Here is a 230,686-nt window from a genome sequence, read left to right as displayed (position 1 = left end):
TCCCCCTGTTCAGGGTAGACCACGGGCAGTCCGTAATCGTCCAGAATGGCAGCGGTTCCCGCGCCGGGAGTAACCCAGAGGGTTTTGGCCGGGGGCTGTGGCCAGTACTGATCTAAACGATCCAGAAACAGATTGGCAGTTACCGGACTGACGCAGATGACCTTGCTGTAGTGGTCAAGATCCAACAGGGTACTGCGGTCAACAGGTGTTTCTTCCAGCTCTTCAATTGCCAGCAGGGGAATATGATACGGCTCAGCACCGGCTGCTTTCAGCTCCGTCATCAGCGCGGTTTCCTGTCCGGATGGGCGGGTTACGGCGATTTTCAGCGGTTGCTGGTCGGAATGTCTAAGCAGGCGTTGGCTGTTCATGGAGGTGCTGTCAGTCCTTGCTGGGGGGAAGCGTCGGTCAGGTATGGGCGTTCAGGTTAAGGTCCGGCCAGAGTGATTCTGACCGGACAGATCGGCAAGGGATCAGGCGCGGTTATAAACGCGATCCAGAATCTCTTTAGCGCCCTGCTCGATAAGCATCTCTGCAACGGCGATGCCCAGTGCTTCCGGGTCAGAAACCGGGCCGGTTTTCTCAGCGCGCAGCAGTTTTGTACCATCCGGCTCACCCACTAAAGCACGCAGGTGAATGTTTTCACCGTTATCCACCAGTACCGCGTAACCGCCGATCGGCACCTGACAACCGCCTTCAAGGTGACAGTTCATGGCGCGTTCTGCGCGAACGGTATTCCAGGTGTCTTCGTGACGCAGAGGCTCAAGCAGTTTGATGATCTCGTCATCGCCTTCGCGGGTCTCGATGCCCAGCGCGCCCTGACCAACGGCAGGCAGACTCTGTTCCGGTGTCATTTCGTGACGGATGCGCTCGTCCAGCTCCATGCGTTGCAGACCAGAGGTGGCCAGCAAAATAGCATCGTATTCGCCGTCATCCATTTTCGCCATACGGGTCTGGATGTTGCCGCGCAGGCTTTTCACTTCAAGATCCGGGCGGTTAGCGCGCGCCTGCAGTTCACGACGCAGGCTGGACGTGCCGAGAACCGCACCTTCCGGCAGTTCGTCAAAGCTGGCGTATTTGTTGGAAACAAAAGCGTCTGTTGGCGCGTGACGTTCACAGATCACCGGCAGAGCAAAACCTTTCGGCAGTACCATAGGCACGTCTTTCATGGAGTGCACGGCGATATCGGCACGGCCTTCATTCATGGCCAGTTCCAGCTCTTTCACAAACAAGCCTTTACCACCGATTTTAGCCAGAGGAGTATCCAGAATCTTGTCGCCCTGAGTGCTCATCGGCACCAGTTCAACTTTCAGACCGGGATGCAGCGCCTCAAGACGGGCCTGAATGTGCTCAGCCTGCCACATGGCCAGAGGGCTTTTACGGGTTGCGATACGGATAACTTGTTGGCTCATGGAGATAGAACTCTTGCTTGTCTGTGGGCAGCCTTCCTTGGTGCTGGCAACTACAGAGGTTGCGCGGGATGGCCGTAAGGCCGGAGGCCGCCAAAAATGGGCGTTGCGCTGATTCTAACAAAGCCGCCTGCAATAGACACCGATACAAATCATTTCGCGGTTTTTTTTCCATAAAATCTGACGATTAAAGCGAAATATCAGGGGATATGACCATGCCATTCACGGCGGGCTTACTGTTATAATGCTGGCAAAAGTTAGCTTACCTCTGCGGTCTGATAAACACGTTGGCGATTACCCGGCTGGCGTATCGGGCATAACGGCAGAGTCTTTGGCATGAGGAATTAAAATGAGTGTTAAGCAAGAGAACCCTGCACAGAATTCGGCGACTAACCAGCAATGGGGCGGTCGTTTCAACGAACCAACAGATGCCTTTGTGGCACGTTTTACGGCGTCTGTGGATTTCGACCAGCGTATGGCGAATCAGGATATTCAGGGCTCTATCGCGCATGCGACGATGCTGGCGAAAGTGGGCGTGCTGACCGATGAAGAGCGTGACCAGATTATTCAGGGTCTGACTGAGATTCGTGAAGAGATCGCTAACGGTGAGTTCGAGTGGTCTGTGGCGCTGGAAGATGTGCACATGAACATCGAGGCGCGCTTAACGCAAAAGATCGGTATCACAGGTAAAAAACTGCACACCGGCCGTTCCCGTAACGATCAGGTGGCTACTGATATCCGCCTTTACCTGCGTGATGAGATCGATGTGATCAGTGCTGAGCTGAACCGTCTGCAGGAAGGTCTGCTGGGTCTGGCTGATAAAGAAGCCGATACCATCATGCCGGGTTTCACGCACCTGCAAACCGCGCAGCCTGTTACCTTTGGTCATCACCTGATGGCGTGGTTCGAGATGCTGACCCGTGACTACGAGCGTCTGCAGGATTGCCGTAAGCGTATCAACATTCTGCCACTGGGCGCTGCAGCGCTGGCGGGTACGACTTACCCGATCGACCGTCATCTGACTGCTGAACTGCTGGGCTTTGAGCGTCCGACTGAGAACTCACTGGATTCCGTATCGGATCGTGACTTCGCGATTGAGTTCTCCTCTGCTGCCAGCCTGATCATGATGCACCTGTCCCGTATGTCGGAAGAGCTGGTGCTGTGGACTTCGGCACAGTTCAACTTTATCAACCTGCCGGATCGTTTCTGCACCGGTTCCTCCATTATGCCGCAGAAGAAAAACCCGGATGTACCGGAACTGGTGCGCGGTAAGAGCGGTCGTGTCTTTGGTCATCTGTTCTCGCTGCTGACCCTGATGAAGTCTCAGCCACTGGCGTACAACAAAGACAACCAGGAAGACAAAGAGCCGATCTTTGACGTGGTGGATACCCTGCAGGGTTCTCTGCGTGCTTTCGCCGATATGATTCCGGCGATTGAATCCCGCAAAGAAGAGATGCATGAAGCGGCACTACGTGGCTTCTCTACCGCAACGGATCTGGCGGATTATCTGGTACGTAAGGGTATCGCCTTCCGTGACTCTCATGAGATCGTGGGTAAGTCTGTGGCCTACGGTGTTAAAACCGGTAAGGATCTGGGCGAGATGACCCTGGAAGAACTGCAGCAGTTCTCTGATAGCATCACAGAAGATGTGTTTGAAGTGCTGACGCTGGAAGGCTCCGTAAGCGCCCGTAACCACATTGGTGGTACTGCGCCGGATCAGGTACGTGCAGCGGTTAAGCGTGGTCGTGACCTGCTGGCGACCCGAGGCTGATATGCGTCGCTTCAAAGCTATTTTAAGCCTGTGTCTGGTGACATTAGCGCTGGCAGGTTGCGGTCAGAAAGGACCGCTTTACCTGCCGGACGAAGGTGCAAAACCTGAGGCCACCAATCAGTCTCAGTAGTACCAGTCTTTTATATCAGTACAAATCAGCTAGGCTGATTCGCTCCCCGCGCACTTTTGCTGCGGGGAAAACAGATTCCCGGTAGCAGCCAAAGGCTGCTGCCCATCCGGTGAGACAGTTATGGACTTTTTTAACTATCAGGGCGACACCCTGTTCGCAGAAGATGTCGCGGTAAACCAGCTGGCTGAGCAGTATGGCACACCGCTGTACGTTTATTCCCGTGCAACCCTCGAGCGTCACTACCGTGCTTATGATGAGGCGCTGGCCAATCAGCCGCACCTGATCTGCTATGCGGTAAAAGCCAACTCCAATCTGGCGGTGCTGAATGTGCTGGCTCGTTTGGGCGCCGGTTTCGATATCGTTTCTGTGGGTGAGCTTGAGCGTGTTCTGACCGCAGGTGGTGATCCGGCAAAAGTGATCTTCTCCGGTGTCGGCAAACAGGCCCATGAAATGCGCCGCGCGCTGCAGGTCGGTATCAAGTGCTTCAACGTAGAATCGGAAGCAGAACTGGATCGTCTGAATGATGTAGCTGAGTCCATGGGGCTGCAGGCCAGTGTTTCCCTGCGTGTGAACCCGGACGTGGATGCTCAGACCCACCCGTATATCTCCACCGGTCTGAAAGAGAACAAGTTTGGTATCTCCATTGATCGCGCGGAAGAGGTTTACCTGAAAGCCGCCAGTCTGCCGAACCTGAAAGTGGAAGGTGTGGACTGTCATATCGGTTCTCAGCTGACACAGAGTGCCCCTTTCCTGGATGCGCTGGATCGTCTGCTGGATCTGATCGCTAAGCTGGCTGAAAAAGGTATCAATATCAAACACCTGGATCTGGGTGGAGGCCTTGGCGTTCGTTATGACGACGAAACGCCGCCGGAGCCTCGTGATTACGCGACCAAGGTGCTGGAGCGTCTGGGTGACAGCGATCTGACCCTGATCATGGAGCCGGGCCGTTCTATCGCCGCTAACGCCGGTATTCTGGTAACCCGCGTGGAATACCTGAAACCGACAGAAGCGAAAAACTTTGCTGTGGTTGATGCGGCCATGAACGACCTGCTGCGTCCTTCACTGTACAGTGCCTGGCAGAAGATCATTCCTGTGGTTGAACCGGCTGCTGACGCTGAGAAAGCGACTTACGATCTGGTTGGCCCGATCTGTGAAACCGGCGACTTTATCGGTAAAGACCGTGAGCTGGCGCTGCAGCAGGGTGATCTGCTGGCGGTTCGTTCTGCCGGTGCTTACGGTTTTGCTATGTCTTCCAACTACAACAGCCGTAACCGTGCTGCTGAAGTGATGGTGGATGGCGATCAGAGCTTCCTGGTTCGTCGTCGTGAGACCTTTGAGCAGCAGATTGCAGGCGAAAACGTGCTGCCGGCTTAATCGCCACTGTTTTAAGACAAGGTTTAAGACAAGACGATTAATCAGCAGGGTGTTCTTTTAACGACGAAATTCGTCGCTGTATAAAAAGAACATCCTGCGGGAGAGCAAGTAAATGCTGTTGAAATTTACCAAGATGCACGGACTGGGCAACGACTTTATGGTGGTTGATCTGGTCTCGCAGCGGGCAAAAATTTTTCCCGATCAGGTACGTGAACTGGCAGACCGTAACTTCGGAATAGGCTTCGATCAGCTGCTGATTGTTGAGCCGCCAACGGATCCGGATATGGATTTCAAATACCGTATCTTTAATGCAGATGGCAGCGAAGTTGAGCAGTGCGGCAACGGCGCGCGCTGTTTTGCCCGTTTCGTTTACGACAAGCGCCTGACCAGCAAGAAAAGTATTAATGTCGAAACCTCCGGCGGCAATATCCAGCTTAACCTGACCGATGATGGCGGTGTGACGGTGGATATGGGCACCCCCCGCCTGGTGCCGGATACGATTCCTTTTGTCGCAGACAACCAGCAGGAAAAGTATGAGCTGGAGGTTGATGGTCAATCCTATACTGTCGGTGCGGTTTCTATGGGGAATCCCCATGGCGTACTAGTGGTGGATGATGTGGATACCGCTCCGGTTGAGCTGCTGGGGCCTAAGATCGAAAGCCATCCCCGTTTCCCGAATCGGGTGAATGTTGGTTTTATGCAGGTTGTCAGTCGTGACGAGATTCGTTTGCGGGTTTATGAACGTGGTGCCGGAGAAACTTTGGCTTGTGGAACAGGGGCTTGCGCCGCTGTTGTTGCAGGACGGTTACAAGGGTTACTAAATGAAGTGGTAGAAGTACATCTTCCTGGTGGTACACTGAAAATCCAATGGTCCGGTGAAGGTGCGCCCGTCATGATGACAGGCCCCGCGGCACGGGTTTTTGAAGGACAAATCTACCTATGACAGATTCCAAAAGCGGGACCGTTTCCGAGAGCGGGGCGGCGTCCACAAATGGGATTGATGCTCAGGCGGTCGCTGACTATCTGAAAAACAATCCGGATTTTTTCCAGCAGCATGAAGAGCTTCTGCTGGAGCTGAACTTGCCGCATCCCAGCGGTAAGGCGGTTTCGCTGTTGGAGCGCCAGATGATCCTGATGCGGGAGCGTTTGGCGGATCGTGAAGATCATCTGGAAGATCTGCTGGATACCGCACGTCATAACGACATGCAGCTTTCCCGCGTGCGCCGGTTAATTCTGGCGCTTTTGGAAGCGGACGATCTGAATGATCTGGCCGCAACCCTGTCCGAGCAACTGCGTAACAGCTTTGGTACCGGTCATAGCCGACTGGTGATTACCGATTCCGGTAGTGCAGATACGATCAATACCTCTCAGCTGGTGACTCAGGCGGACAACAGCCTGACCGCTTTGATTCAGGCGCTTTTGCAGAGTAACCGTACTTTTTGTGGTCAGGTGTCTGCTGAGCAGCTGGAGCAGTTGTTTGAGCTGGGCATGGTTGCTGATGGTTCGGCGGCGGTGATTCCGCTGAATCAGGATGATGTAAAAGGCTATCTGCTGCTGGGCAGTGAAAACCCGGATTATTTCCGTGCGGAAATGGGCACTGAGTTTGCGGCCTATGTCGCAGATGTCGTAGCGCGTCTGCTGCATCATCTGCGTTAAGTCGGATATTCATGGTTCTGTAATGACGCTTTCCGGCTCACCCCTTGAGCAATCTCTGGAAGCTTTTCTGACAAGCCTTGCTCAACAGCAGGGCTCGCCCCATACCCTGAGTAACTACCGTCGGGATCTTGAGCAGTTTCTGCACTACCTTCAGTCGGATGATGGCGCGGCTATATCCGACTGGAAGGTGCTGACCCGCAAGCAGATTCGACATTATCTGGCCTTTCGCCATCAGGAAGGGCTGACTCCCCGCTCCCTTCAGCGTCATCTGTCCAGTATCAAAAGCTTCCTTGGTTTTCTGCAACGACAAAAGGTGCTGGAGACGAATCCTGCCGATGGTTTACGTGCCCCTAAAGCGGCTCAGCTACTGCCTAAACCCGTGGATATCGATCAGCTGCAGCAGATGCTGGATCAGCCTGTGGATCAAAACGTTTCCGATAAAAACCGTATTGCCGAGTTGAGAGATAAAGCGATGTTAGAGCTGCTCTACGGTTGCGGCTTGCGACTGGCAGAACTGGTGGCGCTGGATCTTGAGAGTGTCGATTTTGCTCAGGAACAGATCCGGGTAATGGGCAAAGGGCGTAAAGAACGTCTCTCTCCTCTGGGGGGAAAGGCAGCGAAAGCATTAAAACACTGGCTTGATGTCAGAGACCAGTGGTTGAAAAACGAACAGCAAACGGCGCTCTTTATCGGTCAGCGTGGTAACCGTATCACGCCAACTATGGTTCAGCAGCGGGTTGCCAGGGCGGGGCAAAATGCAGGTATTGCAGATCGCCTGCATCCCCACCGTTTAAGGCATTCCTATGCCAGCCATCTGCTGGAATCAAGTGGTGATCTGCGGGGAGTGCAGGAGCTGCTCGGCCATGCGGATATCAGCAGCACCCAGATCTACACCCGACTGGATTATCAGCATCTGGCACAGGTTTACGATAAGTCGCATCCAAGAGCACAGCGCAAAAAGAAACAGGATAAAGAGGGATAACACAAAGATGAGTATTAAAGCGGTCGTGTTTGATCTGGACGACACCCTCTGGGATGTAAACCCTGTGATTGTGAAAGCTGAGCGCGCTCATTATCAGTGGCTCAACCAGCATGCACCGAAACTGACAGCGCGCTTTACTGAACGGGAGCTGCGCGGTTATCGCATGAGTCTGGCACGCCGACATCCCGAGCTGATGCACTTTGTTACCCGTTCACGTATGCGGGCGATGGATGAATGTTTGCGCTTATCCGGCTATTCCGACGTTGAAGCGGCTCAGCTTGCGGAGCAGGCTTTTGCGGTTTTCTGGCGCTATCGCAACCAGATTGAGCCTTTTCCTTACGCGTTTGAGGCTCTGGAAGGTTTGAAGCGTGAGTATATTATCGGTGCACTGAGTAACGGTAATGCGGATGTGTTTCAGACACCCCTGGCAGAGTGGTTTGATTTCGCTTTCAGTGCCGAGGGGCTATCGGTGGCTAAACCTGATCCGGAAGCGTTTCAGGCGGTGCTGGATCATCTGAAGTGCACACCGCAGGAGATTCTCTTTGTCGGCGATAATCCGGAGCATGATATTGAGGGTGCGTATCGGATGGGGATGAAAACCCTCTGGGTACAGGTAAAGCCTTCCGCAAAAGCACCGGCGTTCTATGATGCCCGTATCGACTGCCTGAGTCAGCTGCATCAGGCGGTGACGCAGCTGGATCGATAATGTCTCGTCCCCCACGCTCCGCCGGAACGAGTGACAAAAAAACCAGAGCCGGGCTCTGGTTTTTTATGCTGCACAGTTAAGGAAGTTAAGCCTCTGGTAGTTCCAGCTGCAGCCATTCATCCAGCTTCTGGCGCAGTTGAGGTACGCCATCTTTCTTGAGGGCAGAGAACTGCTGCACACTGACCAGATCTTCCCACTCATGCAGGGCCTGTTTAACTTCCAGCAGTGCTTTTTTAGCTGCACCTTTCTTCAGTTTATCCGCTTTGGTCAGCAGGATATGAACCGGTTTGTTCACCTTGTCAGCCCATTCCAGCATCATCTGGTCGAACTCGGTCAGCGGATGACGAATATCCATCACCAGTACGATACCGCGCAGAACCTGACGGTTGAGCAGGTATTCTGACAGGTGGCGCTGCCACTCCAGTTTGACCTTTTCCGGTACTTTGGCGTAACCGTAACCCGGCAGATCCACCAGTTTTTGATCTGTGCCGTTGTGCAGGCCAAAAAAGTTGATAAGCTGCGTGCGCCCCGGAGTTTTCGAGGTTCGGGCCAGTCGGGAGTTCTGGGTCAACGTATTGATTGAACTGGATTTACCCGCATTGGAACGACCGGCAAAGGCGACTTCGGCACCAAAATCCGGAGGACATTGAGCCAGGGTCGGGGCGCTGATCATAAAGCTCGCCGTCTGGTAGTTCAGCTTTGGCGCGCGATCATCCGCAGTGTTTTGGTTCTGTTCGTTGTTCAGGTCTTGATTAGAAACTTCGGTCATGGCGTATTCAACTAATGGGGCAAAAGACAGGTTATATGGGGCGTTCACGTTTCCCTTCGGATTAGTATATAATGCCACCACTTTTTAGATGGTAGTGTACCATTCAGGTCGATTCGGCACGAACTTAAACGTCTGATGTAACTGAGCATCAGACGGAATAATTGATCTGGCACTGCCAGGGCTTTCCGGCAGGAGCCTCCCAAGGTTTCGGCCTATCAGAGAGTAGCTGCTCACAGAAGCAGACTCTGGTAAGCCTCAGGAAAATAACAGTAATCACCTTAAAATTAGCAAGATTGGATTAGCAATGAAGAAATTACTGGTAAGTCTGGCAGTTACTCTTGGCCTGGTAAGCTTTGCGCACGCCGCTGGTGATGCAAAAGCAGGAGAAGCAAAAGCAGCAGTTTGTGCTGGTTGTCACGGTGTTGAGGGTATCGCTATGATCCCTAACTACCCAAGCCTGGCAGGTCAGCATGAAAGCTACCTGGCGAAGCAGATCATCGAAATTCGTGATGGCGTTCGTAAGGTTCCTGAGATGACGGGTATGGTTGCTGGTTTCAGCGATCAGGATGCTCAGAACGTTGCAGCTTACTTCGCAGCTAAGCCTAAAAACTTGGGTCAGGCTGATCCTGCTCTGGTAGCTCGTGGTCAGGAACTGTACCGCGCGGGCGACATGGCGAAAGGCATTCCGGCTTGTACTGCATGTCACTCTCCAAACGGTATGGGTAACGAGCAGGCTAAGTACCCTGTACTGAGCGGCCAGAACCCGGCTTACACTGCTGCGGCTCTGAAGAAGTTCCGTGATGGTGACCGTGCAAACGATCCGAACAACATGATGCGCGCTATCGCTGCGAAAATGAGCGATAAAGACATCGAAGCAGTTTCTAACTACGTGTTTGGTCTGAACTAAGCACCAGTAGTTGAAAAAAGGGCCGAAAGGCCCTTTTTTTGTGCCCGCCTGTCGGGTAAACGAGGCATGCCTGACAGGTTGTGATCGGGAACTTTATCCGCGTTGCGACGTATAGTAAGTTGTCGTCATAATTTTATGTGATAGCTTCATGTGATAACCGGGCTGATCTTTAATGATCAGCCGTTGAAAATACCGGGCGCATGTCGCTCTGGCCCTAAAGGACTTTAAGCAATGGTAAAAAAACTGATTCAGCAGTTCAGCGCATTTGTTTTGTTTGCGGCTGTTTCCCTGACGGCTCAGGCCGAGGACTTTAAAGAAGGTGTTCACTACATCAAGCTGAGTACGCCGGTGGCAGTCTCCGAGCCGGGTAAGATCGAAGTGGCTGAGCTCTTCTGGTATGGCTGCCCGCACTGTTTCGAGTTCGAGCCTTACATTGAACCCTGGATTGAAACGCTGCCGGAAGATGTCCGTTTTGAACGTGTACCGGCAACCTTCAGCAAAGTGTGGAAGACCCATGCGAACGCCTTTTACGCAGCTGAAGCACTGGGTATTGGTGAAAAACTGCACAGCGATTTTTTCAACCGTATTCACCGCAACAACGAGCGCCTGACCAGCACGTCTGATCTGGCAGAGTTCTTTGCCGAGTACGGTGTGAGTGAAAAAGATGCTGAGCGCGCGCTGAAATCTTTTGGTGTTAAATCCAAAGTAAATCAGGCTGGTGCCCGTATCCGTGGTTATCAGGCGCTGGGTGTTCCGGCGATGGTGGTTAACGGAAAATATCGTATCGATACCAGTACAGCGGGTAGTTGGACAAATATGCTAAAAATCACTGAGTTTCTGATCGAAAAAGAGCGTCAGAACTAATCTGCTCAGTGAATTATTTTGAAGCCGGCTGTTTCAGCCGGTTTTTTTATGTCCTGATTGTGACGTAATTGTTCTAAAGAGCGCGGAATGAAAACTTTTCGCAGGCAAAGAGTACAGAGTATGATTAAAGGGCTACTCTGCAAATTAAGCAATTAGTCTTGCAGTAACCGGCATCGCCCCTCTCCCTGCCCAGGGAAAGCCACTGGAGCGAGTGTCGAAATAAAAAAATGGGCTAACAACTAAATAAAAAAGAGGTCAACCATGACAAATGGTTCTGGAGCTCTGAGTCAGGTGGTCAACAAAATTGACGCTTTGACCGAGCTTGTCGGACGATCTATCTCCTGGCTAACCCTTGCCATGATGGTCGTTATGTTTGCGGTTGTTGTACTGCGCTATCTGTTAAATACCGGTTCAATTGCCATGCAGGAGTCTGTGATGTATCTGCATGCAGCTGTTTTTATGCTTGCTGCCGGGTACACCCTCAAGAATGACGGCCACGTGCGTGTGGATATCTTCTATCGGGAGATGACACCTGAGCGCAAAGCCCTGGTGGATTTCTTCGGTTCCATTTTTCTGCTGATCCCGGTCATGGTCTTTATGGGCTGGATAAGCTGGCAGTATGTGATGAACTCCTGGGCTGTGATGGAAGGTTCCCCTGAAGCTGGCGGTATCCATGGCGTTTATCTGCTGAAAACTCTGATTCTGGCAATGGTTGGCCTGATGCTACTCCAGGCGCTTGCTGAAGCACTGCGTAACCTGCTGGTTCTGATGGGTAAAGGCCCTCAGGTTGAACATCATGTGAATGAGGAGAAAGTCTAGTGGTTGAGTTCCTGCCTCTGTTTCTGTTTGCCGCAGTGTGTGTGGTATTGATGTTCGGCTATCCGGTGGCCTTGTCACTGGCGGGTACCGCGCTGGTCTTTGCCGGTGGCGGTATGGCCTTTGGTGTTTTCGATCCGGCCTTCCTGCAGGCTTTCCCGAATCGTCTGTACGGTATTATGACCAACCAGACGCTGATTGCGGTGCCGCTTTTCGTACTGATGGGCGTGTTGCTGGAGAAATCTAAGGTTGCAGAAACCCTGCTGGATGCGATGGCGCTGTTGTTTGGCTCCATGCGCGGTGGTCTGGGTATCTCCGTTGTTGTGGTAGGCATGCTGCTGGCGGCCAGTACCGGTATTGTCGGTGCGACCGTGGTTACTATGGGCCTGATCTCCCTGCCAACGATGCTCAAGCGTGGTTATTCGCCATCACTGGCGACCGGTGCAATCTGTGCAACCGGTACGCTGGGTCAGATTATTCCACCATCTATCGCTCTGGTTCTTCTGGGTGATGTATTGTCCAGTGCGTACCAACAGGCGCAGCTGAATATGGGCGTATTCAGTCCGAAAACGGTTTCTGTGGGTGACCTTTTTGTGGGTGCCATGATTCCAGGACTGTTACTGGTTGCGGCTTATATCGTTTATATGATGATTGTGGCCTGGCTGAAACCGGAATCGGCACCTGCCGTAAGTCGTGAGCAGATTCAGGCGGATCGACACGTTCAGGAGCCTCTGGCAGTGATCCTGCTGAAAGGTCTGGTTCCACCGGTGGTACTGATTGTGGCGGTATTGGGGTCTATCCTGACCGGCGCTGCGACTCCGACAGAAGCGGCCGGTGTTGGTGCCTTCGGTGCAGCGATTCTTGCGGCTTTCCAGAAACAGCTGAACATGAAGATGCTGGGCGAAGTGGTACGTTCTACCACTAACGTAACCGCCATGGTGTTCCTGATTCTGATTGGTGCTTCTGTTTTCTCTCTGGTGTTCCGTGGCTTTGGCGGTGAAGAGCTGATCCACCACTGGTTTGAACAGATGCCGGGCGGTGTTGTCGGTGCCATGATCATCGTAATGCTGGTGATGTTCCTGCTGGGCTTTATCCTCGACTTTATCGAGATCACCTTTGTTGTCGTGCCGATTGTCGCTCCGGTACTGATGATGATGGGGCTGGATCCGGTCTGGCTGGGTATTATGATGGCAATCAATCTGCAGACCTCCTTCCTGACGCCACCATTTGGTTTTGCACTCTTCTATCTGAGGGGCGTAGCGCCGCCTTCTGTGCCGACCTCTGCAATTTATAAAGGTGTGATTCCGTTTATTCTGATTCAGATCTCGATGTTGCTGGCGCTGACCATCTGGCCGGAATTGGCCACCTGGTTACCAACGGTTGTTTATGGTGAGTAATCGCTGAGCAACGGGTCATAGAATCAAAGAAAACCCCGATCACTGCAAAGTGATCGGGGTTTTTATTAGGATATTTGGTAGCTGTAGATTTGAATGATAAGGAAATAATAGATGGAACATGTAAATGGAATAACAGGGGTTCCGATTTATCGTTATGAACCTATCGTTAAGGAAGAATCTGAGTGTCGAATTGAATCTCTGCGTGATGGCAGATTGTATATCTCAGATCCAGAAAGTTTTAATGATCCGTTTGATATTCAGTTAAGTATTCGAGACCTGTCTTATCGCAGTGGTTTTACAGAAGAAGAGTTAAACGCTGCATTGCAGGCGCTGTTTAAAGGTTATCAGCCTGTAAATGCACATTGGTTGTTTAATGAAAATATTTTAGAGGAGTTAAAGCTTTGGCTAGATGGAGGCTTTTCATCTCAAGAAAATATTATTCATCATGTTAAAAAGCACTTGAAAACTTTTGGTGTGCAGTGCTTCTCAAGCTGCTATGAAATCCCTTTAAGTTGGGCGCATTATGCATCCGGGCATAGCGGTTTTTGTATTGAATACGATCTGAGAAAAATGGAATTTGCAGGAAAGAATGGGCATGAGCTTCGTATGCACGATGTGACTTATAGCAGTTTGTTACCGGAAGTGTGCCTATCTGAAGTGTTGTTTACGCCTCATCAGGCAATCAAGAAGCTACTGGCAACAAAGACAATTGATTGGGCTTATGAACAGGAATTCCGCTTAGTTCATTTCACCAAAAAGGCTACGAAGATAGATATGCCGGAAGGTCTGCGTATGAACTCATTAATTGGCGGTATGAATATGTCAAAGGACAATTTTGAAAAGCTTAAGGGTGTCGGTAAAGAACTTGCTATACCTGTTTGTCGAATGCAAGGAAGCAGTCGGCCGGGCAGGCTCTGGGAGAGGGGGGATCCTGAATGATCGTGATGTATCGATTCGATATGGATCAATACATCCAGTAGCTTGTCTGATAGCGTAATACCAAGAACGCACACTTATTTCTGGAGAATCCCGGATGAAAAAAACTTTGTTAGGCCTGACCGCAGCGGCGATTATGGCAGTGACCAGCCCGTCGACACTGGCCGCTGATCCAGTCTGGCTGGAAGGGAAAAACGATCAGATTTACAGCATTAAGGTTTATCACAGTCCTAGCTGTGGCTGTTGTAAGGGCTGGATTGAGCATCTGGAAGATCACGACTTTCAGGTTGAATCGATCGAGATGAATGATGTGAATCCGATCAAGCAACAATACGGTGTACCTCAACAGGGGGCTTCCTGCCACACCGCTCTGGTCAATGGTAAGGTGATTGAAGGGCATGTGCCTGCGCAGGATATTAAGACGCTGTTGGCCTCACAAAATAATATCCACCTGCTGACGGTTCCGGGTATGCCATCCGGTGGTCCGGGTATGGATTTTGACGGTGCCCGTAAGGATGATTTCTCGGTTTATGCCATGGATAAAGCAGGCAAGGTGAGCACCTATAATCGCTATGAAGACTATTAGGGTCTGACATCAGATATAAAAAAAACGGAGCCCGGGGCTCCGTTTTTTGTTTGGCGATAAAGCCTTACGCGTCGATACGCTTGGCTCTATTACGCGTCGATACGCTTGTATTTCACACGTTTCGGCACGTCAGAACCGACACGCTTGTGGTAGTCCGCTTCGTACTCGGTGTAGTTACCGGTAAAGAATTCCACCTTGGACTCGCCTTCGTACGCCAGAATGTGCGTGGCGATACGGTCAAGGAACCAACGGTCGTGGGAGATCACGAAGGCGCAGCCCGGGAAGTTCAGCAGTGCTTCTTCCAGTGCACGCAGGGTCTCGATATCCAGATCGTTTGACGGTTCATCGAGCAGCAGCACGTTAGCGCCCTGTTTCAGGGTGTGTGCCAGATGCAGACGGCCACGCTCACCACCGGACAGATCTTTCACAAACTTCTGCTGGTCGTTGCCTTTAAAGTTGAAGCGACCGGCATAGGCACGGGACGGTACCTGATAGCTGCCGATGGTCAGAATGTCCTGACCGTCAGACAGGGCTTCCCAAACGGTTTTCGAACCGTCCAGATTTTCACGACTCTGGTTCACAAACGCCAGCTTCACGGTTTCACCGATTTCCACGGTACCGGAATCCGGCTGCTCTTCACCGGCGATCATCTTGAACAGGGTCGATTTACCGGCACCGTTACCACCGACGATACCCACGATAGCACCCTGAGGGATGCTGAAGTCCAGGTTGTCGATCAGTAGCTTGTCACCAAAGGCTTTGGAAACACCGTGGAAGTTAACCACCTTGTCACCCAGACGAGGTCCCGGTGGAATGTAGATTTCGTTGGTTTCGTTACGGGACTGGAAGTCCTGAGACTGCATCTCTTCAAAGCGTGCCAGACGCGCTTTGCTCTTGGCGTGACGGCCTTTGGCGTTGGAGCGAACCCACTCAAGTTCCGCTTTCATAGACTTCTGACGGGAAGCTTCCTGCTTGGCTTCCTGCTCCAGACGGGCTTCTTTCTGCTCCAGCCAGCTGGAGTAGTTGCCTTCCCAAGGAATACCGTGGCCACGGTCCAGTTCCAGAATCCAGCCGGCTACGTTGTCGAGGAAGTAACGGTCGTGGGTGATCGCCACAACAGTACCGGCGTATTCGTGCAGGAAGCGCTCCAGCCAGGCTACGGATTCTGCATCCAGGTGGTTGGTTGGTTCGTCCAGCAGCAGCATGTCCGGGTTGGACAGCAGCAGACGGCACAGAGCCACACGGCGGCGCTCACCACCGGACAGGTGTTCCACTTTGGCATCCCACTCGGGCAGACGCAGCGCTTCAGCAGCAACTTCCAGCTTACGCTCAAGGTTATGCGCGTCAGATGCTTCGATGATATTTTCCAGACGAGCCTGCTCGGCAGCCAGTTTGTCGAAGTCCGCATCCGGCTCAGCGTAAGCCGCGTAAACCAGATCCAGCTGTGCCTGAGCGTCTTTGATCTCTGAAAGCGCTTCTTCTACCACTTCACGAACGGTTTTGCTGTTATCCAGCACAGGTTCCTGTGGCAGATAGCCGACATTGATACCCGGCTGGGCACGGGCTTCACCGTTATATTCGGTATCCACACCCGCCATGATACGCAGCAGGGTGGATTTACCTGCACCGTTCAGACCGAGCACACCGATTTTTGCACCGGGGAAGAAGGATAGTGAGATATCTTTCAGAATCTCACGCTTCGGTGGGACAACTTTTCCCACACGGTTCATGGTGTAAACAAACTGTGCCATAGCAGCAAAATGCTCCTGGTAATAATCTTGAGAAGTAGCGTTGGGCAAAAGAAGGTCAGTTACGACCTGAATGGGCTAATGATACATCAGGGGGGGAGATATAACGAAGTAATGAAGGGAGACAGAACTCCCTTCATCAGAAAGCAAAGCGCAGGGCGTTTTACAGGTCAGCTAGCATATCCATTGGATACTTGATGGATACATTAAAGTTCACACCTTCATACTTATCATTTGTACCCATGATGTAGCCAGTTTCCATGTTCAGATCCATGGCCTTAGCAAAAGGTGTTGGGATATCGACTGATAGGAACAGGTTTGCACCTAGCCCATCCAGATACATAACATCCAATCCGTAAAAAATGTTCTGACTATGGTTAACGCTATTCATGACACCGCCACTTAGCAGGAACGCATCACCAAAACCAACTTTAGCACGGTAAACTAAGTCTACTTGTGTGCTTGAATCTTGCTGATAACCAAAGGTGTAGATACTGCCACTGGCATCTCCAAGGATACTGGTATTGAGGATACCGACTGAGAACTGATCTTTTCGTGTAGGCTCGATCTCTTCAACGTAATCACCTTCATTCATCATCGCTTTAGCTAGCGAATAATGGTTTGACAGAGATAGGCGCCCCTTAGAGAAGTTTTCTTCAACTTCTTCGATACGAATCTGGCCGACCTCTTCGCGGAAGGATTCACCGTCCTGAATATTCTTAACGTCTTTAAAGACCGCATAGTAAGAGCCTTCAGTCACACCGACTTTCTTGCCTAGGCTGATTGCGACTTTATCATCTAATGAGGAAACAATTTTTCCGCGATAAGCACTTGGGTTCTGATCTTTAGCACGTTCTACATTGTCTTCGGCTTGGATAGAAAGTCGGCCAAGGAGAACTTCGGCGGTAGCGTAAGTAGACTGTACCTCAAGAACTTTAATGATACCTGTTTGCTCTTCCAGCGCGCCGAAAGGTTCACCTTTAGCATTCAGCAGTTCCTTACCAGGTCGGAAGACACGAAATATCTCACCTTTTTTAACATTTGCGGCGGCACCGAGGTCGAAATAAACAAGCCCCTTTTCGGCTTGAATTACATGACCAACCTCTTTCAGAGATGTTTTTAACTGAAGAGGGAGCTGATACTCCAACTTCGAGACCAAAGACTCAGGAGAAACCTGACCATAAGCCTCAGTCCAGCTGAATACTTTCTCGCCGGACCTGGTGTTCCAGATACTGACATTAAGTTGAGTGCTGCTGGATGAGGATGATAGCCATCCATCACTACCTTCTTTTTTGTTATCCAGGGTTGCTTGAGCGAGGTATGGAATATTCTGTTGTGCGGCTGACGCTAATCGATCTGCCAGACTTGCCCCGTCTTCCAGAGGGGCAACACCCGTTGCATTAGACTCATATTTAGCGAGTGATTGTATGCTTGAAAAGAGAACCAGATTAAAGCTGGGTTCAATTTCTTTAAACTCTGGAGCGATGCTACTGTAAATCTTAATGTCATCAGCTGCATTGCTGAAAGTAGAGGCTAAGGCCAAAGAAAGCCCGGTTACCAGCGCTTTAATCTTCACAAAATATCCCCTTTCCATGATCGAATGATTAATTTGAAAGGAAGATATTAAAGGAAAAGCAGTGCTTTCTATATATGTATGAAGACTAAAGCATGAACCAGATCAATTAATAGAAGCCCTTGTCCCCTTCGGGGCGGGTTTTGAAGCGACGGTGCATCCACATATATTGTTCCGGGTGCTGTCTGATCAGGCCTTCAATAATGCTGTTGATACGACCTGCGTCTGCTACATCGTTACCGGATGGGAAGTTATCCAGCGCGGGGAAGTATTCCAGCTCGTAGCTGTTATCTTCAAGGCGACGAACGGCAAGTGGAACCGCTGCACAGCTGGTCATTTTGGCCAGACGGGCGGTCATCTTGATGGACGCAGCTTCAATGCCGAAGAAGGGAGCAAAGACGCTAACCTTGCGGCCAAAGTCCTGATCAGGGGAGTACCAGATCGCTCGACCGCTCTTGATGCGTTTCAGAGCCCCTTTCAGATCATGGCGGTCAATGGCGGCACCATAGATGCGTTTACGGGATCGGGTCATGATCCACTCGAAAACCGGGTTGTTGTGCTTACGGTAGAAGGTATCGATATCGAACCAGAGCTTGTTGATCGCTCCGGCCAGATCCAGCGTGCTGAAATGGATACCGATAATGATGGCACCTTTGCCCTGATTAAGTGCAGCCTGCAGATGCTCCGCTCCCTTGATGCGGCATTTTGGGCGTAAGTATTCGGGATCACGAAACCAGGCGGTGGCCGTTTCAAGAAGACCGATGCCGTTGGCGATAAAAACATCTTTGACCAGCCGTTTTTGCTCCGAAAGACTAAGCTCTGGAAAGCAGAGACTAATGTTAACCTCTGTTATATGACGACGGCTTTTAGCAAGAGCCCAAAGTAGATAGCCCAGTGCGCTGCCGATTCCGCGTTTCACCGGCCATGGCATAAAAGCAGCCAGCCAGATAAAAAAGAAGCCTGTCCAGGTTGGCCAGTAGCGCGGATGCCAGAAGCTTTCAGGGTAACGATTTTTAGCCATCAGATTTCCTTGGGATAAACAGTACAGGTATTTTAAAGTTACTGTCCTGAAGCGGCAAAGTTTTTACCCTTATACTGGTATTTCGACTAAGGTTAGCTACAAAAGTGCACACTTTGTAGGGATATAAAACAACCCCCTGCTTGAATTAAGATAAAGATGCATTAATCTTGAACCAAATCCTAATGATATACAGACAGTTAGCGCGTTTACAGGGACGGGAACGGAGCAACGGAGATTTCAGTGCATGAAGCGTACATCCATTTCGACCCGTGTCTGGCTGATTCTGGCTCTTTTTGCTGGCGGGATGCTGGCCAATTCCTACCTTGAAACTACAAATAGCCGCAATGCGATTCAAAGCTGCTACGAGGGGAATGTGCAGCATGTTGTTGATATTGCCAAGAGTATCCTTAAGCACTACCACGGCCGACAGGTTTCAGGCGAGCTCACTGAAGCTGAGGCTCAGAAACTTGCCCTAGAAGCGATTTCTGCGATCCGTTATGACGGTGGAAACTATGTCTTTATGGGCGATGAAGCCGGAATTTCCATTAGTAACGGCATTAAGGAGTTGGTCGGTACAAATATTCTAGGTATGCAGGACCCGACAGGGCTGCCCTTGGTACGCAATCTATACGATGTCGCAGCAAGTGGCGGCGGTTTTGTCGATTATCAGTGGCCTGATCCGGAAGATAAAAGTGTCCTGCTGCCCAAAACCAGTTATGCCGATTACTTTGCGCCCTGGCGTTGGACACTCGGTAGTGGCCTCAACCTGACAGCCTTACGTCAGGAAGTTGAGGATATTCAGGAATCCAGCCTGATCAACCTTGTTCTGGTGATGATTACCATCGGTGTGATCGTAATTTTCTTTGTTCAAAGTGTGAATGCTCAGATCCGAAAGCTGGTTTCTTCGATGAAAGAACTTGCCAGTGGTCACGGAGATCTGCACCACAGGTTGTCACTGGATGGTGGAAAGGAAGTTGCTGAAATTTCGGAGTCCTACAACCAGCTGGCATCCTCGCTGGAAGAGATGGCAAAGCAGGTACGTCAGGATAGTGAGCGTTTCCTTTCCGCGGTAGAACGTATGCAGCCGGATGCGGCTATTCATCGTCCGCAACTTTCTGATGAACTCACCCTTGATGGTATCCGTTCTCTGGTCAATCAGATCTGTACACAAACAGAGGCTCTTGAGTTAGCCCACGAATCGCTTAAAGAGATGGCCGAGCAGGATCCTGTAACCGGTCTGCTCAGTCCTCAGGCATTTGAGCTGAGGATGCGTGAAAGTTTACAGGCTCTGGATACCAATACCCCAAGCACCTTTGTGCTGGTAGGAATGAGTGTGCGGGACTCGGTACTGGCTCCTTCACAGGATCAGATCAATCTGGCCGCAGGTGTAGTGCGCCATATGTTGCCGAATGATGTGCAGGCCTGTTTCCTGCCGGATACGGGGTTTGTTTACTGGTCCAGTTTTACAGATGCATCCGAAGGTATGCGCCTTGCCGTTGCTCTGCAGCAACAGATCGAAGCAGAATTGGGTGATGAGCTGGATATCAGTCTGGGTATCAGCAGTATGCTGGGCAGTCAGAAGAGTTATGATCTGCTATACAGCGAGGCTGAGCGGGCTTTGATTCGGGCTCAGAAAGAAGGCGGCAGCCGGGTTTACGAATATTGATACCGCATTTAGTGCACTGAAAAAGATTCCGAAATAAAAAACGCGGCCATTGAAGCCGCGTTTTTTTATGATCATCAGCCGCGATTGCTTATGCCATGATGTGATGACCTGCATCCACATAATGCACGCCACCGGTAACAGCTGATGACAGCGGGCTGATCAGGAAAGTGGCCATATTGCCTACCTCTTCCGGTGTTCCCAGTCGATGCAGTGGTGAGTGGGTTTCAGCGCTTTCTACCAGCTTGTCAAAGTGATCAATACCGGATGCTGCACGGGTCATCATAGGGCCCGGGGATACACAGTTAACCCGGATGTTTTTCTCGCCCAGCTCAGCTGCAAGGTAACGCACAGAGCTTTCCAGAGCTGCTTTAATCGGCCCCATCATGTTGTAGTGGTCGACCACTTTTTCTGCGCCGTAGTAGCTCATGGTGATCAGAGAGCCACCATCTTTCATCAGAGGTTCTGCCAGCTTAGCCATACGAATAAAGGAGTGGCAGGAGATATCCATAGCCTTGCAGAAGCCTTCATTGGTGGAATCCACCACGCGGCCGTGCAGCTCATCGATAGGTGACCAGGCGATTGAGTGAATCACAAAATCGATTTTGCCCCAAGCTTCTTCAGCGGCTTTGAACAGCTGTTCCAGCTCTTCCTGCTTCACCACGTTACAAGGCATAAAGATTTTGGCATTAACCGCCTCTGCCAGTGGTTCAACGTGAGGACGGGCCTTTTCATTCAGGTAGGTCATCGCAATTTCAGCGCCGGCTTCATGCAATGCCTTTGCACAGCCGTAGGCGATGCTGCTTTCGTTAGCAACACCCACCACAATTCCCTTTTTACCTTCCAGTGATAACGACATTTCTCTTACTCCATATTCCATAGGTTGAGCAGAAGCTTTTGACTGTTAGCGAGCTTAATTTGTTCAGATGCCAAAGCATTGACAGCTTGGAGACGTTTTAATGACACCCGTTATTGTAGGGATATTATGGCTGATAATTTGTGCGCTTGCGAAAAATAAAAACCGCGCAGTCACTGAGTGATAGCGCGGTTCATGGTTCAGAAGGTTATGGGAGGATTCATGCTGCTGTCTGCGATGAGGATCTTTCCAGTCCTGCGGTGATATAGCGATCCCGCTTACGCTCTTTTACCTTATCAATCTCCACCAAAATCAGGCCGTCGATACAGTAACCGAAATCAGCATCCACACTGAAGTCGAGAAACTCAATGCCGCCCGGCTCGCAGAGTTCAGTGTATTGTTTATAAAGTGTTGGCACGGTAACGCCGAGATGATCCAGTTGCTCGCGCAGAATCAGGAAGTCTTCCTGCACATTGTCACCGGCGAACAGCTCATACATCTGCTGTTTCTCTGAATTGGCCAGGGTATAGGGTGCGTTTGCACGAGCCAGAGGATGAGCTGAACCGTAGTAGTGACTGTAGTAGTGCACAATGAGATCTTTTGCAGCCTGAGGATAGCTGTTGCTCAGGCTGACCGGGCCAAACATATAGCGCACTTCCGGATGGTGGCGCAGATACGCACCGATTCCAAACCAGAGATAGTCCAGACTGCGTTTGCCCCAGTATTTCGGCTGGACGAAGCTTCGACCCAGCTCAATGCCCTGCTTCAGCTTGGGTGTTAACCCATCAGACAATGAAAATAGCGTGCTGCAATAGAGGGCTTTAAGGCCTTCATTTTCGATTATGCGGTTCGCTTCTGCGATGCGGTAAGCGCCGACAATTTCCAACTCTTCCTCATCCCAGAGAATGATGTGTCGGTAGTAGTGATCGTATTTGTCCAGATCCCGTTTCTCGCCACTGCCCTCGCCCACTTTACGGAAGGAGATCTCACGTAGTCTGCCCAGCTCTTTCATCACCACCGAATCCCGGAAGCTGTCAAACAGATAGATCTGCTTGCCATCTTTGGTCTCACCCATCAACTGGGACTGTTTCAGCTCGCGGCGCAGAATGCGGCGGTCTTCCGGATGGGCGATGCATTTCTCGGTCTGGAACAGAGGTTTACGGTTTTTTGCCAGACGATAAACGTGCTTTTTCAGCAGCTTGATTTTGTCCCGGTTCGACAGCGAGTTGATATCCAGCTGTGACAGAGGAATCAGCTGACCGATACGAACCGGCAGGGAGACCTGATGGTGTTTGAACATCTCCCGCATCAGCATCAGAGTGCCGATCGGTTTTGCCAAGGTGGAAAGGCTGTAGAACAGAGATGAATTCCTACCGCCCAGATGAATCGGCAGAATCGGACTATTGGTCTTACGGGCAAAGTGCAGAAAGCCGCTCTGCCAGCGATTGTCTTTAATGCCGGCAGGGCCTGCCCGGGAAACTTCACCGGCGGGAAAGATAATCACAGCTTCATCATTTTTCAGAGCATCAACAATTCGCGCTGTGCTCTCTTTGTAGCCGGTCTGGCTTATATTATCCACCGGCAGTAGCAACGGCTGCAGCGGTGTGAACTGCATCAGAATGTCGTTGGCAACAATGCGCACATCCGGACGCACGCTGCGCACCAGTTTCAACAGAGCAAGCCCATCCAGTGTGCCGATGGGGTGGTTGGCAACGATAACCACGCGACCTTCGGTAGGGATGTTTTCACGTTCGTTTTCATTGATCGACAGGCTGAAGTCGAAATAGTCCAACACATGATCAACAAATTCCGGAGCTGTGGCATCCTGATGCAGGCGCATAAAGCGATTGATCTCGTGTTCCCGCGACAGCCAGCGCAGAAAACGAAACAGCCCGTTTTTGATCAGAGGGTTCCGGCGGGAGATCGCAGGAAATTTCTCGCTGACAATGCGCTCGATGTTGATTGCTTTTTCAGTCCCGGCTGGCGTTTCAATGCTGACTGCTTGTTCGCTATTCACCACAGATCAATCCTTTATTGACACTTTTGTGGTCACGTTAAGCAGATAGAATGACAGTAAGCTGACGCCCCGGTGTCGTTTTGATGACAAGCTGAGGCCGGTTATCTCTTGTCGGGCTGATGTCTGGTGAGTCTATGATTGGTTAACACTTTGATATGATGACGTTTTAAAAAGCGAACCTAAGTTTTAAATAGCAAGCTGAAAGGAGTATGACGTTGACTCAGGATCATTTTGAAAAACTGGAAAAAATGTACCTTTCCGGTCGGTGTAACGACCTTTATCAGCCGGAAATCAATGTCAGTAAGGGTGAAGCTGAGATCAGTTTTCAGATTCAGGAAAGCTTCTTTCACGCCGCTGGCGCAGTTCATGGTTCTGTGCTGTTTAAAGCGCTGGATGATGCCGCTTATTTTGCGGCTAACTCCATGGAGAAGCGTTTCTTTATGGTGACCGCAAGTTTTACCACCTACTTTCTCCGTCCCGTAAATAAAGGCCGTTTAACCGCTAAAGGTCAGGTGGTGAACCGGGGCAAGACTCAGCTGATTGCCGAGTCTGTGGTTTATGATGAGCGCGGTAAAGAGGTTGCCCGTGGCAATGGTGTCTTTGTCGCCAGTACAACGCCATTAAGTCCTGATGTGGGTTATGCCTGAATACTTTTAAACGCCATTACAGACGTTCGACGGGCTTTTGCAGGAGGACAACATCCTGATCGACAATGGCCAGTGTCAGGCCGTAATGCCCGGCGATCCAGTGAAACGTCCGGTCGCTGAAAAAAGTGATATGGGTCGGATCATTTTTATAGTGCCAGCGGCTGAAGGCGGTCTGATCGATAACCCGTTTGGTCATCAGTCCCAGCCAGCCACCCGGCCTAATAATAGGCAGGAGCTGTTCCAGAACCTCTTTCGGTGAAGAAAGGTGCTCAAAGACTTCGGTGCTGGTAATAAAATCGTATTCTTTGCTGAGAACATCCGGGTTATTGGCAAAGTAAGGGTCATAAACCGCCATGCTGTGTCCGGCTTCTTCAAACATCAGCGATAAGGTTGGCCCCGGACCGCAGCCAAAATCCAGTCCCTGACTAGCCGGAGCAACACGCTCAAGAACAGGCTGAGACATACGGCTGAGAAATTTGCGATAGCCGGCATCTTCCGGATTGTTCTCATGCTGCTCATAAACAGCTTTCTCTTCCTCGTGATCCAACTGCTGTTCTTTGGCTACAAGCACCAGATCGCAATTCCGGCACTGCCAGTAATCCCGCTTTTTATCCTGAGAATAATGCTGAATATCGCTACTCATGCAGAGTGGGCAGGTGTCGGGGCGGGAACAGGAGGCTGTCATAGTTTTCCGGATAAGGTCGTCTGATTGGATGAGAATTAGAGCGTTTATAACGAAAAAACGGGCATTAAGCCCGTTTTTTCTGGCCTGATCAGATTTACTGGGCAGGCTGGTATTTAGCTTAGCGCAGAGACTCTTCCAGTTCCTGCTGAGCTTTATAAGCGCGGAACTCTTCGTACATAGCGCGCTCAGAGGTTGGGCTCATTTCAGCTTTTGCCGCTTTCATCGCGTTGTCGAATACGGCCTTGGTTTCCTGCTGGCCAAAGCCGACCATTACGCAGTACTGGTTCTTCTCGTTAATTTTGAAGTAACCGCTTTCAACCACTTTAGTACCGCTCAGACTCTGATCGGTAACCTGCTTGGAAACACTCTCAAAAGTAGAACCGGAAGTCATTTCCTGTTCGCTCTCGGTCACACGCTGGTAGGTTTTATCCATCGCCTTGATGCGGGTTTCGATAGATTGAGCAATCATAGCGCGGGCGTTAGCGGTCGCGCGCTTCTTGTCCAGAGTCATGTTGCCGCTGGAAGTCACACAAGCGCTTTCTGCAATACCATCAGCCACAACAGGCTGGTCTACCCATGCAGGATAAGCTCGGGCTGCAGGGGCTTCTTCTTTCTCAGGGGATCCACCACAGGCCGCCAGACCCAATGCCAGAGACAGTGCAGACAGTTTTAACCAGGATGCTTTTTTCATGATTCCAAATCCTTTGACAACAAGCGTTGAAACACTATGTGGAGACCTGTGGCGTCGCTATGGAAAGGGCTGACGACAAGGCATTGAACTGATGGCAGATTAGCAAAAAAAAGCCATGCGGAACATAAAGTAAAGACCTGAAAAAGCCCGCCCAGTTCACCTTTTGTGATCTGGGCGGGCTTTTTGAGTTTTGCCGGTTCAGTGACGAGTTCGAATGCTCAGGACTGAACCTTCAGGTCGCTGAATGAGATCAGAACAGAACCCGTGCACGGATAGTGCCTGCAACGGTTCGCAGTGCTTCCAGTGCCTGAGGGCTGTATTCTTTCTCAACATCAACGACCACATAACCCACTTTCTCGTTGGTTTGCAGGAACTGACCTGAGATGTTGATACCGTTATCAGACAGTACCTTGTTGATTTCAGACATAACGCCCGGCACGTTTTCATGCAGGTGCAGCAGACGGTGCTTGCCAGGGTGAGATGGCAGGGCAACTTCCGGGAAGTTTACAGCGCTGGTAGTGGTACCGTTGTCGCTGTACTTGATCATCTTCTCGGATACTTCCACACCGATGTTTTCCTGAGCTTCCATGGTCGAACCACCCACATGTGGGGTCAGGATAACGTTGTCGAATTCGCGCAGTGGCGAGATGAACTCGTCATCGTTAGAGCGAGGCTCAACCGGGAATACGTCGATGGCTGCACCCAGCAGCTTGCCGCTACGGATCACTTCAGCCAGAGCGTCAATATCCACAACCGTACCGCGAGCGGCATTCAGGAAGATAGAACCTTGCTTCATTTCAGCAAATTGCTCAGGGCCCATCATCCACTTGGTAGCTTCGGTTTCAGGTACGTGCAGAGAGACGATATCGGCAGTGTTCAGCAGCTCTTTCATGCTGCCAACCTGCTCTGCGTTACCTAGAGGCAGTTTGGTGATCACGTCAAAGTAGATCACTTTCATACCCAGAGACTCGGCTAGAACCGACAGCTGAGAACCAATGCTGCCGTAACCGATAATACCCAGAGTTTTGCCGCGAATTTCGAAGGAGTTTTTCGCAGACTTCAACCAGCCACCACGGTGACAAACGGCGTTTTTCTCAGGAACGCCACGCAGCAGCATGATGGATTCAGCCAGTACCAGTTCCGCTACAGAACGGGTGTTGGAATAAGGCGCGTTAAATACCGCGATGCCGCGGATCATGGCTGCTTTCAGGTCAACCTGATTGGTGCCGATACAGAAGCAACCCACGGCAACCAGTTTTTCAGCCGCGTCGAAGATCTCTTCGGTCAGCTGAGTACGGGAGCGAATGCCAATAAAGTGGGCGTCTTTGATCGACTCTTTTAGCTGCTCTTCCGGAAGTGAAGCGGCGTGATATTCGATGTTGGTGTAGCCCGCTGCCTTGAAGTTATCAACGGCAGATTGGTGTACACCTTCCAGAAGAAGAATTTTGATCTTGCTCTTGTCAAGAGACGTAGTAGCCATGGTGCTGGAACCCTCTAACGGTCACGGCAGATCGCCGGTCTGAAATAAGCTGTAGCGAACTTCTGTTGTGGGTCAACGCGGTACAGGAGAGATACTCCGTACTGGGAGTGTTGTTGCGTTTCGCAGGGGTAACAGGGAAGTTTTGTTACTTATCCCAACAACAGGCGCAACATGGTAACACAACCCTTTGTAATTTCTGTTCAAGATTTCCTCATTTATCAATGAATCTGGCTCACTTTTAGGCTGTGTCTGGCAAAAAATTTCAGTAGTAATGTTTTGATCTAACGCGAATATCATCAGGGTGAATCGGGCCAGACCTTATTGGATGGGAGTTTGCCGCTGGCAGATAACAAGAGGCCTTCTGATTGCAGCCGTTGAGTCTGCTCGTCACACTTGCCGAATTGTGAAACTTTAAATTGGCTATTAACTACCCGATGCCAGGGTAACTGAGTGCCTTCAGGGAGTTGACTCAGTAAACGGGCAACCTGGCGTGCGGTGGTGCGCTGAGGAATCAGCTCGGCAAGACGACCATAAGTGGTAAAACGTCCTTCAGGTATTTCATGTAACACTAAATAAAGTGCGTCTTTGACGGATGGCGAGGATGTGTTCATATATTTTTCCGGCAATTTGTCTGAGGGGCGAATTTTTGTCCGGCATCATTTTCGATCATAGAGAATATTAAGGTATAGTTACGCCCCGTATTTTGCAGTTTCACTGGAAATCCGACTGCATTTATCGGTTGCGGCGCGAATAGTTGTTTGCTGCTGAGATTATTTCAAAAGATCGGCTGAGTCCGCTCTTAATTATAAAAAGACTCACAGGTTCATCGATGGCCCATGTGAGACTGCCCTATTTGTTTCAGGCAACGCTTAAGAGCCGTTGCCGCTTCTGGAGACGACCATGTTTAAAACCAAGCTTCGTAAGATTATTGCGGGTTCTTTGTTATTGGCATCAGGCCTGACAAGTTCTCTGGTTCAGGCTGATGCCTCTGTAGCGATTACTCAAATTGTTGAACACCCGTCTCTGGATGCGATTCGTCAGGGTGTTAAAGATGAGCTGGCAGAACGCGGTTATGTGGTTGGTCAAAACCTGAAGTGGAACTACGAAAGCGCCCAAGGTAGCCCTGCGACTGCTGCTCAGGTGGCTAAGAAATTTGCCGGTGATGCACCGGATGTGATCGTTGCGATCACCACCCCGTCTGCACAAACTGCTGTATCTGCGGCCCGTGGTATTCCGGTTGTATTCTCCGCTGTAACCGATCCTGTCGGTGCTAAGCTGGTTAAGGCCTTAGACAAACCGACCCGTTGGGTGACCGGTACGACTGATATGCTGCCGATGGACAAACATATGGAGCTGGTAAAAAAAGTTGTGCCAGGTGCCAAAAAGGTGGGCGTGATCTTCAACCCGGGTGAAGCGAATTCGGTCAGCTCTGTTCAAATGGTGCACGAAGCGGCTCCTAAACACGGCATGAGTGTTGTTGAAGCAGCGGCGACTAAGTCTTCAGATGTACTGGCTTCTGCCCGTTCTCTGGTAGGTAAAGTTGATGTGATCTACCTGCCAATCGACAACACGGTTATCTCCGCTCTGGAAGCTGTTCTGAAAGTAGCCGAGCAGTCTGATATCCCGGTTATTACCGGTGATACCGACTCTGTAAACCGTGGCGCGGTTGCTGCAGTTGGTTTTGATTACTATCAGGTGGGTCGCCAGACCGGTGTGATCGTAGAGCGTATTCTGAAAGGTGAATCACCGAAGAACATCCCTGTTGAAGGTGTTCAGACGATGGATCTGGTGATCAACCCGGCAGCTGCCGAGCGCATGGGTGTGACCCTGCCTCAGGCGCTGATCGATCAGGCGAAAAAAGTTATTCAGTAAGTTGTAGTCTTGTGAGAAAGCGGACGTAAGTGCCGCTTTTTCTCGTTAAGGCGCAACTGATTTTCTGCAGATTGAAGTGGCCAATTACTGCTCCTATCTGCTCAGTTAACCGCTCTTCCCGAGCCCCAAACCTCTTAATGGGATCATCGTGAGTTCAATTGCCTTCTTTGGTGCTGTGGAGTCAGGCCTGCTGTTTGGTCTGGTTGCCTTTGGTGTCTTTATCGCGTTTCGTGTGCTGGATTTTCCGGATCTGACCGTTGATGGTAGCTTTCCGCTGGGTGCAGCTGTTGCTGCAACTCTGATCGTCACCGGATGGAATCCCTGGCTGGCAACGGCGATGGCAATGGTTGCAGGCTGTATGGCAGGTGCTGTTACCGCATGGCTCAATGTACGCCTTCAGATTCTGAATCTGTTAGCGTCAATTCTGACGATGATTGCGCTTTATTCGATCAACCTGCGCATTATGGGTAAACCCAATGTTGCTCTACTGGGCGATGAGACCGTTTTCACCCCGTTTGAGAACTGGGATATCCCTTTTTACCTGATCAACCCGATTATCCTCAGTGGCTTTGTACTGGTGGTTTATCTGCTGTTTGTCCGTTTTATGACCTCTGAATTGGGCCTTGCGATGCGGGCAACCGGTGTGAATGCCAAAATGGCCCGTGCCAATGGTGTGCATACCGGACGTCTGACTATTCTTGGCGTTGCTGTCGCAAACGGTATGGTTGGGCTGGCAGGAGCCCTGTTCGCCCAGAGTCAGGGTACAGCTGATGTGACCATGGGTGTGGGGACTATCGTTATTGGTCTGGCTGCTGTAATCGGTGGAGAAGCGATTCTGTCTACCCGAACCATCGCCCGCTGGATTTTCGCCTGCCTTATTGGTGCCATTCTTTACAGGCTGGCGATTGCCGTCGCCCTGAACGCCGACTGGATCGGCTTGAAGGCACAGGACCTGAACCTGATTACCGCTGTTCTGGTGACGTTGGCGATTGTGATGCCGCGTATGAAACTGCTGAAACGCAAAGGAGGTCAGGCATGATTCAGGTTGAACAGCTTGCAGTAACCTTTGGTGCTGGAACGCCTCTGGAAAACCGTGCATTAAGGGGATTGAATCTGACCATTCCTGAAGGTCAGTTTGTGACGGTGATCGGTAGTAATGGTGCCGGTAAGTCGACCTTTCTGAATGCTCTGGCCGGTGAAGTGCTGGCTGATCAGGGAAAAATTCTGATCGATGATCAGGATGTGACCCGCTGGCCAACCAACAAGCGTGCAGGTTTGGTTGCCCGGGTTTTTCAGGATCCGTTAGCAGGAACCTGTGAAGCCCTGACCATTGAAGAAAATATGGCTCTGGCACTGAAACGAGGCTTGGGCCGCGGCCTGAGTCGTTCAATACGCCATGAATATCAGGAAATTTTCAAAGAGCGCTTAGCTCGACTTGGGCTGGGTCTGGAGAAGCGCCTCGGGGATCGTATGGGCTTGTTATCTGGTGGTCAGCGTCAGGCGGTGAGCCTTCTGATGGCGACCCTCCAGCCGATGAAAATTCTACTGTTGGATGAACACACTGCGGCACTGGATCCCAAGACTGCCGCTTTTGTGCTGGAGCTGACCAAGAACATTATTGAAGAGCAAAACCTTACAGCACTGATGGTGACCCACTCGATGCGACAAGCACTGGATGTTGGGGACAGAACCCTGATGCTGCACGAGGGTAATATCGCCTTTGATGTTGAAGGTGCAGAGCGGGAAGGCCTGGATGTGCCGGATCTGCTGGCGCTGTTCTCGAAAACTAAGGGCGAAGAACTAAGTGATGACAGCTTATTGCTTGGGTAGACAGACCTTTGGGTAACAAGATGTTTCTAAAAAGCAGGTTTAACCTGCTTTTTTTGTAAAAAATGTTTGCTACGCAGACTTTTTTGCACAGAGTCACGGAAATTAAAATTAATCTATGAGATGCTATTTATCGATTTAAAGTAATTGTTCAATCGAGGCATCAGATTTGCTGCGGATTCTTTTTACAAGTTTGATTTTGTTGCTCCCGCTGAAAACCCTGGCTGCCACTGCACACGGCTATCTGGGAGTGTTTGGCGGGGAGGTATCTGTTGATGGAATGGATACTCAAAAGGCTGAGCCGTTAACCTACACTTTAGGTTATCGCTTAAGCTCTTTTTGGGCCTTTCAGTTGGAATATACTGAAGCCGCGCCTTTTCGCGGTTGGGTTAAGTCTGATGATAAGGACACTCCATGCGATATTGAGTACACAACTTCAGGGGCATATCTGATGGTTATCCATCCAATGGGAAGTTGGCTCGATTTCAATATGAAGTATGGCTATGTGCAGGTTGAGTACAGTTTCGACGACCCTTTTGTTGAAGATAATATGAAAGAGCATTACTCCTTTAAGGGTAAAGCATACGGCGGCGGTGTGACTCTGAAGATGTCGAATTCACTTGTATTCACAGTGGACTACACTCAACTGAGAGATGATGCCTCCCAGCTGAGCGCAGGTATTGAGTTAGATCTATAACTACTTCTATAGAGCATCCAGCGCTTCTGACAGCTTGGTTACACCGATTACTTCCATTCCTTCGATTGCCGACTTCGGCATATTAGCTTTCGGAACAATCGCTCGTCTGAAGCCGTGTTTTGCCGCTTCTCTTATACGTTCCTGGCCGCTCGGCACAGGGCGTATCTCTCCGGATAGGCCGACCTCACCAAAAATCACCAGATCATGGGGTAAAGGCTGATTGCGCAGACTGGATACCACGGCAAGTAGCAGGGCCAGGTCAGCGCTGGTTTCCAGTACCTTAACACCGCCTACGACGTTGACAAAAACGTCCTGATCACCGGTAAAAAGCCCACCATGTTTGTTCAGTACTGCTAACAACATCGCCATACGGTTGGTATCCAGACCCACGCTGATTCGTCTTGGGTTGGCCATGTGCGATTCGTCGACCAGCGCCTGTATTTCAACCAGAAGTGGCCGGGTGCCTTCCCAGATCACCATAACGACACTGCCTGGCGACTCTTCATCTTCACGGCTCAGGAAGATAGAGCTTGGATTTTTCACCTCTTTCAGACCATTTTCCAGCATGGCAAAGACGCCCAGCTCATTGACTGCACCGAAGCGGTTTTTCTGCCCCCGCAAGGTTCTGAACCGGCTGTCGGCGGAACCTTCCAGTAGCAGGGAGGCATCAATCATATGTTCCAGAACTTTAGGACCCGCCAGAGAGCCATCTTTGGTGACGTGACCTACCAGCAGCAGAACGGTTCCTGTCTGTTTGGCAAAACGAGTTAGTGCTGCAGCACATTCTCTAACCTGGCTTACACTGCCTGGTGCGGACTGAATATCATCCAGATGTACGACCTGAATAGAGTCGACGACAAGCACTTTAGGCTTCATCTGTTCCGCAATGTCGAGAATCGCTTCGACACTGGTTTCCGGCAGCATCTTTAGTCCCTGAACAGGCAAATTGAGTCGCTGAGCACGCATGGCGACCTGCTGCAGAGATTCTTCACCTGTAATGTAAAGCGCTGACATCTGCTGCGAGAGTTGACACAGAACCTGCAGCAGCAGTGTCGATTTACCCGCTCCCGGATGCCCGCCGATCAGAATGGCAGAACCCGGAACCATACCGCCGCCTAACACGCGATCAAACTCACTGACGGTACTGCTGAAGCGAGGCAGTTCCTGCAGATTGACTTCCGACAGATCCTGAATTTTGCCGTCGGCAGCTCCGGCATAACCGCTTCGGCCAGCGGCTGGCGATGATTTTCGGCTGGATGCTGCGCCTAAACGAACCTCCTGCACCGTATTCCACTGTCCGCACTGACTGCACTGCCCCTGCCATTTCTGGTAATCAGCGCCACAATCAATACAAACAAAACCGGTTTTACTTTTCGCCATTTGATGCCTCAGTTGCTGGGTCTGTCTTTGGGTGTATAAATATACACTGCGATGTCGTTGGTGACGACCAACCTTCGTGTGAAGAATTGGCTATTGCGGTGCAATGTATTCTCAGTCATGATTTTTTGGTGCCATCTGCTGGGGATCAACCGCAGGTGGCCTTGAAAATAAAGCGCAATAATAAGTGCTAACTCATCATAAGAACTGTCACGGACGGAGCAGAGCATCCCTATGAAACCCGAAACTATCGCCCTTCATCATGGCTATACCGCAGATAATCAGAATTCTGTTGCGGTACCGATTCATCAGACAACTTCCTTCTCGTTTGATGATGCCCAGCATGCGGCAGACCTGTTTGACCTTAAAGTTACCGGTAACATCTATTCCCGAATTATGAACCCGACCTGCGATGTGTTGGAGCAGCGTATTGCAGCTCTTGAGGGCGGTATCGCAGCGCTGGCTGTCAGTTCCGGTATGGCTGCAATCACTTATGCGATCCAAACCATTGCTTCGACGGGCGATAATATCGTTTCAATCAGCGAGCTGTATGGTGGCACTTACAACCTGTTTGCCCACACTCTTCCGCGTCAGGGTATTGAAGTACGCTTTGCCGATAAGGATGACTTTGAAGGTATTGAAGCCCTGATCGACGATAAAACCCGAGCGGTTTACTGTGAGTCGATTGGTAATCCTTCCGGAAGCGTGGTGAATATTGCCAAACTGGCTGATATCGCTCACAAACATGGTGTGCCGGTTATTGTGGATAATACTGTTGCAACACCTTTCCTATGGCGTCCAATCGAGCAGGGTGCAGATATTGTTGTGCACTCAGCCACCAAGTATATCGGTGGTCACGGTACTACCATCGGTGGTGTGATTGTCGATTCCGGTAAGTTCCCGTGGGCAGAGCATGCCGATCGTTTCCCGCTGCTGAATGAGCCGGATGTGTCTTATCACGGTGTGAGTTACACCCGTGATGTGGGTGAGGCTGCCTTTATCGCCCGCGCCCGTGTTGTGCCTCTGCGTAATATGGGCGCTGCACTGTCGGCACAGAGTGCGTGGAATCTGCTGCAAGGGCTGGAAACGTTGTCTCTGCGTGTCGAACGTATCTGTGACAATACCCAGAAAGTCGCTGAGTTCCTGCAGAGTCATGAACAGGTTAGCTGGGTGAAATACGCGGGTCTTGCTGATCATAAAGACAATACACTGGCGAAAGAATTTATGGGCGGTAAAGCCTCGGGAATTCTGAGCTTTGGTATCAAAGGTGGTCGTGAGGCCGGTGCTAAATTCTATGATGCCCTGCAGCTGATCCTGCGTCTGGTAAATATCGGTGACGCAAAAAGCTGTGCTGCGATCCCGGCCGCTACCACCCACAGACAGCTTAATGATGAAGAGCTACTGGCTGCAGGTGTGTCTGCAGATATGGTGCGTCTGTCGATCGGTATTGAACATATCGACGATATTCTGGCTGATCTTGATCAGGCGCTGAATGCAGCCTCCTGATACGGGCTTGAATAAAAAACAGGGGCACTAAGCCCCTGTTTTTTATAGTATGTTTGCTCCACAGAATAAAAATGGCTGGTTGGATGAAAATTCCTACAAAAAAAATCAGATATCTTCTTTCCTTGTTTGCCCTGCTATTTGCCTCTCAAAGTATCTCTGCGGCTGAGCCGCCATCCTCGGTCTGGAGACTTGGGATCCCTATCTGGGTTGGGGCAATAGCTGCGTCGAATGTAGCTGGAGTCGATTCTTTTTCCATTGGTACAGGTCCATCTGACAAGATTGTCTCTAATGAGATAACACTACGATGGAAGCAGGATGCAGGGTATCGTTTTTCTGAGAGTTTTTGGCTAAGCAGCTACAAGCAATTCAGTTACACCATGTGGCAACTGGAAGGCGAGAAGTTAGCTCACGATTCTTCCAATAATACCTTGGATTTTATTCAGGGCTTCCGATGGAATTTTTCTGAAGATTCCATTCTAAGTTATGCTGATACTTCCTTAGGTCTTAGCCTTATCGCCAATGAAGTTATTGGCCATAAAGAGTTGGGCGGTACTTTGCAATTCACCGAGTATACAGGTGTTGGTGGTTATTTCTCACCTCGCTGGCAGTGGGATTTCGGTGTACGCCATTACTCCAACAACTACATGTATCGTGATAACAACGGCATCAACTTCTATCGCCTGATCATTAGTTACAACTATCAAAACGAAGACTGATCCGACTCTCTCCTGACTTTAAGGTCATTCGTATCTCTTGTTTATCAGGATATGCTTGTTTAGTGTATTTGTCATACAAATATAACTAAGGCCTCAAAATAGGCCGAAAACGAATAACAAAGACAAAAAAGCGTTTAACAATAGAAGGAGAATTACATGGCTCAGTTTTTAAGTCGTTTTCCGGTTCCGGAAACTATAGAGCATCTGCCTGATGATCTGAGAGATCGTATTTTGACCGTTCAGGAGAAGGCCGGATTTGTGCCCAATGTTTTTCTTATGCTGGCGCACCGTCCGTTGGAGGCCCGAGCCTTTTTCGATTATCACGACGCTTTGATGGAGCGAGAATCCGATACTCTCACTCCTGCCGAGAAAGAGATGATCGTCGTGGCGACCAGTTCCCGTAACCAGTGTCTTTATTGTGTAGTAGCGCACGGGGCTATTCTTCGTATCTACAGTAAAAATGCTTTAGTGGCTGATCAGGTGGCGATCAATCACAAAACAGCAGATATCAGCGAGCGTGAGCGGGTTATGCTCGATTTTGCACTTTATATCTCTCAGGATGTGGGCGAACTGAATGATGAGTGGGAGCAGAAGCTGCAATCGGTAGGCTTTAGCCAGGATGATATCTGGGATATAGGCGCAATCACCGCTTTCTTTGGCTTGTCGAATCGTTTGGTCAGTCTGACCAATACACCGCCAAACCCCGAGTTTTATCTGATGGGGCGGGTGCCGAAAGAGAAATAGGATCCGAAGCATTCTGATAATAAAAAACCGCGATCTGCTCTCTGCAGTATCGCGGTTTTTGGCTTCTTTACATTCGCTTCTTTACTAATGCTTAACGCTATAGCGAAGACTCAGTGACCAGCCTTAAACATGATAGCAACGGCAAAGAGCATCAGTAGCATGGTTGAGACCATCCAGAAGCTGAATAACCGATCCAGACGCCGGCTCAGGGTGTCGATTCTTAGTCCCAGTTTACCGGCTCTGTCATTCAGCTGTTGCTGACTCGCAGCCCGTTCATCGTCGAAGCTTTGGCGCAGCCGCTTTTGCTTGTCGTTGAGATCGGTCACCCGTTCCCGCAGATGACGATTTTCCTCTTCAAGCCGAACCAGACGCTCACGGGTTTCCAGCTGAAGTTGCAGGCTGGTTAGTTCGTGCTCCGGTGGCAGATCCTGATGTGAGGTTGGTTCCGAACGCGTGTCTGTGTTCATACTACTTCCTTACCGGATCTGCTCCGGATCGATGGGAAAATCCCTGCTTCAGTAAAAGATAGCCTTACTGGTGGTAACGCGCACTCAGCTCGTGAACGGCATCAACGAATACCTTAGCGTGCTCAGGGTTCGCAAACTGGTTGATGCCATGGCCCAGATTGAATACGTGACCATTACCGTAACCGTAGCTGTCCAGAATACGTGCTACTTCAGCTTTGATACCGGCAGGGGAACCGAACAACACATTAGGGTCCATATTGCCTTGCAGAGCCACACGGCCTTTAGTGCGTGCGCGAACTGATCCCAGCTCGGTGGTCCAGTCCAGACCAACAGCGTCAGCACCCGCTGCAGCAATGTGCTCGATCCACTGACCGCCATTCTTGGTGAACAGGATCACAGGGATCTTACGGCCTTCATGTTCACGGATCAGACCATGTACGATCTGCTCCATGTATTTCAGGGAGAATTCCAGATAGGCAGGTGTGCTTAGTGCTCCGCCCCAGGTGTCAAAGATCTGAACCGCCTGAGCACCCGCAAGGATCTGAGCATTCAGATAGCTGGTTACAGATTCTGCCAGTTTATCCAGCAGTTGGTGCAGGGTGTCTGGCTGGCCGTACAGCATGCCTTTGATATGACGGAATTCTTTGCTGGAACCGCCTTCAACCATATAGGTGGCCAGTGTCCAGGGGCTACCGGAGAAACCGATCAGAGGTACGCGACCGTTCAGTTCGTTGCGAATGGTGGATACCGCATTCATCACGTAGCCCAGATCCCGGTTGGCATCGGGAATTGGCAGTGCGTCAACGTCTGCTTGGGTACGAACGGTCTTTTTAAACTTAGGGCCTTCGCCTTCTTCAAAATAGAGACCAAGATCCATCGCATCCGGAATCGTCAGGATGTCGGAAAACAGGATTGCGGCATCCAGATCGAAACGCTCCAGAGGCTGAATGGTCACTTCGCAGGCCAGATCGGCATTGCGGCAAAGATCCATAAAGCTGCCAGCCTGTGCACGGGTCGCTTTGTACTCAGGCAGATAACGGCCTGCCTGACGCATCATCCATACAGGGGTTACATCGACAGGTTGGCGCAGCAGGGCGCGGAGGAAACGATCGTTTTTCAGTTCAGTCATGATCTCATAAACCGGTTTAGACGTATGACATCGGCCTGCGGATAACAGAGTTTCCGCTGCCGGAGTATTTGTGCCTATTGTACCGGAGACAGCCCCTCCCGCTAGTATAAAAGTCAAACTTCCTGCAGGTAAAATTGAGCAATAGCACTTAAGTCGAGTTTTGGGTTAACACTGTTTTAAGTTGTTGAAAGGATGACAAACGTCAACTCGCTGATAGAATAAGTGCCCTTCTGATATCCGGTAGAGGTGAACCGTGTCTGTAACATTTATCGCATCCTCCAAGCTGCCCACTCCATGGGGAGTATTTTCTATGCACGGCTTCGAAGATCCGGAAACCGGTAAAGATCATGTTGCCCTGTCCATGGGGGATTTTTCTGATGGCGAGCCGGTACTGGCCCGTGTTCACTCTGAGTGTCTGACTGGCGATGCGCTGTTCAGTATGCGCTGTGACTGTGGTTATCAGCTTCAGGAGGCTCTGAAGCGTATCGCAACGGAAGGTCGTGGGGTGCTGCTTTATCTGCGTCAGGAAGGTCGTGGTATCGGCCTGTTGAATAAGATTAAGGCCTATCATCTTCAGGATGCTGGCGCTGATACCGTTGAAGCCAATGAGCGTCTGGGCTTTGGTGCGGATATGCGTGAGTACACTATGTGTCAGCCGATGCTGAGCCATCTGGGTATCCAGAAAGTGCGTCTGATGACCAATAACCCGCGTAAAGTGAAGGCGCTGGCGAACTATGGTGTCGAAGTTGCTGAACGCGTGGCGATCCAGACGGGTATGAACCCTCATAATGAAGGTTATCTGGCGACTAAAGCCGGTAAGCTGGGCCACATGATGGATCTGGATAACTTTACTCAGGCTGATGATGTGGATATCAATCGCACTAAGCCAGTTGATATCTGATTGGACTGACCAGATCCCATTAATAAAAAAGGATGCCAATTGGCATCCTTTTTTGTATCTGCAGTTTTGATAGAGGCTGCAGATTTTGGCTAAGAGAGTTTGATTAAAGAATTCGGCTAAAAATCAGGTTCAACCGAGTTTAGCGAGATAGGCCTGAATGCTGGCTTCAATGCCTTCAGCATCCAGTCCGCATTCACTTAACAGTTGAGCCGGACTGCCCTGATCAACCCAGCGATCCGGTAAGCCGAGATTCAGCACCGGTTTGATTACCGCTTCCTGCATCAGCAGTTCGGTGATACTGCTACCTGCTCCGCCGGAAATCGCATTCTCTTCGATAGTTACCAGCAGATCGTACTCTTTAGCAGCGTCAAGAATCGCGTTCTGATCCAAAGGCTTAACAAAGCGCATATTGATCAGGCCATAGCCGTTCTTTTCAGCAACCTGCTGGGCGGGAGCAACCATAGAACCGAAAGCCAGAATCGCGACCTTTTTGCTCTGATCATTTGCCGTGCCCGACAAGCGCTTTTCTGCCTTGCCGATAGGCAGTGCGGTCATCTGCTGCTGAATCTCAACGCCCGGGCCGGTACCCCGTGGATAACGTACCGCAGCAGGTCCTTCATATTGGTAACCGGTATAAAGCATCTGGCGGGTTTCGTTTTCATCCGCAGGGGCCATGATTACCATGCCGGGAACGCAGCGCAGGAAGCTCAGGTCCAGCGTGCCGTGGTGAGTCGGGCCATCTTCGCCCACAAGACCTGCACGGTCGATGGCGAAAAGAACATCCAGATTCTGAACCGCTACATCATGAACCAGTTGATCATAGCCGCGTTGCAGGAAAGTTGAGTAAATTGCAACAACGGGCTTCAGACCATCACAGGCCATACCTGCCGCCAGAGTGACAGCGTGCTGTTCGGCGATAGCCACATCAAAGTAGCGCTCAGGGTATTGTTTGGAAAACTCAATCAGATCAGAGCCTTCGCGCATCGCCGGAGTGATGCCCATCAGCCGCTCGTCCTGAGAAGCCATATCACAGAGCCATTGACCAAAAATATTGGAGTATTTTGGTTTCGGTGCAGGCTTAGAGGCTGGTTTTGTCTCAGTTTCTTCTGCTTTAGTTTCCGGCTTGTGATCTTTTTCCAGTTTAGTGATGGCGTGGTAGCCGATTGGGTCGGCCTCTGCAGGTGCAAAGCGCTTACCTTTACGGGTGATTACATGCAGAAACTGAGGGCCGCTCAGATCCTTAATATTGTTCAGCGTGTTGACCAGAGAATGCACATCGTGACCGTCGATGGGGCCGATATAGTGGAAACCCATCTCTTCGAACAGGGTGCTTGGGGACACCATGCCTTTCATATGCTCTTCGGTCTTGCGGGCCAGTTCCCAGGCCATCGGCAGCTTGGAGAGTACTTTTTTACTGCCCTCCCGCATGCGGGTATAAGCCTTGCTGGAGAGAATTTTGGCCAGATAGGTGGCAAAACCACCGACATTTTCTGAGATCGACATCTCATTGTCGTTCAGAATCACCAGCATATTAGCGTCAACGTGAGCGGCGTGGGTCAGGGCTTCAAAAGCCATGCCAGCGGTCATAGCGCCATCACCAATAATCGCAGCAACGTGCCGGTTAAGCCCCTGTTCGCGGGCGGCTACAGCCATGCCTAAAGCGGCACTGATCGAAGTACTGGAGTGACCAACACCAAAAGTGTCGAATTCTGATTCAGAGCGTTTTGGGAATGCCGCAATGCCATCGTACTGACGGATGGTGTGCATCTGTTCCCGGCGACCGGTGAGGATCTTGTGGGGATACGCCTGATGACCAACATCCCAGATCAGACGGTCGTCCGGGGTATTAAAGGCATAGTGCAGGGCTACAGTCAGCTCGACAACACCAAGGCCTGCTCCAAAATGACCACCGGTCTGACCCACAGAGTAAAGCAGGAACTCACGCAACTCATTTGAAAGCTGAGGCAGCTGATTGATATCCAGCTTGCGCAGATCTTCAGGCAGATCGATCTGATCCAGCAAAGGCGTGGTCGGTCGGGTTAACGGAATTTCCTGAAACAGTGTGTAGTCAGACATAGGCATAAATTCTGTGCGGTTCGCTTAGTGATTACGCTGAATCACATAACGAGCCAGCTCTCTTAAAAGATGGGCTTCCGGGCCGAAACCTTCCAATGCGGACAAGGCTGTATCAACCAGTTCATGGGCTTTTGCTTTGGCCTGCTCTAGCCCCAGTAAGGCCGGATAAGTCGGTTTATCCAGTGCGGCGTCAGCCCCGGCCTGTTTGCCAAGAGTGCTGGTGTCGCCTTCAACATCAAGGATGTCGTCCTGAACCTGAAAGGCTAGCCCCAGTGCCTGAGCGTATGTCGTCAGAGCGCTCAGCTGCGTTTCGCTGGCATTGCCCGCTATAGCGCCCATACGGACACTGGCGCAGATCAGAGCACCGGTCTTGTGTCGGTGCATGTTTTCCAGAGCGGCGACATCCAGCGTGTGGCCAACGGATGCAAGGTCGATCATCTGACCTGCAACCATACCCAATGCGCCGCTTGCCTGAGTCAGTTCTGACAGTAGCTTCGGCAGGTGCCCAGGATTGTTGTGCTTTAGCAGGGCGGTAAAGGCGGCAGTTTGCAGTGCGTCCCCTGCCAGAATTGCGGTAGCTTCATCAAACTTGATATGGCAGGTCGGTTGGCCTCGACGCAGATCGTCGTCGTCCATTGCCGGCAGATCATCGTGAACTAGGGAATAAGCATGGATCAGCTCAACGGCCGCAGCAGAGGCATCCGCATCTTCGATCTGCCCGGTAATTGCCTGACACGCGGCATAAGCCAGGACGGGGCGGAAGCGTTTGCCACCGTTAAATACGCTGTAGCGCATGGCATCCAGCAGTTGGCCGGAAGCTGAAGTTGACGCAGAGAGAAGCTGATCAAGCTGATGGTCGGAACGCTCCATCAGAGGTTTAATGTGTTCTTGAATGCTCACGTTGAACTATTATTCCGTAATGGTAGGTGGCGATAAGGGCGCTTCGGTCAGTTGGCCGTTTTCTTCCAGCAGCAGACTGACTTTTTGTTCTGCCTGGTTGAGCTTGTTCTGGCAGTCTCTGATCAGACGGATACCGCCTTCAAAGGCCTTCAGAGATTCTTCCAGAGAGAGTTCACCGGCTTCCAGCTGAGAGACCAGTTGCTCCAATTCGGCCATTTTACCCGCAAAGTCTTTTGCTTTGGGTTGAGCCATCACCAAACCTCCGATATGTACCACTTAGCGCAAACCGGCAGACGTTACCGGAGAATATCCATTGGTTCAATAGCGAAAAAGACGCGAATAAAAACAGGATTATAAACCCTAATGAAAACAAAGGGTTGTAATTTTGGTGCGAACTTAAATAAGAGAAATAACAATAAGGTCTTGCGAGAGAGTCAAAACTCTTGCGGTAAAGCCATTCAACCGATGAGGAAAAGTCGCTATTATACGCGTAGGATTTTAAAAAGTTGCATAATGTTACAAAGGCTTTGCTGAGTCGCATTATGTGCTATCACTTGTAATAGCCATCAACTTCGTATCAAGGAACCAAGGAGTTCTCTGTGGATTTAGCTACCCTGCTTGGTATTATCGGTGCAATCGGTATTGTTGCTATGGCAATGATTCTCGGCGGCGACCCTGTCATTTTCGTCAATATTCCCTCCTTGCTGATTGTAATCGGCGGATCCTTGTTTGTTGTTCTTTCAAAGTACAGCCTTGGCCAGTTTCTTGGCGCTGTTAAGGTTGCCGCAAAAGCGTTTGCGTTCAAGTTGGAATCAACCGAAGAGATTATCGGTGTTCTGGTTGATGTGGCTCAGGTAGCCCGAAAAGGTGGCTTGTTGGCGCTGGAAGATAAAGAGGTTGATAACAAGTACCTGAAAAACGGCATGCAGCTGCTGGTTGATGGTCAGGACCGTGAAGTTGTACGCACCATGCTGAGCAAAGACCGTGCGATGACCCTAGAGCGTCACAAGTGGGGCGCCAAAGTGTTTACCTCCATTGGCGATGTTGGTCCGGCAATGGGTATGATTGGTACTCTGATCGGTCTGGTTCAGATGCTATCCAACATGGATGATCCTAAATCCATTGGTCCGGCGATGGCGGTAGCACTGTTGACCACGCTCTATGGTGCGATGCTGGCGACTATGATTGCGATTCCTATTGCCGATAAGCTGACCCTGCGTATGACTGAAGAAGCTCAGATTCAGTCGATCATCATCGATGCCCTGCTGGCGATTCAGTCAGGTCAGAATCCGCGGGTTATTGAAGATATGTTGCGTACTTATCTGCCAGCAGGGGTTCGTGATGATGCCACCTTCGAGCAGCCCGCTCAGGAATAAGCCGGTTTTTCGGAATAAACAGGAGTGTTCTCAGAGCCTGTTAATCAGGCTCTGAGCTGAAGCATTAGGTATTTCAGGATTCAAGTATGAGTGATGATGTAGAAGAGTGCGACTGCCCCCCACCGGCTGCCGCCTGGGTAATGACCTTTGCCGACCTGATGTCGCTCCTGATGTGTTTCTTTGTACTTCTGCTCTCTTTTTCTGAGATGGATGTGACCAAGTTCAAGCGTCTGGCAGGTGAGTTGTCCAAAGCCTATGGTATTCAGCGTCAGATTCAGGCAAACGATATCCCTATGGGTACTAGTGTGATTATGGAGAATTACTCTCCAGGTAAGCCTGAACCCAATCCTCTGGAAATAATTCAGCAGATGACAACTGAGCTGGAACCTAATCTTAGAACTGAGAATACTACTACGGTGACAGAGACTGAGTCTCAGACTCAGGCTGATGCGGAAGCGATTGCCAAAATCCTTAAAGAAGAGATTGAGGAGGGCAAGATTCAGGTTGAGTCCCGCAAGCGCAATATTATTATCCGCGTGGAAGAAAAAGGCTCTTTCTCTCCGGGTAGTGCTGTGCTCTCCGAGCAGTTTGAGCTGGTAATGGATAAGATTCGTCAGGCTTTAGCTGCAACGCCGGGTAAGATCACAATCGAAGGCCATACGGACGATATCCCGATTAATACTGATCGTTTCCGTTCTAACTGGGATCTATCTTCTGCACGTGCATCTTCAGTGGCTTTTGAGCTGGAGCTGGATAATCTGGTGGAATCGTCCCGCATGAAGGTAATTGGTTTTGCCGATACCAAGCCTCTGGTGCCAAATGACAGTCGTGAAAGCCGGGCGAAGAACCGCCGGGTAGAGATTGTGGTTGATCAGGGCGCTAATGAGGAAAATGGCGCAATCAGTTTCCTTAATGAGCAGAATGAAGAAGCCAAAGCGCAAGGTAGTGAAATTAACCTTGAGATCGAAGAGCGTGTGTTTGAGTTAAAACCGGAAGAGGTATTCTGATCGTCTTTGGGATTATCTGGTTATCAAAAGCCCGGCAAGAATGCCGGGCTTTTTTATGTTCGTGAGTTTGGTTCGAGAAGAAACGGTTAGATGAAGTATTCTGGTTGCGGTGTCTTAAAGTCGAGTTCTTTTGGTAGGGTAATAGAGAAGGTGCTGCCGACACCTTCTGTGCTGTTAACTTTGAGTTCTCCCTTTAAAAGTTCAACTAAATTCTTGCAGATCGCCAGCCCTAACCCACTGCCTTCAATGTCATGGGTGCGCTCATGTAGCCGGGAGAATGGTTGAAACAGCATGTCAGCTTTATCTTTCGGGATACCTAGGCCGGTATCTTTTACCCGAATAGTGATGCTTTGTTCATCTGTGGTTGTGCTGATCAGAAGTCTGCCATCAGGGCGATTGTATTTGATGCCATTATTGATCAGGTTGATCAGTATCTGTTTCAGGCGCTGAGGGTCTGTGGTGATCATATCTTCACTGGCTTCGGAGCGTTCCGGCAATTCGAGAGTCACATTCTTCTGGCCGGCAATGGTGCTAAACATGCTGGCTGTTTCGTGAATCAGGCAAGCAACATTGACACTTCCGGGGTGGAGCTTGACCTGTCCTGTTTCGATCTGGCTGAGATCCAGTACTTCATTGATCATATGTAGCAGATGGTGGCTGGCATGATTGATCTCGTGCAGAGCGTCAGTCTGATCACTATCCAGATTGCCATCACCTTTCAGGAGCTGGCTGAAGCCCAGAATGGCGTTAAGCGGGGTTCTGAGTTCGTGGCTGATGCGAGAAAGCAGTTGGGATTTGGCCTGATTGGCAATCTCGGCCTCTTTTCGAGCTTTTTCAGAGAGTCTGATCTGATTTACCAGTTTCAGGCTGTTTCTGATGCGCATCAGAAGCTCTTCGTGATTGATCGGTTTAAGCAGGAAGTCACTGGCTCCTGCTTTAATCATTCGGGCTGCTATGTTTTTTTCGTTAAAAGCTGATACGGCAATGATGGGTAGTTTGTCTGCATTGCGCAGTTTTCGGATCTGGGGGATCAGTTTACTGCCGTCCATATCCGGAAGAATGTAATCGATCAAGGTCAGATTGATATCCGGCGTGCATCTCAGGATCTTGAGGGCACTTTCAGAGCTGTTGCAGACCACTACCTGATAGTTCTGATTCAGCAGCAAGCGTTCTGCGAAGGAGCAAAACGCGGGTGAGTCATCAACGATCAGAATCTTATGCCGATGATTGTCTTTTAGCTGGTTGATCAGGTGGGCGACATCCTCGAAGCAATTGATATCTTTCGGGAAGTAATCGACGATATTGAGGCTTAGGGCCTTTTCCCGATCACTGGCATTGAGCGATGATGTCAGAACGATGGTTGGGATATTGAACTTCAGCGTGTTGGCAATGAACTCCCCTTGCGGGGCATCGGCTAGCTCATAACCACTGATCACGGCCAACCAGTCCTTGGATTCTTCAAGGTGTTTGCACGCTTCCCGGTGGCTGGCTGCGGTGAATACCTCAGGCATAAAGTTGCATTCAGCAATAATCGCTTCTTTCAGAATATTCAGAAAAATCGGCGAGTTATCGACAATCAGTACGCGTCGGGAAAAAGACATATCGGTAAGCCTGAAAAACAGTGATGTTTAAAGTGTATGCGATATGCAGGTGGTCGCAAAGAAAGCTTATGGCTGCCGGGAAAATATTTTGAGAGAAGAAGATGGCTGGGGTACCAGGATTCGAACCTGGGAGTGCCGATACCAAAAACCGGTGCCTTACCGCTTGGCGATACCCCAGCAAAGGAGTGGTGGCCGGAGACGGAATCGAACCGCCGACACGAGGATTTTCAATCCTCTGCTCTACCAACTGAGCTATCCGGCCAGCCTATGCTTCAAAAGAAGTTATCAGCGGGTAAGATATAAGAAGTGCTGAAATGGTGCCGGCACCAGGAGTCGAACCCGGGACCTACTGATTACAAGTCAGTTGCTCTACCGACTGAGCTATACCGGCAATAAAGATTTGAAGCAAAGATGGCTGGGGTACCAGGATTCGAACCTGGGAGTGCCGATACCAAAAACCGGTGCCTTACCGCTTGGCGATACCCCAGCAAAAGAGTGGTGGCCGGAGACGGAATCGAACCGCCGACACGAGGATTTTCAATCCTCTGCTCTACCAACTGAGCTATCCGGCCAACGAGGCGTATTAAACAGGAAAGCCTTTTTTGCGTCAACTCTTTTTTCAAAAAAAGTTAAAAAAATACAGTCGCTTAATGGCTTTTTTAACTTTCAGGCGGGACGTAACCGGCAACTGGCTCAAGATCATCAGAGTTTGAGAAGAATTTATCCATTTCTGCCATCAGAAACTGCCGTGATTCCGGGTTCATCATGTTCAGATGCTTTTCATTGATCAGCATGGTCTGGTATTTCAACCATTCCTGCCAGGCCAGTTTGGAAACGGTTTGCACAATTTCCTGACCTTTCGCGCCGGGGAAAGGCGGGATGATTAGTGCTTCGAGATCTTTCTGATATTTTTTACAGAATACAGTCTGACTCATGGTGATTTTCTCCAGATAAAATAAAGCAGGTCAGGTTAACGGTGGAGCAGTTTATGAATAGGCCCTGGCAGGCCGATACTATCGGGCTGTTGAGGGTTGTACCAGCGATGCCTTTCTTCACGAATATTTTGTTCCAGCTTTCTTAGCTGGTCTTTATTCAGATGGCAGATGCGAATCTCGGCTTCAAGAGTGAAGTGGGAGAATTTATGTTCAAGCTTCTCTGCATCATACTTATGGGGTAAAGCGTCCAGTAAGCCTTCTGTTTCGCTGGCATCGGGTAAGCTCCAGAGCCCGCCCCAGATACCTGTTGGTGGTCGTTGCAAAAGCAAGCAGTTTCCATCAGGAGTTTGCAGCACGAAAAGAATACTTTGGCGAACCGGATTGGTTTTCTTTGGTTTGGAATTCGGGAAATCATGCTGGCTGGCAGTGCTTCGCGCGGCGCACCATTTCTCAATCGGGCAGAGATCGCATTTCGGATTTCGGCGGGTGCAGACCATAGCGCCCATGTCCATTACCGCCTGAGTGTACGCCTGACAGCGGGTTGGAGGCGTATAGTGTTCCGCTAATTGCCAGAGTGCTTTCAGTGTTTGACTCTGTCCGGGCCATCCGGGAACACAATGCAGTCGAGCGAGCAGGCGTTTGACGTTGCCATCGAGAATGGCTGCAGGCTTGTCGAAGGTTTGGGCAATAATAGCGGCAGCTGTTGAGCGGCCGATACCCGGTAAAGCTTCTAGGGCTGCCTGATCTTCGGGAAATTTCCCCTGATAGTTCTCGGTAATTGTCTGGGCGCATTTGTGCAGATTTCGTGCACGGGCGTAATAACCAAGACCTGTCCAGAGGTGCAACACCTCATCAATATGAGCCTTAGCCAGCGCTTCAATAGTTGGAAATCGGTCAATAAAGGCTTCGAAATAAGGAATAACCGTTGCGACCTGAGTTTGCTGCAGCATCACTTCGGATAACCAGACTTTATAAGCCGTACGCTCTTGCTGCCATGGCAGAGATTTACGACCGTTCTCGTCATACCAGTCAAGGATGGCAGTGGAGATGAGTTCCGCAGTATGAGGCTTTACAGACAGATCCAAGATTGAATACCTGTGAACGTAGGTTTGATCGCACGTTGTGGGTAGTTATAGAAAAGGGTCGGTATGACCGACCCTTTTGCTAGGTTTTAGATATTGTAACTGAGCAGGCTATCTGATCAAACCAGTCAGGTAGCCTACACATGTTTATCAGAAGAGACTTTTCAGTTTCTTCTTGGCGGCTTCCTCTGCTTTTTTGCGGGCTGCAGCTTTCTCTGCTTCAAGTTTCGCTTTAGCCTCTGCTTCAAGGCGAGCTTTTTCTGCATCGGCTTCAGCTTTCAGGCGTGCTTTTTCTGCATCAAGAGCGGCTTTGGCCTCTGCTTCTGCAATCTTAGCGATGGTGTCGCCGATTGCACTGCTATCGAGCCCGCAATTGATGTCAAAGGGCGTACCATAACTGCCTTTACAGGCTACAGGCCAGCGTACGGCTTTAAAGTTGCTCTTAACGGTGCATACCTTGTCGTTAGCGTCAGTGATCTGTGCGCCCATATTGTAGGCAAAGGTTTCCTTTGGCAGGTTCAGGTTGCCGTAACCGGTCAACAGGATGCCAGGGGTTGCTATGGTCATATCCTTGTTCTGACCGACACCATTTTTAAAGACCATGCTGCCTTTAAGAGAGGTAAAGTTAGTATTTGGCGACCATTGGGCGCTTTTCGCATCGCCCAGGGCGCTACACATCTCTTTAGCCAGATTGGTACCCAGGAAAGCACCGTTACGGATATCAAAATCAACCTTGCCGTTCAGGTTGCTCATCAAGGTAGAGACACGGTTGGTTTTGGTCGTGAAGTTGGCACTTGCGTTAACGGCCCCCGTCACGTCTTCGAACTCAACCATCTGTGCCAAAATCGGCGTGATTTGTACACCAGAAGTCGCGTGTTTAAAGCTGATGGTCAGAGGTGTCGGACGAACATCCAGTCGGGCAGTATTGGTGATGCTGCCATCATAGAGCTTGGCGTTTGCCTTACTCAGATCCACAACGCCGTCTTTCGCGGTGACAGCCAGTTGAATGTCTGAGATATCCAGCTTTTTGATGGTTAGCTGATTCAGGTTGATTTTGGCATCCGCGTTCAGGGTTTTGATCAGCTCAACTGGCAGCAGGTCTGTTTCCGGTGCAGGCTCAGCAGGTGCTGTTTCTTCAGCCGCGGCCTCTTCCTCTTTCACCGGCGGCAAGTAGCTATCTGCGTTGAGCTTGTCGATATCCAGCTGAGCGACAATGGCCTGATTCGCGAGTTGCACGGATGCTGCACCTTTAATAGTGGTGTCATCCAGTGTGATCAGAAGGTCTTTAATCGCTGCGGCTTCTGTGGATGCTTCAAAATTAGCAGACAGAGCCAGAGCGTTCATTGCATCCTTTCGCGCCATCTCAGGCAATGCGATCTCAAGTTGCGCCAGAGTTTCTTTCAGGTTGAACTGGCTGATTTTAAGATCACCTTTAACCGCAGGAGCTGTTGTCAGTTTGTTAACCTGAGTGTTCAGCGCGATATTGATGCCGTTTACACCAATCTTGCTGGCGTTAAAGCGAGCCATATCCTGTTGCAGATTTGCTTCTGCATCAGCCTGAACGGTCAGCTGTGCTTTGTTACCGGGAATCAGTGGTGAGTTGGCATTTAGCTGAAGATCGAGGCTGTTCAGACGGAACAATTGCTTGTCCAGATCTGCCAGAACACGGGCGCTCAGTTGCAGCGTTGCGTCCAGTTGAGGGTTGCTGCTGGATACCTGAGTAGAGAACTCAATCGGGAAGCTTTCGCCCAGCTGTACATTGTCGCTGGTGAAGTTAAGTTCTTTAACCGCAAAGCGCATATCCTGTTGCTGGTCGGTAAAGCTCAGTCGTGCGTTGGTGATATCGATGCCGCCAATGGCGATGGCAGGCAGGGCTGCAGGCGAACTTTCGGCATTGTCCGCGGATGAGTCGCTTGCAGCGGTATCGGTTTTAGAATCTGCATCTGTTGCCGTTTCCGTGCTTTCCGGGATCAGGGCCTGCCAGTTGCCGACGCCTGACTTATCCACAACCAGGTCCGCTTCAAGCTTGTCCACAATGACACGGTCAACTTCTACAGAGCCGGAAAACAGAGGCATAACCTTCACAAATACGGCGACCTGATTCACAGAGGCCAGTGTCGTTTTGGCTTCATCGGGAAGCTTAACGGCGACTTCATTAATATTCAGGCCGATGCGGGGGAAAACAGTGACGTTCAGTTCACCGTTGATTTCCAGTGGTACTCCCGCGCTTTCAGCGGCTTCCAGTATCTGGGGTTTGTACTGGTTGGCGTCAAAGAACTGGGTCAGGTAGATAGCGATGCCCGCCAGGAGCACAACAATAAAACCCACCAGATACAGAAGGGTTTTCAGAATGAGTCGCACGTTAATTCCTTCCCTGTTGTGAATAGTTCAATTGTTAATAGTTAGATTGTTTGTTTTGGAATCGTTGAATGCGGATCAGCGCGGTTAGCGGCGCAGATCCAGCAAATAGTTGTCACCGGCTTCATTCAGTGTGTAGCCCATACGTTGCAGAATAATATGATCCTGAGTCATCAGCGCATCTGCTGCAACGCGAATCGCTTTTCCTTCCGCGCGTGCCGCTTCGATAACCAACGTCAGTAAGCGACTGCCCACACCGCGGCGGCGGGTCACGCTGCGCACGCACAGATGACTTACCTGCCAATAGTCGTCATCTTGGCTGGCAACTAAAGCTGCGATCAGGCGTTCATTGAACAGTCCGCAATAGAAAGTATGATCAGGACTTTGCAGAATATTTTCTACAAAGCTTTTCGCAGAATCGACATTCGGAAGCTGTGCCAGACGTTCGGGTTGAGCATCAGCATAAATTTTTTCCAGCTGCTCAACACGGGCTTGATCGGTCTTGTCATTAACGGTTGTTAATAAAACGGGCATACAGCGTCTCCGAAAGAAAGATAAAAGAGGTTTTGGACATAAAACCCTTTTGAATGGTGCATAATAGGCGGGTCTGACCCCGAATAGCACCCGATACCTTGGTTGCGATCCATTACGCGCGTGGAATAAAGCGCGATGTCTGCGGAAGTATTGTAGCGGATAGCAGGTCAGATTCTCTATAATTCACGTTTTCTTGAATAACAAAGCCCTCCGGAGAATCTTCATGGCGGAGCGTACCGCAAGCGTAGAGCGTAACACCCTGGAAACCCAAATTAAGGTTTCTATCAATCTTGATGGCACCGGCAAACTGAACATCGACACCGGCGTTCCTTTTTTAGAGCACATGATTGACCAGATCGCCCGTCATGGCCTGATCGATATGGATATCGTTGCCAAAGGGGATCTGCATATCGATGATCACCATACTGTTGAAGATCTGGGTATTACCCTGGGTCAGGCTTTTGCCAAGGCAGTTGGTGATAAGAAGGGTATGACCCGCTATGGCCACTCTTACGTGCCACTGGATGAAGCGCTTTCCCGCGTGGTGATCGATTTCTCCGGTCGTCCGGGGCTGGATCTGAATGTTGACTTTACCCGAGCCAGCATTGGTCGTTTTGATACTCAGTTGTTCTCAGAGTTTTTCCATGGCTTTGTGAATCATGCCGGTGTGACACTGCACATCGATAACCTGAAAGGTTACAACGCTCACCATCAGGCCGAGACAATCTTCAAAGCCTTTGGCCGTGCTCTGCGCATGGCGCTGACCATGGATGAGCGTATGGCCGGCATGATGCCATCCACTAAAGGCAGCCTTTAAGCTCCCAGTTAAGGAATTACGATGAAAACTATTGCTGTTATCGATTACGGCATGGGTAATCTCCACTCGGTGTCCAAAGCGCTTGAGCATGTTGCGACTGACCAGAAAGTAGTTGTCACATCTGACCCTGAAGTGATCCGTAATGCCGAGCACGTAGTGCTGCCCGGTGTGGGCGCGATTCGTGACTGTATGGCGGAGATCCGTCGTCTGGGTGTGGATAAAGTGGTGCAGGAAAATATCGCTTCCGGTAAGCCTTTCCTGGGTATCTGCGTCGGCTATCAGGCTCTGATGCAGGACAGTGAAGAGAATGGTGGTGTGCCTTGTCTGGGTCAATTTGATGGCCATGTACGTTTCTTTGGCGATCCGCTGGTGGATGACAACGGTGAGAAGCTGAAAGTGCCTCACATGGGTTGGAACCGGGTTAAGCAAACCGGTAGTCATCCGATCTGGAATGGCATTGAAGATGATACCCGCTTCTACTTTGTCCACAGCTTCTATGTAGAAGCCGCAGATCAGTCTCAGGTTATTGGTGAAACCCGTTATGGCAAAACCTGCCATGTGGCGCTGGCACACGAAAACGTTGTTGCCGTGCAGTTTCACCCGGAGAAGAGTCACGATGCGGGTCTGCAACTACTGAAGAACTTTGCTGAATGGGATGGTAAAAGCGCCTGATTCAGCGCCTGTCGCAATAAAGGCTGCTATCGATTTCATCTGGCGTGCGTCGGTTCATCCCTGAACCGAACTTTCGCCCGCCGCCATCCATGGCGGCTACAGATAAAATTCGATGCAGCTTTTGGCAGGCATAACGCTTCAGTCGTTTCATCACTTTGGATTTAAGAAAACAGGAGCCAATCATGGCACTGGCAAAACGAATTATTCCTTGTCTGGATGTGGATAAAGGCCGCGTTGTTAAGGGCGTGAACTTTGTTGATATCCGTGACGCCGGTAACCCGGTTGAGGTTGCCAAACGCTATAACGAACAAGGCGCGGATGAGATCACTTTTCTGGATATCACCGCCAGTAACGAAGACCGTGGCACTACCGTTCACATGGTGGAAGAGATCGCCAGTGAGGTCTTTATCCCGCTGACCGTTGGTGGCGGCATCCGTACCTGCGAAGATATCCGCCGTATGTTGAATGCCGGTGCTGATAAGGTAGGCATTAACACGGCAGCAGTATTTAACCCGGATTTTGTCCGTGAAGCGGCTGAGCGTTTCGGCAGCCAGTGCATCGTTGTGGCGATCGACTGCAAGCGTGTTAGCGCAGAAGGTGAGCCGGGCCGTTGGGAGATCTTCACTCACGGTGGTCGCAAACCGACCGGTATCGATGCGGTGGAATGGGCGATTAAGATGAACGAATTTGGTGCCGGTGAAATTCTGCTCACCAGCATGGATCGTGACGGCACCAAAAACGGTTTTGATCTGGATGTCACTCGTACTATCAGCAACGCGATTCCGATCCCTGTAATCGCATCCGGTGGTGTCGGTAATCTGCAGCATCTGGCAGATGGTGTTACCGAAGGTCATGCTGATGCGGTGCTGGCCGCCAGTATTTTCCACTTTGGCGAATACACCATCCCTGAAGCCAAAGCCTTTATGGCGGCTCAGGGCATTGAGATGCGCCTTTAAGCGCAGCTCGCTTCTATCCTAGGGACAGGAGAGTTTTTCAGATGCGGTTCCAGCGCCTTCTGATTATGGGTTCGGCTTCTTTGCTGAGTCTGTTTCTCTTTCTGATCCTACTGCTGGCGGTTCTGGCTTATAGCCATGACCGCTGGCTTCCCCCCTTTATCAATCAATATCTGCTTTCTGAGCCTGTTGCAGGCTTACCGGCAAATAGTTTGCATCTGGATACTATCGAGCTGAAAAGCTGGCAGCGGCTTCATCAGCTGACTCTGTCCGGACCGAATAACAGTCAACTTCAGATTCAGGGCGTGAACTGGCCTTCTAGCGGCGATCTTATTATCGAGCGACTGACGATCCGCTTACCGGATCAGCTACCGGAGTTTTTGCCTGCGACGCAAACTTCCGATGATTCAGAGGTTAAAGTACCGGATCCAGTAGCTCCGGTTGAAGACGTTGCAAAGCCATCTGTTCCGGGCGAACCGCATCAGACCGCTGCAGAATTGCTATTGAGTCAGGAGCTGAGTTTTCAGAAAGCTTATGGCGAGTATCTGAAACAGGTCGATTCCCTGTTTGCTCAGCTCGAATCATTCCGAAAGCAGTATCAGCTGCAAACAATGACCATCAGGTCTTTGGATCTCCACGGTGTGCCGCTGAAACATACCATCAGCGCCAAGTATTTCAGTGGTGATCCGGGTTATAAAAATGGTCAGCCGTACTGGCAGTTGAGTTTCAGTTCCCGAAATGAATCAGATAGACGCGATGCAAATCTGGATTTCAGGCTGCGCCTGAGTCCGCAGGATCACCAGTTAAGCCTGACCTTAAAACAACTGGATCAGTTATCTCCTGATGCGTTCAAACTTCCGCTATGGATTCCACTAAAAAGCTCCTTTGAAGAGCTGAGGTCTCAGGTCGATCAATACGGCCTGAAGCCTATAGATTATGATGCAAGATTGGTCCTGCAGATGCAGGCACAGAAGGCGGATATTGCGGTCAGTCTTCCTGCATTTGATCTTAGGGCTGTTGATTCCGGAGCAACAGAGGTCTGCAAGTTCTCTTTTGTGCCGCGAACGCTTTCCCTTGGATACCGTATCTCTGAGACAGGGTCAGAGCAGGTTCGATTTAATCCCGGAAAAGAGCTGATTCAGGATCTTTCCGGAAACTGCGTTACTGCCTTATTCAACCTGCCGCAGGATTCTGGGCTGCATCATTGGCTGAAAGGTCTCGATAAAGATGCTCTTCGTCAGGGCGGACGACTGAGTCTTAAGCTGAAAGACGTTATACGTGCGGATCTGATTTCTAAGGCTATGGATCTGTCTGGTCTGGAGCTGGGTTGGCAACCAAAGGCATCAAACTCGATAGCGTTTCAACTGCTATTGCCTCAGATAAAACTGACACCTGAAAAACTGGCTTTTGGCATAGAAAGTAAGCTGAAAGCAGAGCTTAAACCTCAGCCTCTGTTTGCTAATCAGTCGAGGCAGTTTTCACTGAACCTGGGCATGAATGCTGACATCGGACTGGAGCTGGCGTCTGTGTTTACGCCAAAACCAGATCAGGACATTGCTCTATCCTGGCTTCAGAATGTTCGCTTGGATATCTCAAACAGCGAGTTCACATTGCTGCCAGCCCCTAACGATGATGCGGTGCTTTGGGCTCCTTCCCGTCTTGAAATTCCGCTTTTCCAGCATGGTGGTCGTTGGTCGGTCGAGCTTCAGCAGCCGTTTACCCAAAGTGGCCATTGGCAGTTTGCGCATCAGGGGCAGGGCGAAGCTTTTGTGCGGTATCCGGGGCTTAAGCGAAATGCCCGTGTGCCGTATCAGGCGGACCTGGAGTTGGCTGGCCGCTTATCGGATCTGAGTGTTGATACGGTCATCAACAGCGTCGCAGGGCATTTTAACTGGAAACTGATCGATGCTTCCGCCAGAACTGCAACGCTGGCAAGTTCGCCAATCAGTCTTTTACCTGAGTTTTCGGTGAACACGCGGATTGTCGATGATGAGGTTCTCAATGAGGTTGCAGCTGAGGTCGAGCTGGCACGCGTTCCTGAATGGCTAGTTCTGCCAGCAGGAACCCGGATTACCGATGGACGAATTAGTCTTCAGGCAGACAATCAGTTAGCCAAAAAAGCTCTGAGCTCTCCGGTATCGTCGCCCGATCAGTTGTTGGAACAGATAGCCTCCTCAGTGGTTTTAAACCTGAGCAAACTGACCGGTGAAGCCAAGGGTTATGAATTCAGCAATGTCGATCTGCCGTTAAATCTGAAGCTTGCCGACGGTGATATCGATCTGCAGCCTACTACGCTCAATATCGACAGAGTCTTTGCGGGCGTGGAACTTACCGGCCTGAAAGCAGATCTGAATGCCAGCGGACATCTGATTGAAGGAAAAGACTCCCTTTCAGGCAGTATGAGTGATTTTTCAGCATCTACCTTGGGTGGTCGAATTTGGATGGCAGAGATGACGTATCCATTTCCTTCGGATCAGGCATCAGACCTGATCTTGGATAAGTTGGATCTGAGCCAGCTGATTGCCCTTGGCGAGAAACAGATCAAGGTAACCGGGCTGCTGAATGGTAAACTACCGGTTCTGCTCAGCGATAAGGGTATCGCTATTCGTAATGGGCAGGTTAAAAGTGAAACCGGTGAAATTATTCTAAAGGATAACCCAGCCTGGCAGGCGATGTTGCAACAGCAACCGGTTCTTGCCAGTCAGTTAAAGCATCTTAACCAGCTGCATTATGATCTTCTGCAGGGTGATGTTGAGATGGAAGAGAGCGGACAACTGACCGCTGTACTTAAGATCCGGGGTGAGAACCGGGAAGAATCTCAGCCGGTTAATCTGAATTTTGCCAGCGAGCAGAATATTCTGACGCTACTTAAGGCGCTGCGATTAAGCGACCAGATCGATAAATCGCTCAGCGAATCAGCACAAAGGACGTATCAATGATACTCAGACTTTTACTTTTAGCAGGTGTGTTCAGCTTTGTTGCTGCCTGTACACCTCGTATTGAGGTGGGGGCGAAGGAGCCGATCACCATCAACCTGAACGTCAAAATTGACCACGAGATTCGGGTGAAGGTTGATAAAGAGCTGGATCAGATGTTCAGCGAAGACAGTGATCTTTTCTAAGGAGCTAACCTGATGGATAACAAGATGAGCATTAACCGCTTGGCACCACAGCAGTGGGCTTCTTCCCTGATCGCCCTGTTTACCGTTCTTATACTGTCGTTGGTGCTGACCGCTCCGGCATTTGCACTGGATCTGGATGCCGCGAAAGATAATGGCTGGGTTGGTGAGCGCTATACCGGATATCTTGGTGTGGTGAAGCCGGAGTCAGGTGTTAAGGCGTTGGTTGATGATGTAAACCAGAAGCGCACCCAGGTTTATAAAGATCTGGCGGCAAAAAATGGCATCACTCTGGAAGAAGTTGAAAAGATTGCAGGTAAGAAAGTGATCGAGAAAACCAAGCCCGGTAACCTGATCGATCTGGGTAACGGTTGGCTGAAGAAGTAAGTCACCGATGTATGCTGGCCTGTCCTTTAAAGAGGGCGGGCCTTTTTGTTTTTAACGCAGAGTTATCTGCGGATCAATGCCTCAATACCCTCAAACGCTAAAGGAAGATTCATGTCCACAGAGCAGTTTATTGCCTATCAATGGTATCTGGCCGGTGCATTCCTGGCCTTTATTTTTGCCATCTGTACCCTGTTTTTTCAGGCGCTGTTTCATGAAAAACGGATCGCGTTAGCCTGGTTGCTGGTGATTTTTATTATCAGCCTGCTGAACGGCTCAGGTGTGGTCAGTATGGAGTTATTGGGTACATCTGCAGAAAATGATAATCCGGTGGTCAGAGGAATTAGTGGTATCGGGGATTATCTGGTACTCGGTTTAGGCATTGTCGAGCTGCTGCTGTTCGCCTACTTTGTGATTCGTCACTTCAAAAAGATTTATGTCAGCGTTCCGGCCATTGTGATAGTGCTTTGCGTCGGCTTTGCCTATCAGGCTTATCAGGATCTGATGGGCAGCGGTAATCTGATGTTCCGCTCAGAAGTAGAACAGATTCAGTTAGAACAGCAATATGAAGCGTCTTCCTCTGCAGTATCTGAGGAAGAACCAGCATCTGAGGTGTCAGCAGAAGAGCAGTGATTTGTTCCGTTAGCTTTAAGAGCTGATAAAAAAGCCCGTTTCGATCCTGAGATCAAAACGGGCTTTTTCATTTGTAACGCTACTGCCGATCCTCAGACCGCAAGCCCCAGACAGCTGACGCCTTCGTTCTGCGCCATAATACGCAGCTCTTTCAGTTTCTCTTTCTGAGGATGTTTCATGCTACTGATCTGCTGAAGCACCTCATCCTGAAACTCCCGGTCAAACTGCATCAGTTCGTGATCGTTCAGTACCTTACGACGTGCTTTTTCATCTTCCGGCAGTTCTTCTGTCGCTTCGATAAAGCTGATGATGGTCTGGCGCATCAGGCGACTGACGCGGGTTACTTCTTCAGCCTGAGTGCCCATCGCCAGCTCCATGGCGGTATGAGCCGCCATAGCAGCATCAATAGCAGGATATACGCCGTACATCTCGTAATCAGCATCGTTCGGGATCAGATCTGCCAATTTCTCCAGCTGCACCTCAAAGTTGATCTTACTGTCTTTGTTGGCCAGTTGTTCCCAGATCAGCATCAGTCCTTTTTTGAGCGCTGCAGCCTGCTCTTCCTGTTCCGTCACCTGACAAAACAGGGCGTAGTTAGGGTACATGCGTTCCGCCAGTGCGGTGGCAAAAGCGGTTTGCTGCCACGGGGCAAGCTCTTTCAGTTGTTGAAAAAAAGCACTCATTTAAAGGGTTTCTCTACCTGTTAACAAATCAGAAATGGGTGGAATCCGGAGCAGTTGCTGTGAGCCAGTCTATTTAGCCAATGGCGTATTGTTGACTGGTGTAGTCCAGCTCTGGTTTTCTTTTGGTGTTAGCCAGCCAGGCTGATGCACTGGCTGCAGAGACATGTCTCTTTCTGCCTGATCATTGGAAGGCTGTTGCACCTTGAGTTTTGGAAATTCAGTGCCCTCAGGGATCTCAGGCAGTAGTTGCTGGCGCTGAACCGCTTCTTTTTCGTTGCGGTTTATCTGATGCCGATCCAGTGTTTCCTTTCGGATAATCACGTCTTTACGGATTATCTTTGGGTGCGTGACATCAGCTTCTTTATAGCGGGTCAGCTGCTGAATCTCGCTACGCCAGAAGGCCGGGCTACGTGCCGGAGGTGTAGTCTGCGGCGCAACAAAGGCAGGCTGAATATCCTGATAAACCTGCCCCATCGCCAGCAGCTGATCCGGAACTGAGATCAGGCGAATTCCCTGTGCTCTGAGTTCCGGCAGGCGCGCTTCCAGCATGTCGAGGGTCACGCTGTGAGGGTGGCCGATACCCACCGCATGACCATTACGTTTGGCCTGACGGATTAGGGTGTCAAAGGCTTCGCTAACGGCTTCCGGGGTTCGGATATGATCGAGAAATACATCCCGGCTCATACTGGGAATACCATTGGAGCGAGCAGTCTTGGCGGCAACTGATTTAGCGGTCGTGCGGCTGTCGATAAAGAAAAGACGACGTTTGCTCACCTCTTCCATCAGCCACTGCATGCGAATGCTATCCTGAGTCAGCTCGCTGCCCATGTGGTTGTTTACACCCTGAACAAAAGGGATATCAGCCAGGGCTTTTTTCAGCTCCTGATCAAAGGTTTCCCGATCCATGCTTGGGCTTAATGTGCCCGGGCCCGGTGAACGCTGATGCACGTTGGTCATAGGGGCGTGCAGCATCACGGTTTTACCCTGCTGATGCGCTGTTTTTGCCAGTCGCTGACTGTAAGGGGTATGAGGCAGAATCGCATAGCTAACGGCCCCCGGCAGGTTAACGGCGCGCAGGCCGTTACGCAGGTTGTAGCCGATATCGTCGATGATCAGCGTAATCGTGGGCGAGCTGGAGGCCAGAGTTTGCGGACTGAGTGACAAGGTCACTCCGCCAATAATTATTACACCCAGAGATGCGGTGAATGCACCTTTGATATTTTGCAGTTGGTGGCGCGCCATCTTAACAGCGCGCAGGAAAAGTCGTGTCATAGTGATCGTCATTAAAGCTGTTTCTCACGACAGCCTGAGTAAAAAATATCGAAGCGCCCGAGTCAGGGCTGCTTCGTCAGAATATGCATACCTTTCAGCAGACTCAGGGCTTCAAACAGCTGATAGTCTGTTTCCGCCAGTGATGAGCTGCCGGACTTTTTAGCTGGAGTGGTCGGTTGCTGGCCGCTTTCCAGATGGCCTTCCAGATCTGCTTCCTTAATCTGAAGTCTAGCTTCAATTGGCGTTAAACGGGCAGGTTTCACCTCGATATCCGGTGTGACCCCTTGTGCCTGAATCGAACGGCCGGAAGGCGTGTAATAAAGAGCTGTGGTCAGTTTCAGGCCGCGATCACTGCCCAGTGGCAGAATGGTTTGTACTGAGCCTTTACCGAAACTCTGGGTGCCCATAATTACGCCGCGCTGATGATCCTGTAATGCACCGGATACAATTTCAGATGCGGAAGCAGAACCCTCGTTGATCAGTACGATCAGAGGAACACCACGGCTTGGGTTATTCGGCGTAGCTTCAAAGCTAAGCTCGGTGTTGTCCAGGCGTCCCTTGGTGTAAACGATCATACCTTCGGTAATAAAGGCATCCACCACTTCTGCCGCAGCCTGCAACACACCGCCGGGATTGTTGCGCAGATCCAGCACCACACCTTTCAGCTTATCTTCAGAGGCCTGATGCATTTTGTTCAGGGCTTTAACCACCTCTTCGCCGGTATGCACCTGAAACTGGGTGATACGGATATAGCCGTAGCCATCGTCCAGCATGCGGTGTTTAACGCTGGTTACCCGAATCAGGGCGCGTTTCAGTGTCACTTCAAAAGGCGCATCCACGCCATCACGCATAATGGTCAGGCGAACTTCGGTATCCGGCTTACCGCGCATCAGCTCGATGGATTTGTTCAGTGGCAGGTTCTTCACCGGGGTGTCGTTGATCTTAACGATCAGATCGTGAGGACGGATACCGGCGCGGGCGGCTGGGGTATCATCGATCGGGGTGACGACCTTGATAAAGCCATTTTCGGAGCCGACTTCCAGACCCAGGCCACCAAACTCACCCTGAGTGCTTTCCTGCAGCTCATCATAATCTTCCGGTGTCAGGTAGGCGGAATGAGGATCAAGGCCTGAGATCATGCCGCGAATGGCGTTATCCAGCAGCTCTTTGTCATCGACATCGTGTACGTAAGCGCGTTTGATGCGCTCGAACACTTCGCCAAAGGTGCGCAGCTCTTCCAAAGGAAGTTCCTGAGCTTCATAGGGGACGGCTTCTGTTGACAGGGTATCGTCTGCAAACAGATTAAAACTGGTCAGGCTCAGCAGCAGGCCAAGGCCAACTCCCAGTGTAGTCCGCGTGTTGCTCATGGATAACTCCTTCTGCCCGGTGGCTTTACTTCAGTTTAATACCGGGTGTACTAAATTCCGGGATTTGTAATGGTAATGTCACAACATCCGGGCCTGATACAAGGCCCGCTGCTTAAAACTCTTAGCGGCGTCCGAGCCAAAGTATCGGATCCTGTGGTGCGCCTTTTTCCCGAATCTCAAAATAGAGACCGCTTCGGCTCTGACCTCCACTTCTGCCTACAGTGGCGATGCTTTCACCAGCATGAATCCAGTCTCCGGCTTCTCTCAGCAGGGCCTGGTTGTTGCCGTAGAGGCTCATAAAGCCGTTACCGTGATCCAGAATCAGTAGCACGCCATACCCTCTCAGCCAGTCCGCAAAGACCACACGGCCGGAGTGAATTGCTTTAATTTCGACGCCTTCGTTGGCTCGAATCACCATGCCGTTGCGTTTGAGCTTACCGCGAATTTGCTCACTACCGAAGGCATAGGCAACCCGGCCTTTAAGCGGCCAGGGCAGTTTGCCGCGCATCGATTTGAACGGGCGGGTATCTTTCGGCATCGGGATATTCACAATGGCTTCCCGAACCTCTTCCAGTAACTGCTCAAGACGGGCTCTGTCCTGATTCAGAGTCGCCAGTTCTTCACCTTTGCCTGAGATCTCTTTATCGAGCTGAGCGACTAAGGTTTCGCGTTTGCTCTGTTCCGCCTTCAGGCGGCCACGATCCGCTTCCAGTTTGCTGCGGGTGGTGGTCAGCACATAATCTTTCTGCAGAATCTCTTTCTCAACCCGATCAAGGCTGCGGGCGGTTTCCAGATACTCATCAATATGTCGGCTGCGTTCCTTATTGATGTAGTCGTAATAGCGCAGTACACGGGAAACCTGATCCGGCTGCTGCTGATTAAGCAGCACTTTCAGGTACTCCTGACGTCCCATGGCATAAGCAGAACGGATCTGTTTTTCCAGATAGTCTTTCTGTTGGTTCTGTTTCAGGCGTAGGTCGCTTCGCTCGGCGCGCAGCTCTGACAGGCGGCTCTGCAGTCGTTTACTGCTGGCAAGGTTGGTGCGGATCGCTTTGGCGGTGTCGGCGATCTTTTTCTCGGACGCCTGCAGCTCCTTCAGAACTTCCGCTTTAGCGCCCTTGACCTGATTCAGGGATTGCTCAAGGGTTTTGATGCGGGTGTTCAGCTCTTTCAGCTGTTGAGCGGAGACTTCTTTGTCGGCGGCCTGAACCTGAGCCGTCAGCATGAAAAACGAAAGCAGCAGCGTCAGCAAAGCGCGAACGGGCTGTTCGGGAAGTAGGGGGTGCCTGATATTCAGGTTCTTATTCAAATGCAGCACAGAAGCAGCAGCTCTTATTATCATCAATGATGGAGTTATCCGTTGCCCAAAGGGCTGTTTTTTTAAACCGCAAAGAGCCGGTCTATACCGGCTCTTTGCGTTATCAGGTCTGAGATCCTCAGGAGAAGCTCACCAGATTCTGGCCACTCATCTCTGCAGGTTGCTCCAGTCCCATGATTTTTAACAGGCTTGGGGCGATATCGCAAAGACGGCCGTTCTCAAGTGTGACCGATTCTGCACGTTCATTGACGTAAACCAGAGGAACCGGGAAGGTGGTGTGTGCGGTTTGCGCCTGACCGGATTCCGGATTCACCATCTGTTCAGCATTGCCGTGGTCGGCAGTAATTAAGCACTCACCGCCTACTTCCAGCAGGGCTTCGGTTACACGGCCCAGACAAACGTCCAGCGCTTCGACTGCTTTGACCGCTGCATCGTATTTACCGGTGTGGCCTACCATGTCGCCGTTAGCGTAGTTACAGACGATCAGGTCGTAATCACCACTCTTGATGGCATCAACCAGCTTGTCGGTCACTTCCGGCGCGCTCATTTCAGGCTGCAGGTCGTAAGTCGCTACCTGAGGAGACTGAACCAGAACACGGGTCTCCCCTTCGTACTCATCTTCGCGGCCACCGCTGAAGAAGAAGGTCACGTGAGCGTATTTTTCGGTTTCTGCGATACGCAGCTGAGTTTTGCCCTGCTTTGCCATGAATTCACCCAGCGTATTTACCAGCTTGGTTGGCGGGAAGGCGGTGGTGGTTTTAATGTCGGCTGCGTATTCGGTCAGCATGACAAAATCAGCCAGCTTCGGTGTTACTGCACGCTCAAAGCCTGCAAAGTCGGCTTCAACAAAGCTGCGGGTAATCTCACGGGCACGGTCGGCACGGAAGTTCATAAAGAGCAGGGCATCGCCATCTTCGATCTTCACGGCTTCGCCATTCGGACGAATGCTGGAAGCGGCCACAAACTCATCGTTCTCGTCACGGGCGTAGGCGGCTAACAGGGCTTCCTGGGCGTTGGTGTAAACGTGCTCTGCTTTCGCCTGAGTCAGCAGGTTGTAGGCGGACTCAACACGATCCCAGCGGTTGTCACGATCCATGGCGTAGTAACGGCCAACCAGAGAAGCAACAAAACCCACACCCAGTTCTTTCAGCAGGGCATCGGCTTTAACAATGGAATCTTCGGCGCTGCGCGGAGGCATATCGCGGCCATCCAGGAAGCCATGTACATAAACTTTTTTCGCACCACGATCTGCTGCCAGTTTGCAGGCAGCAAAGATGTGTTCTTCGTGGCTGTGAACACCGCCCGGAGAGAGCAGGCCCATCAGGTGAACCGCTTTGTCAGCGGCAACCGCTTTATCGATCGCCTGAACCAGCGCTTCGTTTTCGAAGAAATCACCGTCGGCGATCGCTTTGGTGATACGGGTGAATTCCTGATAAACGGTACGTCCTGCACCCAGATTCATATGACCAACTTCAGAGTTGCCCATCTGGCCATCCGGCAGACCCACGGCCATGCCTGAGGTTTCAACCAGAGCGTTCGGATATTGCGCCCAAAGGCGATCCCAAACCGGCTTATTGGCGTTGGCAATGGCGTTATTTTCGGCGATTTCGCTATGGCCGAAGCCGTCCAGAATAATAAGTGCAACAGGCGTACGTTTTGACATGATGTTTTCAGGGTCGCGTTAGATTCAGAGAAAAAGTTTCACGTCCTGACAGACGTTTCGCAGTAGCCGGACATCATACCCCAGATCCTGCGGGCCTCCCAAATTCTTTCCCTGCTTCTTCACTCATGAAAAGGTATGAAAAAAGTGCATAAACCAGCCGATTTGGGGCGGTTAAATCTTTATCAGGTTGTGTATACTAACTGCCCTTAAATGCCAGTGTCCTATGGGGATTTTGCCCTGATCCGTCCATGCAGTTTGCATATCTGATGCGGTTCAGGCTCCTGAGTGAACTGAGCACCATGACCAATGAAAGGCTGACGAGGAAAGAAGTTGGAACAGTTTATTGAATTTGCCACCAACCACTGGATGATGGTGGGTACATTTGTGATCCTGCTGATTCTTTGGCTGGGATATGAGTTCACCACAGGAAATAAAGCGATCAGCGCGCAGCAGGCAACTCTGCTGGTCAACCGTGAAGATGGTGTGTTCCTGGATATCCGTGATCGTGGTGATTTCCGCAAAGGTCACATCGCCGGTGCCGTTAACATCGGTATGGCTACCCTTAAAGAGCGCATGGGCGAGCTGGAAAAATACAAAGCTAAGCCAGTGATCGTGGTTTGCAAAATGGGTAATACCGCATCTATGGCAGTTAGCGAACTGCAGAAAGCAGGTTTTGAGAAAGCCAGTGTTATGCGTGGCGGTATGAATGCCTGGCAGAACGATAATCTGCCGGTAGTGACCAAGTAATTTCCGCGCTCAGTAAGCGGCGAAATTGCAGCTCGGGTGTTTAGCCGGATGGCTGGGCACCTGAAAGACCCTGTTAAGTCATCTTCTGTTAAAGATGTTATCCAAATAGGGTTTATTAGTGTTTTCTGATATTGTGGCGTTATCTGAAGCGCTGAAATTCTGGTCGGTTGTCTTTTTGACCGATTCACTTGTAAGCGGCTTCGTTAAACCCCACCTCCGGGGTAAGCCAAATATCTTCTGCAATTTATAGGTGAGCTTATGCAAAATGTAGTGATTTACAGTAAATCCTGGTGTCCGTTCTGTGTTCAGGCCAAGCGTCTGCTTCAGTCGAAGAAGGTTGATTTTACTGAGATCGATGTCGAGCGTGAGCCTGCCAAAATGCAGGAAATGATGAAGAATAGTGGTCGTCGTACCGTGCCTCAGATCTGGGTGGGAGACACCCATGTTGGCGGTTGCGATGATCTTTTTGCCGCAGAGCAAACCGGTAAGCTGGATCAGCTGTTAGCGGGATAATCGCTCCGGTGTCTGCGGGTTTTGACCGGGTCGCTGTGAAGCGTATCCGGTAATACACAATGTCCGGCAATAATAATGAGTGTCAGGCAACCCAGAGAAAGCCGTTCTCGGCACCGATAATTTAAGGAAGCACCATGAGTGACGAACAGAACCAACCGCAATTTGTACTTCAGCGCATCTACCTGAAAGATCTGTCTTTTGAGTCTCCAAACGCTCCGGCAACTTTTCAGCAGGATTGGGCGCCTAAGGTTCAGTTCGACCTGAACAGCAACAGCCAGCAAGTCGGTGAAAACCTGTACGAAGTGGTTGTTTCTCTGACTGTGACCGTAACCAACGAAGAGAAGACGGCGTTTCTGGTAGAGATCCAGCAGGCAGGTCTGTTCTTTATCCAGGGTCTGGAAGATGCACAGCTGCATCACACTCTGGGTGCTTTCTGCCCGAACGTACTTTTCCCGTACGCTCGTGAAGCCGTAGACAACATCGTGACCCGTGGAAGCTTCCCAGCTCTGATGCTGGCTCCTGTTAACTTTGATGCTCTGTACGCCGACGCCGTTCGTCGCCAGCAAGAGCAGGCAGGTAACGCTTAATCTGAATGGCCACACCACGTATCTACAGTCCCCAGCCCCTGGTCGAGGGGCAGTCGGTTCAGCTTGATGAAGCCGCTGCCCGCCATGTCGGGCTGGTCTTACGTATGAAGGCCGGACAGCCGCTGACTCTCTTTAACGGAGAGGGCGGCTGTTTTTCTGCCACCATCGAAGAATCCAGTAAGCGTTCGGTAACCGTATCCCTTGATACCTTCCATCCGGATGAAAAAGAATCCCCACTGAAAGTGCATCTGGCTCAGTCCATCTCCAAGGGCGATCGCATGGAATATGCGATTCAGAAAGCCACCGAGCTGGGAATTACCGAAATCACCCCCATCTACACCGAACATGGCGATGTGCGCCTGAAAGGCGACCGTGCCGCTAAGAAACAGCAGCACTGGCAACAGGTTGCGATCAGTGCCTGTGAGCAGTGTCAGCGCAACCGTGTACCTGTGGTTCATGCTCCGGTTGGTTTGCAGGAGTGGCTTGCTTCAGTCGAGGCAGATCTGAAGCTGGTACTGCACCACAGAACCGAACGTCAGCTCAGCGGTTACGACCAGCCGGAATCTGTCGCACTGTTGATCGGTCCGGAGGGCGGCTTGTCAGCTCCTGAGATCGCTCAGGCGGAAGCACAAGCGTTCCATCCATTAGCGTTAGGACCAAGGGTGCTGCGAACCGAAACGGCACCTGTGGTGGCGATGAGTGTACTCCAGTATCTGTGGGGCGACTTCTGAGCTCTATCAGTTAAAGACAGCACAAATTTTCCTGCCAGCAGCATCCGCTGGCAGTTATCGGGAGAAGGCAGATATGACGATTAAACTCGGCGTGGTGATGGATCCGATTGAGGGCATCACCTACAAGAAAGACACCACACTGGCGATGCTGTGGGCGGCTCAGGACCGGGGCTGGGAGCTGTTTTACATGCAGCAACAGGATCTCTATCTGCGGCAGGGCAAAGCGATGGCGGTGATGCAGCCATTAAAAGTGTTCCGCGACCCTGACAACTGGTTTGAGCTGGGCGAGCCGGTTCAGGCCAGCATGACGGAACTGGATACCGTGCTGATGCGCAAGGATCCGCCGTTTGATACCGAATTTCTGAACGCCACCTATCTGCTGGAACAGGCAGAGCGGGAAGGTGTTCTGGTGGTTAATAAGCCACAAAGTCTGCGTGACTGTAACGAGAAACTTTTTGCCCAGCAGTTCCCGGAATGCTGCCCGCCAACCGTGGTCAGCCGTCGTGAGGATATCCTGCGTGCGTTCCATAAAGAGCACGGTGACGTGATCTTCAAACCGCTGGATGGCATGGGTGGCACCGGTATCTTCCGGGTGAAGGAAGATGGCCTCAACATCGGCGCGATTCTGGAAACCCTGACCGAAATGGGCAGCCGTCAGATTATGGCGCAGAAATACCTGCCGGAAATCGTTGAAGGTGATACCCGAATCCTGATGGTGGATGGTAAGCCTGTGCCTTATGGTCTTGCGCGTATCCCGGCTCAGGGTGAAGTACGCGGTAATCTGGCCGCCGGTGGTGCCGGTGTCGGTCGTCCGCTGACGGATCGTGATTACTGGCTCTGTGAGCAAGTTGCGCCTGTGGTGAAAGAGAAAGGTCTGTTGTTTGTCGGTCTGGATGTGATCGGTGGTTATATGACCGAACTGAACGTCACCAGCCCGACCTGTGTCCGTGAGCTGAATGATCAGTTTGGACTGGATATCGCCGGAGACCTGATGGACGTGATCGCCGCTAAACTGGCCGAGCGTTCCGCTTAAAATCTCAGGTCACAGACGTTGAACAGGGACGCCAACACTTCCGATCAGCCTGTTATTCAGGTTGGAGGATTACCGCCGATTACGCACCCGGACAGCCAGGTGCGGGCGGTGGATCGTATCGCTTTTACGGTACTGCTGGCGTCTGCGATTCACTTTCTGATCTGGGCCGGTTTAGGGATTAACCCACCGGAACCCAAAGAGCGCTTGTCGAGCACCCTGCACGTTACCTTGAGCAAGGTGCCGTCGAAACCGGTGGAAGAAGCGGTCAAACATATTGCTGAGCAGGATCAGCAGGCCAGTGGCATCAGTGATCGGGAGCAGGAGCCGCAAACGTCAACCGCTCCACCGCCTCAGCCGGAAAAAACAGAACAGAAAAAGCCGGAGCAGAAAAAAACGGCACCGCCTGTTATTGCCAAAGTTGAGCCTGAGGTTGAGCCCAAGTCTGCGACAAAACCTAAGCCTGCGGTAAAACCTAAGCCTGTTCCTGAGCCGGAACCTGCCCCGGCTCCTGAGCAGCCTGATAAGGTTGAACCACCGGCAGAAGATCTGCCTCTGGTCACCAATTTAAGTGATGCTCAGGCGCTTCTGGCCCGCAGTCTTGAAATTGCGCGTCTTGAGGCTGAGCAGCAGGCATTGGCGGAGCAATACGCCAAACGCCCACGCGTTCGCACCATCTCAACCCTGACGGCCAAGGCCTCCGACGATGCTTTTTACCTGCGCCAATGGCAGGAGAAAATCGAACGGGTGGGTAACCTGAACTATCCTGAGCGTATCCGCAGAGAAAATCTGACTGGTCGCTTGCGGGTGCTGGTAGCACTCAATCCGGATGGTAGTGTCAAAGAGGCACAGATATTAAAATCCTCCGGCCACCCGGTACTGGATGAGGCTGCATTAGAGATTGTGCGTTTGGCCGCACCCTTTGCTCCCTTCCCACGATCGATTCGTGAGCGTACCGACATTCTCGAAATTATCCGTACATGGCAGTTCGGGAATGGCAACTTATTTGGCGAGGCGGGCTGATCCCCGTCTGGCAAGAGACAAAGGTTAAGTGATGAGTCAGTTTCAAAGTTTGCGTAACCACTTCCTGATTGCGATGCCTCATCTGGAAGACTCCAATTTTTCCGGCACCGTGACCTACATCTGCGAACACAATAAAGATGGGGCACTGGGCATTGTCATCAACAAAACACTGTCTCAGCTGCCGGTTGCCGAGCTGTTCGCTCAGCTGGAACTGCCGAACCCGAACAGTGGTCTGGCGGAATCGGAAGAGATCGTTCCCGCGATTATGGAAGGCGGCCCGGTTCACCATGAGCGTGGTTTTATTATTCATACTGGTGCTGCCGATGACTGGGAATCCAGTATGCAGGTGACCGATGAGCTGGCGCTGACCACCTCGGTAGATATTCTGGATGCCATCGCCAATCGTCAGGGGCCGGAGCAGTTTCTGATCGCTCTGGGCTGTGCTGGTTGGGAAGGCGGTCAGCTGGAGCGTGAGCTGCAGGAAAACACCTGGCTGACCTGTCCGGCCACTCTACCGGTTCTGTTTGACGCTCCTGCGGAGCAGAAACTGCAGGCCGCAGCAGGTCTTTTAGGCATCGATATCAACCTGATGAGCTCTCAGGCAGGCCACGCCTGATATGAGTGCTACTGAGAAAAAAAAGAAAGATAACACCGGTCAGCGCACGCTACTGGCGTTTGATTTTGGCACCACGCGTATTGGTGTGGCTGTCGGTCAGGAGATGCTGGGTACCGCAACCGCTCTGACACCGATCCCGGCAAGAGATGGCATTCCCAATAAAGAAGAGCTGAAAAAGCTGATCGATGAGTGGCAGCCGGATGCCTTTATTGTCGGCTTACCGATCAATATGGACGGCACCGAAAGTGAAATGAGCCGCCGTGCCCGTAAGTTTGGTAATCGTCTTTACGGTCAGTACGGCAAGCCCTGGTTTGGTGTCGATGAGCGCGGTACCACCAAGCAGGCGAAAAGCATCGCCAAAGATCTGGGTCACAAAGGCAGCTACAAAGACAATCCTGTTGATGGCATCGCGGCTCAGCTGATTTTAGAAGCCTGGTTTGATTCCCCTCAGGGATAAACACGCGCGGAATATGTTACATTGCGCCTCCGCAACCGCTGCTAAAGATAGTGCAGCTGATAAGCTAAAAGACGCGCAGCAATTTTGAAGGATCAGCCATGACTGACAATCAACGTTTAGTGATTCGCACCAATCAGGATCTGCCGGAGGTTGCACCTCTGCTGGATCAGATGGCTGATGCTTTGCGTCAGCGTATTGCACAGCTGGGGCAGGACAATATCGCTCTGGTGGGTATCCATTCCGGTGGCGTCTGGATCGCCGAACAGCTGCACCAGCGTCTGGCGCTGAGTGAGCCGATGGGCACGCTGGATATCTCTTTCTACCGTGATGACTACACCCGCGTGGGCCTGAACCCGAGCGTCAAACCGTCCAATCTGCCTTTTGCCACTGAGTCCCGCCATATTGTTCTGGTGGATGATGTCATCATGAGCGGCCGAACCATTCGCGCTGCCCTGAATGAGCTGTTTGACTATGGCCGCCCGGATTCTGTGACTTTGGTAACCCTGCTGGATCTGCCGGGTCGAGAACTGCCGATGCAGCCGGATATCACCGGTCAGCGACTGGAGCTGCCGGAAGGTGTACGAATTAAGCTGAGTGCAGAGCCTCTGTCCTTAGCCCTGATAGAGCCGGAAACGGCCTGATCCTTATTTGAAAACGGCAGTGATTTCACTGCCGTTTTTCTGCGCCCGCAAAAAAGTGGCGGGCGACTGCAACACACAGATCTGATGAATGTGCTGTTCTTTTTAATGTGTTGAAAGACTGGTGAGAACGACCGATGAAGCCGACAAGCGCCCCGCAAAATCCTGCAGATCCCCGATCTGTCCAGCTGACCGAGGATGGAAAGCTGCGCCACTTCTTAACTCTGGGTGGCCTCAATAAAGAGATTCTGGAAGAGATCCTCGATACCGCTGATTCCTTCGTCAACATGGGCGAACAGTCGGTGAAGAAAGTGCCTCTGCTGCGGGGTAAAACCGTAGTTAACCTGTTCTTCGAAAACAGTACCCGTACCCGCTCGACCTTTGAGCTGGCGGCTAAGCGCCTGTCTGCGGATGTACTGAATCTGGATATCAGCACCTCAGCGACCTCCAAGGGCGAAACCCTGATGGATACGCTGCAGAATCTGGAAGCCATGGGCAGTGATATGTTTGTGATCCGCCATGCTGATAGTGGTGCCCAGCACTTTATCGCCAGCCAGATCTCGCCCAATGTTGCCATTATCAACGCCGGTGACGGTCGCCACGCGCACCCGACGCAGGCGATGCTGGATATGTACACCATCCGCAAGCACAAGGGCGATTTCTCCAAGCTGAAGGTCGCGATTGTCGGCGATATTCTGCACTCCCGTGTGGCCCGATCCCAGATTCAGGCGCTGAATATTCTGGGTGCGGAAGAGGTTCGTCTGATCGGCCCGAAAACCCTGCTGCCACAGTCTCTGGCTGAGATGGGCGCAACCCTGTACACCCGTATGGAAGACGGTCTGAAAGATGTGGATGTGGTGATCATGCTGCGTCTGCAGAAAGAGCGTATGGCGGGTGCTTTGCTGCCGAGTGAAAGCGAGTTTTACCGCCTGTACGGTCTGACTACCGAGAAACTGAGTTATGCCAAACCGGATGCGGTTGTTATGCACCCGGGGCCGATTAACCGGGGGGTTGAGATTGAGTCTGCGGTGGCCGATGGCCCTCAGTCACTGATTCTGAATCAGGTAAGTTACGGTATCCCGATCCGTATGGCGGTGATGTCCATGGCCATCAGCGGCCAGACCCAGCAGAAAGCCAAAGCCGCAGAATCAAATTCAGACCAGTCAAATGCAGCAACCGGGGAGGCCTCCGCATGAAATTAACCATCCGTGGTGGTCGTCTGATCGATCCTTCTCAGCAACTGGATCAGGTAACGGATATCCATATTGATGATGGTCGTATTCTGGCTCTGGGTCAGGCTCCGGCTGGGTTTGCACCTGAGCGCACGCTGCATGCAGAAGGTCAGATCGTAGCGCCTGGCTTTATCGATATCGGTGCACACCTGCGTGAGCCGGGGCCAAGCTATAAAGGCAACCTGCGCAGTGAAACCAAGGCCGCGCTGGCGGGTGGTTACACCACCATCTGTTGTCGTCCGGATACCTCGCCTTGCATCGACAGTTCTGCCGTTATGCAGCAGCTGATGGATAAGGTCGAGCTGCTGGGTCAGGCGAAGGTTCGCCCGATTGGTGCCATGACCAAAGATCTGGAAGGGACGCACCTGAGTAATATGGCGGGTCTGCAGCATTCCGGCTGTGTTGCGGTTTCCAATATGCGCAAACCGATCGATAACACTCTGATTCTGCGTCGTTGCTTTGAATACGCATCTACCTTTGATCTGCGTGTGGTTTTCTATCCGGAAGATTCCTGGCTGCGTGCTGATGGCGTTGTCCATGAAGGCGCACTGGCCAGTCGTCTTGGTCTGGCAGGTATTCCTGCAGCGGCAGAAGCGATTGGTCTGTCCCGTGTACTGCATCTGGTGGAAGTGACCGGTGTTCGTGTGCACTTCAGCGCTCTGTCCACTGCTCAGGCGGTAGAGATGATTGCTCAGGCACAGGCCAAAGGCCTGCCGGTAACGGCGGATGTCACCATGGCGCACCTGACCTACACCGAAGCTGAGATCGACGGCTACAACAGCCAGTTCTTTGTGCAGCCTCCACTGCGTAGCGTAGCGGATCGTGATGCTCTGCGTCAGGGTGTTCGTGATGGCGTACTGAGCGTGATCAGCTCTGCACACCTGCCCCATGAAGAAGCGGCGAAGATGGCTCCTTTTGCAGCCTCCGAACCGGGTATGGCGACGCTGGAAACTCTGCTAAGTCAGGGGCTGGATCTGGTAGCTGATGGCGTTATCACCCTACCTCAGCTGATCGAGCGCCTGACCACAGGCCCTGCTCAGGCGATGGGCATTGCTGCAGGTCAGCTGGCGGTTGGTCAGCCGGCAGATCTGTCGATCTTCGATACCGAAAGCGAATGGCAGGTGAGCGATGACAACCTGTTCACCGCAGGTGAGAACTCGCCACTGATGGGTGCGACTCTTAAAGGTCAGGTGAAGACGACTCTGGTCGATGGTGCGGTGGTTTTTGAGCGTTAATCTCTGATTACGACGTTCCTGAAAACGACCTGCGTCACATACAAAGCCCCTGATATCCGGCGCCAGTACCTCCGGATACAGGGGCTTTGTTCGACTTATTAACCCTAAATTTTATATGTTATTTTTTGTTGCTCTGGTAAAGTGGCGCTATAAATAGAAATAGCCAGATTCTGGCCAAGAGCAACGGTCTTTTTATCCGGCTGACAGGCTGGATGATAGGGAAATCGATCAATTCAGAGAGGGAGCTTATGAACGCTGTCAGCCCGGAAAAACAAGCGATCCTGCTAGAGAGTGGCACCAACGAGCTGGAAATTATTGAGTTTCAGCTACGTAAGCAACGTCCCGATGGCACCGAAAAAATCAGCCATTACGGTATCAACGTCGCCAAAGTGCGCGAAGTGATCCGGGTTCCTGAAACCACCGATTATCCCAATCCCCAACCTCATCTTGTTGGCGTTTTCTCTCTGCGTGACAGCTTGATCCCACTGGTGGATCTGGGTGGCTGGCTGGGCGTGAAAACACCAACCGCCTTTGAAACCAAAAACGTCATCGTCACCGACTTTAATCGCATGGCTAACGGTTTTCTGGTGGACAGCGTGAGTCGCATTCACCGTATCTCCTGGGAAGAAGTGGAATCTCCAAGTCAGTTTCTGGAAAGCGGTGAACAGGATTGCGTCGTGGCCGTGGTTCGTCGTGATGACCGCCTGATCATGATTCTGGATTTCGAGAAGATCATCGCGGATATCAATCCGGAACTGAGCATGGAGAAATACAACGTCACCGAAGATCGTAAAGTGATCATCGATGACCGTATGACTGCTAAGCGTCAGGCGAATACCCTGTTGGTAGTGGATGACTCCGCCTTTATCCGTAAGCTGATCGAAACTACGCTGCGTACTTCAGGCTACAACGTGATTGCCGCAAAAGATGGTGCCGATGCCTACGAAATGCTGCAGGAGTTTGAGCTGGTCGCCGAGGAAGAAAACCTGCCGGTGAGCGATCTGGTCAGCATGGTGATCTCGGATGTAGAGATGCCGCGCATGGACGGCCTGCATCTGGTAAAACGCCTGCGTGATGGCAAAGCTTACCGCACGACACCGATTGTGATGTTCTCCTCCATCATGAGTGATGAGAACCGCCACAAAGCCCTCAGCCTTGGTGCCAACGACACCATGACCAAACCTGAGATCGGCAAGCTGGTGGGTATGGTGGATAGCTATTTGTTGTAGCTATCTGTTGTAAGGCTTATCGCTCTGATCGCATTAAAAACGCCCGACTGTGAAAACAGCCGGCGTTTTTTGTTTGGTAATAAATATCGTAATTTGCAGTATTTCGACTCGTTCCCACGCTCCGCGTGGGAACGCATAGGCCTCAGGCTCCCACGCAGAGCGTGGGAGCCAGTTTATGGTTATCATCTAGTTTTAGCGTTTTGAATGGAGTCTTTACATGTCGACAGTTACTTATGGGATGTTTGTACGGAAAAGCAAGCAGACACTTAAATCATCTGAAGTTCGAGCTGATAGAGCTCTTGCAAATACAATCGATAATACTATCTATGAATACGAGCTTAGATGCCCGCACTGTGAGAAGGACTCTGAATATGCATTGGAGTTTGAACTACCTCAAGGCGATTCAGAATATCCAAGAAATATGCCGCCAAAGCGTTGTAAAAGCTGTTCTCGTCATATTTTGAACTCAGGTACGAAAGTTACAGTTCTGGAAGATAGCTAGAATTCTCGTTCCCACGCTCCGCGTGGGAATGCATAGACCTCAGGCTACCACGCAGAGCGTGGGAGCCAGTCTCGTGTAGAGTCAGCCTATTTGTCAGGGAATATCCGAGATTAGTTCTTCCCCGCATTAGCTACTTTGGCTTTGATCCAGCCGATGACACGGCCAAAAAACGGTAGTTTCTCGTAGAAATGCTCGCCCGCATCCCAGAAATCGGTGTGGTGGGTGATGCGCCCTTCCTCATCCTGTTCAATCTCGCTGACGCCGGGGAATTCCCACAGGCCGATCGTGTCCAGATGGCCGCTGAAGCGCCACTTCACCAGATAGTGCCGGTTGTGCAGCTGATCATGCTGAGGATGTTCAAACACCGCCTCGATCAGAAAGCGAGCGTCCTTCACTGAACTGTGGAAATGATTCAGGAGCTGACAGACCGCTTCTTGGCCGTTGATGCGCTGGAAGGGATCTTTAAACACGATATTGCCGTGCACCAGATGTGCGATATCTGCCGGTGTCACGGGCTTGCTGTGATGCGCTCCCTGAAACAGGTCGAAATACTGTCTTAGTTGCTGGTGCAGCCGGTCTTGCTGCTGATTCTGTTCCGTCTCGGTATTAGCGTCCATGACCGGTACCTCTGTTGATCATTGGGAAGAAGATACGATCAGGTAACCATTTTAGAAAGCTCATGGCAATGGCCATACGGGTGGGGAACACGACCTCAAACTTTTTACCGGCAAGTCCTTTGATGATGGCGTTTGCGGCTTCATCAACACTGATCAGGAAGGGCATATCAAACTCGTTTTTATCCGTCAGCGGAGTTTTAACAAAGCCGGGATTGATCAGGCGGATATCAACACCAGAGCTGTACAGTTCAGCTCTTAAAGACTCTGCCAGATTGATCAGCGCGGCCTTACTAGCACCGTAAGCACTGGCGGTAGGTAAACCGCGATAACCCGCCACAGATGCGACGATTGATATCTGTCCCTGCTGGCGCTCAAGATAATGGGGCAGCAGTACTTCAAGGGGAATTGCGGCTCCCAAGGTATTGATCTGTAAGAGCTTACTCACCGTTTCAGCGTTGAATTCACTGGCTGCCATCGGTTGATGAGTGCCGGCATTAAGAATGACCCGATCCGGCAGACGTTCTTCTTCGATGAGCTGGTTAAAGGCTTCCGTGACCTGATCTTTATTGGTGACATCGCAAGACAGCGACAGAATACGGCCAGTCAGGCTGGCTGCTTCATCAACCACCTGCTGCAGTGTTTCCCGGTTTCGGGCGCTGATGGCAACGGTATGTCCGGCCTTGGCATAGGCCAAAGCCACGGCTTTACCGATGCCCTGACTGGCACCGGTAATCCAGATCAGTTCCTGTGACATAAGATCACCTTTGATGGGCTGAGAATTTGTATGAGGGTTTTATAGGTGTTCGTTTAAGTGCGTTTAACTGCATTTAACTGCGTTTAAGTGCGTTTAAGTGCGTTTAAGAGCGTTTAAGAGCGTTTAACTGCGTTTAAGTGTCTAAAAGTTTGCACTTACTTTTCTCGGACCAGTAGGGTTAATCGGGGTAGCAGCGCTGGCAATTTAGCTGAATAGTAGAACCGTCATCGGCGATAAAACGCATCCGTAGCCAGCGTTGATCATTGGCGTACCAGACCCAGGTATCTTCCAGATCTCCCGTGTAGCGATAACGGGTTGTGAGCACCTCTTCGCGGCCATCGGAAACCCGCTCAAGCTCTTCTTTCTCCACACGGATCTGATTCAATTCGCCGGTGAGAGAGTTAAACAGCTGACTCTGGTGGATAATGCTGCGATTGTAGTGATTGCTGAGTGCGAGCGTCTCGGCACCATTGGTCAGAGGCTTGGCGGATTCAGTAGCCGCTTCGCCTTTTTTCGCCGCTCTTAAACCTCCGCGCCAGAACGGCAAACCGCTGGCATCCTGACTCAACTGCAGGAAGGTTTCGCTCAGCTCACCATTACGGTCGATGCGACTGGTAAAACCGGTCAGTTGATTTCCCTGCCACTGCTCAACCCCCAGATAACGAAAGCGATAAGAGAAAAAGAGGAAGGCTTTGAAGTCTAGCGCCATCCGGCTCTCAACCTGCCAGCTGTTATCGTCACCGTTGAAGTCGACCTGATAACTGCCCACAGGCTTGCCATTGCGGGTGACCTCAAAGCTGAGTTCGTCACCGTACAGGCGCTGCCAGTGGGAGAGGTTATGAAAGCTGTTCTGGGGCAAAAGCTGCTGAGCGGCGCTCTGGGTAAGAGTCTCAGCTTGTGCCGAGGCGCTGCCCGTTAGCGACCCGCTACCTATCAGCAGGCCGCTGAAAATTAAGCCAGCGTTGCTCCTCAGATAATGCCGGATGCATACCATGGTTCTACTCCGGTTTTTTCAGGCGGAACAGATAAACATCGATGCTTTCATGGCGGAATCCGCTCTCACAGTAGCAGAGGTAATAGCGCCACAGACGGCGGAAACGCTCATCGAAGCCCAATGGCTGAATCGATTGCCAGGCGGCTTCAAAGTTATCGCGCCATTCTGCCAGTGTCCGGGCGTAGTCCTGACCAAAGGCTTGCTGGTGATTCAGCTCAAGTCCTGCCATCTCCGCCTGCTCCTGTACGACACGAGGTGTCAGCAACATGCCACCAGGGAAGATATAGCGCTGAATAAAATCGGCGTTGTTGCGATAGTTTTCAAAGCGATCTTCCTCAATGGTAATCACCTGAATTACCGCTTCACCACCGGGTTTCAGCCGGTCGTACAGGGTTTGGAAATAGGTCGGCCAGTGTGCTTCGCCCACCGCTTCCAGCATCTCGATGGAGGCAATTTTGTCGTACTGACCTTCGATCATTCGGTAATCGGTCAGGGTCGCCTCGCCCCGGTTATCCACAGCGTGATCTTTCAGACGCTTCTGTGCCCAGGCAAGCTGCTCTGTGGATAAGGTAACCCCGTGATATTGGCTGTTCTCATGCTGTGTCAGCAGTCGCTCAGCAAAGCCACCCCAGCCACAGCCGATCTCCAGTACCTTGTCCTGTGGCTGAATATTGAGCAGCTCCAGAATACGATCGTATTTGTTGTGCTGGGCGCTTTGCAGGCTCTCCTGGGGCTGCTGATACAGTGCGGAGGAATAGGTCATGCTCGGGTCAAGCCACTGCTCATAAAACTCATTGCCCAGATCATAGTGTGCCGAAATATTACGGCGGCTGCCCTTCAGACTGTTGTCATTCAGGCGGTGCAGTAAACGGTGCAACCAGCGACCAAAGGCGCTGCCTTCAAAAACATCATCCAGTGCCTGACTGTTATGCATCGCCCATTCGGTCACCTGCAGCAGATCATCGGTTTCCCAGTCGCCTTCGATATAGGCTTCACCCCAGCCGAGTACGCCGGAAATATAGGCTTTACGCACGGCCGCGGTACTGTTCAGGCGAATAGTGGGAGCGGGAATGCCCTCTTTCAGCTCGCCAATGTGTACCGATCTGTGATCCGGCAGCACCAGAGTCAGGCGGCTCAGGTGAGCTTTCTGCATCGTACCGATCAGCCAGCGCCAGAACGGATGGCGAATCTGAGTAATCTCTACTTCATGGATACCCTGCTGCTTTTTCGCAGCGGGTTGATGACGGCTATAGCCTGCGCCTGAAACTGCAGAGCTTTCAGAGGAGGCTGGTGCCTGAGTCGTTGAGCGTGAATTGGACAGCATGGTTTATTCCTCTTTTGTTGTCATTGCCAGAGGCTGGCCTTTAGAGACAAGCGGGGGATGGGCAATGCCTTTGCGGCTGACCAGTGGGATTTTTTTCAGCCAAAGGCGAAGGGCTTCCCAGTGAATGCCCGCAATCACTTTGTAGGTAAACAGGGGGCGTTTCAGTGCCATGGCGATCAGCCCCTTAGCGTTGAGAGGCGTACTTTTGCCCGTAAGGGTTGCATTCAGCAGCAGGCCTTCACTGTCTTCCTGACGGATCAAAACCTTAAGCACTTCGCCCGGTGTGGCGATGCGGAAGCGATACTGGCAATCCATATTGATAAACGGCGAGACATAAAACACCTTATCCGCCTGATGACGCAGAGCGGTTTTTTCACCGATCTGTACCGGTTTGGCTTCCACCGAGTAGATGTGTTTTTGGCTGAAGGTGTTACTCACCTGATACAGGGTGGTGGCCAATTCTCCGGCTTCGTTGTAGCAGAAGAAGATGCATAGCGGATTGAAGCTGTAACCCAGATGACGAGGCATACAAAGCAGCTCGATTCGGGCTGCTGGCTCACAGCCATTGTCTGCCAACAGGCGTTGAGCATGCTGTTTGATGCTGTCGCCTTCGGTGGTGACATAATCCTTATCGTACAGACTGAACAGTCCCGGACGGTTATAGCCGAACAGGCGCTGGCCAAGCTTTTTGCCATTGCTCTTTTCCAGCGTTGTCAGCTCGTCCAGATCCAGCAGGAAGGTGCCGGTCTGATAAACAAAGCGATGACGCACGGGTTTGACCCGGTCGTGCATCACGGTGCTGTAGTAGAGGCGGCTGTTCAGGCCGGTTTCAGTATGCTCAGACAGAGACATATCCTTTGCTCCGATCAGCTGGCCATTGAGGATTGGGTGGAGATATGGCCCGGCCAGAAGATACGGCCGGATTCGTTTTCCACCTGCCATGGGCGACGCACGCCACCCAGCGCTTCAGCCACGGCAAGGCCGGACTGCAGGCCATCTTCGTGAAAGCCAAAACCAAAGTAAGCGCCACAGAACCAGGTATGGTTTTCGCCCTGCAACTTATACAGTTCCTGTTGAGCGGCCATGGCGTTTTTATCAAAGACCGGATGATCGTAGAGGAAGCTGCAGTGAATGCTGCCCTCTTCTGGTTCTGTCGGTGGATTCAGGGTGACGATAAGAGGTTTCTCAGTAGCCAGTGGCTGGAGTTTGTTCATCCAGTAACTCACCGCCAGAGATTGCTGGTTATGCAGCTCGCCGGTACTTCCCCGCAGGTAGTTCCAGCTGGACCAGACTTTGCGGTTCTTCGGCATCAGGCGGGTATCGCTGTGCAGAATCGCCTTGTTGCGCTGATAACCAAATGCACCCAGCAGATGTTGTTCCTGCTGAGTCGGATTGCTCAACAGCTGCAGAGCTTCGTTAGCGTGACAGGCCAGCACCACCTCATCGAACTCCCGTTGTTCACCACGGGAATCCACCACGATCACCTTGGTTTCGCCTTTTTCTTTATTAGGGCGAATCACCTGACGGGCACCACGGTTGCAGAAGGTGGCAGGCTGAATTTCCCGGATCAGCTTGCTGACATATTCCCGACTGCCGCCACGAACGGTGTGCCACTGCGGTCGGTCATCCACCTGCAGCAGGCCGTGGTTCTGACAGAAGTTCAGGAAGGCCAGTGCCGGATACTCAAGCATCTGATCGGCAGGAGTGGACCAGATCGCCGCGCCCATAGGGATCAGGTGCAGGTCGCGGAAATCATCGGAGTAGTTAAACTTCTTCAGTAGTTCGCCCAGCGTCATCTCTTCCGGAATCTGGTCCTGCCAGTTATCGGATTCTTTATAGAAGCGCAGGGTATCTTTCAGCATGCGCCAGACACGTGGATTGAATACATTTTTCAGATTGGGAAAGATGCCACTCAGGCCGTTACCGTTATATTCGATGTCGCCATCTTCCGCTGAAACCGCAAAAGACATATCGGTTTCCGGTGCATCGACACCGATATGCTTAAACAGTGCGGTCAGGTTAGGGTAGTTCACCGGATTAAAGACGATAAAACCGGTATCCACCGGAATACTGCCGTCTTCGGTACTTACCGTGACCGTATTGGAATGGCCGCCAAAGCGGTCATCTTTCTCGAACAAAGTGACGGAGTGTTTTTTGCTCAGCAGCCAGGCCGCCGACAGACCGGAGATACCCGAACCGATTACGGCAACCGTTTTGCCACCTGCGGTATTCGCCGGAGACTGAGCGTCAGATGCTGAAATGTCGGACACAGAGTGGCCGGTAACTGTAGAGACCATAAAGATGCTCCAAATAAGCTGATGTTCAAGATCCGTTGACTGACTTTACGGTGGGGTGTGATAAGCAGATCACTGGAGTAATGTCAGCGATCTGCTAAAAGGTTTTTTTATCAGCATAGCGTGAACGCGATCACAAAAGGTGTCATCTTGAACCTGATCACTATAAAAAAGTTTATGACATGACATAAATTCACAATCCTGATTGATCTGCTGGTGATCCGGTGAAAATGCCGACGCGTAAAAAGCGCAGATAACGGGAGAGAACGGATGGAAAAAGTGCAATCAGCATCTCAGAACTGGAATCAGGCGCTGACGGAAGTAGGTGAAAACCGCGACCGTGAACAGTTTGCAGCCCTGTACCAGCATTTTGCTCCGCGGGTGAAAACCTACCTTCTCAGGTTTGGATTGTCTGATGCTCAGGCTGAAGAGCTGGCACAGGAAGCACTGCTTCAGGTGTGGCGTAAAGCGGAGCAGTATCATGCTTCTAAGGCAGCGGCATCCACCTGGATTTTCTGTATCGCCCGTAATTTATTTATCGATCAGCAGCGCTCCGGACGGGGGAAACTGGAACAGAGTACAGATTCCTACCACGAGCACGAAGGACTGCTGAACCATCAGGAGCAGGCCAGTGAGGATGACAACAGCTGGCAAAGCTCACAGAAGCATATAGAAGACGCTTTGAAAGAATTACCGCTTATGCAGGCTCAGTTAGTTTACAAATCCTACTATCAGGGCAAGAGTCACAGTGAAATCGCTGCAGACCTTGAGATCCCGATCGGTAGTGTGAAGTCCGGCTTACGTCTGGCTTTTAAGAAGTTACGCCTATCGTTAGCTGCGGACAGTTTTGCCGGGGGAGAGACGCTATGACTTTTGATCCGATCGCTTTAACCCGGGAACCCGAGTTCCGTCTTAATTCTGCACCGAAACACCATCCGGATGATGCCACTCTTGTGAGCTATGCTTCCGGTGGTTTAAGCGCTGGTGCCCAGCTGTTGTTGCAGTGTCATCTGGCTTGTTGTGAGCATTGCCGTGAGCGGGTCACTGAAGCAGAGGCTATTGGTGGTGGTTTGCTGGAACATCTGCCCCAGGCAAAGATGAATACCAGCGTGGATGATATTTTTGCCAAACTGGATCTGTTGGATTCAGACCCGATCTCACAGGCGGAAGAGATTCCGGTCAAACGTCCTGACTGGTTGCCTGAGTGGGCTGAACCTGTCGCCAAGTGGCTGGAAACGGATCAGAACTGGCAGCGACTGGCACCCGGTATCAGTCAGATTAAGTTTGAGCAGCCGGAGTTTGCCAAAGACAAGGCGGTACGTCTGCTGAAGATCTCACCGGGCACCTGTATGCCAAGCCATGGTCACAACGGCAGTGAGCTGACGTTGATTCTTAGTGGTTCTTACTGCGATGAAACAGGCCGTCTTTGTGCAGGTGATGTGGCGGATCTTGATCCGGATATCAAACACCAGCCGATTGCGGATCGTGATCAGGACTGTATCTGTCTGATTGTTACCGATGCGCCACTGAAGTTTGAGGGTTGGATTCCAAAACTGATGCAGCCTTTCTTTGGTTTATAGCGCCGTTAAGTGTCAAATCAGGGAGTTATGCTCCCTGATTCGGACTTGTTTGAAAATCGAGTAAATACTCGGTTTTTAGGCGCGTAAAACACTGGAAAAGCCCGATTGCTGAATCGGGCTTTTTTATGCCAAAAAGGGGGAGTACGCAATTCAGAATCAGGTGTTATGCTGGGCTTCTAAAACACATAAACTATAAGAACCATAACCCACACGTTACTCTCCATTTTTGAGATAAGGATACTTCTGCCATGGCCTTTAACCTGCAATGGGCTGATAACAAGCCAACTCCATGGAATCTGGGCAAGATTGTTTGTATTGGACGTAACTACGCTGAGCATGCCAAAGAACTGAATAATCCGATTCCGGCTAAACCGCTACTCTTTATTAAACCGGCCACAGCAGCAGTTGATATCAGTAAGCCTCTGGTACTGCCTGAAGGTCAGGGCGAGTGTCACCACGAGGCTGAGATTGCTTTGCTGGTTGGCGATACCATCAGTAAGGTCAGCCCTGAAAATGCGATGACCAATATTGTTGGTGTTGGGCTGGCGCTGGATCTGACCTTAAGAGATCTGCAGAGTCAGCTGAAAGAGAAAGGCCACCCCTGGGAGGTATCCAAAGCCTTTGATGGTTCTGCACCTCTGTCCGGTTTTATTCCTTGTGAGCCTGTATGTGACGAGCATCTGGAGATCAGTCTGAGTGTTAATGATCAGCTGCGTCAGCAGGGCAGTTGCGACCAGATGATTACTCCGGTTGCTGAACTGGTGAGCTTTATCAGCCAGATCTTTACCCTTGAAGCTGGCGACGTGATTCTGACCGGTACTCCGGCGGGTGTTGCTGCGTTGAATCCCGGTGATCGTTTCGAGATGGCACTGAAAAATCAGCGGCAGGAAGTTCACCTGCAGGTGGCCGGATCCGTCGCAAGCTGACGCGGGTCAATAAGCCGTCTATCTTCCGGTAAAAAGTGAAGCCCGTCTCTGGTCAGAGGCGGGCTTCTTTTATATCTATGGTGCTCCCAATAATAATAACGAGGAGAGCACCTTGCAGTTCTTTCCCAGCCAATGGCAGGTTTTTCAGCAGCAGACTTCTCTTGAGGGTAAGTTGGTTGCTGTTGCCGAACAACTCCAGACACTTTGCGCCGATGTTGAGCGTTTTTCAGTGGCCGTTTATGACGAAAAAACGGACATGCTGAAGACTTACTACTCTACCAGTCATGCCGACGAAGCGATTACCCGTTATCAGGCGCGGTTGAATGCCGTTCCCTCCCTGAAGCAGCTGAGCCTGTCATCCACGCCAAGGGTGATTAATGACCTCAGCTGCCTGAGCCATAACGATACCTACCATACCCAGGCACTGCTCAATCAGGGCTGGCGATCCAGCTGTACCCTGCCGATGCGTTACAGCGACAGCTTTATGGGCTTTATCTTTTTTAACTCCCGTAAACCGGATGTGTTTGTTGGCAATCAGCTGATTCATCTGGAGCTGATTGGCCAGTTGATCACCATGCTGGTGCATGATGAGATTGCCCAGGCGAGAACGCTGAAAGGAGCTGTTCAGTCGGCGCTGGCGCTATCCTGTGGTCGGGATGAGGAAACCGGTCAGCATCTTGAGCGTATGGGTTATTACTCACGCATTATTGCTCATCATATCGCCGGAGCTTTTGGCTTTGACGATCACTTTGTTGAGCAGGTTTTCCAGTTTGCTCCGGTACATGATCTGGGCAAAATTGCGATTCCTGACAGTATTCTGCTGAAGCCCGGTAAGCTGACCGAAGATGAGTATCGGGAGATGCAGACCCACACCGTCAAAGGCGCTCAGATGCTGGAGGATGTGTTTGAGCATCACGGCATTCAGGAGGGGGAATCCAGTCGGATTCTGCGCCATATCGTGCTTTATCATCATGAGATGTGCGATGGCTCCGGTTATCCCTACGGGTTGACCAAAGACGATATTCCGCTGGAAGCACGTATTGTTGCCGTGGCGGACATCTTTGATGCCCTCACCTCCCGTCGACCCTATAAAGAACCCTGGAGTAATGAGAAGGCACTGGCGACCCTGCAGGAGATGGCGGAAAAACGTCTGTGCCCGGAGTGTGTGCAGGCACTGGCCGATAATATGGATGAAGTGCGTATGATTCAGCAGATGTATGAAGAGAGCCTGTTCTGATCCGGAATCAGGTCAGACGGGTTTCGGTTGAGAAACATAGGCCATAAAAAAACGGCGACCTCTGTATTGACGTGTACAGAGTCCGCCGTTTTTTTGTTCAGCTGGCCGGACCTTCCTTACGTTGGAACGTCCGTGATCAGCTTATTTTGCGGTAACGGTTTTTACACCATCAGCGCAGCCCAGCAGCAGAATGTCAGCCGGACGCAGAGCAAACAGACCATTAGTAACAACACCTGTGATGTTGTTGATCTTTTGCTCGATAGTCAGAGGATCATCAATCGGGAAGTTATACAGATCCAGAATCACGTTACCGTTATCGGTAATGCAGTCCTCACGGTAAACCGGGTTTGCACCCATTTTTACCAGTTCGCGGGCAACATAGCTGCGCGCCATCGGGATCACTTCAACCGGCAGTGGGAAACCGCCCAGAATATCCACCTGCTTGCTCTCATCCGCGATGCAGATAAATTTCTGAGATGCAGCGCCAATAATCTTTTCACGGGTCAGCGCGCCGCCGCCGCCTTTCACCATGTGTAGGTGGCCGTTAACTTCGTCCGCACCATCCACATAAACCGGAACTGTGCCAACACTGTTTAGATCGTAAACGGTGATGCCATGAGCCTGCAGACGCTCGCGGGTTGCTTCGGAGCTGGCAACTGCACCGTCAAAGTCCAGCTTGATTGTCGCCAGAGCATCAATAAAGAAGTTGGCGGTAGAACCGGTACCAACACCAACGATGCTGTCTTTATCGATGATTTTTTTAACTTCTTCCAGCGCTGCTTCTGCAACCGCTTTTTTCAGTTCGTCTTGAGTCATGGAGGGACCTGAGCCTGATTGAGATCTGTTTTAAACGCTTTTGGGCAAAATTCGCGCCCATTATACGGGCTAAGCCCCGTAAGCTGTAGACGTTATCTTGCGATAAGGCATAAGATAGTCGGCCCTATGAAAAAGCCCTATAAATAACGAATTAATCGTGTTGTGCAGAGAGTGAAGAATTAGATGTTGGAAAGGTACGTAAAACGCATTTTGCAGGCCCGAGTTTACGATGTGGCCAAAGAAACCCCTCTGAGTGAGGCCCGTTTTCTCTCCAAGCGCCTGAACAACACGATTTTGATTAAACGTGAAGATCTGCAGCCGGTTTTCTCCTTCAAACTGCGAGGCGCCTATAACGCCATGGCGCAGCTGTCTGATGAAGAGAAAGCCCGTGGTGTGATCACCGCCTCTGCCGGTAACCACGCACAGGGTGTGGCGATGGCCGCCAAACACATGGGCATTAAAGCCACCATCGTTATGCCTAAGATCACCCCTGAAATTAAGGTCGCTTCCGCCAAAGCCCGTGGCGCGAAAGTGGTTCTTAAAGGGGATGCCTTTGATGAGGCCTCCAAGTACGCTCAGGAGCAGGTGCTGGAGAAGGGTTACACCTATATCCCGCCATACGACCATCCGGAAGTGATTGCCGGTCAGGGTACCGTGGCGATGGAAATTCTGCGCCAGTATCCGGCGGATATCGATGCCATCTTTGTGCCTGTTGGCGGCGGCGGCCTGATTGCTGGTGTGGCCGCTTATGTGAAATATCTGCGTCCTGAGATCAAGGTGATCGGTGTTGAAGCGGAAGATGCGGCTTGTCTGAAAGCCGCTCTGGATGCCGGTGAACGCGTGATTCTGGATCAGGTGGGTATTTTCGCGGAAGGTGTTGCGGTTGCTCAGATTGGTGAGGAGCCGTTCCGCATTGCCCAGCACTTCGTTGATGATGTTATCACGGTGAATACCGATGAGATCTGTGCGGCTGTAAAAGACGTGTTTGAAGATACCCGCGCGGTCTCTGAGCCTTCCGGAGCACTCTCTCTGGCAGGTTTGAAAAAGTATGTTCAGCAGAACGAAGTGGAAGGTGAAACCCTGATCTGTATTAACTCAGGTGCGAACACCAACTTTGATCGGCTGCAGCATATTGCTGAGCGTGCCGAGCTGGGTGAAAAGCGGGAAGCGATTCTGGCGGTGACCATTCCGGAGCGCCCGGGCAGCTTTAAGCAGTTCTGTAAGATTGTTGGTCGTCGTATGGTGACGGAGTTTAACTACCGCTACTCCGACAATGAAGATGCCAAGATCTTTGTCGGTATCCAGCTGAAGGATATTGATGACAGAGCTGAACTGATTCAGTCTCTGGAAGATGAGGGCTATCCGGCGATCGACCTGAGCGATAACGAGATGGCGAAACTGCACATTCGTCATTTGGGTGGTGGTCGTAACGACGATATCGAGAACGAACAGCTGTTCCGCTTTGAATTCCCGGAGCGTCCTGGAGCCCTGTTGAATTTCCTCAACAATTTAGGCCAGAACTGGAATATTTCCCTGTTCCATTACCGAAACCATGGTGCCGCTTATGGCCGGGTTCTGATCGGTATGCAGGTGCCGGAGAAAGATAAGCAGAAAGTTGCTGAGTATCTGGATCGCATCGGTTACCGCTACTGGGATGAGAGCGAAAACCCGGCTTATCGACTCTTTCTGCAGTAAGTTTTTGCAGGCGAAAATTGCGCTGGCGCAAAGATTGGTGCTGTTTTTGCTTTTAAGTCTAAATAATCAGCTTTTTTGCTGAAAAACGGCAGTTAACTGCCGATAAAAAGGGTAAATGAGGTATATATTGCAAAGCAATAGGACCTCGATAAAATGGTGAGGCAGGCCGCTAAAAACAGGTTATTGACCTGAATCCCCACGGCCTCCTTTCTGTTTGGTTTTAGGCTTAAGTGAAAAGAAAAGCAGGGAATAACCATGAAAAGAAAACAGCCTGATCTGGTAACAGTTCTGATACTGGTATTTGGATTAGGGGTTGTGGTCACAAGCTATGCACAGGGACTGCTCTGAAAGCTTGATGGCAGTTCGTCAGTCTGACGAATAATATGACCAGCCGCACCTGAAAACCGTATCAGTGGATTCTTACCGGATCTGCCGATCTGAAAAACCCCACACTAATGTCGTGGGGTTTTTTGTTTTCATCGTGCTAATCTGCATTCAGGGAAAGATAAATATAATTCACAACAATCCCTTTCCAGAGCCATTCGATTCACTGGAATAGTCAGCATCTTCTAAGGAATGCCTGTGCAGCACTTTGCCTTCGTTGTGTTACTGGTTCTCTCGGTCAATATTTTTGCCGGTCTTTTAGGTTTACAGCTGGCGATTCCTCCCGGCTACGCTACGGCGATCTGGCCTCCTTCCGGCGTAGCGCTGGCTTCTGCACTGATCTGGCGTCATCCGGGGTTGCTGGGTGTCTGGCTGGCCTCATTTCTGGTTAATGTACTCAATATTCACGGTCTGCAATTTCCTGCTTTTGATGCACTGCTGGCACCGGCCTGGATCGCCAGTGCATCAACCTTTCAGGCGCTTTTTGGTGCTTTCCTGATCCGGCGTTATGTGGGTTACCCGACGCGGCTGAACAAAACCGGCGATATTATCCGTTTTCTACTGCTGGCAGGGCCGGTGAGCTGTCTGGTCAGTGCAACCTTTAGCGTGGGGTATCTGGTCAGCTCGGGTGCGATGGCGCTGGAAGGTGCTCAGATTAACTGGCTGACCTGGTGGATCGGCGACACTATTGGCGTGGTGGTTTTTGCACCTCTTATGTTTCTGGCTTTTGCTCTGCCGCGCCGTCATTGGCGCTCTCAGGTGATGGCCGTTGGCCTGCCGCTGGTGCTGATTATTATTTTTACCATCCTGATGTACCGTCAGGGACTGCACAAAGAAGAAGAGAGTCAAAGTAGCCGGTTTGAAGGCCAGGCCAGAGCCTTTGAGCTTGCGGTACAGACTGAGGTCGATGCCCATATCAGTCTGCTCTACAACCTGAGGGGCTTCATTTACTCTGATTTTGACCTTTTACCCAAAGATTTTGAACGCTTTGCCGGAGAGGCGTTGCAGCGTAAAAGCAGCCTGCATGGTCTGTCATGGAATATCTATCTGAGAGGAGCTGACCGGGAAGCCTTTGTTGATCGCATGCGGGCGATTTACGGCAATGTTCCCTTTATGGTGAAAGAGCGTCATCCGGTCTATGGGCTGATCCGGGCGGAAGAGAGAGAAAGCTACGTGGTGGTGACCCTGATCGAACCTTTTTCCGTCAATCAGGCGGCGTTGGGTTTTGATGTGCTCTCTAATCCATTGCGCAGGGATGCTCTGGAAAAAGCGGTGAAAACCGGTCAGGCCAGCGCCACTGCACCGATCCGTCTGGTTCAGGAGTCCGGTGAGCAGAAAGGTACGCTGATCTTCCTACCAGCATTCCACAGCAAGAGCACACCAACCAGTGAAGGTGAGCGCTTTGATGCGCTGGCAGGTTATGGTGTGGTTGTGGTGCGTATGGGAGATCTGATCAGTGGCGTACTGCGCCGTCATGAACTGGATCTCAATCGGGTCAGGCTCTACCCCGCTGATGCACCGGAACAGCTTTACTATCTGAGTGAGGGCTTCAACCCGGATGAGCGCGGGGCGCTGATACATCGTTCTGAAATCAAGGTGGGGGCGGATACCTGGATTATGGAACAGCAGGCTTCCCGTGAGCTAATGGGCTATTCCTGGGGGCTCTATTTTGTCCTCACCGGTGGCTTTTTTATGTCGGCTGTTCTGGGTGGAGTCCTGCTCTTATTGGCGGGGCGTTCCGCTGAGATCTCCCGTCAGGTTCATCTGCGGACTAAGGAGCTGCAGAAGAGTAACGAACTCTTGGCTGAGTCCCAACGAATTGCTCAGATGGGCAGCTGGGAGTGGGCGCATAATGGCTTGGGACATGCCTGGTCTGATGAGTTTTATCGTCTTTTAGGGTTGCAGCCGGGAGCGCACCCTGCCAGTGAAGAGCTTTTCCTGCAGCAACTGATTCCTGACCAGGTTCTGGTCGTCGAGCAGGCATTGGAAGCCGCTCTCAGAGGGCAGCGTCTGGATATTGAATGTACTCTGCGAAGTAGGAATGGTGTCGGCCATCGTTACCTACTTTTAGAGGGGGAGCGGGTCTTGGTGGGCCGCAATAAAGGTACCCGGAATCATTACCTGTCGATTGTTGCCAGGGATATCACCGAGCAGCGTCGTGCGTCTCAGGAGCTGGAATTAGCGGCGATCACCTTTGAAACCCACGAGGCGATTGTTATCACGGATGCCGATACCGTTATTCAACGCGTCAACACCGCATTCAGCCAGATTACAGGTTATGGCAGTGATGAGGTGGTTGGCTGCAAAATCAATATTCTGCGCTCCGGTCGTCACGGCGATAATTTTTATCGGGAGCTGTGGCAGTCGCTGGCGCTGGAAGGTCACTGGCATGGTGAGATCTGGAACAGGCGCAAAGATGGCAGTATCTTCCCTGAGCTGGTCACTATCACCGCTGTAGATACGCTGGGGCAAGGCTATACCACCCATTATGTGGCGGCGTTTCTGGATATTACCGATAAGAAAGCCAGCGAAGAGAAAATCCGTTATCTGGCCTATTACGACTCCATCACCGAACTGCCCAACCGGGATCTCTTTATGGAATCCCTGCGCCATCAGCTGGCGCATTGCGAGCGGCATCAGGATTTCAGCAGCCTGATGTTTATGGATCTGGATAACTTCAAGATGCTGAATGATTCCCTCGGTCACGATATGGGCGATGAACTGCTGAAAGCGGTGGCAGAACGTCTGACCGATACCTTGCGGGCGGAAGATATTTTCAGCCGTTTTGGTGGTGACGAATTTCTCTTCCTGTTGCCGGGTGTCGGGCACTCGGCCTCGCAGGCGATGGATCAGGCGGCTCATGTGGCAGAACGGGTGCTTCAGGTGCTGGAAGAACCTTTTGATCTGCGCGGCCACAGCCACAAAGTCAGCGCCAGTATCGGCGTAACCTATCTGCCGCAACCGGACCTTGAAGCGGAATCCTATATTCAGCAGGCGGATACGGCCATGTATCGGGCCAAGAGTGCCGGTAAAGCGTCATTTGCTTTCTACGAGCCTGAGATGCAGGTGGAAGTGGTTCAGCGTCTGAAGATGGAGAAGTCGATCCGTACTGCGCTGGAAGAGGATCAGTTTGTACTCTTCTATCAGCCGCAGCATGACAACAGCGGCAAGATGGTGGGCTGTGAAGCTCTGATCCGCTGGCATCATCCGGAAGAAGGCATTGTTGGTCCGGGGGCCTTTATCGGTGTGGCGGAAGAGAGCAGTCTGATCGTTGACCTTGGGCTTCAGGTACTGGAGAAGGCTTGTCACCAGATGCAGCTCTGGCTGGGTACACCTCTGGCGGAGTGTGAGGTTTCCATCAATATCAGCTCACGCCATTTTGCGCATCCGTCCTTTATTAGTCAGATCGAATCGGCTCTGGATCGTTATCCCGCGGCGAAAGACAAGCTCTGGCTGGAGATCACCGAAGGTGTCTTCCTGAAATCCGGTACCAACCTGAATGAGACTTTTATCCGTCTGAAAGAGCTGGGGGTTCGCTGCTCCATCGATGACTTCGGTACCGGCTATTCCTCGCTGGGTTATCTGAAGAATCTGGATATCGACCAGATTAAGATCGCTCAGGAGTTTGTCCGTGATCTGACGGAAGACGAGCGGGACGCTCAGCTGGTGAAAGCGATTCTGCAGATGGGGCTAAGTCTGGGGATCGATCTGGTGGCAGAAGGGGTGGAGACAGAAGCTCAGTATGAGTTCCTGCGTGAGCTGGGTTGTCCGTGCTATCAGGGTTACTGGTTTGCCCGTCCGATGCCACCGTTAGAGCTGCTGAGGTATCTGGATAAATAAACGGCCAAAATGCACTGCCGGGCTCAGGCCCGGTAAATGCTCTTGTCGCTGATGACGCCCTGCAAAGGAATATCCCAGTCTGCAATTGGCAGGTCATCAACCTTCTGACACTCATGAGCCAGGCCGATCAGAGAGGGTTTGGCAAATTGGCGCTGTCGTGTAAACGCAAAGGTGCGGTCATAAAAGCCGCCGCCCATCCCCATGCGCCCGCCCTTCTCATCAAAAGCGACCAACGGGAACAACACCAGATCAAGATCTTCCGGTCGGCAACGGTTGTGCTTTTTATCGGCAAAGCCCTTTAGTTTAGGTTCCGGGATACCAAAGCGATTATGGGTCATGGGTGTCTGGCGATCATAACGCACAAACCAGAGACGGTTTTCCACCAGCGGCTGCAGTACGGGCAGATAACAGATCTTGCCCATTTTCCGCGCCTGTTCGATCAGCAAACCGGGATCTATCTCACCATCATTCGGCAGATAAAGTGCAATCCGTTTGGCGCGCATAAATTCCGGCATTGCCAGCACACGGGATTTCAGATCTTCCGCTGCTTTCTTCTGCTGGATGATAGTCAGGGCGCGACGACGCTGACGCATTTCACGACGAAGTGCGGTTCGGTTTTGCTGAAGCGTTTTGTCTGTCATAGGTTGGCCGGAACAGGCTGGAAGAAAACAGAGAAGAGGGAAAAACCCGGAAGTGCCGCTGCTGTCGTTGCCCTTGAACCAATTAGGTTCAAGGTGGGTAATCATCGAAGTACCTAAGGCTTTCCGTCGCGCGGACATGCACACGGGTACTCACGGACGATTCCCTGGGTTCTTAATTAGGCTCGAGGACGTAAACAGCTGGCGCACACCCCAGGAATTAGAAAAGGAGTATAACGCAGACGGGAAAAAAAATCAGGCTGCGTCGCTATCTTTATCGCTCTGGCGTAGCGCCTGAATGGCGGCAGACAGCTTCTCGTTGATGCGCTGAATCTGTTCCTGGGATTCTTTGTTTTCCTGATTACCGTGCAGCATTTCATAGGCGATATTCAGCGCCGCCATGATGGCAATACGCTCTGTGCCTATCACCTTGCCGCTATCACGGATCTCGCGCATCTTGCGATCAAGATACTTCGCGGAATCGATCAGATCATTTTGCTTATCATCGGGGCAGCCGACCACATAACTACGCTCAAGAATTTTAACTTCAACGGTTTGACTGCTCTTGGTTTCACTCATCTTGTGGCTCCGATGGCCCTAAGCGGGTTAAAAGATAACTGACTTTCTCTTCCGTGGCCTGCCGCTCCTGCGTCAGGGCTTCCAGTTCTGTGGCCTGTTGGCGAACATCATCTTTAAGCTGCTCGTTCTCCTTACGCAGATCGACGCAAATTAACAGCAGCTCATGAATCTGTTTTTCCAACTGATCTAAATCGTCAGTGTCCATAAAATTATCTTTAGCTAAGGATACCCGTACTATAGATCTGCGATTGTAACTGGTCAATTGACGTGAATGAATACTAACTTCCTGACAAATGAGCATTTTCTCGTCAAAATAGACACTAATCTTATTTATCGTGATCCTGTTCCCTATTATTAGACTGGGAATGACCCGATATCGTTCAAACTATCCGCCGGAGAAAGGCATTCGCTATGACAGACGTTCAACAGCAAACCGAGATTCAACAACCTGTTTTTGCCCAGATCAGTGATCTGTTTTTGCGCAATGGTTGCTTGCATGCCCCAGCGGAGCTGCATGGGGATCTGTGTGGTCAGCTTTGTGCCGGTCAGACACCGGATCTGGATACCTGGCTGCGTCAGGCGATGCAGTTTATGGAAGTGTCTCAGCTGGACAGTGATGACTCCAAAGTAGAGCTGGCGGAGCTGCTGGAGCAGACCGAGACCGGTATGAAGGATCAGGATCTGGGCTTTAAGTTGCTAATCGCTGATGAAGACTTCTCTCTCAACGAGCGCATGCAGACTTTGTTGGAATGGTGCGAAGGCTTTCTGTCGGCACTGGCAGACAATGAAGCCTTTAAAGAAGGAAAGTTGTCTCAGGAGCTGAAGGATGCACTGAAGGATCTGGAACAGATTGCGGAAATGGATGAGCCGCTGGATGAAGACGAGCAGAACGAACAGGATCTGTTTGCGGTGAGCGAATATGTGCGTATGACCGCCATGATGCTCTACACCGAATGTAACCCTTCAGCACCTCAGTTGGATGAGGCGGTTCAGGAAGCCAAGAACCTGCAGTAATCGCTTAATTCTACAGCAAGCTGATACCGGCCAGTACCGCCAAGAAACACCACTAATCATGATCGCCAATCAGCAACGATAGTATAAACGTATATAAAGGCTCGTTCAGACGGGAGTAGCTATGACGCAGACAATGACTCAGCAACCGCCACAGGCTGGCGAAAGTTTGATAAACCGCAACATCATCACCCCCGAGGGCGCGTATGCTGTGTCCCCGGAAAAGATACCGACGGTTTCTGCTGAAGAGTATGGCCAGCGTCGTCAGCGACTTCTGGATCAGCTGCCGGATAAAAGCATCGCGATTCTGCCTGGGGCGGAGATACGTTATCGCAACAACGATGCGGATTATGCTTTCCGTCAGAACAGTGATTTTTATTACCTGACCGGTTTTGCCGAAGAGGGTGCCTGGCTGGTGCTGACGCCGGGGCATAAAGAGGGCGATTGCCACCTGTTCTCTCTGCCAAAAGACCGTGCGCAGGAGATCTGGACCGGTTTCCGTATCGGTCAGGATGCGGCTAAAACCGATTACGGTATGGATACCGCTTACACCCTGGATCAGCTGGATTCTAAGCTGCCGGAGCTGCTCGATGGTGCGCAGCAGCTGTTTTTCCCGATGCAGGGCGATGATGCTCTGAGTCGTCGTATTAACGGCTGGTGTCAGCAGGTGCGTCAGAAAGCCCGTATGGGAGCTATTGCACCTGAGCAGCAGCACAATCTGTTGCCGCTGATCCATGAGATGCGCCTGATTAAAAGCGAGGCGGAACTGGATGTGATGCGTGCAGCTGCTGAGATCTCTGCCGCAGCCCACAGCAAAGCGATGCAGGTTTGTCAGCCGGGCATGATGGAGTATCAGCTGGAGGCGGAATACCTCTATCACTTTATGCGTGCGGGCAGTCGAGCTCCGGCCTACAACACCATTGTGGGTGGCGGGGCTAATGCCTGTATTCTGCACTACGTGCAGAATGATCAACCGCTGAATGAGGGCGATCTGGTGCTTGTGGATGCCGGTTGTGAGCTGCAGCATTACGCGGCGGATATCACCCGGACTTTCCCGGTTTCCGGTAAGTTCAGTGCCGAGCAGAAAGCTCTGTATCAGGTGGTGTTGGAAGCTCAGTATGCCGCTATCGATCAGGTGCAGGTGGGGCTGGATTGTCATGCGCCCCATCGTGCTGCATTGAATGTGCTTTGTCAGGGACTGCTGGATCTTGGGTTGCTCACAGGTACGCTAGATGAGGTGATCGAATCTGAAAGCTACCGTCGCTTTTATATGCACGGCACCAGTCACTGGCTGGGTATTGATGTGCATGATGCCGGTCGCTACAAAATTGAAGGTCAGTCACGACCACTGCAAGCGGGCATGGTGCTGACGGTGGAACCGGGGCTTTATGTTGCGCCGGACGATGACAGCGTGGAAGAGCGCTGGCGTGGTATCGGTATCCGTATTGAAGACAATGTTGTCGTGACTGAAAACGGCCCCGAGATAATGACCTCAGGTGTGCCGAAAAATATTGCCGAAATTGAAGCCTTAATGGCGGGGCAGGGCGTGGCGCTGCCAGCGTAGTTGCCCGCTTTGAGCAGACACTTTTATAACTTTTTATGACAGACAACGGGAGAGATCCGGTGACAACAGCCGCTTCGGCTTCTCAGCAAGCCCAACAGGATGACCAGCTGCTAAAAACACAGCCGGAATCCTACGATATTGCCATTATCGGTGGCGGTCTGGTGGGGGCTAGCCTTGCCTGTGCACTGGAAGGTTTTGCCCGGGAGCACAACTGGTCAATCGCTGTGGTTGAGGCGGTTGCCACAGCTCATAGTCCATCAGGTGATGCGGGGGCAGATGCTGCACCGGCTGAGATTAGAACCAGCTACGATGCCCGCTCAACGGCTCTCTCCTGGGGTACCCGTCATATCTATGAGCAGATCGGACTCTGGCAACAGCTGGAGCCCCATGTTGCCGCCATCAAGCAGATTCATGTTTCTGACAAAGGCCATCTGGGTGCCACCCGCCTGAATGCAGCCGATCATCATGTGGATGCGCTGGGCTATGTTGCGCCCAATATCGCGCTGGGTCAGACCCTACTGACCGGCGTAAAACAGGCGCAGCATGTGGAGTGGCTCTGTCCGTTTAAAGTGACGGGTTTTGAAGTCAAAGCAGAGAAGCATCTGTTGACTCTGAGTTCTTCGAGCGGTGGCTCGGAAAATAGTGCTGAGCGTCAGATTGAAGCCGGTCTTGTGGTACTGGCGGATGGCGGCCAGTCCGGCCTGAAACAGCAGCTCAACATCAGTGACTATGTACGCCCTTACGATCAGTACGCCATTATCTGCAATCTGACCATGAGCCAGCCCCACGAAAACTGGGCTTTTGAGCGCTTTACCGCTGACGGCCCTATGGCCTGGTTACCGTTACCGGGGGCAAAAGATATTGCTCTGGTCTGGACGGTTCCGGCTGAGCAGATCGATGAGGTTAATGCCCTGAGCGATGATGAATTTAAACAGAAGCTGCTGCAGCTGTTTGGTTTCCGCTTGGGTGATATCGAGCGTATTGGCGAGCGTTATCAGTATCCGCTGACCTTGGTGCGCGCTACTGAGCAGGTGCGTCCGGGACTCGCGGTGCTGGGCAATGCCGCGCACTATATACATCCGGTGGCTGGTCAGGGTTATAACCTGGCATTAAGAGGTGTTGCCGAGCTGGCTGGCGTGCTGCACGAAGCTGCACAAAAAGGCGAAGCTCTGGGTAGTCTTGCGGTACTGCAGCGTTATCAGCAGCGTCGTGAACAGGATCAGGATGCGGTGATCGGTTTCAGTGATGGTCTGATCCGCCTGTTTGCCAACGGTAATCCGGTGCTGGGGCATCTGAGAGCCTGTGGCCTGATGCTGTTGGATCGCCTGAAACCCGCCAAACGCTGGTTTGCCCGTCAGGCGATGGGTATCGGTGGCTCCTCGGTACGTCTGAAACAACTGATGGCATCCGACCTGATAGCAGAAAAACAGTCCGCAGATACACGCATACAGAAACAGGCAGGAGAGCTCTGATGGATACGAATCAGCAAAACGATCAGAACCTACAGCAGTACGACCTGATCGTCGTTGGAGGCGGCATGGTCGGTGCGGCAATCGCCTGTGGTGTTGCGCCAGCCGGTATGAAAATCGCCCTTCTGGAAGCGGCGGATCAGGAGCCTGTGTGGAATGCCGAGGGTGTTGATCCCCGGGTCAGTGCGCTGACAGAAGCCTCCCGTCTGTTCCTCGATAGCCTGAATGCCTGGCACGGCATGACCCAAAACCGGGTAACGCCGTACCAGCAGATGAAAGTCTGGGAAGCGGATGGCACCGGGCATATCGAATTTAACTGCGATGATGTGTTTGCAGAAAACATCGGTCATATCGTTGAGAACAGCGTCACCCTGACCTCTCTGATTGAGCAAAGTAAGCAGTTCGACAATATCCACTGGCATCGGGGTATCCGTATCGAAGGCATCAGCCCTGTGCTGGATAGCCAGAAAGATGCTGAGGGTGTGCAGCGACAGGTTTATCTGCAGGATGGTCGCGTGTTGCAGGCCGGACTGATCGTTGCTGCCGACGGTGCCCGTTCCCGCCTGCGGGAGTGGGGTGGTTTTGACACCCGTGAATGGGATTATGGCCACGAAGCCATCGTGACCACCATCAAACTGGAACAGCCTCATCAGGGCACATGCTGGCAGCGTTTTATGCCCACAGGGCCGCTGGCGCTGTTGCCGATCACCTTTAAAGGTGATGACCATTACTGCTCCATCGTCTGGTCTACCACACCGGACGAGTGCGCCCGACTGATGGCGCTGGATGAGGCCGGCTTCTGTGCAGAGCTGTCTCTGAGTTTTGAACACAAACTGGGCAAGGTGCTGAGCTGTGACCCGCGCTTCAGCTTCCCCCTGCGTCAGCGTCATGCCAAGCGCTACTGGCAGCCGGGACTGGTGCTGGCCGGTGATGCCGCCCACACCATCCACCCGTTGGCGGGGCAGGGTGTAAACCTAGGTTTGTTGGATGCTGCGACTCTGGTGGAAGAGCTGACCGCTGCCTGGCAGCGTAAGCAGCCGCTGGGTATTGAGCAGACATTGGGTAAATATCAGCGCCGCCGTATGCCGGATAACCTGAAAATGATGGCGCTGATGGAAGGCTTTAAACGCCTTTATGGCCCTGTGCCTCTGCCCCTGCGCTGGCTGCGGAATACCGGTATGAGTCTGGTCAACAATACGCCGCTGGTGAAAAAACAGCTGCTACGTCAGGCGCTGGGTGAGCGGGATGGCCTGCCTGAAAATGCTCAGGTGCATCTGGCCTGAGCCGAAGCCGGTCTGAAACCTTAAGATTTTCGTCAGTCTTAAGGTTTCTTTCATTTAAGGCCTATAGAATCAGAGCATCAGTGATGCAGAGCCGATAATTCAGGGATGGTCATGATAAGTCGCCAGCAAAACCGTGATATTGCCAATACGCTGCCCCTGCAGGGCGTTGAAGCCCGCCTCAAAGGGCGGAGAAGTCAAAGTGTGGTACTGGAGCTGCTGGCCAACACCATCCACTTTCCGCTGGCAAACATCATTCTGGAGATGCTGATTGAAGGCATCTCGGACTATGTGCTGGAACCTGATTTCTACATCCTGATTTTTGCCTGCCTGACGCAGGCCTGGTGGCTGGGCAGTCGTCAGTATGCAGGCCGCCCTTCACCTTTTCTCGGTAACCTCATCGGCCCCCTGCTTTACACTCTGATCGAACTTCCCCTCGAAGGCGCTGCGTTCTGGCAGTCGCCGAATCATATTGCCTATTGGGTGTTTGCGCTTTTGGTGGGCGGTCTTCAGCAGCTGCAACTCTGGTTGCCTCAGTCAGGCCGTATCTATGCCCTGCTGGTGGAACACCTGAGCCGAACCTCCATTCTGCTGGTGATGTACATTATTTTTGAGGTGCACGCGGCACCCAGCCTTGAAGGGGTTGCGGCTTTCTTCAGCGATGACAGTCACCTCTTTGTCTCCATTGTGATTACCCTTCTTGGACTGATCGTCGGCTTCAGTTACTGGACGGCGCAGAACTATCTGCAGACTCTGCAGGTGACAGCCGGTCAGCTGCAGGTTTATTCCGAGTGGTTGCTGGGGCGTGAACTGCTGGATCGTGCCGTAGGCGATCAGGATATTCTGGGGCTGGCCCGTAAAAAGCGGGCAGTGCTCTTTATGGATATCCGGGGTTTTACCGCCTGGAGCGAACGCCAGACGCCGGAAGAGGTCGTCACCATGCTCAACGCCTGTTTTGCTGCGGCAGAACCCATCTGTGAACGCTTTAAAGCGATCAAGGTGAAACACACCGGTGATGAGATTATGGCGGTGTTTGATCGCCCGGTGCGGGCTGTGGCTGCCGGTAAAGAGATGCGGGATCGGTTAACCGAGCAACTGCAGGATTACGGGCTGTCTGCCGGAGCGGGTATTCACTTTGGTGAGTTGGTGGAAGGACTGATCGGCGGCGAGAAGGTACGCAGCTACGACATCATCGGCGATACGGTAAATACCGCAAAAAGACTCTGTGATGCCGCTAACGGAGGGGAACTCCTGCTCTCGCAAGCGGTCGTTAATGAGGCTGCCCGGGAGGGTGATATCTTTTTTCGCAATCTGCCGGCAGTCTATCGGGATATCAGCATGAAGGGTAAACAGGACCCGATTCAGGTGAGAGTTATTTAGCCTCAGGCTATAACTGAAACTGCTGCTTTATCCTTTCAGGCGCTCTGCTATGCTATGCGCCTTTTTAATGCGCGCAAATGCGTACTAACTTATTTCAGCCCGCAGGATACGTCGACGGGCAGGCATTTTGCCGATGATCTTACAGGAGACACTATGTCCGCCATTGAAATCAAATACCTGTGGAGTGAGCAGGTTTATCTGGAAGCGAGCGACGAGCATACGCGTCTGGGTGCCGGAAACACCCGTGAAAAAATGGTCACCTTTGTGGTGGGTGCCCTGATTCTGATGAGCATCTTTATGATGCTGGAGCGTGGCTTTCAGGCAACAGACTCCATGGCATTTTTTCTGGCGATCTACTGGTTTCTGATCCGTGGCCGTATGCACAAAAAGCTGCTGCTGGGGCGTTTCCAGAAAAGTGACCAGAAAGATAAAGAGATCTGCCTGCTGATCGATGACGAGGGTGTCAGCGCCAAAACTGGTGATCAGGTTGAAGGTCAGTTCGGTTGGGATGACATCACGAAAGTGGTTCGTACCCCGCGCGGTTTTCTGCTGTACCGTGGCGTGAACTATATCTGGGTTCCCGTGGCAGCCTTTGTCGATAGTGAAGCCTGTGAGCGTTTTGCTGCCCTGAGTGAGCGCAAAGGCAGTGTCTATCTGGATAAGTCAGACGCAAAATAAGTGTAAAGCCAGCGCTACCTGCGCCGGAGATCACAAAACAGGCAGGGGAAACCCTGCCTGTTTTGGTTATAATGCCGCGAAAATGAGCAGAAATAACCGGTTTATCCCCTTAGAGCTGCTCTGAAGAATTATTCCCATTCCTGCCGACGAGAGAACATCATGTCATCAAGCCTTCTAGCCACCCTGCGTCTGCGCAAAAATGCTGAACGCCGTATCCGTGCCGGCCACATCTGGCTGTACAGCAATGAAGTGGATACCAAAATTTCGCCACTGCGAAACTACACTGCCGGTCAGCAGGTGCTTGTTGAAGGTTATAACGGCAAGGTGCTGGGAACGGCTTATATCAACCCGCAGACTCTGATCTGTGCCCGTATGATCAGTCAGAACCCGGAGCAGGTTCTGGATAAGTCCCTGCTGGTACATCGCATTAAGATCGCACTGGGTCTGCGTGAGCTGGCCTTCCCGACTCCGCACTACCGTCTGGTTTACGGCGAAAGTGATCTGCTGCCGGGCCTGGTGGTGGATCGTTTTGGTGATGTGTTGTCGGTACAGCTGAACACGGCTGGTATGCAGGTGCTGGAAGAAGAGATTCTGGATGCGCTGGAGAAGGTGGTTAAACCGCAGGCGATTGTTCTGCGTAACGACGGCGGCATGCGTAAGCTGGAAGGTCTGGCAGAAGAGACCCGCGTTGCCCGTGGCACCCTGCCGGATGAGGTTTATCTGGAAGAGAACGGCGTTAAGTTCCATGTGCCGATTCTGACTGGTCAGAAAACCGGCTGGTTCTATGACCACCGCATGAATCGCGCCCGTCTGCAGCACTACTGCAAAGGCAAAAAAGTACTGGATCTGTTCAGCTATGTGGGTGGCTGGGGCGTACAGGCAGCAGCTGCTGGCGCAAGTTCTGTACTCTGTGTAGATGCTTCTGAAACCGCTCTGGATGAAGTGGATAAGAACGCCGCCCTGAACGGTGTCAGCGATAAAGTTGAAACCATGCTGGGTGATGCTTTTGAAGCTCTGAAGCAGCTGATTCAGGAAGGCGAGCGCTTTGATGTGATCGTGCTGGATCCGCCGGCTTTCATCAAGCGCCGCAAAGATATCAAAAACGGTGAGCTGGCTTATCAGCGTATTAATCAGCTGGCGATGCGTCTGCTGGAGAAAGATGCGATTCTGATCTCGGCATCCTGCTCGATGCACCTGGATTATGATCGTCTGATCGATATCGTGCGCAGCACCTCCCGTCATGTGGATCGTCAGGCGCAGATTCTGGAACAGGGCCATCAGGGGGCTGACCATCCGGTGCATCCGGCAATTCCGGAAACCGCCTACCTGAAATCTCTGGTTGTTCGCGTTTTCCGTGACTGATCTGAAAGCCTCACAAAACAGCTTATCCACAACTGCTGCTCAGCAGGAGGTTGTGGATAATGCTGGCGCCCTGAACTGGTCGTATCCGGAACAGGGTCAGCAGGAGCCTTTTCTGCTCCCCATTACTGTCTCTTCCGATGCCATCGACCACTACGGCCACGTTAATAATGCGGTCTACCTGAAGTGGCTGGAGGAGGCAGGATGGGCTCATCTTAATCAGCTGGAAGTCACTCTTGAGCGCTACCAAGCCTGGGATGTCGCCATGGTGGTACACCGTCATGAGCTGGACTATGTCGGCCCCGCCCATGAAGGGGATCAACTGATGATGGCGACCTGGCTGGAGCGGCATAACCGCATCAGTGCTTTCCGCCGTTTTGAGCTGAAGCGGATCAGTGATGGTAAGACGCTGTTTAAAGCCTACAGTCACTATGTCTGCACCACTATGAGCGGCGGCAAAGCCCGGCGTATCCCGAAAGCGCTGACAGAATGTTATGATCGGGCATGCCCGTCAGGCTGAGCGCGTCTCTAACGGAACACTTCTCAGGCTGACAGCGCATTGGTGACTTAGCGATCTCCGGGACGACAACACGCAATGAAGCTCTATCTTTACCTCTCTTTCCGCCATCTGGATGTACTGCGTAATAACCGCCTGCACTTTAGTGGCGCTCTGGAACGGCAGGATCCGTTCGAGAACAATCGTCCATCGGTTCGTAAAGCACCGGAGCAGACTCCCATCAGCAATGAAGATTTTCAGGCTGAGCTACGTCGTCAGTACGCCGCATTACCTGCGCACATGCAGTCTCTGGTGACCGAGGATTACTTCTGCGAGCAGGCAGCGAAAAAACGCCCTGCTATCGAAAAGCAGATGCGTCAGCGACAGCAGCCGAAAGTGAAAAAACTGCCGGAGGCGAAGAAGCTCGAATCCCTTTCGGTTTGTCGTCTGTTTAAGTCACCGGACAACCCCGTGCTTTGGGAGCGCTATGGCGATAACTACAAGGGTTTCGTCGTAGAGCTGGATGGCGGCCACAGCTATTTTATGAATCCGAAACACAAGGAACAGCCACAGGTGCTGCGCCCTGTGACTTACTCTAATGAGCGCCCATCGGTGAAAGCACGGGTGCAGCCTTTTCCCTCTTTGTTCTATCGGGGCGAAGGCTGGAGCTTTGAACAGGAAGTGCGTTTGGTGCGTCCCAAGGAAGCGGCAGATAAGGTGGCGAATGCCGGTAATCAGGAGTTCTTTCTGTTTAACTTCCCACCGGGTTTGGTAAAGCAGGTAATCACCGGCTGTAACGCCAGTGCTGAAGACCGTAAGCAGCTGAAGCAGTTGTTGTCGGTAGATCTGCGCTTTAAGAAGGTGCAGCAGGCTAACCTCTGGCTGGATCCGGATCTGTTCGAGCTGCACGTTAAACCGGCCTGATTTTCTTATCTCTCATCCCTAGCGTCTCTCTTTTCGCTTCCCTGCTTTTGATCATCCCCGATGCCGTCTTGGGCGTCGGGCGCTGACGAAGTTCCTCTGCTGGCATTGAGCTAAAACGGGTCATTTATTACTGGCTTTATTTCCAGTGTTAGCTATGCTCGTAATGCTAACTATTTGTTTTTATTAACTAGTTTTAATCCGTTAGCTTGTGTTCGTAGTTGTCTGAGAGTGTTAGTCATGGCGAATTTTCAAACCCATCTGGGGGGCGCGGCTCTGGGTGGTGGTTTAGTGTTATCCGGCGCGTTGGTCACCAGCCTGATGACCCTGAACGAAGCGATTGCGGGATGGTGTCTGGTGATGATTGGCGGCATTCTGCCGGATATCGATTCCGACCATTCCAATGTGGTGCGGGCGCTGTTTTCGATATTGGGAGGTATCGCCGCTGTGCTCTCAGTGGTGGCGCTGGCAGATAAAGTGCCCTTAGCAGGGCTTTGGCTGGCAGGAACCACCAGCTTTATCGCAGTGCGTTATGGTGTCTGGTATATCTTCGCCCGCTTTACGGTGCACCGGGGGATTTTTCATTCCCTGTTGGCAGGCTGCCTGTTTGCGGTTTTTTCCGCTTTTCTTGCTTATCGGGCGGTTGGCCTGAGCGAAGAGGTGAGCTGGTTGATGGGAGTTAGCCTTCTGATCGGCTATCTGATCCATCTGTTGCTGGATGAGTGCTACAGCGTGGACCTGACCAATGTCCGCATCAAGCGCTCCTTCGGCACTGCCTTTAAGCTGTTTGATTACCACAACATAGGTAACACCATTCTGATGCTGAGCCTGTTGATGGCTTTGATTGTGACGGTTGCGCCACCCATCAGCGAACTCTGGTATCTGATGACAGATCCCAGAGTGCGCTGGAGTTGGCAGAAGAGCTGGTAGAAAGGATAGATTTGCTGCGGTTGAGGATTACCGCTTTAGTTCGCTAAGCAGGGTGTGACTGAGCGCCATAGCGGACTGCCAGCTGGCTTCAAAGCCGAATCCAGCTAGCCAGTCACCGCAGACGGACAGCCCTGTTTGCGGATCATGCAGAAAGCCGGAATCCAGATTCAGACTGGTGCAGGTGCTGTACAACCAACGGTGACAGCGGGCGTTATCAGCCTTTGGCTGAGACTGTAAAAGCTGATGGAAGGCGTGTTCCAGATCCTTCTGCACGTGCTCTTTCTCATCATCCACCATCTGCAGGCTCCAGTCCGCCCTGGCCTGAATCACCCAGACATCTTCTGCCGGATGACGGCCGGGTTTTCGGCTGTCTCGCACCACCCGTCTCAGAATCGGGTGTTCCCCTTCAAAGAGTTCGATCGGCGTACTGAGCGGCGTTTCAAAGCCCAGCACCAGTGTCCAACAGGCGTCAGGCTGAACCTGTTGCGCCAAAGCCTGCAGGGCAGGCTCTGCTTTCAAAAGAGGCGCGGCCTGAGGGGCGGGCGTAGCGACAATCACCTGGTCAAACTTCCCCAGCTCTTGGTGCGAGGTGTCGGTTAGCAGCAGGCGGTTTCCTTGTGCTCCGATCTTAGGAATGACAGATTCGATGCGGACTTCACTGTGCAGTTGAATGTTGGCGTGATCGATCAGAGAGCGGGTCAGGGCGCTGAGACGATTGTGGCCGACGTAGCGTCTGCGTTCAGGCTGCGCTTCCCGCTGAAAGTTCTGGGTGATGGGTTGCCAGAGATGCAGATGACCTGCGGCTTCCTGCTCGGAAAGCCAGTCCTGAAACGGCAGGTTGTGAGCCGTCGACTTGGCTTCCCATTCCAGCCAGCTGGCCCCAAGGTCAGCAGTTTCGTTTCCGATGCGGCAACTGGCAAGACGACCACCGGTGCCCCGGCTTTTCTCAAAAAGATCCACATGACAACCGGCTTCTGCCAGCTGGCGGGCGAGGGTGCAACCGGCAAGCCCTGCTCCGATAATGGCGAAGGTTGGGGCAGATGACTCGCCCTTAGCAGTGTTCGATGATGGTTTTGTGGCTGCAGATGACGCTAGTGATGATGACATAGATTAACCCCGTGATTTTTATGGGTCTTACTACGCAGGTTAGCAGGTTTCGGTTTGGCCGGACAAATGATGGGCGTTGGCTGAATATTGAAGACAGAGCAGTTGCCCGGTTTTAGCCGGGCAGTTTTTAAGGTATTGAATCAGGTAAAGTCGTCCCGTTTCAGGCCGTACTTTTTCAGTTTGTCGTACAGGGTTTTACGGGGCAGGCCGAGGGCTTCCATGGTCAGTTTGATGGAGCCTTTCTGACGGGCCAGTTCCTGTTCAATCAGGCTGCGTTCAAACATCTCAACCTGTTGTGGCAGAGTTAGCGGAGCGGTGGATTCTTCACCGTACATCAGCTGTTCCAGATTGTAGTCGCAGGTTTCACCCAGCAGCACATAACGCTCCGCCAGATTGCGTAGTTCCCGCACGTTACCCGGCCAGTTGTGGCTCATCAGCACGGAAATATGACCACCATCCAGCGGCGGCGCTTCTCGGCCAACCCGGTTGGAGGCGATCAGCACAAAGTGCTGGAACAGTAATGGAATATCTTCCATCCGCTCCCGCAGCGGCGGAATCTCCAGTGTGACCACATTCAAACGGTAATAGAGGTCTTCCCGGAAATTACCCTCTTCTGCCGCCTGTTTCAGGTCCACCTTGGTGGCAGCAATAACGCGGATATCCAGCGGAATCAGCTCGTTACTGCCCAGACGTTCAATGCAGCGTTCCTGCAAGACCCGCAGCAGTTTTACCTGCAGAGAGAGCGGCATGCTCTCGATCTCATCCAGAAACAGGGTGCCGCCGTTGGCGTGTTCGAATTTACCGATGCGGCGCTTCTGAGCACCGGTAAAGGCACCGGGTTCATGGCCGAACAGCTCGGATTCGATAATGGATTCCGGCACCGCACCGCAGTTTATGGCGACGTAGTTTTTACCCTGACGGGGGCTGTGTTCATGCATAAAGCGGGCGATCTGATCTTTACCGGCACCAGTTTCACCAAACAGGAGCACGTCGGTCTGCAGAGGGGCGACCTGACCTACCATTCGCAGCAGCTGCTGCATGTTGCGGGTTTTACCGATGATGCGGGGGCCGGGTGCACTGTGGACTTCCAGATCCTGTTTCAGCTGGCGGTTTTCCAGTGTCAGGCGACGCTTCTCTTCCGCCCGTTTTACCACATCAAGCAGGAGTTCGTTGGAGAAGGGTTTTTCCAGAAAATCGTATGCGCCTTCCCGGATCGCGTTGACCGCCATGGAGATATCGCCGTGGCCTGAGATCAGAATAATAGGGATGTCACGGTCGATACGCAGGGCTTCACGCATAAACTCCAGACCATCCATACCCGGCATACGGATGTCGGAAATAATAACACCATCCCAGTCCGGTGAAAGCTGGTGCAGGGCGTGTTCGGCATTGTCGAAGCTTTTTGGGTTGTAGCCGGCCAGTGAGAGGGTTTGCGCCACCGTAATCCGAAGATGTTTCTCGTCATCAATCACAAAAACGTCGGTGGGCTGGCTCATAAACTTCTCACTGTTGTCGTTTTTATCGGGGATATCTACGCTAAAAGGCCGCTATCGGTCTTTCTGGCGCATTATCGATAGGAGGTTTTCTCCGGCCGTGGTTCTTCTGCAACCGGTTCCGGTTCGGACAGGGTTTCAGTGGCATCTGTTTCCGGCAGACTGACCCGCAGGGTCGCGCCACCTTCGGGCCGGTTGAAGGCGGTAATATTACCACCAAAGTCACTAATGATCCGATAGGAGATCGACAAGCCAAGTCCCAGTCCTTTGCCGCCTTCACGGGTACTGAAGAAGGGGTTAAAAATCTGATTCAGGTTTTCGTCAGCGATACCGGGGCCGCTGTCGGCGACATCGATGTATATCTGGCCGTTATTTTTCCCGTCGGGATCGGACTGATGAATACGGTGCAGGCAGATTCTGATGCTACGCTCGGATCGTCCGGTGACGGCCAGCAAGGCGTTGCTGATCAGGTTAACAATCACCTGCTCCAGACGAACCGCATCGGCACGGACAAAAAGATCCTGCTCCGGCAGGCTGACTTCGAGAGCAACCTGCTCTTTCTCCAGTTGAGGCCGGAACAGGCGCAGGGCGTATTCGACAGTCGCCTGAGTCGAGACAATCGCCAGCTGGCCTTCGCTCTTACGGGCAAAGAGTTTCAGCTGAGCGCTGATGGTTGCCATGCGGTCGGTGAGCTCAACAATCTGCTGCAGGTTCTCGCTGGCCATATCGGAGCGGTCACGTTCGATAAAGGTGACGCTGTTCTCGGCATAGGCTCGGATCGCCGCTAAAGGCTGATTCAGCTCGTGGTTGATGCTGGCGCTCATCTGTCCCAGAACCGCGAGTTTGGCCGCCTGAATCAGCTCATCCTGAGTTTTCTGCAGGGTCTCAGCGGTACGTCTGTGCTGATCGATCTCCTGTTTCAGGCGCTGGTTGGTCTCGGTCAGATCCTGTGTCCGCTCAACAACACGGCTTTCCATCTCATCGTAAGCAGCCTGCAGGGCTTCTTCGTGTTGCTTGCGTTCTGTGATGTCGTGCAGGGTGATCATGTAGTCGGAACCCTGGCTACGGCTCATCATGCTGACCACGATCTCAATAGGCACCGCTCTTCTGTCTTTGCGCAGGCCCAGCATCTCAAGGGGATGGCTGCTGGCATCGATCAGCGCCTGTTGACAGTTATTTCTTTGCTGCTGATGGATCAGGTTGCAGAAGTTATGGCCGTGGAGTTCATGTAGCTGATAACCAAACAGCACCTCAGCAGAAGGGTTGATGTAATCCACTTTGCCGGTGCGGTCCATGGTGATAATGCCGGCTTTGGTGTTGTCCAGAATGGCGCGAATACGGGCTTCGTTAGCTTCCAGCGCCTTCTTGGTTTCCCTGTCGTGCCGGGCACGCTCCCGCTGAATACGCTGGCGCTGAAGGCTGTAGAGGGTCAACAGAACCAGCACCATATAGATACCGGCGGCTAACAGGCTGTTCTTCAGAATCTCTGTACGGACACTTTTGGTGTTTTTCAGGATGTGCAGGTGCCAGCCCGCATTGGGCATGGTGCGGTCAAACTGCAGATAGGTATTTACCTGTACCTTGTTGGCATCACTGCTGGAGGCGATTTTTACCAGCTGACCTTCGCCAAAGGTTTCCGCCACCTTAAAAGCTAAGGGTTGAATCTCTTTGTCGCCATAGCGCTTGGAGTTGCGGATCTGCTCGCGCTCATCGGGCGTTAGCGGGTGGATGCTGTTCAGCAACCACTCTCTTTTGCTACTGATAAAGATAATACCGTCAGGATCGGTGACGATGAATTCTGTTGATGGGTCTTTCCAAGGGATTTCAAGGTTACGAACCACGATTTTAACCACCAGTACCCCGATAGGAGAGGGACCGCTGAAGACCGGATAGGAGAAGTAATAACCCCGTTCTCCGGAAGTCGTTCCAAGGCCGTAGAAGCGACCTGGCTGTCCCTTAATAGCCTGCTGGTAATAGGGCCGGTAGCTGAAATTCTGTCCGATAAAACTTTTTGGGTTCTGCCAGTTACTGGCAGCTATTGTGGTGCCATTTGCATCTAATAGGTAGATATCTGAAACATCTGTGATCTGTTTGAAATTCTTCAGCGTAGCGTTTAACTGCTGGATTGTATCGGACTGAGGTTCACGCAGAACATCTGCCAGATTCTGCTTATTAACCAGAATTTCCGGCAGAAACTCATATTTATCGAGCTTGCCACGAAGACTGGCCACATTCAGGGTTAGCTCGTTACTGGCCTGGGCTTCCAGTTGGCTGAGTTCATAGTGCTCTGTCCAGGCGGCAACCTGCCAGATGATAAAAACGAACAGCAGCAGCATTCCCAGAGTGCTGAGAACGCTACTGCTGCTTTCGTGTTGATCCTGAAAGTGTGGGGCGGCCATAGAAATTTCCGGAGAGGTTATACCGGTTGAGTTTGCGCCCGGCGCAGAGAGCGCTGAACACGGGTTTCCTGTCGGCTCATCTCCAGCAGGCTGTCTTCCACAAAGACCAGATGCTCGTGGGCCATCGCCCGCGCCTTCTCAGGGTTGCCTTCCATGATGGCGTCATACATCGCCTTGTGCTGCTCCAGTAGAACCGGGCGGGACTCTTTCTTCTCGAATAGGTTCTTCAGGTTAGCGACGATACTCTTCTCCAGCATGTTGAACAGCCCGCGCAAGGTGTGCAGCAGAACCACGTTGTGAGCCGCTTCAGCAATCGCCATGTGGAATTCGGCATCGACTTTAGCTTCCAGAACCGGATCGTTCTTCTCATACACTTCCATCAGATTGTTGAAGCGTTTGGTCAGCATCTCTTTGTCGGCTTCTGTGCTGCGAAGCGCTGCGTAGTAAGCAGAAATGCCTTCCAGAGCATCACGGAACTCTAACTGATCGTAGAGAAATTCGTTATGAGAACTCAGCAGATCCTGCAGCGGATCGGTAAAGGAGGTGCCCAGCTGTTCAGATACATAGGTGCCGCCGCCATGACGGCTGAACAACAGACCACGGGCGATCAGCTTCTGAATCGCTTCCCGCAAGGACGGGCGCGACACTTCAAACTGAGTGGCCAGCTCCCGCTCCGGTGGCAGCTTTTGTCCCGGTTTAAACGTTCCCTCAAGGATCATGCCTTCCAGTTGTTGCATGATGATGTCTGAGATTTTGGGTTGTTTAACCCGGCGGTAGTTGCTGCTTTCCACTGTGGTAGACCTAAGTGAGCCGATCTTGTGTCAGCTTAGTGAATATAAAGGGGCATTAAATGGGGATACTGATGCCAATAGGCAAGCTTAAGCCCTAAAAAAACATCGGGTATAAATTGGTAATACCAATGCTAGTGTTAAAGGATTAGGCTGTCAAATGCTGCAAAAGCACAAAAATTGAGAGTTAAAGATTGGATAACCTTGCGAAAAAAGATGTTTTCACTGCCTGTTTGGCTGATTTTGACTGTAAATGATCTTTTGGTGAGCTTTGTATAGCTGATATTGTGGTTTTTAGGCTGTTTATAGCACCAATGAGGGGCATGGGGTACAACTTAAGTTGCATCCTGGTGCAAAGAGATTTGACAAGTGGTGGAGAAGATAACTATCTTTGCTTACTGAATCTTGTAAATTGGTTTGACCAATTTGGTTCTGTTGAGGATTTACTGGGGAATGTCTCTGAATATAGCAGGTATAGAGCAACCCGGTGACTGATAACAATAAACAAATCCAAACGCACGGGAATCGATCATGAAAAAAATGATGAAAGCCACTCTGGCAGCAGCTTCCGTATCTGTTGCTATGTCCGGTATCGCTCTGGACGCTCAGGCCGCCGATAAAAAAATTCTTCTGAAAGTGCCAGTGGCATTCGCAACCAGCCTTCCGGGTCTGGGTACTCCAATTCCTAAGGTAGCAGAGCAGGTTGCTCTGGTAACGAATAACTCCGTCCGCATGAAAGTCTACGAGCCAGGCAAGCTGGTTGCGCCTTTCGAAATTCTGGATGCGGTATCCCGCGGTAAGATCAATGCAGGTTACACCACTGCAGGTTACTGGGCGGGTAAAATCCCGGCATCACCGATCTTCTCTGCGATTCCATTCGGCCCTGATGCCGGTGAGTACATGGCATGGATGTACTACGGTAACGGTCTGAAGCTGTATCAGGAAATGTATGATCAGGCGGGCTACAACGTAAAAGTACTGCCTTGTGCGATCAACCCACCTGAGACTTCAGGCTGGTTCGCTAAGCCGATTGAGAAGCCTGAAGATCTCGATGGTCTGCGTATGCGCTTCTTCGGTCTGGGTGCGAAGGTAATGGAGAAGATGGGTGTTTCCACCTCTCTGCTGCCTGGCTCTGAAATCTTCCCGGCTCTGGAAAAAGGCGCGATCGATGCGACCGAATTCTCCACGCCATCGGTTGATACCCGTGTAGGCTTCCACAAAATCGTGAAGTACAACTACTTCCCGGGTTGGCACCAGCAGTCCACCATCTTTGAACTTCTGGTGAACAAAGACGTTTGGGGTCAAATGTCTAAAGGTCAGCAGGCAGCTCTGGATCAGGTATGTAAAGCATCTATGACTGACTCTTTCGCTGAAGGTGAAGCTAAGCAGTTCGCTGTAATGAAAGAGAACATGGAAAAGCACGACGTGAAAATCATGAAGTGGAACGACACTATGCTGAACGCCTTCCAGTCTGCCTGGACCGAGGTTGCTCAGGAAGAAGCATCTAAAGATGTGTTCTTTAAGAAAGTGTGGGATGACCTGAGTGAGTTCCGTGAAGGTTACAAACTGTGGGGTCAGAACGGCTATCTGCCACGTCAGTAATCCTGCCGGGTTTCTGAACGGTTGAGATGCTGGGAGGCGATATGCCTCCCAGCATTCTTTAACCCAATAAGGGGAGGTGTTTAGCCCCCTGCCCTGTGATTGAATTAAAGAAGCCTTGTCTGTCGGTTTTGCCGACCCAAAAGGCCAACCAAATCCGGCCTTCTTTATTGTTAGTGCCATCAATTCCCCCAAAGATGTATTCAGGAGCGTGGCTGTGTCTCACACAACGTCCTCTCCCAAGGTAAATGTGCCGTTTGCTGATTTTCTGGACAAGATTGTCCTGTCAGCGGGCAAAGTTTTCGCTTGGGCCTATGTCGTGCTTATGTCGGTCATTATTGTGCAGGTCGTTCTGCGCTATGGCTTTAATCATGGTCTTGTTGTGCTGGAGGAGCTGCAGTGGCACCTCTATGCAATCGGTGTGATGTTTGGTGTTTCCTATGCACAGGTGACCAACTCCCATATCCGTGTTGACCTTTTTCACATGCGACTCAGTACCCGGGCTCAGCGCCTGTGGGAGATCTTTGGCATCCTGTTTCTGATGTTCCCTTTTATCTACGTCGTTTTTGATGCGAGTCTGCCGTTTGTATATGACTCCTGGCGTATCGGAGAAAGCTCAGCGTCGCCAACGGGGCTTCCTTTCCGTTGGATCATTAAGGCGGTTATTCCGTTGAGTTTTGGTTTGTTATTCCTGGCTGGTCTGTCACGTCTGATTCGTGATGTGGTTGGTCTGGCAAAAGGTGAGTAAGGGGTTCGTCAGATGGAAGTAAATGAGATTCTTGTCATCGCGATGTTCCTTAGCTTCATCGTGTTGCTGTTCACCGGTTTTCCGGTGGCATTTGTTCTGGGTGGCGTAGGTGTTGCGTTCGCCTTTATCGGTTACCTGTCAGATATCTATCTGGATACCTTTACCGGTCTGGATATGCTCACCCTGAGTCTGGTGGTGAACCGAATATATAAGATTATGGATAACTGGGTCATGGTGGCCCTGCCCATGTTTATCTTTATGGGCATCATGCTGGATCGTTCCGGTGTTGCTGAAAAACTGATGAATTCTATTCAGCAGCTGTTTGGCCGTGTCCGTGGTGGTTTGGCGATTACGGTAACCCTGATCGGTATTATTCTGGCGGCGTCCACCGGTATTGTTGGTGCATCCGTTGTGTTGCTGGGTCTGATGTCTCTGCCTGCGATGCTGGAGCAGAAATACTCCAAGCCGCTGGCGCTGGGCACCATCGCTTCTGCCGGTACGCTGGGTATTCTGATTCCGCCATCCATTATGCTGGTGATTATGGCGGATCAGCTGGCACTGTCCGTGGGCGACCTCTTTATGGGCGCAGTAATCCCGGGTCTGATGCTGGGCTTTATGTATGTGGTGTTCATTCTGTCTGTGGGTATTTTCAAGCCTTCAGCGGCGCCGCTGCCGGAAGATGCTAAACCAGTAGAGATGAAAATGATCATCGCGGTATTCAAAAGCATCCTGCCTCCGGTTGCTCTGATTATTGCGGTACTGGGCTCTATCTTCGCCGGTATTGCCACCGCAACAGAAGCTTCCGGTGTTGGTGCACTGGGTGCGACGCTGCTGGCCTGGTACAACAAGAAGCTGAACTTCACTGTATTTAAAGAAGTGGCTCAGGGCACTTACAACACGACGGCTTATATCTTTGCGGTCTTCCTGGGTGCGACCTGTTTCGCCCTGGTACTGCGTGAGCTGGGTGGTGACGAGCTGATTGAGCACTGGCTGACCAGTTTGCCATTTGGCCCGTACGGCATCATTGCCTGTGTACTGGCGATCATCTTCCTGCTGGGCTTCTTCCTGGACTGGATCGAGATCACCCTGATCGCTCTGCCTCTGCTGGCTCCTGTGATCTCTGCGTTGGGTCTGGATGTTGATGGCTATGGTGTTGTGGATAACCCGGAACTGGTCTGGTTCGTGATGCTGGTGGCGATGGCCTTGCAGACATCCTTCCTGACACCGCCGGTTGGCTTCTCTATCTTCTATCTTAAAGGTGTATGCCCGCCGGATGTGAAGCTGTCTGATATCTACAAGGGTGTGGTTCCTTTCATCCTGATTCAGCTGCTGGCACTGGCGATCATTGTTGCCTGGCCTGAGTTGGTACTCTGGCTGCCTGCAATGGCTTACGGCTAAGTTGAGACAAGCGCCTGCATCCGCCCGGATGCAGGTGGCTCAAATCAGGGCCGGTTATCCGGCCCGACAGCTTCGGTCAGTGGCTCAAACCTGACCAGGTGGAAAACCTCAAGGACACAGTGCCGGCTCAGATTACTTCACGGCCTGACTTCTCTGGATGCTTAGAATAAATAGCGCACCCCACAGCGCTGAATAATACGAGTGTATTAGCGATGAGCACGATAAAGCTTTATCCCCCAAAACCTGAGAAGGTTTACTTCTTTGGCACCTGTCTGGTGGATCTTTTCTATCCGGATGCCGGTATGGCCGGTATTCAATTGTTGGAACGCGAAGGGATCGAAGTGATCTTCCCGCAGGATCAGACCTGCTGTGGCCAGCCTGCTTATACCTCGGGTTATCACGATCAGGCCCGAGAAGTGGCTGCGGCTCAGCTGAAACTGTTTCCGGAGGATTATCTGATTGTACTGCCGTCCGGTTCCTGTGCCGGCATGATGCGTGAGCATTATCCGGAGCTGTTTGCTGGTCAGCCGGAAGAAGAACTGGCGAAGAATGTCGCTTCCCGTGTTTATGAACTGACCGAGTTTCTGCTGCACGTTTGCCATATCCAGCTGGAAGATAAAGGTGAGCCGATCAAGGTTGCAATGCATACCTCCTGCAGTGCCCGTCGTGAAATGGGACTGGGTGAAGTCGGTCCTGCTCTGCTGAATAAGATGGCTAATGTTGAGCTGGTAGAGCAGGCGCGCGTCAAAGAATGCTGTGGTTTTGGTGGTGCTTTCTCGGTGCGTCATCCGGAGATTTCCGAGGCGATGGTGACCGATAAAGTGGAAGCGATTGATGCCACAGGAGCTGATGCCATGATAACCAGTGACTGTGGTTGCATGATGAATATCACAGGCGCTGCTGAGCACATGAATAAAGATTTCAACGGCGAGCATATCGCCAGCTTCCTGTGGAGACGCTGCAATGAGTCATAATCAGGTGGTGCAGGAATTCCATCCTCGTGTACACGAGGCGATTACCAACCCTCAGATCCGCGCTAATTTCCGTAAGGCGATGGATGGTCTGATGGATAAACGCCAGCTGGCGTTCCCGTCCGATGATGAGTTGCAGCGTACCCGTGAACTGGCTGCGGCTATTCGCCTGCGTGCGCTGTCTAAGCTGCCGGAATTGCTGGAGAAGCTGGAAGCAAACCTGACCGCCAATGGCGTTAAGGTGCACTGGGCGGAAACTGGCGATGAAGCCTGCAAAATTATTCTCGATATCTGCAACGAGAAAAACGCCAAGAGCGTGATCAAGGGTAAATCCATGGTCAGCGAGGAGATGGAACTGAACCATTACCTTGAAGAACATGGTATCGAGGCTCTGGAGTCGGATCTGGGCGAATACATCGTTCAGCTGGCAGAAGAGACCCCGTCTCATATCATCATGCCGGCGATTCACAAAAACACCGATCAGATCTCTGATCTGATGCACGAGAAGACCGGCACTAACAAATCCCGGGATGTGGAATATCTGACTGCAGAAGCCCGTCAGCAGTTACGTGAGCGCTTTGAAAAAGCCGACGTGGGTGTGTCCGGTGTGAACTTTGCTGTTGCTGAAACCGGCACCCTGTGTCTGGTGGAAAATGAAGGTAACGGCCGCCTGACTACCACGGTGCCGCCGGTGCATATCGCCGTAACCGGTATCGAAAAAGTGGTCGAAAATCTGGAAGACGTTGCTCCTCTGCTGTCACTGTTGACCCGTTCGGCTACCGGCCAGCACATCACCACCTACTTCAATATGATCTCCAGTCCGCGCAAAGAAGGTGAGCTGGATGGGCCGGAAGAAGTGCATCTGGTACTGGTGGATAGCGGTCGCTCCAATATCTATCAGGATGACGAACTACTGGACACTCTGCGCTGTATTCGTTGCGGTGCCTGTATGAACCACTGTCCTGTTTACACCCGCATCGGTGGACATGCTTACGGCTACACCTATCCGGGGCCGATCGGAAAGATTCTGATGCCGCATCTGGCGGGTCTGGATGATGCCAAAGATCTGCCAAGTGCCTCCTCGCTGTGCGGTGCCTGTGGCGAAGTTTGTCCGGTAAAAATTCCGATCCCTAAGCTGCTGGTTCGTCTGCGTGAAGAATCTGTCGCTGGTGATCACAATCACGACAACTCCGTGGTGAAAGGCCGTGGTGCCAAGCGTAAAGGCATGGAACCTCTGATCTGGAAAGGTTGGGCGAAGATGCACAAACACGGCGGCCTTTACCGTACAGGAACCGGCCTTGCGACGGTTTTCCGTGGTCTCGTACCGAGCAACCTCGGAGCCTGGACGAATTGCCGTACGGCACCGAAGCTGGCGAAAACCACCCTGCATCAGCAGATGAAAGCCCGTAGCCAAAACAACGCAGCTAGCCAGAAAAAAGACGGAGGAGATCAGTGATGAGCGCCCGTGATGCCATTTTAAATCGTCTGCGTCATCGTCGTGATGGTGCTTTGACCGCTCCTGTCAGTGATTTTGCTGTCGTGACAGAAAAGCAGTGGAATGAGACTGAAAAGCTGGATCTCTTCCAACAGAAGATCGAATCCGTGCATGCGGAAGTCCATCGGGTCAGCAAAGAAAACTGGCTGGAAAAGCTGAAAGAGCTGCTGGCAGAAAAGCAGGTTAAAAACCTGCTGACACCTATGCAGGCTCAGGTGGGCGTGGATACCCGTGCAGCCCTTAAAGAGGATGACGTTGAACTGTTGGCCTACGATCAGCCGATTGAAGGCTGGAAAGCCGAGCTGTTCTCCAATGTCGATGCATCTATCACAGATGTGCGCTCTGCTATCGCTGAAACCGGTTCGTTGGTGCTCTGGCCGGATCTGGATCAGCCCCGACTGATGACGCTGGTGCCGCCGATTCACTTTGCCGTGGTCGATGCGGATCAGCTGAAAAACACCTTCCATGAAGTGATTGTGTCGGAAGGTTGGGTTTCCGAAGGCATGCCGACTAATGCGTTGCTGATCTCCGGCCCATCCAAAACCGCAGACATCGAGCAGACATTGGCCTACGGCGTACACGGCCCGAAAGAGCTGGTGGTGCTGGTACGTCAGTAAGCGCTGATCAGTCGTAAACCTGAACAAACTCACCGGCTGTCCCCAGGACGCCGGTGAGGGACAAAGACACAAAATCCGAAAAAAGAGCCGCGACCGGAGTGCAGGCAAAGATCTGAGCTCCGGCCTGAGAAGAGTGGCCGCACAACGGAGCACTGACAGATGTGAAGAGATCTGCAGTTGCCACCGTGAATTTTGATGCAGGGTATCACCAGAATGAAGCAAGCCTATCAAGAGCTGTATAACGAACTGAGCGGGTTTATCAGCAAAGAGCGCCTGATCCATGACGAATTACGCACACTGGCTTATGGCACTGATGCCAGCTTTTACCGGTTGATTCCTCAGCTGGTCGTGCGGGTCGATAACGAAGCCGAAGTGATAGCGGTTCTGAAAGCCACTGCGGCCCGCCAACTGCCGGTGACCTTCCGCGCAGCCGGTACCAGCTTATCCGGTCAGGCAGTGACAGACTCGGTTCTGATTCAGTTGAGCAGCAACTGGCGCGGCTATCGTATTCACGAACACGGCCATTCTGTTTCCCTGCAGCCCGGTGTGATTGGCGGCAAAGCCAACCAGCTGCTGGCGCCTTACCAGCGTAAGATCGGTCCTGATCCGGCTTCAATCAATGCTGCCATGATAGGTGGTATCGCCGCTAACAACGCCAGTGGCATGTGCTGTGGAACGGCACAGAATAGCTACAACACCGTCGAGAATATGCGCGTCATTATGGCGGACGGCACCCTGCTGGATACGGCGGATGCCGACAGTCGCAAAGCCTTCGAGCAAAGCCACGGCGAACTGCTGGCAGAGCTGAAAGCGCTGGGCGAGAAAACCCGCGATAACCAGCAGTTGGCAGATCTGATCCGTCACAAATACCGTCTGAAAAATACCACAGGCTACAGCCTGAACTCTCTGGTGGACTACTCTGATCCCTTCGAAATTCTGAAGCATCTGATGATCGGCTCGGAAGGCACCCTAGGCTTTATCAGTGAAGTGACCTACCGTACGGTGATCGAGCATCCGCTGAAAGCTGCAGCCCTGATCTTCTTCCCGGATATGGAGTCCACCTGTCGCGCTGTTACCGCCATGAAACCAACCCCTGTGGCGGCGGTTGAGCTGATCGACCGTGCAGGCCTGCGGGCAGTGGAAGATCAGGCCGGTATGCCTGAGATTCTTAAAACCCTGGGTGACGACGCTGCAGCCTTGCTGGTGGATGTGCGCGGGAGTGAGCGTGACGAGCTGGATCAGAAGCTGGCGCAAGTCACCGCTGCCATCGCTGATATTGAAACCGTCGCCCCGATCGAATTTACCGAAGATGCGGCAACGTATGCCCTGTACTGGAAGATCCGTAAGGGGCTCTTCCCGGCAGTTGGTGCGATTCGTATGACGGGCACCACGGTGATTATTGAAGACGTGGCCTTCCCGATTGAACAGCTGGCAGAAGGTGTTCTGGAGCTGCAGCAGGTATTCCGCAAGTACGGCTACGATGAAGCTTTGCTGTTTGGTCATGCGCTGGAGGGCAACCTGCACTTTGTGTTCACCCAGGGCTTTGATGACCCGAAAGAGGTTGAGCGTTACCAGCAGCTGATGGATGAAGTGGCTGATCTGGTGGCGGTGAAATATAAAGGCTCTCTGAAGGCCGAGCACGGCACCGGCCGAAATATGGCTCCTTACGTGGAGCTGGAGTGGGGTAAAGACGCTTACGAGCTGATGTGGCAGCTGAAGGCGCTGTTTGACCCTGAGCATCTGCTGAACCCGGATGTGATTCTGACCCGTAATCCGAATCTGCATCTTGAAAATCTGAAGCCACTGCCGCCAGCGGATTCTCTGATCGACAAATGTATTGAATGTGGCTTCTGCGAGTCCTCCTGTCCGTCACGTAATCTGAGCCTGACACCCCGTCAGCGTATCGTGATCTGGAGAGAAATTAATCGCCTGGAAGATGCCGCTGATCAGGGCAATAACGGTCAGCAGGAAGCAGACCGTCTGAAAGAGTTAGTAAGTGAGTACGACTACCAGGGCATAGATACCTGCGCGGGTTGCGGCCTGTGTGAGATGAATTGTCCGGTTAGTATCAACACCGGTGACCTGACCCGAAGCCTGCGCCATGAGCGTAACAAAGGCTACGCCGGAACCGCGAAATGGATCGCGGGTCACTTTGAAACGGTTGCCAACACCTCCCGCGCCATGCTAAAGATTGCAGACGGAATGCATACTTTGGTCGGTAGTAAGAAAATGTCGGCCATCACTTCTGCGGCACGGAAAGTGTCCGGAAATCGTGTGCAGCAGTGGACTCCGTCCATGCCTAAGGCTTCGCCTAAGATAGACGACATCTTAAAGCGTATGCCGTTGAATCAACCGGAAAAACGTCTGCAGGGGGACGTGGCCGCAGCATCGCAAACGATGACCAGCGACCAGACGGATGATAACCGGGTAGTTTATCTGCCCAGTTGTGCAACCCGCATTATGGGGGCGGCACGCAACCAGGGTGAGGACAGATCCACGCCGGAAGTCGCCATGAGCCTGTTAAACAAAGCAGGTTTTGAGGTGGTCTTTCCGGATCACTTAGGTGATCAGTGCTGCGGTATGCCATTTCAGAGTAAAGGTCAGTTTGAAGCTGCAAACGCCAAAGCGGAACAGCTGAATAAAGCCTTACTGGCCGCAACCGAAAATGGGCGATATCCGGTGTTTTGCGACACCAGTCCCTGCCTGATGCAAATGCGTGAAAAACTGGATAGCCGTCTGCGCTTGTACGAACAGGTCGAATTTATTCACGACTTCGTTCTGCCCCGCCTGACGATAACTGTAAAGAAAGATCGTATTGCGCTGCACATTACCTGCAGCACTACCAAAATGGGACTGGCTGACAAATTTAAAGCACTGGCTATGGCCTGTGCGGATGAGGTTGTTATTCCGCCGGATATTACCTGTTGCGGCTTTGCCGGAGATAAAGGTTTCTCACAACCCGAGCTGAATGCATCTGCGCTGAAAGATCTGCCGGATGTGGTTGCAGGCTGTGATGAAGGCTACTCCAACAGCAGAACCTGTGAAATCGGTCTGAGTGAACATAGTGGCATCCCTTATCAGTCTATTATCTATTTAGTAGATCGCTTAAGTGCCAGTAACGGCTGATCCAACAGACTCTGATTGCTGCTCTGAAATGTGTGTCTACGGAAAGATCACGGCTCGGTTTCCGGTGTTGTCCTGAGGTTCGCCTCAGTCTGATGCCGGGAACCTCTTATAAAAACAAAAAGTATTTACCTCTGCAGAGGTTTAAAAAGGAGCCCTGACAATGAGTCTCAATCTCTCATTACGTCAAAAGCTTATCGCCGTAGTCCTGGTTGTTGTTATGGGCATCAGTGCGATGGGTATCTATTCCATTATCAGTCTGAGCATTCTGACCGGCGCCTCTGAGCATGTGGTGCGTCTGGGGCATGTTGCGCAGCTGGTAACCAATCTTGAAGTTCAGCTACTCCAGTTTGCCAAGTTGCGGGAAACCGCCAACGAGGAAACCATCGGTGAGATCGATTCAGCCCTTGGTGACCTGAAAAGCAACGCAGTCAATCAACTCAACACCGCCGTAGGTATTGTCGAAGACAGTCGGGCGACAACACAGCTATCGAATGCATCCTCTCAGCTGGGACCTTATCTGGAGTCTCTTGAGAAGTGGGTCGAGATTCGAAAAAGCTACGGCTTATCTGCCAAGAGCGGTGAGCTGGGGCAGCTGGAAGAAACGTCGGCTGCTCTGATGAGCGAGATCGAGGTGTTTGGTTCCTTTGCGGCCCGTCTGCGTGAAATTCGTGCCAAGGAAAAAGATTTCCTGATCTATCCGTCTGAGGAGCAGCAGAAGGTGGTTCAGGCCTCTGTGGATCAGTTGCGTACCGATATCCGCGCCATGGCTTTTGACGACATCTTCTTCCCGTTTGTGGATAAGTACGAAGCCTCTCTGCATAAGGTGATGGCGATGCGTACTGAGCTGGCAACGCTGGACAGTCAGCTGGCGAACTACCGACAGCAGATCTCTGATCAGATGCAACAGAGCCGTCTCTACCTTGAAGAAAACCTGCTGGTTAAAGCTCAGCAGCATGCTAAGGATGCCGCAGGTACAGCGCGCTGGTCGATCATTCTGGGTAGTGTACTGCTGGCGCTTGTGATTGGAGCCATTGTCGCATCGGTAGCCGTGTCCATTACCCGCAATGTGAAACAGACCCTCGAGGTACTGAGCGAAATTGCAAAAGGCGATCTGACTCACAAACTGGCGGAGAAAGGCAGCGAGCAGGATGAGTTTCGTCAGCTGGCAGTAGCGACCAATACCATGAGTCGAGGGCTGAACGAGGTGATCAGTCATCTGGTGCAAAGTAATACCGAGCTGAAACAGACCGCCGATGGTATGGATGCTTCGGTACAACAGATTGTTGATGGCAGTAGTTCTATCTCTTCCCGAAGCAGCTCTCTGGTAGCCGCAACCGAAGAGATCAGCGCGACGACGGATCAGGTTGCGGATACCACCCAGCATGTGAGTGATTCCGCCAATGCCGCCTTTGAAACAGCCCATCAGGGAGCACAGGTGATCGGTCAGGCGATTCAGGCGCTGGCGGATGTTGCTGAAGTGGTTGACGAGGCCAGTAGCTCAGTGGAAACGCTTGGCGCGCGTTCGAAAGAGATTGATGTGGTCATCGACCTGATTGTGGGTGTTGCCGAGCAAACCAACCTGCTGGCGCTGAATGCCGCCATTGAAGCTGCCCGTGCCGGTGAAGCCGGTCGTGGCTTTGCTGTGGTGGCCGATGAAGTCCGTACACTGGCGGAGCAAACCGTAAAAGCGACAACAGATATCACTGAGAAGGTTGAAGCGATTCAGCAGGAAACACAGGCGGTGATCAATGCGATGCAGCAGAGCCGAAGCCGTGTTGAGCAGGGGCGTGCCCTTGGTGATCAGGCAGTAGAAGCGGTACGTGCCATTGAGCAGCAAACCCGTGATGCTGCCGATCAGACACAGGAAATTATGAATGCCGTGCGCGAAGTGGCTCAGACCACCAGCCAGATGGCTCAGGATATGGATCATATCGCCCACGAAATCGGACAGAACCATGAAGCAACTGGCCAGATCGTTTCTGCCAGCCGTGCCGTGCATGAACGTGCGGCACAGCTGGAAGCGCTCAGCGCCCGCTTCAGAACGCTCTAGCTAAGCGCTCTGACGACAGAGCGGACTGGCATGAGACTCATAGGGCAGCGTCAGGCTGCCCGATACCAAAAAAGGAAAGGACCTTATGCTTCCGGAAATTAAGACCATCGTGTACGCCACAACTCTGGGAAAAAACACCCGTCCGGTGTTTCGCCATGCGGTGAATCTGGCCCGAACCTACAAGGCCCGTATCGTGATGGTACATGCTCTTGAGCCGGTGAGTGAGTTTGGTCATGCGATCATCGAGCACTATCTGCCCAAAGAAGCGCTGGAAGAGATCCATGATCAGGGTATGACCCGCATCCGTGACACCATGCAGGCGCGTGTGGCTAAGTTCCGAGATGAGGAGCTGGATGGTCTTCCGGATGCAGATGCATTGGATGTTCAGATTCTGGTTGAAGAGGCGAATCCTGCAGAACTGGTGCTGCGTGTGGCGAAGTCGGAGCAGGCTGATCTGATTGTGATCGGCTCCCACAGTCACCACGGTTTGTTCGGACAAAAGCTGCTGGGCGACACCGCTCAACAGATCGGAATGCACACCAAGGTTCCGGTGCTTATGGTGCCTAACGATCAGTAATTCTGTTTAATCTGTGCCGTTAGCTCACCCAAAAGGGTAGGTTAGCGCGCATCAGGTCAGCCGGATGCGCCGCCATGACTGGCGGTAAGTCCGGCTTTCTTTTATGTTCAAAACCTTTCTGTTTACTCTGATTCCTGTCATCGCCAAGGAGAGTTGCGTGCTGGTCGAGAAATTACTGCTGACGGTGTTCCCGTTATTTCTGGTAGTGGCTATCGGTGCTTTTTACGGCCGCTGGAAACCCACGGATATCTCCACCGCTAACCGCATGAATATGGATGTGTTTGTTCCTGCGCTGGTGTTCTCGGTGCTGGCAGACAAGTCCTTCGATATGGTGGCGTATCAGGATCTGGCTTTAGCCTCTGCGCTGGTCGTGCTCGGCTCCGGAGTTGTGCTTTTGCCGCTGGTAAAGCTTCTGGGCTGGAATCTGAAAACCTTTATCCCGCCGATGATGTTCAACAACACCGGCAATATGGGGATTCCCCTGATTGTTCTCGCCTTTGGCGAAGCCGCCCTGCCCGCGGCGGTGATGGTATTCATCGTTGAGATGCTGCTGCACTTCAGTATCGGGCTTTATATTCTCGACCATAGAACCAAGCTGACAGCCATGCTGAAAATGCCTGTGGTTCAGGCCACCATTCTGGGCTTTATCTTCAGCTTTATGGGCTGGTCGCTGCCGGAAGCCGTTGCTATCCCTATGGATATGCTGGGACAGATCTCCATCCCTCTGATGCTGTTCACGCTGGGTGTACGCTTGCTGTCGGTAGATCTGTCGGACTGGAAGATGGGCATCACAGGGGCGATTCTCTGCCCGCTGTCGGGACTTCTCATGGCTTGGCTCGCTACCTTCATCTGGACGTTTGATCCACAGCAGCTGGCGATTCTGATCGTTTTCAGCGCCCTGCCACCCGCCGTGCTCAACTATATGATTGCCGAGCAGTTCAATCAGGAGCCAGCGCGGGTCGCTTCAATCGTACTACTGGGTAACTTCGCCAGTGTGATCACCCTGCCGCTGGTGCTGGCCTGGGTGTTGTAGTTATTCCTTCTGCCTGCAGTTCTGCAGGCACAAAAAAACCCGCTCCGACGTTTAGTGAAACACTAAGTGTCGTGCGGGTTTTTTTATACAGCTAAAAGCTATTCAGCGATGCTGATTAACCTTCGAAACGCTGCATGATCAGGGTGGCGTTGGTGCCGCCGAAGCCGAAGCTGTTGGACATAACGCGGTTCAGAGTTACGCCTTCGCGCAGCTCAGTCACGATATCCAGACCCTGTGCCTGTTCGTCCAGCTCTTCTACGTTAGCAGATGCAGTGATGAAGTTGTGCTCCATCATCAGCAGGCTATAGATCGCTTCCTGAACACCGGTTGCACCCAGAGAGTGACCGGTCAGAGACTTGGTAGAGCTCATGGCAGGGCTGTTGTCGCCAAATACGGCTTTAACTGCTTTCAGTTCTGCTACGTCACCTACCGGAGTAGAGGTGCCGTGGGTGTTGATGTAATCAACACTGCCTTCGATAGTAGACAGAGCCTGTTCCATACAACGTTGTGCACCTTCACCGGAAGGAGCCACCATGTCGTAGCCGTCAGAGGTTGCGCCGTAGCCAACAACTTCTGCGTAGATCTTAGCGCCACGAGCTTTAGCGTGTTCCAGCTCTTCCAGAACCAGCATACCGCCGCCACCTGCGATAACGAAACCATCACGGTTCGCATCGTAAGCACGGGAAGCCTTATCAGGAGTCTCGTTGTACTTGGTAGACAGAGCACCCATAGCGTCAAACAGACAGCTCAGAGTCCAATGCTCTTCTTCACCACCACCGGCGAAAACAACATCCTGCTTACCCAGCTGGATCTGTTCTACCGCAGCACCAATACAGTGAGCACTGGTCGCACAAGCGGAGGAGATAGAGTAGTTCACGCCCTTGATCTTGAATGGCGTTGCCAGACAAGCGGATACAGTACTACCCATGGTACGTGTAACACGGTAAGGACCAACGCGGCGCAGGCCTTTGTCACGCATAATATCTGCAGCTTCTACCTGATCAGCAGAAGATGCACCACCGGATCCTGCAATCAGACCGGTACGCACGTTGGAAACCTGATCTTCGCTCAGGCCGGAATCCGCAATCGCCTGTTGCATAGACAGGTAAGCGTAACCTGCGGCATCACCCATAAAGCGTTTCAGCTTACGGTCGATTACTTCGTCAAGATTGATATCCACAGAGCCGGAAACATGGCTGCGGAAACCGCGGTCGCGGTATTCTTCATTGAATTTGATACCAGAGCGACCCTGACGCAGGGACTCAAGCACGGAGGCAACGTCATTACCCAGGCAGGAAACGATGCCCATTCCGGTTACAACTACACGTCTCATGGTTAGCCCTCTGTATTAGAAGTTATCCGTCGATGTAAACAGACCCACACGCAGATCTTTTGCGGTGTAGATCTCGCGACCATCAACCGATACTGAGCCATCAGCAATACCCAGGCACAGCTTACGGGAGATCACACGCTTCATGGTGATCTTGTAGGTCACTTTCTTAGCCGTTGGCAGAATCTGGCCAGTGAACTTCACTTCACCGCTACCCAGAGCACGACCTTTACCCGGGTTACCTACCCAGCCAAGGAAGAAGCCAACCAGCTGCCACATCGCATCCAGACCCAGACAGCCAGGCATTACCGGATCACCCGGGAAGTGGCAGTCGAAGAACCATAGATCAGGAGTGATATCCAGTTCAGCGATGATTTCGCCTTTGCCGTGTTCGCCGCCATCGTCAGTGATACTTACGATACGGTCCAGCATGAGCATGTTTGGAGCAGGCAGCTGAGCATTGCCTGGACCAAAAAGCTCCCCTTGGCTGCATTGCAGCAACTCTTCACGGTTATAAGAATTTTGCTTGGTCACAGAAAAAATCCAGTGGTTGTTATTCGATTTCTGTCAGAAATAGTCGCGCATAGTCTAAATCGTGTGGGGGTATATTGCACGTTTACCCCGTCAATAAATAGCGCTGCCAGCGGGTAAACGATGATCTGAGTACGAAAAATTGAGCATTAAAACCATAGGATAGGCTCCTCAGAGCGTAATTTTGCTATACTTTCGCGATTTTTTACGTAAGGCGTCAGCCGCGAAAACAGCGTTTTTTCACACGGATTGAGAAGGGTCGGGCGATTTCTGTTGTTATGGCAGATACTTAACGAGTGGTGCAGAGACTCTTTGTATTGATAATTTTCATCATTGGCGGTTATTTCGTCCGATGATTTTCATGAGCAAGAGCGATATCAGGCCAGCCCGTTCGCCACAGGCCTAAGCGTTTGCACAGGGTGCAGTAATGAAGAAGAACCTACCGGTTACACAAAATGAGCGTCGGCTGCAGGACAAAGGCCGTCTGGTTTCGACCACGGATCTGAAAGGGATCACTACCTTTGCCAATGACGCCTTTTGCGAAATCAGCGGCTTTAGCCGTGAAGACCTGATCGGCAAGAACCATAATGTAGTGCGTCACCCGGATATGCCGCCTATTGCGTTTGCTGATCTTTGGGCGCGTATTAAAAAGGGTGAGTCCTGGATCGGTGTGGTGAAAAACCGTGCGATCAACGGTGACTACTACTGGGTCGATGCTTATGTTTCGCCAATTTATGACGGCGACAAGATGGTGGGTTACCAGTCGGTGCGGGCAAAACCGGAAGACGAGGTGGTTGATCGCGCGGAGAGCATCTATCAGGGAATCAACGCCGGTAAACAGGGCGGCCCGAAAAAACGCTTCAGTGCCTTTGGTCGCGCTCTGAGCCTGACGCTGCTGATGACTCTGCTGTCCCTGATTTTTGTTTTCTTTATTGATGACCGTAATCTGCTGGCCTTCCTGATAGGTACTTTGGGTTTCTTCGCCCTGGCCGGCCAGAATATTCTGCTTCAGCCACTGAAAAAGCTGTTCTGCAAATCCCTCACGGTAATCGATAACCCGGTTTCCCAGCAGGTCTATACCGGTCGTATGGATGAGTTTGGTGCCATCGAGTTAGCAATGCGTATGCAGGAAGCCCAGATGCGTACCTTTACCGGCCGCATTGATGAGGCGACTCAGGAGTTGTCTCAGGTAGCGCAAAGCGCTGAGACTCAGGTTGAGCAATCCCATCAGTCGATGGCACAGCAGGAAAGTGAACTGGACAGTCTGGTATCCACTGCCCATCAGGTGAGTGCGGGTTTCCATGAGGTTGAAACCGATATTCAGGAGATCAACCAGCTGATGCGTTCCGTGGAAGCACAGGCCGAATCCGGTCGTGCCGTGGTTCGTACCGGCGTGGCGGATGTAGAAGAAGTTAAAGTTGCCGTTGAGCAGGCTTCCGAAGCGATTCAGGTGCTGCAGACCGAATCCAACGAAGTAGCCAAAACCGTTCAGGTGATCACCGAGATCGCAGATCAGACCAACCTGCTGGCGCTGAATGCGGCGATTGAAGCGGCCCGTGCCGGTGAGCAGGGACGTGGTTTTGCGGTGGTTGCGGATGAGGTGCGTCAGCTGGCATCCAAAACTCAGGAAGCCACGGTGCAGATTGTCGAGCGTATCGACCGCATCCGTAAGCTGGTGGGTGACTCGGTAGAGCGTATGCAGACCAGTCAGCAACAGGCCAGCGATAGTGCTGCCCGTATTGTTTCTGCCGGTGAAACTCTGCAGGAGGTTGTTGCAGCGGTGCTGGAAGTCACCTCCCGCAGCGAGCGTATCACCAATCAGGTAGCGGAGCAGGCGGCGGCCAGTGACGAGATGGATCGCAGCATTAATCAGCTGCGGGATCTGGCTCATGCCAATCAACAGGCTGCACAGCAGTCCGGTGCGTCAAACCGTCAACTGGCTCAGGAAGTGGCGGAGCTGCAGTCACTGTTGCGGACTCTGCGCTAACGCATTTCCGAACTACGTCGAACAAATAGTTAAAAGCCCTGTGCTGAATTCAGCACAGGGCTTTTTTTATGGTGATGGCAGTAGCAGTAGCGACGATGATGGCGCTATTTGATGGCTTTAAAGGCGGTCATCATGCGTTCTTTACCCTCTTTAAGATCCACCATGGGGTTCGGGTAGCCCTGTACATAACCCTTCGGCTGGATACGCTGTTTGGCAGGCAGTTTGGCCAGCTCAGGTACAAAGCGGGCGATAAACTCACCCTGCGCATCAAAGCGTTCTGCCTGACGGTAGGGGCTTAATAAGCGGAAGTAAGGTACAGCATCGGTGCCGGTGGACGCTGCCCACTGCCAGCCGCCGTTATTGGACGCCAGATCCGCATCCACCAGGTGCTGCATAAACCAGCGTTCCCCTTCATGCCAGTCGATCAGCAGGTACTTACTCAGAAAGACAGCGGTCAGCATTCTCAGACGGTTATGCATCCAGCCGGTTTCTTTCAGCTGGCGCATGGCGGCATCCACCAGCGGAAAACCGGTTTTGCCTTCCTGCCAGCGTTGCAGATCTTCGGGAGCGTCACGCCATCGAATCTGTTTGGTTTCCTCTTTAAAAGGCTGGTAGCGATTCAGCTCCGGATAGAGCACTAATAAGTGGCGATAAAAGTCCCGCCACAACAGCTCCCCCTGCCAGGTGTTTGCAGACTCCGCCGCAGCCGGATCGCTCAGGCTTATCTGCTCAGCAGCCCGCCAACAGCTTTTAATGGAGAGCTTACCGGCAGCCAGCATAGGCGATAGCAAACTGGTGCCCTTGGCATCTGCCGGAAAATCCCGTTGCACCTTATAGCGATTGATCGGTTGACCGCAGAAGGCTTCCAGCAGGTGAAAAGCGTCTTTCTCTGTGGCTGGCCAGCGTTGTTGAACCGGGTCGTCGGCGTAGGTTTCAGGTTGGAAGGAGGAGAGCCCAAGCTGATCCCATACCTGTGCGGCAACTTGATTCTGCACCTCCTGTTGGTGCTCGGAAATAACAGGGACTGGTGCCGGAAAAGTCTCCACCGGTTGCTGAGCGATTAGCTGCTGAGCCTGTTTACGAAACGGGGTATAAACCCGATAAGGCATTCCATCATTTTTCAGTACGCTGCCAAGAGGCAGCAGGCTCTGATCATGGAACAGCTGACAACGAATCCCAGCCTGCTCTGCTAAAGGGATCAGCGCCTGATCCCGCTGGCGTTCATTCAGTTCCGGCTCTTCATTGGCAAAGATCTGCTCGCAGCCGAGTAGCGTGCAGAGTTGCAGCAGTGTCGGAATCTGCTCTTTGAAGGTGTCCACATCCAAACAGATCAGCGGGATATGCAGGGCTTCCAGCTCTTCTTTCAGATCTGCCACACAGCGTTCGGTATAGCGCATTCGGTTTTGCCCCCAGTCGTGGTCTTGCCACTGTTGCAGGGGGCGAAGGAAGCAGGCGATAACACCGCTTCCCTGTTGTTGAGCCTGCTGACAGGCGGTAAAGAGGGCCGGATTATCATGGATGCGAAGATCGGATCGGAACCAAACCAGTTGCGACATGGTGGACTCTCATGAATGCGTTATGGGTGATGGATGATTTTGATGTTTAGGGGCTCATCAAGCTTCCTGCATAGATACTGGCTCAGAATTGCTGGCGCTTTTCACTGAGCAGTTCTGGCCAGTTTTCCGCAATCTGCCAACCGCAGTCGGTGAATAGTTCCGGCTGAATACGGGCGAGAGGGCCTGCTATCCAACAGGGGATCTCCAGTGACTGCAGTTGTTGCTGCTCGCTTTGTTTTAGAGCTGCAGTTTTCTCGCTGCCCAGAAGCAGGACGCCACTTAAAACCTGTTGCTGATCAATCAGGTGCAGGAGTGACCAGGATGGCAGTTCGTCCAGTAGTAATACCGGGATATTCAGATCAGTACACATCAGCGCTGCTAACCAAAGCTCAAACTTTGGCTGTTCGCCGGGCAGATGACTGATCAGCAGGCGCTTCTGTTCCTTGGCCTGCAGGTTGCGATGCATCAGTCGGGCACCAACCCTGTTTCTCAGGTAGCTGTCCAGTTGTAGCAGCATGAGTTGCCGGCGTTCGCCTTCAGGTTCTGCCGCTAGCTGAGCTAATAAAGGTTGCCAATAGAAGCGCATCAGCAGAGCTGCCGGATAGATGGCGCTGACCTGATTCAGAGTCTGGTCAAAGCGGATCAGATTGCCGTCTTTCAGTGCGGTCAGAGATTCGTCCAGTACAGGTTTCCAGTCGGGTTCTGGCTGTTCTGTTTGCGTCTGCTGTTGAGTGGCGTCGGTTGAAGCGAGTTCCTGTTCTGCCAGAGGAGGCAGCAACTTAGCCACCTGGCCAACAGAAACACCTCGCGCTAACCACTGCTGAATCTGCTCGATACGCTCAACATCAAACTCGCAGTAAAGTCTGTGCCCCTTGCGGGTCCGCTGAGGCTTGATCAGGCCATAACGTCTTTCCCAGGCACGTAAGGTGACCGAGTTAACACCGGTGCGCTCCGAAACTTCGCGGATTGGCAGCCAGCGGGCGGGGTCATCATCGGCCGCCGCATAAGCCGGCAGCCGGGTGTTGTCTGGAGGGGATGAGGTCATAAAAATTCCTGAACACCGCGCCTGAGGCGCGCTTCAAAAGATCGGGTTTACACTGCAATCAGCGGAGCTTTAAACGCCATCAATCGCCAGAGATTCCGGATAAGGGAACAGGTAGCGATAGTTACCGGCGTATTCGCAGCCGTGCACTTCAAATAGATGGCGCATCAGTACAAGCGGAGCGATCAGGGGGATCATACCGGTACGGTAGTTGTCGATGGTTTGACGCAGATGCTGACGTTCTGCGCTGCTGAGATTGTTTTTCAGATAACCCTGCAGGTGCATCAGCGTATTGGTGTGGTTCTGGCGGGTTGCCGGCTGCTTCAGAATCGCCATAAATTTCGGCAGATACTCTTTTGCTTTCTGTACAACGCTGGTTTTATCCACACCTGCCAGCCATTTGCCCAGATCCCGATAGGCTTGCTGGTTGTGGGCCATCAGCAAAGGTTTGTACTGGGTATGGAAATCGAGCAAAGCTTTCGGCGTGATGCCTTCCTCGATCATCGCCTGCCAGGTGTGATAGGCGTAAACCCGGGTCAGGAAGCTCTCGCGCAGCTGGGGATCATTCAGGCGACCGCTTTCCTCCACCGGTAGCTCCGGATAGGTACGCATCAGGGTTTCAGCAAAAACACCACCCTGAGTAATGTCGGAGCGATAACCGTTCTCCCGATAAACCTTCACCCGCTCCATGCCACAGCTTGGCGACTTACCCAGCAGAATATAACCGCTCAGGCCGGTCAGACGTTTCACTGCCTGCTCGCTGAAGTGGGTCAGGGCCTCGGTGTAGTCATCATCGCTTTTGGTGCCGCGAACCCGAACCTCATCATTCATATTCACCAGACGAATCGGTTCACGGGGAGTGCCCATACCTGCACCCACTTCCGGGCAGGTGGGTACAAAGGTGAAGTACTTGCCCAGCACATCCGTGCAGTAGTGCGCGTGTTTATGGCCGCCATCGAAACGGACTTTTTCTCCCAGCAGACACTGGCTGATACCTACACGTATTTCGCGATCAGGGAATTTAAGCGTCTGAGATGGTGCTGAAGCGTTTACTTCCGGTGTCATGCTGGTCATGGCAACAACCCTCTGTGCAGATTCTTCATCAATAGATTTGAAGGTACTTTTTGATGTGTGCTGTGGAGTTGTTTTTATAATTGTACAAAAAAATAAATTTGTACAATTATTTTTTGTCGGAGAAATCCAGATCAGCGGCAATCGATGTTAAGGCCTCGGTCATTTTAGGGTGAAAACCCACCGGATCGTGCAGGGTGAAATTCAGGTGGCTGAAGGTCTGGTTCAGCGCTTTTATTTGCATAGGGACATCTTTTCTCAGGTGGCGACCGGCAGAGAAAAACAGTGGCAGAATCTCAATATCCGTTGCCTCATTCTGTGGGATTTCTTTCGCAATATCTTCCAGTGATGGTCCGCAAAGCTCCATAAAGCCTAGCTTAACTGGATGTTTCTGGTTGGCGGCGATGCTGGCTGTCATCTCCTGAAACGGTTTCTGCCAGGCCGGATCACTGCTGCCATGAGCCAGCAGCACCAGCAATGTCTGGCGGGAGGTGTTCTCAAGTGTTGCTTGATCGGTAGCTGACATAATGATGGCCTATCAAGGTTGGTGTTTCTTAGTTGCCTGATCCAAAGTGGGATCACGGAGGTATAGTTGTACAAGATTAAAAAATTATACAAATTTAACGGTTTTAAATCATACTCAAAACAGATGTGATTGACCTGCAGGAGGCGTATCAGATGAATATTTTGCTCACAGGCGGCACAGGTTTTATTGGTCGGGCCCTTTGTCATCGTCTTCTGGATGAGGGGCATGTGCTTTACGTGGTCAGTCGTCGTCCGGATCAGGTAAATTCTATTTTAGGACGTCCGGTAAATGCGGCGGCAGATCCGTTGCAATGGCGGGATCAGCCGATCGATGTGATGATCAATCTGGCAGGAGCTCCCATTGCTGATGCCCGCTGGAGCGATGCCCGTAAAGAGGAGTTGCTGCAGAGTCGCCTGCGCCCGACCCGTCAGCTGGTACGTTTTGCTGAAGAAGCCAGTCGCAAGCCTAAGGTGTTGATCAGTGGTTCCGCCATCGGTTTTTATGGTGCCCATGGCGATGAAGAGGTGACAGAAGCTTCGGATTGTCACGATGAATTTGCCCATCGTCTCTGTCAGGAGTGGGAAAACGAAGCGATGGCGGCAGAGCAAAGTGGTGTTCGGGTCTGTCTGTTACGTACCGGTCTGGTGCTGGGGCCTGATGGCGGCATGCTTGCCCGCTTGCTGACCCCTTTCAAACTGGGGCTGGGTGGTCGATTGGGTTCCGGTGAACACTATATGCCCTGGGTGCACAGAGATGATCTGATTGAAGCGATACTCTTTCTGATGCAGCGGGAAGATCTGAGCGGTGCTTTTAATGGCACAGCCCCCACGCCGGTACGTAATGCCACCTTCAGCCGGATTCTGGCGGGTGTACTGAAACGACCTCTGCTGATGCCGGTTCCTGCCTGTGCCCTCAAACTAATGTTGGGAGAGTTGTCAGAGATGTTACTGACCGGTGCTAAGGTTGTACCTCACCGCCTGCAGGAGGCTGGATTTGAGTTCCGTTACAGCACTCTGAAACCCGCTTTGGAGCAGATTTTAAATCAGTAACGAAAGCTACACAGGAGAAACATTCTCAAAGTACATTTGTTTGTTATTATGGAGTGAAATAATTACAACTAAGCCGGGCAATCTTCATCCCGAGGAGGCTTATCCCGTGGTGGCTTATCGTAAAGTGCTTTAGGGGCGTTTTGGATGTCGGAACAAAATAACGAATACGATCTGAATCAGACCGATGAGTATGTGAACCATCTGGCTGATGTTGAGAAGACCAATCCGGCCACGGCTTCTGAAGATATTTTCAACGAACATGGTGTTCTGCTGCTGAAAAAGGGCGCAGTGATCACCCAAAGGGTTGCGGGGCATCTGGTTCAGCACAAGCTGAAAAAAGAACTCGACCAGTCGATCAGCGTTGCTAATGCGCTTACCGTTTACGACATCCTTAATCAGATTCTTGAATTGGTGGAATCAGAGACTGAGTTCAATCTGCTGCATCAGCACTTCGAGTTTGAAGTCACCATTCGCCAGCTGCTTTTTGTGAAGCCGATTCCTGCTCAGGTACTGCAGCGCCTCACCGTTATGCAGAAGGTGATGCCGGATGTTTATAAACGCAGCCTCTTCTGCGCCTGGATGACGCCGCTACTGGCCAAAATTCAGGGCTTACCTCATCAGAGTTATTTCTCCGCATTCGCTGCGGGTTTGGGCCACGATATCGGCCTGCTGCATATTCCTGTGGATGCTGCCACCAAGGGTGAAGGTCTGAGTTATCAACAGTGGCGCGCGCTGAAAACCCACCCGATTGTCGCCCGTATTATTATGGAAGGCCGCAAGATCTATGACGCCGATGCTCTCAACGGCGTGGCAGATCATCAGGAGCGCTGTGACCGCTCGGGTTATCCTTCCCAGAAACCGGCGAAAGAGATCAGCTGGATTGCGCCCTTAATTGGTCTTTCCGATCAGCTGTTTGAAATCTTCTATGATGACAAACGCTCAACCAAAACCATTCTGGCCTGGAACGCTTATCTGGAAGTGAATATGAGCACCTTTGGGGTGCGCAATGTGGAAGCCCTGCTGGCGGTTCTGAAAGATCCTAAGATCGCTTCCCATGTGGAAAAAGCACTGCCGGAAGTGAATGTGGAAGATGTTACCCGCCAGAACGCTCAGGTGAGTGAGCTGTTTGAACTCTCCGTTGAGTTGTTTGATATTGCCGCTAATTACCCGCGCTCCCGAATCGCCCGTGGCGTATCCGAATGCATTACACAGATGCGTTGGGTGCGTGACTCTGCCGGAATGGGGTCGGAACATCTGTCGGAATGGCTGGGTTGGGGTGAGAAGCATAAAGATGAGATTGATGCGATAGAGATGGCAGAAATTTCAGAGCTTCTGGTTTGCCTGCGCTGGCGTTTCCGTCATCTGTGGCGGCTGGCGGTTGAGTTCTCCTGGAACGACAAGCTACCTGCCGAGGACAAAACCAAAATCGAAGCCATCTATAAAAAGATGCAGCCTCTGTTACCCCGCCCTGGTCTGATCGATCCGGAAGCCCCTGAGCCAGAAGTTCAGGCTGCCGCAATGGCGAATGAATGACCTGTAAGCGTTATGAATAAACATATAAAAGCCTCTTTATTGAGGCTTTTATTTTATGTGAGTCATATTTTAATTTTATCTATTTTTAATTTAAAAAATCAATTTGATGGATTTAATCATTTTTTTGATGATCTGTTTTCCTATTTCTTTTCTCTGTCAGTATTTCTTCAAGTCGATCAAAGCCAAAATAGATGCATGCGATCACAGCAAAGGCAATCAGTGTTCCTAAATGGACCGGAACTTGATTGATTAGGTCGACTATCTCTTTTATTTTATCCATTTGTATTTAACCTTTTTTGGTGGAATAGTTTTTTATTGGTCTTTATTTTTATTTCAGTTTTGTTTTTTAATATTCGGGATAAAAATCAAATTTTCAAGTTTTAATTCTCAATCGGGACAAAATAATTCTCCATAATCCTATCTGTAAAATAGAGAGAAGTTTTGTATGAAAAATGAGCAAAATTGCTCTAAAAAATTGCAACTTAAAAATGTACATTTTTTAACAATTAATTTATCCAAAACCCTATTGACGTATTACGAACCTGTGTTTTCTTAAAAGGGAGATCAAATTCGTCAGGAGTTTTTATTATGGTTGAGAGAATTTTTTATCGGGATGCCGATCTACTGGAGCCTCTATTTCAGGAAGCTTATGGTTCTTGTGAGTTTAGTCGAGCTGCAGCACTGCAAAACATTGATACGCCTTTTAATCCTATTCAGACTACGTTCGCTCTTAAAGAGGGAGCACAATATATCGGATTTATTAATATCTGGTTAGATAACGATTGGTATGAAATAGATGAGTATCCAATGTTTTATATTACGGCCAGGCTTAACTGTATTTTTATAACTGAGAAATATAGAAGCTTAAATGCCTTAAAGAAATTTGCAGAGGACGCTGCAGAATTGTTGGTTGAGGATTATCTGTTCCCTATGGAGTGGTATCGGTGCTCTCCTGATCCGGTATTTGATGATGATGTGGAGGTGCCTGAGTCCGGTAGAAGTATGGTTTTAAGCTTTGATGCTGAGATTCATGATGAAGAACATCTGGTCGTGTTCAATGCTTTCAGAAACTCCTTAACACACTCTATCTATCTGATGTGCCATAAAAGCCCCGTGTTTTACTTTGAGCATCAAAGTATTTATGCCGAAGATAATGTTAACTGCCACTTTTCTTATTAGAGAGAAATAGGGGGTGTTAAGGCAGCAGATGAGGCAAATGGTGATTTCCTCAATAACTAAACATTATTTCGATGATGACTGGACGCTCATATTGGACTAAGGGTAATTGTATGAAGGTATTGGATCGTATTTTTTCATCTTCCATGGATGGTATTAAGCCAGTGGTGCAGGAAGCTGCGGGGGATAACTTTCAACCTATCTGGCAAGAGTTGTCTGATAACGTAGATGACTATGGCAAACCCAAAGCACTCCTGTTTGGGCTGAGAAACCTTGATAATGACTATATCGGTTTCTCGCATATCAGGCTGAACTATCAATGGTCTGATAACGGCTTTCATCAGAGCCTGCTGGTTACGGCGACGCTGAATTATTCCTTTATCGGTTCGCAATATCGGCCCCATGAAGGTGGTATTTATATGGCAGACTTGACTGGGGCTTTAGCCGCCAGACAGCTGGCTCCGGAAACGCTATACCAGAGCGCTCCTGCTGCGGAATGTGTGGCAGGTTTTGCAGCAGACTTTCCGTTCCGGTGTCTTTCAACCCGCTGCAGAACCCGGATTATTCCCTCTGGGGGCGCTGAAAGTCTGAATAAGTTTCAGCAGGCATTCGAAAAAAATATTCACGATGTGACCCGAAAACACCCTTATATGTATTGGTTTAACGGTGGTGGGGCTGAAACCGATGATGAATTTGACTTCGATAATCCGGATCTTTGGTTTGCCTCTACTGAAGATGATGAGACGGATCATTGGTGGTTGTTGCACTAAACCGATAAGCCCGTGTGTGAGGCAGGGCAAGGTTCAGGAGTTTCGGTAGCCGAAAAAAGAGCCGTAAGGTTAATCCTTACGGCTCTTTTTGTTTCTGATTGGCAACAGCGTTATGCCGTTACAATCACCCGGATGCCTTCGATGCTGACGCGGGCTTTTTCCAGTGCATCGGCGACAGCCATATATTCCAGCTCCAGTGCTTTAACCTCGATATCACGGATCGATGGGTTCACTTCGCGCAGGGCTTTCATACGCTGCAGTTCCGGATAGAGCAGAGACTGCATCTTCAGCTGAGCCTCTTCGATCACCGTTGGCAGAATGTCGTTGGCACGTTCCTCTGCGGTATCCACTAAGCTGCGGATCTGCTCCTGGCGCAGTTTCACTACTTCACGGGACGTCGCTTTTTTCAGCTTATCCAGTTTCGGACTCAGACCTTCAAAGCTGACCTTTTTACCCAGATCGTTGCCGCGCTCATCCAGCAGGAAGCGCATGGTGGTTGGTGGCAGGTAGCGGCCAATCTGCAGGTGTTTCGGGGCCGCGCAGTGAATCGCTGCGATCACTTCCAGCAGCAGCGTACCTTCCGGCAGTGCTTTGGTTTTGAAGATGCTGACCGCATTGTTACCCAGATTGCCGGAGACAATCTGTTCCTGCAGCGCCTGAACAAACGGGTGTTCCCAGCTGAAGAATTGGAGGTCTTCCCGGTGCAGAGCGTAATCACGACTGGTGGTCATGGAGAAGCCGTCTTCGTTATCCAGCCCCGGCAGATCTGAGTTCAGCATGTGCTCACCCGGGGTCAGGTGCCAGCTGAACTCACCGGTTTCTTCGCTGTTAACACCGAAGATATCCAGCGCGCTTTCCAGCCAGGTGTTCAGAGCTTCAGGATCATCCTGTGCTTCAATAGCGTCCACCAGTTCTTTGGCTTCCTGAGGGCGGCAGGCGTTGCGCTCCAGCAGACGGTCGCGACCGGCCTGCATGGCGGCATTGAGTTCTTCACGGCGGCTTGCAGTGGCAGCGGTCAGCTCTTCAAGACGTTCCGCATCCTGACTGATGATGGCATCAGAAACCGCATCGCCAAACTCGGCAAACAGAGCTGATGCCGCAGGGCAAGGTGCTGCAAAAGCGTTCAGGCCTTTGTCGTACCATTCCAGCAGATCCTGCTGACCGGACTCTTCAAAATAAGGTACGTGGATCTGAATATCATGTTGCTGACCGATACGGTCCAGACGACCGATACGCTGTTCCAGCAGATCCGGGTTGGCAGGCAGATCAAACAGCACCAGATGGCGGGCAAACTGGAAGTTACGGCCTTCGCTACCGATCTCAGAACAGATCAGTACCGGAGGACCGGCTTCGTGATCGGCAAACCAGGCAGCGGCACGATCACGTTCCAGAATGCTCAGGCCTTCGTGGAACGCCGGAGCGTGCAGGCCAGTAGCTTCTTTCAATGCTTCAGACAGAGACAGAGCGGTTGCTGCACTGTGGCAGATCAGCAGGGTTTTCTCGTCATCATGGTTGTGCAGGTGATCCAGCAGCCATTGGAAACGGCTGTCATCTTTTGCCCAGTTATCGGTGATCAGAGCATCTTCGATAAACTGTTCCGGACTCAGGTGAGCCTGTAATTCCGGTGCACCCATCTGCGGTTCATAGGCTTCCGGCAGTTCCAGAGCATGGCGCTGCAGCTGACGCTGTTTAAAGCCTGAGACGGTATCACGGGTGTTGCGGAACAGTACGCGGCCGGTGCCGTGGCGATCCAGCAGTTGGCCTTGCAGTTGAGTGCAGGCGGAGTCGATCTGCTCCAGATCGGCCTCGTCATTTTCGATCAGTTCGATCAGCGCCTGAGCATCAGATTCCGGCAGCAGTTCACGCAGTTGGGCGATGACCGCTTTGGTGGCCGGTTCGCCATCAGCGATTGCTTCCAGCGCTTCTACCGCTTCAGCGATCGGCTGGTACTGGCCCTCTTCCTGCTCAAACTGTTCGAAGCTTGAGTAACGCTCAGGGTCCAGCAGGCGCAGACGGGCAAAGTGACTGGTTTTGCCCAACTGCTCCGGTGTTGCGGTCAGCAGCAGCAGGCCGGAGGTATCGGCCGCCAGCTGTTCGATACACTGATAGGCTTTACTCGGTGCTTCCGGATGCCATTCAAGGTGGTGCGCTTCATCGACTACTAAAGTGTCCCATTGCGCGGCTACTGCCTGCTCCTGCAGTTCCGGGTGATCGGTCAGCAGTTCCAGACTGCAGATCACCAGCTGAGCCTGCTCAAAGGCGTTCTGACCCGGATACTGGGCGCAACGCTCATAATCGAACAGGCTGAACTGCAGGTTGAAACGGCGCAGCATCTCTACCAGCCACTGGTTCTGCAGGGACTCCGGCACCACAATCAGGATGCGTTGGGCATTTCCGGTCAGCCACTGGCGATGCAGAATCAGACCGGCTTCTACGGTTTTACCCAAGCCGACTTCATCGGCCAGCAGAACCCGTGGCGCGTAACGGCTGGCAACACTGTGAGCGATATACAGCTGGTGCGGAATCAGTGCCATGCGGGCACCGGACAGTCCCTGAATGGCTGCACGGTTCTGTTTGTCGCTCTGCAGTAGGGTACGGTAGCGCAGGTTGAACCAGTCGTTACGGTCGATCTGACCGGTCAACAGACGGTCTTTGGCCTTCTGCAGGCTCAGGTGGTTATTGAGGTGGGTCTCAGGGACCTCTTTCTCGTTACCTTCGGCATCCAGGCAGATGTAAACCAGGAGGCCATCCTCTTCCAGTGCGGTAGCAACGATAAAGCGCTCGCCTTCGTGACTTTCGATCTGGTCACCGCTGGAGAAGGATACCCGGGTCAGAGGTGCGGATCGGGTTGCATACACACGGGTCTCCCCGGAAGCTGGAAACAGCACGGTTACGCTTCGCATATCACAGGTCAGAATTGTTCCTAATCCTAAGTCGCTTTCAGCGTCACTGATCCATCTTTGTCCGGGAATGTAGGGCAGCATGGTTACCTCTTTAACCTGATAGATTTTGGCAAACGGAGTTGTCTTCTCAGGCTGAAACCTGAGCGGTGGTGCAAAAAAAGGGCGCTATGGTAACGGATTTGTCCGCCGATCCCCAGCGCTTTCAAGCATAGATCACCAGAAGGGGTGTATCAGGTATTCCTTTTTCTCAGATGGTTTGAGTCGTCTGTTTGGTGGCGTTGAGGATATCGCGGCAAAACATCACTTTTTCTGCCTCTTTAACACGTTTTTTCTGGCACAATGAGTCAATCTTTTACCCATAGAGTCCACGCTGCAGTGCGCAGGCTTACCGAGTTTTATTATTCAGGAGCCGAGGCAGCTTAAGGAAAGAGCCGGAGGGGTTATGACGGAATTAAAAACAAAGAATCTGATCAGGGTCGCCTGTAAAAGCCATTTGACTGGTTTAGGGGTAGCCCTTGCGGCGCTAACGCTTTCGGCCTGCTCTTCCATGCCGGATGTCGGTGCCCGTCAGATGGAAGATGCCGCTCTGATTCAGCGGGTTCTGACCGAAGACGGCACTTTGCGCCTGGCCAGCAGTGAATGTATGCGCTTACATCCTCAGCTGATGCCGCTTGCTTATGAGGCACAAACGGTCTGGTGGCAGCGTAATGGTCAGAGTGTGGTGGACGCAGATCAGAGCCTGAACAAGCTGGTACTGGATTCCGTTGAGCGGGCTTATAACCCGACGGAAACCACCCTGGGGCTTTCCGTTAGTTTGCAGGCATCGCTAACCGCTCAGGAAAACCGTGATGATCTGGTGGATGAAGATACTGATCTGGAAAGCTGCAGAACCCTGCTGACGGAATACAAGCAAGGCGAGCGGGATCTGAATCGTGATGAAGATCTGGCTGAGCGTTTACCGCGCCTGAGTCAGTTGGCTGCAGAATATTATCCGCCAACCAGTAGCGATGATGAGATGCTGCAAAGTCCGGATCGCTCCCAGTTTATCGCCGAGCGTCTGGCGCAACAGGCTTTGTGTGAGCAGGCGCAGTTAACGCCTCTGGTGCGTCAGTGGCCAAGGGAAGTTTATAACGTCAGCTGTGGTCTGAATCGACAGGCGCTGATTCGTTGTGAATGGAGTGAGTGCCGGGTTCTGCCTTAATGGCTAGCCCCTAACGCTGAATCTTCAGGTCTGTATCTTCAGGTCTGTATCTTCAGGTCTGTATCATCAGATCTGTGCCACTAATCGGCGCTGATCGCCTTTGCCATCTCCCTCAGGCGGGCGTGATTAACCTCTCCGATATGGCTGTCGATAAGACGGCCATTTTTATAGGCCAGCGTGATCGGCAGGCCAACCCCTTCAATCGCCTGCATCAGGCTCTGGTTCGGGTCTAGCAGAATCAGTGTTTCCGGAATCGGCTCGTCGTTGGTTTCTATAAAACGGCGCACCATCTGAGGGGATTCTCCCTGATTCACCAGCCAGAGACGGACTTCCGGATGATCTTCGGCAAATTTCACCAGAGACGGCATCTCCCGGCGACAAGGCCCGCACCAACTTGCCCACAGATTGAGAATCACAGCCCCTTCTTGCTGATCAAGTTGCAGAGCCTGCGCCTGCTCGCCGTGCTGATAGAGGGTCGGTAGCGTCAGAGCAGGCATCGTCCGCTCCTGATTTTCGCTCAGGGGAGCCAGTACCGAGAGTCCCAGCCAGATAAATGCAGAGGCTGTTAACCAGCTAAGTCCGGCGGAAAGAGGTTTAAGGCCTCGCAGATACCAGAGGCTGACTGCAACGGTTGCGACAAAAACGGCATTCAGCGAGTAGCCGGGTTGCCAGAAGTAGAGAATCGAGAGAGGTTCGTGCTGGTAGCTGTCGAAGTGAAGAGCAACATAGGTCAGGCGACCTGAGATCAGCCCCAGCCATAAGCAGTTTTGTGCCCAGTTGCTGAAGTTCAGGCGGGTATCCGGTTCGCGTTTGCGCCAGATCCGCTGCAGGAGTTCAGCCCCGATAAAGAAGATCACAACGGAAGCGATCAGGTAGATCGCTTTCGCCGAGAGCATAAAGGGGCCTAGTGAAACTGCATCCATGCCGGAATCTTCAGCTCAGCTGTTCGCTTAACGGAAGCGGAACAGTTCAGGGTCGGTCTGCGGCTGTTCCGGCAGGCCTGTGATATGAGAGAACTCATCCAGCTTCGGCATACCGCTGCGGATATTCAGTTCGCCATTGTCATCTGCCCAGATCAGACCCGGAGTGCCCTGAATACCAAAACGCTGCATCAGCTTCATATTGTTCTGCAGCTGACGGCGTGAGGTTTCTTTAACCGAAGTGGTTGGCTGCTCTTCGGTATTGAACAGGCGCATGCTTTCAGCCAGCAGGTTTTCAGGGTTGCGATCCTGCAGAATAGCTGCGGCTTTGTCGCGGCTTTCCGGGTTCAGGAAGGCAACCGGAATCCAGCGAATCTCGACACCCTTATCCACATACGGCTGGAAGGCTTTCCAGGCCAGATGGCAGAAAGGGCAGCTTGGATCGAAGAAGGCATAGACCACACGCTTGGCTTCAACGGTTTTCTCTGTTGCTGCCGGAGTCGCAGATACTTCTCCTTCTGCCGAGATCTGTTCGCCTTCAGCAAGAGTCTGTTCACCGGTCGGTGCATCTTCTGCCGTGGCAGAATCCGGCAGGTCCTGCTCTTTCGGTGCGCCTACGCTGATGTAGGTAGACTCTTCAAGCAGGGCGATATCCGGTTTCGGGAAATACTGCTGTGCGTATAGCTCAGACAGGTTCTGGCCAGCTTCATTGATCAGTGCGCCGGAGATCAGGGTGCGTTGATCCGGGGTGGTGTAAACCAGCGTAAACTGACCATCCAGTGACAGTACCCAGCCGGTCAGATCAGACTCTGCATTGAACTGACTTTCCAGTACCATGCCCTGCTCCAGTGCGCGGGCGATGGGGAGGGGCAGTTCCAGCATGCTTTCGCTGCCTTCGGCCATCTCAGCACCATCGGCCAGAGGCATATCCTCTTCCGGCAGATTCTGAGGTGTTGCGTTTGCCACCTGAGTTGCCGGAGCCGGTACAGTTTGGTTATCGGTCAGGTTAGCTTGCGCAGTGTGAGCTCCTGCACCAAACAGGGCCAGTGAAAACGCGACAGCAAAAGATCTTGTTCTTAGCATTTGGCAGCCATAATGTTTGAATTTGAACACTTAGGGTGAGAATGTGAAACGATACTGGGTTGCATTGTAAACGATCCTGATTCAGAACGCAGTTCGTGCTGAGGGTTCCACGATTTTATTAGTCGGTCAGCTATGACGGGCATAACAGGATAAAAGAGATAACAGCTTATGAATGATGGTTTGCGCCTGGCGGCTGTGGGCAGCCAGCTGATCGGTTTTATAGTGATCTTTCTGATGCGCACCTATGAGGTTGCTACCTTCTGGCAAGGTTTAGTGCTGGCACTGATGTTGTTGTCGGCTTTTCTGATCTGGATGCGCCGTCACTACGAGCGCAATAAAAAGCTGATGCAACAGCAGAGTAAAAACACCCCGGAATAAGCCTGTTGATCCTGAGTTAAATCTCTTTCTCTGCTTGCGGTTGGCAAGGTCTGAGACCAGCGTTATAGTCAAATGAACCCTAATAAATAAAGGCTGACGGGGCACGAACCACCGTCAGACTTCTCAAAACGACTATAAAAATGAAGGCGACACGGATGTCGTCTTCTATGCAGGAGAGAACCATGAGTAACGACCATCTGGTAATTTTTGATACCACCCTGCGGGACGGTGAACAGAGTCCCGGCGCATCCATGACCAAAGATGAGAAGGTGCGTATTGCCAAGCATCTGGAAAAGATGAAGGTGGATGTGATTGAGGCCGGTTTTGCGATCGCAAGCCCCGGCGACTTCGAAGCGGTGAAAGCAGTTGCGGATACCGTAAAAGACAGCACCATCTGCAGCTTGTCCCGTGCGCTGGATGCTGATATTGAGCGTGCTGCAGAAGCCCTGAAGGGCGCGAATTCCGGACGTATTCACACCTTTATTGCCACCTCGCCAATCCACATGCAGTACAAACTGCAGATGCAGCCGGAGCAGGTGATCGAGCAGGCGGTGCGCGCGGTGAAAAAAGCCCGCAGCCTGATCTCCGATGTGGAATTCTCCTGTGAGGATGCCGGTCGTTCCGAGATCGATTTCCTCTGCCGTATTATTGAAGCTGCTATCGATGCCGGCGCTACCACCATCAATATTCCGGATACCGTGGGTTATGCCATTCCGGATCAGTTTGCCAATACCATCAGACAGCTGCTGAACCGTATTCCGAATGCCGATAAGGCGATCTTCTCGGTGCACTGTCATAACGACTTAGGGCTTGCGGTGGCTAATTCTCTGGCGGCAGTTCAGGCTGGTGCCCGTCAGGTGGAATGTACCATCAATGGTCTCGGAGAACGTGCCGGTAATGCCTCTCTGGAAGAGGTGGTGATGGGTATCCGCACCCGTCCGGATATCTTCACGGTACAAACCCAGATCGAGCCGGTGCATATCGTGCCAACCTCGCGACTGGTGTCCACAGTGACCGGTTTTCCGGTACAGCCGAATAAGGCGATTGTGGGTAAAAATGCTTTCGCCCATGAATCCGGTATCCATCAGGATGGCGTGCTGAAACACCGTGAAACCTACGAAATTATGAAAGCTCAGGATGTGGGCTGGAACACCAATGCTATCGTGCTGGGTAAGCACTCCGGTCGTAACGCTTTCCGCTCCCGTCTGACGGATCTGGGGATCAGCTTTGAGTCCGAGGTGGAGCTGAACCATGCTTTTGCCCTCTTTAAGCAGCTGGCGGACAAAAAGCATGAGATCTATGACGAAGATCTGCAGGCGCTGGTCAGTGATAGCCGGGTAGCTAATGCGGTTGAGCGCTATCGACTGGAGACCTTAGAGGTACAGTCGAAAACCGGAGAAACACCGGTGGCCAAGGTCGTGCTGAGTGTTGATGGTGAAGATGTTGCAGCAGAGTCTGAAGGCAGCGGCCCGGTTGATGCGACCTTTAAAGCGATTGAGAAGATCGCCAACAGCGATACCGTACTGGAGCTGTACTCGGTGAATGCGATCACCAGCGGTACGGATTCTCAGGGTGAGGTGACCGTGCGTCTGGATAAGGCCGGTCGTCTGGTAACGGGTCTGGGAGCGGATACCGATATCGTGATTGCTTCAGCAAAAGCCTATGTTCATGCGCTGAATGCTTTGGTCAGTCAGGTTGAGCGTAAACACCCACAGGGGGCTGCTGTCTAAGCGGCGGTCCTATGCTGGGGGATAGGGAAGCACCCTTTTCGTTCAGTTAGATATTCAATGAAGGGAGCGACAGGTATAATGCCTGTCGCTTTTTTTATTGCTTCCTAGCCTTTGGTGAAACCCTAAGGCTGACTCGTTTTATAGGATGTTATTACCCCGTGCTTAACGAAAACCAACGGCTCGATTATCTTCACCAGCTTGGCGTTGTCAGCTGGATGCCCCGGCAGCCTCTGCCCGGTGCACGGCCGTCTGTGTATTTCTATCACGAGGGGCCAAAGCAAGTTTCTCCGCTGGATCGTTTACGCCCCAGGGCAAACCTTCAGGCGGATTCAGTTCCAGCAGGGACACCTCAGGCTGCGGCAGAAATGCCATCGGCGGTTAGTATTCCTTCCCGGGAGAGGAGCGAGCCACCAGCTATTCAGGTTGGCGCTGCTGCCGAGACTTCATCTCAGACCGGAGCTCAGACCAGCCCCCTGACCAAACCAACGAGCGCTCCGAACGAACCTGCAGAATCGCCGGATCCTATGGATGCACTGGCAGCGGTATCTGCCGGTAAGGTTAACCGAGTGCCGGAGCATCTTCAGCTGGTGTTTATCCGTCAGCAGGGCGACCGCCCACTGATCGTCAGTCACTTTGGTGAGCATGGTGATTCTGAGCAGTTGTTCCTGCCATTTGCTCAGTCGATGCTGCAGCTGGTGGGCTTTAATGAAGCCCTGGTTAGTATGCCTTTTGTCTGGCCGTTGGCAGGTATGCCGGCTGTTTGTCGTGAACAGGAGTTTGTGCAGGTATTCCGTGCCCTTCTGGGTGGTGCCCGGTTGGGTTGTAAGCCGAATCAGGAGTGTTGGTGGTTTGGTGAGTTGCCTGAGCTGATTGCGGAAAGTCAGGGCTTGCTGAACATTGCATTACATCATCCGGTGAGTCTGACCGGCGTTATGAAGCAGGCAGATGAGAAGCGTCAGCTGCTCTACCGTCTGCTGGAGCGTAAACAGCATTCAGCCGCAAACAGTCATTAAGAACATCGAACAGGAAATAGTCGCCTGATATGAAGAAGATTCGTGAAGTCGGTATTCTTGAGCTGGATGCCGTTATGCCGATTGAGCGCGCAGCTCACCTGACTCCCTGGACCCGCCTGATGTTTGATCTGGGTTTGCAGCGGGGTGACACCCTGCTAGGTGTGTTTATTCAGGAGCGATTAGTAGGTTATGCGATGCTGCAGAAGATCGCTGATGAGTGGCATCTGCATAATATCGCTGTGCAAGACACTTTGCAGGGACAAGGTATTGGGGCCTTTTTACTGCAGGCAGTGATTGAACAGGCGAAAGAGCAGGAGCTAACTCTGATTCTGCTGGAAGTGCGGGAAAGTAATGCCTCTGCCCGTCATCTGTATCGCAAGTTGGGTTTTACCGAAGATGGTGTCCGCAAGGATTATTATGCCGTGCCCGGCGAAGGGCGTGAGAATGCGGTACTGATGTCCTGCGATCTTACCAAGCTCTGATACCGGCTGTTCAGGCTTTATATTTGTACTCAAGATACGAAGTACTTTCTGACTGCAAACCGCACTTCCCGATCATCAGATATAAAAAAACCGGCCTGCATTTTTGCTTAAGGGCAAAGGATGCAAAGAGCCGGTTTTTTGCTTTCAGGCTTTTGAGAAAAGCTGACTAGCAGCAAGCCATGAAGGCTTAGAAGCTGTTGTTGCTACCGAAGTTGTTGCCCTGTTCAGGCTCTTCAGTGGCTTCAGCGAAGTCCTGTTCGAAGGCCTGATTGGCCAGAGTATCTTCCTGATTATCAGCAACAAAAGCGTCTTCTTCGGATTCTTCAGAAACGACCTCTGCTACATCGGAATCCGCACTGTCGATCAGATCAAACTTACCCAGCAGTTCAGCCAAACGACCTTCCCAGGCATCCTTTTCTGAGGTTAACGCAGCGTTTTCTTCCTTGAGCTGTTCAATTTCCAGTTTCAGATCTTCGATAGTGCTTACCGCAGACTGAACACGTTTTTCCAATTCGTTTAGCAGATCCAGACTCATATCTAACACTCCTAAGTGCTTATCGTGAATAAAGTTTTTATTCACAGCGCATGTGTACGTTTACCGGTGGATAACAAATAAAACCGACGACTGTAACTCTTTCCATTATAGGAGTAAGTATCCGGCGGAAAAAGCAGGTTTTTACGCCGGATACCGGATTCAGTCAGCTGTTTTCAAGTTATCAGACCTGAAAACGGGAGACCATGCCGTGCAGCTCTGTGGAGAGCTGGGAAAGCTCTTCACTGGCGGCTGCAGTTTGATGGGAGGCTGCGGTGGAATCACGGGTGACTTCTGCGATATTCACCACGCTCTGGTTCATCTCGTCAGCGGTTGCACTTTGCTGTTCAACTGCCGTTGCGATCTGACTGTTCATATCGCTGATCAGGGTGACATGGTGGGTTACCTGAGCCAGTGCCTCACTGGTTTTGGCGCTCTGCTCAAGACCGGCACGGGCGCGCTCCTGACTGCGTTCCATCACTTTGGCTGCGTCTCGGCTGCCTTCCTGAACCCGGGCGATAACCTCCTCGATCTCCTGAGTAGACTCCTGGGTTTTCTGCGCCAGACTGCGAACTTCATCGGCAACTACGGCAAAACCGCGTCCCTGTTCGCCTGCACGGGCGGCTTCGATGGCAGCATTCAATGCCAGCAGGTTGGTTTGCTCAGCAATGCCTTTGATCACATCGATCACCAGGGCAATGCTTTGGGCTTCGCTTTCCAGTGAGGAAACCACCTTAGCGGCATTCTCAACCTCTTCTGCCAGAGATTCGATGATGCGGTTATTTTCCTGCAGGATCTGATCGCCGTTCTCCGATTCTGCCCGGGTGGTTTGTGCTGCACTTTCAGCTTCAGACGCGTGACGGGCAACTTCCTGAATCGTGGCAACCATCTCGTTCATTGCGGTGGCGACGTGATCGGTTTCAGCCTGTTGGCGAATCATGCCATCGCTGGTGTGCTGACTGGCCTGTGCCAGATTATCTGCTTCCTGAGAAACCTGATTGACGGATTGCAGCACCTGCTGAACCAGCTGTTGGAACTGGGTCATCATGCCGTTAACCGCCTGACCGATCTGGGCAACTTCATCCGTGCCTTTAGCGGGAACCCGCAGGGTCAGGTCGTGGTTTTTCTCAATATTTTTAATGGTGTCACGCATTTCGGCCAGAGGGCCGGTAATTGCGCGGGCAACCAGAAGACCCAAACCAACAACGGTGGAGATAATAATGAAGAGGCCTATCACCACCATAATGGTATTGGCGTTATAGCTTTCTTTAAGTGCTTCTCTTTTTTCGCCTGCGACTCTTAATTGCAGGGCTAACAACTCGGCAATCTTGTCGCTGATAGGATCGATAGTGGCATATAATTCACCATCGAAATTATTGAGCTGATTTGGAATCATACCGCTCCGACTGGAGAGGTAATTGCGAAGTTCAGTGATCGATTTATTGGCTGGAATGAACAGCTGTTCGGCTTCCTTGACCAGTCGGGCTTCTTCACTGGTCAGTTGGGTTGAAGTGTAGAGCTTCCAGTTTTCATTGATACGCTTTGACGCGCTGTCTATGCCGGATATGGCATCTTCAGTCGTCATTTGACCCGCATTGGCTTTATTGACGGCATCTATAATAAAGACAGCGTAATCAACGCTTATCTCGTAAAGGTATTTCAGGGGAACCACCCTGTCCTCGTAGATGGTATCGACGCCTTCATCGAAATGATCGAGTTCGGATTTGGCCATAAAGAACAGGATGAACAGTCCGGCGATAGGGATCGCCAACATAAGAGCCAGCTTCCTGCCGACTGAGAGTTGACTTAGCATGGTTGGTTTCCTCAAGAGAGATTGGAATAGGTAGTTCTTATTTTTATAGAGCACTAAATTAGTGCGTTTGTAGTTCATTCTATCCCTAATAAACTGTATTTAGTATAGATCTATTGTCAGATTTTGCCTTTTTTGGTCATGAAATTGATTAAAAAATCTTATGACGGTTTTGTTTTAATATTTTTATAAGACCAAGGCTTAATAGGCCTTTGGGACGATTTGGAGAGAAGTTGATGTTTGAATTGGCCTTGTATGAGCCTGAGATTGCACCCAATACCGGTAATATCATTCGGCTCTGTGCCAATACCGGATGCCGTCTGCATCTGATTGAGCCTCTCGGCTTTGATCTGGAAGAGAAAAAGCTGCGCCGTGCGGGTCTGGATTACCATGATCTGGCACTGGTGACCCGATATCCGGACTTTGCAGCCTTTATGCAGGCGATGGAAGGCAAGCGGATTTTTCCCTGTACCACTAAGGCGAAAGGTTTTGCCACAGATATGGCCTTTCAGGCGGGTGATGTTTTGTTGTTTGGTCCGGAAACCCGGGGGCTACCGGCTGAGGTATTGGCTCAGTTTGATATAGCCCAATGGCTTCGGATTCCTATGATGCCGACCAGTCGCAGTTTGAACCTGTCTAATGCGGTTTCGATTATTACCTATGAAGCCTGGCGGCAAACAGGATTTGAGGGTGCGGTTTAAGAGACCTGTCAGCTTCAGCAGGAAACAAGCCTAATAAAAAAATCCCGTCATTCTGATTCAGACTGACGGGATTTTTTTCTACCGTAAAGCTTCAGCGTTTTAAGCAGAGCTTAATGCTCATCATCATCGCCACTGGTTTCGAGGTTCAGCTCTTTAATCTTGCGGGTTAGGGTATTACGGCCCCAGCCCAGAAGCTCCGCAGCATCCCGGCGGCGACCTGCGGTGTGCTTCAAGGCAACCTCGATCATGACCTTCTCAAACTCAGGTACGGCGGTATCCAGAATACCTTTGCGGCCTTCGCTCAGGGCGTTATCCGCCCACAGGTGCAGGGCACTTTGCCAGCGGCTGTTACCGGCACCTTCGCTCTGTTTCTGCTCCATCAGTTCCGGCGGCAGGTCGTCCTGATGCACTTCACGGCCAGAGGCCATCACGGTGATCCAGCGACAGGTATTTTCCAGCTGGCGCACGTTACCCGGCCAGCTTAGCTGTTGCATATAATCGATGGTTTCCGGTAACAGGATTTTAGGTTCGACACCCAGTTCTTTACCGGCTTTGGTCAGGAAGTATTCCGACAGGCGGGGAATATCTTCACGTCGTTCGCTCAGTTTGGGCAGATGTACCCGGATAACATTCAGACGATGGAACAGATCCTCACGGAAGCGTCCTTCCTGAACCAGCGTTTCCAGATCCTGGTGGGTTGCTGCGATGATACGTACATCGACCTGAACCGAGGTGTGGCCGCCAACACGATAGAACTCGCCATCGGCCAGAACACGCAGTAACCGGGTTTGAGTATCGGCAGGCATATCACCGATCTCATCCAGAAACAGAGTACCGCCGTCAGCCTGTTCAAAGCGACCGCGCCGTTGGGTGTTGGCACCGGTAAAGGCACCTTTCTCATGACCGAACAGCTCGGACTCGATCAGATCCTTCGGAATCGCCGCCATATTCAGCGGGATGAAGGGGTTGCCTGCTCTCGGACTGTGCTGGTGCAGCGCATGGGCCACCAGCTCTTTACCGGTACCGGATTCGCCGTTGATCAGTACGGTGATATTGGAGTGAGAGAGACGGCCGATGGCGCGGAAAACTTCCTGCATGGCAGGAGCTTCACCGATGATCTCGGTACTGGGCAGAGGTTTTACCTCGCCGATGGGATGTTCCTGCTCTCTGGCGTGGCTGATGGCGCGTTTAACCAGAGCGACTGCCTCATCAACATCAAAAGGTTTGGGCAGATATTCAAAGGCACCGCCCTGATAGGAAGCAACGGCGCTTTCAAGGTCGGAGTGGGCGGTCATCACGATAACGGGCAGAGCAGGTTGCTGCTCCTGAATCTGAGCCAGCAGCTCCAGACCGTCCATGCCGGGCATGCGGATGTCGGTGATGATGGCATCCGGTGCGTCGCTGGCCAATGCCTTCAGAACACCTTCGGCGCGCTCGAACACTTTGACGGACATGCCCTCTTGCTCCATCGAGCGTTCCAGTACCCAGCGGATAGAGCGGTCATCGTCGACAATCCATACGTTATAGGGTTTGGTCATTTTTCTGCTCCAACGGAATCAAAAGTCTGAAAAGAGTTTCCCCCGGGGTCGATTCACATTCGATCAGTCCGTGGTGCTGATGCAGAATCGTTTGGGCAATGGATAAGCCAAGGCCAGTGCCTTCAGCACGGCCGGTTACCAGAGGATAAAAGAGTGTTTCCATCAGCTCCGGCGGAATACCGGGGCCGTTATCAATAATTTCTACCTGACACAGCAGGCGATGGCGTTCCGCGCCCAGGGTGAACTGGCGCTTAGCACGGGTTCGGAAAGTGATGCGCTTTTCCGGCTGGTCCGTTTCTTCCAGCACCTGCATCGCATTACGGACAATGTTCAGTGTGGCCTGAATCAGCTGCTCCTGATCACCGGTCAGATCCGGCAGGCTGGGATCGTAGTCCCGAACCAACTGAATGCTGCCATCGGACTCTGCAGCGATCAGGGCATAAACATGCTCAAGAACCTTGTGGATATTCAGCTGGCTAAGATCCGGCATTTTGCGTGGCCCTAGCATGCGGTCTACCAGATTTCTCAGACGATCCGCTTCGCTGATAATCACCTCGGTATAGTCCTTGAGGCTTTCGTTCGGCAGTTCACGCTCAAGCAGCTGTGCTGCACCACGAATACCACCCAACGGGTTTTTGATTTCGTGAGCCATACCCCGAACCAGAGTTCTCAGGGTTTCCTGTTGTGCCAGTAGCTCTTCCTCTTTGCTGATTTTCAGCAGACGGTCTCTGGGCTGGAGCTCAACCACCAGACAATAGCCTTCTGGTGTCAGCACCGGGCTGACAGTGTAATCAACGATGTTCTGAGTGCCGTTCGGCAGCACAATCTGACATTCACGCTTGGTGAAAGGATGGCCCGCATCTGCCGCCTGTTTCCAGGCCTCCGGTGTGCCGTCGCTTTCAAAGAAAAGCTGATCAACCGGTAAACCGATAGCACGGCTCGCGCCACAGGCGAACAGCATCTCAGCCGCAGGATTGAGGTAGGTTAAGCAGAGTTGCCGGTCTACCTGAATAATGGCTGTGCTGAGATTATCGAGCAGTAGTTTGTGATTATCGGTTTTGCTCACGCCTGTCCCTCCGGGGCGTTGACTGATGCAGTACTGTTTCTGCTGATACAGCAAAAATTGCACCAGTAAGAAAAAGTTTCTGAAAAAATAACAGCTTGGTAGAGTTGCCGCTGCCTCCGGCGCTGGTTGGGCTTACTACTGTCAGATAAGTTCTGCATAGAAGCACCCGCTACGCACAACTATAGTGCAATGGCGTGCTTTCTGCGTGTGATGGCTGACCTATCCTTGGGCATTTTGATTATCAGCCTTGGTTGCTATGTTTTGCCGAGCGTTGAAATAACTAAAAATCCCTTATCAGCGCTGATTGATCCTTTTCAGGTCTGTACGAGTATCGCACTATTTTAGTGCGCTGTTGGGTTTTGTTTTTCTCAGGCATAAAAAAACCCCTGCCATAGGACAGGGGTTAAGTCTCTTCAATGAAGAGCGGAAGCTTTTACGCTGCCGTCAGCTTACACGCTGTAGTACAGATCGAACTCAACTGGGTGAGTTGTCATGTTTACACGTGCAACGTCTTCTTTCTTCAGCTCGATGTACGCATCGATCATGTCATCAGTGAATACGCCGCCTTTAGTCAGGAACTCACGGTCTGCATCCAGACATGCCAGTGCTTCTTCCAGAGATGCAGCAACAGTTGGGATCGCAGCTGCTTCTTCAGCTGGCAGATCGTACAGATCTTTATCAGCTGGATCGCCAGGGTGGATCTTGTTCTGTACACCGTCCAGTGCAGCCATCAGCAGTGCAGAGAAGCACAGGTATGGGTTTGCGATTGGATCAGGGAAACGAGCCTCAACACGCTTAGCTTTAGGGCTTGAAGTGTAAGGAATACGCAGAGAAGCAGAACGGTTACGGGCAGAGTAAGCCAGCATAACAGGAGCTTCGAAACCTGGAACCAGACGCTTGTAAGAGTTGGTGCCTGGGTTACAGAAAGCGTTCAGTGCTTTAGCGTGCTTGATGATACCGCCGATAGCGAACAGAGCAGCTTCAGACAGACCTGCGTACTGATCACCAGCGAACTGGTTCACGCCGTCTTTCCAGTAAGACAGGTGAACGTGCATACCGGAACCGTTATCACCAACAACTGGCTTAGGCATGAAGGTAGCCGTTTTGCCATAAGCGTGAGCAACGTTGTGAACAACGTATTTCAGCATCTGAACTTCGTCAGCTTTCTTAACCAGAGTGTTGAACGCTACGCCGATTTCGTTCTGACAAGCAGTTGCAACTTCGTGGTGGTGAACTTCTACGTTCAGACCGATCTCTTCCATCACGTTACACATAGTGGCACGGATGTCGTGAACGGAATCAACTGGAGGAACCGGGAAGTAACCGCCTTTAACACGTGGACGGTGGCCCATGTTGCCGCCTTCCATAGACTTCTCAGAGTTCCATGCTGCTTCTTCAGAATCGATTTTCACGAAGCTGCCGGACATGTTGGAGTCCCAGCGAACGTCGTCAAAGATGAAGAATTCAGGCTCAGGACCGAAGAAAGCAGTGTCACCCAGACCAGTGGACTTCAGGTACTCTTCTGCGCGCTTAGCAACAGAACGTGGGTCACGCTCGTAGCCCTGCATGGTAGCAGGCTCGATGATGTCGCAGCGCAGAACCAGAGTCTTGTCTTCAAAGAACGGGTCGATGAAGCAAGTGCTGTCGTCTGGCAGCAGAATCATGTCTGATTCGTTAATACCTTTCCAACCAGAGATAGAAGAACCATCAAACATCTGGCCGTTTTCGAAGAACTCTTCGTCAACGTAGCGCGCAGGGATAGTTACGTGCTGCTCTTTACCTTTAGTGTCGGTAAAACGCAGGTCAACCCATTTGATGTCATGTTCTTTAATCAGGTTAAGGGTGTTCTCTGACATTGCTTGTCCTCCAATGGAGCTTTCGCGTTTGTTGTCAAAATCGATTGACGTAATCGTTTTTTTACTCGGATAGTTGAAAACCTGTTGGCAGGTTTTTCATATTTATTATCTATGAAGCAAGTTGGATGCCATTTGCTAAAAACTGAGCAATACCAATGCCTTATATTGATAATACGGTTTCTTACGGGATCTCTGTTTACTCTTGGCGCAGGTTATAGCGTTCTTTGTGCGCTATTTTGGTGCGCTTGCAATGCTTCGTGGTTCTTTATGGTGCAGGCTATGCGTCGTTAACCTCAATGGTAATCACAATCTCATCAGATTGCTCTTCTGCTGAGACTAAAGTATGACCATGAACCCGGCACCAGGCTGGGATATCGTGCAGAGTACCGGGGTCGGTGCAGTAAACCACAAGCAGGTCGCCGGGAGATAGCTCACTGATTTTATTCTGAGTTCGGATTACCGGAATCGGACACAGCAGGTTGCGGGCGTTGAGTTCGTGTTGGCTCATGGAAATTCTCTCAGTTGGAAACAGTTACGTGATTTCTGGTGCACACCCGGCTTTAAAAGAGGGCGCTTGGCAGAAACCCGGGCGCGCACTATTTGTGCAGTTGGCCCTATTTTAGACAAAGGGCGAAAAAAAACGCACCAGAGTGATCAGGTGCGTTTCTTTGATACTTGGCTGAAGCCCCGTTGAATTAGTGGATATACCACTCTTCAGGGATCTCTTCTGCCGGCATAGGCTTAACGTGAACAACCTGTGCTGGCTGATTGTGTTCGCGTACCACCTCCAGCGTGACCTTCTCAGCATCACGACCTTGACTGAAGCGGGCAACAATACGCGCTGCCAGTTCCAGATCTTCTTCAGTCGGTGTGCCGTCGATCAGAGTCAGTGGACCACCGTGGCTGGTTGGATAGAGGTAGGTGAACTGCGGGCGGTAACCGCGCATAAAGTTGTTTTCACCCTCTTCACGGCTGACGATCAGTTTGAAATTTTTCGCCGGACGAATATGGCGACCCACTTTCAGCAGCATGATGTCATCCACTTCGTAACGACGCTCGCCGCGGGCATCCCACAGATCCTGCAGCTTTTTGCTGTAGCTGGCGTCGGTCAGGAAGCAGCAACCACCAGCAGGCTGTGACCACTCTTCAATACCCAGTTTTTTAGCCAGTGCGAACTGCGGCTTACGGTTACGACCGTGGAAATCATACAGTTCGTCACGTTTAATCCAGCCTTCACGCTCCGGAAGTGTCTCAGTCAGGTGTTGAGCGCATAATGGGCGCACCAGACGATCTTCGATCTGAGATTCACGGGCGATGATCGGCATGGTCTCTTTACGCTGAGACTTAGGACGCTGACCAACCACTTCGCCGGTGATTACAAAGTCAAAGTCGTTATCCTGACACCACTGCCATGCGCGGCTGACCATATCGATTTTGCAGTCCAGGCATGGGTTCAGGTTCTGACCATAGCCATGCTTAGGGTTCAGAACGATATCTTTGTACTCTTCAGAGATATCGATAATGTGCAGCTTGATACCCAGTTGCTCAGCCACCCATAGGGAGCTGTTTTTCTTCTGCTTTTCTTTATCTTTTTTACGGATGGCGTGAGTGTGCCCTTCGACACAGAAGCCGGTGTAAAAGTTGATCCCTTCTACGTGAACTCCTTGCTCCTGAATGACTTTGGTAGCCAGCATGGAATCCAGTCCGCCGGAAATCAGAGATACGGCTTTGCGTTGTTTGGTCATGTCTCACCCATTTTCTGAAAGCAGTGATAAGTGTCGGAACCGACAAAAAACGCTGGATTTTACCGGATCGTGACGAGATAGAAAGTTAAAATAGCGACTTTTTGTCCGGTGCCTGTGAACCAGGGTTTCCACCTTCCTGTAAGCAATTGTTTTTGCTTAAAACTTGCTGGATTGATTGGCAGGAAGTGCGGAGATATGAGGCTGGAGTAAAGAAATTCATATAACCGCAACGGTAAAGTGTGTACAATTTCCAACCTTTTTATTTTTCCTTTGCTATCTTTCGGATGGCAAATACTTCCAGAGATCTGGGTCCGCTCTTTAGGTTGCTTTAGGGTTTATCTAACGTTTGGTGTGGCAGGTCTCTTATTTTTTGAGCAGGCGAAATACTCCGAATGTCTTCAGATATCAGTAAGTTACGCAATATTGCAATTATTGCGCACGTTGACCATGGTAAAACTACTCTGGTTGACGCCCTTCTTCAGTACTCCGGTACCCTGGATCGTCGTGACGCTGGCGCAGAGCGCGTTATGGACTCTAACGATCAGGAAAAAGAGCGTGGTATTACCATTCTGGCGAAAAACACCGCCATCAAGTGGAACGACTACCGTATCAACATCGTTGATACCCCTGGGCACGCAGACTTCGGTGGTGAAGTAGAGCGCGTACTGTCCATGGTTGACTGCGTACTGCTGCTGGTTGACGCTCAGGACGGCCCTATGCCGCAGACTCGTTTCGTAACCTCTAAAGCGTTTGAGCGTGGTCTGAAGCCGATCGTTGTTATCAACAAGATTGACCGTCCGGGTTCTCGTCCTGACTGGGTTATGGATCAGGTATTTGACCTGTTCGACAGCCTGGGTGCGACCGAAGAGCAGCTGGACTTCCCGGTTGTTTACGCTTCTGCACTGAACGGTATCGCTGGTGATGATCCGGAAGAGATGGCTGATGATATGAAGCCTCTGCTGGATATGATCATCGATCGCGTACCTGCTCCTGAAGTTGACCCTGAAGCTGCTTTCCAGATGCAGATCTCTGCACTGGACTACGACAGCTACGTGGGCGTAATCGGTATCGGCCGTATTACCCGTGGTTCTCTGAAACCAGGCCAGCAGGTTGTGGTTAAGGATATCGAAGGTAAAGAGCGTAAAGGTAAGGTTCTGAACGTAAAAGGCTATCTGGGTCTTGAGCGTGTTGACACCGATCTGGCTACTGCTGGTGATATCGTATGTATCAACGGTATTGATGGTCTGAGTATCTCTGACACCCTGTGTGATCCTGAGCAGGTAGAAGCTCTGCCTCCGCTGACTGTTGATGAGCCAACTGTAAGCATGACCTTCATGGTGAACGACTCTCCGTTTGCCGGTAAAGAAGGTAAGTACGTAACGTCCCGTAATATCAAAGAGCGTCTGGATCAGGAACTGATTCACAACGTTGCGCTGCGTGTAACACAGGGCGATTCTGCGGACAAATTCATCGTGTCTGGTCGTGGTGAACTGCACCTGTCGGTTCTGATCGAAACCATGCGTCGTGAAGGCTTCGAGATGGGTGTATCCCGTCCGGAAGTAATCCGTAAAGAAGTTGACGGCGTGATGATGGAACCCTATGAAAATGTTGTGATCGACATTGAAGATCAGCATCAGGGTTCAATCATGGAAGAGATGGGTCTGCGTAAAGGCGAGCTGACCAACATGGAGCCAGACGGTAAAGGCCGCGTTAAGCTGGAATTCACCGTTCCTTCCCGTGGTCTGATCGGTTTCCGTGGCCAGTTTCTGACTCTGACTTCAGGTTCCGGCATCATGACCAGTATCTTTGACCGTTACGACACTGTTAAAGACGGTGAAGTCGCTAAGCGTCAGAACGGTGTTCTGGTGTCTATGGTTAAAGGTAAGACTCTGGCGTACGGCCTGTTTAACCTGCAGGATCGTGGTCGTCTGTTCCTGGGTCACGGTGTGGAAGTGTATGAAGGTCAGGTGATCGGCATTCACTCCCGTAGCAACGATCTGGTTGTTAACCCGACTAAAGGTAAGCAGCTGACTAACGTTCGTGCTTCCGGTACTGACGAAGCTCTGACTCTGACTCCGCCAATCAAGCACACGCTGGAGCAGGCTCTTGAGTTCATCGAAAACGACGAGCTGGTAGAAGTAACACCGGAATCGATCCGTATTCGTAAGAAACTGCTGACTGAAAACGAGCGTAAGCGCGCGAAGAATAAGTAAGCAGTTGCTGCTCTGATTCTTTCAGAGTTCGCACAGAAAGAGGCGTAACGGTTAACCGTTACGCCTCTTTTTTTTGCCCATAAAAAAGCCCCGGGCAAACAGAGTGTTTGTCCGGGGCTTTATGCCTGATTCTTCAGGTCTGAAGATTAAGCCTCAGGATTGATATCCAGCAGCTCAACTTCAAAGATCAGAGTTTCGTTCGGGCCGATAGGGCCGCCGGTGCCACCCGGTCCATAAGCCAAATCAGACGGGATAAAGATCTTCCACTTGCTACCCACAGACATCAGCTGCAGACCTTCCTGCCAGCCTGCGATAACCTGATTCAGACCGAAGGTTACCGGCTCGCCACGCTGGTAAGAGCTGTCGAATACTTTACCGCTCAGCAGTTTGCCTTCGTAATGAACTTTAACCTGATCGGTCAGTGCTGGCTTGGCACCGTTGCCTGCCGTCAGAACCTGATACTGCAGACCGGATTCAGTGGTCACAACACCTTTCTTCTTGCCGTTTTCAGCCAGGAATGCCTGACCTGCTTTCAGGTTTGCTTCAGCGGCTTTAGCCTGTGCTTCCTGCTGCTCCAGCATCTTCTTCTGCTGGAAAGCCTGCATGGTTTCACGCACTTCCGCTTCGGTCATTTTCAGGTTGCCGGCGTAGGTGTCTTTGATGGCCTGAGCCAGCATGTCGACATCCAGCTTATCGAAATCCTGCTGCAGGCGCTGACCCATAATCAGACCCAGGCTATAACTCAGGCGATCCTCTTCAGTCTTTGGGGTAGTGTCCGCCATAACCGGCGCGGCCAGCAGGCTGCTGAGGGTCAGGGTGAGTAGCACTTTTTTCATGAAAACTCCTTATTGGGGTCTGCTTATTCCGGTCGGAGATGCGATTTGCGTCCGGCCTTCCGTTATTGGTTTTTCATCAGGGCGTCGATCTGAGCCTGACGCTCCTGAATAATGCGTTGTGTCTCTTTGGCCTGTTCCAGCAGAGCTGCGGTGTCCGCCGGGTTCAGGCTGTCCGGCAATTTGGAGAGCAGATCGGTTGCGCTATCTGGCGCTTTAGCATCTGACTGCAATGGATTAGCTGTGTTCCCACTTTGTTGAGGCTGGGATTTAAGCGCCGGAACCGTATTCACGGGCTGTAGAGTAACACTTTCACTCTGGGTATGGGCAGGGGCTTTATCACTGTAATGCCACTGGCCATTATCATCCTGCCAGCGGTAGATAGCACTGCCGGACTGGGTTGAGGATGATGGTGGAGAGGATGTCTGGGAGGTGGTCGATGATGGCGATATGCCCAGAGTTTTAACCAGAGTCTCAGGCAGGACTTCAGCAGGAATCAGGTCGGAAACCTGCATTAAGGGTTGGCCATCAGGGCCTTTGATAAAAAGGGGGGCGGCGACTGCGCCTATCACGAGGATAAGCAGCAGCTTGATAATAAGTTTCACTGCTTATTCCTGTGGATTCTGATCTATGTCCGATGACAGGCCGATGATAATAGCCTGCGCGATCTCTTCATCAACTACCAGCTCCAACAGGTTCTTCAGCTGTTGTTGAGCGGTAGCGGTCAGCTTGGCATCTTTGAGTGTAAAGCGGAGATTAGTTCTGAGGGCGGTTTCTCTGTCGGAGCAGGTTTGCATGCCTTTTTTCAGGGAGTAAAGCAGATACAGCAGGGCCTGTTCATGTTGCTCAGCAATCAGCTCCGCAGAAAGCAGGTGTTCACGCATCGTTGCCAGATGCTCTTCGACATCAGCCATCGGCTTCAGTTGGCGACGTTGTTTGCGTAAAGGCACCACAAACTGGTTATGCCAGCCAAGAACCGGTTCCACCTGTTTGGCCCAGTCATCTGCGAAGCAGACGTTCTGGGTGGTCAGCCAGCAGCTGAACAGCAGTTGGTTAACCATAACCCCCTGATGATCCTGCAGATAAATACAGGCAGACTCTACGCTGTCCAGTCGATAGAGTTTCGTAGAAAAACGCCAGAATGGGTTATCATACGCCAAGGTAAGTTCTGACATGGTTGCCGGCCTCCGGGCCTCTCATTATTCTTTTTCTCTGCGCGATCTGATCCGGGCTTCAATTCCCGCTCGCAATAATTTTGACAGTAAAATCACATGATTACATTAGAAGGCCTGAGCCTGCAACGGGGAAGTCTCTCTCTCCTGCAAAATACCTCCCTGATTATCCACCGTGGTCAGCGTATTGGTGTTGTTGGTTCCAACGGTGCCGGTAAATCCAGTCTGTTCAAGTTGCTGTTGGGCGAACTGCATCAGGATGCTGGTGAGCTGCTGATTCCAGCACAACTGCGTATTGCCCACATGGCGCAGGAAGTTCATGCCCGGGATAAAACCGCGCTGGAATACGTACTCGATGGCGATAAGCCGCTGCGCAAGGTGCAGGACGAACTGGCGGAAGCGGAAGCAGCCGGTGATAACCATGCGATTGCCCGTCTGCATGCCGAGCTGGAAACCCTTGATGGTTACACGGCTTCGAATCGTGCCGAGCAGTTGCTGCTGGGGCTTGGCTTTACCATGGCGCAGACTCAGCAGCCGGTACAGTCTTTCTCCGGTGGTTGGCGTATCCGTCTGAATCTGGCGCAGGCACTCTTGATGCCGTCGGATCTGCTGTTGCTCGACGAACCGACCAACCACTTGGATCTGGATGCGACGCTTTGGCTGGAAAACTGGCTGAAGCAGTATCCGGGTACTCTGCTGCTGATCTCCCACGACCGGGATTTTCTCGATAGTGTGGTGGAGCATATCGCCCACTTTGAGCAGCAGAAGATCAATCTTTATCGCGGTAACTATTCTGCCTTTGAGGTGATGCGGGCTCAGCGTCTGGCACAACAACAGGCGCAGTTTGAGAAGCAGCAGACCCGTATTGCTGAGATCGAAAACTTTGTCCGTCGCTTTAAAGCCAAGGCATCAAAAGCCAAGCAGGCGCAAAGCCGGATGAAAGAGTTGGAGCGTATGGAAAAGATCGCTCCGGCCCATGTGGACTCACCTTTCCAGTTCACTATTCCCTGCACCGAGAAAACCTCATCGCCACTGCTGGTGATGGATGATGCCAATATCGGCTACGGCGACAGCAGTGTGATTCTGAATCAGGTGAACTTTACCTTGCTGCCGGGTATGCGGGTCGGTCTTCTGGGGCCGAATGGTGCCGGTAAATCCACTCTGATTAAAACTCTGGTTGGTGATCTGAACGTTGTTTCCGGTATCTATACACCGGGTGAAAATCTGCAGGTGGGCTACTTTGCTCAGCATCAGCTGGAATCGCTGGATCTTAAAGCCTCTGCATTGCTGCATATTCAGCGCCTGTCGCCAAAAGTGTCTGAGCAGGAGATCCGTAATTACTTAGGCGGTTTTGGTTTCCGTGGCGATGATGTGGAAACTGAGGTCCGTCGTTTCTCCGGTGGTGAGAAAGCCCGTCTGGCACTGGCGTTAATCGCCTGGCAGAAACCGAATCTGTTGCTGCTCGACGAACCAACCAACCACCTGGATCTGGAGATGCGTCTGGCGCTGACCTTCGCGCTGCAGGATTTCCCGGGGGTGGTGATTCTGGTCTCTCACGATCGTCACATGCTGCGTAATACCGTTGATGAGTTCTGGCTGGTGTGTGATGGCGCTGTACAGCCCTTTGATGGTGATCTTGAGGATTATCATGTCTGGTTGAAGAATCGCACGCTGGCGCTGCAGAAAGGCGGTCAGGGAGATATTTCAGCAGAGGGTACTTCCGCTCCGGTTGAAGAGAAACGCGACCGCAAAGAGGAGCGCCGTCTGGCGGCCCAGAAGCGTGAACAGCTGCGTCCGCTAAAGAAGAAAGTTGATAAGCTGGAGGCGGATCTGGATAAGGTTCAGACCGAACTTGCAGAGGTGGAACAGCAGCTGGCGGAACCTGAAATTTATCAGGATGAAAACAAAGACCGCCTGCAGGTGTTGCTGAAGAAGCAGGGTGAGCTGAGTCAGTCTTCTGAAGCGATTGAAGAAGAGTGGATGCTGCTCTCTGAAGAGCTGGAAGAGGCTCAGGCAGAGTTGGATCTGTAGAGAATATCGCTCCCAATACATGGGAGCGCGGGATATAAAAACGGGGCGCTGAATCAGCGCCCCGTTTTTATTATTGTCATTCTTGTTGCTTTGGTTTGGCTCAGGATCAGCTGTCGTTATAGGACATCTTGATACCCATGCCGCCATCAATAACAAAGTTCTGACCCGTGATAAAACCGGCCACATCAGTTGCCAGATAGCAGACCATGTAGGCGACATCATCCGGCTTGCCGATACGGCCAACGGGATGTTGTGCCAGATCAGATGGCGAATGAATCGGCTCAATGCGGGTGCGGGATTTCTGCCAGTCGCCCACTTCGATCCAGCCGGGGCTGATACTGTTGACGCGCACTTCACCGCTCAGGCTGATGGCCAGAGAATGGGTCAGAGAGATGACACCGCCTTTACTGGCTGCGTAGGCTTCGGTGTCACGTTCAGACTGCATGGCTCGGGTTGAGGCAATATTGATAATGCTGCCCTGCTGTTCCCGCAGATAAGGTACGGCATGTTTGCTGACCAGAAAAACGCCGGTCAGGTTAACATCCAGATAGCGCTGCCAGTCTTCCAGTGACAGATCTTCAATCGGGTCGTTAAACGGCGTGGACAGACCTGCGTTATTAACCAACACATCCAGTCGGCCAAACTCGCCAATAATCTCCTGAATACAGCCCTGAACCACAGGTTCATCCGCCACATCCAGCGAACAGGCTTTGATGGTGCCCAGATTTGCGTAGAGCTCAGCGGTTTCGTCGGCCGCTTCAAGATCGATATCGGCGCAGATGACGATCATGCCCTGGTGCAGCAATCCGCGACAGATAGCACGGCCGATACCCTGGCCACCGCCGGTAACTAATGCGACTTTTTGTGATGCAGCGTTTTGTGTCATAGCTCTGCCTTAGGGGAAATAGGGTCTTGCTTTGGTTTCTGCTCAGGTTTCCAGCAGGAAGGTAACCGGACCGTCATTTAACAGCTCTACCTTCATATCCGCACCAAAGCGACCGGTTGCGACAACCGGATGTAAATTTCTGGCCTGTTCAACAAAGTAGTTGTACAGCGCCTCACCCTCTGCCGGAGGGGCAGCGGATGAAAAACTGGGGCGAAGTCCTTTTTGCGTGTTGGCGGCCAGCGTGAACTGAGAAACCAGCAGTAAGCCACCGTTAATATCTGTCACGCTGAGATTCATCTTATCATCAGCATCAGCAAATACCCGATAGGCCAGCAGTTTCTTGAGCAGGCGGTCGGCATCTTCAGCTCGATCCCCTTTCTCCACGCCGATAAAGACCAGCAGGCCCTGATCGATCTCGCCAATGCACTGCTGATCAACTTCCACCTTTGCCCGGGCTACCCGCTGAATCAGTGCTCGCACGCTTAACTCCTTAATTTCCGGTCTTTAAAATGTCTGACAGGGCTATCTTAACCCATCCCGGCGCTTTAGCAGATGTTAAAACAGAGAAAAAATTATCGGTCAGATTTAACGGAAGGATCAGCTTCGCTCTCTGGCTGCATTTTGTGATTAGCGGTTTAACAGATTACGGATCTCGACGATCTGATCCCGGGCGTCTTCGAGAATCTCGAGACGTTGCTGACTGGTCAGTGGACCCGGAGCGATCTTCTCGTAGGAGGGAACCTGACTGATTGCGGGGGCACATGGCGATCGGTCATTCATGGCGATGCTGTGCAGGCGGGCAAGGATCAGAATATCGGCCAGAGTGGCGTCTTTGTCGTTAGGTTCATAGAACCAGGTATCCACATGCTGAACTGCGGTCACCAGAGAAACGGGTAGGTTCCAGCGGTGCAGAATCATGGCTCCGGCCTGTCCTCTGGCTTCCTGCATAATCTGATCGAGATAGTCCGCATCGTTAGCCAGTTCCGGATACTGATTAGCAAACTGCAACATCGGCAGTTCACCAATGTTGTGCAGCAGGCCTGCCAGTAATGCTTCTTCCGGCGGGATTTTGGTGCACTTTTTTGCCAGAACATAACAGATAGCAGCGAGCTGGATACTTTCTTTCCAACTACGCAGTTGGCGTTTGCGAACCCATGGCGCGGCGGGAATCTGATGTTGGTCGTGTAGCGCAAAAGCCAGGACCAGATGTCTCGTGGCGTTCAGCCCAAGACGCATAATGGCGTCGGACAACTGGCTTATCTGTCCCCGACCTCGGTAAAGGGGGCTGTTGGCCAGTTTCAGCAGACGGGCGGCCACAGAGGCATCTGCTGCAACCAGTGAGGTAATGCGGTCAGCATTAAGCTCTTCATCAACAATGATCTGACTGACTTTACGGGTTACTTCTGGCAGGGCAGGAAGGGTCAGTTGGTTTTGCATCAGGGCACGATAAAACTGCAGCACCAGCGGGTGACTGTTATCGTTAGCCAGCACCTCAGTCAGTGGCAGAGAAGGCTGTGTGCACTCGGCTTGCAGAGACTGCAGCAACTCACTGTCGATCAGAAAATATTCTGTTCGCGTCTGACTGACAATTCGGTTCGGGCTGGGTCTAAGATTGAGCAGGCTGAAGCGGCTTCGGTCATCACCGGCAGATAGGGTGATTTCGCTGTCGGCTTCGCCAAAAATGCTAATGCGACCACTGAGCAGAAACAGCTCTTCGCTGCGCTCATCCCCCCGGGGGCTGAGCTCTTCGCCCTCTTCAACGCGGCAGATCTCGATGCGGTGGCAGAGTAAAATCAGATTTTCATCGGACAGTTTTGAAAAGGGGACGAAAACTGCCAGACGTTCCGGAGAGAGAGTCAGTGTTTGCATAGAGGGATAGATCACTTCTTCTTGAGGCTGTCGCAGGGTGTTGTCCGGTGCTTAATCCCTTTTAGCGTTTCCGGAAGTCTGGGGCACGGCGATCAGAAATGACCGCTGCGCAGCATCACAAGTGTACAGCTTTCCTGCCAGGAGATACCTGCCTGGGTCAATGCCTGCTGCAATTCCCAGGATTCTGTTCCGGGGTTGAAGATCACCCGCTTAGGATTCAGGGCGATAATCTCGTCAATCTGTTCAGAAAGCTGAGAGGCATTGCGGTACAGGGAGAGGGTGTCAACAGGCTGGGGTACATCTGCCAGCTGGCGAACGCAGGCCTGTTCTTCGATACGGTCAAAGGCCGGATTTACAGCGGTGACCTGGTGCTGGTGTTCTGTCAGTAGACGTACGGCCTGATTGGAATAACGCTCTGCTTTCGGGCTGGCTCCCAGAACCACAACGTGCTGGGAGGATGAAGTTGTCTCTGTCATCGGTAGCTCCTTGAGGGCGTTGAAGGATCAGCTTTGCTTTTTCTGATCGTCCTGTTGAGGTGAGGCTGTCTGTGGTTCCGTAGTCTGTCCGGAAGACTCAGAGTTCTGATTATCAGACGCTTCTTGCTCTTTATTTTCTGCAAGGCTGTTATCGGTTTGCAGAGGCTTCTCATCGGATGATGTTTCGTCGACGGATTCGTCGTCATCCTGGTTGTCGTTCAGCTCTTGTTCCAAATTTTCCACATTCGGGTCGATATCCAGATCGACCAGCAGCTGATCTTCTCGCTCTTTGCGGAAATACTCTTCGGCAGCTTTACGACACTCGTCGAGATACTCGTGATAAAGAGCTACATCCTGAAGTGTTTTCATATTGCTCATCAGGTTGTGCTCTTTTGACATCAGAGCGATTCGGCGGAATTTTCGGGCTCTCAGGCGCGGGTTGTGGTGCACCAAAGGATAGATGCGGTGAATAAAGCCGCGTTTGCCTTCAATTTGCTGAATATATTCGGTAACGCTGTTCTTTATTCGGCGACGCTTCGCCAGCAGTTCCGGATAGCGTGACAGACCAGGCAGAAAGTGCATCATGCCGGTGCCGTGGCTCAGCCAGAGAACAAAAGCGATGCCCCCGGAAATACCACCCACCCAGGGATGAACCAGATTCAGCAGGGAGCTGGTGAAGAGGAATACAGAGACACCTAAGCCGAAAAACCAGCCCAGTCGCGAGCGACGGGCAGATTCGATTTCAAAGTCTGAGGGATAGTCGTCCAAAGAAAGCAGGTTGTAATCCAGCGTTTCCAGATCTTTGTACAGATTTTCACGTTCTGCTTTGATCCGGGCTTCTTCCGCCTTTTTACGTTCGTCCTGTTTTTTTTCTGCCTGTTTCGCTTCCCATTGCGCTTTGATCTTTTCTCTTTCGCGCTCAGCTTCCTTCTCCGCTATTTCTGCAGGCGTCATTTTATGATGCGCAGGATACACCCCCGGCACGGATGGCAGGTCTTTGGGTGATTTTGCAGAACTAGCGCCGGGCGCTAAATTTTTTTCATCCATTTTTTATCTAAGCAGGCTTATATAAGGTTGGGAGTAACCGGAGCCATATTAGCGCCGACCGCTCCTGAAAGACTGTTTCACGTTGTAACATCGTGAGACTTTGTGTGACTCACAACGATAGCCAGCCTTGGAAAATTGTTCTTTGGATTCAAAAGGTAATCTAACTGTCCTGAAGCTTAGTTTAAAGCAAAAAAAGCCCCGACATGAATAAATCTTGTCAGGGCTTTTTGACGATGGCATTTCAATGCTTACTTCGTCTTACAGGTGTTAACCCCGATCACTTTATACAGTGGGCAGAAGCCCAGCACTGCAGTCAGCAGAGGTACTATGCCAATCCAACCCCAGGGGGTTTGCGGGCCAACGAAAACCAGTGCGATCAGAACCAGTCCAACAACAATGCGCAAAATTTTATCGACGGAACCTACGTTTTTCATAACCGTTTCCTTTCAGGTGTTCAGACAAATGATCACGTCTTACTTTAGATTTGCTTTATGTACTTATAGTGAAGACTAGCCTTTTCTTTGCAGCTAAAAAAGCACTAGAGTAGCGCTATTTTGTAAAGGCTTTTTACCGAGGCGTTGTCAGGCCTGACCCGGGACAATTTAGCCTCTTTTTTTCAGTTGCACGGAGCACCCCATGCTTTTAGGACGACACAAGAGTTTTACCGCGTACTGGCTGACTCAGTTTTTTGGCGCGTTTAACGACAATGTCTACAAAAACACCCTGCTGATTCTTTTTGCCTACGGTGCGCTGACCGTGCCTTTGGGAAATGTTGGACTGGTGAATAATCTGGCCGCAGCCATTTTTATTCTGCCGTTTCTGCTTTTTTCCTCAATGGGAGCGAATCTGGCGATTCGCCATGATCATGCCTTGCTGATGCGTCGCCTGAAGATGGCGGAATGTGGAATTATGTTGCTGGCAGCTCTGATGCTCTGGCTAGATCAGGGTGCGATGCTGCTTTTGTTGTTGTTCCTGATGGGGACCCAATCAGCCCTTTTTGGCCCGGTGAAGTACAGTGTTCTGCCTGCCTGGTTTGAGCGGGATGATCTGATTTCGGCCAATGGCTGGGTTGAATTGGGTACCTTTCTGGCGATTCTTTTGGGCACGCTGGCGGCGGGCATACTTTTAAGTGCCGAGCTGGATCTTGGTGTGACACTGACGCCAAAAGACCTTGTTGCGATCACGATAGTACTGCTGGCGCTGATCGGCTTCTGGCAAAGTCGTCGTATTGAGCCGCTGAAGAATGAGCAACCTTCGTCGCCACAACTGAGTTTTTCTCAGACCATGAAGCTGTGTCACGAGAAAAAAGAGGGCTTGTATCTGGTCTGGTCGATCAGTTGGTTTTGGTTCGTCGGTGCTACGCTATTGACTCAGCTACCAGCCTGGGTTGAGAAGCATTTGGCGGCAGAGCCCTGGGTGTTTTCTCTGGTGCTGGGTTTCTTTGCTGGTGGCGTAGGTGTGGGCTCGCTAAGCAGTCGCAAGCTGCATGCTAAAATGAAATTTACCGGTGTTTATTGGTTGGGCAGTGCTTTGATCGCCGTCGGTATGCTGATGCTAATTTTTAGTGTGGCGCTGTCGACTACTCTGATCGCTTTTAGTCTGATGGGGATTGGTGGCGGTTGTTATGCGGTGCCTCTTTATACGCGACTGCAGCAGTCCTCCGGTGAATCCTGTGCCTGGCTGATTGCAGCAAACAACATCTATAACGCGATTTTTATGATTACCAGCGCGGTTCTGGGCATGGTGGTTCTTGGCATGCTGGGGCAGAGCATTGCAATGCTGATCGGTATAACCCTCGTTCTGCATCTGCTGGTGGTTGTTGTGTTCTATATCAGGCTGTCCGGAGCCCATTCAGGGTAGAATAAGCTTTCCTCCCCGGCATCTGCGCTGCAGTGTTGGGGAATCTGTATTTAAGGCGGGCTATGAATTTAGAGATCGATGCCCGGCGTCTGCCGGGATTACAAACTGTGGGCATGCTGGCGGTTGTGCTGTTTATCAGTCTGATTGTCAGCGGCTACTTCCTGTTTGCGCTGCAGAACCAGAAACAGCAGCAGTTAGAAAGTCTTGAGCAGGAAGTACTGGAGCAGCAGGAAGCACTTTTGATCTCAGAGCTGGATGCCACGGTCAGTTATATCCAGTACATGCGTACCCGCACCGAACAAGTTTTAAAAGAGCAGTCCAAAGTTTTTGTCGATCAGGCGATTTCTGTTGCCGATGCTATCTATGAGCAGAGCAAAGGCAGATTGCCAGATGACGAGATTAAGGCACTGATTCGTGAGTCCCTGCGTCAGGTACGTTTCTTTGATGGCCGGGGTTATCTTTTTATCGATGACCTCGACGGCATGTGTATCCTTCTGCCGACCGCGCCTCAGCTTGAAGGCAAATCCCTGTTTGATAACCGTGATGATACCGGGCATTACATTATGCGGGGTCTGATCGATGCCGTTCAGAATAGTCATCAATACGGTTACTCCCGCTACCGCTGGTATCCCCCGGGCAACAAAACCCGAATGGAAGATAAGGTCGCTTATGTACGCCTTTTTGAGCCGTACGACTGGATTATCGGGGCCGGTGACTATCTTTACCGGATCGAAAATGATCTGAAGCAGGAGGTGATCCGCAGGCTGGAAAACTTCCGCTTTGGCGACAACGGTTATATCTCAGTTCTTGATCTGCAGGGCAACACGCTGGCCAATACTGCGCTGACCACGTTGGCAGATACTACCGTGATGCGTGATCTGCAGCGTGGTGCCATCGAAGCCATTATGGATACTGCCGCCGCTGGTGGTGGCGTTGTGGAATACAGTTGGTTTTATCCGGATGGCCGGGGGCCGGTTGAGAAACGCTCATTGGTGAAGATTGTGCCGGAATGGGGCTGGGTATTGGTGGCCGGTATCTATCCGGATGATCTGACCCCGATGCTGAAAGAGCACAAGGTTTTGCTGGATCAGGAAAGCAGTGAGTCAGTACGTTCATTCCTGTTTGTGCTCTGTATTGCCCTCTTACTGTCGCTGGTGCTGATTCTGCTCTATTCCCGCTGGCTGAAAAAACTCTTTATCGATTACGAACTCAATATCGAACGCCAGAAGGCGCAGTTGATGGATAACAGCCGTGAGTTGGAGCTTTCCGCTCAGGTGTTCCGCAATGCGACAGAAGGTATTGTGATCACTGATTCCCGCAACCGGATTCTGGCGGTGAATCCGGCCTTTACCGAAATTACCGGATATTCAGAGGCAGAAGCCCTCGGGCAGAACCCTTCTTTTATGGCATCGGGCAATCACGATGAGCGCTTTTACGAGGATATGTGGTCCCGTTTGAGCAAAACCGGTCAGTGGCAGGGTGAAGTCTGGAACCGCCGTAAAGATGGCGTTCTGTTCCCGGAGTGGCTCTCTCTGAGCATGGTGAAAGAAGGTGGTGAGATTAAGAACTATATCGCCACCTTAAGTGATATCTCTCTTAGAAAAGCCAACGAGAAACGCCTGCGCTATCTGGCGGAATATGACTCTCTAACGGACCTGCCAAACCGTCGTCTGTTAGCAGATCGCGTGGACCAGGCGATCCATCTGGCCCGCCATAATAATGCGCTGCTGGCGCTGTTGTTTGTGGATCTGGATCGCTTCAAAAATGTTAATGACTCTCTGGGACATGAGGTAGGTGACCGCTTACTGTGTGCCGTTGCTAAACGTTTGACCGATCTTGTTGAAGAAGGTGTTACCGTCAGTCGGGTCGGAGGCGATGAGTTTGTGCTTCTGTTGCCGGAGCTGGAACATCCGAATGAAGCGGCTGTACTGGCACGTGATGTGTTGCAACAGATCGGGCAACCGGTGGAGCTGGGGAGCCACACTCTGACGCTGACACCGAGTATCGGTATTGCTCTTTACCCGGGGGATGGGTTGAATTTTGAGATGCTGTTCCGCAATGCGGATGCGGCGCTCTATCACGCTAAGGCTCAGGGGCGTAATCAGTATCAGTTCTTTACTCAGCAGATGAATGATGACGTTTCCCGTCGTTTGGTGATGGAAAATGCCCTGCGCAAGGGGATCTCCGGAGGTGAGCTGCGACTGGTTTATCAGCCTCAGTTCTGTCTGAACAGTATGCGCCTGCGGGGGGTAGAGGCTCTGGTGCGTTGGCAGCATCCGGAGCAGGGCTTGGTGCCGCCGGACTTCTTCATCGGGTTGGCTGAAGATACCGGCCTGATTTTGGAGTTGGGCGAGTGGGTGCTGCGTGAAGCCTGTACTCAAGGGCAACGGTGGCGGGATGCCGGTTATCCGGATATTGAAGTGGCGGTGAATGTTTCTGCTCATCAGTTCCGTCCGGGATTGGCTGATCAGGTTCAGCTGGCGCTTAAGCAGACCGGTTTTCCGGCTAAGAATCTGGTGATAGAGGTTACTGAAAGCACCCTGATGCAGGGGGCTTCTCAGGCAATCGAGATTCTGGGTGAGCTGAAAGCGTTGGGTGTTTGGTTGTCGCTGGATGACTTTGGAACAGGTTATTCATCGCTCGCGTACCTGAAGCGTTTCCCGCTGGATAAGCTGAAGATCGATAAGGCCTTTATCTCAGAGTTACCGATGGATGCTGATGACGCGGCGATCACCAGCGCTATTATCGGACTGGCGAAGAATCTGAATCTGCTGACGGTTGCCGAAGGTGTCGAAACCACCGAACAGCTGCATTATCTGCAGGAATTAGGCTGCAATATTGCGCAGGGTTTCCTGTTGGATCGTCCGCTCTGGCCGGATGATATGGAGGCGCGTCTAAAGACCGAACAGCGCCGGTTGGCGGCCCTGAAAGAGAAAAATGAGCCTTAAGAATTGTCCGCTTATGAAGGTGTTGCTTTATAGATGCTGTGTGCTTATAAAGCAGGCTTTCTTAATGGTGAGGGGAAAGGGCTTATCGGGACAGACAGGCCCTTTCTTCAAACTGACGCTTGGTCTTAAGCAGTTCCGTCTCTTTCATCGGCTTGGCCAGCAGGAAGCCCTGTGCTTCGTTACAGCCAAGTTCACGAATAATCTTTAACTGATCTTCGGTTTCAATCCCTTCCGCCGTTACGCTGAGATTAAAGTTGTGAGCCAGTTGGATAATGGTCTGCACAATATTGCGATCGCTTGGATCGTCGCCATCCAGTTCCTGCACAAACGCCTGATCGATCTTCAGAGTATCCGCTGGCAGTTTCTTCAGATATGCCAGCGATGAATAACCGGTACCAAAGTCATCAATAGCGATGCGGATACCCTTCTCCCGAAGCTGGCTCAGGGTGGCGATGGAGTGTTCAACATCTTCCAGCATGCTGGTTTCGGTTAGTTCCAGTTCCAGTAGCTCCGGCGGCAGGCCGGATGAGCTCAGACAGCGTTCCACAATTTCCGGCAGATTGGGCTGGCGCAGCTGTCGGGCAGACAGGTTTACCGAGATGCGCATCTGGTGACCGTGTTTCAGCCATTGGCTGGCGTAGATGCAAGCGCGCATCAGTACCCACTCACCCACTGAGGTGATCAGTCCCATCTCTTCCAGAACCGGAATAAACTCTCCCGGTGAAATCATCTTACCGTCGGCTTTGATCCAACGCAGCAGCACTTCGGCGCTGTTGATCTGACCGTTTTCAAGGTCAACCCGGGGCTGGAATACCAGATGAAACTCTTTGTGCAACAGTGCCTGACGCAGCTGGTTCTCCAGCTGAACCCGCCGTTGGGTTTGCAGGGTCAGATCTTCAGTGAAGAAACCAAAGTGCTGGTCGTGTTCCTTGCAGCGGTGCATGGCGCTGTCGGCTTTGTTGACCAGCTCATCAAACTGGTCGCCATCGTAAGGGTAGAGAGTAATACCCAGGCTGACGCTCATAAAGAGCTCGGCCTGAGTCAGCTCGAATGGCAGCGCCATAACCTGCTGAATCTTTTGTGCCAGATGAGCGGCCTGATCCGGTGTTTGTATCTCTTCTGCCAGCACCATAAAGGCATCACTGCCAAGACGGCCGACGAAGTGTGAGGGTAGCGCTTTACGCAATCGATTGGCGGTCTGACGCAGAAGCTCGTCGCCTGCAGGTCGCCCAAGGCTATCGTTGATGCGGCTCAGGCGATCCAGATCCACCAGAAACAACGCCATTGGTGTTTTGCGACGCTGCATGACGTGCTGTTCGAACTGTTCCGACAGGCGCTGGCGGTTGGGCAGGCCGGTCAGGGCATCGAAGCGGCGCAGGTAGTTAAGGCGCTGTTCGCTGTTGATCAGATCGGTAATGTCCCGGCCGGTGGCAACAAAATGACTGATCTGGCCATCTTCATCACGAATCGGCGTGATGGTCTTTTCTTCATGGTAACGCTCACCGTTCCGGCGGCGGTTGATAAAGATATTGCGATAGCTTTCACCGGCGCGCAGGGTTTGCCACATCTGGGCATAAAAATCTCTGTCATGCTCATCGGAGCTGAGAATGCGCGGGTTGTTGCCGATCACTTCCTGTTCGCTGTAGCCGGTTTGGCTCAGAAAGGCAGGGTTTACATATTCGATACTGCCGTGACAGTCGGTGACCATGACCATATCTTCGGTCTGTTGCATCGCCTGATGGAAGTGAACCGGCAGATGCTGAGCTGCCTCATATTGAGTCACATCCTTCAGGGTGATCTGTAATAGCTCTTCCGCCAGAGTGCTGGTCGGCAGTGGCGTGAGGAAGATCTGAATCCGTTTCTGGTGTTCGCCATAGAAAAAAGTCAGGCTGAGCTGGCCATCGCAAAAGCGTTCGCAGGCTTGTTTCAGCTGTTTCGTCTGAGTCAGATCGAGGCGGTTGAAGAGTTCCTGGCCGGAAAGCGGGTGGCTGATAGATGCGCCATAGGCAAGCAGATGACGGGCGGCCTTGTTTGCATATTGCAGGCTGCCATCACGGGTTGCGATCAGGGTTGGAACGCTCAGATTGTCCAGCGCGGCCAGCTGCGCCGAGTTTGCAGAATATAAAGAGGTTTTTTTCGCGTTCATGAAGCCTGTCGATATCTCATCAGTAGGCGTTCCTGTGCCTCTTTTAAACTGATCCTGATAGTTGCCTTAGTCCCTATAAAATATCAGGCTTGTGGCCAGCATCATAGAGGCTTGTGAGAGGTATTTTATAGCCTTGTTTTAGAAGCACTTTTTCCGATGATGCGATCACAATCGAACCAATCAGAAAGAAAAAGCCCGCAACGGGTTGTCAGGCATTGCGGGCTTTTCTGCGGGTGTCAGTATGCTGATCAGCTGCTGCGTTTTACCGCCATATCAGCAAACAGAGCCAGGCGTTCTTTAAACGGTGAGTCCGGCAGGCACTCGAGGCTGGCCTTGGCTTTATCTGACATTTCGAAGGCTTTCTGTTCGGTGTAATCCAGAGCACCGGTTTTGTTGATGATTTCCAGAACCGGTTCCAGGAATTCCAGGCCGCCTTTGCGCACCGCCTTGCGGATCAGCTTGGCATCTTCTTCGCTGCCGACTTCCATCGCCCGGATCAGAGGCAGAGTCGGTTTGCCTTCGGCTAGATCATCACCAACATTTTTACCCATGGCGCTGGCATCGCCCTTATAGTCCAGCAGATCATCCTGCAGCTGAAACGCAAGGCCCAGATAGTTACCGTAATCAGCCATATTTTGCTGCTGTTCTTCTGTCGCGCCGGACAGAATGGCTGCCGACTGGGTTGCCGCTTCAAACAGCATGGCGGTTTTGGCTTTAATCACCGTCATATACTGTTCTTCGGTGATTTTCGGGTTGCGCACGTTAGTCAGCTGCAGTACTTCGCCTTCTGCGATCACGTTGGTGGCGTTGGCGTAGATTTTCAGAATATCCATGTGGCCGATGTTCACCATCAGCTCAAAAGCGCGGGTATAAAGGAAGTCGCCAACCAGAACGCTGGGAGCATTGCCCCATTTGTTGTTAGCAGTATCGCGGCCTCGGCGCATATCGGACTCATCAACCACATCGTCATGCAGCAGGGTGGCGGTATGGATGAACTCCACCAGAGCCGACAGCGGGATGCGTTTGTCGTCGTTGCATTCCAGAGCTTTACAGGTCAGTAGTACCAGCAAAGGGCGCATGCGCTTGCCGCCACTATCGACGATGTATTCGGCAATCTTTTCAACGAGGGGCACCCGGGAGTGCAGTTGGTCAATAATGTAGGTGTTCAGTGCGGCGAAATCGTCCGCGACCAGATCGTGGATGGCGCTCTTTGGCTGCATGTTCAGGACTGCTTTTTCTCGTTGATTGGCTAACAGGTGTCAGATTGCCCGGAGGGCTGTCCGAATGCTATTGGGCAGGGGGTAGGGTGTCAAGGAAACGCCGGAATAAGGGCGTTGAATAATCGGTCACACAGGGCTTTTGCTGAATTATCAGTGCGTTGCCGTTTTTTCATGCTTTGATGTGCAAAATGTCCGCTAAAAAGCGGGTCTTTAGGTTGCCGTTGCCCGTCGCTTACTATAAAATTCGCGCCCTGCTTAGTTACTGTGCGCAACTTATGTATGCCGCAGTCCTTTGCTCCCTGTCCGATAGTTGCCAGAGCGCTTCTATTCAAAGCAGGTAAGTAAGAAGCATCCAACTCTACTAAGCACTGCTGTTTTTTGGAGAACAAGCATGTACGCAGTTATCAAAACTGGCGGTAAACAGTACCGCGTTAAAGAAGGCGATGTCCTGAAAATCGAAAAGCTGGAACTGGAAACTGGTTCTGCTGTAGATTTCGATCAGGTTCTGCTGGTTGCTAACGGTGAAGACGTTAAAGTTGGCGCTCCTGTTGTGGAAGGCGCTAAAGTTTCTGCTGAAGTTGTAAGCCACGGTCGCGGTGATAAAGTTAAAATCATCAAGTTCCGTCGTCGTAAGCACAGCATGAAGCGTCAGGGCCACCGTCAGTGGTTCACCGAAGTAAAAATCACCGGCATCGCTGGTTAATTTTACTTAACAAAATTTCAGTTTCGGTCAGGCTCAATAATCACTCACGGAGTGGAGTCTGCCCGGCAAGATCAATTTAACGAGGAAGTACTCATGGCTCACAAAAAAGCTGGTGGTAGTACCCGTAACGGTCGCGATTCCGAGTCGAAACGCCTTGGTGTTAAGCGCTTCGGTGGTCAGGTAGTTAAAGCTGGTAACATCATTGTTCGTCAACGTGGTACTAAGTTCCACGCTGGCGTAAATGTTGGTATGGGCAAAGATCACACTCTGTTTGCAACTGCAGACGGCGTAGTGAAGTTTGAAGTACGTGGTCCGAAGAAACGTAAGACTATTACGATCGTACCTGCGTAAGACCGATTTTATCGGTTGAAAAAGCCTCGCCGTGTGCGGGGCTTTTTTCGTATCTGCCATAATTTAATGGTTCTCTGTTCAGGCGTAAGGCCGTCAGGGGATTGTAGGCAGACCCTGCAGGCTTGATCTGCAGGCAAGATTTCCATCGGCACCGTTTAATCTGAGGTGCCGGATACCTGCGCCGGATACCTGAATCAGATATCCAATACAGGGCTTTTCTACGGCTGGATGAACAATCGGTGGGATACACGGAGCTACCCGACAACACAGTTGTTGGTGTGTGGCCCGATGACAGATCCGCAGGGGTATGGCTGATGAAAAGCTGGAACAACACACCAGATTAAGAGCAAGCAAGCATGCAGTTTGTAGATGAAGCAAGTATTCACGTTGCTGCCGGTAAAGGCGGTAATGGTTGTCTGAGTTTTCGCCGTGAGAAATATATCGCCAAAGGCGGTCCGGACGGTGGTGACGGTGGTCACGGTGGTGACGTTATCCTTGTGGGTGACGACTCACTGAACACGCTGATCGATTTCCGCTATCAGCGTCGTTACCGTGCTGAAAACGGTGAAGGCGGTCAGGGGCGTCAGTGTTCCGGTAAAGCCGGTGAAAACCTGTATATTCAGGTGCCGGTAGGTACCACGGTAATCGATGAAGATACCCTGGAAGTGCTGGGTGATATCACCGAGATTGGCCAGGAGCTGACAGTTGCTCAGGGCGGTCGTCGTGGTCTGGGTAATACCCGCTTTAAGACCAGTACTAACCGTGCGCCACGTAAAACGACCAATGGCACGCTGGGTGAAGAGCGCAACCTACGTTTTGAAATGAAGGTTATGGCTGATGTGGGCCTTCTGGGGCTGCCAAATGCCGGTAAGTCTACTCTGATTCGTTCGGTATCTGCGGCCAAGCCAAAAGTGGCTAACTATCCGTTTACGACTCTGGTGCCAAACCTTGGTGTGGTAAAACTGGGCCAGTTTAAGCACTTTGTGATGGCGGATATTCCCGGATTGATCGAAGGTGCTTCTGAAGGTGCTGGTCTTGGCTTCCGTTTCCTGAAACACCTGACCCGTGCCCGTCTGTTGTTGCATCTGGTGGATGTGGCTCCGTTTGATGAGTCTGATCCGGTTGAGTCTGCGCAGGCGATTATCCGTGAGCTGGAGCAGTACAGCCCAACGCTGGCTGAGCGTCCACGCTGGCTGGTGCTGAACAAGCTGGATCTGCTGCCGGAAGAGGAGCAGGATGCAGTCTGCGAGCGTATTATCAGCGAGCTGAACTGGGACGGTCCGGTATTCCGTGTGTCAGCGATCAGCAGCGAAGGTACTCAGGTTGTTTGTCAGCAGATTATGAACTGGCTGGATGAACAGCGTGAACTGCAGGCGGAAAATCCTGAACTGGCGGAAGAAGAAGCTGAAATCCGCGAGCGTATGGAAGAAGAAGCGGTCGCTCGTGTGGAAGCTTATCTGGAGCGTCGTCATGGCCGTAAGCCTAAGACAGATGAGTTGCTCGATGATGAGGATGACGACGATGACGATTTTGATGACGATGATTACGACGTTGAGGTTGAGTACGCACCATAAGGCTGTTGGATGGCCGGTGTGATTCCGTCGGAAAATCGGAAACACGATTGAGGATCTGCAGTCTGAGTCAGACTGCAGCATTTGGATATTAAGGCTTGAATGAAGATGTCTCAGCGTGACAGGTTAGCGCGAGCTAAGCGCATTGTAGTGAAAATCGGCAGCGCCCTTCTGACCAATGATGGTGAGGGTTTGGATCTGCCAGCAATTTCAGCATGGGTAGACCAGATGGCCGCGCTGCGTCAGCAGGGTGTTGAGCTGATTCTGGTGTCTTCCGGTTCGGTTGCGGAAGGTATGAGCCGCCTCGGGCTGAAAGAGCGACCGTCAACGTTGCATGAGCTACAGGCTGCTGCTGCAGTGGGGCAGATGGGGCTGGTACAGGCCTACGAAAGCCAGTTTATGCGCCATGGCTTACGTGCGGCTCAGATTCTTCTGACTCATGATGACCTGTCAAACCGCAAGCGTTATCTGAATGCCCGGAGTGCGGTTAAAGCGCTGTTGGATCTGGGTGTGGTTCCCATTATCAATGAGAACGACACCGTTGTGACCGATGAGATTAAGTTCGGCGATAACGATACCCTGGGGGCTCTGGTGGCGAATCTGCTAGAAGCGGATGCTCTGATTATCCTGACCGATCAGGAAGGTCTGTTTACCGCGGATCCCCGCTCTAATCCTGAGGCGAACCTGATTGAGGAAGCCTGGGCTGATGATCCTGAGCTGGCTGAGATGGCGGGAGATGGTGGCCGTCTGGGTCGTGGTGGCATGATCACTAAAGTTCGTGCGGCTGGTCTTGCGGCACGCTCCGGTGCGACAACGCTGGTGGCCAGTGGTCGTCAGCCGGAGGTTCTGGTGCGTGCGGTGCAGGGTGAATCTATCGGAACGCTTTTCCTGCCGAAAGATACACCGTGGGCAGCCCGTAAACGCTGGTTGGCAGGGCATCTGCAAACCCGAGGTACTTTGGTGTTGGATGATGGCGCGGTTCGCGTGCTGCGCGACAAGAACACCAGTCTGCTGTCTGTCGGTGTAAAGCGTGCTTCTGGCCGTTTCCGCCGGGGGGACATGGTGCAGTGTGTCAGTGAGCAGGGTGAACTGATCGCTAAAGGTCTGGTCAATTACGATCATGAGGATGCATTAAAAATCCTCGGACAGCCCAGCAGTATGATAGAATCCCTGCTCGGTTATGTGGCTGATCCGGAATTGATCAATCGCGATAATCTGGTTTTGGTTTAAGAAAAGGCGGTTTCAGAAGCCGATTTTTCATCTTTTTTTCATTCTATGGCGTAAAGTCGTAGGAAAAAATGAGTCTTAATTGTCAAAAAGGCTGTTCATACCCTACGGATTACCGTAGAATGCGCACCCCTAAAGACGTTAGACTTTAATTCGTGAAAAGCGCATAATGCGCCTTTCAATTTAATTATACCGATTTCTCCAAGGAGCTTAACGGTGGCGAATATCGCATCTGCAAAAAAACGTGCACGCCAGGCTGAAAAGCGCCGCAATCACAATGCAAGCCTGCGCTCCATGGTGCGCACATACATCAAGCGCGTTGTTGCGGCAGTTGAAGCGGGTGATCACGCTAAAGCTATGGCAGAGTTCAATACAGCACAGCCTGTAATTGATCGTATTGCTGACAAAGGCATCATCTCTAAAAATAAGGCAGCTCGTACTAAGAGCCGTCTGAATGCGCGAGTTAAAGCTCTGGCTGCATAATTTAGAGGTTTTACCTTTGAAAAAACCGGCTTAGGCCGGTTTTTTTGTGCCTGAAATTCGGCAAAATGCTCCCTTCTCTGATTTATATCCCGTTAGACGATACGAACGAGCTGACCTCTACAGCCGATACCGCAGGAAAGCGCCATGTCAGACCAGAAGCCAACCGAATCCCAATCCGTTGAACAGTCCGCTGACGATCTGCAGTCACAGAACCAAGAGGCTCACTGCCAGGATTCTCACCGTCAAGAGTCTCACAAACAGGGTTTGCAGAAGTTAGAAACAGGTGAGCAGGCCGCTGGTGATAACAGGTCGTCAGAATCTGTGGCTGACCATAAACAGGTTCGTAAGCCGGGATTGTTGCGTTCCGGTGCGCTGGTCAGTGTAATGACGCTGCTGTCCCGTGTGCTGGGCCTGATGCGAGATATCGTGATCGCAGGATTGTTTGGTGCCGGTGCAGGCGCAGATGCCTTTTTTGTTGCCTTTAAGATCCCAAACTTTCTGCGCCGTCTGTTTGCCGAAGGTGCTTTTAATCAGGCTTTTGTGCCTGTGCTGTCGGAATATCGCAGCCAAAGAGACAGAGCTGCGGTTCGTGGTTTGATCGATTCTGTTGCCGGTACACTGGGTTTAACGCTTACGGGTATTACTCTGCTGGCAATTGTTGCGGCACCGCTGCTGGTTTGGGTGTTTGCTCCGGGCTTTACTCAGCTGCCGGAAAAACAGGCGCTGACCGCTGAAATGTTGCGCATCACCTTCCCGTATCTGCTACTGATCTCCCTGACCGCGTTTGCCGGTAGTATTCTTAACAGTTATGACCGTTTTGCAGTGCCGGCGTTTACACCTGTGTTGCTGAATCTCTCGTTGATCGGCGCGGCACTTTGGTTAACGCCGTATATGAGTGAGCCGGTCATGGCGCTGGCATGGGGGGTGTTGATCGCCGGTTGTGCCCAGCTCTTTTTTCAACTGCCGTTTCTGGCGCGTATTGGTCTGATGCCACGCCCTAAAGTGCGCTGGAAAGATGAAGGTGTGCGGCGGATTATGAAACTGATGGCTCCTGCGTTATTCGGTGTATCTGTCAGCCAGATCAATCTGCTGCTGGATACTGTGCTGGCTTCTTTCCTGGTCAGTGGCAGTGTTTCCTGGTTGTACTATTCCGATCGACTGGTGGAGCTGCCGTTAGGTGTTTTCGGTATTGCGGTTGCGACCGTGATTCTGCCGAGTCTTTCTACCAAACATGCCGAGAAATCCGGTGATGCCTTTGCCAAAACTCTGGATTGGGCGGTTCGCATGATACTACTGATCGCGGTGCCGGCAGCATTGGCGCTGACGGTTCTGGCGGAACCTCTGCTCTTTACTCTGTTCCAGTACGGTGCGATGACGGTGCACGATGTTGATATGGCGGCCATGAGTCTGCGTGCTTATGCGGTAGGTCTGCTCGCCTTTATGCTGATCAAGGTATTGGCACCAGGTTTCTATGCCCGTCAGGATACGAAGACACCGGTTAAGATCGGTATCATCGCCATGGTCGCTAATATGGTGTTCAACCTGCTGCTGGTGTTCTGGCTGGATCATGCGGGGCTTGCCCTTGCGACCTCGCTGTCTGCGTTTCTGAATGCCGGTCTGCTCTGGTACACCCTGCGTCGTGACGGTGTGTTTGTCTGGCAGGCGGGATGGGGACGTTACCTGATGCAGTTGACTCCGGCTGCGACGGTGATGGTGGTCCTACTGATCTGGCTGATGCCGGATGTCGAGCAATGGGCCGGTTTTGGCTGGCAGGAGCGGGTGTTGTGGCTAGGCGCTCTGGTGGTTGCCGGTGGTGGCAGTTACCTGGTGATGCTGGTTTTGGCCGGGTTGCGTTTACGCCATATCCGCCATTAGTCCTGAGTTTGCTTCAGCCAGCGGATAATCAGTGGTTGAAGGGATGCAGTGGCGTGGAATTTCGCTATAATCGGTCTCTTTTAGAAAATTCGTATGCTCAACCATCCGGCAGGTAACGCCGGCATGCGAATTGCTGATCGGCCTGATTGTTTTCAGGCATCGGTTAGCGGACATGATAAAACTCAGCTGACAGAAAATAGGTTATGACCGACAGGAGCAAAATGGAACTGATACGGGGTTTGCACAATTTACGTCCGAAACATCAGGGGTGTGTCGCCACAATCGGCAACTTTGATGGTGTGCACCTTGGGCATCAGGCAATTTTGCGTCAGGTTAAAGCCAAAGCGCTGGAGCTGGGTGTGCCTTCTGCTGTCGTTGTTTTTGAACCTCAGCCCCGTGAGTTTTTTGCTTCCAGCCAGGCTCCGGCTCGTCTGACCCGATTCCGCGATAAGGTGGAGCGTCTGACGGCGCAGGGCATTGATCGTATTCTCTGCCTGCCTTTTAACCAGAAGCTGGCCAGTCTCTCCGGTCGTGAATTTATCGATCAGGTGCTGATTCAGGGGCTGGGTGTCCGCCATCTTGTGGTGGGTGATGATTTCCGCTTTGGCTGTGACCGTGCTGGTGACTTTGCGCTTCTGCAGCAGGTCGGTAAGGAGCAGGGCTTTGATGTGGTGAATACCACCACTTTTGAAGTGGAGTCTGAACGGGTCAGCAGCACCCGAATCCGTACCGTACTGGCAGAAGCTAACTTTGTACTGGCCAACAAGCTGTTGGGCGTGCCTTACCAGATCAGTGGTCGTGTACTCCATGGCCGCAAGTTGGGGCGTCAGCTGGGCGTGCCAACAGCGAATCTGTCTCTGAAAGATAAACAACCGGCTTTACACGGTGTCTATACCGTACTGCTGAGTGGTGCTGATGGCCTGCTGCACAAAGGTGTGGCTAACATCGGTAACCGACCGACCATTGATGGTGTTCGCCCTGCGCTGGAAGTGCATCTGTTTGATTTTAACGGTGATCTGTACGGGCAGCGTGTACAGGTGACTTTTTGCAGTAAGCTGAGGGACGAACAGCGTTTCTCAGACGTTGCCGCCCTGCGGGAGCAGATCATGAAGGATCTGCAGCAAGCGCGGGATTATTTTGAGCAACATGCCAGTCAGGGTATTCCGCTGGCCAGTGGGCTGTTAGGCTGACCGGGCCGATGCCGGAGTGAAAAGCTGCCGACATCGTGAAACGAACCCTATTCCCATGCAGGGCCGATAACAGGCCGCCTGAACTAACAACCTGATACCAGATAAACCGACTAAGAGCAGCGATTCATAGCCATGAGCGACTACAAACATACTCTCAATCTTCCGGAAACCGATTTCCCGATGCGCGGTAATCTGCCGCAGCGCGAGCCATCCCGTCTGGCGCGTTGGGATGAGATTGGCCTGTACGAGAAACTGCGTAAGGCAGGTGAAGGTCGTCCGAAATTTGTTCTGCACGATGGCCCTCCGTATGCGAATGGCAACATTCACATCGGTCACGCGGTGAACAAAATTCTGAAGGATATGATTGTTAAGTCCCGTACCATGGCTGGCTTTGATGCCCCTTATGTTCCGGGCTGGGATTGTCACGGTCTGCCGATTGAGCACAAGGTTGAGACTCTGATCGGTCGCGCTGGTGACAAGGTGCCTTACCGTGAATTCCGCGCTAAGTGCCGTGAATATGCTGCTGAACAGGTTGCCGGTCAGAAAGCTGACTTTATCCGCCTGGGTATTCTGGGTGACTGGGAAAACCCTTACCTGACCATGAACTATCAGACCGAGGCGGATATCGTTCGTGCTCTGGGTCGTATCGTGGAAAACGGCCATCTGGTGAAAGGCTATAAGCCGGTTTACTGGAGTGTTGTCGGTCAGTCTGCTCTGGCAGAGGCTGAGGTTGAGTATCAGGACAAAACGTCTATCGCTCTGGATGTGGCCTTTACCTTTATCGATCAGGCCAAAGTACTGGAGCTGTTCGGTAATCCTGCAGGCGAAGGTGATGTGTCTGTTGTGATCTGGACCACTACCGCATGGACACTGCCGGTTAACCAGGCGGTTTCTCTGAACGCTAATCTTGATTACGCGCTGGTTCAGCTGCGTGATCAGCGCTTTGTTCTGGCTGCTTCCATGGTTGACGACATCATGGCGCGCTGGGGCGAAGACAAATTTGAAGTGCTGGCGACCGCTTCGGGTCAGGCGCTGGAAAATCTGCTGCTCAAACACCCGTTCTTCGACAAGCAGGTGCCGGTAATTCTGGGCGACCACGTCACTACAGATGCTGGTACGGGTGCGGTTCACACCGCTCCTGATCACGGTATGGAAGACTTTGTTGCGGGTAAAGCCTACGGCCTTGGCACTATCAATCTGGTTCAGGCAAACGGTGTTTACAGCGATGAAGCCGGTGAATTTTCCGGTCTGCATGTCTACAAGGCCGATCAGCCTGTGATGGATGCGCTGACCCGTGAAGGTAAGCTCGTTCACCACAAAGCCTTCGAACACAGCTACCCGCACTGCTGGCGAACCAAGACCCCTCTGATCTATCGTGCAACCCCTCAGTGGTTCGTATCGATGGAAGAAAAAGGTCTGAAGAAAGATGCGCTGGAAGCGATCAAAGGCGTGCAGTGGTTCCCGGGCTGGGGCCAGAACCGTATCGAAGCTATGGTTGAGCAGAGCCCTGACTGGTGTGTCTCCCGTCAGCGTACCTGGGGTGTGCCGATTACCCTGTTCATCAACAAAGAAACCGATGAACTGCACCCGAACACCGCTGAGCTGATCGAAAAAGTCGCTCTGCTGATGGAAAAAGAGGGTATGGATGCCTGGTTCGAACTGGATGCAGCTGAACTGCTGGGTGATGAAGCGGATCAGTACTACAAAGTAACCGATACCCTGGATGTTTGGTTCGATTCCGGTGTGACCCATCATGCGGTGCTGCGTCCCCGTGAAGAACTGACCTTCCCGGCAGACCTGTATCTGGAAGGTTCGGATCAGCACCGTGGCTGGTTCCAGTCGTCTCTGAAGACGTCTATTGCGATCAACGGCTGTGCACCCTACAAGCAGGTGCTGACCCACGGTTTCACCGTGGATGAAAAAGGCTACAAGATGTCCAAGTCTCTGGGCAACGTGATCGCGCCGCAGGAAGTGACCGACTCTCTGGGTGGCGACATCCTGCGTCTGTGGGTTGCGGCAACGGATTACTCCGGCGAGATGGCGGTATCCAAGCAGATTCTGCAGCGTACAGCGGACTCTTACCGTCGTATCCGTAACACCGCACGCTTCCTGCTGGCTAACCTGAACGGCTTCAACCCGGAAACCGATATGGTCAAACCGGAAGAGATGCTGTCTCTGGATCAGTGGGCGGTGGATCGTGCGCTGCAGCTGCAGGGTGAGCTGCAGGAAGCGTATAACGAATACCACTTCCTGAGCATCTACCAGAAGGTACATAACTTCTGTGCGCAGGATCTGGGTGGTTTCTATCTGGATATCATCAAAGATCGTCAGTACACCACACAGCCTGATAGCCTGGCTCGTCGTTCCTGCCAGACTGCTCTGTACCACATCATCGAAGCGCTGGTGCGCTGGGTAGCACCGATTCTGACCTTCACTGCAGAAGAGATCTACGAAAACATTCCGGGTCAGCGTGAAGAGTCTGTCTACCTGACAACCTGGTATGAAGGCCTGTTTGAAATGAAGGCTGACGGTGACAAAAACCGTGATTACTGGAACCGTATCGCTGATGTGAAAGAAGCGGTGAACAAGGCGCTGGAAGATGCCCGTAACGCAGGCACGGTAAAAGGCTCTATCGCGACAGAAGTGACGCTGTTTGCTGATGCGGAACTGAAAGCCCTGATTGACGGTCTGGGTGAAGAGCTGCGCTTTGTGCTGCTGACCTCTGATGCTCAGGTTGCGGATCTGGCTGACGCCGGTGATGCCGCAGAAACTGAGCTGGCAGGTCTTAAAGTTGCTGTTAAAGCGTCTGAACATGCTAAGTGTGGTCGTTGCTGGCACCATCGTGAAGATGTGGGTCAGAACGAAGAGCACCCTGAGCTGTGCGGCCGTTGTGTGACTAACCTGCCGGATGGCGAAGGTGAGCAGCGTCAGTTCGCATAACCTTTAAACCGGTTTTGCACTCGTTCGCTTCCGGTTTTAACTGAGCCGGAAACACCAGCAGAGGCGCCTAAGGGCGCCTCTGTTATAGCGAGGGTATAAACCCGCTTTCTGAGAATATATTCGTGGATCAAACTAAGGACAAAAAGGGTGCTCAGCTGAAATGGCTACTGCTGAGTGTTCTGGTCGTGGCAGTGGACCTGCTTTCCAAGGCGTGGGTGACCGACAGTTTTAACTATGCAGAACGTCTTTATGTGCTGCCGGTATTTGACCTGACCTTATTGCACAACACAGGTGCAGCGTTTAGCTTTCTGGCGGATGGGTCCGGTTGGCAGCGTTGGTTTTTTGCCTTGATTGCAGTGGCTGTCAGCGGAGGCCTTCTGGTCTGGATCGCTAAACTGAAAGCGAATGAAACCTGGTTGGCCTGTGCATTGGCTCTGGTTCTGGGTGGTGCTCTGGGCAACCTCCATGACCGTATTTTGTTAGGTTATGTGGTGGACTTCCTGCTGTTCCATTGGGATAACGCCTACTTTCCGGCTTTCAATCTGGCAGATGCCGCTATCACCTTAGGTGCCGGTATGCTGATTGTCGATATGATCCGTAACCCTGAAAGTAGCAAACAAAAAAACTGAGCACGTTTTGCGTGATCAGCAGGCTTTAAGATGAATTTCAACGGATAGCATTGTTGCTGTCTGACAGGTTGAGCAAGGCTCAGCCAGCAACGAATAAAGGTAGAAATCATGAGTGAACAACAGATTGGTCCCGGTAAACAGGTTACTTTGCACTTTGCACTGAAACTGGCTGAAGAAGGTGCTGTTGTGGACAGTACGTTTGATAAAGACCCTGTGCGTCTGATTGTGGGTGATGGCAACCTGCCGGAAGGTTTTGAAAAACCGCTGCACGGTCTGACCGCGGGCACCAAGCAGGAATTTGATATCGCTCCTGAGCATGCTTTTGGCCAGCACAACCCAAGTAATATTCAGAAACTGCCCCGCGCGCAGTTTGCTCCGGATCTGAATCTGGAGCCGGGTCTGATGCTGAGCTTTGCTGATAAAGCTAACGGCGAACTGCCGGGTGTTGTGGTTGAGTTTGATGACGAACAGGTAACGGTTGATTTCAACCACCCTCTGGCGGGTCGTCCACTGAAATTTGAAGTGGAAATTATCGCTGTTGAGGATGCTGAACCTCAGGCCACTGAAGCTTAATCGCTAAAACATACGCTCTACCCTCTGACGGCTTTTAAAGAGAGACATCATGTCAGTAAACGAAGTTAATCCGGCGCAGATGCAGATCAAACTGGCTAATCCACGGGGCTTTTGTGCCGGTGTGGATCGTGCTATTGAGATCGTTAATCGTGCCCTTGAAGTGTTTGAACCACCCATCTATGTGCGTCATGAAGTGGTGCACAATAAGTTTGTGGTCAATGACCTGAAAGCGCGCGGAGCCATCTTTGTCGATGAGCTGCATGAGGTGCCGGACGATACCATCGTTATTTTCAGTGCCCACGGTGTTTCCAAAGCGGTACAGGATGAAGCGGATCGTCGTGGTCTTAAAGTGTTTGATGCTACCTGTCCTCTGGTAACCAAGGTCCACCTTGAAGTACTGCGTTACAGCAAGCAGGGGCAGGAGTGTATTCTGATAGGCCACGAAGGCCACCCGGAAGTTGAAGGCACCATGGGGCGTTATGATACCTCGGCGGGAGGCACCATCTATCTGGTTGAGAATGAGACCGATGTGGCGGGGCTTGAGGTGCGTGACGCATCGAAACTGGCCTTTGTCACTCAGACGACGCTTTCGATGGATGATACCGCTCGTGTGATCGATGCCTTGCGAGCTAAGTTCCCTGATATTCAGGGGCCGAAGAAAGACGATATCTGTTATGCCACTCAGAATCGTCAGGATGCGGTTAAACAGCTGGCTGTGGAATGTGATCTGGTGCTGGTCGTGGGTTCACCAAATAGCTCCAATTCCAACCGTCTCCGTGAACTGTCTGAGCGTATGAATACTCAGGCTTATCTGATTGATAACGCTACTGAGATCGATCCGGACTGGTTAGCAAATCAGCCTAAAATCGGAATCACTGCAGGCGCTTCGGCACCGGCGGTACTGGTTCAGGAAGTGATTGATCGTCTGAAGGAGCTGGGCGCTGATGATCCGGTTGAGCTGGATGGTCGCGAAGAGAATGTCGTCTTCTCGATTCCCAAGGAGCTTCGTCTGACGGATATCAGCGAATAGCGTCTTTTGGATACCGATAAAAAACGCCGTCTGAATATTTGATATCCAGGCGGCGTTTTTATTTGGCTAAAGGCTATTTGCTCCGGCCATTAACTCAGATGCGATTGAGTTGGGGAAATAGTTACCAGCAGGCCGCCGGGGATTTGTTTTCACCGGATGTCGACTTGGTCAGCTCGATTCTGCTGCAACCGGTATCGCCTGCCTGTGCACCTGTGGCATTCGCGGTAATCTTATAGCCTGTGGCATTAGCGCCGCTGACGGACAGTGTATAGAAACCTTCTGACGAGGTGGTCGAGGTATTCAGGCCGGTGCTGGTCAGATCGCTGGTATAACTGTTATGACTTGCGCGCCAATTTTCCTGAGCAAGCTGAATGCGTAGAATTGCTGTGTGAGCATCAGTACGACGGCTTTCAAAGGCATAGCTTTGGTAAGACGGGTAGGCAACGACTGCAAGAATGCCAACGATGGCGATGACAATCAGTAGTTCTATCAGAGTAAATCCGTTTTCTTTCTTTATAGATCCAGGCATGGGGCGTCCTTTCTGATCCTGATCATAGGGCCGGATTCTGGCGGCCTTGCGGGCAACAAACACTGATGAACAGTGCTTGTGAATCCTATTTCTGCGTGGCATGTTAAGACAATTATGCACGAAAAAACAGAGGGCAGTATGAGAGCGCAGGGATTCACTCTGATAGAGCTGCTGATCACTTTAGCCATTGTGGCGATTTTAGCGGGTTTAGCCGCCCCTAATATGGGCGAATATATAGAGCAGGAGCGGGTTCGGGGGGCATTGGTTAACCTGAAGCAGGAGCTTGCCTATGCCCGTTCCGAAGCAATCAAACGAAATGCGACAGTTTTCATTTCATCAACTCCCGGGGCTGCCTGGTGCCTCGGAATGAGCTTGTCAGCAAACTGTGATTGCTCGCTGACAGACCCTGATCAGGGGGCTGCCTGCTCTCTACCGGTCAATGGCGTGAATGTTTTGCGTCGGATTAATAACGTCGACTATCCCGGTGTTTCTATGGATGCTGCTATAGGTCTTGAATTTGATGGTATTCGGGGAGTCTCATCTCAGGCGGATACCCTTGAGTTATCCTCAGATAACTTTGCCGGCGAGGTGGTGATCTCCCGAATTGGTCGGGTAAGAAGCTGTGGCAATATCAGTGGCATGGAGGGCTGCTAGCATGACTCCCGGTAAACAGAATGGCTTTACCCTGCCTGAACTCCTTATCTCATTAGTGCTGGGCCTCACCTTGGTTGGAGCCGTAATGTCCGCCTATCTGACGACGCTTAAATCCTCTGGCGATAACAACGAGCAGGCTCAGTTAAATCATAATCTGAGAGCAAGCCTGGATCTGATCTTAAGTGATCTGAAAAGGGCGGGAGGGCTTGGCGATGACAGTCTGCCGGCGACACAAACGGCGCTCCAGAATCTCTATGCCAATAATCCTTTCAACGACAGTGTCAGTAATCTCAGGCTTTGGGATTGTAATGGCGCTAATGAGTGCTCCTGTGTGACCTACAGCTACGATGAAGAGGGAGATAACGATCCCTATAATGCTGGAGGGGCAATGAATCACTTTGGATTTAAGTTGAGCGGTGACCGCTTACAGATTCGAACCGGATCAGTTGTTGCTGCGGGCGGGGCGCATCCGGGTTGTGGCTATGATGCCGCTCTGAATACCTGGGAATCGCTGACAGAAGATGACGTTCAGATCACGCAGTTCGCCGTGAGTTATATTGATGGCAATGGCAATATTCTGGCCGCTCCTACAGCCATTAATATTCCTGATGGTAATGCCTGTAGTGCAGGTGATATCTGCATTGAAGAGCGTAATCTTCAGGTTACCATCAGCGGCACCAAGGATGAATTTTCGCTAACGGTTACCGGTAAAGTGAGGGTGCGCAATGATCGCTACATCCCTTAAAAAATACCAACAGGGCATGGCAACGCTTATGTTTGCTGTTGTGTTGCTGATTGCCCTTACCGTGATTACCTTTCTGAGTGCTAAAACACTTCTGACTGAACAGGCTATTTCAGCCAACGAATACCGAAGTAAAGAGGTCAGCTATGCTGCAGAAGCTGCCCTTGAATACGGTATTGCCTGGTTGGATGCCAATGATCCCGCTTTTGCCAGCTGGAATAATGACGATCTGGATGGCGATGGGGTTAACTACAATGATTTAAGTGCCGCAAATACGACTGTGGTTAGTGGTGGTGATACGTACAATCTTTCAGTGGCCTATCTGCGTGAATGTCTCGAGGATCCTGAACCGGCAAATATCGCCGATTGCGAACAATGGGTGGTAGAAGTTGAAGCTACCGCTACTGCCGCCTCTGACTCTGATCTCAGCCGAAAGCAATGGATACGGGTGCTCCAGACTCCGAATGCAACGGATCCTGCTCAGACCGACTTTATTCGTATTCCGGGCAGCTGGCGTGACTGGTGATCTGTTTTCAAAGGCGCATCAATACCTAGGGAAGGGTATCGTGGTGATTATATGAAAAAACAACAAACGGGAATGACCCTGATCGAAATCCTGATCATCGTACTGGTGGTCTCGGTGGGTATGGCTGCGACGGCAAAATTTCAGGGTGATCTTCTGCAATCCGGGGCGACAACAAAGGCACGGACTCAGGCGTTGGCATTTGTGCAGAATGAGATAGAAACCCTGAGGATGAATCATGGTGTTGCAGCAGCCGGTAGTCAGGATGATGTTGCTGGCAGTAATGCTTCCTACGATGTCAGCTGGAGTGTTACTGCCCTTGCGGGGCTGGCAAATACAGATCAGTACACAGCGACTGTTGCCTGGAATGATAACCAGAATAGAGCGCAAAGCGTGCAACTGGGTACAGTGCTTTATGCAGACCGTATGCTGGGTGGCGGCACTGCTGATAATGTCGTACGGTCGGAAGCCGCACAATGTGTCTTTTCAGATTGTTCTTCCGAAGATGAGGAAAGCAATCCGGACATTGAAGTGACGGTTGATATCAATGGTGAGGAGCAGGTTGTTATCACGGATGTTGTTGATGGTCTGGATATTACCGAGGATGGCTTGAGTCAATTGGGTAAAAAGGATACGACCCTTACAGGTAATGACTTTATTAGCAAGCTCAATGGCAGTGGTAGTTTTTCTGCAACAAACGGTAATGACAAATTTTTGATTCAGGGTAAAGCAAATGGCTCCGTCTATGTGAACATGCGGGGCGGGAACGATATTCTGCAAATCGGAGATGAGCTGACAGGGTCTGCAGATATCAACATGGGGTCAGGCGATGACTTGCTGATTCTGGGTAATATCGGCGGTAGCGCAACCGTTGATGGTGGTGCTGGTACAGATACCCTGTGTTTCACCGATATTTCCCAGTCTCAGTTTGATGGTGCTTCGCTTTCAATCCGCAACTTTGAGCTGCTACTGTTTAACGATGGTTCCTATCTGTTCCAGAATGGTTACAGTATTCCGGAATCCAGTATCCCGGTTGGCTGTGGCAGTAGCGGCCAACAACAAGATGGTTATCGTTATCCGGTTACGGTCAAAATCCTCTTTACCAGTGCTGCTGATGCTGAAAAAGACAGCGTTGCGGATATTTTTGACAGTTCAACCCTTGTGGATCCCGTGCCTGATGATCCGGCTGACGGGACGGTCTATCTGGATTTCTACCAGGATAATCATTACTTCTTTTATCTCAACGAGCTTACCGCTGTCGAAGAGGACATTGACGATGGTAGCGGCTCAACGGTTACGCGCTTTGTCAAAACGCTGAGTTTTGATATCCAGTCACAGACCCAGTTGTTGGCAACAAATCAGATCTTCGCCTGTTCCGCATGGACAGGGGATAATAAAGATCAGCTGGAAATAACAATGCAGGATTCCGAGTGTACACCCTAGTGCTCGGTGGCTATAAGAGGGGAACAAGTTGAACGATTTTCTGATCGTTGGTGGTGGCGTTATCGGTATGATGACCGCCCGCACACTGGCGGATTCCGGTGCGGATGTCACCATCGTCGATAAAGGCGAATTGTGTAAAGAGTCCTCCTGGGCGGGTGGTGGTATCGTTTCGCCCCTTTATCCGTGGCGTTACCGTTCGGAGATTACAGCGCTGGCGAACTGGTCGCAGGGATATTACCCGGCTTTAGCCAAACAGCTGGCGGAAGAAACCGGTATCGATCCTGAGTTCCGCTCCGGTGGCATGCTGATGTTGCGGGTAGAGGATGAAGCTGACGCTCTGGCGTGGGCTGAGAAATATCAGCAGCCCCTGACTCAGGTCAGTAAAGAGTTTATCTACAGCACAGAAGCCAATATCGCCCCCGGAAAAGAGCAGGCGATCTGGATGCCGGAAGTGGGCAGTATCCGTAATCCGCGACTGGGTCAGTCTTTGAAGAAGAGTCTTGAGCAGCGCCCAAACGTACGTATTCTGGAAAATGTCGACGTTAAAAGCATCCGCGTGATGGATGGGCAGGCGATCGGGGTTAATACCGCCAACTCGGTACTGAGTGCCGGTCAGGTGATTATCTGTAGCGGTGCCTGGAGTGCTGGCCTGCTGAAAACCGAAGACGCGGATCTTGGCGATCTGTTGCCTGAACTGCCGATTGAGCCGGTTCGTGGTCAGATGATGGTCTATAAGGCGGAACCCGGTCTGGTCGATCGGGTCGTCATGCTGGATGGTCGTTATGTGATTCCCCGCAATGATGGCCGGATTCTGGTGGGCTCTACTCTGGAATATGATGGTTTCAATAAGCAAACCACAGCGGAGGCCCGACAGTCTCTGCAGGCCAGCGCAGAAGCGATTCTGCCTGCGCTGAAGGATATTCCGGTTGAGCATCACTGGTGTGGTTTACGCCCGGGGTCTCCGGATGGCGTACCCTTTATCGGTGCGGTCGATGGCATTCGTCATCTGCATATCAACGCGGGTCACTTCCGGAATGGTCTGGTTTTGGCACCTGCTGCCACTGAGTTGCTTTGCAACCAGCTTTTGGGACAGAAACCTATTATTGATCCGGCACCTTATCAGCTAGCTCAGAGACTGGAAGAGGCTGCCGCCGGAGAGATGATCTGAGACTCAGGTTGTATTAAAAATTTCCCTGTCTGCGTGACATCCGCAAAGGATGGGCCCGGCAAGGTTGCGGTAATAAAAAAGAGGCTGTGGAATAGCTTATCCACAGCCTCTTTTTGTTTGTTTTATCTGTATACGACAGGCTTCGGGTTAGCGCTGCTCAGGCCCGTGATCCAGAAAATGATCTCTGTGTTCATGGCAGCAGAACCAGAGGCTCTCATGCTTAACCGCATCGTTTTGTGGCAGGTGCAGGTTGCAGTAGCGGCACTGAACCATCTGCTCCGAGTCAGTTGATTTCTGCTGCTGAACCGCTTCATCGTTCTGCTGAGATTCCAGTTTTTTCTGGTTGTAAGCTTTCAGCAGTCGAATGCCGACCCAGACAATCCCGATAAAGATAATTAAACGAAAAATAATAAAACCCATGATCTCATCCTAAAGCTGAGTTTTGGAGCTGCCGCTTGAGCGCTTTCTGTTCAGCGCTTGGATACCAGCAGCAGCGAAAGATTCATTTTTGCTCTTCAGTGAGCTATTCACTTACAGGTTAGCCAAACAGGTCTGGTACCAAGGCTCTCCATGGAGCCTTGCTGCCTTCACCCAGAGGCTTGATCAGTGACAGCTTGCCGTTCGAGGTCAGTTGCTTGTGTTTCGGGTACTGGGATTTCAGCAGATTGAGGGCTTCACGGGCTTCTTTCTCCATGCCCAGATGCAGATAGGCTTCGGACAGAGCTGCCAGAGCATCGCCGGAAACACCCGCTGTCGGATAGTTCTCCAGCGCAAACTGGCTGCGCTTAATCGCTGCGACATAACCGCCTTTACGGATATAGAACTGAGCGATAAAGATTTCCCGGCGCGCCAGTACGTTACGGATATAGAGCATACGCTGACGGGCATCGGTGGCGTAGCGGCTGTCCGGGAAACGGCGCAGGAAGGTATCAAAGTCCGTGAAGGCATCACGGGTTGCACCCAGATCGCGCTCAGAGATGTCGATCAGCTCAAGACCTTCCAGCATATAGCGACCAGCCATATAAGAAGACAGTCCCTTCATGTAGTAAGCGTAATCGACCTGAGCATGACGAGGGTGCAGACGGATAAAGCGGTCGGCAGTTGCCCGAGCTGTTTCGTAGTCCTGACTGCGGTATTGAGCATAGATCTGCTCCAGTACGGCTTGTTCTGAGAAACGGCCCAGGGGGTATTTGGTTTCCAGGGTTTCCAGCAGCTCAAGGCTACGGATAAAGTTACTGCCTTCCAGTGCATCCCGGGCTTCCAGATAAAGCTGACGTTCAGCTTTAGCCAGGTCCGCCGCAGACTGGTCACCGGCACAACCGGTAAGCAGTAATGTCAGACCCGTGAAAACAGCCAGCAGTGACTGACGGGAAAAAAGGCCGGAACTGATGGCGTTGCCCGTATGAGCGTTGCGGCCACAGCGTTTATAATGACGAAAAGAAACTGGCTTACGCATAATCACCAAAAGAGCTGTTTTCAATGGTAGAATGAACGGCGAATGACTATAGCACAGGCCGCTGACAAATACGTGTTTGGAATCGGTCGGTTCCGAGGCTTTTCTGACACGCAGAGCCAGCTAGGGTTTCACTCGTTCAGGCAATAAAGCCCAGATATTATCTCTTACCCGGACCTTTTTTCATCCATGGCTGAATCAATTTCGCTGCAAGCAACCGTCCCCTTCGAACTGAGCGGTTCCCGACTGGATCAGATTGCTGCAGAACTCTTTCCCGATTACTCCCGCTCCCGCCTGCAAAGCTGGATCAAATCCGGTGAGCTGACTGTTAACGGTGCCCAGCGTAAACCGAAAGAGAAACTGACCGGCGGCGAAGTGCTGAAAGTCGAAGCCACAGAAGAGAACAACGAAGAGTGGGTGGCGCAGGATATTGCTCTGGATATCGTTTATGAGGATGACGATATTCTGGTGATCAACAAGCCTGCAGGGCTTGTGGTTCACCCGGCTGCGGGTCACCAGAGCGGCACTTTGCTGAATGCTCTGCTGCATCATGCACCGGATATGGCGCACCTGCCCCGTGCGGGTATTGTGCACCGTCTGGATAAAGACACCACGGGTCTTATGGTGGTGGCGAAAAACCTGATGGCACAGAATGCTTTAGTGGAACAGCTGCAGGATCGCTCCATGGGACGTGAATATGAAGCGGTTTCCGTCGGTGTCATGACCGGTGGTGGCAAGGTCGATGCACCGATTGGTCGTCACGATAAAGACCGTAAGCGTATGACGGTAACGAACTCCGGTAAACCGGCAGTGACGCATTACCGTGTGCTGCAGCGCTATCGCGGCCATACCCATATTCGCTGCAAACTGGAAACCGGCCGTACCCACCAGATTCGTGTGCACATGTCCCATATCAGCTATCCGCTGGTTGGCGATCCGGTTTATGGCGGTCGTATGCGCCTGCCGGCTGGCAGCAGTGAAGGCCTGAAACAGGCGCTGCGTCACTTCAACCGTCAGGCACTGCATGCCAAACGTCTTGAGCTTTGGCACCCTGCCACTGGAGATCTCATGGAGTGGGAAGTGGATCTTCCCGAAGATTTCCTAAACCTGCTGGAAGCGCTGGAAACAGATCTGGAAAACTAATGCGTAACGCCTTTGCTTTTATGGCCCCTCACTGGCCAGCGCCGAAAAATGTAAAGGCGTTAGTCACATCCCGCGAACGGGGCGGAAATCAGGCTCCGTTCGACAATTTCAACATGGCAGAGCACGTTGGTGATAACCCGGCAGCTGTTGCCATGGCCCGTGAAGACCTGCAAAGTTTTGTCGGCGAGAAGCACCCTCTGCTCTGGCTGAATCAGACCCACAGCACTATCGTGGCAGACAGCTTCACGCCCAATATCGAGGCGGATGCCTCCGTTGCCTTTGATTCCGATTACGCCTGCGTTGTTATGACCGCAGACTGCTTGCCGGTGTTTTTCTGTTCCGAAGATGGCGACAAGGTTGGCGTCGCTCATGCGGGCTGGCGCGGTTTGGCCGATGGCGTATTAGAAGCAACTTTGGACAAGCTGGGTATCGAGCCGGAGAAAACACTAGTCTGGTTAGGCCCTGCTATCAGCAGCAAGCACTTTGAAGTGGGTGATGAAGTTCGTCAGCGTTTTGTGGAAGAGATGCCGCAGTGCTTTGATTGCTTTGAACCCAGCCCCTTCCGTCTGAAGCATTACATGGCGGATCTGTATCAGCTGGCGCGACTGCGACTGGCAGAACGAGGTGTGGAGCAGGTGTACGGCGGTGCCTTCTGCACCTACGCCGAGCGTAAGCGCTTCTACTCCTACCGACGTGATGGCCAGACCGGCCGCATGGCAAGTATTATCTGGCTGGCTGAGTAGCCCTTACTTCTTCGCTGTCTCATTAAGTAAAGCGTGTTCCCACCTCTGCGTGGGAACGCTAATTTTCACGCCTATCCTGACCCATATCAAACCTCAAAACAGCATCCCGCCTTGAACTCCACGGTTTCGTCCCTATCTTTCCGGTATAAGCAATAACCCACCTGTCGGAAACCCCGACTACACTTCGGCTAAAAAGCCCGACGACACATCACGGGGTTACACAGGTCTACCGAGGAATACGAAATGCGTGTTGACCGTTTAACCGGAAAACTTCAGCAGGCGCTTGCTGATGCGCAATCTATGGCTGTGGGCCATGACCATAACTTACTGCAACCTGTTCACCTGATTCTGGCGATGCTGGAGCAGCGCGATGGTTCGATCCGTCCGCTGATCACTCAGGCTGGCGGTGACTTTAATAAACTCCGTAACGAGTTACGTGAGCAGTTTGAATCTCTGCCGGTGATCTCCAATAACGACGGCCAGATCATGATGTCTCCGGATCTGGGCGGCATTCTGAATCTGGCGGATAAAGAGTCCCAGCAGCGCAAAGATACCTATATCTCCAGCGAACTGGTGCTGCTGGCTGCGGCTCAGGATAAGGGCGATACCGGCAAGCTGATTCGTGGCTGTGGCCTGACCAAAGACTCTCTTTCAAAAGCCATTGATCAGGTGCGAGGTGGCCAGAGCGTGGATGATCCGAATACTGAAGAACTGCGCCAGTCACTGGATCGCTTTACCGTTGATCTGACTCAGCGTGCGCTGGATGGCAAGCTTGATCCTGTGATCGGTCGTGACGACGAGATCCGCCGTACCATTCAGGTTCTGCAGCGTCGTACCAAGAACAACCCGGTACTGATCGGTGAACCCGGTGTCGGTAAGACCGCCATCGTGGAAGGTCTGGCCCAGCGCATTATCAATGGCGAAGTACCGGAAGGTCTGAAAAACAAAAAGGTGTTGTCGCTGGATATGGGCTCTCTGATCGCCGGTGCCAAATACCGTGGTGAGTTCGAAGAGCGCCTGAAAGCCGTGCTCAACGAGCTGGCAAAACAGGAAGGCCAGATCATCCTCTTTATCGACGAGCTGCACACCATGGTGGGCGCGGGTAAAGGTGAAGGTGCGATGGACGCGGGCAATATGCTCAAGCCTGCGCTGGCTCGTGGTGAGCTGCACTGTGTGGGCGCGACCACGCTGGATGAATACCGTCAGTACATCGAAAAAGATGCCGCGCTGGAACGTCGCTTCCAGAAGGTGCAGGTGGATGAGCCGTCTGAAGAAGACACCATCGCTATTCTGCGTGGTCTGAAAGAGCGTTACGAGCTGCACCACGGTGTGGATATTACCGATGGTGCGCTGATTGCCGCCTCCAAGCTGTCGCAGCGTTATATCACTGACCGTCAGCTGCCGGATAAAGCGATCGACCTGATTGACGAAGCGGGTTCCCGTATCCGTATGGAGATGGACTCCAAGCCGGAAGAGATGGATCGTATGGATCGCCGCCTGATCCAGCTGAAGATCGAACGTGAGGCGCTGAAGAAAGAGAACGACGATGCTGCGCGCAAACGTCTGGCCCATCTGGAAGGCGTGATTCAGGATCTGGAGCGCGAATACGCGGATCTGGATGAGATCTGGCGCAGTGAGAAATCTGCTGTACAGGGCACTCAGCAGCTGAAGAGCGAACTGGAACAGGCCCGTCTGGATCTGGAAGTTGCCCGCCGCGCCGGTGACCTGGCGAAAATGTCAGAGATTCAGTACGGCATCATCCCGGACCTTGAACGCAGCATGGAAATGGCGTCTCAGGCGGAAGAGGTCGAGCATCAGCTGCTGCGTAACCGTGTCACCGAAGAAGAGATCGCAGAAGTGGTTTCCAAGTGGACGGGTATTCCGGTCAGCAAAATGCTGGAATCCGAGCGCGAGAAACTGCTGCGTATGGAAGAAGCGCTGCATGAGCGCGTGATCGGTCAGGAAGAAGCGGTGGGAGCCGTTGCTAACGCTGTGCGCCGTTCCCGCGCGGGTTTGGCTGATCCGAATCGCCCGAACGGTTCTTTCCTCTTCTTAGGCCCTACCGGTGTCGGTAAAACCGAGCTGTGTAAGTCACTGGCGAAGTTCCTGTTTGATACCGAAGAGGCGATGGTTCGTATCGATATGTCTGAGTTTATGGAGAAGCACTCCGTGGCTCGTCTGATCGGTGCGCCTCCGGGTTATGTCGGTTATGAAGAGGGCGGTTACCTGACGGAAACCGTGCGTCGTAAGCCTTACTCTGTTGTGCTGCTGGATGAGGTGGAAAAAGCCCATCCGGATGTGTTCAACATTCTGCTGCAGGTGCTGGAAGATGGCCGCCTGACTGATGGTCAGGGTCGTACCGTGGACTTCCGCAATACGGTTATCGTGATGACCTCGAACCTGGGTTCTGATGTGATTCAGGCCTACGGTGGTCAGGACGAGCAGTACGATGAGATGAAGAACAAGGTGATGGATGTTGTCGGTAGTCACTTCCGTCCGGAACTGGTCAACCGTATCGATGAAGTGGTGGTGTTCCATAGCTTGGGTCGTGATGCGGTGAAAGGCATCGCACGGATTCAGCTGCAACGCCTGCAGCAGCGTCTGGATGAGCGCGAGCTGACCATTCAGCTGTCGGAAGATGCGCTGGATCAGCTGGTCGAAGTGGGCTTCGATCCTGTTTACGGAGCCCGCCCGCTGAAGCGTGCCCTGCAACGCTGGATCGAAAACCCGCTGGCGCAGGAGATCCTCTCTGGCAAATTCGCCCCCGGCCACACCATCAAAGTGGAAGTCCGCGACGGTGAACTGGTGTTTGTATAAGCAACAGTCTGACTGCTTGTTGAAAAGGCGTCCTTCGGGATGCCTTTTTGTTAATGAAGTGGTGCATTTCACAGATAACAAATGACCAACTTAAAGGTTGGCTCTGAGAGTATAAAACCTCAGAAAATGTGCGGTTGCACCAATCCTAATCGAATGATTTTGCTAAAAAAGCCTGTTTTTATTTTGCGCTGCACCAAAAAGGCTCATAACCGCCTTAACTCGCCCTATTGTTCTATTGACATCTTTAACCTGCTGTTAGAACCTAATTGTCCTTATTTTCCGGGCGTAGAGTACAGGGCGAACCCCGACCATCTACGTGAAAGGGTAAACAGGCTTTATTTACCCACCGAAGGAATAGCAGGCCCAGGTTTACCCGCCAGGCCTGGCTGACGCCCCGACCCGCATTTACCCGTGCGAAGAAGAGTGCAGAACCTATCCGGTTCTATGTGCCAGGTAAGGCAGCCTAGTCATGAGCCTGCATGATCAGGAGCGCGCGCGTGGCTGCCCTTATATCTATTCAGTCACATAGTCCGCACCTAATTGGAAAGCATTCTTTTAGCTCGATGTTCCCGACTGTCCAAAGATGACGGGGAACTCAAATTTGGGGGTTCACTACGGTGGAATTACTTTCTGGCGCCGACATGCTCGTTCGTTCTCTTCAGGATGAGGGCGTTGAGTATATCTACGGTTATCCCGGCGGATCGGCACTTCATATCTACGATGCCATATTCCGCCAAGATAAAGTTAAACACATTCTGGTCCGTCACGAGCAGGGTGCTGCTCACATGGCAGACGGTTATGCCCGTGCCTCGGGTAAGCCAGGTGTGGTTCTTGTTACCTCAGGTCCTGGTGCGACCAACACAGTAACGGGTATTGCAACCGCGTATATGGATTCGATTCCTATGGTTGTTATCTGTGGTCAGGTAATGAGTCATCTGATTGGCGAAGACGCCTTCCAGGAAACCGATATGATTGGTGTTTCACGCCCTGTGGTTAAGCACAGCTTTAGTGTGAAGCACGCTTCGGAAATTCCTGAGATCATCAAGAAAGCTTTCTATATCGCTTCAACCGGTCGTCCGGGTCCTGTAGTTGTGGATATCCCTAAGGATATGACTGCCCCGACCGATCGTTTTGAATACGAATATCCGAAAAAAGTTAAGATTCGCTCATACAACCCTGTGACCCGTGGCCACACTGGTCAGATCAAGAAAGCGGTTGAGATGATGCTGAAAGCCAAGCGTCCGATTATGTACGCGGGTGGCGGTGTTATTCTGGGCAAATCCTCTGATAAGTTCACTGAGCTGGCGAAAAAACTGGGCTTCCCGGTAACCACATCCCTGATGGGTATTGGTTCTTTCCCGCAGACTGATGAGCAGAGTGTTGGCTGGCTTGGTATGCATGGTAGCTATGAAGCTAACATGACCATGCACAATTCGGATCTGATCGTATGTATCGGTGCCCGTTTTGATGACCGTGCGACTAACAACGTGAGCAAGTTCTGCCCGACGGCGAAGATTGTTCATGTGGATATCGATCCGACCTCTATCTCCAAAACCGTTCGCGCAGACGTGCCGATTGTAGGCCCGGTTGACTCGGTTCTGAATGAGATGCTGGATCTGCTTAAGCAGGCGAAAGCGACGCCGGATGCTGATGCTCTGGCAACCTGGTGGAAACAGATCAACGAATGGCGTGCAAGCCGTCCTGAGCTGTATCAGGTTGAGGAAGATCGTCCGATCAAACCTCAGCAGGCAGTTGAAGCTCTGTGGAAGGTAACCAATGGTGATGCTTATGTTGTAACCGACGTAGGTCAGCACCAGATGTTTGCTGCTCAGTACTACAAGTTCGACAAGCCGAACCGTTGGATCACCTCCGGTGGTCTGGGCACCATGGGTTTTGGTTTCCCGGCAGCGATGGGTATCAAGCTGAACTACCCGGACAATGATGTTGCGCTGGTAACCGGTGAAGGTAGCTTCCAGATGATGCTGCAGGAGCTGTCGACCTGTAAGCAGTACAATATTCCGGTGAAGATCATCAACCTGAATAACCAGTCTCTGGGTATGGTGCGTCAGTGGCAGGATCTGAACTACAAAGAGCGTCACTCTCACTCATATATGGAGTCCCTGCCGGACTTCGAGAAGCTGATCGAAGCTTATGGCCACGTTGCTATGACCGTTAATCGCATTGAAGATCTTGAGCCGACCCTTGAGAAGGCCTTTGCGATGAAGGATGAGCTGGTGTTTGTAAACGTAATGGTCGATCCGAAAGAGCACGTTTACCCAATGCAGATCCCGCAGGGATCGATGCGTGATATGTTGCTGAGTAAGACGGAGCGTACCTGATCATGAGACACATTATCTCCATCCTGATGGAAAACGAGGCTGGTGCGCTGTCCCGTGTTGTGGGCCTGTTCTCTCAGCGTAACTTCAACATCGAATCGCTGAACGTTGCACCAACGGAAGATCCGACGCTGTCTCGCCTGACGCTGACCACTGTCGGTTCTGATCAGGTGATTGAGCAGATCACCAAGCAGCTGAACAAGTTGCTGGACGTGGTGAAGCTGGTTGACCTGACCGAAGGTCAGCATATCGAGCGTGAGCTGATGCTGATTAAAGTGAAGGCGGTTGGTGCTCAGCGTGCAGAAGTTAAACGCACAACGGATGTTTTCCGTGGCCAGATCGTGGATATGACCAGCACAACCTACACCATTCAGATGACGGGTGAAGGTGACAAGCTGGATGCCTTTATCCAGGCTCTGGGGCTGAATACGGTTCTTGAAGTGGTGCGTACCGGTGTTTCCGGTATCTCCCGCGGTGAGAAAGTACTTAGCCTGTAACCTTCGGGTTGCACATAAAAAACCGCTGCTTCTGCAAAGAAGCAGCGGTTTTTTTATGCCTGAAGATCGGATTGTGATCTTCAGGGTTCACCATTCAATAAGGCAGGACTTTACGCGCTGACCAGCTGATCGGCAGTCGGTACAACAGGTGCTGACTGATCGAAGAAGCCTTCGGTGTGGATCATCTCATCCTGCGCCCCCAATGCTTTGGCGGCTTTGATGCAATCATCAACAAACTCCGGGCTCCCAGCGATATAAAGTGCGTGCTTGGACAGATCCGGATACTGCTTAGGCAGGAGCTCCGGGATACGTCCCTGCTGAAAGCCTTCCTTCTCTTCCTGAGTCAGGGTCGGAATAAACTTGAAGCGACGGTGACGCACATTCCACAGCTCCATCATGCCCTTACAGTAAACATCCGCTTCGGTGCGGGCGGAGAACAGCAGGTGCACCGGCTGTTTAAACCCACGGCGCAGAGCAGCATCGGTCAGTCCCATAATCGGCGCAAGACCCGTACCCGCCGCGAGACATAATACAGGGCTGTCGGTGCCCGGATCACCAATAAAGGTGCCGTAAGGGCCGGACAGATTGATCATGCTGCCGGGCGTCGCATTGTCATGTACCCAGTTACTGGTTGCGCCATCAGGTACGCGGGTAATCTGCAGGACAATTTCACCATCCGGGCGAGGCGCATTAGCAATCGAGTAGGAGCGCGGCGTAATGGTTTTCTGGGTGTCAGACAGAGAGACATACTGACCCGGCCAGAAGCGGATCGCTTCACCCACAGGGCGCAGGCGAATTTCTGCGATGCGCGGGGTACGCTCAATACGGTCAACCACAACGCAGCGTACATTTTCGCGGGGCGGGAATAACTTAGGCTTGGCATCATCGGTGCCCCAGTCGATTTCAAGTTCATCGCTCAGGGGTTTACACATACACATCAGGCCGTAGCCCTGGGCGCGTTCTTCCTGAGACAGTGCCATATCCAGCACCATACCCTGATCGAACTCTCCGTCTAAAACCTTAACTTTACACTCACCGCAGGCACCGGCGCGGCAGTTGTTCTGCAGGGCGTAACCAGCATTTTCCAGAGTTTCCAGAACGGTTTCACCCGGTTTGCCTTCTACAAGTTTGCCGGATGGGGATAAACGAATCGCTGACATAATTAAACCTCCGGGCCTGATGGCTGACCCTTATTCTGCGGGTTGAAACAGCAACCCGGTTTAACGGCTGCAAAATGGAGATAACAGTGACATCTTGCAGAAAAAGGTCTGCCCGGCGTGACAGGGTGTGGTTTGGTCGCGAACGACTTGAGGCTGGGCAGACGAAAACAGCCACCCCGCAAACCCCAGGGAGAGTTTGCCGGGCGGCTGAGTGAGCAACAGTGACTGAACTTAGAAGATCGGAATGATATCCGCTGCGTCCAGATCAGCCTGAGTCACTTCTTCACCTGTGATATCCACTTCCGGGATCGCAGGGAATGGCGTGTCGTACTTATCCAGAACCGCTTTCAGGTTCAGCATCGCATTACGCCAGTTTTCCAGCTTGGCTTCGTAAGTTGGGATACCAAAGCCTGCTTCACGGCACAGGGCTTCTGCTTCGCGCTGAGTCGGAATAAAGTCTTCCGGCAGATCCCAGAACTCTGCTGGTGGCTCAAACAGTACCGCAGACAGGAAGAGATAACCGGCGCGGATCTGCTTAGTGATCACGGACTTGTCTTCTTTCGACAGGTTCGGGTAATCACGCTCCATCAGAGACAGGCAGATCGCCATGTGACGGCCTTCATCACGACCGATGTTTTTAAACGCTTCGGTAAATACTAGTTCTTCACAGCTTTCAGACATCTGCTTGAAGATGGTTGCCGCAGCGATTTCACCCATTAGGAAGGAGCTGAACAGTACTGCCAGACTGTACTTAGGCACCGCTTGCTTGTAGCCATTCCAGTAGCGACCGCCGTTGTAGTACAACCAGCGGGCGTTTTTCTGCAGGCGACGACCCAGTTCGGTCTTCGGCTCATATTCCAGCGGGCTTGGCGATTCCAGTAGCTTGGTGATCACCAGACCACACATCTGCTCGTGATTTTGCTCGTCGCGGGTTACTGAGAAGAAGCAACGACGGATCGCATCTTCTTCGTGGTCTTCGTAGGTTTTGATAAAGGCTTCAGCGAAAACCGGTGGTGCGGAAGCATCGAATACAGACAGCAGAGTCCACCAGTAAGCCATCGCTTCACGCTCTTCCCAGGAGTAGCTGGAAGGGTCGAAGGTATCCCAAGGCAGATCTTTCGGGTTCCAGGCCTCACGCAGAGACGCATCCCAGATCTCTTCTACTTTGGAAGACTTGGTTTCCCAGCGCAGAGGGTAAACGTTGGGTTGTGGAGTTTCTGGTGGAAATTCCATGGTATGTGCAATTTTGTCTTTGCTGTGCATTGCTAATCACCTGTTATTTTTGTCGTTGGTTTTATGCCGCAGTTTTGGGGCTGCAGGTTGAGCTGGCTTTCTGTCTGCATCAACGGGGCTCTGTCAGATATCCGTTGACGGGTGCAGATGGAAAGACCGTGCTGAGCTCTTTTCTGATTCATCGCAGCGGCTGCTTGAACAGGCTGTCTGAATCATCGGTGAAGAGAATATTGCGCAAAGAGATACTAAAAACAATATGTGATTTTTTATTGTGTATCGCTTTTGGGTGGGTTTGAATTAGAAGAAAATAAAATCATATCCTTATGATTTTAAATAATAATCTTTGGTTTTTAGCGGTTTTTGAATGGGGCGTAGTTAGACTTTTTGGGGTATAAAAAAGTAGTATCTGTTTTGATGTGAGTCAAAATAGTGATTCTTGTTTTATTGTTTTGTATCTTAAAGTTGGGCCCAGAAAGCTTCGATCAAAGGGTTCTTGAGTTTCTTTTTCAGCACGCAGACACCGACATCAAAGGCCGGTAGCGTTGGAGTCACTGGTAAGACCTGAACGGTATTCGCCAGAGGGCTGTTTTCCAGCACAATTTTGGGCACCACGCCGACACCGAAACCCAGACTAACCATGCTCACGATCGCCTCATTACCAGCAACCTGTGCGTAGATATTGGGTTTAAGCGCTTTATTGCTGAACCAGCGATCCACGCGGTTTCGGGCTAATCCTTTCTCAGAAAGAATCATGGGGACCTGCTCCCAGTCCACATCCTCAATATCACCTTCAAACTGAGGTGCGATCACAGGATCATCAGTCGGAGCGATAAAGAGCAGGGGCGAAAGTCCAGTGGATTTGAAGGCCAGTGTGTTGGGCAGATTATCCGGGCGGGCGGCGATGGCGATATCTTCATCACCGTTCAGTACCCGCTGAACAGCGGGTTCCGGTGCGCCGGTATGCAGCTTGATCTCAATTTTCGGATAGCTGCTACGGAAGCGGCGCAGAATATCGTGCAGAAAGCTGTAGCTGGCGGTGACCGAGCAATACATGCTGAGTTCCCCCTGTAGCTCCTGCGCATCCTCCAGCAGAGCGTTGCGGATCATATCCCACTGGCTAAGCGCTTCCCGGGCGTAATTCTGAAACTTCACCCCTTCATGGGTCAGGCTAACCGTACGATTGTCCCGCTCAAACAGGCTGACACCTAAAGAATCTTCCAGCTGCTTAATGCTGCGGCTGAGGGCTGAAGAACTGATATGGCAGGCTTCGCTGGCGCGACCAAAGTGCAGGGTTTCCGATAAAACCAGAAAATGTTTCAGCAGTCGGGTATCCAACAGGAATCTCCTCGGGAGCAGCGTAAAGCCGTAGTGAATAAACAGCGTCGAATAATGCGTGTTGCGTAAATCGGGATATATTGTTGCATATATATCATTTTACGCAATGTGTGCGCTGGTTTATCTTAGCCTCAACAGGAACAGGCAAGGCGAAAAAACAACCCACAGAGGTTAACGCCTTCGATAAAGAACAGCGCAAGAGCTGACAGAACTTTACTGCCGACCCTAGCTAACAAGCGTAAGTCCGCAAGGTTTACCCGACCTTTCGGCAACAGAAAGAAAGATACTAACTACCAAGAGTTGCTGCTCAGAGCATCAGCTCTGAGACATCAAAATAGGACGTGCCAACATGCAAGTTTACTACGATAAAGATTGTGATCTGTCCATCATCCAGGGCAAGAAAGTTTCCATCATCGGTTACGGTTCTCAGGGCCACGCTCACGCGTGCAACCTGAAAGATTCCGGTGTAGACGTAACTGTTGGTCTGCGTGCTGGTTCTTCTTCACGCGCTAAAGCTGAAGCTCACGGTCTGAAAGTAGCTGACGTTGCTGATGCAGTTGCTTCTGCGGACGTAGTAATGATCCTGACTCCTGATGAGTTCCAGGGCCAGCTGTACAAAGAAGAGATTGAGCCAAACATCCAGAAAGGCGCAACTCTGGCATTCGCTCACGGTTTCTCTATCCACTACAACCAGGTTGAGCCACGCGCTGATCTGGACGTGATCATGGTTGCTCCTAAAGCACCTGGCCACACTGTACGTTCTGAGTTCGTTAAAGGCGGTGGTATCCCTGACCTGATCGCTATCTACCGTGATGTTTCCGGTAAGGCGAAAGAAGTTGCTCTGTCTTACGCAATGGGCGTTGGCGGTGGCCGTTCCGGTATCATCGAAACCACGTTCAAAGATGAGACTGAAACTGACCTGTTCGGTGAGCAGGCGGTACTGTGCGGTGGTGCAGTTGAACTGGTTAAAATGGGCTTCGAAACCCTGACTGAAGCTGGCTACGCTCCTGAAATGGCGTACTTCGAGTGTCTGCACGAACTGAAACTGATCGTAGACCTGATGTACGAAGGCGGTATCGCCAACATGAACTACTCCATCTCTAACAACGCTGAGTACGGTGAATACGTAACTGGCCCAGAGGTGATCAACGAGCAGTCCCGTGAAGCGATGCGCAACGCGCTGAAACGCATTCAGGACGGTGAGTACGCGAAGATGTTCATCGCGGAAGGTCAGACTAACTACCCTTCCATGACTGCACGTCGTCGTAACAACGCTGCGCACCCAATCGAAGAGACTGGTGCTAAGCTGCGTGCCATGATGCCTTGGATCGCTGCAAGCAAGATTGTTGATAAAGAAAAGAACTAAGTTTTTTTCTGATCAGAAAAAGGCCAGCTTATGCTGGCCTTTTTTGCGTCTGGTAGAAAGTAACCTGACTTGCTATAGCGCATAATTTACTCAGAAAGCGGTGCGTTAAGCGCTTTTGGTAACCATTTAACACCTGACAGCGATAGAGACAGAAGGTGTTCAGGGTGTAGAATGTCGGCTTCAATCTTAAGTGATAGGTTTTTCAATGACTGATCAAGAGAAACAATCTCAGCCTGACAATGCTCCTTTAGGGAATAAGTCGGCTCACGATGACGATTTTGTGGAAGAGACCCGCATGTTGTCGATGGGCGAGGATGAGGTCGAAGAAGAGACTGTAGAGGAAGGTAAAAAAGTACGCCGTAAAGGTATTTACCTGCTACCAAATCTGTTTACCACAGGTGCGCTGTTCTCAGGTTTTTATGCTGTCGTCTCCGCGATGAATGGTGTATTTGATAATGCGGCCATTGCAATTTTTATCTCTATGATTCTGGACGGCCTCGATGGTCGCGTTGCCCGTATGACCAATACTCAGAGTGAGTTTGGCGCGGAATACGACAGTCTGGCAGATATGGTCTCCTTTGGTGTGGCGCCTGCGCTGGTAGCCTTCAGCTGGATGCTGGGCGATATCGGTAAAATCGGCTGGTTTGCGGCCTTTATCTATGTCGCTGGCGCAGCCCTGCGACTCGCCCGCTTCAATACTCAGATAGGTTCAACCGATAAGCGTTGGTTTATCGGTCTGCCAAGTCCTGCGGCAGCCGCAGTGATTGCGGGTATCGTCTGGACTTTCAGCGATATGAATCTTGTTGATACCAGCTATAAGTACGCTCTGGCCTTTATTGTGGCTGCTGTCGGTGTGCTGATGGTGAGTAATGTGCGTTACAACAGCTTCAAAGAGATCGACCTGAAGGGGCGTGTACCGTTTCTGACCATGTTTGTGATTGCGCTGATCTTCGTAGTGATTGCATACGATCCGGCAACCGTTCTGCTGCTGATCTTTGTTGGTTATGGTGCTTCCGGTCCGCTGCGTGCACTACTTAAGGGGAAAGACAAAGCGAAAGATCAAGGCGATAAACCAGCCGCCTGATCCTGCGCTTAATATCTCTGCCGTAATAAAAAAGCCGCTATTCCCTTTTTAAGTCGGGATAGCGGCTTTTTTGCTTCTTCACGGTAACGCCTGAGCGGATTGACCGGGCTGGGTTACGCGAAGCTCAGGGAATAACCGTAGGCATCCAGATAGGTTTGTTCGGTCTCAAGATCGGCGAGAGTCAGCGGATTATCCTCAAACCAGCCATCGGGGAAGCTGAGCTTGATCTGCTTGCCATCCACTTTGATTTTGGCACTCAGATTCGCTTCATCAGGACGACTATGATTCAGGTGCACGGCAAGACGCAGCAGAATTGCCAGGCAGATCAGAGGTTGTTCCAGAGCCTCCGGCTGTGTTCTGAACTCCGCCATAGGGAATTTTCGGCGGTGGCTGCGCACCAGCACCGCCAGCATCGCCTGATGCTGATGGGAGAAGCCGGGCAGATCTGAGTGTTGCAGCAGGTAGGCACCGTGCTTGTGAAACTGGCTATGGGAGATGGCAAGGCCAATTTCGTGCAGCTGGGCAGCCCAGCGCAGAATCTGGCGCAGTTCGTCATGTTTCAGCTTCCAGCTGCTTTTAACTTGATCAAACAGGTTGAGGGCTGTTTCGCTGACGATTGTCGCCTGTGATGCGTCTGCATGGTAGCGTTCGCTCAATGCCGTTACGGTTTGTTCACGAATATCCTGATGAGAGAATCGGCCCAGCAGGTCAAACAGAATGCCTTCGCGCAGAGCGCCATCGGTAAAGGTCATCTCTTCAATATCAAGCAGCTCAAAGATAGCCTGTAAAATAGCGACACCGGCAGGGAAAACCTTTGCTCTGTCGGAGCGCAGTCCATCCAGCTGAACACTTTCCAGATCTTTAAATTTCAGCAGGGCTTTGCTGAGCTTGCTCAGACCTTCCCGGGTGATCGGTCCGTCACACCAGCCATTCTGTTGCAGTACGGCAGCGGTGGCCTTGATGGTGCCTGAAGTTCCCACCGTCTGTTGCCAGCCCAGTTTCTTGTAGGGTTTTACGATATTGAGTAGTTCGTTCTTCGCAGCCAGAACTGCCTGCTGATAGCGTTTAGTTGTTATCTGACCGTCGGGAAAAAAGCGCTTACTGTAGGCGACACAGCCCATGTGCAGACTTTCCAGTGCCTTGGGCTCAAAACCTTCGCCGATAATAAATTCGGTACTGCCGCCGCCAATATCCGCTACCAGTCGACGCCCCTGAGGGGTTGCCAGAGAGTGAGCCGCGCCAACATAGATCAGACGAGCTTCTTCACGGCCGCTGATAATCTCAAGCGGGTGGCCGAGCACTTTTTCAGCGCGATTGAGGAAACTACGGGTATTGCGGGCGGCCCGTAAGGCATTGGTGCCGACGATGCGGATATTGTCCGGATTGATACCTGTAAGAAAAGGCGCAAAACGGCTGAGGCAATCCAGTGCTCTCTGCTGGGCTTCTTCGGTCAGGTTGCCGTCCTGATCAAAACCTGCTGCCAATTGTACTTTGTCGCCCAGGCGTTCCAGTGTGCGGATCTCTCCCTGAACTGAACGAGCGACCATCAGGTGGAAACTGTTCGAGCCAAGATCAATTGCAGCCAGCAGATCATTGTCGTAGCTGGCGGTCTGATCGTCAGTGATTGTTTCCGTTACCGGCTTGTCTGTTGGCTTATCCGTATTGCTCATTATTCTTGGCCTTACTGTCACGCTGAAAAGTTCCCTTATTATGGCACGATCATAAAAGTGTCACATGACGAATCCGTGACATCACCTTGTTTTTATAAGGTCTTTTGATGCGGCTTAAGAGTTCGTTAAGTCTGAGAACTCATCCTCTAACCCCAGAGATAGCAAGGTCTTGCAGATATCTGTTCTTCTGTATTAGCAAGCACTGTTATTTATTGGCTTATGCTTAATTCCAACTTTTACCGTCAGGCATTCCGGTGCTATGATAGCGGTATTCATTTAGGTGTTGTTGTATCTGCTAATCTGTTCAGGAAAAGGTATGACGGCATTCTGATCATCTTGAGAGCTCATCTCTGTCTCTCGTTGTAGATCACTGCGGTGAGTTGTAACGATCATGAGCCGGAAGAGCCGAAAATTTTGCCCCGGAGGCATTTAAATGAGCGAAAATATTGTAAATGTAAGCGATGCGTCCTTTGATGACGACGTACTGAAAGCTGAACTGCCTGTTCTGGTTGATTACTGGGCTGAGTGGTGTGGTCCTTGTAAAATGATCGCTCCGGTTCTGGAAGAGATCGCTCAGGAATACGCTGGCAAAGTTAAAGTTTGCAAGCTGAACATCGATGAAAACACTGATGTTCCACCGAAGTTTGGTATTCGTGGTATCCCTACTCTGATGCTGTTCAAAAACGGTAACGTTGAAGCAACTAAAGTAGGCGCTCTGTCTAAGTCACAACTGGCTGCGTTCCTTGACGGCAACCTGTAAGTGACCTTTATATTGCGCAGGCGCACATGTCTGCGCAATATATGCCGGTAAATACTGGTATCTCTGCCACATTGGTGGTATGTTTCTTTCCGTTGTGTGCGTTCCGCATACCTTCTCCTTTTGAACGCTACCAGCTCCAACCTGCTGGTCAGTCCCAGTCTGAACGAAACCTTTCGCCAGAATTTCGTAAACTCTAGCCCCTAAATCAAAGCTCCTAACGACCCATGAATCTTACCGAATTAAAGCAAAAATCTGTCCCCGAATTGATCGACCTTGCCCAGGAAATGGGTATTGACAACGTTGCTCGCTCGCGCAAGCAAGATATTATTTTTGCCATCCTGAAAAGACACGCGAAAAGCGGTGAAGATATCTATGGCGATGGTGTTCTGGAGATTCTTCAGGACGGTTTTGGTTTTCTGCGTTCAGCGGACAGTTCTTACCTGGCAGGACCGGATGATATCTATGTATCTCCGAGTCAGATCCGTCGCTTCAATATGCGTAAAGGCGACCATATTGCCGGTAAGATTCGTCCTCCAAAGGATGGTGAGCGTTACTTTGCCCTGCTGAAAGTTAACGAGATTAACTTTGATAAGCCGGAAAACTCCAAGCACAAGATTCTGTTTGAAAACCTGACGCCGCTGTTCCCGGATGAGCGTCTGGTAATGGAAATTGGTAATGGCTCAACCGAAGATCTGACCGCTCGTGTTATCGATCTGGTGGCACCTGTTGGTAAAGGTCAGCGTGGTCTGATCGTTTCCCCGCCAAAAGCCGGTAAGACCCTGATGTTGCAGAACATCGCTTCCTCCATTACCCGTAACAATCCTGAATGTCACATGATCGTACTGCTGATCGACGAGCGTCCGGAAGAAGTAACCGAGATGACCCGTTCTGTTCGCGGTGAAGTTGTGGCTTCTACTTTTGATGAGCCGCCAGCTCGTCACGTTCAGGTTGCAGAAATGGTGATCGAGCGTGCTAAGCGTCTCGTAGAACACAAGAAGGACGTGGTAATTCTGCTGGATTCCATTACCCGTCTGGCCCGTGCTTACAACACTGTGATTCCATCCTCCGGTAAAGTACTGACCGGTGGTGTTGATGCTCACGCACTGGAAAAACCAAAACGTTTCTTTGGTGCCGCACGTAACATTGAGCATGGTGGCAGTCTGACCATTATCGCAACCGCTCTGGTAGACACAGGTTCCAAAATGGACGAAGTGATCTTCGAAGAGTTTAAAGGTACCGGTAACATGGAACTGCATCTGGATCGTAAGATCGCAGAGAAGCGTGTTTATCCTGCGATTAACATTCGTCGTTCCGGCACTCGTCGTGAAGACCTGCTGGCGTCTGAGGATGAACTGCAGCGCGTATGGATTCTGCGTAAGCTGCTGAATCCTATGGAAGACACAGGTGCTATAGAGTTTATGATTGAGCGTCTTAAAGATACCAAGACCAATGATGAATTCTTTGAAGCGATGAAGCGTAAGTAAGTCTGAGATCCCGACAGAAGATGCTTTAAGCCTGACAAAAGGGTAAGCGAAGGCTTACCCTTTTTCGTATCTGGCGGAAGGCCATTGGCCGATTTTCCGACGGTTTAAGACCTGTCACCGCTAACACTAATTTCAATCTCCTTACCGACTGGCAATTGCCAGAGGAAATCAGGGAACCGAGATGCGTTATAAAGACCTGCGTGAATTTATTGATCAGTTGGAAGCGATGGGAGAGCTGAAGCGCATCTCCACTCCGGTTGATCCCAATCTTGAGATGACCGAAATCTGTGACCGCACCCTGCGGGCAGAAGGTCCGGCGTTACTGTTTGAAAGCCCGGTGGGTTATGACATGCCGGTGCTGGGTAACCTGTTTGGTACCCCGCGTCGGGTTGCTCTGGGTATGGGCGAAGATAACGTGACCGCGCTGCGTGATGTCGGTAAGTTGCTGGCCTACCTGAAAGAGCCTGAGCCGCCAAAAGGCTTTAAAGACGCCATCGAAAAACTGCCCGTCTTTAAAAAGGTCCTTAACATGGGGCCGAAAAAAGTGCGTAATCCTGCTTGTCAGGATGTGGTTATCGAAGGCGATGACGTTGATCTGTACAAGTTGCCGATTCAGACCTGCTGGCCCGGCGATGCGGGGCCTCTGGTGACCTGGCCTCTGGTGATCACTAAAGGCCCGCATAAAGAACGTCAGAATCTGGGTATCTACCGTCAGCAGCTGATCGGCAAAAACAAGCTGATTATGCGTTGGCTGTCCCATCGGGGCGGTGCTTTGGATTTCCGCGAGTGGCAGCAGACCCATCCGGGAGAACCTTTTCCGGTTGCTGTAGCGCTGGGTGCTGATCCGGCGACGATTCTGGGCGCAGTAACACCTGTGCCGGATACGCTTTCTGAGTACGCCTTTGCTGGTCTGTTACGTGGCTCTAAAACCGAGCTGGGCAAGTGTATCGGTAACGACCTGCAGGTGCCGGCAAATGCTGAGATCATTCTGGAAGGCCATATCTATCCGGACGAACTGGCTCCGGAAGGCCCGTTTGGCGATCACACCGGTTACTACAACGAAGTGGAAAGCTTCCCGGTATTTACCGTCGAGCGTATCACTCATCGTAAAGACCCGATTTATCACAGCACCTACACCGGACGTCCACCGGATGAGCCAGCGGTTCTGGGCGTGGCGCTGAACGAAGTTTTTGTGCCGATTCTGCAGAAGCAGTTCCCGGAAATTGTCGATTTCTATCTGCCACCGGAAGGTTGCTCCTACCGTATGGCGGTGGTGAGTATGAAGAAGCAGTATCCTGGCCATGCCAAGCGCGTGATGATGGGAGTCTGGTCTTTCCTGCGTCAGTTTATGTACACCAAGTTTGTTATTGTCACTGATGACGATATCAATGTTCGGGACTGGAAGGATGTGATCTGGGCGATTACCACCCGTATGGACCCAGCTCGTGATACCACTATGATCGAAAACACCCCGATCGATTATCTGGATTTCGCTTCACCGATTCCCCGTCTGGGTTCCAAGATGGGTATGGATGCCACCAATAAGATGCCCGGTGAAACCGATCGTGAGTGGGGCGAGCCTATCGAGATGGATGCGGCTGTTAAGCAGCGTGTCGATGATCTTTGGGACGAACTGGGTATTTTTGATAAACCTTCATCCTGAGACAATCCTCAGGATCTGAATCCGATTTCTCAGCAGTATCTCCCGATTCTTGCAAGCCGAAGGCTTATCGGAATCGGGAGTGGTAAACCGGAATGACCACAACGGATAAACGTACGCTCAGGGTTGATTGTCATCAGAAGTTGGCGGGTTTTAATGTCGCCCCTGATGAGAACTTTCTGGAAGCGGCAAAACAACAGGGATTCCGCCTGCTGAGAGGGTGTAAAAATGGCGTCTGTGAAGTGTGTGAAAGCACTTTGATCCGTGGAACGTTGTCTTATCGGGCTTCCTCCGGCCTTCGCACCGTCACACCCGGAGAATCTTTTTTATTTTGTACTGCATCGGCAACTGAACCGGTTGAGATCCAGCTTAACCGGGTGCTTGCTCCAGGAGAATTTATAGTGAAGACAATGGCTTGTCAGATTGAAAGTGTTGAACAGCTGGGCGCAACCGATGTTTATCGGGTTGTACTGAAAACCCCAGCCGGAAATCTGCCTGATTTTGCAGCGGGCCAGTATCTGGAAATCATCCTGCCTAATGGCGACCGCAACGCTTTCTCAATTGCTAACCGTCCGGATGGGCGCCGTCTGGAGCTGCACATTCAGCATCTGCCGGATCGGGATAATTCTCGTTTGCTGCTGCAGACGCTTCAGGAGCAGAGCAGCATTCAGGTGGAATTGCCAAAAGGTGAGTGCACGTTAAAAGCGACCGGCACGGACAAGGTGTTTTTTGTTGCTGCAGGAACCGGTTTTACCCAGATGAAGGCACTGATTGAAGAGGCTTTAGAGCAGGGTTCCGCTCAGCAGCTGTATCTTTACTGGGGAGCCCGCCGCCCACAGGATCTCTACATGGCTGAGTTGCCGGAGCAATGGCAGCAGGCCTATGAAAACTTCCACTTTGTACCCGTTATCGGTGATCTGCTTCCGGATCAGAAATGGCAGGGGCATGTGGGCATGTTGCACGATGCCATGATCAAGGATCACGGTAAGTTTGATGATGCGACTGTATATGCCAGTGGTTCGCCGAATATGGTCTATTCAGTGACCGATACTCTGATTCAGTACGGTTTGTCGGATGAATGTGTCTTCTCCGATGTCTTTGCCTACGCTCCGCGCGGCTAGACTTGGCTGCTGATTGAGGTTTTCCTGTGACCGATGATAAAGCGCTATCTCCGATTCTGATTACCGGCGGTGGCCGTCGTTTGGGGCGGCATGCCGCAGAGTCGTTTGCCGATAGTGGCCAGTCAGTGATCATCACTTACCGTACTGATCGCCCCGAGCTGGATTCTCTCAGAGCAAAAAGCATTGTTACTTTGCAGGCTGATTTTAGTCATCAGGCAGGTATTCTCGATTTTATCGAACGTCTCAAAGCAGAAACCTCCAGCCTGAGAGCGGTTATCCACAATGCGTCCGACTGGTTGCCGGATCATAAAGGTGTGGATAACGCTGATCTTGCCGAGGCTGCGGCAGGCTTTCAGCAGTTATTCAGTGTTCATATGCTGGCGCCGATGCTGATTAATCAGGCTTGCGAGCCCTTGTTGATGGCCCATGACGGTGCCAGAGATATTATCCATCTGACCGATGCAGTTGTGCGCAAAGGCTCAAAAAAACACGGCTCTTATGTCGCAACAAAAGCCGGTCTGGAAAGCCTGACTCAGTCTTTCGCTGCCCGCTTTGCACCGGATATCAAGGTTAATGCTATCGCTCCGGCATTGATTATGTTTCAGCCGGATGATGATGCCGAATACCGTGAAAAAGCGCTGAAAAAGTCTGCATTGCAGATAGAACCCGGCGCGGAAGTGATTACCCAAACAATCTGTTATATCCTCGACAATCCTTATCTTACGGGTGTTGTTCTGCCTGTAGAGGGCGGACGTTCAGTGGTTTAGTTGTCTTATTTCAGGGAGTGAAAAATGAGCAGAAAGTTTTTTTCCAGTTTGCTATCAGTAAGTATCGCAACACTGCTGAGTATCAGCTACGCGCAGGCTAAAACACCGAGTTACATGTCCTTGGGCTACCAAAAAAGTCAGTGGGACTTGAATGGCAGCTCCTTAGATGGTTCGGGCTGGTTTCTGGATGGGCAATATTCCTTGTCAAATCGACTAGGGGTGTTAGGAGGCTTTAGTCGGGTGGGTTATGACCAAACGGATGTGGCTGAATGGCAGGTTGGCGGACGTTTTCAACAGAACCTTATTTTTCGTTCAGTGATCGGACTGGAATATCGATATCTAAACCTTAAGGTTGAATCAGCTGACACAGAGGCTGATGAGTTTGGTCATAGGGCAGCTATAAACCTGCATGTTGAGTTTGGGTCTTCAGGTCATTCAGAAAGACCGGGAATTCTCGAATTGGGTGCAGCATTAACATCGTATGAATCTGATGACAGGGAGTTATTCTCTATTGGTTATCGCGCATATCTGAACCGTGGTTTTTCTCTGGCCTTGCATCTTCAAACAGAATCCGATGATCGCCATTGGCTTGCATTCTCTATTCGGGAAGAGAAGTAAACCCTCAGCCTCAATCATTGCTTTATTTTCCTGCCCTAAAAACTCTTTAGCTAGTCATGTGGTTGATGGCCCGTGGCCATAAATACGCATGCCAAGAAAGTATCAGAGTTTCCGGCCTAAAGTCGCACTGGACAGTCTGTCATATCTCCGTAAAATGCCCGTCACAATTTGACTCAAGTCAAAAAGCGTTACCTATAAGAATTACTAAAAAAAGAAACAAGTCTCAGCACCCTTTAAATCAATCTGTGAGGATTTGAAATGTCTCATCATGACGAAAACTTCCGTGACGAAGCTGGCTTTATCTATGTGATTCCGGCTCTGGCAATCCTGATTGGCATGAACTGCCTGCCAGCGACCATCTTCTGGTCTCGTTACTTCTTCGGTTAATCACCGAAGGCTGTCTGGTAACTTACCGGATAAGCAAACAGGCTGATTAACGTCAGCCGCGGAAGGATTCGCATAAAAAAGGCCGTCAAACCCCGGATATTGATGTTGGGTTTATGACGGCCTTTTTATGGGTTTTGAAAAGCAGGTTTAAGAAGCCTTAAAGGTTTGGATTAACCAGCACCCGACCTTTTACTTTTCCTTCGATCATGTTCTGAGCACGCTCCGGCAGATTTTCCAGAGAAACCTCTTCTGATACCTGATCCATGATCTCCTGTGGCAGTTCTTCTGCTAAGCGTTTCCACGCCTGCACACGACGCTCAAAAGGAATCATCACACTATCCACACCCAGAAGATCAACACCGCGCAGAATAAAGGGCATGACTGTGGTGTTCAGAGCAAAGCTGGATGCGAGACCTACTGTAGCTACCCGGCCATCGTAGTTCATCTCGGACAGTACCTTGGCAAGAATGTCGCCACCCACAGTATCCACAGCACCAGCCCAGCGGGACTTATCCAGTGGGCGAGCCTTCTCTTCAAATTCACTGCGTGGCAGCACTTCAGAAGCCCCCAGCTTTTTCAGGTAGTCAGTGCTATCGGCTTTACCGCTCACCCCGACAACCTTGAAGCCATTTTTCGCCAGCAGCGCCACGGCAAGACTGCCCACACCACCGGTTGCGCCGGTTACCAGAACAGGGCCATGTTCTGGCTTTAACCCGCTTTCCTGCAGACGCATCACACACAGCATAGAGGTCAGACCTGCGGTACCTATAGTCATCGCTTGTTTCGCCGTCAGGCCGTCAGCCAGTGGCACCAGCCATTTAGATTGCAGGCGCATCTGTTGGGCGTAGCCGCCCCAATATTTCTCACCAACACTCCAGCCGGTCAGTACAACGGCATCACCGGTTTTGTAATCCGGGCTTGCGGATTCCGCAACGGTTCCTGCCAGATCGATACCCGGCACCATAGGGAACTGATGAACAATTTTACCGGCACCGGTTACCGCCAGAGCATCTTTATAGTTCAGAGAGCTGTATTCGATATTCACCAGAACATCGCCTTCCGGCAGTTCACTGATATCCAGAGTGCGGACGCCTGCCAGTGTTTTCTTTTCTTCCTGTTCCAGAACCAGAGCTTTATTCATACTGTGACACCTTGCTTATCTGAGCGGATTGGTTGGGGTTGCCTGCAGCATAGTCGATCCGGGCTGCTTTTTTGACTGTCTGAAACTAGGTTAATCGTTAATTCTTCTATTTGTCAAACAAATAGAAGAATGGTGCGTCACCCTGGAGTTTCTGCTAGTATTCGTCACTTGTCCTTATATGGGCGGCATTAAATGAGCCGGTGTCACAGGCTGAACAGCTGAGTCAGCTGTTTTCTGTATTCGCCGATGATCGAATGTGATTTATTCTGAGGTTTGTTGTGAAAATCCAGCCCCTGATGACACAAAGTCTTGCTAAGCAGATCTCTGAACAATTGCGTGAAGCGATTCTTTCCGGTGAGCTCAAGGCCGATGACCGCCTGCCGACCGAAGATGAACTGGCAGCCCGTTATCAGGTCTCCCGACCAACGATTCGGGAAGCTCTCAAGCGCCTGGCGGCTCAGAACCTGATCCGCTCCAGACGCGGCCCTACCGGCGGTACCTTTGTGAACCGTCCTTCTCTGGAAGATGCCAGTGAAAGCCTGACTGCTTCGGCGACTCTGCTGGCGAGTATGGATCAGTTCAGTCTGACTGAAATTGCCGATGCCCGGCACGAGCTGGAGAAAACCTGTGTGCGTCTTGCGGCACAGAATCCGGATAAGTCTGTGCTTAAACTCCTGCAGCAGGAGCTGGATCAGCAACAGTCGGAAGCCCTGACGGATGAAGAGTTTTGTGCGTCCGATGTGCGTTTTCACCGGGCTCTGGTGGATGCCTGTCAGAACGCCATGCTGCAGTTTCTGATGTATGCGGTGATCGAGGCGATGCAGCCGGTAACCAATATGGTAGTTGTGCGTTTTCGGGACCGGTTAGATGTCGTTGGCACTCACCAACGCCTGTATCAGGCGATTGAGCAAAGTGATGCAGAAGGGGCAGAGGCAGCTCTTGATGAGCTGATGGTCTATCTGAAGGCGCGCTTTCAGGCTGCTCAGGACTGGAAAGCAGGTCAGTCCTGAGGGATCTGTTTCAGGGTGAGGACAGGGCTTACATCGGCTGGCGGCTGTTTTCCAGCAGACTCGGCATTACGGCCTTAACCCGAATATCCTGCTGTAGCTGGCGCATCAGGTCGGGAATCTGATTGGCATCCACATTGAAGTAAGCCCGGTTCAGGCGTTCGATCTGAACCGTCAATGTCATACCGTATTCTTTAGCGATCGCATTAGCGGCTCCGTTGTCGTTCAACACTAAGCCAAGCTCGTCCAGTAACACAGCAAAACGTTGTGTACTTTGGTTCCAGACTACCGGTCGCCCATCTGCACTGGCAATAGCCTTTGATTGAATGCTGTAGTTTCCTTTCCGGCCAATCTCTGCATTATTACTCTGAACGGCTCTCTGGTTTGATCTGTTTTGGGTGTTATAGGCTTTTACCTGATCCAGAATCAGGTAGTGACTGTTTTCTATCCGGATCTGCTTACCGGTTTTCAGGTGTGCAGGTAGCTGATCCTGAGCCGCCATCGGTTTTTTGCCATCGTAAGCACAGGCCGAAAGTGAAAAAGTTGCCAACAGGCTGGTGAGAATCAGAGTGAATAAACGCATTGTTACTATCCTGTGTCCGTTGAAGTTGGCTGTCTCGGTTAGCGTCCGAAGATGGTCATAGACCAGCTGTGCAATGTGCCGGGGCCATAGTCGTCGCCATGAGTGTCGTAAATCTGAAGCTGCCATTTACCCGCTGCGTTTTCTCCATAGAAGGTTTGGCTTAACAGAGTTAATTCGTAGTTTTTGATTTCGGTATTCAGCGCATTTCTTGGTGTCAGAAGTATGCTTTCTGTTCCTGATGGCGATGTCAGCTTGATCATCAGATCAGAGACATAAGGGTGGCTTAAGGTAAGTGCTATCTGAACGGATTCTACTGTTGTCACACCTGCGGGAGCGGTGAGCAGTGATGATAGCGGCACGCTGATATCATCAGCTATCGTCCCGGCAGAGCTATTTGTCGACGTCGCGTTGAGCATCGCCGGTAGGTTCGTTGTATACGCTTTGGCGCTCTCGACAGCCTTAACTGCATTGATGCGGCCAAAACCATAGTAGTTGTGGTACGACAAGCCTGCCGCGTTATCCCGCCAAGCCAGATCAACGGTGGTCGCTGGTGCAGTCGATGAATTGACTACATCATCGGTATTACCAATGACGACTGCGGAAGCTGACTCGTCAACCTTATCTGCGGTTCTGATCAGGATATCCCGCACATCCCGCCAGCCAAGATTTGGATTTGCTTCAAGAATTAATGCAGCAACACCGGAAGTTACAGGCGTTGCGGCAGATGTTCCTGCAAATGCATTTGTATAGCCTTCATAACCGTCCATATCATCGATATCGGTTGTTAGGTTGATGTCATTGGTTGTAACGATGCCTGCGCCATCACCGCCTCCGGGAGCAGAGAAAAGTACATTCGCTCCGGATGAGGAGTAGCTGGCACGGGTGCCATCCGCATTTAATGCTGAAACCACCATCATATAGGGGATATTGTTATCCGGGTCCAAAGCTGAACCCTGACAGGGAAGGTCTGCAGAATGGTAATCCGTGACAGTACATGCTGAATTGTCACTTGGTTTTTCAAAGTTATTACCCGCGGCTTTAAAGTAAAGTGCGCCAAGACCGGAACGGCCGGACTCCGTACCTGTCTTTGTTATGGCCTCTATATAGTCTGCATAGGTAATGGGTGTTGTTTCTACACCGTACCCTAAGCTCATATTGAAAATATCAATATCGCTGTTACGGGTGCTGGTGGCGGATAAGGAGGTTTGCCAAATGGCTACAGTTGTTTCAACGTCCAGCGTGTTATAGCCCTGTATTTTGCTTCCTGGCGCGACACCAGAGCCCCCCAAAGCATTGTCTTTTACCGCACCGATAAGGCCGGATACAGAGGTCGCATGACCACCTGACGGTGATACCCCAAATTGGCAGGAGTTAGTTAAATCTAAGTTCGGTTGAAGATCCGGATGACTGTAATCGATACTGGTATCGACAACTGCAATCTTTACTCCCGATCCGGTCACTTCATCCCAAAGAGAGCTCTGCAGGTTGATATCCTGCTTGATGGTTCCAGGGTTGCTACTGTTATTAAGGATATGCCACTGGGAAGCCAGCAAGGGGTCAGTACCCGAGGTATTGCTGGCCTGAGTTGAATAGCTCACGGTGTTGCAGGCATCAGATGTACTTGAACTGCTACCTCCGCCTGAGGATGTGCTGCCGGAAAAGATAGATTCGCCTGTATCTTCACCACAGGCAGACAGGAGAAACAGGCAGGTTAGGGTGGCCAGTTTTCGCATGATAGGGTTGGTTCCTTTGGCGTCGGTCATCCATGAGACCTAAAGATCATTACTGAGGACTCATATTGCAATATTTTGCCTTCCTTGGCGAGAAACCCAGCCTAAAAATTACACCTTCTCAAACTCCCTAACCGACTGACTCAGCTCACCCATAATCTGATCGAGTTGCTCGATATTGCTTTGAATCTGACGGGTTTCATCTGCCAGTTGCAGTACCTGCTGGCCAATGGTGCGAATCTCTTCGGCGTAGTGAGTAAAGGTGGTTTGCTGCTGCTGCCCGGTGGCTGACAGCTGTTCCATCTGCTGACCCAGCTGACAGGTATCCTGAATAATCGCCTGAATCTGTTCCTGAGCAGCCTGAGCATGGCTCTGACCGGACTGAACCTCTTCACTGCCTTCACGCATAGCCGCGACGGCGGATTCGGTGCCATCCACAATCAGGCGAATCTTGCCGCTGATATCCTGTGTCGCATTGCGGGTACGCTCAGCCAAGCCCCGAACTTCATCGGCCACCACGGCAAATCCACGGCCCTGTTCACCGGCGCGGGCGGCTTCGATCGCAGCATTCAGAGCCAGCAGATTAGTTTGTTCAGCGATATCATGAATCATCACCACGATGGAGTTCACCTCGTTGGAGCTTTGTTCCAGGGTTTCCAGACGCTCTGCCGCGGTCATAATCACTTCGGTGGCGCGGTTCAGCTTGCTGACGGCGTCATTCATCACGGTGCCGCCTTCAGTGGCTTCCGCACCGGTTTTCTTAGCCGTTGTCGCAGCGATTTCGGCATCACTGGCTTGCTGACTGACCTCGGCAACGATCTTGTCGGCTTCCTCAACCATGCTGCCAACGGCATGATTTTGCTGTTGCATAGTGTGGGCGATTCGCTGGGCACTTGAGGTGACATCCCGACTGACATTCTCAGCCTGATGCACGGATGAGGTAACTTGCGCCAGAATCTCAGCAATACGCTGCTCACTCTGTTCACTGGCCTTACGGGCGGTTTCCAGTTGAGCAAAGCCCTGAGATTTGGCTTTATCAAACGCCAGTGCGAGAACAATCACAATCAGGCTCATACCGATCAGGGATTTGGCCTGTTGCATTGGAATCAGGTGTTCAGGAATCGGAGACTTGGGCAGTGGGATACCTGCCTGATGAATATACAGAAACAGGGCAATAGTCGAGAGACTGATAGCCGACCAGAAGTAGCCGGAGCCACGGCCGGCAATAAAAATGGCGGCAAAAGGGATAGATGCCATCCAGGGGGCGCTGCTCGATATCACACCACCGTTCACATAAAGCATCCAGACCACCATGGCATACATGCAGCTGATAACCCCTTCAGCGACCCAGCGTTCCTGGGCTGTGATGCGCAGCATAATAGGGCCCAGTAAAAGACCGGCGCTGCCAAAGAGAATGCCCCAGCCCATGGCCGGATGGTGGTTTTTAAAGTAGCTGATGGCAAATACCGGTGCGATAACACCTGCCAGCAGGGCAACGGTGACTACGGTTCGGGCATGAATCAGGCGATCCTGATCCTGTCGAAGACTGTCCGGGATAAAACTTTCGGTAAGCTGGGAAAGTGTCATGGCGGCTCCGGTTTTTTATTTTTATTTTCTTTTTTAATGAGGTTTTGTTCAGCCTGCGCAGAGAAAAGTCAGATGTTTTCTGAGCGCCTTATGATCAAGGGGTATTGAATCTAAAACATACGTTTGAATGAGGCAAGGGTAAGACTAAGGTTGAAATGTAAGTCGAAGAATCAGTCGGGGAAGGATTTAATCCGTGGGAGATGCTTGGTCTTTGATTTATAAGCGGAAAATAAAAAACGCTGTCGTTACAAAACGACAGCGTTTTTTGTGAAGTGCTTAAGCTGTTGCTGTGGAATGAGCTGCTTAGTGCACCCAGTTCACCACAGCGAACAGACCGACCGCTGACATGACGATGGTGTATGGCAGTGCCATAATCACCATGCGGCCATAAGACAGTCGGATCAGAGGAGCAATTGCCGAGGTCAGCAGGAAGAGGAAGGCAGCCTGACCATTTGGCGTTGCCACACTTGGCAGGTTGGTACCGGTATTTACCGCAACTGCCAAAATATCAAAGTGTTCGCGGGTGATATCACCGGCATCCAGCGCGGCTTTGATTTCAGAGATATACACCGTTGCCACAAACACGTTATCACTGATGGCTGACAGAACGCCGTTGGCGATAAAGAGCATCGCTGGCTGCTGACTGGTTTCCATACTCAATACCATGTGGATAAAAGGTTCGAACAGGTGCTGTTCGTGAATAACCGCAACCACTGAGAAGAAGACTACCAGCAGAGACGTAAACGGCAGCGCCTCTTCAAAGGCATGGCCGATCTGATGTTCTTCGGTAACTCCATTCAGAGCGGTCTGGATGACGATAATTGCCAGACCAATCAGACCAACTTCTGCAATATGGAAGGCCAGAGCAAAGATCAGGAAGCAGGCGGTGATCGCCTGAACGATCAGAGCGGCTTTGTCTTTACCTGTACGTTTTTCGGTCTGGTGCTTGTCGAAATCTTCCAGAATCTGGCGAACGGAATCCGGCAGTTCAACGCCATATCCGAAGGTTTTGGTTTTCTCCAGTACCAGACAGGTGATCAGTCCTACTACCAGCACCGGCATGGTCACCGGAGCCATTCGGGTGAAGAACTCAACAAAGTTCCAGCCTGCCACTTTCGCAATCAGCAGGTTTTGCGGCTCGCCGACCAGAGTACAAACGCCACCTAGTGCCGTACCGACCGCAGCATGCATCAAAAGGCTACGCAGAAAGGCGCGGAACTGTTCCAGATCGTTATGGTGTTGTTCCGCCAGAGAGCCATCGTTGCCGTGGTCATGGCTGTCGCTGTGGAACTGTTTACCGGAAGCTACTTTGTGATAAACCGAGTAGAAGCCGACACCGATACTGATCACAACCGCAGTAACCGTCAGCGCATCCAGGAAGGCGGACAGCAGCGCAGCGGTAATGCTGAACAGCAGGGAAAGCAGGGGTTTTGAGCGTACCCCAAGCAGGATCTTGGTGAAGGCAAACAGCAGTAGCTGCTTCATAAAGTAGATGCCCGCCACCATAAAGACCAGCAGCAGAATCACTTCAAGATTGGCTTCAATCTCATGCATTACCGTTTGGGGCGAGGCCAGTCCAATGACAATCGCCTCAATTGCCAGCAAACCACCGGGTTGCAGTGGGTAGCACTTGAGGGCCATTGCCAAAGTAAAAATAAACTCGACGATCAGCAGCCAGCCGGTAACGAAGGGGCCTAAGCCCGGGGTGAGGTAAATAATAGGGTTGATGATAAGGAAGGCGAGAATAACTTTCTTGTACCACATAGGGGAGTTGCCAAGAAAATTACGCAAAAAGCCTTGGGTTATGGTCTGGGCCATGTATGAGGTCCTTTGCAGTTAGGATTGTTAGTTGTTTTTTATTTGTAATTTGTTGAAAGACTTAATGTTTTTTTATTTTTGCTGTTTTGTTTTAAGTCATTTCCGAATTAGGGCGCGGGCATTATACATTGTGCAGGGTGAAACTGAGAGCTGAAATAGTCTGTAAGCCCAGTTCTCATGGGCTTTAAGTATAAAGTTTCGCATTGGTTAGATGTTTTGGATAAGCTTGCACAGAGACAAAAACGCGAAGGGGAGTGTCTTGGATAAAAAACGCCTGAATGCCTTTTGGGATAATATTTTTCATAAAGATCAGGACCCGGCTCAGCAGGATCTGATTTCTGTTTTGTCTCAGGTTCCCCTTTTTGCCGGACTCACCCGAAGGGAGCTTAAGCGCGTTGCCCGAATTGCCCATCTTCGAATGTACGCCCAGGGCGAACGCCTGTTTCAGATGGGACACCCCGGCGCTGCTATGTTTGTGATTAAGTCCGGTAAGGTCGATATCGTCATTCCGCAGGAGGGATCGACTGATCTGTTGTTAGCCAGTCTGGGGGCCGGAACCTTTATGGGTGAGTTGGCGCTGCTGGATGACTCTCCCCGTTCCGCATCGGCCGTTGCTGCTGAAGATGCTCAGGCGATCGCTTTCTTCCGTTCCGACTTCAATAAACTGATCGAAAAAGAAGCCGCAATCGGTAGCAAGGTACTGAAAGAACTGGCGCAGATTATCGGTCAGCGCCTGAAGGTGACCAACCAGCAGCTCTCTGATCTACGCCAGACGGTAGGTCATTATGAATCTTGAATACGATGCGCTGTCGCGAGCAAAGCGGCGTAAGCTCTTTTTTCTGATCTCCACTTTTCTCGGCTTAGCGGTTTTTGCGCTTCTGGTCTGGGCGTTGCGTGAGCTGATCCTGCCAGCAATTGTCGGTGCTCTGGCCGCTTATCTTTGCCATCCTCTTCTGGCCCGGATGCGTTGTTATGGCGTTCCCAAAGCCGCAGCCATTTTACTGCTGTTTACCGGTTTCTTTCTGGTTATCAGTCTGGTTTCCGGTCAGATCCGGGATGCGATCCCGGATGAGCAGGGCAAGCTGGAGTTAAGGGTTCGGATTCAGTTCAAGCTGAATGAAAAATACCAGCAGCTGATGCAGGTGGATGACAGTGGTAAAGGCAATCTGGTCTATAGCCTTGTGGGCAGCGAGATCGAACCCTTCTGGCAGCGGATCAATGGCTGGCTGATATTGCCGCCAAAAGAGCGTCAGCAGTTTGAGGAGTATTACCGTAACCGCTTCGGCGCTGACCGTTTTGATCAGAAGTATTATCGGTACTTCCTTGCCAATATTGAACAGCACAAAAAGAACGATGCACTTCATACCGCTGAAGAATCAGTCGACCAAAATACACAGGTGGTCACTACCGAGAAGAAGTCTGAAACGGATGCTAACGCCAATGGTGGTCTTTTGGCAGCGATTGGTGGCGTGATCTCACTCTGGATGGCTGCACCTTTTGTTTTTCTGTTCCTTCTGCTGGATGAAGGCCAGATCAAGCGCAGTCTGGTGCTGCTGGTGCCGAATCGTTATTTCGAGATGGTTTTGACGGTGATCCACAACGTGGACGATGCACTGGGGCGTTATCTGCGGGGCACTTTTCTGGAATGTACCCTTGTTGGTTTTACCCTGATGGTGGGGCTTTTTGTTATCGGCTTTGGCGTTAAGTGGGCCTTTATCATCGGCACGCTGGCAGGGCTTGCGAATGCGATCCCTTTTCTTGGGCCCGGAATCGGGCTGTTAATCGGCCTTATTTATGGACTGGTGGTAGAAGAATACACGCCACTTTTCAGTTTTATCACGGCCGACAGCATGTTTATCTGGGTGTTAGTGATTGTGGGTATGACGCAGCTCTTAGACAACGCGGTTTACCAGCCTGTTGTGCTCGGCAATGCGGTTAGTTTGCACCCGTTGGTCGTAATTATCGGTGTTATGGGCGGTTCTATTCTGCTGGGCTTTACCGGAATGCTGTTTGCGATCCCAGTCATCGTGGTGCTGAAGGTAGTGATAGGGACGCTGATTCAGCAGATGAAGGCCTACCAGATTATCTGAATCTGTTACTCTATCGGTGAATTTAAACCCTGTTAATGGCTCGACTATGATCAGTCGACTGGCAGTTTAGGAAAAAACAGCATGAAACCAGGTCATACCGGTCTGACCCATCTGATCCATTCTACCCGATACTCCATGAAAGGCCTCAAGGCTGCATTTATTAATGAAGCTGCGTTTCGTCAGGAAGTCGCTTTGTGCGTTATTCTTTTTCCGGCAGCGATCTTTCTCGGTGAAACTCTGGTCGAGCGCCTGCTGCTGATCGGCTGCTGATCGGCTGTTGTGCGCTGGTGCTGGTTGCCGAACTGGTCAACTCTGCTATTGAAGCGGTCGTGGATCGCATCGGGCCGGAGCACCATGAACTGTCCGGACGGGCGAAGGATATCGGCTCCGCTGCGGTATTTATCGCACTGGTCTTTGCCGGAGTGACATGGGGCAGCATCTTGATCAGCCGTTTTTGGTAAAACTGAACACTCGTGTTATTTGAATGCTCGTACTTTTCAGTGTGTTTATATCGTCACCTGATCTGCTTTGGTCGCTCGGTTTTACTCGACCCTGATATGTAGTCGGCCAGGCTTTTGATCAGTCAGGTTTATAAAGGAATCACTATGACATCATCCATCCCGCAACAACCCCTTCAACATCTGCCTGAAAATCTGAAATCGACGTCGGATCAGCACTGGCAAAAACTGCAGGATGGATTGGAGCCTGATCTTTTTGCCGGACTTAAAGCCCTCCCTTTTGCGGATAAGATTGTTGTCTGCAGTGAGTACGTGGTCGACAGTGCTCTTCGCTTTCCTTACCTGTTGGCGGAGATGCTGGAAAAAGGCTGGTTCACGGAATCTCTGACGGCAGCCCAGATGCGCGAGATTCTGCAGGCTAAGCTTGAAAACTGTGCCGCAGAAAACGATATGCATCGCGCTCTGCGTCAGTTCCGCCGTCAGATGATGATGCGCATTATCTGGCGTGATTTCTCCTTCACCACCAATATGTGGCAGACCACCGCAGAGCTGAGTCATCTTGCGGATATCTGTACCGATGAAGCTCTGAACTGGCTGTACGATTTTTATACACCTAAGTGGGGTACGCCTTATTCCAAAGCGGAAGAGGGCTCTGAGTCACAACCTCAGCGTATGTCGGTCATTGGTATGGGTAAGCTGGGTGCCTGCGAACTGAATCTCTCTTCCGATATCGATCTGATGTTCTGTTTCCCGAAACATGGTCAGACGCAGGGCGGTAGCCGTTCGCTGGATAATCAGGATTTCTTTATTCGTCTCGGGCAGAAGCTGATCGCGGCGCTGGATGCCAATACCGTTGATGGCTTTGTCTTCCGGGTGGATATGCGTTTGCGTCCCTACGGTCAGAGCGGATCGCTGGCGCTGAGTCACAACGCCATGGTGGAGTACTACCACGATCAGGGGCGAGAGTGGGAACGCTACGCCATGATCAAGGCGCGTATTATTGCCGGTGATATCGAAGGCGGTAATGAACTGCTGGATGAGCTGAACTCCTTTGTGTACCGCAAATATGTGGATTTCTCCGCCATCGAATCCCTGCGGGATATGAAGGCGATGATCAACCGCGAGGTGCGCCGTAAGGGACTGATCACTAACGTGAAACTTGGCCCCGGTGGTATCCGCGAGGTGGAGTTTATTACTCAGGTGTTCCAGCTGATTCGTGGTGGCCGAGATACCGAGCTGCAGGAACGCTCGATCCGCAAAGTGCTGCCGATCATCAGTGGCCTGGGGCTGATTCCTCAGGCGGTGACCGATGAGCTGCTGGAAGGTTATCTCTTCCTGCGTAATGCCGAGCATGCCCTGCAGGGCGTTGCAGATCAGCAGACCCAGACGCTGCCGGAAGATGATTTCCCGCGCCTGCGTATGGCTTACATTATGAACTTCGATAACTGGCAGGATTTCGAAGCCCGTCTGGAGCTGGAGCGGGCGAAAGTCAGTAAACACTTCGCCAATGTGATTGCCGCTCCCGAAGATGAAGAAGAACAGGATGACAGTCAGAGTGCCGAACTGGGCGCGCTCTGGAAAGGTGAATACGATCCTGAAGCCGGAGCCCGCCTGCTGGAAGAGCAGGGCTTTGAAGATGCTGAAACCACCTATCGCCGGCTGGACAGCCTGCGCAACAGCCGTGTTGTTCAGGGCTTGCAGCGGGAAGGTCGTGAACGTCTGGAAGCCTTTATGCCGATGCTGCTGCAGGCAGTGACGGAAAGTGGAATCCCATCCCAGACCCTTGAACGCACCCTATTGCTGGTCGAAGCCGTGCTGCGAAGAAGTGCTTACTTTGTCCTCTTGATGGAGAACCCAAGTGCTCTGAAACAGCTGGTTAAACTCTGTTCCGCCAGTCCATGGATCGCCGAGCATCTGGCGAAAACTCCGATTCTGCTCGATGAGCTGCTCAATCCGGCGACCCTCTATACACCGGCGGATCTTGATCTGCTGCGTGATGATCTTCGCCAGCAGATGCTGCGTCTGCCGGAAGAGGATGAAGAAGCTCAGATGGAAGCCCTGCGTTACTTTAAACGTGCCCATGTGCTGCGTGTGGCCGCTTCCGATATCAACCAGACCCGCCACCTGATGAAGGTCAGTGACTACCTGACCTTTATCGCCGAGGCGGTGCTGGAATATGTGCTGCAGATGGCGTGGAAAACCCTGACCGATAAATACGGTTCACCGGCTAAAGAAGATGGCTCGTTGTGTGATCCGACCTTTGTCATTGTCGGCTACGGCAAGATGGGCGGTATCGAGCTGGGCTATGGCTCGGATCTGGATCTGGTATTCCTACATGATGCCGCGTCTCAGGGTGTCACTGATGGCGACAGCAAGGGTAAGAAGAGCATCGATAATGGCGTCTTCTTCACCCGACTGGGTCAGCGGATTATCCATATCCTCAATACCCTGACCCCATCCGGTCAGCTGTATGAGGTGGATATGCGCCTGCGTCCGTCCGGTAATTCCGGCCTTCTGGTGAGCTCGGTGAAAGCCTTCAGAGATTACCAGCTGAAAGAAGCCTGGACCTGGGAGAAACAAGCGCTGGTTCGTGCCCGTGTTGTTGCTGGTTGTCCGCAAGTGGCGCAGAAGTTTGCCGAGGTGCGTGCTGAGATTCTGACCGAAGAACGTGACCAGAATCAGTTGAAGGAAGACGTTGTATCCATGCGTATTAAGATGCGGGACAATCTGGGTTCCAAGCCGGATGCCACAGGTGCTCATACCAGCTTCCATCTGAAGCAGGATGCGGGTGGTATGGTGGATATCGAGTTTATCGCCCAGTACTGTGTACTACGCTTCAGTAGTGAACATTCTGAGCTGCTGCAGTGGACCGACAATATGCGCATTCTGGAAACGGTAGAGCAGGTTGGCCTCTTGTCATCCGAAGAGGTGGCTCAGCTGAGTGAAGCTTATCTGGTTTATCGCCAGGCAGCCCATGATGCCTCGATGCAGAAAGTGCCGAGTGTGGTTTCTGCGGATCAGTTTACCGATCACAGGGCTAACGTCAGCCGGATCTGGCAGGGGCTGCTGGAAGGCTAAAATAATAATCCAAACGCTGAAGGAAATCCGATATGTCTATGGCCGAACGCGAAGGTCTGATCTGGTTAGATGGCCAGATGGTGGACTGGAAAGATGCAAAAGTACACGTACTGACTCACACCCTGCACTATGGCATGGGTTGTTTTGAAGGTGTCCGGGCTTACGCAACCGACAAGGGCGCGCAGATCTTCCGTCTGCAGGAGCACACCGACCGCCTGTTCCGTTCGGCGCATATTCTGAATATGGAGCTTCCCTTCACCAAGGATGAGATTAACGAGGCTCAGCTGGCAGCGGTACGGGAAAACAACCTGGATCACGCCTACCTGCGCCCCATGGTGTTTTACGGATCGGAAGGCATGGGGCTGCGTGCCGATAACCTGAAGGTGCATGTGATGGTCGCCGCCTGGGAGTGGCCGTCTTATATGTCGCCGGAAGCGAAAGAGCTGGGCATCAAGGTACAGACCTCCTCTTACACCCGTCATCACGTCAACATCACCATGTGTAAGGCGAAGGCCAACGGCAACTACATGAACTCTATGCTGGCGCTGTCAGAAGCTTTGCGCAGTGGTTGCGAAGAAGCCCTGTTGCTGGATAACGAAGGTTATGTGGCGGAAGGCTCCGGCGAGAATATTTTTGTGATCCGCGATGGCAAAATCTACACCCCGGAACTGACATCCTGTCTGGACGGCATTACCCGCCGTACCGTTATGGAGCTGGCAAAAGAGGAGCTGGGTCTGGATGTGGTCGAAAAACGCATCACCCGCGATGAAGTTTATATCGCCGACGAAGCCTTCTTTACCGGCACCGCCGCTGAAGTGCTGCCGATCCGAGAGCTGGATGGCCGCCAGATCGGCACAGGTCGTCGTGGCCCGATCACCGAGAAGTTACAAACGCTCTACTTTGACCAGGTGACCGGAAAACGCGCTGAGCATCCTGAATGGCTGGCACCGGTTAAAAAGTAAGCCGTAGAGTTTTAAGACAGCCTTTAAGAAAAATACCCGTAACCGATCAGGCTGTGACCGATCGCTGCGGGTATTTTTTTACCTGACCGCGCAGGCTTGTAAAACCTGCTTTGGGCAGTAATATGCTGTGATCCCCATCGACCTGTAGTGAATAGCCCGTCATGAAAATTTTGCTGATTGCTGATGAAACCCCGGATGCTTTGCTGGATGTACAGTGTGTCATCCAACGTCTGATCCGTAAGCACAGGGAGTGTCGCATCAGCCTGATGGCTCCGGCGCATCTGCATTCGCTGGCCCGTCGTCTGACGGGGCTGGATGATCTTCTGACATTGCCCAATGCCGATGCTGCCGGAAAGTTGTTCTGGATCGCCGGCCGTCAGCTGGAAGAGTGGCAGAAAGAGTTTGAAGCCTTTGACCAGGCCCTGGTGTTTACCTCGCGCTGGAAACCTTCTCTGGTGCCTTGGATGGCGGGTATCAAACGTCGCAGCAGCACTTTAGGTCGTCTGCGTTTTATTCTGATTAACGATGCCCGCTGGATGCCGTCCGGTAAATTTCCAACCCGCCGCAGCCGTTATCTGGCTTTAGCCGATGATCATGGCGAAATGTGTGGTGACAGCTATGAACCTCAGCTGTTTGCGGATGCCGACAACGCTCAGGCTCTGATCAAAGAGCATTATCTCAATCAGGAGCGGCCCGCCATGGTGTTCTGCCCTGGCGGTGATCTGGCGATGGGGCAGCGTTGGCCTGCGGAACGTTGGACAAAACTGGCGGAACAGCTGATCGATCAGGGCTGGCAGATCTGGCTGATCGCCCCGAAAACGGAACAGGCTTTTTGTGAACAGATCTGTGCAGGTCTTGATCATGAACGCCAGATGGAAGTGAGCAACCTCTGTGGTCGACTGGCCTGGGATGACAAACTGGATCTGCTGGCGCAAAGCCGCGCAGTGCTGGCGCAGGAAACTCTCTACAGCCAACTGTGTCGTGCGCTGAATCATCCCTTGGTGATGCTGCAAGGCGTTGGCCAGCTACAGGCATTTATGCCGATGGATGAGGATCAGCTGCTGCAGTCATCGCCTCAATCCGCCTATCAGTCGAACGTTGGTGAGGCTGAGACCTCCTCCGCAGCAAACAGCAGCCGCAGCAGCCAACCCTGTGATGATCTGGTATGCCGTCAGCATAAGAACAGAGCGACCGATCTCTGCATCCATGACCTGAGTGTTGAGCGGGTGCGTTCGGCGTTGCTGAGCATGGTGCCGATGCAGGCAGTTGACTGATTTATCAGGTTTTTTTATAGCTGTAACGCTCACTTGCCAGCTGTACATTCCTCTTTCCGTACGCCTGAAACTTTCCTGCCGGATGCCCCTTGCGTCCGGCGATAAAGCTTGTACAATGCGCGCCTCCTTACCTACCTCCAAGCAGGGCAGAGTTAGCATTGATCAAACGAGCTTCCGTTAATTTACTGATGTGTCTGAACTGGTGCATGGCGCGCCAATGTTCCTACGCGTCCGTATTAAGCGGCTGCTGCTCTATGCTGCGTCTGTCACCGGTTCGGGCGATTAAAACCGCCAAAAGTAAGCCGAACGAATTTCTTTTCTCTGAAGCCCAGCTTCAGCAGCGTGTTTTCCAGAGCTGACTCTCCTTTTTCGCTTTTGCGGAGTCTGAGCTCCGTTTCTTTGCCACCGTTTCTCTCTGATGACTGAATCCTTTGAGCGGTTGGTTTTTGCTTCACCCTGCGATAAAACGCGATACGAAAAGTGAGATTTCAATGAAACGTCACGCACATAACTGGTTAGGTATTCTCGAAGGTAGTTTTCTGATGGCGCTGGGCATTCTGTTTTTACAGTCCAGCCATGTTGCTGTCGGTGGCATTACCGGTGTTGGCCTGATCGGTGATCGTCTGTTGGCCGACGTGACCTTTGGCCAGGTGTTTCTGGTGATCAACCTGCCGTTTTATATTCTGGCGTACTTTGAAAAAGGCCTGAGCTTTACCTTACGTACCGCACTGGCGGTAACCCTGATCGGTATGTTGACTGACCTGATTGGTCAATATGTGGTACTGGATCTGGGATCTGCCATTCTGGGGGCTTTGGCTGCCGGTGCGCTGATGGCTTTTGGCATTGTCACCCTGTTCCAGCACAACGCTTCTACCGGTGGCTTTACCGTGCTGGCGCTTTATATGGAGCGTGCCTGGGGCGTAAATCGTGGTTGGGCGCTGCTGGTGATTGATGCCATCACCATCGGTATCGGCCTGTGGCTGTTTGGTGCAGAGCTGTGGTTCGCTTCTCTGCTGGTGACCGTGGTGATGGGTTCAATTATTGGTCGTTACCGCCAGCAGAACACTCAGCCGAAGCTGCAGCATGATGCCAAGAAAGAAGCTGAGAGCGCTGCCGGTCAGAGCAAGGCAGATAACAAAGCTACTGCTGTTGCCCATCCTGCGCAGAGCTAATTCGGTTTCGCTTCAGCGTAAACAGTAAGAACAAGCAAAAGCCCCGAGATCACAATCCGGGGCTTTTTTTATGTCTAGAGGTTTTATCCGGAATACTCCTGTACGAGAAGGTTTTAATGGTGAAACGTTATTGATCGGTTGCGGCTATTGAATAAAGACCTGCTAATTTATCCGGTTGAACGGATCTGCAATGGGAGTATGGTGTCAGCCTTTCGAGTAAGCTTTTACTGGACCAGACCGGAATAGAGGAAGGGAAATATGGCCGATCTTCAGGCGCTTTGGGCAACACCTCTGGCAGAGGGTATCTCTAATCTTCATCTCTTCTGGCTGGTGCTGACCAGCGCGCTGACCTCTTTTATCACTGCTGCCATGGGCATTGGCGGCGGGGTGATGCTGTTGGCGGTTATGGCCAGCATTCTGCCGCCTCTGGCGCTGATTCCGGTACATGGTCTGGTGCAGTTCGGCTCGAACGCTAACCGGGCGCTGATGACCCGGCGACATATCCACTGGCCGATGGTGTTGCGCTTTTCGCTTGGTGCCTTGTTGGGCGCTCTGATCGCTTCTCAGGTGCTGATTCAGTTGCCGGTGGACTGGATTCAGCGGGCTGTGGCGTTGTTTATTCTCTATATGGTCTGGGGGCCAAAACCGAAGAAGCTTGTGGTCAGTGGCGCGAAAACGGTTTTTGCCGGTGGCCTGACAACTCTGATCTCTATGTTTGTTGGTGCAACTGGCCCCTTGGTGGCAGCTTTTATCCACCGGATGGATAAAGATAAATTATCCACAACGGCGACGTTCTCCGCCTGTATGTCCTTTCAACACGTGACTAAAGCTGCGGTTTTTGGTGCGGTGGGTTTTAGCTTTGCCAGCTGGATTTTGCCAATTCTGCTGATGATAGCGGCGGGTGCTTTCGGCACCTGG

The 230,686-nt window shown here is 51.7% G+C and carries 205 protein-coding genes, 5 tRNA genes, 1 other RNA gene and 1 pseudogene (2 of these 212 cut by a window edge); 125 read left to right on the top strand and 87 right to left on the bottom strand.

Annotated elements, in window-relative coordinates:
• Both BV405_RS05905 and hemC read right to left on the bottom strand, forming a co-directional pair.
• Positions 1 to 368 carry the beginning of a uroporphyrinogen-III synthase gene (locus BV405_RS05905; RefSeq protein ID WP_086479929.1) on the bottom strand. 418 nt of this gene lie to the left of the window's left edge, so only the first 368 of its 786 coding nucleotides appear in the window; the start codon lies at positions 366 to 368; the stop codon falls past the left edge of the window.
• Positions 369 to 470: 102 nt separating this feature from the next.
• On the bottom strand, positions 471 to 1,409 hold the full coding sequence (hemC, locus tag BV405_RS05900) for a hydroxymethylbilane synthase (protein WP_086479928.1): 939 nt from the start codon (positions 1,407 to 1,409) through the stop codon (positions 471 to 473).
• 346 nt (positions 1,410 to 1,755) lie between these two features.
• Here hemC and argH point away from each other — a divergent pair, with 346 nt between their 5' ends.
• From argH to BV405_RS05865, 7 genes are all read left to right on the top strand, one after another.
• A complete protein-coding gene (gene argH, locus BV405_RS05895; protein WP_086479927.1) occupies positions 1,756 to 3,177 on the top strand; it encodes an argininosuccinate lyase in 1,422 nt (473 codons plus the stop codon).
• 1 nt (position 3,178) lies between these two features.
• A complete protein-coding gene (gene lptM / locus BV405_RS05890; protein WP_086479926.1) occupies positions 3,179 to 3,307 on the top strand; it encodes an LPS translocon maturation chaperone LptM in 129 nt (42 codons plus the stop codon).
• Positions 3,308 to 3,427: 120 nt separating this feature from the next.
• Positions 3,428 to 4,681, top strand: coding sequence for a diaminopimelate decarboxylase (gene lysA, locus BV405_RS05885; RefSeq protein WP_086479925.1), 1,254 nt, complete (start codon positions 3,428 to 3,430; stop codon positions 4,679 to 4,681).
• Between the two features lie 112 nt (positions 4,682 to 4,793).
• Entirely contained in the window at positions 4,794 to 5,624 is an 831-nt protein-coding gene (gene dapF, locus BV405_RS05880; RefSeq protein WP_086479924.1) for a diaminopimelate epimerase, read from the top strand.
• On the top strand, positions 5,621 to 6,337 hold the full coding sequence (locus BV405_RS05875) for a DUF484 family protein (protein ID WP_086479923.1): 717 nt from the start codon (positions 5,621 to 5,623) through the stop codon (positions 6,335 to 6,337). Before dapF ends, BV405_RS05875 begins: the two co-directional genes overlap by 4 nt.
• A 22-nt stretch (positions 6,338 to 6,359) precedes the next feature.
• Positions 6,360 to 7,319 (top strand): tyrosine recombinase XerC, encoded by a 960-nt coding sequence (gene xerC, locus BV405_RS05870; RefSeq protein ID WP_086479922.1) that lies wholly within the window; start codon positions 6,360 to 6,362, stop codon positions 7,317 to 7,319.
• A gap of 7 nt (positions 7,320 to 7,326) precedes the next feature.
• Positions 7,327 to 8,025: an HAD family hydrolase gene (locus tag BV405_RS05865; RefSeq protein ID WP_086479921.1), complete on the top strand. Its 699-nt coding sequence runs from the start codon at positions 7,327 to 7,329 to the stop codon at positions 8,023 to 8,025.
• Between the two features lie 85 nt (positions 8,026 to 8,110).
• On the opposite strand, the gene yihA is transcribed toward BV405_RS05865, so the two are convergent.
• A complete protein-coding gene (yihA, locus tag BV405_RS05860) occupies positions 8,111 to 8,698 on the bottom strand; it encodes a ribosome biogenesis GTP-binding protein YihA/YsxC (protein WP_245832267.1) in 588 nt (195 codons plus the stop codon).
• 400 nt (positions 8,699 to 9,098) lie between these two features.
• On the opposite strand from yihA, the gene BV405_RS05855 reads away from it, so the two are divergent.
• From BV405_RS05855 to BV405_RS05830, 6 genes are all read left to right on the top strand, one after another.
• Positions 9,099 to 9,701, top strand: coding sequence for a c-type cytochrome (locus BV405_RS05855; protein WP_086479920.1), 603 nt, complete (start codon positions 9,099 to 9,101; stop codon positions 9,699 to 9,701).
• A gap of 231 nt (positions 9,702 to 9,932) precedes the next feature.
• Positions 9,933 to 10,565 (top strand): thiol:disulfide interchange protein DsbA/DsbL, encoded by a 633-nt coding sequence (locus BV405_RS05850; RefSeq protein WP_086479919.1) that lies wholly within the window; start codon positions 9,933 to 9,935, stop codon positions 10,563 to 10,565.
• Between the two features lie 261 nt (positions 10,566 to 10,826).
• Positions 10,827 to 11,384, top strand: coding sequence for a TRAP transporter small permease subunit (locus BV405_RS05845; protein ID WP_086479918.1), 558 nt, complete (start codon positions 10,827 to 10,829; stop codon positions 11,382 to 11,384).
• Positions 11,384 to 12,778 (top strand): TRAP transporter large permease, encoded by a 1,395-nt coding sequence (locus BV405_RS05840; protein ID WP_086479917.1) that lies wholly within the window; start codon positions 11,384 to 11,386, stop codon positions 12,776 to 12,778. The genes BV405_RS05845 and BV405_RS05840 overlap by 1 nt, the downstream gene beginning before the upstream one ends.
• 111 nt (positions 12,779 to 12,889) lie before the next feature.
• The gene (locus tag BV405_RS05835) at positions 12,890 to 13,717 is read left to right on the top strand and encodes a DUF2971 domain-containing protein (protein ID WP_086479916.1); all 828 of its coding nucleotides are present in this window, start codon (positions 12,890 to 12,892) and stop codon (positions 13,715 to 13,717) included.
• A gap of 94 nt (positions 13,718 to 13,811) precedes the next feature.
• Positions 13,812 to 14,300, top strand: coding sequence for a DUF411 domain-containing protein (locus BV405_RS05830; protein ID WP_086479915.1), 489 nt, complete (start codon positions 13,812 to 13,814; stop codon positions 14,298 to 14,300).
• Positions 14,301 to 14,389: 89 nt separating this feature from the next.
• Here BV405_RS05830 and ettA read toward each other — a convergent pair whose 3' ends face one another.
• From ettA to lpxL, 3 genes are all read right to left on the bottom strand, one after another.
• Positions 14,390 to 16,051, bottom strand: a complete 1,662-nt coding sequence (ettA, locus tag BV405_RS05825; RefSeq protein WP_086479914.1) for an energy-dependent translational throttle protein EttA — start codon at positions 16,049 to 16,051, stop codon at positions 14,390 to 14,392.
• Positions 16,052 to 16,211: 160 nt separating this feature from the next.
• The gene (locus tag BV405_RS05820; protein ID WP_086479913.1) at positions 16,212 to 17,624 is read right to left on the bottom strand and encodes a hypothetical protein; all 1,413 of its coding nucleotides are present in this window, start codon (positions 17,622 to 17,624) and stop codon (positions 16,212 to 16,214) included.
• A 106-nt stretch (positions 17,625 to 17,730) separates the two neighbouring features.
• Positions 17,731 to 18,642, bottom strand: a complete 912-nt coding sequence (gene lpxL, locus BV405_RS05815) for an LpxL/LpxP family Kdo(2)-lipid IV(A) lauroyl/palmitoleoyl acyltransferase (RefSeq protein ID WP_086479912.1) — start codon at positions 18,640 to 18,642, stop codon at positions 17,731 to 17,733.
• Between the two features lie 244 nt (positions 18,643 to 18,886).
• Between lpxL and BV405_RS05810 the strand changes: the two genes are divergently transcribed.
• Positions 18,887 to 20,308 (top strand): cache domain-containing protein, encoded by a 1,422-nt coding sequence (locus BV405_RS05810; protein ID WP_086479911.1) that lies wholly within the window; start codon positions 18,887 to 18,889, stop codon positions 20,306 to 20,308.
• Between the two features lie 88 nt (positions 20,309 to 20,396).
• On the opposite strand, the gene fabI is transcribed toward BV405_RS05810, so the two are convergent.
• Both fabI and olsF read right to left on the bottom strand, forming a co-directional pair.
• On the bottom strand, positions 20,397 to 21,164 hold the full coding sequence (fabI, locus tag BV405_RS05805; RefSeq protein ID WP_086479910.1) for an enoyl-ACP reductase FabI: 768 nt from the start codon (positions 21,162 to 21,164) through the stop codon (positions 20,397 to 20,399).
• A 217-nt stretch (positions 21,165 to 21,381) separates the two neighbouring features.
• A complete protein-coding gene (olsF, locus tag BV405_RS05800) occupies positions 21,382 to 23,178 on the bottom strand; it encodes a bifunctional ornithine lipid synthase OlsF (protein WP_245832247.1) in 1,797 nt (598 codons plus the stop codon).
• 215 nt (positions 23,179 to 23,393) lie between these two features.
• On the opposite strand from olsF, the gene BV405_RS05795 reads away from it, so the two are divergent.
• Complete coding sequence (locus BV405_RS05795; protein WP_217895577.1) at positions 23,394 to 23,825, top strand: PaaI family thioesterase; 432 nt, start codon at positions 23,394 to 23,396, stop codon at positions 23,823 to 23,825.
• Positions 23,826 to 23,841: 16 nt separating this feature from the next.
• Here BV405_RS05795 and BV405_RS05790 read toward each other — a convergent pair whose 3' ends face one another.
• The 4 genes from BV405_RS05790 to BV405_RS05775 all read right to left on the bottom strand — a co-directional run bounded on the left by BV405_RS05790 (position 23,842) and on the right by BV405_RS05775 (position 27,292).
• Complete coding sequence (locus BV405_RS05790) at positions 23,842 to 24,510, bottom strand: class I SAM-dependent methyltransferase (RefSeq protein WP_086479908.1); 669 nt, start codon at positions 24,508 to 24,510, stop codon at positions 23,842 to 23,844.
• A gap of 118 nt (positions 24,511 to 24,628) precedes the next feature.
• Positions 24,629 to 25,201, bottom strand: coding sequence for an LPP20 family lipoprotein (locus BV405_RS05785; RefSeq protein WP_086479907.1), 573 nt, complete (start codon positions 25,199 to 25,201; stop codon positions 24,629 to 24,631).
• A 250-nt stretch (positions 25,202 to 25,451) separates the two neighbouring features.
• On the bottom strand, positions 25,452 to 26,681 hold the full coding sequence (gene serA, locus BV405_RS05780) for a phosphoglycerate dehydrogenase (protein ID WP_086479906.1): 1,230 nt from the start codon (positions 26,679 to 26,681) through the stop codon (positions 25,452 to 25,454).
• 296 nt (positions 26,682 to 26,977) lie between these two features.
• A complete protein-coding gene (locus BV405_RS05775; RefSeq protein WP_086479905.1) occupies positions 26,978 to 27,292 on the bottom strand; it encodes an MGMT family protein in 315 nt (104 codons plus the stop codon).
• Positions 27,293 to 27,581: 289 nt separating this feature from the next.
• On the opposite strand from BV405_RS05775, the gene BV405_RS05770 reads away from it, so the two are divergent.
• The 4 genes from BV405_RS05770 to BV405_RS05755 all read left to right on the top strand — a co-directional run bounded on the left by BV405_RS05770 (position 27,582) and on the right by BV405_RS05755 (position 31,077).
• Entirely contained in the window at positions 27,582 to 28,553 is a 972-nt protein-coding gene (locus BV405_RS05770) for an ABC transporter substrate-binding protein (protein WP_086479904.1), read from the top strand.
• Between the two features lie 148 nt (positions 28,554 to 28,701).
• Complete coding sequence (locus tag BV405_RS05765) at positions 28,702 to 29,592, top strand: ABC transporter permease (RefSeq protein WP_217895576.1); 891 nt, start codon at positions 28,702 to 28,704, stop codon at positions 29,590 to 29,592.
• Entirely contained in the window at positions 29,589 to 30,383 is a 795-nt protein-coding gene (locus BV405_RS05760; protein WP_086479902.1) for an ABC transporter ATP-binding protein, read from the top strand. Before BV405_RS05765 ends, BV405_RS05760 begins: the two co-directional genes overlap by 4 nt.
• Before the next feature lie 166 nt (positions 30,384 to 30,549).
• Entirely contained in the window at positions 30,550 to 31,077 is a 528-nt protein-coding gene (locus BV405_RS05755; protein WP_140054475.1) for an outer membrane beta-barrel protein, read from the top strand.
• A 6-nt stretch (positions 31,078 to 31,083) separates the two neighbouring features.
• Here BV405_RS05755 and radA read toward each other — a convergent pair whose 3' ends face one another.
• The gene (gene radA / locus BV405_RS05750; protein WP_086479900.1) at positions 31,084 to 32,457 is read right to left on the bottom strand and encodes a DNA repair protein RadA; all 1,374 of its coding nucleotides are present in this window, start codon (positions 32,455 to 32,457) and stop codon (positions 31,084 to 31,086) included.
• Between the two features lie 231 nt (positions 32,458 to 32,688).
• Here radA and BV405_RS05745 point away from each other — a divergent pair, with 231 nt between their 5' ends.
• The 3 genes from BV405_RS05745 (at position 32,689) to BV405_RS05735 (ending at position 35,420) form a co-directional block, all read left to right on the top strand.
• Positions 32,689 to 33,960: an O-acetylhomoserine aminocarboxypropyltransferase/cysteine synthase family protein gene (locus BV405_RS05745; protein ID WP_086479899.1), complete on the top strand. Its 1,272-nt coding sequence runs from the start codon at positions 32,689 to 32,691 to the stop codon at positions 33,958 to 33,960.
• 71 nt (positions 33,961 to 34,031) lie between these two features.
• Positions 34,032 to 34,676, top strand: a complete 645-nt coding sequence (locus BV405_RS05740) for an acyloxyacyl hydrolase (protein WP_086479898.1) — start codon at positions 34,032 to 34,034, stop codon at positions 34,674 to 34,676.
• Positions 34,677 to 34,832: 156 nt separating this feature from the next.
• The gene (locus tag BV405_RS05735; RefSeq protein WP_086479897.1) at positions 34,833 to 35,420 is read left to right on the top strand and encodes a peroxidase-related enzyme; all 588 of its coding nucleotides are present in this window, start codon (positions 34,833 to 34,835) and stop codon (positions 35,418 to 35,420) included.
• A 110-nt stretch (positions 35,421 to 35,530) separates the two neighbouring features.
• Here BV405_RS05735 and BV405_RS05730 read toward each other — a convergent pair whose 3' ends face one another.
• Together BV405_RS05730 and hemE are read right to left on the bottom strand one after the other, a co-directional pair.
• Positions 35,531 to 35,887: a hypothetical protein gene (locus BV405_RS05730; protein ID WP_086479896.1), complete on the bottom strand. Its 357-nt coding sequence runs from the start codon at positions 35,885 to 35,887 to the stop codon at positions 35,531 to 35,533.
• Between the two features lie 64 nt (positions 35,888 to 35,951).
• Positions 35,952 to 37,016 (bottom strand): uroporphyrinogen decarboxylase, encoded by a 1,065-nt coding sequence (gene hemE, locus BV405_RS05725; protein ID WP_086479895.1) that lies wholly within the window; start codon positions 37,014 to 37,016, stop codon positions 35,952 to 35,954.
• Positions 37,017 to 37,269: 253 nt separating this feature from the next.
• Here hemE and ribA point away from each other — a divergent pair, with 253 nt between their 5' ends.
• On the top strand, positions 37,270 to 37,917 hold the full coding sequence (ribA, locus tag BV405_RS05720) for a GTP cyclohydrolase II (protein ID WP_086479894.1): 648 nt from the start codon (positions 37,270 to 37,272) through the stop codon (positions 37,915 to 37,917).
• A gap of 129 nt (positions 37,918 to 38,046) precedes the next feature.
• On the opposite strand, the gene dxs is transcribed toward ribA, so the two are convergent.
• The 3 genes from dxs to BV405_RS05705 are packed head-to-tail and all read right to left on the bottom strand — an operon-like array spanning position 38,047 to position 41,145.
• Positions 38,047 to 39,999 (bottom strand): 1-deoxy-D-xylulose-5-phosphate synthase, encoded by a 1,953-nt coding sequence (dxs, locus tag BV405_RS05715; protein WP_086479893.1) that lies wholly within the window; start codon positions 39,997 to 39,999, stop codon positions 38,047 to 38,049.
• Positions 40,000 to 40,017: 18 nt separating this feature from the next.
• The gene (gene ispA / locus BV405_RS05710; protein WP_281251641.1) at positions 40,018 to 40,893 is read right to left on the bottom strand and encodes a (2E,6E)-farnesyl diphosphate synthase; all 876 of its coding nucleotides are present in this window, start codon (positions 40,891 to 40,893) and stop codon (positions 40,018 to 40,020) included.
• Positions 40,894 to 40,902: 9 nt separating this feature from the next.
• Positions 40,903 to 41,145, bottom strand: coding sequence for an exodeoxyribonuclease VII small subunit (locus BV405_RS05705; RefSeq protein ID WP_086479892.1), 243 nt, complete (start codon positions 41,143 to 41,145; stop codon positions 40,903 to 40,905).
• A 347-nt stretch (positions 41,146 to 41,492) separates the two neighbouring features.
• Here BV405_RS05705 and pomA point away from each other — a divergent pair, with 347 nt between their 5' ends.
• Both pomA and BV405_RS05695 read left to right on the top strand, forming a co-directional pair.
• Positions 41,493 to 42,269 (top strand): flagellar motor protein PomA, encoded by a 777-nt coding sequence (gene pomA / locus BV405_RS05700; protein ID WP_086479891.1) that lies wholly within the window; start codon positions 41,493 to 41,495, stop codon positions 42,267 to 42,269.
• A gap of 86 nt (positions 42,270 to 42,355) precedes the next feature.
• Positions 42,356 to 43,276, top strand: coding sequence for a flagellar motor protein MotB (locus BV405_RS05695; RefSeq protein WP_086479890.1), 921 nt, complete (start codon positions 42,356 to 42,358; stop codon positions 43,274 to 43,276).
• 86 nt (positions 43,277 to 43,362) lie between these two features.
• Here BV405_RS05695 and BV405_RS05690 read toward each other — a convergent pair whose 3' ends face one another.
• The 10 genes from BV405_RS05690 to BV405_RS05645 form a co-directional block, all read right to left on the bottom strand.
• Positions 43,363 to 44,877, bottom strand: coding sequence for a hybrid sensor histidine kinase/response regulator (locus BV405_RS05690; RefSeq protein WP_086479889.1), 1,515 nt, complete (start codon positions 44,875 to 44,877; stop codon positions 43,363 to 43,365).
• 102 nt (positions 44,878 to 44,979) lie between these two features.
• Positions 44,980 to 45,054 (bottom strand) — tRNA-Gln (locus tag BV405_RS05685).
• Positions 45,055 to 45,063: 9 nt separating this feature from the next.
• A tRNA-Phe gene (locus tag BV405_RS05680) sits at positions 45,064 to 45,139 on the bottom strand.
• Between the two features lie 53 nt (positions 45,140 to 45,192).
• A tRNA-Thr gene (locus BV405_RS05675) sits at positions 45,193 to 45,268 on the bottom strand.
• 21 nt (positions 45,269 to 45,289) lie between these two features.
• Positions 45,290 to 45,364 (bottom strand) — tRNA-Gln (locus BV405_RS05670).
• 9 nt (positions 45,365 to 45,373) lie between these two features.
• Positions 45,374 to 45,449: transfer RNA gene (locus BV405_RS05665), tRNA-Phe, on the bottom strand.
• Positions 45,450 to 45,536: 87 nt separating this feature from the next.
• Complete coding sequence (locus BV405_RS05660; protein WP_086479888.1) at positions 45,537 to 45,812, bottom strand: oxidative damage protection protein; 276 nt, start codon at positions 45,810 to 45,812, stop codon at positions 45,537 to 45,539.
• A gap of 35 nt (positions 45,813 to 45,847) precedes the next feature.
• Positions 45,848 to 46,897, bottom strand: coding sequence for an A/G-specific adenine glycosylase (gene mutY, locus BV405_RS05655; protein WP_245832246.1), 1,050 nt, complete (start codon positions 46,895 to 46,897; stop codon positions 45,848 to 45,850).
• A gap of 147 nt (positions 46,898 to 47,044) precedes the next feature.
• The gene (locus BV405_RS05650; RefSeq protein ID WP_176330065.1) at positions 47,045 to 49,255 is read right to left on the bottom strand and encodes an AsmA family protein; all 2,211 of its coding nucleotides are present in this window, start codon (positions 49,253 to 49,255) and stop codon (positions 47,045 to 47,047) included.
• Between the two features lie 84 nt (positions 49,256 to 49,339).
• Complete coding sequence (locus tag BV405_RS05645; protein WP_086479886.1) at positions 49,340 to 49,786, bottom strand: acetyl-CoA sensor PanZ family protein; 447 nt, start codon at positions 49,784 to 49,786, stop codon at positions 49,340 to 49,342.
• A gap of 223 nt (positions 49,787 to 50,009) precedes the next feature.
• Here BV405_RS05645 and hisB point away from each other — a divergent pair, with 223 nt between their 5' ends.
• The 7 genes from hisB (at position 50,010) to BV405_RS05610 (ending at position 56,363) form a co-directional block, all read left to right on the top strand.
• Positions 50,010 to 50,603, top strand: coding sequence for an imidazoleglycerol-phosphate dehydratase HisB (gene hisB, locus BV405_RS05640; RefSeq protein WP_086479885.1), 594 nt, complete (start codon positions 50,010 to 50,012; stop codon positions 50,601 to 50,603).
• Positions 50,604 to 50,624: 21 nt separating this feature from the next.
• Positions 50,625 to 51,275 (top strand): imidazole glycerol phosphate synthase subunit HisH, encoded by a 651-nt coding sequence (gene hisH / locus BV405_RS05635; RefSeq protein ID WP_086479884.1) that lies wholly within the window; start codon positions 50,625 to 50,627, stop codon positions 51,273 to 51,275.
• 182 nt (positions 51,276 to 51,457) lie between these two features.
• On the top strand, positions 51,458 to 52,231 hold the full coding sequence (gene hisF, locus BV405_RS05630) for an imidazole glycerol phosphate synthase subunit HisF (RefSeq protein ID WP_086479883.1): 774 nt from the start codon (positions 51,458 to 51,460) through the stop codon (positions 52,229 to 52,231).
• Positions 52,232 to 52,272: 41 nt separating this feature from the next.
• Positions 52,273 to 55,167 (top strand): intermembrane phospholipid transport protein YdbH family protein, encoded by a 2,895-nt coding sequence (locus tag BV405_RS05625; RefSeq protein ID WP_086479882.1) that lies wholly within the window; start codon positions 52,273 to 52,275, stop codon positions 55,165 to 55,167.
• Positions 55,164 to 55,349 carry a YnbE family lipoprotein gene (locus BV405_RS05620; protein ID WP_086479881.1) on the top strand — a complete coding sequence of 62 codons (186 nt, stop codon included), beginning with the start codon at positions 55,164 to 55,166 and terminating at the stop codon, positions 55,347 to 55,349. Before BV405_RS05625 ends, BV405_RS05620 begins: the two co-directional genes overlap by 4 nt.
• 12 nt (positions 55,350 to 55,361) lie before the next feature.
• Positions 55,362 to 55,733: a YdbL family probable chaperone protein gene (locus tag BV405_RS05615; protein ID WP_245832245.1), complete on the top strand. Its 372-nt coding sequence runs from the start codon at positions 55,362 to 55,364 to the stop codon at positions 55,731 to 55,733.
• A gap of 111 nt (positions 55,734 to 55,844) precedes the next feature.
• Positions 55,845 to 56,363, top strand: coding sequence for a hypothetical protein (locus BV405_RS05610; protein WP_086479880.1), 519 nt, complete (start codon positions 55,845 to 55,847; stop codon positions 56,361 to 56,363).
• 92 nt (positions 56,364 to 56,455) lie between these two features.
• Here BV405_RS05610 and BV405_RS05605 read toward each other — a convergent pair whose 3' ends face one another.
• The 5 genes from BV405_RS05605 to gpmI form a co-directional block, all read right to left on the bottom strand.
• Complete coding sequence (locus tag BV405_RS05605; protein WP_086479879.1) at positions 56,456 to 57,046, bottom strand: YjaG family protein; 591 nt, start codon at positions 57,044 to 57,046, stop codon at positions 56,456 to 56,458.
• A 69-nt stretch (positions 57,047 to 57,115) separates the two neighbouring features.
• On the bottom strand, positions 57,116 to 58,318 hold the full coding sequence (locus tag BV405_RS05600) for a divergent polysaccharide deacetylase family protein (RefSeq protein ID WP_176330064.1): 1,203 nt from the start codon (positions 58,316 to 58,318) through the stop codon (positions 57,116 to 57,118).
• A 62-nt stretch (positions 58,319 to 58,380) separates the two neighbouring features.
• Positions 58,381 to 59,685, bottom strand: a complete 1,305-nt coding sequence (locus BV405_RS05595; RefSeq protein ID WP_086479877.1) for a S41 family peptidase — start codon at positions 59,683 to 59,685, stop codon at positions 58,381 to 58,383.
• A 121-nt stretch (positions 59,686 to 59,806) separates the two neighbouring features.
• A complete protein-coding gene (locus tag BV405_RS05590; protein ID WP_176330063.1) occupies positions 59,807 to 61,003 on the bottom strand; it encodes a murein hydrolase activator EnvC family protein in 1,197 nt (398 codons plus the stop codon).
• Positions 61,004 to 61,121: 118 nt separating this feature from the next.
• The gene (gene gpmI, locus BV405_RS05585; RefSeq protein ID WP_176330062.1) at positions 61,122 to 62,666 is read right to left on the bottom strand and encodes a 2,3-bisphosphoglycerate-independent phosphoglycerate mutase; all 1,545 of its coding nucleotides are present in this window, start codon (positions 62,664 to 62,666) and stop codon (positions 61,122 to 61,124) included.
• Positions 62,667 to 62,996: 330 nt separating this feature from the next.
• Here gpmI and BV405_RS05580 point away from each other — a divergent pair, with 330 nt between their 5' ends.
• The 12 genes from BV405_RS05580 to BV405_RS05525 all read left to right on the top strand — a co-directional run bounded on the left by BV405_RS05580 (position 62,997) and on the right by BV405_RS05525 (position 72,704).
• Positions 62,997 to 63,413: a rhodanese-like domain-containing protein gene (locus BV405_RS05580; RefSeq protein WP_245832244.1), complete on the top strand. Its 417-nt coding sequence runs from the start codon at positions 62,997 to 62,999 to the stop codon at positions 63,411 to 63,413.
• Positions 63,414 to 63,671: 258 nt separating this feature from the next.
• A complete protein-coding gene (gene grxC / locus BV405_RS05575) occupies positions 63,672 to 63,926 on the top strand; it encodes a glutaredoxin 3 (protein ID WP_086479874.1) in 255 nt (84 codons plus the stop codon).
• Between the two features lie 134 nt (positions 63,927 to 64,060).
• Complete coding sequence (gene secB, locus BV405_RS05570; protein WP_086479873.1) at positions 64,061 to 64,513, top strand: protein-export chaperone SecB; 453 nt, start codon at positions 64,061 to 64,063, stop codon at positions 64,511 to 64,513.
• A gap of 5 nt (positions 64,514 to 64,518) precedes the next feature.
• Entirely contained in the window at positions 64,519 to 65,244 is a 726-nt protein-coding gene (locus BV405_RS05565; RefSeq protein ID WP_086479872.1) for a 16S rRNA (uracil(1498)-N(3))-methyltransferase, read from the top strand.
• Positions 65,245 to 65,317: 73 nt separating this feature from the next.
• Positions 65,318 to 66,277 carry a glutathione synthase gene (gshB, locus tag BV405_RS05560; protein WP_086479871.1) on the top strand — a complete coding sequence of 320 codons (960 nt, stop codon included), beginning with the start codon at positions 65,318 to 65,320 and terminating at the stop codon, positions 66,275 to 66,277.
• 18 nt (positions 66,278 to 66,295) lie between these two features.
• Positions 66,296 to 67,297 (top strand): energy transducer TonB, encoded by a 1,002-nt coding sequence (locus tag BV405_RS05555; RefSeq protein ID WP_086479870.1) that lies wholly within the window; start codon positions 66,296 to 66,298, stop codon positions 67,295 to 67,297.
• Positions 67,298 to 67,328: 31 nt separating this feature from the next.
• Positions 67,329 to 67,913 (top strand): YqgE/AlgH family protein, encoded by a 585-nt coding sequence (locus BV405_RS05550; protein ID WP_086479869.1) that lies wholly within the window; start codon positions 67,329 to 67,331, stop codon positions 67,911 to 67,913.
• Position 67,914: 1 nt separating this feature from the next.
• The gene (ruvX, locus tag BV405_RS05545; protein WP_086479868.1) at positions 67,915 to 68,370 is read left to right on the top strand and encodes a Holliday junction resolvase RuvX; all 456 of its coding nucleotides are present in this window, start codon (positions 67,915 to 67,917) and stop codon (positions 68,368 to 68,370) included.
• A 98-nt stretch (positions 68,371 to 68,468) separates the two neighbouring features.
• Positions 68,469 to 69,011 carry a bifunctional pyr operon transcriptional regulator/uracil phosphoribosyltransferase PyrR gene (gene pyrR, locus BV405_RS05540; protein WP_086479867.1) on the top strand — a complete coding sequence of 181 codons (543 nt, stop codon included), beginning with the start codon at positions 68,469 to 68,471 and terminating at the stop codon, positions 69,009 to 69,011.
• Between the two features lie 134 nt (positions 69,012 to 69,145).
• Positions 69,146 to 70,204 (top strand): aspartate carbamoyltransferase catalytic subunit, encoded by a 1,059-nt coding sequence (locus tag BV405_RS05535; protein WP_086479866.1) that lies wholly within the window; start codon positions 69,146 to 69,148, stop codon positions 70,202 to 70,204.
• Positions 70,201 to 71,475 carry a dihydroorotase gene (locus BV405_RS05530; protein WP_086479865.1) on the top strand — a complete coding sequence of 425 codons (1,275 nt, stop codon included), beginning with the start codon at positions 70,201 to 70,203 and terminating at the stop codon, positions 71,473 to 71,475. The genes BV405_RS05535 and BV405_RS05530 overlap by 4 nt, the downstream gene beginning before the upstream one ends.
• Positions 71,476 to 71,723: 248 nt before the next feature.
• On the top strand, positions 71,724 to 72,704 hold the full coding sequence (locus tag BV405_RS05525; protein ID WP_086479864.1) for a chemotaxis protein CheV: 981 nt from the start codon (positions 71,724 to 71,726) through the stop codon (positions 72,702 to 72,704).
• A gap of 612 nt (positions 72,705 to 73,316) precedes the next feature.
• On the opposite strand, the gene BV405_RS05515 is transcribed toward BV405_RS05525, so the two are convergent.
• From BV405_RS05515 to BV405_RS05490, 6 genes are all read right to left on the bottom strand, one after another.
• Positions 73,317 to 73,823, bottom strand: coding sequence for a nuclear transport factor 2 family protein (locus BV405_RS05515; RefSeq protein ID WP_086479862.1), 507 nt, complete (start codon positions 73,821 to 73,823; stop codon positions 73,317 to 73,319).
• Positions 73,813 to 74,577, bottom strand: coding sequence for an SDR family NAD(P)-dependent oxidoreductase (locus BV405_RS05510; protein WP_086479861.1), 765 nt, complete (start codon positions 74,575 to 74,577; stop codon positions 73,813 to 73,815). Before BV405_RS05510 ends, BV405_RS05515 begins: the two co-directional genes overlap by 11 nt.
• Before the next feature lie 178 nt (positions 74,578 to 74,755).
• Positions 74,756 to 75,571, bottom strand: a complete 816-nt coding sequence (locus BV405_RS05505) for a DUF6134 family protein (protein ID WP_086479860.1) — start codon at positions 75,569 to 75,571, stop codon at positions 74,756 to 74,758.
• Positions 75,572 to 75,575: 4 nt separating this feature from the next.
• Positions 75,576 to 76,895: an SAM-dependent methyltransferase gene (locus BV405_RS05500; protein ID WP_086479859.1), complete on the bottom strand. Its 1,320-nt coding sequence runs from the start codon at positions 76,893 to 76,895 to the stop codon at positions 75,576 to 75,578.
• Positions 76,896 to 76,898: 3 nt separating this feature from the next.
• Entirely contained in the window at positions 76,899 to 77,747 is an 849-nt protein-coding gene (locus BV405_RS05495) for a DUF1365 domain-containing protein (RefSeq protein ID WP_176330061.1), read from the bottom strand.
• 14 nt (positions 77,748 to 77,761) lie between these two features.
• The gene (locus tag BV405_RS05490; protein ID WP_086479857.1) at positions 77,762 to 79,192 is read right to left on the bottom strand and encodes an NAD(P)/FAD-dependent oxidoreductase; all 1,431 of its coding nucleotides are present in this window, start codon (positions 79,190 to 79,192) and stop codon (positions 77,762 to 77,764) included.
• Between the two features lie 267 nt (positions 79,193 to 79,459).
• Here BV405_RS05490 and BV405_RS05485 point away from each other — a divergent pair, with 267 nt between their 5' ends.
• From BV405_RS05485 to BV405_RS05470, 4 genes are all read left to right on the top strand, one after another.
• Positions 79,460 to 80,059: a sigma-70 family RNA polymerase sigma factor gene (locus tag BV405_RS05485; protein WP_086479856.1), complete on the top strand. Its 600-nt coding sequence runs from the start codon at positions 79,460 to 79,462 to the stop codon at positions 80,057 to 80,059.
• Positions 80,056 to 80,769, top strand: a complete 714-nt coding sequence (locus BV405_RS05480) for a ChrR family anti-sigma-E factor (RefSeq protein WP_086479855.1) — start codon at positions 80,056 to 80,058, stop codon at positions 80,767 to 80,769. The genes BV405_RS05485 and BV405_RS05480 overlap by 4 nt, the downstream gene beginning before the upstream one ends.
• A gap of 248 nt (positions 80,770 to 81,017) precedes the next feature.
• Positions 81,018 to 81,695 (top strand): fumarylacetoacetate hydrolase family protein, encoded by a 678-nt coding sequence (locus BV405_RS05475; RefSeq protein ID WP_086479854.1) that lies wholly within the window; start codon positions 81,018 to 81,020, stop codon positions 81,693 to 81,695.
• 112 nt (positions 81,696 to 81,807) lie between these two features.
• Positions 81,808 to 82,932, top strand: coding sequence for an HD-GYP domain-containing protein (locus BV405_RS05470; protein ID WP_086479853.1), 1,125 nt, complete (start codon positions 81,808 to 81,810; stop codon positions 82,930 to 82,932).
• A gap of 141 nt (positions 82,933 to 83,073) precedes the next feature.
• Here BV405_RS05470 and rpiA read toward each other — a convergent pair whose 3' ends face one another.
• The gene (gene rpiA / locus BV405_RS05465; RefSeq protein WP_086479852.1) at positions 83,074 to 83,748 is read right to left on the bottom strand and encodes a ribose-5-phosphate isomerase RpiA; all 675 of its coding nucleotides are present in this window, start codon (positions 83,746 to 83,748) and stop codon (positions 83,074 to 83,076) included.
• A 183-nt stretch (positions 83,749 to 83,931) separates the two neighbouring features.
• Here rpiA and ilvA point away from each other — a divergent pair, with 183 nt between their 5' ends.
• Positions 83,932 to 85,443 (top strand): threonine ammonia-lyase, biosynthetic, encoded by a 1,512-nt coding sequence (gene ilvA, locus BV405_RS05460; RefSeq protein WP_086479851.1) that lies wholly within the window; start codon positions 83,932 to 83,934, stop codon positions 85,441 to 85,443.
• Between the two features lie 582 nt (positions 85,444 to 86,025).
• The gene (locus BV405_RS05455; protein WP_176330060.1) at positions 86,026 to 89,667 is read left to right on the top strand and encodes an EAL domain-containing protein; all 3,642 of its coding nucleotides are present in this window, start codon (positions 86,026 to 86,028) and stop codon (positions 89,665 to 89,667) included.
• A gap of 23 nt (positions 89,668 to 89,690) precedes the next feature.
• Here the strand turns inward: BV405_RS05455 and BV405_RS05450 are convergent, their stop codons facing one another.
• The 4 genes from BV405_RS05450 to zapB all read right to left on the bottom strand — a co-directional run bounded on the left by BV405_RS05450 (position 89,691) and on the right by zapB (position 91,089).
• Positions 89,691 to 90,308, bottom strand: a complete 618-nt coding sequence (locus BV405_RS05450; RefSeq protein ID WP_086479849.1) for a 5-formyltetrahydrofolate cyclo-ligase — start codon at positions 90,306 to 90,308, stop codon at positions 89,691 to 89,693.
• Positions 90,309 to 90,347: 39 nt separating this feature from the next.
• A non-coding RNA gene (gene ssrS, locus BV405_RS05445) (6S RNA) lies at positions 90,348 to 90,528 on the bottom strand.
• Between the two features lie 32 nt (positions 90,529 to 90,560).
• Positions 90,561 to 90,884, bottom strand: coding sequence for a cell division protein ZapA (locus tag BV405_RS05440; protein WP_086479848.1), 324 nt, complete (start codon positions 90,882 to 90,884; stop codon positions 90,561 to 90,563).
• Positions 90,877 to 91,089 (bottom strand): cell division protein ZapB, encoded by a 213-nt coding sequence (gene zapB / locus BV405_RS05435; RefSeq protein WP_086479847.1) that lies wholly within the window; start codon positions 91,087 to 91,089, stop codon positions 90,877 to 90,879. Before zapB ends, BV405_RS05440 begins: the two co-directional genes overlap by 8 nt.
• Before the next feature lie 206 nt (positions 91,090 to 91,295).
• On the opposite strand from zapB, the gene BV405_RS05430 reads away from it, so the two are divergent.
• The 10 genes from BV405_RS05430 (at position 91,296) to BV405_RS05385 (ending at position 101,972) form a co-directional block, all read left to right on the top strand.
• On the top strand, positions 91,296 to 91,898 hold the full coding sequence (locus BV405_RS05430) for a UPF0149 family protein (RefSeq protein WP_086479846.1): 603 nt from the start codon (positions 91,296 to 91,298) through the stop codon (positions 91,896 to 91,898).
• A gap of 121 nt (positions 91,899 to 92,019) precedes the next feature.
• Positions 92,020 to 93,459, top strand: coding sequence for a Xaa-Pro aminopeptidase (pepP, locus tag BV405_RS05425; RefSeq protein WP_245832243.1), 1,440 nt, complete (start codon positions 92,020 to 92,022; stop codon positions 93,457 to 93,459).
• A gap of 59 nt (positions 93,460 to 93,518) precedes the next feature.
• Positions 93,519 to 94,931 (top strand): 2-octaprenyl-6-methoxyphenyl hydroxylase, encoded by a 1,413-nt coding sequence (gene ubiH / locus BV405_RS05420; protein WP_245832242.1) that lies wholly within the window; start codon positions 93,519 to 93,521, stop codon positions 94,929 to 94,931.
• Positions 94,931 to 96,211: an FAD-dependent monooxygenase gene (locus tag BV405_RS05415; protein ID WP_086479843.1), complete on the top strand. Its 1,281-nt coding sequence runs from the start codon at positions 94,931 to 94,933 to the stop codon at positions 96,209 to 96,211. The genes ubiH and BV405_RS05415 overlap by 1 nt, the downstream gene beginning before the upstream one ends.
• 111 nt (positions 96,212 to 96,322) lie before the next feature.
• Positions 96,323 to 97,588 (top strand): adenylate/guanylate cyclase domain-containing protein, encoded by a 1,266-nt coding sequence (locus BV405_RS05410; RefSeq protein ID WP_176330059.1) that lies wholly within the window; start codon positions 96,323 to 96,325, stop codon positions 97,586 to 97,588.
• 153 nt (positions 97,589 to 97,741) lie between these two features.
• Positions 97,742 to 98,266 carry a YcxB family protein gene (locus BV405_RS05405; RefSeq protein ID WP_176330058.1) on the top strand — a complete coding sequence of 175 codons (525 nt, stop codon included), beginning with the start codon at positions 97,742 to 97,744 and terminating at the stop codon, positions 98,264 to 98,266.
• 159 nt (positions 98,267 to 98,425) lie between these two features.
• The gene (locus BV405_RS05400; protein WP_086479840.1) at positions 98,426 to 99,628 is read left to right on the top strand and encodes a class I SAM-dependent rRNA methyltransferase; all 1,203 of its coding nucleotides are present in this window, start codon (positions 98,426 to 98,428) and stop codon (positions 99,626 to 99,628) included.
• Positions 99,621 to 100,145: an acyl-CoA thioesterase gene (locus tag BV405_RS05395; RefSeq protein WP_245832241.1), complete on the top strand. Its 525-nt coding sequence runs from the start codon at positions 99,621 to 99,623 to the stop codon at positions 100,143 to 100,145. Before BV405_RS05400 ends, BV405_RS05395 begins: the two co-directional genes overlap by 8 nt.
• 75 nt (positions 100,146 to 100,220) lie before the next feature.
• Positions 100,221 to 101,045, top strand: coding sequence for a DUF2971 domain-containing protein (locus BV405_RS05390; RefSeq protein WP_086479839.1), 825 nt, complete (start codon positions 100,221 to 100,223; stop codon positions 101,043 to 101,045).
• Between the two features lie 237 nt (positions 101,046 to 101,282).
• Positions 101,283 to 101,972, top strand: coding sequence for a metal-dependent hydrolase (locus BV405_RS05385; protein ID WP_086479838.1), 690 nt, complete (start codon positions 101,283 to 101,285; stop codon positions 101,970 to 101,972).
• 27 nt (positions 101,973 to 101,999) lie between these two features.
• Here the strand turns inward: BV405_RS05385 and BV405_RS05380 are convergent, their stop codons facing one another.
• The 4 genes from BV405_RS05380 to BV405_RS05365 all read right to left on the bottom strand — a co-directional run bounded on the left by BV405_RS05380 (position 102,000) and on the right by BV405_RS05365 (position 107,708).
• A complete protein-coding gene (locus tag BV405_RS05380) occupies positions 102,000 to 103,079 on the bottom strand; it encodes an NAD(P)/FAD-dependent oxidoreductase (RefSeq protein ID WP_086479837.1) in 1,080 nt (359 codons plus the stop codon).
• Positions 103,080 to 103,219: 140 nt separating this feature from the next.
• Positions 103,220 to 104,575, bottom strand: coding sequence for a sigma-54-dependent transcriptional regulator (locus BV405_RS05375; protein ID WP_086479836.1), 1,356 nt, complete (start codon positions 104,573 to 104,575; stop codon positions 103,220 to 103,222).
• Between the two features lie 71 nt (positions 104,576 to 104,646).
• On the bottom strand, positions 104,647 to 106,971 hold the full coding sequence (locus BV405_RS05370) for an ATP-binding protein (protein ID WP_086479835.1): 2,325 nt from the start codon (positions 106,969 to 106,971) through the stop codon (positions 104,647 to 104,649).
• A gap of 17 nt (positions 106,972 to 106,988) precedes the next feature.
• Positions 106,989 to 107,708 carry an FCD domain-containing protein gene (locus BV405_RS05365; protein ID WP_086480148.1) on the bottom strand — a complete coding sequence of 240 codons (720 nt, stop codon included), beginning with the start codon at positions 107,706 to 107,708 and terminating at the stop codon, positions 106,989 to 106,991.
• Between the two features lie 582 nt (positions 107,709 to 108,290).
• Between BV405_RS05365 and BV405_RS05360 the strand changes: the two genes are divergently transcribed.
• The 10 genes from BV405_RS05360 to BV405_RS05320 all read left to right on the top strand — a co-directional run bounded on the left by BV405_RS05360 (position 108,291) and on the right by BV405_RS05320 (position 121,373).
• Entirely contained in the window at positions 108,291 to 109,361 is a 1,071-nt protein-coding gene (locus BV405_RS05360; protein ID WP_217895575.1) for a TRAP transporter substrate-binding protein, read from the top strand.
• Between the two features lie 214 nt (positions 109,362 to 109,575).
• A complete protein-coding gene (locus BV405_RS17765; RefSeq protein ID WP_245832240.1) occupies positions 109,576 to 110,106 on the top strand; it encodes a TRAP transporter small permease subunit in 531 nt (176 codons plus the stop codon).
• 12 nt (positions 110,107 to 110,118) lie between these two features.
• Positions 110,119 to 111,504 (top strand): TRAP transporter large permease, encoded by a 1,386-nt coding sequence (locus BV405_RS05355; protein WP_217895574.1) that lies wholly within the window; start codon positions 110,119 to 110,121, stop codon positions 111,502 to 111,504.
• A 212-nt stretch (positions 111,505 to 111,716) separates the two neighbouring features.
• The gene (locus tag BV405_RS05350) at positions 111,717 to 112,478 is read left to right on the top strand and encodes a (Fe-S)-binding protein (RefSeq protein WP_086479834.1); all 762 of its coding nucleotides are present in this window, start codon (positions 111,717 to 111,719) and stop codon (positions 112,476 to 112,478) included.
• Entirely contained in the window at positions 112,468 to 113,931 is a 1,464-nt protein-coding gene (locus BV405_RS05345) for a LutB/LldF family L-lactate oxidation iron-sulfur protein (protein WP_086479833.1), read from the top strand. Before BV405_RS05350 ends, BV405_RS05345 begins: the two co-directional genes overlap by 11 nt.
• The gene (locus BV405_RS05340; RefSeq protein WP_086479832.1) at positions 113,931 to 114,587 is read left to right on the top strand and encodes a LutC/YkgG family protein; all 657 of its coding nucleotides are present in this window, start codon (positions 113,931 to 113,933) and stop codon (positions 114,585 to 114,587) included. The genes BV405_RS05345 and BV405_RS05340 overlap by 1 nt, the downstream gene beginning before the upstream one ends.
• A 213-nt stretch (positions 114,588 to 114,800) precedes the next feature.
• Positions 114,801 to 117,713: an FAD-binding and (Fe-S)-binding domain-containing protein gene (locus BV405_RS05335; protein ID WP_086480146.1), complete on the top strand. Its 2,913-nt coding sequence runs from the start codon at positions 114,801 to 114,803 to the stop codon at positions 117,711 to 117,713.
• Positions 117,714 to 117,873: 160 nt separating this feature from the next.
• Positions 117,874 to 119,763 (top strand): methyl-accepting chemotaxis protein, encoded by a 1,890-nt coding sequence (locus BV405_RS05330; protein ID WP_086479831.1) that lies wholly within the window; start codon positions 117,874 to 117,876, stop codon positions 119,761 to 119,763.
• 85 nt (positions 119,764 to 119,848) lie between these two features.
• Positions 119,849 to 120,340: a universal stress protein gene (locus BV405_RS05325; RefSeq protein ID WP_086479830.1), complete on the top strand. Its 492-nt coding sequence runs from the start codon at positions 119,849 to 119,851 to the stop codon at positions 120,338 to 120,340.
• A 103-nt stretch (positions 120,341 to 120,443) separates the two neighbouring features.
• The gene (locus BV405_RS05320) at positions 120,444 to 121,373 is read left to right on the top strand and encodes an AEC family transporter (protein ID WP_086479829.1); all 930 of its coding nucleotides are present in this window, start codon (positions 120,444 to 120,446) and stop codon (positions 121,371 to 121,373) included.
• A gap of 115 nt (positions 121,374 to 121,488) precedes the next feature.
• Here the strand turns inward: BV405_RS05320 and fabB are convergent, their stop codons facing one another.
• Both fabB and fabA read right to left on the bottom strand, forming a co-directional pair.
• On the bottom strand, positions 121,489 to 122,706 hold the full coding sequence (fabB, locus tag BV405_RS05315) for a beta-ketoacyl-ACP synthase I (protein ID WP_086479828.1): 1,218 nt from the start codon (positions 122,704 to 122,706) through the stop codon (positions 121,489 to 121,491).
• Positions 122,707 to 122,721: 15 nt separating this feature from the next.
• Positions 122,722 to 123,237: a 3-hydroxyacyl-[acyl-carrier-protein] dehydratase FabA gene (gene fabA, locus BV405_RS05310; protein ID WP_086479827.1), complete on the bottom strand. Its 516-nt coding sequence runs from the start codon at positions 123,235 to 123,237 to the stop codon at positions 122,722 to 122,724.
• A gap of 424 nt (positions 123,238 to 123,661) precedes the next feature.
• On the opposite strand from fabA, the gene BV405_RS05305 reads away from it, so the two are divergent.
• Complete coding sequence (locus tag BV405_RS05305) at positions 123,662 to 125,221, top strand: methyl-accepting chemotaxis protein (protein ID WP_086479826.1); 1,560 nt, start codon at positions 123,662 to 123,664, stop codon at positions 125,219 to 125,221.
• A 104-nt stretch (positions 125,222 to 125,325) separates the two neighbouring features.
• On the opposite strand, the gene BV405_RS05300 is transcribed toward BV405_RS05305, so the two are convergent.
• The 4 genes from BV405_RS05300 to BV405_RS05285 all read right to left on the bottom strand — a co-directional run bounded on the left by BV405_RS05300 (position 125,326) and on the right by BV405_RS05285 (position 129,416).
• Positions 125,326 to 126,777 (bottom strand): cryptochrome/photolyase family protein, encoded by a 1,452-nt coding sequence (locus BV405_RS05300; RefSeq protein WP_086479825.1) that lies wholly within the window; start codon positions 126,775 to 126,777, stop codon positions 125,326 to 125,328.
• An 82-nt stretch (positions 126,778 to 126,859) separates the two neighbouring features.
• A complete protein-coding gene (locus tag BV405_RS05295) occupies positions 126,860 to 127,822 on the bottom strand; it encodes a MerR family transcriptional regulator (RefSeq protein WP_086479824.1) in 963 nt (320 codons plus the stop codon).
• Between the two features lie 69 nt (positions 127,823 to 127,891).
• Positions 127,892 to 128,893, bottom strand: coding sequence for a YbgA family protein (locus BV405_RS05290; RefSeq protein ID WP_217895573.1), 1,002 nt, complete (start codon positions 128,891 to 128,893; stop codon positions 127,892 to 127,894).
• A gap of 106 nt (positions 128,894 to 128,999) precedes the next feature.
• Entirely contained in the window at positions 129,000 to 129,416 is a 417-nt protein-coding gene (locus tag BV405_RS05285; protein ID WP_086479823.1) for a sirohydrochlorin chelatase, read from the bottom strand.
• 152 nt (positions 129,417 to 129,568) lie between these two features.
• Here BV405_RS05285 and BV405_RS05280 point away from each other — a divergent pair, with 152 nt between their 5' ends.
• The 4 genes from BV405_RS05280 to BV405_RS05265 all read left to right on the top strand — a co-directional run bounded on the left by BV405_RS05280 (position 129,569) and on the right by BV405_RS05265 (position 133,944).
• Positions 129,569 to 130,465, top strand: a complete 897-nt coding sequence (locus BV405_RS05280) for a TIGR01777 family oxidoreductase (RefSeq protein WP_086479822.1) — start codon at positions 129,569 to 129,571, stop codon at positions 130,463 to 130,465.
• A 144-nt stretch (positions 130,466 to 130,609) separates the two neighbouring features.
• Positions 130,610 to 131,998, top strand: a complete 1,389-nt coding sequence (locus BV405_RS05275) for an HD-GYP domain-containing protein (RefSeq protein WP_086479821.1) — start codon at positions 130,610 to 130,612, stop codon at positions 131,996 to 131,998.
• 588 nt (positions 131,999 to 132,586) lie between these two features.
• Positions 132,587 to 133,177 carry a hypothetical protein gene (locus BV405_RS05270; protein WP_086479820.1) on the top strand — a complete coding sequence of 197 codons (591 nt, stop codon included), beginning with the start codon at positions 132,587 to 132,589 and terminating at the stop codon, positions 133,175 to 133,177.
• A 110-nt stretch (positions 133,178 to 133,287) separates the two neighbouring features.
• Positions 133,288 to 133,944, top strand: coding sequence for a hypothetical protein (locus tag BV405_RS05265; protein WP_086479819.1), 657 nt, complete (start codon positions 133,288 to 133,290; stop codon positions 133,942 to 133,944).
• A 110-nt stretch (positions 133,945 to 134,054) separates the two neighbouring features.
• Here BV405_RS05265 and rapA read toward each other — a convergent pair whose 3' ends face one another.
• Entirely contained in the window at positions 134,055 to 136,928 is a 2,874-nt protein-coding gene (rapA, locus tag BV405_RS05260) for an RNA polymerase-associated protein RapA (RefSeq protein ID WP_086479818.1), read from the bottom strand.
• A gap of 361 nt (positions 136,929 to 137,289) precedes the next feature.
• On the opposite strand from rapA, the gene BV405_RS05255 reads away from it, so the two are divergent.
• Positions 137,290 to 138,048 (top strand): hypothetical protein, encoded by a 759-nt coding sequence (locus BV405_RS05255; protein ID WP_086479817.1) that lies wholly within the window; start codon positions 137,290 to 137,292, stop codon positions 138,046 to 138,048.
• An 80-nt stretch (positions 138,049 to 138,128) separates the two neighbouring features.
• On the opposite strand, the gene BV405_RS05250 is transcribed toward BV405_RS05255, so the two are convergent.
• Both BV405_RS05250 and BV405_RS05245 read right to left on the bottom strand, forming a co-directional pair.
• On the bottom strand, positions 138,129 to 138,971 hold the full coding sequence (locus BV405_RS05250; RefSeq protein WP_086479816.1) for a TlpA disulfide reductase family protein: 843 nt from the start codon (positions 138,969 to 138,971) through the stop codon (positions 138,129 to 138,131).
• Between the two features lie 27 nt (positions 138,972 to 138,998).
• Positions 138,999 to 140,051 carry a thioredoxin fold domain-containing protein gene (locus BV405_RS05245; protein WP_086479815.1) on the bottom strand — a complete coding sequence of 351 codons (1,053 nt, stop codon included), beginning with the start codon at positions 140,049 to 140,051 and terminating at the stop codon, positions 138,999 to 139,001.
• Between the two features lie 168 nt (positions 140,052 to 140,219).
• On the opposite strand from BV405_RS05245, the gene BV405_RS05240 reads away from it, so the two are divergent.
• From BV405_RS05240 to rimI, 4 genes are all read left to right on the top strand, one after another.
• Positions 140,220 to 140,429: a hypothetical protein gene (locus BV405_RS05240; protein ID WP_086479814.1), complete on the top strand. Its 210-nt coding sequence runs from the start codon at positions 140,220 to 140,222 to the stop codon at positions 140,427 to 140,429.
• 182 nt (positions 140,430 to 140,611) lie between these two features.
• A complete protein-coding gene (locus BV405_RS05235) occupies positions 140,612 to 142,159 on the top strand; it encodes a 2-isopropylmalate synthase (protein WP_086479813.1) in 1,548 nt (515 codons plus the stop codon).
• A gap of 158 nt (positions 142,160 to 142,317) precedes the next feature.
• The gene (locus BV405_RS05230) at positions 142,318 to 143,172 is read left to right on the top strand and encodes an RAD23 family protein (protein WP_140054473.1); all 855 of its coding nucleotides are present in this window, start codon (positions 142,318 to 142,320) and stop codon (positions 143,170 to 143,172) included.
• Positions 143,173 to 143,201: 29 nt separating this feature from the next.
• A complete protein-coding gene (gene rimI / locus BV405_RS05225) occupies positions 143,202 to 143,654 on the top strand; it encodes a ribosomal protein S18-alanine N-acetyltransferase (protein WP_086479811.1) in 453 nt (150 codons plus the stop codon).
• Between the two features lie 187 nt (positions 143,655 to 143,841).
• Here the strand turns inward: rimI and BV405_RS05220 are convergent, their stop codons facing one another.
• Both BV405_RS05220 and BV405_RS05215 read right to left on the bottom strand, forming a co-directional pair.
• Positions 143,842 to 144,189 (bottom strand): cell division protein ZapB, encoded by a 348-nt coding sequence (locus tag BV405_RS05220; protein WP_086479810.1) that lies wholly within the window; start codon positions 144,187 to 144,189, stop codon positions 143,842 to 143,844.
• A 181-nt stretch (positions 144,190 to 144,370) separates the two neighbouring features.
• Positions 144,371 to 145,999 (bottom strand): methyl-accepting chemotaxis protein, encoded by a 1,629-nt coding sequence (locus tag BV405_RS05215; protein WP_176330056.1) that lies wholly within the window; start codon positions 145,997 to 145,999, stop codon positions 144,371 to 144,373.
• Between the two features lie 233 nt (positions 146,000 to 146,232).
• On the opposite strand from BV405_RS05215, the gene BV405_RS05210 reads away from it, so the two are divergent.
• Positions 146,233 to 146,697 (top strand): tRNA (cytidine(34)-2'-O)-methyltransferase, encoded by a 465-nt coding sequence (locus tag BV405_RS05210; RefSeq protein ID WP_086479808.1) that lies wholly within the window; start codon positions 146,233 to 146,235, stop codon positions 146,695 to 146,697.
• Positions 146,698 to 146,807: 110 nt separating this feature from the next.
• Here the strand turns inward: BV405_RS05210 and glnG are convergent, their stop codons facing one another.
• The 5 genes from glnG to BV405_RS05185 all read right to left on the bottom strand — a co-directional run bounded on the left by glnG (position 146,808) and on the right by BV405_RS05185 (position 152,902).
• The gene (gene glnG, locus BV405_RS05205) at positions 146,808 to 148,235 is read right to left on the bottom strand and encodes a nitrogen regulation protein NR(I) (RefSeq protein WP_086479807.1); all 1,428 of its coding nucleotides are present in this window, start codon (positions 148,233 to 148,235) and stop codon (positions 146,808 to 146,810) included.
• On the bottom strand, positions 148,219 to 149,301 hold the full coding sequence (gene glnL / locus BV405_RS05200; protein WP_086480144.1) for a nitrogen regulation protein NR(II): 1,083 nt from the start codon (positions 149,299 to 149,301) through the stop codon (positions 148,219 to 148,221). The genes glnG and glnL overlap by 17 nt, the downstream gene beginning before the upstream one ends.
• Positions 149,302 to 149,750: 449 nt before the next feature.
• Complete coding sequence (gene glnA / locus BV405_RS05195) at positions 149,751 to 151,157, bottom strand: glutamate--ammonia ligase (protein WP_086479806.1); 1,407 nt, start codon at positions 151,155 to 151,157, stop codon at positions 149,751 to 149,753.
• Positions 151,158 to 151,434: 277 nt separating this feature from the next.
• On the bottom strand, positions 151,435 to 151,665 hold the full coding sequence (locus BV405_RS05190) for a sulfurtransferase TusA family protein (protein ID WP_086479805.1): 231 nt from the start codon (positions 151,663 to 151,665) through the stop codon (positions 151,435 to 151,437).
• 187 nt (positions 151,666 to 151,852) lie between these two features.
• Positions 151,853 to 152,902, bottom strand: coding sequence for a tRNA (5-methylaminomethyl-2-thiouridylate)-methyltransferase (locus BV405_RS05185; RefSeq protein ID WP_086479804.1), 1,050 nt, complete (start codon positions 152,900 to 152,902; stop codon positions 151,853 to 151,855).
• 392 nt (positions 152,903 to 153,294) lie between these two features.
• On the opposite strand from BV405_RS05185, the gene typA reads away from it, so the two are divergent.
• Positions 153,295 to 155,115: a translational GTPase TypA gene (gene typA, locus BV405_RS05180; RefSeq protein ID WP_086479803.1), complete on the top strand. Its 1,821-nt coding sequence runs from the start codon at positions 153,295 to 153,297 to the stop codon at positions 155,113 to 155,115.
• Positions 155,116 to 155,261: 146 nt separating this feature from the next.
• Here typA and bamJ read toward each other — a convergent pair whose 3' ends face one another.
• The 3 genes from bamJ to BV405_RS05165 all read right to left on the bottom strand — a co-directional run bounded on the left by bamJ (position 155,262) and on the right by BV405_RS05165 (position 157,123).
• Positions 155,262 to 155,951 (bottom strand): BamJ family beta-barrel-assembly machinery protein, encoded by a 690-nt coding sequence (gene bamJ / locus BV405_RS05175; RefSeq protein ID WP_086479802.1) that lies wholly within the window; start codon positions 155,949 to 155,951, stop codon positions 155,262 to 155,264.
• Positions 155,952 to 156,013: 62 nt separating this feature from the next.
• Positions 156,014 to 156,553: a DUF4124 domain-containing protein gene (locus BV405_RS05170; protein WP_086479801.1), complete on the bottom strand. Its 540-nt coding sequence runs from the start codon at positions 156,551 to 156,553 to the stop codon at positions 156,014 to 156,016.
• Positions 156,554 to 156,556: 3 nt separating this feature from the next.
• The gene (locus BV405_RS05165) at positions 156,557 to 157,123 is read right to left on the bottom strand and encodes a TIGR02444 family protein (protein WP_086479800.1); all 567 of its coding nucleotides are present in this window, start codon (positions 157,121 to 157,123) and stop codon (positions 156,557 to 156,559) included.
• Between the two features lie 96 nt (positions 157,124 to 157,219).
• Between BV405_RS05165 and BV405_RS05160 the strand changes: the two genes are divergently transcribed.
• Positions 157,220 to 159,151 (top strand): ATP-binding cassette domain-containing protein, encoded by a 1,932-nt coding sequence (locus BV405_RS05160; protein WP_086479799.1) that lies wholly within the window; start codon positions 157,220 to 157,222, stop codon positions 159,149 to 159,151.
• A 106-nt stretch (positions 159,152 to 159,257) separates the two neighbouring features.
• On the opposite strand, the gene BV405_RS05155 is transcribed toward BV405_RS05160, so the two are convergent.
• The 6 genes from BV405_RS05155 to BV405_RS05130 all read right to left on the bottom strand — a co-directional run bounded on the left by BV405_RS05155 (position 159,258) and on the right by BV405_RS05130 (position 163,863).
• Positions 159,258 to 160,037, bottom strand: coding sequence for an SDR family NAD(P)-dependent oxidoreductase (locus tag BV405_RS05155; protein ID WP_086479798.1), 780 nt, complete (start codon positions 160,035 to 160,037; stop codon positions 159,258 to 159,260).
• Positions 160,038 to 160,079: 42 nt separating this feature from the next.
• Positions 160,080 to 160,517, bottom strand: coding sequence for a D-aminoacyl-tRNA deacylase (gene dtd, locus BV405_RS05150; protein WP_086479797.1), 438 nt, complete (start codon positions 160,515 to 160,517; stop codon positions 160,080 to 160,082).
• 147 nt (positions 160,518 to 160,664) lie between these two features.
• Positions 160,665 to 161,906 carry an HDOD domain-containing protein gene (locus tag BV405_RS05145; RefSeq protein ID WP_086479796.1) on the bottom strand — a complete coding sequence of 414 codons (1,242 nt, stop codon included), beginning with the start codon at positions 161,904 to 161,906 and terminating at the stop codon, positions 160,665 to 160,667.
• Positions 161,907 to 161,998: 92 nt separating this feature from the next.
• The gene (locus BV405_RS05140; protein WP_086479795.1) at positions 161,999 to 162,382 is read right to left on the bottom strand and encodes a CoA-binding protein; all 384 of its coding nucleotides are present in this window, start codon (positions 162,380 to 162,382) and stop codon (positions 161,999 to 162,001) included.
• Positions 162,383 to 162,409: 27 nt separating this feature from the next.
• The gene (locus BV405_RS05135) at positions 162,410 to 163,429 is read right to left on the bottom strand and encodes a hypothetical protein (RefSeq protein ID WP_217895572.1); all 1,020 of its coding nucleotides are present in this window, start codon (positions 163,427 to 163,429) and stop codon (positions 162,410 to 162,412) included.
• Between the two features lie 248 nt (positions 163,430 to 163,677).
• Positions 163,678 to 163,863: a YgaP family membrane protein gene (locus BV405_RS05130; RefSeq protein WP_086479793.1), complete on the bottom strand. Its 186-nt coding sequence runs from the start codon at positions 163,861 to 163,863 to the stop codon at positions 163,678 to 163,680.
• 202 nt (positions 163,864 to 164,065) lie between these two features.
• On the opposite strand from BV405_RS05130, the gene BV405_RS05125 reads away from it, so the two are divergent.
• A complete protein-coding gene (locus BV405_RS05125; protein ID WP_086479792.1) occupies positions 164,066 to 165,289 on the top strand; it encodes an MFS transporter in 1,224 nt (407 codons plus the stop codon).
• Between the two features lie 62 nt (positions 165,290 to 165,351).
• Positions 165,352 to 168,237, top strand: coding sequence for a bifunctional diguanylate cyclase/phosphodiesterase (locus BV405_RS05120; protein ID WP_086479791.1), 2,886 nt, complete (start codon positions 165,352 to 165,354; stop codon positions 168,235 to 168,237).
• Between the two features lie 82 nt (positions 168,238 to 168,319).
• On the opposite strand, the gene BV405_RS05115 is transcribed toward BV405_RS05120, so the two are convergent.
• Both BV405_RS05115 and ispB read right to left on the bottom strand, forming a co-directional pair.
• Positions 168,320 to 170,383 (bottom strand): putative bifunctional diguanylate cyclase/phosphodiesterase, encoded by a 2,064-nt coding sequence (locus BV405_RS05115; RefSeq protein ID WP_086479790.1) that lies wholly within the window; start codon positions 170,381 to 170,383, stop codon positions 168,320 to 168,322.
• 248 nt (positions 170,384 to 170,631) lie between these two features.
• Positions 170,632 to 171,603, bottom strand: a complete 972-nt coding sequence (ispB, locus tag BV405_RS05110; protein ID WP_086479789.1) for an octaprenyl diphosphate synthase — start codon at positions 171,601 to 171,603, stop codon at positions 170,632 to 170,634.
• Positions 171,604 to 171,994: 391 nt separating this feature from the next.
• Between ispB and rplU the strand changes: the two genes are divergently transcribed.
• The 11 genes from rplU (at position 171,995) to ispH (ending at position 184,175) form a co-directional block, all read left to right on the top strand.
• Entirely contained in the window at positions 171,995 to 172,306 is a 312-nt protein-coding gene (gene rplU / locus BV405_RS05105) for a 50S ribosomal protein L21 (RefSeq protein ID WP_086479788.1), read from the top strand.
• 93 nt (positions 172,307 to 172,399) lie between these two features.
• Positions 172,400 to 172,657 carry a 50S ribosomal protein L27 gene (gene rpmA / locus BV405_RS05100; protein WP_086479787.1) on the top strand — a complete coding sequence of 86 codons (258 nt, stop codon included), beginning with the start codon at positions 172,400 to 172,402 and terminating at the stop codon, positions 172,655 to 172,657.
• A 356-nt stretch (positions 172,658 to 173,013) separates the two neighbouring features.
• Positions 173,014 to 174,231 (top strand): Obg family GTPase CgtA, encoded by a 1,218-nt coding sequence (gene cgtA, locus BV405_RS05095; protein WP_086479786.1) that lies wholly within the window; start codon positions 173,014 to 173,016, stop codon positions 174,229 to 174,231.
• Positions 174,232 to 174,336: 105 nt separating this feature from the next.
• Entirely contained in the window at positions 174,337 to 175,458 is a 1,122-nt protein-coding gene (proB, locus tag BV405_RS05090) for a glutamate 5-kinase (RefSeq protein WP_425435131.1), read from the top strand.
• Between the two features lie 213 nt (positions 175,459 to 175,671).
• Complete coding sequence (gene rpsT / locus BV405_RS05085) at positions 175,672 to 175,938, top strand: 30S ribosomal protein S20 (protein ID WP_086479784.1); 267 nt, start codon at positions 175,672 to 175,674, stop codon at positions 175,936 to 175,938.
• A gap of 384 nt (positions 175,939 to 176,322) precedes the next feature.
• Complete coding sequence (murJ, locus tag BV405_RS05080; RefSeq protein ID WP_245832265.1) at positions 176,323 to 177,813, top strand: murein biosynthesis integral membrane protein MurJ; 1,491 nt, start codon at positions 176,323 to 176,325, stop codon at positions 177,811 to 177,813.
• A gap of 221 nt (positions 177,814 to 178,034) precedes the next feature.
• Positions 178,035 to 179,003, top strand: a complete 969-nt coding sequence (gene ribF / locus BV405_RS05075) for a bifunctional riboflavin kinase/FAD synthetase (protein WP_086479782.1) — start codon at positions 178,035 to 178,037, stop codon at positions 179,001 to 179,003.
• A gap of 132 nt (positions 179,004 to 179,135) precedes the next feature.
• Positions 179,136 to 181,943 carry an isoleucine--tRNA ligase gene (gene ileS, locus BV405_RS05070; protein ID WP_086479781.1) on the top strand — a complete coding sequence of 936 codons (2,808 nt, stop codon included), beginning with the start codon at positions 179,136 to 179,138 and terminating at the stop codon, positions 181,941 to 181,943.
• Positions 181,944 to 182,065: 122 nt separating this feature from the next.
• Entirely contained in the window at positions 182,066 to 182,572 is a 507-nt protein-coding gene (lspA, locus tag BV405_RS05065; RefSeq protein WP_086479780.1) for a signal peptidase II, read from the top strand.
• Positions 182,573 to 182,680: 108 nt separating this feature from the next.
• Complete coding sequence (locus BV405_RS05060; protein WP_086479779.1) at positions 182,681 to 183,145, top strand: FKBP-type peptidyl-prolyl cis-trans isomerase; 465 nt, start codon at positions 182,681 to 182,683, stop codon at positions 183,143 to 183,145.
• A 79-nt stretch (positions 183,146 to 183,224) separates the two neighbouring features.
• On the top strand, positions 183,225 to 184,175 hold the full coding sequence (ispH, locus tag BV405_RS05055) for a 4-hydroxy-3-methylbut-2-enyl diphosphate reductase (RefSeq protein ID WP_086480143.1): 951 nt from the start codon (positions 183,225 to 183,227) through the stop codon (positions 184,173 to 184,175).
• Between the two features lie 121 nt (positions 184,176 to 184,296).
• Here ispH and BV405_RS17970 read toward each other — a convergent pair whose 3' ends face one another.
• Positions 184,297 to 184,704, bottom strand: a complete 408-nt coding sequence (locus tag BV405_RS17970; RefSeq protein WP_086479778.1) for a type IV pilin protein — start codon at positions 184,702 to 184,704, stop codon at positions 184,297 to 184,299.
• A 138-nt stretch (positions 184,705 to 184,842) separates the two neighbouring features.
• Between BV405_RS17970 and BV405_RS05045 the strand changes: the two genes are divergently transcribed.
• The 5 genes from BV405_RS05045 to thiO are packed head-to-tail and all read left to right on the top strand — an operon-like array spanning position 184,843 to position 189,234.
• Complete coding sequence (locus BV405_RS05045; RefSeq protein WP_176330055.1) at positions 184,843 to 185,358, top strand: GspH/FimT family pseudopilin; 516 nt, start codon at positions 184,843 to 184,845, stop codon at positions 185,356 to 185,358.
• 1 nt (position 185,359) lies between these two features.
• Positions 185,360 to 186,103, top strand: coding sequence for a PilW family protein (locus BV405_RS05040; RefSeq protein WP_086479776.1), 744 nt, complete (start codon positions 185,360 to 185,362; stop codon positions 186,101 to 186,103).
• A complete protein-coding gene (locus BV405_RS05035; protein ID WP_086479775.1) occupies positions 186,084 to 186,626 on the top strand; it encodes a pilus assembly PilX family protein in 543 nt (180 codons plus the stop codon). The genes BV405_RS05040 and BV405_RS05035 overlap by 20 nt, the downstream gene beginning before the upstream one ends.
• A 51-nt stretch (positions 186,627 to 186,677) precedes the next feature.
• Positions 186,678 to 188,066 carry a PilV family protein gene (locus tag BV405_RS05030; RefSeq protein ID WP_140054470.1) on the top strand — a complete coding sequence of 463 codons (1,389 nt, stop codon included), beginning with the start codon at positions 186,678 to 186,680 and terminating at the stop codon, positions 188,064 to 188,066.
• A 28-nt stretch (positions 188,067 to 188,094) separates the two neighbouring features.
• Positions 188,095 to 189,234 (top strand): glycine oxidase ThiO, encoded by a 1,140-nt coding sequence (gene thiO, locus BV405_RS05025; protein WP_086479773.1) that lies wholly within the window; start codon positions 188,095 to 188,097, stop codon positions 189,232 to 189,234.
• 147 nt (positions 189,235 to 189,381) lie between these two features.
• Here thiO and BV405_RS05020 read toward each other — a convergent pair whose 3' ends face one another.
• Together BV405_RS05020 and BV405_RS05015 are read right to left on the bottom strand one after the other, a co-directional pair.
• Positions 189,382 to 189,654, bottom strand: a complete 273-nt coding sequence (locus BV405_RS05020; RefSeq protein ID WP_086479772.1) for a PP0621 family protein — start codon at positions 189,652 to 189,654, stop codon at positions 189,382 to 189,384.
• 118 nt (positions 189,655 to 189,772) lie between these two features.
• On the bottom strand, positions 189,773 to 190,690 hold the full coding sequence (locus BV405_RS05015) for an outer membrane protein assembly factor BamD (RefSeq protein WP_086479771.1): 918 nt from the start codon (positions 190,688 to 190,690) through the stop codon (positions 189,773 to 189,775).
• Positions 190,691 to 190,876: 186 nt separating this feature from the next.
• Here BV405_RS05015 and rluD point away from each other — a divergent pair, with 186 nt between their 5' ends.
• The 5 genes from rluD to ilvN all read left to right on the top strand — a co-directional run bounded on the left by rluD (position 190,877) and on the right by ilvN (position 198,223).
• A complete protein-coding gene (rluD, locus tag BV405_RS05010; protein ID WP_086479770.1) occupies positions 190,877 to 191,830 on the top strand; it encodes a 23S rRNA pseudouridine(1911/1915/1917) synthase RluD in 954 nt (317 codons plus the stop codon).
• Positions 191,830 to 192,573: a peptidoglycan editing factor PgeF gene (gene pgeF / locus BV405_RS05005; protein WP_086479769.1), complete on the top strand. Its 744-nt coding sequence runs from the start codon at positions 191,830 to 191,832 to the stop codon at positions 192,571 to 192,573. The genes rluD and pgeF overlap by 1 nt, the downstream gene beginning before the upstream one ends.
• 243 nt (positions 192,574 to 192,816) lie before the next feature.
• On the top strand, positions 192,817 to 195,390 hold the full coding sequence (gene clpB, locus BV405_RS05000) for an ATP-dependent chaperone ClpB (protein ID WP_086479768.1): 2,574 nt from the start codon (positions 192,817 to 192,819) through the stop codon (positions 195,388 to 195,390).
• A gap of 617 nt (positions 195,391 to 196,007) precedes the next feature.
• Entirely contained in the window at positions 196,008 to 197,729 is a 1,722-nt protein-coding gene (locus tag BV405_RS04995) for an acetolactate synthase 3 large subunit (protein WP_086479767.1), read from the top strand.
• Positions 197,730 to 197,731: 2 nt separating this feature from the next.
• The gene (gene ilvN, locus BV405_RS04990; protein ID WP_086479766.1) at positions 197,732 to 198,223 is read left to right on the top strand and encodes an acetolactate synthase small subunit; all 492 of its coding nucleotides are present in this window, start codon (positions 197,732 to 197,734) and stop codon (positions 198,221 to 198,223) included.
• Between the two features lie 110 nt (positions 198,224 to 198,333).
• Here ilvN and BV405_RS04985 read toward each other — a convergent pair whose 3' ends face one another.
• The 3 genes from BV405_RS04985 to ilvY all read right to left on the bottom strand — a co-directional run bounded on the left by BV405_RS04985 (position 198,334) and on the right by ilvY (position 201,951).
• A complete protein-coding gene (locus tag BV405_RS04985; RefSeq protein ID WP_086479765.1) occupies positions 198,334 to 199,383 on the bottom strand; it encodes a 2Fe-2S iron-sulfur cluster-binding protein in 1,050 nt (349 codons plus the stop codon).
• 231 nt (positions 199,384 to 199,614) lie between these two features.
• Positions 199,615 to 200,646 (bottom strand): hypothetical protein, encoded by a 1,032-nt coding sequence (locus BV405_RS04980; protein ID WP_086479764.1) that lies wholly within the window; start codon positions 200,644 to 200,646, stop codon positions 199,615 to 199,617.
• Between the two features lie 426 nt (positions 200,647 to 201,072).
• Entirely contained in the window at positions 201,073 to 201,951 is an 879-nt protein-coding gene (gene ilvY, locus BV405_RS04975; protein WP_086479763.1) for an HTH-type transcriptional activator IlvY, read from the bottom strand.
• Between the two features lie 349 nt (positions 201,952 to 202,300).
• Between ilvY and ilvC the strand changes: the two genes are divergently transcribed.
• Together ilvC and pssA are read left to right on the top strand one after the other, a co-directional pair.
• On the top strand, positions 202,301 to 203,317 hold the full coding sequence (gene ilvC / locus BV405_RS04970) for a ketol-acid reductoisomerase (RefSeq protein ID WP_086479762.1): 1,017 nt from the start codon (positions 202,301 to 202,303) through the stop codon (positions 203,315 to 203,317).
• 205 nt (positions 203,318 to 203,522) lie between these two features.
• On the top strand, positions 203,523 to 204,401 hold the full coding sequence (gene pssA / locus BV405_RS04965) for a CDP-diacylglycerol--serine O-phosphatidyltransferase (RefSeq protein ID WP_086479761.1): 879 nt from the start codon (positions 203,523 to 203,525) through the stop codon (positions 204,399 to 204,401).
• Positions 204,402 to 204,514: 113 nt separating this feature from the next.
• Here the strand turns inward: pssA and ppx are convergent, their stop codons facing one another.
• The gene (gene ppx, locus BV405_RS04960; RefSeq protein WP_086479760.1) at positions 204,515 to 206,071 is read right to left on the bottom strand and encodes an exopolyphosphatase; all 1,557 of its coding nucleotides are present in this window, start codon (positions 206,069 to 206,071) and stop codon (positions 204,515 to 204,517) included.
• A 433-nt stretch (positions 206,072 to 206,504) separates the two neighbouring features.
• On the opposite strand from ppx, the gene trxA reads away from it, so the two are divergent.
• The 7 genes from trxA (at position 206,505) to BV405_RS17965 (ending at position 212,868) form a co-directional block, all read left to right on the top strand.
• Positions 206,505 to 206,831 (top strand): thioredoxin TrxA, encoded by a 327-nt coding sequence (trxA, locus tag BV405_RS04955; RefSeq protein WP_086479759.1) that lies wholly within the window; start codon positions 206,505 to 206,507, stop codon positions 206,829 to 206,831.
• 224 nt (positions 206,832 to 207,055) lie between these two features.
• The gene (gene rho, locus BV405_RS04950; protein ID WP_086479758.1) at positions 207,056 to 208,315 is read left to right on the top strand and encodes a transcription termination factor Rho; all 1,260 of its coding nucleotides are present in this window, start codon (positions 207,056 to 207,058) and stop codon (positions 208,313 to 208,315) included.
• Positions 208,316 to 208,496: 181 nt separating this feature from the next.
• Complete coding sequence (gene ubiD / locus BV405_RS04945) at positions 208,497 to 209,978, top strand: 4-hydroxy-3-polyprenylbenzoate decarboxylase (RefSeq protein WP_086479757.1); 1,482 nt, start codon at positions 208,497 to 208,499, stop codon at positions 209,976 to 209,978.
• A 92-nt stretch (positions 209,979 to 210,070) separates the two neighbouring features.
• The gene (locus BV405_RS04940) at positions 210,071 to 211,096 is read left to right on the top strand and encodes a 2Fe-2S iron-sulfur cluster-binding protein (protein WP_086479756.1); all 1,026 of its coding nucleotides are present in this window, start codon (positions 210,071 to 210,073) and stop codon (positions 211,094 to 211,096) included.
• A gap of 26 nt (positions 211,097 to 211,122) precedes the next feature.
• The gene (gene folM / locus BV405_RS04935; protein WP_086479755.1) at positions 211,123 to 211,863 is read left to right on the top strand and encodes a dihydromonapterin reductase; all 741 of its coding nucleotides are present in this window, start codon (positions 211,123 to 211,125) and stop codon (positions 211,861 to 211,863) included.
• A gap of 24 nt (positions 211,864 to 211,887) precedes the next feature.
• Positions 211,888 to 212,481, top strand: coding sequence for a hypothetical protein (locus BV405_RS04930; RefSeq protein ID WP_086479754.1), 594 nt, complete (start codon positions 211,888 to 211,890; stop codon positions 212,479 to 212,481).
• A 258-nt stretch (positions 212,482 to 212,739) separates the two neighbouring features.
• Positions 212,740 to 212,868, top strand: coding sequence for a hypothetical protein (locus BV405_RS17965; RefSeq protein WP_281251638.1), 129 nt, complete (start codon positions 212,740 to 212,742; stop codon positions 212,866 to 212,868).
• Positions 212,869 to 213,025: 157 nt separating this feature from the next.
• On the opposite strand, the gene acuI is transcribed toward BV405_RS17965, so the two are convergent.
• Entirely contained in the window at positions 213,026 to 214,009 is a 984-nt protein-coding gene (gene acuI, locus BV405_RS04925) for an acrylyl-CoA reductase (NADPH) (RefSeq protein ID WP_086479753.1), read from the bottom strand.
• A 278-nt stretch (positions 214,010 to 214,287) separates the two neighbouring features.
• On the opposite strand from acuI, the gene BV405_RS04920 reads away from it, so the two are divergent.
• Positions 214,288 to 215,019, top strand: coding sequence for a FadR/GntR family transcriptional regulator (locus BV405_RS04920; protein WP_245832239.1), 732 nt, complete (start codon positions 214,288 to 214,290; stop codon positions 215,017 to 215,019).
• A 28-nt stretch (positions 215,020 to 215,047) separates the two neighbouring features.
• On the opposite strand, the gene BV405_RS04915 is transcribed toward BV405_RS04920, so the two are convergent.
• From BV405_RS04915 to nhaB, 4 genes are all read right to left on the bottom strand, one after another.
• Positions 215,048 to 215,599 (bottom strand): hypothetical protein, encoded by a 552-nt coding sequence (locus BV405_RS04915; RefSeq protein ID WP_086479752.1) that lies wholly within the window; start codon positions 215,597 to 215,599, stop codon positions 215,048 to 215,050.
• Positions 215,600 to 215,637: 38 nt separating this feature from the next.
• Positions 215,638 to 217,332, bottom strand: a complete 1,695-nt coding sequence (locus BV405_RS04910) for a S8 family peptidase (protein ID WP_176330054.1) — start codon at positions 217,330 to 217,332, stop codon at positions 215,638 to 215,640.
• A 108-nt stretch (positions 217,333 to 217,440) separates the two neighbouring features.
• Positions 217,441 to 218,916, bottom strand: coding sequence for a methyl-accepting chemotaxis protein (locus BV405_RS04905; RefSeq protein WP_086479750.1), 1,476 nt, complete (start codon positions 218,914 to 218,916; stop codon positions 217,441 to 217,443).
• A gap of 303 nt (positions 218,917 to 219,219) precedes the next feature.
• Positions 219,220 to 220,734 carry a sodium/proton antiporter NhaB gene (gene nhaB / locus BV405_RS04900; protein ID WP_086479749.1) on the bottom strand — a complete coding sequence of 505 codons (1,515 nt, stop codon included), beginning with the start codon at positions 220,732 to 220,734 and terminating at the stop codon, positions 219,220 to 219,222.
• A 259-nt stretch (positions 220,735 to 220,993) separates the two neighbouring features.
• On the opposite strand from nhaB, the gene BV405_RS04895 reads away from it, so the two are divergent.
• The 9 genes and pseudogenes from BV405_RS04895 to BV405_RS04860 all read left to right on the top strand — a co-directional run.
• Positions 220,994 to 221,530 (top strand): cyclic nucleotide-binding domain-containing protein, encoded by a 537-nt coding sequence (locus BV405_RS04895; RefSeq protein WP_176330053.1) that lies wholly within the window; start codon positions 220,994 to 220,996, stop codon positions 221,528 to 221,530.
• Positions 221,520 to 222,824, top strand: coding sequence for an AI-2E family transporter (locus BV405_RS04890; protein WP_086479747.1), 1,305 nt, complete (start codon positions 221,520 to 221,522; stop codon positions 222,822 to 222,824). Before BV405_RS04895 ends, BV405_RS04890 begins: the two co-directional genes overlap by 11 nt.
• A gap of 81 nt (positions 222,825 to 222,905) precedes the next feature.
• A pseudogene (locus BV405_RS18110) lies at positions 222,906 to 223,285 on the top strand (diacylglycerol kinase).
• Between the two features lie 144 nt (positions 223,286 to 223,429).
• Positions 223,430 to 226,360, top strand: coding sequence for a bifunctional [glutamate--ammonia ligase]-adenylyl-L-tyrosine phosphorylase/[glutamate--ammonia-ligase] adenylyltransferase (gene glnE / locus BV405_RS04880; RefSeq protein WP_086479746.1), 2,931 nt, complete (start codon positions 223,430 to 223,432; stop codon positions 226,358 to 226,360).
• 32 nt (positions 226,361 to 226,392) lie between these two features.
• The gene (locus BV405_RS04875) at positions 226,393 to 227,322 is read left to right on the top strand and encodes a branched-chain amino acid transaminase (protein ID WP_086479745.1); all 930 of its coding nucleotides are present in this window, start codon (positions 226,393 to 226,395) and stop codon (positions 227,320 to 227,322) included.
• Positions 227,323 to 227,483: 161 nt separating this feature from the next.
• Positions 227,484 to 228,596: a lipopolysaccharide heptosyltransferase II gene (gene waaF / locus BV405_RS04870; RefSeq protein WP_086479744.1), complete on the top strand. Its 1,113-nt coding sequence runs from the start codon at positions 227,484 to 227,486 to the stop codon at positions 228,594 to 228,596.
• Between the two features lie 206 nt (positions 228,597 to 228,802).
• On the top strand, positions 228,803 to 228,955 hold the full coding sequence (locus BV405_RS17620; RefSeq protein WP_176330052.1) for a hypothetical protein: 153 nt from the start codon (positions 228,803 to 228,805) through the stop codon (positions 228,953 to 228,955).
• Positions 228,956 to 229,087: 132 nt separating this feature from the next.
• The gene (locus tag BV405_RS04865; protein ID WP_086479743.1) at positions 229,088 to 229,768 is read left to right on the top strand and encodes a YitT family protein; all 681 of its coding nucleotides are present in this window, start codon (positions 229,088 to 229,090) and stop codon (positions 229,766 to 229,768) included.
• A gap of 258 nt (positions 229,769 to 230,026) precedes the next feature.
• Positions 230,027 to 230,686 carry the 5' portion of a sulfite exporter TauE/SafE family protein gene (locus BV405_RS04860; protein ID WP_086479742.1) on the top strand. 111 nt of this gene lie beyond the right edge of the window, so 660 of the gene's 771 nt are visible here — the first part of the coding sequence; its start codon is at positions 230,027 to 230,029; its stop codon lies beyond the right edge, outside the window.

The sequence above is a fragment of the Oceanospirillum sanctuarii genome (assembly GCF_002150805.1).
GTDB lineage: Bacteria > Pseudomonadota > Gammaproteobacteria > Pseudomonadales > Halomonadaceae > Oceanospirillum > Oceanospirillum sanctuarii.
Note: the sequence above shows the minus strand (reverse complement) of the source record. Positions and strands in the feature narration are given on the sequence as shown.

What these genes read in the sequence shown, in the direction of transcription:
- hemC (WP_086479928.1), bottom strand. Translation starts at nt 1,409, where the DNA reads ATGAGCCAACAAGTTATCCGTATCGCAACCCGTAAAAGCCCTCTGGCC.
- argH (WP_086479927.1), top strand. Translation starts at nt 1,756, where the DNA reads ATGAGTGTTAAGCAAGAGAACCCTGCACAGAATTCGGCGACTAACCAG.
- lptM (WP_086479926.1), top strand. Translation starts at nt 3,179, where the DNA reads ATGCGTCGCTTCAAAGCTATTTTAAGCCTGTGTCTGGTGACATTAGCG.
- lysA (WP_086479925.1), top strand. Translation starts at nt 3,428, where the DNA reads ATGGACTTTTTTAACTATCAGGGCGACACCCTGTTCGCAGAAGATGTC.
- dapF (WP_086479924.1), top strand. Translation starts at nt 4,794, where the DNA reads ATGCTGTTGAAATTTACCAAGATGCACGGACTGGGCAACGACTTTATG.
- BV405_RS05875 (WP_086479923.1), top strand. Translation starts at nt 5,621, where the DNA reads ATGACAGATTCCAAAAGCGGGACCGTTTCCGAGAGCGGGGCGGCGTCC.
- xerC (WP_086479922.1), top strand. Translation starts at nt 6,360, where the DNA reads ATGACGCTTTCCGGCTCACCCCTTGAGCAATCTCTGGAAGCTTTTCTG.
- BV405_RS05865 (WP_086479921.1), top strand. Translation starts at nt 7,327, where the DNA reads ATGAGTATTAAAGCGGTCGTGTTTGATCTGGACGACACCCTCTGGGAT.
- yihA (WP_245832267.1), bottom strand. Translation starts at nt 8,698, where the DNA reads ATGATCAGCGCCCCGACCCTGGCTCAATGTCCTCCGGATTTTGGTGCC.
- BV405_RS05855 (WP_086479920.1), top strand. Translation starts at nt 9,099, where the DNA reads ATGAAGAAATTACTGGTAAGTCTGGCAGTTACTCTTGGCCTGGTAAGC.
- BV405_RS05850 (WP_086479919.1), top strand. Translation starts at nt 9,933, where the DNA reads ATGGTAAAAAAACTGATTCAGCAGTTCAGCGCATTTGTTTTGTTTGCG.
- BV405_RS05845 (WP_086479918.1), top strand. Translation starts at nt 10,827, where the DNA reads ATGACAAATGGTTCTGGAGCTCTGAGTCAGGTGGTCAACAAAATTGAC.
- BV405_RS05835 (WP_086479916.1), top strand. Translation starts at nt 12,890, where the DNA reads ATGGAACATGTAAATGGAATAACAGGGGTTCCGATTTATCGTTATGAA.
- BV405_RS05830 (WP_086479915.1), top strand. Translation starts at nt 13,812, where the DNA reads ATGAAAAAAACTTTGTTAGGCCTGACCGCAGCGGCGATTATGGCAGTG.
- ettA (WP_086479914.1), bottom strand. Translation starts at nt 16,051, where the DNA reads ATGGCACAGTTTGTTTACACCATGAACCGTGTGGGAAAAGTTGTCCCA.
- lpxL (WP_086479912.1), bottom strand. Translation starts at nt 18,642, where the DNA reads ATGGCTAAAAATCGTTACCCTGAAAGCTTCTGGCATCCGCGCTACTGG.
- BV405_RS05810 (WP_086479911.1), top strand. Translation starts at nt 18,887, where the DNA reads ATGAAGCGTACATCCATTTCGACCCGTGTCTGGCTGATTCTGGCTCTT.
- fabI (WP_086479910.1), bottom strand. Translation starts at nt 21,164, where the DNA reads ATGTCGTTATCACTGGAAGGTAAAAAGGGAATTGTGGTGGGTGTTGCT.
- BV405_RS05790 (WP_086479908.1), bottom strand. Translation starts at nt 24,510, where the DNA reads ATGACAGCCTCCTGTTCCCGCCCCGACACCTGCCCACTCTGCATGAGT.
- BV405_RS05785 (WP_086479907.1), bottom strand. Translation starts at nt 25,201, where the DNA reads ATGAAAAAAGCATCCTGGTTAAAACTGTCTGCACTGTCTCTGGCATTG.
- serA (WP_086479906.1), bottom strand. Translation starts at nt 26,681, where the DNA reads ATGGCTACTACGTCTCTTGACAAGAGCAAGATCAAAATTCTTCTTCTG.
- BV405_RS05775 (WP_086479905.1), bottom strand. Translation starts at nt 27,292, where the DNA reads ATGAACACATCCTCGCCATCCGTCAAAGACGCACTTTATTTAGTGTTA.
- BV405_RS05770 (WP_086479904.1), top strand. Translation starts at nt 27,582, where the DNA reads ATGTTTAAAACCAAGCTTCGTAAGATTATTGCGGGTTCTTTGTTATTG.
- BV405_RS05760 (WP_086479902.1), top strand. Translation starts at nt 29,589, where the DNA reads ATGATTCAGGTTGAACAGCTTGCAGTAACCTTTGGTGCTGGAACGCCT.
- radA (WP_086479900.1), bottom strand. Translation starts at nt 32,457, where the DNA reads ATGGCGAAAAGTAAAACCGGTTTTGTTTGTATTGATTGTGGCGCTGAT.
- BV405_RS05745 (WP_086479899.1), top strand. Translation starts at nt 32,689, where the DNA reads ATGAAACCCGAAACTATCGCCCTTCATCATGGCTATACCGCAGATAAT.
- BV405_RS05740 (WP_086479898.1), top strand. Translation starts at nt 34,032, where the DNA reads ATGGCTGGTTGGATGAAAATTCCTACAAAAAAAATCAGATATCTTCTT.
- BV405_RS05735 (WP_086479897.1), top strand. Translation starts at nt 34,833, where the DNA reads ATGGCTCAGTTTTTAAGTCGTTTTCCGGTTCCGGAAACTATAGAGCAT.
- BV405_RS05730 (WP_086479896.1), bottom strand. Translation starts at nt 35,887, where the DNA reads ATGAACACAGACACGCGTTCGGAACCAACCTCACATCAGGATCTGCCA.
- hemE (WP_086479895.1), bottom strand. Translation starts at nt 37,016, where the DNA reads ATGACTGAACTGAAAAACGATCGTTTCCTCCGCGCCCTGCTGCGCCAA.
- dxs (WP_086479893.1), bottom strand. Translation starts at nt 39,999, where the DNA reads ATGCCTATGTCTGACTACACACTGTTTCAGGAAATTCCGTTAACCCGA.
- BV405_RS05705 (WP_086479892.1), bottom strand. Translation starts at nt 41,145, where the DNA reads ATGGCTCAACCCAAAGCAAAAGACTTTGCGGGTAAAATGGCCGAATTG.
- BV405_RS05695 (WP_086479890.1), top strand. Translation starts at nt 42,356, where the DNA reads ATGAGTGATGATGTAGAAGAGTGCGACTGCCCCCCACCGGCTGCCGCC.
- BV405_RS05690 (WP_086479889.1), bottom strand. Translation starts at nt 44,877, where the DNA reads ATGTCTTTTTCCCGACGCGTACTGATTGTCGATAACTCGCCGATTTTT.
- BV405_RS05660 (WP_086479888.1), bottom strand. Translation starts at nt 45,812, where the DNA reads ATGAGTCAGACTGTATTCTGTAAAAAATATCAGAAAGATCTCGAAGCA.
- BV405_RS05645 (WP_086479886.1), bottom strand. Translation starts at nt 49,786, where the DNA reads ATGCCCGTTTTATTAACAACCGTTAATGACAAGACCGATCAAGCCCGT.
- hisB (WP_086479885.1), top strand. Translation starts at nt 50,010, where the DNA reads ATGGCGGAGCGTACCGCAAGCGTAGAGCGTAACACCCTGGAAACCCAA.
- hisH (WP_086479884.1), top strand. Translation starts at nt 50,625, where the DNA reads ATGAAAACTATTGCTGTTATCGATTACGGCATGGGTAATCTCCACTCG.
- hisF (WP_086479883.1), top strand. Translation starts at nt 51,458, where the DNA reads ATGGCACTGGCAAAACGAATTATTCCTTGTCTGGATGTGGATAAAGGC.
- BV405_RS05625 (WP_086479882.1), top strand. Translation starts at nt 52,273, where the DNA reads ATGCGGTTCCAGCGCCTTCTGATTATGGGTTCGGCTTCTTTGCTGAGT.
- BV405_RS05620 (WP_086479881.1), top strand. Translation starts at nt 55,164, where the DNA reads ATGATACTCAGACTTTTACTTTTAGCAGGTGTGTTCAGCTTTGTTGCT.
- BV405_RS05615 (WP_245832245.1), top strand. Translation starts at nt 55,362, where the DNA reads ATGGATAACAAGATGAGCATTAACCGCTTGGCACCACAGCAGTGGGCT.
- BV405_RS05610 (WP_086479880.1), top strand. Translation starts at nt 55,845, where the DNA reads ATGTCCACAGAGCAGTTTATTGCCTATCAATGGTATCTGGCCGGTGCA.
- BV405_RS05605 (WP_086479879.1), bottom strand. Translation starts at nt 57,046, where the DNA reads ATGAGTGCTTTTTTTCAACAACTGAAAGAGCTTGCCCCGTGGCAGCAA.
- BV405_RS05600 (WP_176330064.1), bottom strand. Translation starts at nt 58,318, where the DNA reads ATGACACGACTTTTCCTGCGCGCTGTTAAGATGGCGCGCCACCAACTG.
- BV405_RS05595 (WP_086479877.1), bottom strand. Translation starts at nt 59,685, where the DNA reads ATGAGCAACACGCGGACTACACTGGGAGTTGGCCTTGGCCTGCTGCTG.
- gpmI (WP_176330062.1), bottom strand. Translation starts at nt 62,666, where the DNA reads ATGTCAAAACGTACGCCTGTTGCACTTATTATTCTGGACGGCTTCGGC.
- grxC (WP_086479874.1), top strand. Translation starts at nt 63,672, where the DNA reads ATGCAAAATGTAGTGATTTACAGTAAATCCTGGTGTCCGTTCTGTGTT.
- secB (WP_086479873.1), top strand. Translation starts at nt 64,061, where the DNA reads ATGAGTGACGAACAGAACCAACCGCAATTTGTACTTCAGCGCATCTAC.
- BV405_RS05565 (WP_086479872.1), top strand. Translation starts at nt 64,519, where the DNA reads ATGGCCACACCACGTATCTACAGTCCCCAGCCCCTGGTCGAGGGGCAG.
- gshB (WP_086479871.1), top strand. Translation starts at nt 65,318, where the DNA reads ATGACGATTAAACTCGGCGTGGTGATGGATCCGATTGAGGGCATCACC.
- BV405_RS05550 (WP_086479869.1), top strand. Translation starts at nt 67,329, where the DNA reads ATGAGTCAGTTTCAAAGTTTGCGTAACCACTTCCTGATTGCGATGCCT.
- ruvX (WP_086479868.1), top strand. Translation starts at nt 67,915, where the DNA reads ATGAGTGCTACTGAGAAAAAAAAGAAAGATAACACCGGTCAGCGCACG.
- pyrR (WP_086479867.1), top strand. Translation starts at nt 68,469, where the DNA reads ATGACTGACAATCAACGTTTAGTGATTCGCACCAATCAGGATCTGCCG.
- BV405_RS05535 (WP_086479866.1), top strand. Translation starts at nt 69,146, where the DNA reads ATGAAGCCGACAAGCGCCCCGCAAAATCCTGCAGATCCCCGATCTGTC.
- BV405_RS05530 (WP_086479865.1), top strand. Translation starts at nt 70,201, where the DNA reads ATGAAATTAACCATCCGTGGTGGTCGTCTGATCGATCCTTCTCAGCAA.
- BV405_RS05525 (WP_086479864.1), top strand. Translation starts at nt 71,724, where the DNA reads ATGAACGCTGTCAGCCCGGAAAAACAAGCGATCCTGCTAGAGAGTGGC.
- BV405_RS05515 (WP_086479862.1), bottom strand. Translation starts at nt 73,823, where the DNA reads ATGGACGCTAATACCGAGACGGAACAGAATCAGCAGCAAGACCGGCTG.
- BV405_RS05510 (WP_086479861.1), bottom strand. Translation starts at nt 74,577, where the DNA reads ATGTCACAGGAACTGATCTGGATTACCGGTGCCAGTCAGGGCATCGGT.
- BV405_RS05505 (WP_086479860.1), bottom strand. Translation starts at nt 75,571, where the DNA reads ATGGTATGCATCCGGCATTATCTGAGGAGCAACGCTGGCTTAATTTTC.
- BV405_RS05500 (WP_086479859.1), bottom strand. Translation starts at nt 76,895, where the DNA reads ATGCTGTCCAATTCACGCTCAACGACTCAGGCACCAGCCTCCTCTGAA.
- BV405_RS05495 (WP_176330061.1), bottom strand. Translation starts at nt 77,747, where the DNA reads ATGTCTCTGTCTGAGCATACTGAAACCGGCCTGAACAGCCGCCTCTAC.
- BV405_RS05490 (WP_086479857.1), bottom strand. Translation starts at nt 79,192, where the DNA reads ATGGTCTCTACAGTTACCGGCCACTCTGTGTCCGACATTTCAGCATCT.
- BV405_RS05485 (WP_086479856.1), top strand. Translation starts at nt 79,460, where the DNA reads ATGGAAAAAGTGCAATCAGCATCTCAGAACTGGAATCAGGCGCTGACG.
- BV405_RS05480 (WP_086479855.1), top strand. Translation starts at nt 80,056, where the DNA reads ATGACTTTTGATCCGATCGCTTTAACCCGGGAACCCGAGTTCCGTCTT.
- BV405_RS05475 (WP_086479854.1), top strand. Translation starts at nt 81,018, where the DNA reads ATGGCCTTTAACCTGCAATGGGCTGATAACAAGCCAACTCCATGGAAT.
- rpiA (WP_086479852.1), bottom strand. Translation starts at nt 83,748, where the DNA reads ATGACTCAAGACGAACTGAAAAAAGCGGTTGCAGAAGCAGCGCTGGAA.
- ilvA (WP_086479851.1), top strand. Translation starts at nt 83,932, where the DNA reads ATGTTGGAAAGGTACGTAAAACGCATTTTGCAGGCCCGAGTTTACGAT.
- BV405_RS05450 (WP_086479849.1), bottom strand. Translation starts at nt 90,308, where the DNA reads ATGACAGACAAAACGCTTCAGCAAAACCGAACCGCACTTCGTCGTGAA.
- BV405_RS05440 (WP_086479848.1), bottom strand. Translation starts at nt 90,884, where the DNA reads ATGAGTGAAACCAAGAGCAGTCAAACCGTTGAAGTTAAAATTCTTGAG.
- zapB (WP_086479847.1), bottom strand. Translation starts at nt 91,089, where the DNA reads ATGGACACTGACGATTTAGATCAGTTGGAAAAACAGATTCATGAGCTG.
- BV405_RS05430 (WP_086479846.1), top strand. Translation starts at nt 91,296, where the DNA reads ATGACAGACGTTCAACAGCAAACCGAGATTCAACAACCTGTTTTTGCC.
- pepP (WP_245832243.1), top strand. Translation starts at nt 92,020, where the DNA reads ATGACGCAGACAATGACTCAGCAACCGCCACAGGCTGGCGAAAGTTTG.
- BV405_RS05415 (WP_086479843.1), top strand. Translation starts at nt 94,931, where the DNA reads ATGGATACGAATCAGCAAAACGATCAGAACCTACAGCAGTACGACCTG.
- BV405_RS05410 (WP_176330059.1), top strand. Translation starts at nt 96,323, where the DNA reads ATGATAAGTCGCCAGCAAAACCGTGATATTGCCAATACGCTGCCCCTG.
- BV405_RS05405 (WP_176330058.1), top strand. Translation starts at nt 97,742, where the DNA reads ATGTCCGCCATTGAAATCAAATACCTGTGGAGTGAGCAGGTTTATCTG.
- BV405_RS05400 (WP_086479840.1), top strand. Translation starts at nt 98,426, where the DNA reads ATGTCATCAAGCCTTCTAGCCACCCTGCGTCTGCGCAAAAATGCTGAA.
- BV405_RS05390 (WP_086479839.1), top strand. Translation starts at nt 100,221, where the DNA reads ATGAAGCTCTATCTTTACCTCTCTTTCCGCCATCTGGATGTACTGCGT.
- BV405_RS05385 (WP_086479838.1), top strand. Translation starts at nt 101,283, where the DNA reads ATGGCGAATTTTCAAACCCATCTGGGGGGCGCGGCTCTGGGTGGTGGT.
- BV405_RS05380 (WP_086479837.1), bottom strand. Translation starts at nt 103,079, where the DNA reads ATGTCATCATCACTAGCGTCATCTGCAGCCACAAAACCATCATCGAAC.
- BV405_RS05375 (WP_086479836.1), bottom strand. Translation starts at nt 104,575, where the DNA reads ATGAGCCAGCCCACCGACGTTTTTGTGATTGATGACGAGAAACATCTT.
- BV405_RS05370 (WP_086479835.1), bottom strand. Translation starts at nt 106,971, where the DNA reads ATGGCCGCCCCACACTTTCAGGATCAACACGAAAGCAGCAGTAGCGTT.
- BV405_RS05365 (WP_086480148.1), bottom strand. Translation starts at nt 107,708, where the DNA reads ATGCAACAACTGGAAGGCATGATCCTTGAGGGAACGTTTAAACCGGGA.
- BV405_RS05360 (WP_217895575.1), top strand. Translation starts at nt 108,291, where the DNA reads ATGAAAAAAATGATGAAAGCCACTCTGGCAGCAGCTTCCGTATCTGTT.
- BV405_RS05355 (WP_217895574.1), top strand. Translation starts at nt 110,119, where the DNA reads ATGGAAGTAAATGAGATTCTTGTCATCGCGATGTTCCTTAGCTTCATC.
- BV405_RS05350 (WP_086479834.1), top strand. Translation starts at nt 111,717, where the DNA reads ATGAGCACGATAAAGCTTTATCCCCCAAAACCTGAGAAGGTTTACTTC.
- BV405_RS05345 (WP_086479833.1), top strand. Translation starts at nt 112,468, where the DNA reads ATGAGTCATAATCAGGTGGTGCAGGAATTCCATCCTCGTGTACACGAG.
- BV405_RS05340 (WP_086479832.1), top strand. Translation starts at nt 113,931, where the DNA reads ATGAGCGCCCGTGATGCCATTTTAAATCGTCTGCGTCATCGTCGTGAT.
- BV405_RS05335 (WP_086480146.1), top strand. Translation starts at nt 114,801, where the DNA reads ATGAAGCAAGCCTATCAAGAGCTGTATAACGAACTGAGCGGGTTTATC.
- BV405_RS05330 (WP_086479831.1), top strand. Translation starts at nt 117,874, where the DNA reads ATGAGTCTCAATCTCTCATTACGTCAAAAGCTTATCGCCGTAGTCCTG.
- BV405_RS05325 (WP_086479830.1), top strand. Translation starts at nt 119,849, where the DNA reads ATGCTTCCGGAAATTAAGACCATCGTGTACGCCACAACTCTGGGAAAA.
- BV405_RS05320 (WP_086479829.1), top strand. Translation starts at nt 120,444, where the DNA reads ATGTTCAAAACCTTTCTGTTTACTCTGATTCCTGTCATCGCCAAGGAG.
- fabB (WP_086479828.1), bottom strand. Translation starts at nt 122,706, where the DNA reads ATGAGACGTGTAGTTGTAACCGGAATGGGCATCGTTTCCTGCCTGGGT.
- BV405_RS05305 (WP_086479826.1), top strand. Translation starts at nt 123,662, where the DNA reads ATGAAGAAGAACCTACCGGTTACACAAAATGAGCGTCGGCTGCAGGAC.
- BV405_RS05300 (WP_086479825.1), bottom strand. Translation starts at nt 126,777, where the DNA reads ATGTCGCAACTGGTTTGGTTCCGATCCGATCTTCGCATCCATGATAAT.
- BV405_RS05295 (WP_086479824.1), bottom strand. Translation starts at nt 127,822, where the DNA reads ATGACCTCATCCCCTCCAGACAACACCCGGCTGCCGGCTTATGCGGCG.
- BV405_RS05290 (WP_217895573.1), bottom strand. Translation starts at nt 128,893, where the DNA reads ATGACCAGCATGACACCGGAAGTAAACGCTTCAGCACCATCTCAGACG.
- BV405_RS05285 (WP_086479823.1), bottom strand. Translation starts at nt 129,416, where the DNA reads ATGTCAGCTACCGATCAAGCAACACTTGAGAACACCTCCCGCCAGACA.
- BV405_RS05280 (WP_086479822.1), top strand. Translation starts at nt 129,569, where the DNA reads ATGAATATTTTGCTCACAGGCGGCACAGGTTTTATTGGTCGGGCCCTT.
- BV405_RS05275 (WP_086479821.1), top strand. Translation starts at nt 130,610, where the DNA reads ATGTCGGAACAAAATAACGAATACGATCTGAATCAGACCGATGAGTAT.
- BV405_RS05270 (WP_086479820.1), top strand. Translation starts at nt 132,587, where the DNA reads ATGGTTGAGAGAATTTTTTATCGGGATGCCGATCTACTGGAGCCTCTA.
- BV405_RS05265 (WP_086479819.1), top strand. Translation starts at nt 133,288, where the DNA reads ATGAAGGTATTGGATCGTATTTTTTCATCTTCCATGGATGGTATTAAG.
- rapA (WP_086479818.1), bottom strand. Translation starts at nt 136,928, where the DNA reads ATGCTGCCCTACATTCCCGGACAAAGATGGATCAGTGACGCTGAAAGC.
- BV405_RS05255 (WP_086479817.1), top strand. Translation starts at nt 137,290, where the DNA reads ATGACGGAATTAAAAACAAAGAATCTGATCAGGGTCGCCTGTAAAAGC.
- BV405_RS05250 (WP_086479816.1), bottom strand. Translation starts at nt 138,971, where the DNA reads ATGGATGCAGTTTCACTAGGCCCCTTTATGCTCTCGGCGAAAGCGATC.
- BV405_RS05245 (WP_086479815.1), bottom strand. Translation starts at nt 140,051, where the DNA reads ATGCTAAGAACAAGATCTTTTGCTGTCGCGTTTTCACTGGCCCTGTTT.
- BV405_RS05240 (WP_086479814.1), top strand. Translation starts at nt 140,220, where the DNA reads ATGAATGATGGTTTGCGCCTGGCGGCTGTGGGCAGCCAGCTGATCGGT.
- BV405_RS05235 (WP_086479813.1), top strand. Translation starts at nt 140,612, where the DNA reads ATGAGTAACGACCATCTGGTAATTTTTGATACCACCCTGCGGGACGGT.
- rimI (WP_086479811.1), top strand. Translation starts at nt 143,202, where the DNA reads ATGAAGAAGATTCGTGAAGTCGGTATTCTTGAGCTGGATGCCGTTATG.
- BV405_RS05220 (WP_086479810.1), bottom strand. Translation starts at nt 144,189, where the DNA reads ATGAGTCTGGATCTGCTAAACGAATTGGAAAAACGTGTTCAGTCTGCG.
- BV405_RS05215 (WP_176330056.1), bottom strand. Translation starts at nt 145,999, where the DNA reads ATGCTAAGTCAACTCTCAGTCGGCAGGAAGCTGGCTCTTATGTTGGCG.
- BV405_RS05210 (WP_086479808.1), top strand. Translation starts at nt 146,233, where the DNA reads ATGTTTGAATTGGCCTTGTATGAGCCTGAGATTGCACCCAATACCGGT.
- glnG (WP_086479807.1), bottom strand. Translation starts at nt 148,235, where the DNA reads ATGACCAAACCCTATAACGTATGGATTGTCGACGATGACCGCTCTATC.
- glnA (WP_086479806.1), bottom strand. Translation starts at nt 151,157, where the DNA reads ATGTCAGAGAACACCCTTAACCTGATTAAAGAACATGACATCAAATGG.
- BV405_RS05190 (WP_086479805.1), bottom strand. Translation starts at nt 151,665, where the DNA reads ATGAGCCAACACGAACTCAACGCCCGCAACCTGCTGTGTCCGATTCCG.
- BV405_RS05185 (WP_086479804.1), bottom strand. Translation starts at nt 152,902, where the DNA reads ATGACCAAACAACGCAAAGCCGTATCTCTGATTTCCGGCGGACTGGAT.
- typA (WP_086479803.1), top strand. Translation starts at nt 153,295, where the DNA reads ATGTCTTCAGATATCAGTAAGTTACGCAATATTGCAATTATTGCGCAC.
- bamJ (WP_086479802.1), bottom strand. Translation starts at nt 155,951, where the DNA reads ATGAAAAAAGTGCTACTCACCCTGACCCTCAGCAGCCTGCTGGCCGCG.
- BV405_RS05165 (WP_086479800.1), bottom strand. Translation starts at nt 157,123, where the DNA reads ATGTCAGAACTTACCTTGGCGTATGATAACCCATTCTGGCGTTTTTCT.
- BV405_RS05160 (WP_086479799.1), top strand. Translation starts at nt 157,220, where the DNA reads ATGATTACATTAGAAGGCCTGAGCCTGCAACGGGGAAGTCTCTCTCTC.
- BV405_RS05155 (WP_086479798.1), bottom strand. Translation starts at nt 160,037, where the DNA reads ATGACACAAAACGCTGCATCACAAAAAGTCGCATTAGTTACCGGCGGT.
- BV405_RS05145 (WP_086479796.1), bottom strand. Translation starts at nt 161,906, where the DNA reads ATGCAAACACTGACTCTCTCTCCGGAACGTCTGGCAGTTTTCGTCCCC.
- BV405_RS05140 (WP_086479795.1), bottom strand. Translation starts at nt 162,382, where the DNA reads ATGACAGAGACAACTTCATCCTCCCAGCACGTTGTGGTTCTGGGAGCC.
- BV405_RS05135 (WP_217895572.1), bottom strand. Translation starts at nt 163,429, where the DNA reads ATGGATGAAAAAAATTTAGCGCCCGGCGCTAGTTCTGCAAAATCACCC.
- BV405_RS05130 (WP_086479793.1), bottom strand. Translation starts at nt 163,863, where the DNA reads ATGAAAAACGTAGGTTCCGTCGATAAAATTTTGCGCATTGTTGTTGGA.
- BV405_RS05125 (WP_086479792.1), top strand. Translation starts at nt 164,066, where the DNA reads ATGCTTTTAGGACGACACAAGAGTTTTACCGCGTACTGGCTGACTCAG.
- BV405_RS05120 (WP_086479791.1), top strand. Translation starts at nt 165,352, where the DNA reads ATGAATTTAGAGATCGATGCCCGGCGTCTGCCGGGATTACAAACTGTG.
- BV405_RS05115 (WP_086479790.1), bottom strand. Translation starts at nt 170,383, where the DNA reads ATGAACGCGAAAAAAACCTCTTTATATTCTGCAAACTCGGCGCAGCTG.
- ispB (WP_086479789.1), bottom strand. Translation starts at nt 171,603, where the DNA reads ATGCAGCCAAAGAGCGCCATCCACGATCTGGTCGCGGACGATTTCGCC.
- rplU (WP_086479788.1), top strand. Translation starts at nt 171,995, where the DNA reads ATGTACGCAGTTATCAAAACTGGCGGTAAACAGTACCGCGTTAAAGAA.
- rpmA (WP_086479787.1), top strand. Translation starts at nt 172,400, where the DNA reads ATGGCTCACAAAAAAGCTGGTGGTAGTACCCGTAACGGTCGCGATTCC.
- cgtA (WP_086479786.1), top strand. Translation starts at nt 173,014, where the DNA reads ATGCAGTTTGTAGATGAAGCAAGTATTCACGTTGCTGCCGGTAAAGGC.
- proB (WP_425435131.1), top strand. Translation starts at nt 174,337, where the DNA reads ATGTCTCAGCGTGACAGGTTAGCGCGAGCTAAGCGCATTGTAGTGAAA.
- murJ (WP_245832265.1), top strand. Translation starts at nt 176,323, where the DNA reads ATGACGCTGCTGTCCCGTGTGCTGGGCCTGATGCGAGATATCGTGATC.
- ribF (WP_086479782.1), top strand. Translation starts at nt 178,035, where the DNA reads ATGGAACTGATACGGGGTTTGCACAATTTACGTCCGAAACATCAGGGG.
- ileS (WP_086479781.1), top strand. Translation starts at nt 179,136, where the DNA reads ATGAGCGACTACAAACATACTCTCAATCTTCCGGAAACCGATTTCCCG.
- BV405_RS05060 (WP_086479779.1), top strand. Translation starts at nt 182,681, where the DNA reads ATGAGTGAACAACAGATTGGTCCCGGTAAACAGGTTACTTTGCACTTT.
- ispH (WP_086480143.1), top strand. Translation starts at nt 183,225, where the DNA reads ATGCAGATCAAACTGGCTAATCCACGGGGCTTTTGTGCCGGTGTGGAT.
- BV405_RS17970 (WP_086479778.1), bottom strand. Translation starts at nt 184,704, where the DNA reads ATGCCTGGATCTATAAAGAAAGAAAACGGATTTACTCTGATAGAACTA.
- BV405_RS05045 (WP_176330055.1), top strand. Translation starts at nt 184,843, where the DNA reads ATGAGAGCGCAGGGATTCACTCTGATAGAGCTGCTGATCACTTTAGCC.
- BV405_RS05040 (WP_086479776.1), top strand. Translation starts at nt 185,360, where the DNA reads ATGACTCCCGGTAAACAGAATGGCTTTACCCTGCCTGAACTCCTTATC.
- BV405_RS05035 (WP_086479775.1), top strand. Translation starts at nt 186,084, where the DNA reads ATGATCGCTACATCCCTTAAAAAATACCAACAGGGCATGGCAACGCTT.
- BV405_RS05030 (WP_140054470.1), top strand. Translation starts at nt 186,678, where the DNA reads ATGAAAAAACAACAAACGGGAATGACCCTGATCGAAATCCTGATCATC.
- BV405_RS05020 (WP_086479772.1), bottom strand. Translation starts at nt 189,654, where the DNA reads ATGGGTTTTATTATTTTTCGTTTAATTATCTTTATCGGGATTGTCTGG.
- BV405_RS05015 (WP_086479771.1), bottom strand. Translation starts at nt 190,690, where the DNA reads ATGCGTAAGCCAGTTTCTTTTCGTCATTATAAACGCTGTGGCCGCAAC.
- rluD (WP_086479770.1), top strand. Translation starts at nt 190,877, where the DNA reads ATGGCTGAATCAATTTCGCTGCAAGCAACCGTCCCCTTCGAACTGAGC.
- pgeF (WP_086479769.1), top strand. Translation starts at nt 191,830, where the DNA reads ATGCGTAACGCCTTTGCTTTTATGGCCCCTCACTGGCCAGCGCCGAAA.
- clpB (WP_086479768.1), top strand. Translation starts at nt 192,817, where the DNA reads ATGCGTGTTGACCGTTTAACCGGAAAACTTCAGCAGGCGCTTGCTGAT.
- ilvN (WP_086479766.1), top strand. Translation starts at nt 197,732, where the DNA reads ATGAGACACATTATCTCCATCCTGATGGAAAACGAGGCTGGTGCGCTG.
- BV405_RS04985 (WP_086479765.1), bottom strand. Translation starts at nt 199,383, where the DNA reads ATGTCAGCGATTCGTTTATCCCCATCCGGCAAACTTGTAGAAGGCAAA.
- BV405_RS04980 (WP_086479764.1), bottom strand. Translation starts at nt 200,646, where the DNA reads ATGCACAGCAAAGACAAAATTGCACATACCATGGAATTTCCACCAGAA.
- ilvC (WP_086479762.1), top strand. Translation starts at nt 202,301, where the DNA reads ATGCAAGTTTACTACGATAAAGATTGTGATCTGTCCATCATCCAGGGC.
- pssA (WP_086479761.1), top strand. Translation starts at nt 203,523, where the DNA reads ATGACTGATCAAGAGAAACAATCTCAGCCTGACAATGCTCCTTTAGGG.
- ppx (WP_086479760.1), bottom strand. Translation starts at nt 206,071, where the DNA reads ATGAGCAATACGGATAAGCCAACAGACAAGCCGGTAACGGAAACAATC.
- trxA (WP_086479759.1), top strand. Translation starts at nt 206,505, where the DNA reads ATGAGCGAAAATATTGTAAATGTAAGCGATGCGTCCTTTGATGACGAC.
- rho (WP_086479758.1), top strand. Translation starts at nt 207,056, where the DNA reads ATGAATCTTACCGAATTAAAGCAAAAATCTGTCCCCGAATTGATCGAC.
- ubiD (WP_086479757.1), top strand. Translation starts at nt 208,497, where the DNA reads ATGCGTTATAAAGACCTGCGTGAATTTATTGATCAGTTGGAAGCGATG.
- BV405_RS04940 (WP_086479756.1), top strand. Translation starts at nt 210,071, where the DNA reads ATGACCACAACGGATAAACGTACGCTCAGGGTTGATTGTCATCAGAAG.
- BV405_RS04930 (WP_086479754.1), top strand. Translation starts at nt 211,888, where the DNA reads ATGAGCAGAAAGTTTTTTTCCAGTTTGCTATCAGTAAGTATCGCAACA.
- BV405_RS17965 (WP_281251638.1), top strand. Translation starts at nt 212,740, where the DNA reads ATGTCTCATCATGACGAAAACTTCCGTGACGAAGCTGGCTTTATCTAT.
- acuI (WP_086479753.1), bottom strand. Translation starts at nt 214,009, where the DNA reads ATGAATAAAGCTCTGGTTCTGGAACAGGAAGAAAAGAAAACACTGGCA.
- BV405_RS04915 (WP_086479752.1), bottom strand. Translation starts at nt 215,599, where the DNA reads ATGCGTTTATTCACTCTGATTCTCACCAGCCTGTTGGCAACTTTTTCA.
- BV405_RS04910 (WP_176330054.1), bottom strand. Translation starts at nt 217,332, where the DNA reads ATGCGAAAACTGGCCACCCTAACCTGCCTGTTTCTCCTGTCTGCCTGT.
- BV405_RS04905 (WP_086479750.1), bottom strand. Translation starts at nt 218,916, where the DNA reads ATGACACTTTCCCAGCTTACCGAAAGTTTTATCCCGGACAGTCTTCGA.
- nhaB (WP_086479749.1), bottom strand. Translation starts at nt 220,734, where the DNA reads ATGGCCCAGACCATAACCCAAGGCTTTTTGCGTAATTTTCTTGGCAAC.
- BV405_RS04890 (WP_086479747.1), top strand. Translation starts at nt 221,520, where the DNA reads ATGAATCTTGAATACGATGCGCTGTCGCGAGCAAAGCGGCGTAAGCTC.
- glnE (WP_086479746.1), top strand. Translation starts at nt 223,430, where the DNA reads ATGACATCATCCATCCCGCAACAACCCCTTCAACATCTGCCTGAAAAT.
- BV405_RS04875 (WP_086479745.1), top strand. Translation starts at nt 226,393, where the DNA reads ATGTCTATGGCCGAACGCGAAGGTCTGATCTGGTTAGATGGCCAGATG.
- waaF (WP_086479744.1), top strand. Translation starts at nt 227,484, where the DNA reads ATGAAAATTTTGCTGATTGCTGATGAAACCCCGGATGCTTTGCTGGAT.
- BV405_RS17620 (WP_176330052.1), top strand. Translation starts at nt 228,803, where the DNA reads ATGGCGCGCCAATGTTCCTACGCGTCCGTATTAAGCGGCTGCTGCTCT.
- BV405_RS04865 (WP_086479743.1), top strand. Translation starts at nt 229,088, where the DNA reads ATGAAACGTCACGCACATAACTGGTTAGGTATTCTCGAAGGTAGTTTT.